Genomic DNA, 223,929 nt, shown 5'->3' with positions numbered 1-223,929 from the left:
GCTGCTTTCGCGCGGGGTTTCCTTGGGCAGGAAGTTCAGGGCGAGGAGCATGAAGACGACCGTCACCACCTCGACCGTGATCTGGGTGAGGGCGAGGTCGGGGGCCGAAAGCCAGGCGAAGCCGAGGGAGATGATGAGGCCGATGATCCCGATGAGGATGAGCGACATCAGGCGGTTGCGGTGCATCAGCGCGACAGCCAGCGTGGCGAACATCAGCAGGCCCCAGGCGATGGCGGTGACGGGGGTGATGGCCAGCATGTCGCGTGTGCCGGGGCTGTGGATGCCGCCATTGAAGGCCCAGAGCGCCGTTGCACCGATGGCGATGGTGGCGATGGCGATGGCGCGGGTGAGCGAGCCGTTGTGCAGGAACTGCGTCACGGCGCGGGCCGTGGCGGCGAGGGGTTCGATGAGCGCGTCGAAGATCGCCTTCGCCTCGGGGCGCGGGGTGGCGTCCCACAGGGCGCGGAGGCGCGGGAAGATGGCGAGCAATGCGTAGCCGCCGCCGACCGCCGCGAGCGACATCCAGAGGGCGGGGGCGTAGAGGCCGTGCCAATGTTTGATATGCACCTCTTGCGGGGTGCCGGTGACGGCGGAGGCGGCGGCATCGACCAGCCAGGCGGCGGTGGTCATGGGCATCAGGCCGATCAGGACGACGAGCAGGGCCAGGAAGGCGGGCGCGGCCCAGAGGCCGAAGCCGGGGTCATGCGGATGATGGGGGTAATCGTCGCGCTTCGGCCCGAGGAAGGCATGGGCGAGGAAGCGGAAGCTGTAGGCGACCGAGAAGAGCGCGGCGAGGGTCGCCAGCACCGGCAAGAGCCAGGCCGGGCCGAGGGCGGTATGCGCGGCCTCTTCCAGCATCAGTTCCTTCGACAGGAAGCCGTTGAAGGGCGGGATGCCCGCCATGGACAGCGCCGCGATGCCCGCGATGGTGAAGGTGACCGGCATCAGGTGGCGCAGGCCGCCGAGCCGTTTCAGATCGCGGGTATGGGTTTCGTGATCCACGATCCCGGCGGACATGAAGAGCGCGGCCTTGAAGGTGGCATGGTTGATGATGTGGAAGACGGCAACGGTCGCGGCCTTGGCCGTGCCCATGCCGAGAAGCATGGTGATGAGGCCGAGATGGCTGACTGTGGAGAAGGCGAGGAGGGCTTTCAGATCATCCTTGAAGAAGGCGATCTTGGCCCCGATCAGCATGGTGATGAGGCCCGCCGAGGTGACGATCCAGAACCATTCCGGCGTGCCCGCCAGCACCGGCCACATGCGCGCCATGAGGAAGATGCCGGCCTTCACCATGGTCGCGGAATGCAGATAGGCCGAGACGGGGGTGGGGGCGGCCATCGCGTGGGGAAGCCAGAAATGGAAGGGGAATTGCGCGGATTTGGTGAAGCAGCCCAGCAGGATCAGGATCAGGGCGGGCAGATACCAGTCGGAGGCCTGGATCGCCTCTTTCTGCGTGAGGATCACCGACAGGTCATAGCTGCCCGCGATATTGCCGAGGATCAGCATCCCCGCGATCATCGCAAGGCCGCCGCCACCGGTGACGGCCAGCGCCATGCGCGCGCCCTGGCGGCCTTCGGGCAGGTGCTTCCAGTAGCCGATCAGCAGGAAGGAGGAGAGCGAGGTCAGTTCCCAGAAGATCAGCAGGAGGAGGATGTTGTCCGACAGCACGATCCCCACCATCGCGCCCTGGAAAAGCATCAGGTAGGTGTAGAAGACCCCCATCGGATCCTCCTTGGCGAGGTAGAACCGCGCGTAGAGGATGATCAGGAGGCCGATGCCGAGGATCAGCCCCGCGAAAAGGAGGCCGAGACCGTCGAGCATGAAATTGGCGTTCAGGCCGAGCGAGGGAAGCCAGTCGATGCGGGTGGTGACCACCTCGCCCCGCAGGACGGCGGGGGCCTGCATCCCGAGAAGCACCAGCGCCAGCAGGGTGACGGACCCTGTCACGGTGGCGCAGGCGGTGCGGCCCGAACGGATGAGCAGGCCCGGAAGAAGGGCACCGAGGAAGGGCAGGGCGGCGATCAGCGCAAGGGTCATCGTGAAACGGTCTCTCCCTTTGCGCCGTTTCCCCGACGCAGTCTCCTTATTCGTCTGGGTTCGCCCGAAAGTTAGGGCATCCGTACGGACGGACCCACCCCATCTGGGCAAAATGTTCGATCAGATCAAGATGCGGTTGCAGCGAAAAGGACACAACCGCGACGAAAGCGTTGCGATTTCGACGCAGGGTCGCAGTGGCGGGACTGTCAGCCTTGCAGGGCGGCGGGGTCGATCAGGTAGCGCTGGGCAAGGGGAATGGCGGCTGCGCCGAGGGCGCGGGCCTCGGCCCCGACGGTGCCTTCGCGGACCTGCGGCAGTTCGACGCCGGACAGATCAATCTGGCCGAGGGCGTGGATGGTGCGGCGGGTGATTTCGGCGCGGATGCGGGTGGGCATCCAGCCGTCGATCATCACGGCCTCCAGTTCCACCAATGCGGCGGCGGAGAGGGTGGCATAGGCCAGCCCTTCGGCGGCGTGCTGGATCCAGTCGTCGAGGACGGCGGCAGAAACCCGCCATTCGAGGTGCTGTTCCCAGAGGTGATCGCTGCTTTCGCCGGCCTGTTCCATCATCTCGGCCAGGCGGGACATCGAGGCCACGTCGAAGAGGCGCTGGAGGCGGCCGTCGGGGCCGGGCACCGGCAGCGGCCCCACGCCGCCCGCATTGCCGGTGCGGCCGGTGAAGAGCTGGCCGTTCAGCACCAACCCGCCGCCGATGAAGGTGCCGAAGTAGAAATAGAGGAAGTCCTTGGGCTTTTCGCCGGTGCCGAAGACCAGTTCCGCGCCGCAGGCGGCGGTGGCGTCGTTCTGGATATGGACGGGCATTCCGGCCAGGGCGGAGATTTCGGCGGCGATGTCATGGCTGCGCCAGGCGTCCATCTCGGATTGCGGCGCCCCGATGTAGCGGACCCAGTTCCAGAGCTGGAAGGGCATGGCGATGCCCATGCCGCCGATGCGGTCGCGCTGTGACGGCGGCAGGGCGTCGGTCACGGCGGGCAGCGCCTCGCGCACGAAGGCCACGACGGCAGAGGGGGTGGGGTAGCGGTAGATCCGGCGGCGGGCGGAGCGCACACGACCGAGGAAATCCACCAGCATCAGATCGGCGGAGCGGCGGCCGATCTTGAGGCCGAGAAAGAAGGCCCCTTCGGCATCGAGCGACATGGGAACGGAGGGCTGGCCGATGCGGCCGCGGATCGGTTCGCCGCGCAGAAGAAGCCCGTCCTGTTCGAGCGCGCGCATGATGACGGAGACGGTCTGCACCGAGAGCCCGGTGATGCGGGCGAGATCGGATTTCGCCAGCGCCCCCTGCTGGCGCAGGATGGACAGGACGAGCCTTTCGTTATGGGCGCGCATGCCCGACTGGTTCGATCCCCGGAAGCCGGATGCTTCGGGGACCGGACGATCGGACATCGTCTCGGCCTGCTGTCTCACGTCTCCTCCCGCCCGGAGCTTTGCCGGGATTTGAGGCGAGGATGCGCGGGGAATCGGCAGCCTGTCAATAATAATTCAGAGTGATTTAATTATCTTGACGCGGCGTCGGGAATCGGTTTTCTTGTGGCCTGTCGCAACGGGCCATGACCCGCACGGCATGTCACAAAGGGGGTGCACCCCCGGATTTTCTTGGGAGGAAAATCAATGAAATTCAAAGCAAAGGCCCTTGCGGGCGCTGCCACGCTTGCGCTTCTGTCCGTGGCCCCGGCCATGGCGCAGGACGTTTCTGCCTGCCTGATCACCAAGACCGACACCAACCCCTTCTTCGTGAAGATGAAGGAAGGCGCGGAGGCCAAAGCGGCCGAACTGGGCGTGACCCTCAAGTCCTATGCCGGCAAGGTTGACGGCGACCATGACAGCCAGGTTGCTGCCATCGAAGCCTGCATCGCCGATGGCGCGAAGGGCATCCTGATCGCGGCCTCCGACACCAAGGCCATCGTCGATTCGGTGAAGAAGGCGCAGGAAGCGGGCATGGTGGTGATCGCGCTCGACACCCCGCTTGATCCGGCCGATGCCGCCGATGCGACCTTTGCGACCGACAACCTGGAAGCCGGCAAGCTGATCGGGGCCTGGGCCGCGGCGACGCTGGGCGCGGAAGCCGCTAATGCGAAGATCGGCTTCCTGAACCTGACCCCGTCGGAGCCGACGGTGGACGTGCTGCGCAACCAGGGCTTCATGATGGGCTTCGGGATCGACGTGGCTGATCCGAACGACATCGGCGACGAGACCGATCCGCGCATCGTTGGCCATGACATCACCAACGGGAACGAAGAAGGCGGCCGCAAGGCGATGGAGAACCTTCTTCAGATCAACCCCGACATCAACGTGATCCACACGATCAACGAACCCGCCGCCGTGGGCGCCTATCAGGCGCTGAAGGCTGTGGGCAAGGAGAACGACGTGCTGATCGTGTCGGTCGATGGCGGCTGCCCGGGCGTTGCCTCGGTCAAGGAAGGCGTGATCGGCGCGACCTCGCAGCAATACCCGCTGATGATGGCGGCGCTGGGCGTGGAAGCGATCAAGAAATGGGCCGACTCGGGCGAGAAGCCGCAGCCGACCCCCGGCAAGGCCTTCTTCGATACCGGCGTGGCGCTGATCACCGACAAGCCCGCCGAGGGCGTGCCGTCGATCGACACCACCAAGGGCACCGAGCTCTGCTGGGGCTGATCTGAAAGGACTTGCGCGGGGGGCATGTCCCCCCGCACGATCCCGCAAGGGAGAAAACGGGGGCGGCTCTCGACCAGGGCCGCCCTTCGTCTAGGCAGCGCCCGGATGACGGGATGAAGGGGGGACAAATGAGCCAGCCACAGGAATTCGAGAAGGTTCTCGAGCAGAGCGCGACGACGGTCGCGCATTTCGAGGAGCAGAGGAGCGGGCTTCGCAAGCTTCAGCATTACCTGCATTCCAACCCGGCCGCCGTGCCGATGATCGTCCTTGTCGCGCTGATCATCTTCTTCGCCGCTGCGCGTGATGGGGCGGTCCTGCTGGAATTCCGGTGGCTTACGGGGGATTTCGAAGGCCTTCGCTTCTTTTCGGCCTATACCCTGACGCTGATCATGCAGCAGGTGGCCGTGGTCGGTATACTGGCCGCTGCACAAACGCTTGTCATCCTGACGGCGGGCATCGACCTTGCCATCGGCGTGGTGATGGTTTTCGCCTTTGTCCTGATGGGTCATGCCGTGCTGACCTATGGCCTGCCCTGGTATCTTGCCATCCTTGCGGGGTTTGCGCTGGCCGGGTTGTGCGGCTGGATCAACGGCTTTCTGGTCGCGCGGCTGCGGCTGCCGCCCTTCATCGTCACCCTGGGCACGTGGAATATCTTCATGGCGGTCTGCCTGATCTATTCCGCCAACGAGACCATGCGCGAGGCTGATCTGACGGCCCTGACGACCGGCCTGCATTTCTTCGGGAACCGGTTCGAACTGGGCGGGGCGCAGGTCACCTATGGCGTGATCTGCATGGTGCTGGTCTATGTCGCGCTCTGGTACATGCTGAATTACACCGCCTTTGGCCGCCATATCTATTCGGTCGGCGACGATCCCGATGCTTCGGAACTGTCGGGGATCCGGGTCGGCCGCGTGCTGATCGGCGTCTATGCCCTTGCGGGGCTGATCGCGGCGCTGGCGGCCTGGGTGTCGATCGGGCGGAACGGGTCCATCTCGCCCTCGACGGTGACCACCGACTTCAACTTGCAGGCCATCACGGCGGCGGTGATCGGGGGGATATCGCTGTTCGGGGGGCGGGGGTCGATCCTGGGCGTGCTGTTCGGGACGCTGATCGTGGGCGTGATGAGCATGGGTCTGAACATGCTGGGCGCGGACCCGCAATGGAAGGTGCTGCTGACCGGTATCCTGATCATCGGCGCCGTCGCCATTGACCAGTGGATCCGCAAGGTTTCGGGCTGAGGGAGGACGAGAGATGGCTGAACCCATTCTGATGGCGCGCGGTCTGACCAAGCGCTATGGGCGCGTGACCGCGCTGGACAACTGCGACTTCGACCTCTACCCGGGCGAGATCCTTGCCGTGATCGGCGATAACGGGGCGGGGAAATCCACGCTGATCAAGGCCTTGTGCGGCGCGGTCGTGCCGGATGAGGGCGAGATCAAGCTGGACGGCAAGCCTGTGCAGTTCAGCAACCCGATGCAGGCGCGCGAGGCAGGGATCGAGACGGTGTATCAGAACCTTGCCCTGTCGCCGGCGCTGTCGATTGCGGACAACATGTTCATGGGGCGGGAAATCCGCAAACCGGGCGTGCTGGGATCGGTGTTCCGGATGCTGGACCGCAAGGCGATGGAGAAGGTGGCACGCGACAAGCTGAGCGAGCTGGGCCTGATGACCATCCAGAACATCGGGCAGGCGGTGGAGACGCTGTCGGGTGGCCAGCGTCAGGGCGTGGCCGTGGCGCGGGCGGCGGCCTTCGGGTCGAAGGTCGTCATCATGGACGAACCCACCGCCGCGCTGGGGGTGAAGGAAAGCCGCCGGGTGCTGGAACTCATCCTCGATGTGAAGAAACGCGGGCTGCCGATCATCCTGATCAGCCACAACATGCCGCATGTCTTCGAGGTGGCGGATCGCATCCATATCCATCGTCTGGGCAAGCGTCTCTGCGTCATTGATCCGAAGGAATACACGATGTCTGATGCGGTGGCCTTCATGACCGGGGCGAAAGTGCCGGAACATGTGATGGCCTGACTGTTTTCCCCCTGTCGGGGAGGAAAAGGGGGCCGCGAGGCCCCCTTTTTTGCGTCGGCCGGGCTGCCCTTGCCATTCCGCTTGCCCAATGGAAGCATGGGGCATGGCAGAGGCAGAGGCAGCGAAGACGGGCGGGCGGCGGGCCGAGCGGCGGGTGCAGATCGCCCGGGCGGCGCTGGCCGTGATGGCGCGCGAGGGCGTGGCCAGGCTGACGGCGCGGCGCGTGGTGGCCGAAGCGGGCCTGTCGCTGGGCCATCTGACCTATAACTTCGACGGGATGGACGAGGTGCTGTCGGAAGCCTATCGCCTGCTGTCGGCCGATCTGGCGGCGGCGGGGGAGGCGGCCTTGCAGGGGGCAGATGGCCCCAAGGCGCGGGTGTCGGCCTTTCTGCGAACCGGCTTTGCCGCGCCCTTCCTGACGCCCGATCATCTGCGGCTGCGGCTGGACCTGTGGTCGGCTGCGCGCTGGCATCCCGGCATCGCGGCGACGGAGCGGGACCTTTACGAACGCTATCGCGCCCGGTTGGAGGGGTTGCTGGCGCCCTTCGGGGCGGACCCGGCACGCGTGACGGCGGTGGTGGATGTGGTGATGGCGGCGCTGGACGGGTTGTGGCTGGATCATGCGCGGCGGGCCGATCAGGCCGCACTGGCGCGGGGTCTGGCGGAATGCGAGGCGCTGCTTTTCAGCCTTGGGCCAGAAGGAAGCGGCGGACAGGCGGCAGGACGCGATCCGTCGCCTCGATGAAGATGGCGTGTTTCAGGCCCTCGAGGATGACGAGGTCCGATCCCGGCAGGGCCTTGTGGATTTCGCCGTTCAGGCGCGGGTTGCAGCCGCCGTCGAGTTCGCCGGTGATGATCTGGGCTGGCACCGTGATCTGGTGCAGCCAGGGGGCCATCTCGGTTTCGGCATAGATGTCGAAGACGTTGAGGAAGACGTCAGGATCGGTATCCATCACCTGCCGCTTGCGCCAGTCGATGACATCGGGACGGGCGGCGCAGAAGGCATCGGTGAACCAGCGCGCGGTCAGCGTGTCGAGGACGGGGCCGATGCCGCGGTCGCGCATGGCGGAGACGACGGCGCGGACCTTGGCGCTGTCATCCTCGGTACGGAAAGCGGCGGTGGACCAGAGGCCGAGCGAGAGGACCCGGTCGGGAAAGCGCAGGGCATAGCGCGGGCCGATCATGCCGCCGAGCGAATGGCCGGCAAAATGCGCGCGGTCTATGCCGAGGCGATGACGGAGCGCCTCGAGATCATCGACGAGATCGTCGAGGGTGAAACGCCCTTCGGGAAGGGGGGAGAGGCCGTGTCCGCGCAGGTCATAGCTGATGCAGGTGAAACGGTCCTTCAGCCCCGCGACCATGCCGTCGAAGGTGGCGCGGCGGGCACCGATGCCGTGGATCAGGAAGAGGGCCGGGCCTTGGCCCGCGACGGAGAAGGCGCAGTCGATGGCCATGGCGTCAGGCCGGTTTCGGATCGCTGGCGAGCCGCCCGGCGGTGGCCCAGTCGTGCTTTGCGACATCGGTGAAGACGATGGTGACCATGTCGGGCGTGCCGCCGCAGGTATCGCACCATGCCTTTGTCACGGCTTCGGCGCAGGCACGTTTCTGGTCGCGGCTGCGGCCTTCGAACATCTCGATGCGGATGATGGGCATGGGATTTCTCCGTTGGGTCAGGCGGCCTTGCGGCGGAGGGGCAGAAGATGCGGCATCACCTCTTGCGAGAAGAGCGACATCATGGCGAGGGTTTCTTCCTGGGGCTGGCCGAAGACGGAGGTGGTGATGACCTCGTCGATGCCCATGTCGGCATAGGCGGCGAGGCGGTCGATCATTTCGTCCTTCTGGCAGATCAGGATGTTCTGTCCCAGTTCTTCGGCCGTCTGGGCGCGGGGAAGCGGGCGGATGATGCCCTGATCCACGATGCCGGGGCCGCCGAAGACATTGTCGAAGCTCTGGTAATAGCGGTGGGCGGTTTCCACCATGCGGCGGCGCTGGCTTTCGGAGGTGACGAGGAAGACCCCGCGTTGCAGCGACAGGCGGCTTTGCGAGGCGGGGTTCTGCTCGCGCCCGCGGAAGAAGGCGGCGACCTGGCTTTCCAGCACGCCATGGGCGGCGGAGAGCGGGGTCGTCTGGACGTGGTAGCCGCGCCGGGCGGCGGCCTCGATCGCCGCAGGGGCCATCACGCCGAGCATGAGGGGGATCGGGTCTTCGGGACGCGGCATGATGGTGAGCGGGTCGAAGCGGTAATGGGTGCCGGACCAGGAGACCTCTTCGCGGGTCAGCAGCGCCTCGAGCACGGCGAGGGCCTCTTCGAACCGGTCGCGGGTTTCCTCCATCGGCACGTCGATGCGCCCGGTCTCATATCCGAAGGCGCCCTTGCCGACGCCGAGCATGAGGCGGCCGTCGCAAAGCGCCTGGGCCTGCACCACCTCGCCCGCGAAGACCCGCATGTCGCGGATCGGCAACTGGCAGATGGAGGTGACAAGTTTGAGCCGCGAGGTATGGGCGGCGATCTTCACGGCCATCTGAAGGGGCGAGGGCACGAGGAGGATGTTGACGAGGTGATGTTCCGGGATGCCGACGCCACGATAGCCGCAATGTTCGGCATGGATCGCCTGCGCCACGGTATCGGCATAGAGGCGTTTGCCGCCGGTGGCGGGGTCGAGCATGTGGCTGGAGAGGAAATGGACGAAATCCATGGGCCTGCCTTTCCCGCTTGGGCCGCTGCCATCCGCGACGACGTTCAGGATGGTACAGATGTACCAATTGCGTCAAGTGGTTTCGCCGGGCCCGTTAACGGGATGGCAAGGCGGATATGCTGATCTGTGCCGGGATGGTGACCAGGGGGCGGCATGGACGGCGGGGTCTTCGGTGCAGCGCGGGGCCGGATCGCGGCGGACGCGGCGGAATGCGTGGCGGCCTTCGAGGCGGCGGCGGGCGACCTTGGAAGGTTGCAGGCCGAAGTGGGGGAGATCGGCGCGCGCCTTGCGGCGCTGTGCGACTTTCTGGGGCGACAGGAAGGCGAAGCCGATCCGGTGGCGGGGTTGAGGGCCGAGGCGCGGGCGCTCGGCTCGGCGATGCGCGGCTGGGTCGGGCGGAAGGCGGGCGCGGCGGTCGGGCCTCGGCTGGCAGAAGGGATGCGGGCGGTCGATCTGATCGCGCGCGAGGCGCAGATGCTGCTTGCGGTGGCGTCTTTGACGCGGGTCGTGGCCTCGGAGGCCGAGGATGGCGGGTTCGAGGATTACGTGCGCGGCCTGCGCGACCTTGCGGCGGCGGTATCGGACAAGAGCCTTGCCACCCGCGCCGGGCTTGGCCTGGCGGAGGCCGAAGTCCTGCGCTGCGTCGGCGTCATGGCCGATGCGGTGGCGGTGATCGACGGGCTGGCGGCCCGGCTGGGCCGGGCGGCGGAGGAGGTGGCGGCGCTGACGGCGCAGGTCGGGCAGGATCGGGCCGCCTTGATGCAGGCGGCCGCGGGCTTTCCGGCCGCCGCCGGGCGCGAGACGCGGGGGTTGATCGGCTGCATTCAGTTTTCCGACATCCTGTCGCAGCGCCTGGATCATGCGGGGCGCATTCTGGCCATGAAGGGCGCGGGCGCTGCGGCGCTTGCCGGGGCGCAGATGCAGGCGGCGGTGGCCGATGGCCGCGCGGTTCTTGCCACGGCGCTGGCCGGTCTGGAGGGGTTGATCCGGGTCGGGCGGGCCGTGCTGGCGGTGTTTGACGGGCATGGCGGTCCGGACGCGGCCCGGATTCTGCTGGATCGGCGGCAGGGGGAACTGGCGCAGGTGGAGGTGGCGTCGGGTGCGGCGCGTGGCGCGGCGCAACTGGCGGCCACGGTTTCGGAGGCGATGCAGGCGCGACTGACCGAGGGCCTTGCGGCGACGCTGGCGCTGGACCGGGCAACCCATGCGATCAATCTTTCGGCCCTTAACGCCGCCTTCCTTGCGGCGCGGGGCAGCCAGTCGCGTGGCGCGATGAAGGTGCTGTCGGATGCGGTGCGCGAGAGCGCGGCCCTGTGTTCGGAAAGCAGCGCGGGATGTCGCCGCGCGCTGGAGGCCTGCGTGACTGTCTTTGATACAGGCGGCAGCGAGGCGATCCGTGCCCGCGCCGATGCGCTCCAGCTCGCGCTGGATGGCACACGCGACGGTCTGGTGACGGCGCGGCAGGCGGCGCAGGAGCTTGCGGCGTTGCAGGCTGCCGCAGCCGAGGCATTGAACCGCTTTGTCACGGCGGCAGGATCGGGACGCGCGGCGCTGATCCGGATGGAAGCGGTTGTGGAGTCGCTGGCGACGACGGCGGCGGAACTGGCGTCGGGGTCGCATGGGGAAATCTCGGCCGAACTGGAGGCCGCGGCGCGCGCGATCTACACAATGGAGCAGGAACGCGAGGTGCATCGTGCCTGTCTGTCTGGCGCCGTTCCGGCCGGAGTTTCGGGGGCCATCCCCGCACGGGTGGAAGCGCGGGCCAGGCATGCCGATGAGGCGGCGCTGGCTGCGATCCTGTTCTGAAGGTGGGCCGCGTAGCGGCGCCGTCGGCGCCTCTGCACGGCGCGGCACCCTGACCCGTCATCCTGTCTTTTCACAGGGCGCGCGTGGCAAGGCGTTGGATTGCAGGGCCGATCTGGTGCAGCGGCAGCAACTCCTCGACTGCGCCATGGCGATGCGCCTCTTTCGGCATCCCGAAGACGACGCAGGTCGCCTCGTCCTGGCCGAGCGTGCGCGCCCCGGCATCGCGCATCTCCTTGAGCCCGCGGGCGCCGTCATCCCCCATCCCCGTCATGATCACGCCGATCGCATTGCTTCCGGCATGTTGCGCGACCGACCGGAAGAGAACGTCGCAGGATGGGCGGTGACGCGAGACGAGCGGGCCATCGCGGACATCGACCAGATATGAGGCACCGCTGCGGCGCAGCAGCATGTGGCGATTGCCGGGGGCGATCAGGGCATGTCCGCGCAGAAGCCGATCGCCCGATTGCGCCTCGCGGACCGTGATGCCGCATTCCGTGTCAAGGCGGCGGGCGAAGGCGGCGGTAAAGCTTTCCGGCATGTGCTGCACGATGACCAGAGGAGGGCAGTCGAGCGGCATGGATTGCAGAAGGATGCGCAACGCCTCTGTCCCGCCGGTCGAGGCGCCGACGGCGACGACGGTCTCGGTCGTGCGGGCCATGGCACGGCCGACCGGGGAGCGGATGACGGGCGCGGGCAGGACGGCATCGGCGGTGAGCTTCGGTTCCACCTCCAGCCGGCGCAGGGCCGACAACCGGGCCTGAGCCGCGGCCTTGATCGTGGTGCAGATGCGGATGCGGCTGTCTTCGAGAAAGGCCTTGGTGCCCAGTTGCGGCTTGCAGATGATGTCCACCGCCCCGGCCGCGAGGACCTGGCCGAGGGATTCGCTCCCGTCGCCCACGAGAGAGGAGCAGATGACGACCGGAATGGGGTTCTGCGCCATCAGTTTGCGCAGGAAAGTGATGCCGTCCATGCGCGGCATTTCGATATCAAGGGTGATGACATCGGGCCGCTCCTCGCGGATGCGCTGGGCCGCCTGGAAAGGATCACTGGCGGTTCCCATCACCTCCAGTTCCGGATCGCTGCCGATGATATCGGCCAGCGTCTGGCGCACCGCCGCGCTGTCATCCACGATCAGGACACGCGTGCGCCCGGTCCTGCGGAAGGTCGGCGAAGGGGGCATCATCAATCCTTTCGGTAGATGGAGGGCTGCACGGGCACGAGTCCCGGGGGCGGCTGGACAAGGCTTTCGGAGTGACCGGTCAGGAGATAGCCGCCCCTGCGCAGCCGGGTGCAAAGCTGGTGGATGACCCGGCCCTGATCGGGAAGATCGAAATAGATCAGGACGTTGCGCAGGAAGATGATGTCGGCGGTGATCCCCGGCATCCGGCCTGGATCGAGCAGATTGATCTGGTGAAACTGCGCGCGGCGACGCAGTTCGGGGATGATGCGAAAGACATGGCGCCCCCCGACCGGGCGGGAGGAGCGCAGCAGATAATCGCTGCGCCAGTCTTCGGGCAGGCCGGCAATCTCCTCTTCGCTATAGGTGGCACCTTGGGCGCGGCGCAGGGCGCTGCGCGACAGATCCGTGCCGACGACAGTCCAGCGGAGGCGGCCGAGGGGGCCGCGACAGGCGCGGTCGAGGAGGATGGCGGCGGTCCAGAGTTCCTGCCCGGTCGAGCAGGCCGCACTCCAGACCACAAGGTCGGAGATGCGGCCGGTCCCCTGCTGCGCGAGGGCGGGCAGTCCCTCGTCGTTTAGCCAGTCGAAATGCGCCCTTTCGCGGAAGAAGCTGGTCGTATGGGTGACGAGCGATTCGGCGAGAAACTGCCGCTCTGTCGCGCCTTCCGCCCCGAGGAGAAGGGCGATGTAGGGGCTGAAGGACGTCAGCCCGAGGTTGCGCAGACGGCGACCCAGCCGCAGTTCGAGAAAGGATCGGTTTTCGGCCGGGATCGACAGACCGCAATGATCGCGCAGGATCGCCACCAGAAGCCCGGCTTCGGAGGCCGTAAGGCGCGGTGCGGAGGGTAGCGTTGCACCGCCCGCGGCGGCAGATTCACCCGAAGAAAAGGCCATCGCCTGCATCCCTGCCAAGCAGCCTTGTCGGATCGAGAAGGATCGTCTGGCGCCCCCCGATGCGGATGATGCCGAGCATGCCGTTGCAGGACCAGTCGATCCTCGTGTCGGGCGGAGGCTCGATATCTTCGGGCGCGAGGTCGATCACGTTGAGGACGCGGTCGGCAATGACGCCGATCGCGGCGCCGTGCCCCCCTTCAAGGTCGAGGACGAGGATCCGCTCGGGATCGCTGGCCCTGTGAGGCAGGCCAAGGCGCGCGGTCACGTCGATGACGGCGATGCTTTCCCCGCGCAGGTCGATCATTCCAAGCAGATCGGACGGCGCGTTCGGCAATGGCGTGATCGGACGGATTTCAAGGATTTCCCGAACCATCGCCACGTCGAGGGCGAAAGCCTGCATCCCGAGTTCCATCGTCACGCAGGGGCGCGATGTCCCGTCCGGATCGAGCCCATCCAGCCGGTACGGGCGGTCGCGGCCCAAGTGGGGGGCAGCGTCGTGTGCAAGGGGGCGGTTCATAAGGGTCATCGCGATCTCGCCGGGTGCAGGGTCAGTAACGTTCGAAGGCGGTGTCGGGCAGATCCTCGGCGCCGAGGTCGAGGGTCACGCCATTGGCCTTTCCCTCGGGCCGCGACAGGGCGCGGAGGCCCGGGCTGTGGCGGGCGGCCTGGTAGGGCACGGCGATCGGCGCAGCCGGGCGCGACCGCGCCGGGGCGGCGCGGGGTTCGCCTGCCGCCGGGAGGGCGCTACCCTCTTCCAGCCGGAAATAGCTGATCACGGCGCGAAGCTGCCGGGCCTGGGCGGCAAGGCCGTCGGACAGGCTGGCCGCTTCGGTTGCGGCGGCGGCGTTCTGCTGGATGACCGCGTCGAGTTCGCGGATCGACATGTTGATCTGTTCGGCCCCGGCATTCTGTTCCCGGGTCGCGGCACTGATTTCCTGCACGAGGTCGGCCGTGCGACGGATGCTGGGGACCAGGGCCTTGAGCATGTCGCCGGCCTTCTGGCTGACGGTGAGGGTCTTGCCGGAGAGCTGCCCGATCTCGGCTGCGGCCTGCTGGCTGCGCTCTGCCAGTTTGCGGACTTCGGAGGCGACGACGGCGAAGCCCTTGCCATGCTGCCCAGCGCGCGCGGCCTCTACCGCCGCATTGAGGGCGAGAAGGTCGGTCTGGCGCGCGATTTCCTGGATGATGTTGATCTTTTCGGCAATGGTCTTCATCGCCTCGACCGCCTCTTCCACGGCTTGCCCGCTCTCGGCCGCTTCGCGCGAGGCCTGGACGGCGATCTTTTCCGTCTGCGCAGCATTGTCGGCGGATTGGCGGATATTCGCGGCCATCTCTTCCATCGCCGCGCTGGCCTTTTCGGCTGCGGCGGCCTGTTCTGTGGAGCCCTGGCTGAGCTGCTCGGAGGTGGCGCTCATGCTTTCGGCGCTTTCGGCGACGTTCGAGGAACTCAGCCCCGCATTGGTGACGACCTCGCGCAGCTTGGCGACCATCTCTTCCAACGCGATTCCGAGAGTGTCGGCATCCGAGCGGCGCGAGACATCGACCTTGAGGTTGCCTTTCGCGACAGAATCCGCCACGCTTGCAAGGTCGCGCATCGACCGGTTCATGTCATCCATCGCGCTCAACAGGTCGCCCAGTTCATCGCGACTGATCGGGCTGGCATTGACGGAGAGGTCCCCTTTCGCAACGCTGCGGGCGACGGCAACGGCCCGACCGAGGCCGCGGCTGACCGAGATCGAGATCCAGAGCGCGGCGCCGACCCCGATGACCAGGGCGATGGCAGCAAGGGTGATGACGAGGCTCCGCCCGGTCGCATAGGCCTGGGCGCTGTCGGCCCGGTCGGCCTCCATCGCGGCATCGGCGGTTGTGAGCAACACCTCCAATGCGTCGCGTACCCTGATCCGCGCCTCTTCGGCGGGACCGGTGAGGATGGCATAGGCCTCGTCATCCGTGTCGTAGCGGCCGATCTCGCGCACCTGGGACGAGATTCGGATGAAGTCATCGAGCAGACCGCGGATCGTTGCCGTTTCCGACCGGGCGGCGGGGCCGAGCAGGCGGTCGAGATCGGCGATGCCGGCCTCGGCGCGCAACCGGCCTTCTTCGGCGACCCCGTCGAACCTTTCCCGCAATTCCTCCGTATAGGCGAGGATGACGTTCTTTTCTGCCATCGCGATTTGCCGGATGCCGATCTCGATATCCTTCAGCGCCATGTCGATGCGGACCGGATCAACGCCCGGCAGGGTTTGTGACTGGGACCGGAGGCGGGGAATTTCTTCGTCGAGGATGGCATTCATGGCATCCCGCGCCACACCCATCGACATTTCGGAGGCGCGGAAGATCGAGTTCTGGAGCGTGGCCTCCGCCATCTCGTCCATCGCGGTCCGGAAGGCGCCGAGCCCCTCGCGCAGGTCCGTTATGGTCGACTGCTGATCGCCATCGACGAGAAGGTCCAGCCGGCCGATCAGAGTTTCGATCCCGTCGAGGCCATTGTTCAGCGAGCTGCGGTGTTCGGCCTTTCTTTCGGGGGATTTGGTGATGATCATGTCCCTTGCGGAGCGACCTGCGCGCAGCCATTCCGCTTCGATTTCGGTGAGCAGTATGTTTTGGGCCACGCTGCGATCGAGCAGGGTGCCGACCCTGACGTTGAATTCCGAAAGGCGGGTGATCCCGATCATCGCAAGGGCCGCCATCAACAGAAGCAGGGTGGCGAAGGCGGTGATGAGTTTTGCCTTGATGGTCATGCGCATGATGGCCCCCTTGTCAGGTTCGCGCGGTGGTGGACGGTTCCGGTTGGAACAGGGTTTCGGGATCGAGCAGGACGAGGATGCCGCCATTGCGTCGGGCCACGCCCCTGAGGAAACGGGCAGGCCAGCGCGCGCCCAGTTCCGGCAGGCTGGACAGCGCGGAGAGGTCGGTTTCCGCCACTTCCTCGACACTGTCGGCGAGGAGGGCGAGGCGGGTCACCTCGCCCCCGACGGGCAGTTCGATGACGATCATGCGACCCTGACCTGCCGGTGTGGAGGACATGCGCAGGCGCCGCCGCGCGTCGAAGAGCGGCACGATTGTGCCACGCACATTGACAAGGCCAGGCACGTGATCGGCCGCCCCGGGCAGATGCGTGACCGGCAGCGGATCGAGGATTTCGTGCACGCAGGACACAGGCAGGGCGAAATCCTCGCCGCAGAGGCGGAAGATCAGGACCACCTGCCCCTGCCCTTCGGCCGGGATCGGCGTTTGCATCTGCGGTGTCGGGCCCTGTTCATGCGGATACATCGGCAGGCTCCGGTTCAGGCGGCGGTGCGGCGTGGCGAGGAGGCGAGGCCGGTGTCGGCACCCGCGGCAGGGCGAAGGAGCGTGGCCACGTCGATGATGAGCGCCACCGTGCCGTCGCCAAGGATGGTTGCCCCGGCAAAGCCGCGCAGGTCACGGTGGAAGATGCTGAAGGTCTTGATGACGGTCTGGTGCCGTCCGAGCACATCATCGACGATAAGGCCGACACGGCTGCCCTCCACCCGCAGGCAGACGACGCGGCGGCGGAGCCCGGCCTCTGCCGCCGGATCGCAACCCATGTCGAGATCAAGGAAGGGAATGAGGTCGTCGCGCAGTTGCAGCATCGTTCTGCCGCTGTCGCGCCGACCTTCGTCTTCGTTGAATTCGACGCATTCCTCGACCGCGGCGAGGGGTATCACGCAGACGGTGCGGCCCAGTCTGACGAGAAGACCGTCGATGATGGCGAGGGTGACGGGCAGGCAGAGCGTGATCCGCGTGCCGAATCCGGGGCGGGAGGCGACCTCGATCCGCCCGCGCAGGGCATCGACGGCGCTGCGCACGGCATCCATGCCCACGCCGCGCCCGGAAACGGAGGAAAGCCGTTCCGCCGTCGAGAAACCCGGGGCGAAGATCAGATGATGCAGCTCTTCCGCAGGGGGATCGGCATCCGGTGGAAGCAGGCCACGTTCGATGCCCTTGCGGCGCAGGGCGGCCGTGTCGAGACCGCGCCCGTCATCCTCCAGCGTGATGAGGACTTCGCCCCCGTCCTGGCGGGCAGAGAGGCGGATCGTGCCAAGGGGTGGCTTGCCCGCGGCGAGGCGTGCATCGGAGGGTTCGATGCCGTGGTCCATGCTGTTGCGGATCATGTGGACCAGCGGTTCGGAAAGCCGGTCGATGACGGTCTTGTCAATCTCCGTCTCGCCCCCTTCGGTGAGGAGGCGGACCTGTTTGCCGAGGTCGGTGGAAAGGTCGCGCACGACGCGGCGGAACTTGCCGAAGACGGTTTCGATCGGCAGCATCCGGGTGGAGAGGGCGGCATCGCGCAGGCCGGTGACGAGGCGATCCATCTCTTCGACCACAGTGGCGAGATCGGGATCGCGGCGCGAGTCGGCGATCCGTTGCAGATGGGCTTGCGCGATCACCAGTTCGCCGAGGCGATCCATGATCTCGTCCAGGCGCGCGGCAGGGATGCGGATGGTTTCTCCGGCCCGGTCGGGGGGTGGTGTGGGCGCCGTGCCGCGCGGGGCGGTGGCGGGGTCTGACGGCTGTGCCGGCGCAGGTTGGGTGATCGCAAGCTCGGCCTCGTCTGCGAAGAGGAAGACCGCCTCGATCTGCGCGCGTGACTGTCGGGTGGACAGAAGGATCGTCCAGCCGAGCAGGCTTTCATCCGGGACCAGATCTTCGAGCGGTGGCACGCGGCTGGCATCGAGCGTGACGTCGATATCGCCCATCGCGGCGAGTTCCGCGATGAGCAGATCGGGCCGCATGCCGTTGCGCAGGGCTGTCGCTTCCGGGCGGAAGTGGATTTTCCACAGACGGGGCGCGGCCTCTGCCGCGTCCTGTGGCGGAGGGGCGTCATCGGGCCGCGCCTGGGTCGGGGACCCTGTCAGACCGGCAAGGGCGGAGATGAGGGCGCGGCTTTCCTCGGCCTCATCCGTTTCGCCGCCCTGTTCCAGCAGGGCAAGCATCCGGTCCCGTGCCCGCAGGGACAGGCCGATCAGCCCGGGATCGACGGTGATCCGGCCAGTCCTGAGACGGTCGAAGGCATCTTCGAAGTGATGGGTGAACCGGGCCAACGCCCCGAAGCCGAACATGGCGCCCGATCCCTTGATCGTGTGCAGCGCCCGGAAGACGGCATCAATTCCTTCGGCGCTGGGCGCGGCTTCGAGATCGAGAAGCTGCGATTCCAGCCCTTCGAGAATTTCACGGGCTTCCTGGAGGAAGGTGGCGACGGCGGGGTTTTCCATGTTCAGCCTGCGAGTTTGCGGGTCACGGCGACGAGCATGTCGGCATCGAAGGGTTTGCTGAGCCAGCCGGTTGCCCCGGCCGCCTTGCCTTGTGCCTTCATCTCGGGGCTGGTTTCGGTGGTGAGCATCAGGATCGGGATGCCGGCGCCGCGCGGATCGGCCCGCAGGTGGCGGATCATCTCGATCCCGTTCATGACGGGCATGTTCAGGTCTGTGATCACAAGGGCCACAGGTTCGCGCCTGAACCGATCCAGCCCGTCGCGGCCATCGCAGGCCGGAACGATGCGATAGCCGAGCGGTTGCAGGGTGAAGGTCACCATGTCGCGGATCGACTTGCTGTCATCGACCGCAAGGATCGTGCGGGTCATGCCTGCCCCCCGCGATCCGTAGCAAGGGCGTTTGCGGCATGCGGGCCGTAACCTGCGAAACGCCCGGAGCGCAGCAGGCTGGCGCGCAGCGCGGCGGCGATCTGCAAGGCGGGTGCCGTGGCCGATGCGGCGGTGAGTTCCACGGTGCAGGCAGGGGGATGCCCCTGCGCCAGAATCGCCAGCAGGCGGTCGCGCAGGGTGACGGCACCTTGCACATCCAGCGAGGCATCGACGGTGATGCAATCCGGAGGGAAGGAAGGGGTGTCCTTCGACATGGGCGGCCTTTCCTGTTTTCTGACTGTCATGTCTTCCCCATTTCCATGAACAAACCGTGGATTTCCCCGTTTCGCTGCCGCCCGGATGCAGAGAAATTGAACGATCGGCCGACAGGGCCGAGGGCATGATCGGGCCTCCCGTCGCGGGGATGGCCATTGGCGTTCGGCTGAGGGGAGGACGGTCAGGGCAGCGGATCGAAGACCGTCGGATCGGCGGCGCAGGCCGGGGAGGTTTCGCAGCGCAGGGCGCGCATGAAACGGGCGAGGCGGAGGGTTTGCAGGCAGGACGTCGCGGCTGGCATGGGCTGCGCCGGTGCCTCGGCCGCCGCCTTGGCGGCGAGGCGGGACAGGGCCGTCAGGCGCTGCAAGAGCGGATCGAGGCCCTGGAGCGAGGCCCCGAGGTCGCAACGCGCGGCGAGGGCGGGAACAAGGGCCGCCTCCAGCCGACGAACCTCTTCGGCGAGATCCTGCGCTTCGGTCGCTACCGCGCCGAGCAGGGCAGGAAGCAGGATCGGATCGGTCATGTGAGCGGCCCCGTCACGGATTCGATGCAGCGGCGGAGCTGTTCCTTGGTGAAGGGCTTGTTGATCAGGTTGTTGAGCCCGAGGGCGCGGCCATTCGCGACCATGTTCGCATCGGCCCGGCCGGTAACGATGATGAAGCCGAGGCGCTGTAGCCCGGGGGTGCGCCGCACCCGTTCCAGCAAGGCGAGCCCGTCCATATCGGGCATGTGGAAATCGGAGATCACCATATGCACGGGATTTGCCAGCAGGCCGGCGAGGGCGGAACTGCCGTTGTTGTAGGTGGTGTAGTTGAACACCTCCATCCAGTCGAGGACTTCGGTGATCAGGTGGCGGCTGACGGCGGTGTCGTCGACGACCGCGATCCGAAGGTCGGAGCGTTTCATGGTCTGCCTTTCTTCTGTGGCGCGGGTGGAGCGTTTCGTCACCCGATCTTGCGGTAGGCGGTGATGTCTTCGCATCGGAAGTCGGCCGCGGCGGGACCTGTCAGCCGTTCGGAATGGCCGAGGATCAGCCAACCCCCGGGGGCGAGAAGGTCGCCGAACCGCTGCCAGAGCCGTTCCTGCCGGTCACGCGGGAAGTAGATCGCGACATTCCGGCAGAAGATGACGTGAAAGGGCCCGCGCATCGGCCAGTCGCCGTTCAGATTGAGCGGACGGAAGCGCACGAGACGCCGCAGATCATCGCGGATGCGGGTCGCGCCCGTGCTGCCGAAAAGCGCCATCCTTTGCTCTGCCCCAAGCGGGGCGATCTGTTTTGCGCCGTATTCCGCCAGCGCCGCCCGTGCCAGCACCTGTTCGTCGATATCGGTTGCGAGGATGCGGGCATCGCAGGTGCCGATGTCGGGGCAGACCCTGTGCAGGCTGGCGGCGATCGAATAGGCCTCTTCGCCAGTCGAACAGGCCGCAGACCACAGGCGCAATCGCCCCGCCCGGCGCAGCGGATCGACCAGCGGGGGCAGTATCCGCTCTGCCAGCAGGGTGAAGTGATGCGCTTCCCGGAAGAACCCCGTGACATTGGTGGTGACAGCCGAGATCAGGGCCGCACGTTCGGCATGGGCATCGGGTTCATCGAGGCGGGCGAGGAAGGCCTGGAACCCGGTCATGCCCATGCTGCGCAGACGACTGCCCAGCCTGGCCTGAAGCATGTGGCGCTTGCCCTCTGCCAGCGCGATGCCGGTTTCCCTCTCGACGATCCGCCGGAGGGTGGTGAAGGTCGCGTGATCAATCTCCTGCTCGTTCCGGTCGGCGGTGATGGCCTGTGTCATCATCCACCCTCTGCTTGTGAAGGGAGAAGCGCCTCCAGATCGACGATGCGGATCAGCCGGTCTGAATCCACGATCATGCCGGACAGGGCGACATGCGTTTCCTCGCGCGTGAGGTCGGGGACGGGATGCATCGCATCGGATGCGGCCGAGAAGATGTCGGTCACCGTCTCTACCAGAAGGCCGACGACACGCTTGCCCACGACGGTGACGATGATGACGTTGCGGTCATGTTCGCGGATGCGGGGCAGGCCAAGCTTGGCGGCCAGATCGAAGATCGGCACGATCGCGCCACGCAGGTTGATCACGCCCTCGACGTAATGGGGTGCATGGGGCAGGGCTGCCGCCCTGGTCCAGCCACGGATTTCGCGCACGGCAAGGATGTCGATGCAGAAATCCTGCCCCTGGGCCCGGAAGGCGATGAATTCGCGCGGCTTTGCGCCGCGCCCGCCTTCTGCGAGGCCGGAGTCCGGGATCGGGCTTGAGGCCGTCTCCCCGGTTTCGGCCGAGGCGGGACTGGCAAGGGGAGCGGGGTCTAGGACGACTGTCTGCATCGGTCACTCTGCTGCTGCGGAGAAGGCGGTGAGGCTGGCGCGCGGCGACCTTGCCTGCACCAGTTCGGCGGGGTCGATGATCAGGGCCACGGATCCATCGCCGAGCACGGTGGCGGCGGCGATGCCGGGGATATGGCCATAGTTTTCGTCAAGGCTCTTGATGACGATCTGGCGTTGATCGTCGATGCCGTCGACGATGAGTGCGAGCCTGCTTTTGTCTTCGCGTTCGACGACGATGATGACCTGGTCTTCCGGCCGGACGGAGGCTTGTGTCAGCCCGAGAGCCGCAGCGACACCGAGGATCGGCAGGCACTGGCCGCGCAATTGCACCAGCCGGCCGCCATCGCCGAGGGCATGCAGATCGGCGCCGTCGAGGCTGAGGGTTTCGACGATGCTGGACAGGGGAAGGACGAGCGGCTGCCCCCCGGCGCGGACGACCATGCCATCCATGACGGCGAGGGTGAGGGGCAGGCTGATGCGGAGGGCGGTGCCTTCCCCGGGCGTCGAGGTGATGCCGATGCGGCCCCCGAGGGCGAGGATGGCCGAGCGGACCACATCCATGCCGACACCGCGGCCGGACAGCGCCGAGACGGACTTGGCCGTGGAAAAGCCCGGAAGGAAGAGCAGCGCATCGACATCCGCCGGGGCAAGGTCGGCGGTCGGCGGGATCAGGCCGCGCTCCGTGGCGATCTGCTGGACCCGCGCGCGGTCGATGCCGCCGCCATCGTCGGACACGATGATCAGGATGCGCCCGGAGCGATGCTGCGCCTCGATCCGGACGGTGCCGGCTTCGGGCTTGCCCGCCGCACGACGACGCTCCGGAAGCTCGATCCCGTGATCGACGGCGTTGCGGACCATGTGGGTCAGCGGATCGGCAAGACGTTCGATGATGGTTCGGTCAACTTCCGTCGCCTCACCCACGATGTCCAGCCGTGCCTTCTTGCCGGTGGCGGCGGCTGCTTCGCGCAGGATGCGATGCATCCGGTCGAAGAGCGGTTTCACCGGCTGGGCGCGGATGGCCATCGCACTGTCCTGGATCATGCGGGAAAGCTGGCGCAACTGATCGAGGCTTCGCGCGACTTCATGCGGGTCGGCGGCGGGGCGACGGTTGATGGCATCGGTCAGCATCGCGTTGTGAATGACCAGTTCCCCGGCGACATTGACCAGACGATCCACCCGTTCGACATCCACCCGCAGCGTCGCCTTCTGCGCGGCAGCGGCAGCGTCCCGCAGGCCATCGGCCGTGACCGGGCGGGGGGCAGACGGCGCGGCTGGCGCGGGGAGCGGCGGCGGAGAGGGCGGCGCAGGCATCCGATCCGCCGCAGCAGGGGCGGGGCGTTCCTCGGTTTCGGTTGAGATGTCGATATCGGCGTGAAGCGCGATGAAATCGAAGACGGCGCGGATTTCGGCCTCCGTCCGGTCAGTCTGGAGGGTGATGGTCCAGGAAAGGTAGCTGCTGGTCGGATCGAAGGCGGCAGCCTCTGTCAGCGCGGAGTGATCGAGAAGGACTTGCATTTCGCCGATTTCGGCGAGATCGCGCAGGATCAGGGCGGGCTCGTGGCCGGACCGGAGCGCATCCGGATGCGGGCGGAACCGGATCGAGACGCGCGCGGGCGGGGCGGTTTGTTCCACGAGCGGAAGAGCGTCGAAGGCAAGGGGGAGCGGGTCGAGCGCCGCCAGCGGAACCGGATCGAACGGCAGTTCGACTCGGATCTGACTGGGACCGGACTGGCCGAAGGCCTTGAGACGGTCGAGAGCGTGACGGATCTGATCGGGATCGGCGGCGGTTCCGCCGCGTTCGCAGGTCACGAGATCGGCAAGGTGATCGGCGGCCTCGATGAGCGTTGCGATGCAGTCGGGGTCCGGCAGGCGGGTGCCGGTGCGCAACTCATCCAGCAGGGATTCGAAGCTGTGGGCAAAGGCGACGAGATCATGCAGCGCAAAGGCGGCGGCGCCGCCCTTGATGGAATGGACGGCCCGGAAGACCGCGTTGATCACCTCGCTCGCGGCATGGCCTTCGCTCATGGCGCGCAGGCCTTCGTCGAGGGCGGTAAGGAGTTCATCCGCTTCTTCGAAGAAGATGGCACGGAGATCGGTACTTGTCGGCATGGGCGCCTCGCTCAGCCAGGGAGGACGCGGCGGATCGTGGCCACCAGCGCCGCGTCATCGAAGGGCTTGCCGATCCAGCCGGTTGCCCCCATCCGGCGGGCCCGGTCTTTCAGTTCCGCACCGGTTTCGGTGGTGAGGACGAGGATCGGGATCCGAGCGGCCTGCACCCCGGAGCGGACCGCCTCGATCAGGCCGAAGCCATCGAGATGCGGCATGTTGAGATCCGTCACGATCAGATCCGGGGTGGTTTCGGCCAGCCGGACCAGCGCCTCACGGCCATCGCTGGCAAGGGTGACGGCATAGCCTGCCTCGCTGAGGGCCGAGCGGAGGAGTTCGCGCATCGTGAGGCTGTCATCGACGGCCAGCACATGGGCGGCGGGAGTGGCGAGGGCCTGCGACATCATGCGGTTCGCCCGGTGATCGGCGCATCTCCGGCCGGGAAAGCGGCCCCGGCCCCCACCAGGGCAAGACGGGCAGCACCGTCGGCACCCAGATTGATCAGGGAGAGCCGGTGGCCCTTGCCCTGCTGGATGCGGTCGGCAAGCAGAAGGACCTGAAGGCCCGCCGCGCCGACATGGCGCAGAGCGGCGGCATCCAGAACCAGCGGACCTTCGGCCTGGGCGCATTCCGCCCAGAGGTCGCAGGCGGCATCGACATCGAGCCGTGCGGGAAGGGAAATGGGTTTCGACATGGCGGCGGACCTTGAAAGAGGGCGGAGACGCAGAGATCGGCGAGGGGGGACGGCGACCTAGAATTCCTCCCAGCCGGATTGGGCGGCGACGGCGCGGGCGGGCGGGCGGCTGTCGCGGATGGCGGATGCCTCGGCGACACGCAGGGGCGTGACCTTCGGATCGCGCAGGGGCGGAGGTTCGGCGGTCGCTGCCACGCCGTCGAGGCGGAAGCGCTGCATCAGGGCGGCCAGGCTTTCGGCGGCGCGGTGGAGGGAATGGCTAGCGGCCGTAGATTCCTCGACCATGGCGGCATTCTGCTGGGTCACCTGATCCAGCATGGTGACGCCGGAATTGATTTCCGTGATCCCGGTCGCCTGTTCACGGGAGGATTGCGCAAGCGCCGAGACCCGTTCGGCGATATTCGTCACCCCGGCGAGGATGGCGCGCAATGTCTCGCCCGCCTGACCGACGAGCGTCACGCCATTCTCCACCTGGCGGCTGGAGGCGGAGATGAGGTCCTTGATTTCGCGCGCAGCGGCGGAGGATCGCTGGGCGAGGGCGCGCACTTCCGAGGCGACGACCGCGAAGCCACGCCCGGCCTCGCCGGCCCGGGCGGCCTCTACCCCCGCATTGAGGGCGAGGAGGTTGGTCTGGAAGGCGATCTCGTCGATCACGCCGATGATCTGGCTGATCTGGCGGGAGGAGGCCTCGATCTGGCCCATCGCCTCGACCGCGTCGGTGACGACACGCCCCGATTCCTCGGCCTCGCGATGGGCGGCGCGGGCGGACTGGTCGGCGCTTGCGGCACTTTCGGCGGCAGAGCGGACGCTGGCGGTGAGTTCGTCCAGAGCTGCCGCCGTCTGCTCCAGCGTGGCGGCCTGTCCTTCGGTGCGGCGGGAGAGATCTTCGGCGGCCGCGTTCATTTCGGCTGCGTCGTTCCGGATGCCGCCGGTGACGGATACGACTTCGACCAAGGCCTCCGACAGACGGTCGAGCGCGGTGTTGAAGTTCTGGCGCAGCGGTTCGTATTGCGGGGGGAAGGGGGTCTGGATGCGATGGGTGAGGTCGCCAAGGGCGAGGGCCGTCAGCCCGTCGCCCAGATGGCGGGCCATGAGCGCCTGCCCGTCTTGCGCGCTGCGGCGCTGCGCGTCTTCCTGAAGGGTCGCGGCGACGCTGTCGGTGACATCGGTGCCGAGGCAGAGGATGTGCTGGATCTGCCCCGCCTCGTCCCGGATCGGGTGGAGCGTGCAGTCGAGCCAGGACTCCGCGCCGTGGCCGGCCAGGTGCAGGCGGGCCGTTTCATAGCCGGAGCCTGACGCCCGCGCGAGGATCGCGGTCAGGGCGGCCCCGTCCGCGGACAGGAGCGTGCCGAGGTTGCGCCCTGTCATCCCGGCCGGATCGCAACCGGCCGCGCGGGCGGCCGCCTCATTGGCGCGGAGAATGCGCCCGTCTGCCGCCAGTTCGAAGACGGGCTGATGCCTGTCGATCGCCGCGATCTGCGCCTTGAGCCGACTATGGGCGGACAGATCGGCCAGAGTGATGACGGCGCCGCCTGTGCCGGGAAGCGGGGTCATCCGCAGGCCGAGACTGTGTTCCCCCGCCGTGATCTGCGTCGTCGCGGGTGCGCCGCCGCTGAGCCGGGCATCGTAATCCGCCAGAAGGAAGCGGATATCCGCGCCGATGATCAGGCCGTCGGGGGGAAGCGGAAGGTGACGGCGCAGGTCAGCGCCATGCTGCGCGATCAGCGCCCGGAATGCGGCGTTCGCATGGGTGATGCGGCCATCCGGCCCCGTCAGGATGAGCGCGGAGGGCGCGCAGTCGAAACCGATGCTGCGGGCGTCTTCCCCGGCATCGACCGGCGCAGGGCGATTGGCGGCGGCCCGGCCTGCCTGCCAACTGGCGACAAGACCCGTGGTCGCGGCCGCGACGAGCGCAGCGGCGAGGGCGGCCCCGGCCCCCGGGAGACCTGCGGCAAGGGGGATGCCCCCGGCCAGCAGGCCGGCGAGCGTTCCGGTGGCGACCAGAACCGGCGGTTCGGCCCTGAATTGGCTGATCATCCTGGAGAACTCCATCTTGCGAGGGCCTGTCCTTCCGCCCCCTCCGTGTCTTTCCTCGGGCCAAGTCTGCGGCTGATTCGTTAAATCGAGGTAAGTGCGCGCTGCCCGTCGCAGCCGGGCGTGCCGGGTCAGAACAGGACCACTTCGCCGGATCGGGGCGCGGCGGGGGCAGGGCCTTCCTGCACCGCCGTGGGGGGAAGCAGGAACTGCTGGGCGCGGCCATCGACCGGCCAGAAGCGGATGCGCCGGCCGCGATCGCCGCCCACGGACCCGCCGATGCAGGGTATGCCTTCGCGGCGGAGGAATTCCTGCGCGAAGGTAAGGTTGCGGTGGCCGATGTCGGGAAGATGCGGTTGCAGATGCGCGCCACCGAAAAGCTTGGCCCGCAGGGCGGAGCGTTCGGCCCCCTGGCGCAGCAGGGCGTTGATCAGCAGTTCCATCGCATGCAGGCCATAGCGCAGCGAGGCCCCGTCATGGGCCGGGCCGTCGGGCAGGAGGAAATGGTTCATCCCGCCAATCCCCGCCCGCGCATCCCAGAGGCAGGCCGCGATGCAGGAGCCGAGGACGGTGCTGATTACCTCGTCAGCATCGGAGGTGACACGGTGTTCGCCCTGCATCAGGGCAATCAGGCGCATCGCGGCACCCGGGGGTGAAGCGCGGCTGTCGGCGGGGGACTGTGGTCGAGCTGGCACATGTCTCCGACTCTAGCGGGCGCGGGTTAATGCATCCTTGCCGCGGCAAGGGGCGGGTTGCAGGAGGCTGCGGCCCGTCGGGCCGATCGGGTGAGCGGGCAAACCTCGGCCCGGCCTGTGCGGCGCCATGGCGCGGAGGTTGGCGGCGGGGCGGGCTGCCGTCACGCGCCATGCCGAACCGGTGTCCGGAACAGCACGCTTCGGGGCGTCTGTTGGTAATCTGAAACAAATTTGTGGGATTTGCGGTCAAGGCTGTAACAGAAGTGACTCTCGTGCGAATGGACGATCCAGAATGACGAACCGCGAAGCCGAATGGTCGGCGCTGCTGATTGCGGCGATGGAAGGGGACGGGCGCGCCTATGCCCGCTTCCTCGGCCTTGTCACGCCCGTCTTGCGCGGGATCGTGCGGGCGCGTGGGCGGGTTCTTGGTCCGGAAGGGCAGGAAGATGTGGTGCAGGAGGTGTTGATCGCCATCCACACCAAGCGCCACACCTGGGACAGGTCGGCGCCGCTTCTGCCCTGGCTTCATGCGGTGACGCGGCACAAGGTCGTGGATGCCTTCCGCCGCAGGGGCGGTTCGGTGCATCTGCCCATCGAGGATTTCGCCGAGGCGCTGGAAGCGGAGGCGGAGCCCGATGCGATGGCGGCGCGGGACAGTGCGGTGCTCATCGGGCGGTTGGATGCGCGGTCGGCCGATATCGTGCGGTCGGTAAGCCTGCACGGGTTGAGCACGGCCGAAGTGGGTGCGCGGCTGGAGATGAGCGAAGGCGCGGTGCGCGTGGCGCTGCACCGGGCGATCCGCCGGATGGCGGATATTGCGAAGGGAACCGAGAAATGAAGACGGATGATCTGATCGGGCTGCTGGCGGCGGATGCCGCGCCGCAGGCGCCGCTGCGTCCGGTGCGGATCGCCGGTGTGGTCCTTGCGGCCATTCTGGCGGTGGCGGGTCTTTTCCTGATGCTGGCCGGGGTGCGGGAAGGGCTGGCGGCGGCGCTTCAGCAGCCTGCGGTTCTGGCCAAGACGGCGCTGCCGCTTGTCCTTGCGGGGCTGGCTTTCCCGATGGCTCTGGCGCAACTGCGACCGGATGCCGTGCGGCCGCGCTGGTGGGGGCTCTTGCCCCCGGCCATGGCGGCGGCGGGGCTTTGGCTCTGGGGCTTTTCGGTGCTGTCCCCGGCGGAGCGGTTTGCGGATGTTTCGGCCTTTTCCGTGACGGAATGCCTTGGTCTGATCGTCACCCTGTCGATCCTGCCGTTGGCGGTTCTGATCGCGAAGATGCGCCGGGGGGCGAGCGTGGCCCCGGCACGGGCGGGGGCATTGGCGGGGCTTGCCGTGGCTTGTGGCATCACGACGGGCTATTCGCTGTTCTGCACGCAGGACAATCCGGTCTTCTATGTGACCTGGTACGGGCTGGCCATCCTGCTGGTCACGGTGCTGGGCGCGGTGCTGGGTCTGCGCTTCCTGCGCTGGTGACGGGGCCTGCGGAGCGGGTGGTCAGAACCATTGCCCCGGTTCCATGAGGCCGAGGTCCATAAGCTGCTGCGAATGCCATTCGAACGGGGTGGAATTGTGCCAGCGGAAGCTGCGGATTTCCCATTTCGAGCCCGGATTGGACTTCAGCGCCTTTGCCGTGCGGAAGGAACAGACGGCCGCGGTCAGGTTGTTGTGCCAGGGGCAGGCATAGGTGTTGTATTCCTCGTCCGAGAAGGTGAAGTCGGGCCGCAGGACGAGGCCCCGCTTCGCCTTGAACAGCGAGACCCGGTCAATCTTGCGGCGGGTCCAGGGAACATGCTCTTCGAACCGCCAGCGCAGGCCGCCGAAGAAATCGAGCTGGCGTTCCTTGGGGTGCCAGTTGTTGTCCGGGTCCTGCCGGGCAAGGGCGTAATAGCCGGACCGGTCGAGATGGGCAGCTTCGAGATTGACCGCGCCGGGGTGGCGGTCGAGGTCGTCGGCATAGAGGTCGATGACATAGGTGAGCATCGCATCGCGCCTTTCCTCGGCATGGAAGGCGAGAAGGTCGCGCACGGTGCGCGTTTCGCAGAAGGGGTGGAAGAGATATTCGGCGTTGAAGCAGTAGAACATCCAGAGGCCGGGGAAGGCCTCGATCAACTGGTTGACCGCGGCGATCAGCGCGTTTTCGGCATGAACGTCATGGCGGATGCGGTGCACCGCCGGTTCCAGCGCCGCGGCCAGCGTGATTTCCGGCGGGGCGAGCAGCAGCACCTCGGGGAAGCCCGCCTGCAAGTGATGACGGAGGGTGGTGTCCACTTCCACCCCGTCTTCGGCCATGATGATGGCCATGGGGCCCTTGGGCGGGCTGGCCGTGGCGGACCTGATATACTCTGACAACGACTCGTGCTGCATGCACCCTGCCCGAACTGCGCCCCTGCGGCCGGTCTTGGCCAGCCTTGGTGCAGAGTCCGGCATGGCCCGCGCCGATGCAAGCCCCTTTGGCGGGGGCGCGATTGCGAAACCTGCCGATTTGCCTATATGGGACGCTTGCGGAACAGGGGGGCGCCATGCCGGAACCGAAGAAGCTGTTCATCAAGACCTATGGCTGCCAGATGAACGTCTATGACAGCGAGCGCATGGCGGAGACGCTGGGCGCGGAAGGCTATGTCGTGACCGAGGTGGCGGAAGAGGCGGACATGGTGCTGCTGAACACCTGCCATATCCGCGAGAAGGCTTCGGAGAAGTTGTATTCCGATCTTGGCAGGCTGCGCCCGCTGAAGCAGGCGAAGCCCGATCTGAAGATCGGTGTGGCAGGCTGCGTGGCGCAGGCCGAGGGGGAAGAGATCCTGCGGCGGATGCCTCTGGTGGATCTGGTGGTGGGGCCGCAAAGCTATCATCGCCTGCCGGGCATGATGGATGAGGTGGCCAAGGGCAGGAAGGCGGTCGATACCGATTTTCCCGCCGAGGACAAGTTCGACCACCTGCCCGAACGCAAGGCGCTGCGCGGGCCCTCGGCCTTTTTGACGGTGCAGGAGGGTTGCGACAAGTTCTGCGCCTTCTGCGTAGTGCCCTACACGCGGGGGGCGGAGGTGAGCCGCCCGGTGGCGCGGTTGCTGGGCGAGGCGCGGGCGCTTGTGGAGAAGGGGGTGAAGGAAATCACCCTGCTGGGCCAGAACGTGAATGCCTATCATGGCGAGGGCGACGGGGGGGCCTGGGGGCTGGCGCGGCTGGTGCGGGCGCTGGCGAAGATCGACGGGCTGGAGCGCATCCGCTACACGACGAGCCATCCCAATGACATGGAGGACGATCTGATCGCCGCCCATGGCGAAGAGGCCAAGCTGATGCCCTATCTGCATCTGCCGGTGCAATCGGGCAGCGACCGCATCCTGAAGGCGATGAACCGCAAGCATACGCGGGACCAGTATTTCCGCCTGATCGAACGCATCCGCGCGGCACGGCCCGACATCCTGCTGAGTTCGGATTTCATCGTGGGCTTTCCGGGCGAAAGCGAGGCGGATTTTGCCGATACGATGGACCTGATCCGTCATGTCGGGTTCGGCGCGGCCTTCAGCTTCAAGTATTCTGCCCGGCCTGGCACGCCTGCGGCAGAGAAGACTCCGGTGGAGGCCGCGGTGGCGGATGCGCGGCTGCAAGAGTTGCAGGCGCTGATCACCACGCAGCAGCGCGCGGCGCAGGAGGCGATGGTGGGGCGCGAGGTGGGCGTCCTTTACGAGAAGGCGGGGCGTCTGCCGGGGCAGATGGTGGGCAAGTCCGACCATCTGCATGCGGTGCATGTCGCGGACCCCGCGGCGCGGGTGGGCGATCTGGTGCGGGTCCGGATCACGGCATCGGCCCCCAATTCGCTGGCCGGGGCGCGGCTCGACGCGCCGATTGTTGCCTGACCGGCGACAATCGTGCCGAAGGCGGAGGATTGGCCCGCCTGTGATCTGAAACTGACGGCGCAGGCTCTGGAAGGGCGTGATTTTCCCTTGCCTTGCGGCCCTGAGGGCGGCAATCCTGATGGCGAGTATCTGTAGGTGGTGATCTGTTAACGAGGAGGGCTTCGGCTTGTTTCGATACTCGCGTCGCGCGCTGATTGGCGCGCTTTGTGTGGCGCTCAATGTGGTGGCGCCGAGCGGGCTCTTGGCCCAGACCCAACCCGAAGTGACAGGACGGATCGACTGGGGCGCCTGGATCGACGATGACGGCTGCATGCATTGGTGGGCCGATGGCGGCGTCGAGGGCTATATGGTGCCGCGCCGCGATCCGCATACGGGCAAGCCGGTCTGCCTGAAGCGGAACCTGTGCCTGGTGGAGAATACCGATACGCTTTTCGCGACGGACAGCGCAAGGTTGACGGCGCAAGGCCGGGCGCGGTTGCAGTCCTTCTTCCAGTCGGCGGGCGCCTTTGGCTATGCGATCTACGGGCATACGGACAGCCGCGCCTCGGATGAATACAACATCCGCCTGTCGGAGCGCCGCGCGGCGGCGGTGGCGGATGTGGCGCGGTCGGTCGGCGCGCCGGTGGAACGGCAGATCGGCTTTGGCGAGCGGCAACCGCGCGCCAGCAATGCGACGGCGGAGGGCATGCAGCAGAACCGCCGGGTGGAAGTCGTCTGCTACACGTGGGGTCGGTGATGATGTGTGTGAGCTTGCCCCGCGTGGGGGTTCTTGTCCTGATGGGTCTGGTGCTTTCGGCCTGCGGGATCGCGCCTTATGGCGGGCCGGACAGCGTGATCGCCACAGGGTCGGATCGCGGCCTGTTCGACCGGACGTCGCTGGTCAATGGCGAGGCTGCCATTGCCTATGACCCGGACGGCTGCCAGAACTGGATCATCGACGACGGGATCGAAGGCTATTCCAGCCCGCGCTATGACCCGGCGAGCGGTTTGCCGATCTGCAACAACCGCTTCCCGCCCGGGACCGTGATCGGCCCTTATGAGACGCGGTCGGCGGCCATTGGGGACTGGGTGCCGCGCTGAGGCGCGGGAAATGCGTGAGCGGGACGGGGGGCGCATCGGGGATGCGCCCCTTCTTTCTTCTGCGGTGGGACCAAAGGCGTCATGGCATTTGCACAATCCTTGGGCAGAATGACCCTGTGACCTTGATTGATGCTTGCCTTGTGGCGGAACGCGGCACATCATCAAGATATTGGCGAAGCCCCTTGCAGAAGGAGACCCCTTTGGGCATCAGCGCGCTGACCCCCCCGACCCGTTCCGAGGACGTTGTGGAAACGCTGCTCGAATTTCCGGACAACCGATTGCTGATTGATCTGTGCGGCGAATTCGACCGCAATCTTGCGCAGATTGAACACCAGATCGGGGTTCATATCCTGAGGCGGGGCAACAGGTTGGCCGTGATCGGCGAGAAGGGCGCGAGGGATCAGGCGGCGGGTGTGCTGCGATCACTTTATGCACGGCTGGAATCGGGGCGCGGCGTGGCGGCGGGCGATATCGACGGCGCGATGCGGATGGGGCGTCCGATGCCCGACCGGGCGATGGCCGAGGGCGAGCAGATCGAGATGTTCTCGGCCGGCGGGATCGAGCTGCGCACGCGCAAGAAGCCCATCGAGCCGCGCACCGAGGCGCAGAAGGCCTATGTGGCGAACCTGTTCCAGAACGAGCTGGGCTTCGGCATCGGACCGGCGGGGACGGGGAAGACCTATCTGGCCGTGGCGGTGGGCGTGACGATGTTCATCTCGGGTGCGGTGGAGAAGATCATCCTGAGCCGCCCGGCAGTGGAGGCAGGCGAACGGCTCGGCTTCCTGCCCGGCGACATGAAGGAGAAGGTCGATCCCTACATGCAGCCGCTCTATGACGCGCTGAACGACTTCCTGCCGCAGAAGCAGGTGCAGAAGCTGATGGAGGAGAAGCGGATCGAGATCGCGCCGCTGGCCTTCATGCGCGGGCGGACGCTTTCGAATGCCTTCATCGTGCTGGACGAGGCGCAGAATGCGACGACGATGCAGATGAAGATGTTCCTGACGCGACTGGGCGAGGGCAGCCGGATGGTGATCACCGGCGACCGGACGCAGATCGACCTGCCGCGCGGCGTGCCGTCGGGGCTGGCCGATGCAGAGCGCATCCTGAAGGGGGTGAAGGGCGTGGCATTCAACTATTTCACCGCCAAGGACGTGGTGCGCCACCCGCTGGTGGCGCGGATTATCGAGGCCTATGAGGCGGACGAATCGCCCTCGGCGTGAAGTAAATTGCGCGCGGCCCCCGCAGGCGGGGACCGCGCAAGCCTTTTGTCTCGCCTCCGCGCGTGCCGCGCTGCGGCTCGGTCGCCGGGGGCGCTGCCCCCGGACCCCCGGAGTATTTGGGCCAAGATGAAGGGACAGGGCTTTGCGCATTCCCTCCGCTTCGGCTAGAAGCGCGGCCATGAGCGGGATCGTGGATATCGTCATCGAGGATGAGCGCTGGGAGGCCTTTGGCCTTGAAGCTTTGGCGGAACGGGCCGTCGCGGCGGCCTTGCAGGCAGTCGGGCCGGGTGGGGCGGGATATTCCGTCGTGCTGATGGGCTGCGATGATGCACGTATCGCGGCCTTGAATGCGGATTTCCGGGGCAAGCCGCAGCCGACCAATGTTCTGTCCTGGCCGTCGGAAGAACGGGCGGCGGAAGAGGCCGGGGGCATGCCGGACCTGCCGGAACCGGGGGATGCGGAGGAGCCTTGCGAGTTGGGTGACATCGCTATTGCCTTCGAGACATGTGAACGCGAGGCGGCGGAGCAGGGCAAGCCGATGGCGGAGCATGTGACCCATCTGGTTGTTCATGGCCTGTTGCATTGTCTGGGCTATGATCATGTCGATGCGGCGGATGCCGCCGTCATGGAGGGCCTTGAGGTGCGGATACTTGCCAGCCTGGGCCTTTCTGACCCATATTGAAGCGGCCCTGCGGGACAGGGTGTTTTGGAAGAAGGATCCATGGGCAGTAGCAGCGACGGTTCTCTTGCGGCGCGGGGCGCGCAGGACGATATGGGCGCGGATGAGGCGGAGCCTCCGCAGCGCGGATTTTTCGGGCGGATACTGAACGCCCTTTCCCCTTCGAACAGCGATCAGTCGGCACGGTCCGAGGCTGCTCCGCAAGCCTCCGGGCCGGCCGGGGCTGCGGCGCAGACCAGTCTGCCGGGGCTGGGCGCCCTGCGGCGGCTGCGCGTCGATGACGTGGCGGTGCCGAAGGTGGATATCGTGGCGGTGCCGCTGGATATCGGACGGGATGAGCTGGTGGAGGTGTTCCGCGAGCATGGCTTCAGCCGGGTTCCGGTCTACAAGGGCACGCTGGACCATCCGCAGGGGCTGGTGCTGTTGAAGGATCTGGCGCTTCAGCACGGGTTCGGGGCGGGGGGGCGGTTTTCGCTGAAGCGGATGCTGCGGCCCGTGCTCTATGCGCCGCCATCGATGCCGATCGGTGTGCTCTTGCAGAAGATGCAGCGCGAGCGGGTGCATATGGCGCTGGTGATCGACGAATATGGCGGGGTGGATGGTCTGGTGACCATCGAGGACCTGATCGAGACCGTGATCGGCGAGATCGAGGATGAGCATGACGAAGAGGAAGGCGCCCTCTGGAAGGAGGAGAAGCCCGGAGTCTTTGTCGCCATGGCGACCGCGCCGCTGGAAGAGATCGAGACGGCCATCGGGTTGAAGCTGCGGCATGACGAGGATGACGAGGAGATCGACACGCTGGGCGGCATCGTCTTCCTGCGCACGGGTCGCGTGCCGGCGCGGGGCGAGATCGTGCCGCATGAGAGCGGGGCGGAGTTCGAGGTGATCGACGCCGATCCGCGCCGGATCAAGCGGTTGCGCATCCGCCTGCCCGAGGCTGTGGCGGCGCGACCGCCGGTGCCTGCCGAGGAATGACGGCCGACGTGGCGGCCCCGGCCCGGCGCTGGGCGCGGCCCGGTTGGGGCGCGCTGGCGCTGGCTTTTGCGACAGGTGCGGTGGTGGCATCGGGGCAGGCCCCTCTGGGCTGGTGGTGGCTGGCCTTGCCGGCGCTTGCGCTGCTGATCCGGCGGGTCGGGCAGGCTGGGCGCGGGGCGGTCTGGCTGGCATGGTTCGCGGGGGCGGGGCATTATGCGGCCGCGCTGAACTGGATCGTGGAGCCTTTCCTGATCGAGCCGGAGGTGCATGGCTGGATGGCGCCCTTTGCGGTGGTCTTTCTGTGTTTCGGCCTTGCGCTGTTCTGGGCGGCGGCGGCTTTTCTGGGCGCGCGGGGGCGCTGGCCGGGGATCGGCTTCGCGGTGGCGCTGGGCGGGGCGGAACTGGCGCGGGGCTATGTTCTGACCGGGTTTCCCTGGGCGGCGCTGGGCCATGTCTGGATCGGCCATGCGCCCATGCAGGTGGCGGCGCTGGTGGGGCCGTCGGGATTGACGCTGCTCACGCTGCTGGCGGCGGCGCTGGTCGCGCTGTGGCGGCCGGTGCCGGTGGTGGCAGGGGCGGCGCTGGTGGCGGCGGGGTTCGGCTTCGGCCTGTGGCGCGAAGCGGGGCCGGAGCCCGTGGCGCAGGGGGCAGTCTTGCGCCTGGTGCAGCCCAATGCCGAGCAGGGGCTGAAATGGGACCCGGAGCAGGCGCGCATCTTCTTTGAACGGCAACTGGATTTCACCATGGCGGGGGACCGGCCCGATCTGGCGATATGGCCCGAGACGTCGGTGCCCTATCTGCTGGAGGATTACCCGGAGGTGGCCGAGCGCATCGGCGCGGCGGGGCGCGGACAGCCGGTCGCGGTGGGCATCCAGCGGGTGGAGGGCTGGCGGTTCTGGAACAGCCTTGCGGTGATCGGGCCCGAGGGGCGGGTCGCGCAGTTCTATGACAAGCACCATCTCGTGCCCTTCGGGGAGTATATCCCCTTCGGCGATGTGCTTTACGACTGGTTCGGGCTGGTGGCCTTTGCTGCGCAGGAGGGCAACGGCTATTCGGCGGGGCCGGGGCCTGCGGTTCTGGACCTTGGGCCGGGGCTGGGCAAGGTCTTGCCGCTGATCTGCTATGAGGCGGTCTTTCCGCAGGATCTGCGCGGGGCGCCGGAGCGGGCGGACTGGATCCTTCAGATCACCAATGATGCCTGGTTCGGGGAATGGACCGGCCCGTATCAGCATCTGGCGCAGGCGCAACTCAGGGCGGTGGAGCAGGGGCTGCCCTTCGTGCGCGTGGCGAATACCGGTGTCTCGGCCCTGATAGATGCGCGCGGGCGGGTGGTGGAGAGCCTGCCTCTGGGCGAGGCGGGTTTTCTGGATGTGGTGTTGCCGGGCGCCTTGCCCCCCACGCCCTATGTGCGACTGGGCGAGGGGCCGGTCCTTCTGTTGCTGGCGGGACTCGGCGCCGGGCTGGTTCTGGCCGGGCGGCGGAAGGCGGCTTGACGCGCCGGGGGCGGGGGTCTAGTCACGCGCATCGAACCGTCACAACGGCTTCCTGGCGTGACGGGGGTAACCCCAATGGAGCACTTCCCATGTCCCGACTGAACTATGTCTTCACCTCCGAATCCGTGTCGGAGGGGCATCCCGACAAGGTGTGCGACCGCATTTCCGATGCGGTGCTGGACGCCTTCCTGTCGGAAGAGCCGAATGCCCGCGTGGCCTGCGAAACCTTTGCCACGACCAATACGGTTGTCGTCGGCGGGGAAGTCGGCCTTTCCACCGAAGCAAAGACCAAGGCGATGCTGGCGCGGGTCGAGGGCATCGTGCGCGATTGCGTCAAGGATATCGGCTACGAGCAGGACAAGTTCCACTGGAACACGCTGAAGGTGCACAACTTCCTGCATGAGCAATCCGCCCATATCGCGCAGGGTGTGGATCGCGACGGCGCGGGCGACCAGGGCATCATGTTCGGCTATGCCTGCCGCGAGACGCCGGAACTGATGCCGGCGCCGATCCAGTATTCTCATGCGATCCTGCGGCGACTGGCCGAGGTGCGGAAGTCGGGCAAGGAACCGACGCTGGGGCCGGATGCCAAGTCGCAGCTTTCGCTGCGCTATGAGGATGGGAAGCCCGTCGAGGTGACCTCCATCGTGCTGTCCACGCAGCATCTGGATGAGGCGCAGACCTCGGACGACATCCGCGCCATCGTGGAGCCCTATATCCGCGAGATCCTGCCCGATGGCTGGATCACCGCGAAGACGGAATGGTGGGTGAACCCCACGGGGAAATTCGTGATCGGGGGCCCCGATGGCGATGCGGGCCTGACCGGGCGCAAGATCATCGTGGATACCTATGGTGGCGCTGCGCCGCATGGCGGCGGGGCGTTCTCGGGCAAGGACCCGACGAAGGTGGACCGGTCGGCGGCCTATGCCGCGCGCTATCTGGCCAAGAACGTGGTGGCGGCAGGGCTGGCGGATCGCTGCACCTTGCAGGTGTCCTATGCCATCGGGGTGGCCAAGCCGCTGTCGATCTATGTCGATACGCATGGCACCGGGGCGGTGGATGCGGCGGCCATCGAACGGGCAGTTGCGGAATGCATGGACCTGACGCCGCGCGGCATCCGGACGGCGCTGGGCCTGAACAAGCCGATCTATGCGCGCACCTCGGCCTATGGCCATTTCGGGCGCGAGGCGACGGCGGATGGCGGTTTTAGCTGGGAGCGGACCGATCTGGTCGAGGCGCTGAAGAAGGCGGTGAAGTAAGGCATCCCCGTCTGGGGTAGGGCGGCGCGCCGGGGGAACCAACCCGGCGCGCCGTTTCCGTCTTGGGCCTGCGCCAGCCGTGCCAGGCAAGGGGGAACGCATTCGGGAGGGGAAGATGGGGATCGGCGCGCCGCCTGCAATCTGGGCCATGGGGATGGCCGAGATGATGGTCACGGATTATCCGGCCTCGCTGGCCTTCTGGACGGGGCCGATGGGCTTTGCCTTGGCCTTTGAGCGGCCCGCGCAGAAGCTTGCCTGTCTGGCCCATCCCGATGGGGCGCAGGTGATGATCTATCAGCGTGACGGGGATTGGGAGACCGGGCCGATGGAGCAGCCTTTCGGGCGCGGGCTGGTGGTGCAGGTCTATGTGACCGATGCCGCGGCGGCGGCGGAAGCCATGCGGGTGGCGGGGATCGCCTTCTATGTCGAGCCGCGCGAGAAATGGCGCGACTGGGGTGACCGGATGGGTGGTCAGCGCGAGTTCCTCGTGCAGGATCCCGACGGGTATCTGGTGATGGTGGCCGAGCGGATCGGCGAGCGGCCTCTGGAGGCCTGACGGCTTGACCCCGTGGCGGTGGGGGTCTAGGCGCTGCGCGACCTTGCGAGGAAGCCGATGATGACCACCGATCCCAAGGATACCGCCGCAGCCGCACTGACCGCGCGGCGCAACTTCTATGGGCGCGTGCATGGCAAGACGTTGCGGGCCAGCCAGAAGGCCTATCTGGCCGAGGATCTGGGCAAGGTCCGGCTGGCGGGGGTGACGGTGGAGGAGAACCCGTCGCGGGCGGCGCTGGATGTGGCGGGGCTGTTCGGCGGGCGGCCGCTCTGGCTGGAGGTGGGTTTCGGCGGGGGGGAGCATCTGGTCCACATGGCCGCGCGATACCCTGAAGTGGGGATCATCGGCTGCGAGCCCTTCGTGAACGGCGTGGCGATGCTGCTGGGCAAGATACGCGCGGCGGGGGTGGAGAATTTGCGCATCCATCCCGGCGATGTGCGCGATCTGTTCGATGTGCTGCCGGGTGCTTCGGTCGTGAAGTGTTTCCTGAACTATCCCGATCCCTGGCCGAAGGCGCGGCACCATCGGCGGCGGTTCGTGACGCCCGGCTATCTGGGCGCGCTGGCGCGGGTGATGGCCCCGGGGGCGGAGTTTCGAGTGGCGACGGATATTCCCGATTACGTGCGCCAGACACTGGAAGAGGTGCCTGCGGCGGGGTTCGACCTTGTGGCGCAGGCCGGGGCGGGGGGCGCGTGGGAGGACTGGATTTCCACGCGATACGAGCAGAAGGCGCTGCGTGAGGGGCGGGCGCCGCATTACCTGACCTTCCGGCGGCGGGGTGAAGGTTAACGAAACGTTAAGCCGGGATCGCCCACCATTCGCCGGGGCCCAGTGCGCGGAAGCGGTCAGGCCCTATCCCCTTGGCGGCAAGCGCGGCCGCGAGGGCGGCGGGGGGCGCATCGCGGCCTTCATTCGTGAGCTGGAAGGTGCCCCAATGGTGGCCCACCGCATGGGATGCGCCGGAGAGGAGGAAGCCTTCCACCGCCTCGGCCGGGTCCTGATGCTGATCGCGCATGAACCAGCGGGGTTCATAGGCCCCCACGGGCAGGATGGCCGCGCGGATCTTCCCATGCTTTTGCGGCAGGTCGCGATAGGGGCGGCCCTGATCAAAGCCGGTGTCGCCGACATGGAAGATGCGGCCTGCGGGCGTGTCGATCAGGAAGGCCGACCAGAGCGCCATGGAGCGGTCGCGCGTGCCGCGTGCCGACCAGTGGTGGCAGGGTTCGAAATGCACGGTGGCCGGGCCGACGGGAACGGTGTGGCCCCAATTGCCGGTCGCGACTCGCATGTCGGGAACGGTATCCTTGACGATCGTGTCATTGCCGAGGGGCGTGATGACCAGCGGGTCATGCGCCTGTTTGAGGCGGGCCAGGGTTTCAAGATCGAGATGGTCGTAATGGTTGTGGGTCAGAAGCACCGCGTCGATGCGCGGCAGGGCCTCGAACCTTATGCCGGGGGCGGTGGCGCGGCGGGGGCCTGCGAAGGAGAAGGGGCTGGCGCGATCCGACCAGACCGGATCGGTGAGGAGGTTCAGCCCCGCCACCTGTATGAGCAGGGTCGCGTGGCCGACCATCGTCACGATCAGGTCGTCCACGCGGGGCGCGGGGATGGATTGCCGGATGCCGATGCTTTCAGGCCATTTTGCCCGGCCCCCGCCCGCCTGCCATTTCAGCAGATCGGCAAAGCCCTTGGGTGGGCTGCCGCCGGGATTGAAGAAGCGGGTGCCGTCGAAATTCGGCCCCGGAGGACCCTGATAATAGCGGTTGCGGGTGGGGGACAGGGCAAAGGCTCCGGTTGCGGCGGCGGCCGCGCCTGTGGCGAGGAGGGCGGTCCGGGTGAGGAAGCGGCGACGGTTCATCTTTCGGATATGCGATCTGTTTCGCGGTCTTCAACCCTTGCGTGATCTTGCGGCTTTGCCTCTGGCGTCTTGCGCGGGGCATGGACCGGCCCTCTTGCTTGCGCTATCAGGCGGGCCGGAATGACAGGGAGATCACGATGTCCGGCCACGGCGAAGCGCAACCGATGACCGCCCGCAAATCCGGGCCTCTTTCCGGGACGGCGGAGGTGCCGGGGGACAAGTCGATCAGCCATCGCGCATTGATCTTTGGGGCCATGGCGGTGGGCGAGACCAAGGTGACAGGCCTTCTGGAAGGGCAGGATGTGCTGGACACGGCCAAGGCGATGCGTGCCTTCGGGGCCGAGGTGACGCGCCATGCCCCCGGCGAGTGGACGGTGAACGGCGTGGGCGTGGGCGGGTTCCGGGAGCCTGCGGATGTGATCGACTGCGGCAATTCCGGGACGGGTGTGCGGCTGATCATGGGGACGATGGCGACCTCGGCCATCACTGCGACCTTCACGGGGGATGCGAGTTTGCGCAAGCGGCCGATGGGGCGGGTGACCGATCCCCTGTCGCTCTTTGGCGCGCGGGCCTTTGGGCGGCAGGGCGGGCGGCTGCCGATGACGGTGGTGGGGGCGGCGGACCCGGTGCCGGTGCGCTATGCCCTGCCGGTGGCGAGCGCGCAGGTGAAATCGGCGGTGCTGCTGGCGGGGCTGAATGCGCCGGGGCAGACGGTGGTGATCGAGAAGGAACCCACGCGCGACCATTCCGAGCGGATGCTGCTGGGGTTCGGCGCGGAACTGGTGGTGGAGAAGACGGCCGAGGGCAATGTCATCACCCTGACCGGGCGGCCGGAATTGCGGCCCCAGACCGTGGCCGTGCCGCGTGACCCGTCTTCGGCGGCCTTCCCGACCTGCGCGGCGCTGATCGTGGAAGGGTCTGACATCCTGGTTCCGGGCGTGAGCCAGAACCTGACGCGGAACGGGCTTTATCTGACGCTGGTCGAGATGGGGGCCGAGATCGAATTCCAGAACCCGCGCGAGGAGGGGGGGGAGCCTGTGGCCGACCTGCGGGTGAAGTTTTCCCCGAACCTCAAGGGCATAGAGGTGCCGGAAGAGCGCGCACCGTCGATGATCGACGAATATCCGATCCTGTCGGTGGTGGCGGCCTTTGCCGAAGGGACGACGGTGATGCGCGGCGTGAAGGAGTTGCGGGTCAAGGAAAGCGACCGGATCGACGCCATGGCGCGGGGGCTGGAGGCCTGTGGGGTGCGGGTCGAAGAGGATGAGGATACGCTGATCGTCCATGGCCTTGGCGCGGGCGGAGTGCCCGGTGGGGCGGTGGCAAAGACGCATCTGGACCACCGGATCGCGATGAGTTTCCTTGTCTGCGGGATGGCGGCGAAGAAGGCAGTGTCGGTGGATGACGCCTCGCCCATCCTGACGTCTTTCCCGATCTTTGAAGGGTTGATGACCGGTCTGGGTGCCGATCTGGCGCGCGGGTGATCGGCCGGGGACGGGGGGCTGTCTGCCCCCCACGGCCCTGCGGGCCTCCCCCCGAGAGTATTTTGGCCAAGATGAAGGGGCTTGGGCGGTGATCTTCACGGTGGCGATCGACGGGCCTGCGGCGGCGGGGAAGGGGACGATCGGGCGGGCCCTGGCGGCGCGGTTCGGGTTTGCGCATCTGGATACCGGATTGCTCTATCGGGCGGTCGGGGCCAAGGGGGGGGACCCTGTGGCGGCGGCGGTCGGGCTGGTGCCGGGCGATCTGGAACGGGGGGACCTGCGGTCGCTGGAGGCGGGGCAGGCGGCATCAAGGGTGGCGGTCATTCCCGAGGTGCGGGCGGCGCTGGTGGAGTTCCAGCGGCGCTTTGCGCGAGCCGAGGGGGGCGCGGTGCTGGATGGACGGGACATCGGGACGGTGATCTGTCCGGAGGCGGAGGTGAAGCTCTATGTGACCGCCTCGCCGGAGGTGCGCGCCCATAGGCGGTGGCTGGAAGTGGGCGGGGATCAAGCGCTTGTGCTGGCCGAGGTGCGGGAGCGGGATGCGCGCGACATGGGGCGGGCGGATGCGCCGCTGAGGGCGGCGGCGGATGCGGTGGTTTTGGATACCAGCGAGATGACGGTGGAGGCGGCGGTGGCGCGGGCCATCGCGGTGGTGGAACGGGCCTTGGAGGGGCGGGGATGACAGGGATGCGGTTGCCGGAACTGAAGGGGAAGGCCGTGCTGATCACCGGGGCCTCCACGGGCATCGGGGCGGCGCTGGCGCGGGCATTCGCCGCGCAGGGCGCGCGGGTGGGGCTGCATTACAACGCATCGGAAGAGGCTGCGAAAGCCGTGGCTTACGAGATCGGCGCGGCGGGGGGCGAGGCGGTTCTGATCCGGGCCGACATATCCACCGGGGCGGGGGCCAGGTCGGCGGTGGAGCAGGCGGTGGCGGCTTTCGGGCGGCTGGATGGGTTGGTGAACAATGCGGGCGGGATGGTGCGGCGGGTGCCCTATGCCGATGTTTCCGAACGGGATTATGACGAGATCATGGACCTGAACGCGCGGTCGGTGGTGGTGGCGTCACAGGCCGCTGTCGCGCCATTGAAGGCGGCGGGGGGCGGGTTCATCATCAGCACCACCTCGGTCGCCGCGCGGAATGGCGCGTCGGGCGGGGCGGGGCTTTACGGATCGTCCAAGGCCTTTGTTCACAACGTGACGCGGGGGATGGCCAAGGAGTTGATTCCCTTCGGAATTCGCGTGAATGCCGTGGCGCCGGGGGTGATCACCACGCCGTTTCACGAGCGTTATTCGACCGAGGCGCAGTTGCAGGCGCAGCTTGCCACGATCCCGGCCGGGCGGCTGGGCACAGCGGAGGATTGCGTGGGGGCCTATCTGTTTCTGGCCTGCGCTTCGCTGTCTGGCTACGTCGTGGGGCAGGTGATCGAGGTGAATGGCGGGCAATTGATGCCCTGACGGGCGGGCGTTAAGCTTTGTCCGCGCTGGGGAATTTGGCGGGAACTGCCGTTCGCGACTGTGCCGCATGTTGTGCCGCATTCTGTGCAGACAAGTGTACATACAAATTCGGGCAGGGTGGTGGTGGGATTGCTGGTTAAGGGTGCGGGGGTGCACAGAGGGGCGACCCCGCCCCGGATGTGATGATGGATCCCCGGGCCAGGCCATCGGGATCAGGGAGCGCGGGACCTTGCGGCCGGAGCGGTTGGTTTCGGTCAGGGGCGCGTGGTTGTGGCGGGGAGACCCCCGGCCTATGGATGCCTTGGGTTTTGGCGGGGAGACCCCCGCCCTACGGGTGCGGTGGGGGGCGTGGGCCGGAGTCGGACCGTGTTTTCGGGGGGGCGGCGCGGGGACGGGTTTACCGGACTGGCGCAGCGGCCGAGATTTCGCGTCCCAACCAGGTGAGATATTCGCCGATCGCCGCTTCGTCGCGTTTGCAATAGGACCATTTCAGGTGCCTTCGCACCGAGATGAAGCCTGCCTGCCGGAGAATGTCGATATGTCGGCTGGCGGTCGGCTGGGCAATCTTCAGCGCCTCGGCGATGAGGGTCATGCAGACGCCGAAGGCGACAGGATCGGCGGACCATTGGTGGCCGAAATGGTCTTCCGGCGCGGCGAGGAGGCGAAGGATCAGCAGGCGCTGTTCGCTGGCCATCGCCCGGATTTGCGTTGATCTGTCCATGCCTTCCATCATATCGTCATTTAGCTAAATGACAATATGAGTCGCCGTGATGCTAGACCTGCCGAATTCCACGATCATCGAGGGCAATGCCGTGCGCTGGGGCAGGATCGGGCAGGGGCCGCCGCTGGTGGCGATCCATGGCACCCCGTTTTCATCGCAGGTCTGGCGGCGGATCGTGCCGGAATTCGCCGACCGCCGGACGGTCTATTACTTTGATCTGGTCGGCTATGGCCTGTCCGAGATGCGCGAGGGTCAGGACGTGTCGCTGGCCGTGCAGAACAGGGTTCTGGCCGCCCTCTTTGCGGAATGGGGTCTGGAACGGCCCGATGTTCTGGCGCATGACTTCGGTGGCGCGACGGCCCTGCGCGGCTGGTATCTGAACCGGCTCCGCTATGGCTCGTTGACGATCGTTGACGCGGTTGCGCTTGCCCCCTGGGGATCGCCCTTCGTGCAGCATGTGCGCCGCCATGAGGCGGCCTTCAGCGGGATGCCGGACTATATGCACCGGGCGCTGTTGCGGGCCTATTTGCAGACCGCAGCGTACAAGCCCCTGTCGGCGGAGGCCTTGGACATCTACAGCGCGCCATGGCTGGGGCAGGCGGGGCAGGCTGCCTTTTACCGGCAGATTGCGCAGATGGACCAGCGGTTCACCGATGAGGTCGAAGGGCTGTATGACAGGCTGGATTGCCCGGTGACCGTTCTTTGGGGGCGGGAGGATGGGTGGATTCCCATTGAGACGGGAGAAAGGCTGGCGGCCCTGATCTCTGACCGTCCTGTCGTGCCGGTGGCCGATGCCGGGCATCTGGTGCAGGAGGACCGGCCGGAGGTGCTGGTGGCGGCCGTTCTGAAGACCCTGTGGGGGCGGTGATCCGGCCTTTGCGGCGGGCCTGGGAAGGGGGCGTCAGATCAGCGCGATGCGTTCGCGTTGCGAAGGGTCGGGATAGGGGCGGTAGAGGCCGATTTCGACGGTTTCGATCATGGCATGCATTTTCTCGTAAAGCTCCACCGCATCGGCATCGGCATCGGCAAGGGCGGTGAAGGCGGTGTCGAGGGCGGCCATGCCTTCGATTTCGATTTCAAGGACGAAATCGGTATGGCGCCCGGAGGCGAGGCCGAATTTGCGGCGTAGCAGGCGCCAGTCGGAGACCAGTTCCAGCTTGGTCAGATGATTGAGCCAGAGGCCCACGGCATGGGCGAAGGAGAGGGCGCGGGCCTCGGGGCGCAGTTCGATCAGGCAGTGGTACAGGTTCACGGCATCTCTCCGTCTGGAAGGCGATCCGGCGGGGCCGGACCCTTTCGCGTCATGGCGGTTCAGGTCTTGTCAGACCCTAAAGACGGTTGGAAACGCCATCGCGTTAGGGTCGGGAGGGGGTGGTGGAGGATGGTGGAGGGGGGAGGAAGGGTTTTGACAGTGCCCCGGTCTTGGGCTAGCCAGTATCGATGATCATGTTGCAACACGCATCGTCGTACTACCGCCGTTCCTGACGGCGGCCTCGTGATGCTCATGGATCAGAGTAGCCGCCCCCGGTAGGGCGGCTTTTCCTTCGAAGGCGTCCGGGTCGGCCAAGAAAGGAAAAGCAAATGACTGCTCGAGACCTCTGCCACCGCTATCTTCATGCCCTCAATACGGGGGATCTGGAGGGTGTCTACGCACTCTTCACGCCAGATGCGTCCATCGTGTCGCCGCTTTACGGAACGCGCCCCGCGCGCGCGTTCTATGCCGAACTTTTTGCCGATACGAACCGGTCCGAAACAACTCTCATAAACATTTTCGATAGTTCTGCCTCTGGTGAGGCGGTTGCCTTGCATTTCCGGTATCGTTGGACGCTGTCCACAGGCAAGGTCGTGGCCTTTGAATGCGTGGACGTGTTTGATTTGGCACCGGATGGTCAAGCCTTCACCTCCATGACCATCATCTACGACACGGCGCCCTTACGCGCCGATTTCGAGGCCGCGCGTCGCGGCGGGTGAGCGGACGGGCGGCAGGAATGGTGCCGCCCCTGTGACGTGGACCGGGGGCGGGTATGGCCGTTCCCGGCCTGCGATGGCGCTTCGCGCTTGTTTTCCAAAGCCTGAGAGACTATAGGCCCCCAATCCTGACGGCAGAGTCGCGGTGCTTCCGGTTTTCCGGGCGTGCGCGGTTTTTCCAGAGGGGCCAGCGAAAGACCTGCGGAGACAACCGCATGGCCGGAAAACCATGACAAAGGACGAACTGCATATGTGCGCGAAAAACGCTATGGAAGAATTCGAAGCCCTTCTGAAGGAGAGCTTCGAGATTGACACCCCCGAAGAGGGAACGGTTGTCAAAGGCAAGGTCATCGCCATCGAGGCGGGCCAGGCCATCGTCGATGTGGGCTACAAGATGGAAGGCCGCATCGACCTGAAGGAATTTGCCAACCCCGGCGAACAGCCCAATATCAATGTGGGCGATGAGGTCGAGGTCTATCTGGACCGCGTGGAGAATGCCCGCGGTGAGGCTGTCATCAGCCGCGAGAAGGCCCGCCGCGAGGAAGCCTGGGATCGTCTGGAAAAGGCCTATGCCGCCGAGACCCGCGTCGAAGGCGCGATCTTCGGCCGCGTGAAGGGCGGCTTTACCGTCGATCTGGGCGGTGCCGTGGCCTTCCTGCCCGGTTCGCAGGTCGATGTGCGCCCCGTGCGCGATGCCGGCCCCCTGATGGGCATGAAGCAGCCCTTCCAGATCCTGAAGATGGACCGTCGCCGCGGCAATATCGTCGTGTCGCGCCGCGCCATCCTGGAAGAGAGCCGTGCGGAACAGCGCGCCGAGGTCATCTCGAACCTTACCGAAGGTCAGGTCGTGGATGGCGTGGTCAAGAACATCACCGAATACGGTGCCTTCGTTGACCTGGGCGGCGTCGATGGCCTGCTCCATGTCACCGACATGGCCTGGCGCCGTGTGAACCACCCGTCGGAGATCCTGTCGATCGGCGAGACGGTGAAGGTTCAGGTCATCAAGATCAACAAGGACACGCATCGCATCAGCCTTGGCATGAAGCAGCTTCAGGCCGATCCGTGGGATGCGGTCGAGCGCGCCTATCCGCTGGGTTCGGTCCACAAGGGCCGCGTGACCAACATCACCGATTACGGCGCCTTCGTGGAGCTGGAAGCCGGTGTCGAAGGTCTGGTCCATGTTTCGGAAATGAGCTGGACCAAGAAGAACGTGCATCCCGGCAAGATCGTCTCCACCTCGCAGGAAGTGGATGTGATGGTGCTGGAGATCGACAGCGCCAAGCGCCGCGTGTCGCTGGGCCTGAAGCAGACGATGCGCAATCCGTGGGAAGTCTTTGCGGAAAGCCACCCGGTGGGATCGACCATCGAAGGCGAAGTCAAGAACATCACCGAATTCGGTCTGTTCGTCGGCCTCGACAACGATATCGACGGCATGGTGCACCTGTCCGACCTGTCCTGGGATCAGCGCGGCGAGGATGCCATCCAGAACTACCGCAAGGGCGACACGGTCAAGGCCGCGGTCACCGAGGTGGATGTGGAGAAGGAGCGCATCTCGCTGTCGATCAAGGCGCTGGGCGATGATTCCTTCACCGATGCGGTGGATGGCGTGAAGCGCGGTTCCGTGATCACCGTCGCCGTGACGGCGATCGAGGAAGGCGGGATCGAGGTGGAATACAACGGCGCCAAGTCGTTCATCCGCCGGTCGGACCTGTCGCGCGACCGTGCCGACCAGCGGCCCGAGCGGTTCCAGGTGGGCGACCATGTGGATGTGCGCGTGACCAATATCGACCCGAAGACCCGCCGTCTGGGCCTGTCGATCAAGGCGCGCGAGATCGCGGAAGAGAAGGAAGCCGTGGAACAGTACGGTTCGTCCGATTCGGGCGCGTCGCTGGGGGATATCCTTGGCGCGGCTCTGAAGGGCGGCAACTGATCCGATCCTTCGGATGAGGCTTTGGGAAGGCCCCGCTTCGGCGGGGCCTTCCTGCTTTGTGCAACCCTGACGCGCATCGGCGGGTTGCGGCTGTGCCGCAGGGCGGGGCGGATTGCCGGGGAAGGCTTTCGTTTTCGTTGTGCGACGGGTTTTTTTGCCTATAGTCCAAGGCAAACAACGACGTGGCGACCAGGCGGCACCAGGCTGGCGGCGACCACAGGGGGGACATGGATGATCCGATCGGAACTGATCCAGAAGATCGCGGACGAGAATCCGCACCTGACGCAGCGGCATGTCGAGCGCATCGTGAACACCGTCTTTGACGAGATCATCGAGGCGCTGGCCAAGGGCGACCGGGTGGAGTTGCGTGGGTTCGGAGCGTTTTCCGTGAAGTCGCGCGAGGCACGGGTGGGCCGCAATCCGCGGACCGGCGAGTCGGTCAAGGTGGATGACAAGAAGGTTCCCTTCTTCAAGACCGGCAAGTTGCTGCGGGATCGGTTGAACGGCAAGTCCTGAGCGCGGCCATGGCTTGCGCCGGGGCGCGCGGGGCGCGATAGTCGGGGCCTGCCCGAAGGGAGAGGCCGATGCTGCGTTACCTGCGCTATGCCCTGATCGCCGTTCTGATGGTGCTGTTGCTGACGGTGGGGATTGCCAACCGGACCGTCGTGCCGGTGCGTTTCCTGCCCGAGGACATGGCGGCGCTGTTCGGGGTGACCTGGCAGATGGAGATGCCGCTGTTCCTGGTGATGCTGGGCGGCGTGGTGGTGGGCGTGGTGATCGGCTTCACCTGGGAATGGCTGCGCGAGCACAAGCACCGCAAGGTGGCCAGCGAGAAGAAGCGCGAGGTGGCGCGGCTGGAGCGGGAACTGGCGGTGATGAAGGATTCCGCCAGCGTGCCGGGCGATGACGTGCTGGCGCTGATCGAGAAGCGCAAGGCGGGCTGATTTCCATGGGACAGGTGCGGGTGAAGATCTGCGGTCTGCGGACCGCGGCGGATGTCGATGCCGTGGCGGCGGCAGGGGCGGCCTATGCCGGGTTCAACTTCTTTCCGAAATCACCGCGATTCGTGACGGTGGAGGAGGCGCGGGCGCTGGCTCTGGGCGCGCCCGAGGGGCTGTGCAAGGTGGCGCTGGTGGTGGATGCCGAGGATGCGGCGCTGGATGCCATCACGGCGGCGGTGCCTCTGGACATGCTGCAACTGCATGGCCACGAGACGCCTGCGCGGGTGGCCGAGGTGAAGGCGCGCTATGGCCTGCCGGTGATGAAGGTGATCGGCGTGGCGGGCGAGGCGGATCTCGCGGCGCTGACCGAGTTTTCGCTGGTGGCGGATCAGATCCTGATCGACGCGAAGCCGCCGAAGGACGCGGTGCTGCCGGGCGGCAATGGGCTGACCTTCGACTGGCGGCTGCTGGTGGGGCGGAAATGGCTGAAGCCCTGGATGCTGGCCGGGGGGCTGACGGCGGGGAATGTGGCCGAGGCGATCCGGCTGACGGGCGCGCGGCAGGTGGATGTGGCCTCTGGCGTGGAAAGCGCGCCGGGGGTGAAGGATGCCGCCCGCATCGCGGATTTCGTGCGGGCGGCGGGGTGAAGGCCCCAGGTCGGCTGGTGCCGCTGGGGCCTTTTGCCATCCGTTTTGAAGGCCCCAGGTCGGCTTGCGCCGCTGGGGCCTTTTCTTTCCCGTTTTGAAGGCCCCAGGTCGGCTGACGCCGCTGGGGCCTTCGGGCGCTTACATGGCGGGGAGGACCGTCATGTCGCGGATCGGTTGATCCGTGCCGGTCAGGGGCATCGTGCCCGAGACGGCGCCGGTGGCGAGGTCGAGCCGGTGCAACCCGCCCAGCGCCGCGACCCAGGCGGTGTTTGTGCCGTCGGCCGTGGTGGCGATGTCCAGCGCGACGGGGCCGTCCAGCGTGACGCCAAGGGAGCCGATGGTGGCGAGGAGGCCTTCATTCGGCTTGGTCTGCTGAAGCAGCGCATTCAGCCCGGCGTCGATGTCATACATCGCGGTCTTTTCCGGCTTGCCGAAGCTGTTGGAATAGGCGACGGCCACGACCATCGGGGTTGCGGCGGCATTGGCATCGGCGGCGTCGAAGTTCAGGGCGAGGTCGGTGGTGACGTCGCCCGTGGCCATGTCGATCCGGTAATTCGCGGTGCCGGAGATGACGCGCAGCTTGTCGGCGGCGGGGTTCACGTCAACGATGACCGGCACGCCTTCGGCCAGCGTCAGGGGCGCGGCGAGTTTCGCGATCTCGGCCGTCGCGCCGGTGGCGGGGTCGATCTCGACGATGGCGAAGCTGTCGGTCAGGCCGATGACCTTGCCCGTGCCAGGACGCCAGTCGATGCCATGAAGCGCGGTGACGCCCTGCGCCTCCAGGCTGCCGGTGACGGCGGCGGTGGCGGTGTCGATCATCACGAGAGTCCGGTCGCCGGTGAGGCCGAGCGCGGTGTCGGCCTGGGCCGCGCCGGCAGTGGCGGCGGCGAGGAGGAGGGTGGTCGTCAGGGTTTTCATGGCATCGCTCCTGTCCATGGGTTGCAACGGGCGCAGCTACGAAGGCGCAGGGGGCAGGGTTTCAGGGGGCGTGTTCACGAAAGCGTCAGGCGAGCCGCCCTGCCGTGCCCCCGGGGGCCTTGCCCCCGGACCCCCAGGATATTTGAAGACAGAAAGTGGACAGGGGTGCCGCCTGGCAGGCAGACGGGGCCGTTAAGGTTAACGCGCCCGGGTTCAGGGTCTGTTCACTTTCTGTCTTCAAATATCCTCGGGGGGTGAGGCGCGGCACGCGCCGAGGGGGGCAGACGGCCCCCCTTTCCCCGGCAGGCCAAGGGCGCTACATCGGGACGGAAGAACAAGGGGAGTGGCGGAGATGGCCGAGGACGGGATCAACAGTTTCATGACCGGGCCGGATGAGGCCGGGCGGTTCGGCATTTTCGGCGGGCGGTTCGTGTCGGAAACGCTGATGCCGCTGATCCTGGAACTGGAGGAGCGCTATGACTTCGCCAAGACCGACCCGAGCTTCTGGGCCGAGATGGACGACCTGTGGAAGCATTATGTGGGGCGTCCCTCGCCCTTGTATTTCGCGGAGCGGATGACCACGCATCTGGGCGGTGCCAAGGTCTATATGAAGCGCGACGAGCTGAACCATACGGGCGCGCACAAGATCAACAATGTGCTGGGGCAGATCATCCTGGCCCGGCGCATGGGCAAGACGCGGATCATCGCCGAGACGGGGGCGGGGCAGCATGGGGTGGCGACGGCCACGGTCTGTGCCAAGTTCGGGTTGAAATGCGTGGTCTATATGGGCGCGCATGATGTGGAGCGGCAGGCGCCCAACGTGTTCCGCATGAAGCTTCTGGGGGCGGAGGTGATCCCTGTGACTTCGGGCCGGGGCACGCTGAAGGATGCGATGAATGACGCGCTGCGCGACTGGGTGACCAATGTGCGCGACACCTTCTATTGCATCGGCACGGTGGCGGGGCCGCATCCCTATCCGGCGATGGTGCGCGACTTCCAGTCGATCATCGGGAAGGAAGTGCGCTGGCAACTGGCCGAACAGGAAGGCGAGGGGCGGCTGCCCGATACCGTGATCGCGGCCATCGGAGGCGGGTCCAATGCGATGGGGCTGTTCTATCCCTTCCTGGACGATCCGTCGGTGAAGATCATCGGCGTCGAGGCGGGCGGCAAGGGCGTGGATGACCGGATGCAGCATTGCGCATCGCTGACGGGGGGGCGGCCCGGCGTGCTGCACGGGAACCGGACCTATCTGTTGCAGGATCCGGACGGGCAGATCCTTGAGGGGTTCTCGATCAGCGCGGGGCTGGATTATCCGGGGATCGGGCCGGAACATGCCTGGCTGCATGACACGGGCCGCGCGAGCTATGTGAGCATCACGGATGCCGAGGCGCTGGAGGCGTTCCAGTTGTGCTGCAAGCTGGAGGGGATCATCCCGGCGCTGGAGCCGAGCCATGCGCTGGCCCATGTGATGAAGATCGCGCCGACCCTGCCCAAGGACCATATCATCGTGATGAACATGTGCGGGCGGGGCGACAAGGACATCTTCACGGTGGCCAAGCATCTGGGCGTGGACATGAAGGTCTGACGCCGCAGGGCGGAGTTTCGCGAGGTCTGGACACAAACCCCGGCGCGGCGCGTCGGGGTTTGTGGCTTTTCTGGGGCAAGATGCTGTGGCCACCGGCCATGATTCAGCAACATTTACCCCCGAGAGGGCGAATAATCCGTAAACTTGCGTTTAGTGGCGGCTGACGATGAGGAAAATGCAGCCGTAAACCTTGGTTAAATTCACTCCTTCCCGGGATGGGTGCATTCGGTGAGCGTCGGGGGTTGCGCCCCGTCGTGATTGATTGAGCCGTGCAGGACTGGGGGAGATGGTCCCGGGCGGCTCCTAACAAGGACCGAGAGATGGAAACGAAATCGAGACTTCTGACATTGACTGCTGCCGCACTTCTTGCCGGAACGACCAGCCTCGCGCAGGCACAGCAGGCCCCTGTCGTGGTGAGCCCTGCGCCCACGACGCCGACCGCCCCGACCTATGACTTCGGCTTTCTGACCGACCTTTTCGGCGGCACGACGAAGCCCAGCAGGGATGCCGTGGAGGCCGCTCTGGATGCCCAGAACCTGACCCTGACGCGCTATTCCTATGCCGGTGACGGCGAGGTGCGCATCCGGGCCGTGACGGAGGACGGGCAGCGCATCCGCGTGCGGATCGAGGATGGCGAGTTGCGCTATCGCATCCGCCCGGCCTCGGATTCCTCGGATACCTCTGATTCGAACGGAGACACCTCGGACAGCAATGGCAGCTCGACCGGCAGCTCGGATGCCAATGGCGCGACCTCGGGCGGTGGCAATGGCGGCGGGTCCGGCAAGGGTGGCGGAAACGGTGGCGGCAGCAAGGACTGATCGTTGCCAGAATGAGAACAACGAAAGGCGTCCCGGGCTTGCCGGGGCGCGTTTTGTGTAAGATAACTTTAAGACCGCCCAAGGCGGTTTTGCCCTAGAGGGGGTGAAGATGATGGGACGGAAGAAGTTTGTGGGGGCTCTTGTGGTCGGCGCGATGGGCGCCGTGCCCGCGATGGCCGATGTCTTTTCCGAGAATATCGTCCAGCAACTGGAACAGCAGGGATTCAAGAGCATCTCGACCGAGCGGACCTGGCTCGGCCGGACGCGGATCGTCGCGGAAGGCGATGACGGGCAGCGCGAGATCATCGTGAACCCGAATACCGGCGAAATCCTGCGCGATTTGCTGCTGACATCGAATGCAGGTGGCGACGGGAACGGCGGTCTGGTTAACTCTCGCGCAGCGGGCGATGACCGGGACGATGGGGATAACGGTGGCGACAGCGGCAAGAGCGGTGGCGACAACAAGGACGACGGCGGTGGCAAGAGCAGCGACCGGTCCGGCCCGAGTGACCCCGGCGATGGCAATGGCGGACCGTCTGAGTGAGCCCCTGAAAGGGCCGAGGCTTTCGTGACGAGCAGGTGGGTCATTCTGGCGGTTCTGCTCGTTCAGTTTCTCTGCACGATCTTTTTCGTTTCGGATATTCTTTCGTCGATGTTCGGCATCTACACGCAGCCCTTGCCGTGGGAGGTGCGCGAACTCATGGAGATCGGATCGGCGCTGGGTCTGGTGCTGGGTCTGGTCGTCGGGTCGCTGATGCTTCGGCGCACGATCAAAGAACGCAATGCGGCACAGGAGAAGCTGCGCCGGGCCTCGGGCGCCTTCATGGACCTGCTGGAAGAGCGGTTCAAGGAATGGGCGCTGACGCCGGCGGAGCGGGATGTGGCGCTGTTCGCCATCAAGGGCATGACGACGTCGGAGATCGCCACGCTGCGGGCGACGTCGGAGGGCACGGTGAAGGCCCAGACCAATGCCATCTATCGCAAGGCGGGGGTGAGCGGGCGGCCGCAGCTTCTGTCGCTGTTCATCGACGATCTGATGCGGGATGATGTGACGGACCAGCTTCGCCCGAAATCGGCGGCCTGACGGGCCGCGCTGACGGCCGGTCTGCCGCGTCAGTCGGCGGGGCCGTCGGCGGGCAGGTCCACGGCGTAGAGTTTCAGGATCGAGAGCGGCACGATGTCGAGCGTGCGGATATGGGTGGCGGCAAGGCGCAGCTTGGGGGCTGCGCCTTCTTCATGCGCCTGATGGAAGCGGGCGGCGCAGAGGCACCATTGATCACCCGGCTTGAGGCCGGGAAAGGCGTATTCCGGGCGCGGGGTGGAGAGGTCGTTGCCGAGATATTTCGACAGCGCGAGGAATTCATCGGTCATCAGGGCGCAGACGGTGTGGCGGCCGGTATCCATCGGGCCGGTGTCGCAGCAGCCGTTGCGGAAGAAGCCGGTGAGCGGTGCGCGGGAGCAGTCTTCCAGCGGCTGGCCGAGGACGTTGAGCGAGGCTTCCTTCATCGGGCTCCCTTTCCTGATGGCGGGAAGGTATCGCATGGGGGGCGGCTGTCCAGAGGGTGCGGCGGTCGGTTAACCTGACTTTCCGTCACGGAAGAGTGCGGTAAGGTGGTGGGCGGAAGAACCGCGAGGGAGTGGGTGCGTGGACCTGGTGATCTTGGCTGTGCTGGCGGTGCTGGCGATTCCGGTGGGGGTGATTGTCCTCTTCGTGCAGGTGAGCGGGTTGCGGCAGCGGCTGGAGCGGGCCGAGGCGCAATTGAAGGCGGCGCTGGCGCGGCTGGATAGCCTGGAACTGCGGCGGGGTGAGCCGGAGGCGGGGGCGGCGCTGGTGCCGACGGTTGCGCCGCCGCCCATGCCTTTGGCGCCGGTGAGTGAGCCGGTGGCCGTGCCGGAGGTGCTGGGGCCGGATGCCCCCGAGGCGGAAGTGACGGGGCCGTGGATGGCCCCGACCCCGCCCATGACGGAGGAGGGGGTGCGGGTTCCGCCTGCGCCGCTGCCGCCCCCGGTGCCGCGTGCGCCTGATCTGATGGAGCGGTTCGGGGCCTGGTTGCGCGAGAACTGGGTCTATGCGGTGTCGGGCGTGTCGCTGGCCCTGGCCGGGGTGTTTCTGGTGCAATACGGGGCGGAGCGGGGGCTGTTGCCGCCGGGGCTGCGGGTGCTGGCGGCGCTGGCCTTCGGCGCGGCGCTGGTGGCGGCGGGGGAATGGCTGCGGCGGCGTTATGGTGACGCGGAGGGGGTGGCGACGGCCTATCTGCCATCGCTTCTGTCCGGTGCGGGGATCGTGTCGGGCTTTGCCGCCATCGTGGCGGCGCGGCAGATGTATGGGTTGATCGGGCCGGAGGTGACCTTTGCAGGGCTTCTGATCGTGGCGGGCGCGGCGGTGGTGCTGGGCTGGCTGCACGGGCCTTTGCTGGTGGCGCTGGGCCTGGTGGGGGCGGTGGGTGCGCCCTTCCTTGTGGGCGGGGCGTCGGAGTCGGTCGATTGGCTGTATGGCTATTTCGCGCTGGTGGCGGCGGCGGGGCTGGCGGTGGATGCCTTCCGCCGCTGGGCCTGGGTTTCGGTGCTGGCGGTGGTCTTGCCGATGCTGGCCGGGATCGTGCTGAATCTTGGCGGGGGCAGCGAGGCGGGGCTGATGCTGATGGCCTTCGTCATGGTCGGGCTGGCGGTGGCGGTTCCGGCGCGGGCGCTGTTCCCGGATCACGCGGGGCCGGGGGTGATTGCGGCGATGGCCGTGGTGAAGGGGGGCGCGCGGCCTGCCTTTCCGGTGATGCTGGCCAGTGGGGTGGTGCTGGCGGCGGTGGTGCTGATGGTGCTGGCCTCGGGCTGGGAGATGCCGCTGTTGCCCTTCGTGCTGCTGGCGGGGCTGGCGGCGGGGCTGGCCTTGTGGACGGGGCGTGCGCCGGGGGTGCAGGATCTGGCGCTGATCCCGGTGGCGGGGTTCCTGCTGCGGATCGCGATGGAGGCGCAGAGTTTCGGCGCGCTGCATGAGGCGTTTTCGGTCTTTCCGGGGCCGGAAGAGGCGCCGCATCGCGGGGTGACCTGGCTGGTGCTGCTGGCGGCGGGGATGAGCGGGGCGCTGGCCTGGCGGGGGTTGCGGGGGGCCGCGCTGCCCCTGGTGACGAGCGCGGCGGCGGCGCTGGCGGCGCCTTTGGCGGTGCTGGCCCTGGAACTGACCTGGCCGGTCAGCGCGGTGATGGGGCCTTACCCCTGGGCGCTGCATGTGATCGTGCTGGCGGGCCTGATGGTGGCTTTTGCCATGGCCCATGCGCGGGCGGATGGCGGGGAATTGCGGCGCTTCGCGCATTTCGCGCTGTCGGCGCTGGCGCTGATCGGGTTGGCGCTGTTTCTGGTGCTGTCTGCGGCGGCGCTTTCGCTGGCGCTGGCGGTGCTGGTGGTGGTGGCGGCTGCGCTCGACCGGCGGTTGGGCCTGCCCGAGATGGGCTGGGCGGTGCAGGCGGGGGTTCTGGTCCTTGGCTGGCGGATGGCGGTCGATCCCGGGGTGATCTGGGGCTTTGAGGCGGGGCTGGTGCCGGTGCTGCTGGCCTATCTGGGGCCGGCGGCGGGGTTTGCGGCGGTGCTGTGGGTGATGCGTGGGGCCGAGAGGGCGGGGGCGGTGGCCTTTGCCGAAAGCGGGCTGGCGCTGGCTTTGGTGCTGCTGGCGGATGTGCTGCTGGTGCGGTGGCTGTCGGGCGGGAGCCTCTGGCAGTTGCAGGAGGCGCATTGGACGGCGGCGGCGCTGGCGCTGCCCTGGCTGGCGATGGCGCTGGTGCAGTTGTGGCGCGTGGGTCTGGGCGGGCGGATGGCGCGGCTGCGCTATGGGCTGGCGGCGCTGGCCGGGCTGATTGGGGGCTTGGGCCTCTTGGTGGCGGTGGGGCCGTTGAACCCGTTGCTGATGGGGCGCGTGGTCGGGCCGCTTCTGTTTGACTCGCTGATGCTGGCCTATCTGCTGCCGGGGGGGATGCTGGCGGTGGCGGGCTGGAAGATGGCGCATCTGCCCTTGCGGTTGCGGCAGGGGATGGCGCTGGCGGGGGTGGCCCTTGGGGCGCTGTGGCTGGTGCTGGAGATCCGGCGGTTCTGGCGGGGTGCGGATCTGAGCGTGCCGGGGACGAGCCAGGCGGAGCTGTATTCCTATACCGTCGCGCTGCTGGTGATCGGGGTGGCGCTGCTGTGGCAATCCATCGCGCGGCGGTCGGGGATGCTGCGCCGGATCGCGATGGGGGTGATTGGCGTCACCGTGGCGAAGGTGTTCCTTGTCGATGCGGCGGGGCTGTCGGGGCTGATGCGGGTGTTTTCCTTCCTGGCGCTGGGCCTGTCGCTGGCGGGGCTGGCCTGGCTGAACCGCTGGGCGGGGATGCGGGCGCGGGAGGAATGAGGGCAACTGCGCAGGCTGGACCATGGCGGGCGGGGCGACTATAACGCCCGCCATGAGATGCCTTTTTGCGATAGGCGGGCGAATTACCGGCCCGGCGCGCTGATCCAGCCGCCGGGACTGCCTGCTGTTGCCGTTGCGGTGCCTGTTGCGCCGCCTCTCCCAAGCCCATCCCAGAGGACCGCCGCTGATGTGCGCCGATACCACCGCCACGCCCGATTACCGTTCGACCGTCTTCCTGCCCGAGACCGAGTTTCCCATGCGCGCGGGCCTGCCGCAGCGGGAGCCCGAATGGCTGGCGCGGTGGGAGCGGATCGGGGTCTATGACCGCTTGCGGGAAAAGACGGGGCGGCAGCCCTTCACCCTGCATGACGGCCCGCCTTATGCGAACGGGCATCTGCATATCGGGCATGCGCTGAACAAGGTGCTGAAGGATTTCATCGTCCGGTCGCAGCAGATGCTGGGGAAGGATGCGCGTTACGTGCCGGGTTGGGACTGCCATGGTCTGCCCATCGAATGGAAGATCGAGGAGCAGTATCGGGCGAAGGGTCTGAACAAGGATGACGTGGATGTGGTGGCCTTCCGGCAGGAGTGCCGGAAATTCGCCGAGGGCTGGATCGACGTGCAGCGCGAGGAGTTCAAGCGGCTGGGCGTGACGGGGAACTGGGCCGATCCTTACCTCACGATGGATTACCACGCCGAGGCCGTGATCGCGGATGAGTTCATGACCTTCCTGATGAACGGAACGCTCTATCAGGGGTCGAAGCCCGTGATGTGGTCGCCGGTGGAGAAGACCGCGCTGGCCGAGGCGGAGGTGGAGTATCACGACCATACCAGCCATCAGGTCTGGGTGAAGTTCCGGGTGCACACGGCCGGGGATGCGATCTTTACCAGGACGCCGACCGATGTGGTGATCTGGACGACGACGCCTTGGACCATCCCGCAGAACCGGGCGATCTGTTTCGGGCCGGAGATTTCCTATGGCCTGTACGAGATCATCGGGCGGCCTGAGGAAAGCAATGCCACCATCGGGCATCGGGTCCTGCTGGCCGACAAGCTGGCCGAGGCGGCCTTTGCGCAGGCGAAGCTGGGCGGGGCGGACTATGTGCGGCGGCTGTGTGATGTGTCGGCGGCGGATCTGGGGACGCTGGTCTGCGCGCATCCCTTCCGGGGGATCGAGGGCGGCAATGGGGAGTGGGACTATGACGTGCCCCTGCTGCCGGGCGAGCATGTGACGGATGATGCGGGGACGGGGTTCGTCCATACCGCGCCGAGCCATGGGGATGACGACTATCAGATCGGGCTGAAATTCGGTCTGGCGATGACCTATAATGTGGAGCCGGACGGGTCGTATCGGGCCAATCTGCCGCTGTTCGGTGGGCAGCACATCATCCTTCCCGATGGGAAGGAAGGGCCTGCCAATGTGTCGATCATCAAGGCGCTGGCGGGGACGGGGACCCTGTTCGCCAAAGCGAAGCTGCGGCATTCCTATCCGCATAGCTGGCGGTCGAAGGCCCCTGTGATCTATCGCAACACGCCGCAGTGGTTCGTGTCCATCGACCGCAAGCTGGAGGATGGGATGGGGACCTATGGCGACACGATCCGGGAGCGGGCGCTGACCTCCATCGACAAGCTGGTGGACTGGACGCCTGCGACGGGGCGCAATCGCCTCCATTCCATGATCGAGGCGCGGCCGGATTGGGTGCTGAGCCGCCAGCGCGCATGGGGCGTACCGCTGACCTGTTTCGTGAAGAAGGGGGCGCAGCCCACGGATGCAGATTTCCTGCTGAAGAACGCGGAGGTGAATGCGCGGATCAAGGCGGCCTTCGAGGCCGAGGGCGCGGATGTCTGGTATGTGCCGGGCTTCAAGGAGCGGGTTCTTGCGGGGATCGTCGATCCGGCGGCCTATGATCAGGTCTTTGACGTGCTGGATGTGTGGTTCGATAGCGGGTCCACCCATGCCTTTGTGTTGCGCGACCGCAAGGATGGGACCGAGGACGGGATTGCGGACCTTTATCTGGAAGGGACGGACCAGCATCGCGGGTGGTTCCATTCGTCGATGTTGCAGGCCTGCGGGACGAAGGGGCGCGCGCCCTATCGGGGCGTGCTGACGCATGGCTTTACGCTCGACGAGAAGGGCATGAAGATGTCCAAGTCGCTGGGCAATACGGTCGCGCCGCAGGAGGTGATCGGGGAGTATGGGGCCGATATCCTGCGGCTTTGGGTGGCGCAGTCGGATTACACGGTCGATCTGCGGATCGGGAAGGAAATCCTGAAAGGGGTGGCCGACAGCTATCGGCGGCTGCGCAACACGATGCGCTTCCTGCTGGGCAACCTTGCCGGGTTCGACGAGGCCGAGCGGGTGGCGGTGGCCGAGATGCCGGAGCTGGAACGCTGGGTGCTGCATCGGCTGGCGGAGCTGGATGCCGAGGTGCGCGAGGGCTATGCGAAATACGACTTCCAGGGGGTGTTCCAGAAGCTGTTCGCCTTCTGCACCACGGACCTGTCGTCGATCTATTTCGATATCCGGAAGGATGCGCTGTATTGCGATGCGCCGTCGTCGCTGCGGCGGCGGGCGGCGCGGACGGTGCTGGACCTGATCTTCCACCGGTTGACCACGTGGCTGGCGCCCATTCTGGTGTTCACGATGGAGGATGTCTGGCTGTCGCGCTTCCCCGGCGAGGGGGAGTCGGTCCATCTGCGGGATATCCCGGAGACGCCGGGCGCTTGGCTTGATCCGGCGCTGGCGGCGAAATGGGACCGCATCCGGGCGGTGCGCCGGGTGGTGACCGGCGCGCTGGAGGTGCAGCGGGTGGCGAAGGTGATCGGCGCTTCGCTGGAGGCGGCGCCCATCGTGCATGTGGATGCGGCGACGGCGGCGCTGCTGGAAGGGATCGACTTTGCGGATGTCTGCATCACCTCGGGCATTTCCGTGGTGACGGAGGCGGCGCCGGAGGGGGCCTTCACGCTGGCGGATGTGGTGGGCGTAGCGGTGGTGTTCCGGCTGGCCGAAGGGGCGAAATGCGAGCGCTGCTGGCAGGTGCTGCCGGATGTGGGGACGCATAAGCATCCGGGAACCTGCGCGCGCTGTGACGGGGCGCTTTCGTAGGATGGGCACTATTGCCCATCCTACGGATGAGGCGATTGCGACCCTGATGCTGGACCTCGCCTTGCGGCGGGGTCGGGGCAAGACCTTTTGCCCGTCGGAAGTGGCGCGGGGGCTGGCCGCCGACTGGCGGCCCTTGATGCCGCGCGTGCGGGCGGTGGCGGCGGTTCATCCCGATATCGAGGCGGTGCAGAAAGGCGTGCCGGTCGATCCGCAGGCGGCGCGGGGGCCGATCCGGCTGCGGCTGCGCGAGAGGGGCCGGATGGCCGATCCTGCGGGTCGCGTCCTCTGATGCGTGGCGCAAGGTGAGGCGTTGCAGGTGAGTATTTGGGCCAAGGTGAAGGGGCAGGGGGCGGTCTGCCCTTTCACGCCGGGAGAGGGTGGGGTTTGAGCCCGCAGCCTTGCCTTTTCGGCCTTGCCCCGGCGCGCGGCGGGGTCTAGCCCTTCTGTAACGGTTCCATGACGGGTGCATCTTGACCCTTGGCGTCTTTCTGGCGGTGCTGGCCGCCGCCTTCCTGCATGCGCTGTGGAATGCGCTGATCAAGCTTGGCACGTCGAAGGCGGGGGGGATGCTGATCCTTTCCATCGCGGAAGTGCCGATCGGCCTGTCGGTCGCGCTGTTCCGGCCCTTTCCCGAGGCGGAGGTCTGGTGGTGGCTGATCGCCTCGGGCTGCACGCATTTCTGCTATAAGTCCTTCCTCGTCTTTGCCTATGAGCGGGGGGACCTGTCCCGCGTCTATCCCATCGCGCGGGGGGCGGCGCCGATGGTGGTGGCGGTGGTGGGGGCCTTCACCCTGCCCGATGCGATTTCCTTGCAGGAGTATCTGGGCGTGGTGGTGCTGGGGTTCGGCATCCTGCTGATGGCGCGGGGGGTGTTCACGCGGGGCGAGGACCGGCGGCTTCTGCCCTTTGCGCTGGGGTCGGCCTGTGCGACGGCGACCTACACGCTGATCGATGGGCTGGGGGCGCGGGTGTCGGGGGATGCGGTGGCCTATGTGGCCTGGGTCTTTGTGGTGGACGGGGTGATCTTCACCACGGGGATGCTGCTGTGGAAGGGGCTGGACGTGATCCCCCGGCAGCGCAAGGCCTGGGGCGTGGCGACGGTGGCCTCGGCCGCGTCCTATGGGGCCTATGCGGTGTCGGTCTGGGCGATGACGGTGGCGCCTCTGGCGGTGGTGGCGGCGCTGCGCGAGACGTCGATCCTGTTTGCCGTGCTGATCGGCTGGCTGGCTTTTGGCGAGAAGATGGGCGTGGAGAAGGCGGTGGCGGCGCTGGTGATCGTGGCGGGTGTGGTGCTGACGCGGTTGTAGGGGGGGCGGTGCGTGCGGAGCACGCACCCTACGGCGGGGTAGGGTGCGTGCTTGTCACGCACCGTGGGCAGAGGTCACGCCACGCGGTCGATGGAGCGATCCGGGATGATCTGCTGCGCGATGCCGGCGAAGGTGAGGTAGAGCGAGGTGATGACCAGCCCCCAATGCGCCCAGCTTTGCGGGTAGAAATCCACCCAGGCGGCCCAGCCCGCGAAGAAGACCCAACCCAGCGCCATGGGGAGCGTGACGTAGCGCCAGCGGGCCGTGCGGACGGGGTGGACGAATTTCAGGTTGGTGAACATGCCCACGGTCAGCGCAACCACGATGATGAGGCTGATCCACCAGGCGGGGTGGAGGGCGAAGAGGACGAGCACGACCATATTCCAGCAGGCGGGGAAACCTGCGAAGGACTTGTCCTTGGTCTTCATCCGGGTGTCGGCGAAATAGACGACGGAGCCATAGACGATGGCGATGATGGCCAGCCAGCCCGTCCAGCCCGGCAGGAGGCCGGATTTGAAGAGGGCATAGGCCGGGATGAAGACATAGGTCAGGTAGTCCACGATCAGGTCCATCAGGACGCCGTCATAGGTGGGCCAGTTCTTCGTCACGTCGTAGCGGCGGGCGAGGGGGCCGTCGATGCCATCCACCAGCAGGGCTACGACAAGCCAGAGGAACATCAGGCTCCATTGTTCCTGCACGGCGGCGAGCATGGCGAACATCGAAAGAACCGCGCCAGTCGCGGTGAGGAGGTGAACGCCGAGGGCCTTGTAACGCATATCCATCCTGTCGGTTTGCACTGAAACTGCCCCCGGTTGCAATTCCTGTCAGGCGCGGGGATGCGCCTTTTCGTAGACTTCCATCAATCGTGATGCATCGACGGCGGTATATGCCTGCGTTGTGGACAGCGAGGCATGGCCGAGCAGTTCTTGGATCGCGCGCAGGTCGCCCCCTGCGGAGAGAAGATGCGTGGCGAAGCTGTGGCGCAGGGCATGGGGGGTGGCGGTGGCGGGCAGGCCGAGCTGCATCCGTGCCTTTTCCATCACCAGGGCGATGAGGCGGGGATTGAGCGGGCCGCCGCGGGCGCCGCGAAAGAGCGGTTCGGTGCGGGACAGGTCGAAGGGGCAGAGGCGGGCATAGCGGGCGACGGCATCGCGGGCGGCGGGCAGGACGGGGACGAGGCGGGTCTTGCCGCCCTTGCCGGTGATGCGGAGGACATCGGGGAGGGGATGGGCCGCACCGGTGAGGCCGAGGGCTTCGGATATCCGCAGGCCGCAGCCATAGAGCAGGGTGACCACGGCGGTATCGCGGGCGGCGAGCCAGTCTTCGCGGTGCTGGTCGCCGACGGTTTCCAGCATGGCGCGTGCGCCCTCTTCGGTCAGGGGGCGGGGGAGTTTGCGGGTGAATTTCGGGCTGCGGGCAGAGAGGAGGGGGGTGGCGTCCTGGCCGTCGCGGTCCGCCAGCCATGCGGTGAAGCCCTTCACGGCGGAGAGGGCGCGGGCGAGCGAGCGGGCCGAGAGGCCGCGCCCGCGTTCATGCGCCATCCAGGCGCGCAGGTCGGCGAGGGGCAGGGTGGTGAGGCTGGCGGTGCCTTCCGCGCCGCCGCGATGGCGGGCGAGGAAGGCGAGGTAGCCGCGCACATCCCGGCCATAGGCGGTGACGGTGTTTTCCGCCGCGCCGTCCAGCGCGCGCAGATGGGTGAGCCAGCGCGCCAGCGCGTCGCGGGCCTGCGGGGAGATCATCCCCTCGGCGGCGGTGTCGGTCATTGCAGCCAGCGGCGCATGGTCCGTTCGAAGACCCCGGCGAAGAAGGCCAGAAGGTCTGTGCCATGCGTTGGCTTGAACTGATGCGGGTCTTCGGCCCCGAGGACGAGCATCCCCGGCAGGCGGCCCTTGCCGAAGTCGAGGCGCATCAGCGCCTCGGACCGGATCCAGCCGGCGCGTTCGCCATAGAGGGCGTCATTGTCGGGCTGGACCTGCCGCAGCACCACGGGGCGCATCGGCACGTTGCGCCCGCCGGCGAGGTAATCGGTGACAAAGCCCGGTTCGGCCACGTAAAGCACATCGCCCAGTTTGCGCAGCAGGGCGGGGCTGTCTTCGGGCTGCACGCTTTCCAGCACGAGGCGGATGCAATCGACGCGCAGGGTGGCGGCCACGTCGGAGGCGAGTGATTTCAGGAAATCCTCGAAGCTGAGCGGGTCGAGCATCTGGAGGATGGCGCGGTGGATCTGGTTGGTGCCCGCGAGGTTTTCGTAAGCGGCGGCGATGACGGAGCGGTGGGTGTCTTCCAGCCGTTCGAGCCGCGCCTCCAGCCGTTCCATCGCGATGCCGCGCAGATCGACGATGTTTGATCCCATCGCCCGTTCATTGGCCGCGATGAGGGCGTTCATCACGTCCTTGTCTTCCAGCAGAAGCTCCGGCTCCGAAAGGAGCCGGTCGCGCAGGTCAGGTTCGATCATGTGGTGCACTGCCCGGTGTTGTTCTTGGTGATTTGCCGGACAGTATAGCAGGGTTTCAGAGGATCTTCTGCCCTGTTTTTGCCCAGTCCTTCATGAACTGGTCGAGGCCCTTGTCGGTGAGGACATGCGAGGCCATGCCCTTGATGACGGCGGGCGGCGCGGTCATCACGTCGGCGCCGATCAGGGCGCATTGGGTGACGTGGTTCGCGGTGCGGACGGAGGCGGCGAGGATCTGGGTGTCGAAGCCGTAATTGTCATAGATCGTGCGGATGTCGCCGATCAGTTCCAGCCCGTCGAGGTTGATGTCATCCAGACGCCCGATGAAGGGGGAGATGAAGGTCGCGCCCGCCTTGGCGGCGAGAAGCGCCTGATTGGCCGAGAAGCAGAGGGTGACGTTGACCATCTTGCCTTCGGAGGAGAGGACCTTGCAGGTCTTGAGCCCGTCCCAGGTCAGCGGCACCTTGACGGCGATATTCGGCGCGATCTCGGCCAGCTTGCGGCCTTCGGCGATCATGTCTTCGGCCTTGAGGGCTACGACCTCGGCCGAGACGGGGCCGGAGACGATGGAGCAGATTTCCTTCGTCACCTCGATGATGTCGCGGCCGGATTTCAGGATCAACGAGGGGTTGGTGGTGACGCCGTCGACCATGCCCAGATCGTTGAGTTCGGCGATGGCGTCCACATCGGCGGTATCCACAAAGAATTTCATCGGCGCGGTCCTTATGGGTTGCGAGGCTTTGGGGGCGGGTTTACCCCAAGAGGCCGCCGGGCGGAAGGGCCGGGCGGGCGCGGCGGCGATAAAAATGTATGAGGGTGGTGACATTTGTATGACCGAACCTATCAGGCGGGCGAACTGGTCGGCGTGCTGACGACCGAACCGCTGGGGCGCGTGCTGGATTACCGCGCGCCCGAGGGGGGCTGCGGGGATGGGGATTTTGTCGAGGTGCCGCTGGGGCCGCGCCGCGTGCTGGGCGTGGTCTGGGGCCGGGGGCGGGGGGATTGGGATATCGCCAAGGTGCGGGCCGTGGGGCGCGTGCTGGAGGCGCCGCCGATGCGGGCGGAGTTGCGGGCCTTTCTGGGGAAGGCCGCGGATTACACGCTGACACCCTTGCCGCAGATGCTGCGCCTTGCCACCCGCGCGCCGGGGTTGATGGAGGGGGCGGCGTTGCGGCGGGTCTATCGGCTGGGGGGGGCGGTGCCCAACCAGTTGACCGATGCGCGGCACCGGGTGGTGGAGGCGCTGCGGGCCTTTGCGGGTGCGCCGATGACTTTGGGCGAGTTGGCGGAAGAGGCGGGGTGCGGGACATCGGTCATCAAGGGACTGGTGAAGCTGGGGGTGGTGGTCGAGGAGGAGGCGCCGCGCGACCTGCCCTTTCCACCGCTCGACCCCAAGGGCGGGCCGGAGTTGCAGGGCGATCAGGTCGCGGCGGCGGATGCCCTGGTCGCGGCAGTGGCGGCGGGGGAGTATGCGACCACACTGCTGAAGGGCGTGACGGGGTCGGGCAAGACCGAGGTCTATCTGGAGGCGGTGGCGGAATGTCTGCGGGCGGGGCGGCAGGCGCTGGTTCTGCTGCCCGAGATCGCGCTGACGGCGGAATTCCTGAAGCGGGTGGAGGCGCGGTTCGGCGCGCGGCCGGCGGAATGGCATTCGGGCGTCACGATGACCGAGCGGCGGCGGGTCTGGAAGATGGTGGCCACGGGGGGCGCGTCGGTCGTGGTGGGGGCGCGGTCGGCCTTGTTCCTGCCCTATCAGCGGCTGGGGCTGATCGTGGTCGATGAGGAACATGACACCTCCTACAAGCAGGAGGAGGGGGTTCTTTACAACGCCCGCGACATGGCGGTGTTGCGGGCGTCGATCGTGGGCTGCCCGGTGGTGCTGGCCAGTGCCACGCCATCGCTGGAGACATGGGCAAATGTGGAGGCGGGGAAATACGGGCGGCTGGACCTTTCGGCGCGCTTCGGGGCGGCGGAAATGCCGGAGGTGCGGGCCATCGACATGCGGGCCGAGAAGCTGCCTGCGGATCGCTGGGTGAGCGGGACACTGGCGGCGGAGGTGGCGGCGCGGGTGGCGAAGGGGGAACAGGCGATGCTGTTCCTGAACCGGCGGGGCTATGCGCCAGTGACGCTGTGCCGGGCCTGCGGGCATCAGGTGGGCTGCGATCAATGCGACGCGCGGATGGTGGAGCATCGGTTCCAGAAGCGGCTGGTCTGCCATCAATGCGGGGCGACGAAGCCGGTGCCGGTGGCCTGCCCCGCCTGCGGGGTGGAGGGGCGGATGGCTGCCGTCGGGCCGGGGGTGGAACGGCTGGCCGAAGAGGTGGCGGCGCGGTTCCCTGACGCCCGCGTGGCGGTGCTGTCATCGGACCTGTTCGGATCGGCGCGGGCCTTGAAGGCGCAGATCGAGGCGATTGCGGGAGGCGAGGCGGATATCATCATCGGCACGCAAATCGTGGCGAAGGGGCATAACTTCCCCTTGCTGACGCTGGTGGGGGTGATTGACGCGGATCTTGGCTTGCAGGGGTCGGACCTGCGGGCGGCGGAGCGGACGTTCCAGTTGATGCGGCAGGTGGCGGGGCGGGCCGGGCGGATGGAAGGGCGGAAGGGGGTGGCGCTGCTTCAGACGCATCAGCCGGAGCATCCGGTGATCCGGGCGATTCTTGGCGGGGATGAAGAGGCCTTCTGGAAGGCCGAGGCGGCGGAGCGGCGGGCGGCGGGGGTGCCGCCCTATGGGCGGATGGCGGGGATCATCCTGTCGTCGCCGGATGTGGCGCAGGTCTTCGACTTTGCCGGAGAGCTGGCGCGGCGGGACGCGCCCCTGCGGGCGGTGGGGGCGCAGGTCTATGGCCCGGCGCCCGCGCCCATCGCGCGGGTCCGGGGGCGGCATCGGGTGCGGCTGCTGGTGAAGGCGGAAAAGGGCGTGGCCTTGCAGGCGGCGCTGGCGGATTGGGTGGGGCAGATGAAGCTGCCTGCCAATCTACGGCTGGCGGTGGATATTGACCCGCAAAGCTTTCTCTAGCGCCAGACCCGCCATCTAGCGGGGCAATGGGCGGAATGCCGCCCTATCTGGTATCTTCTTGGTTTTGCCACAAAGATTGGGGGATATGCCTTAATTTCTCCGACCTTTGTCTGTTTTTTCCGGGGAAGGAATCAGGCACTGTGACGTTGTCCACAGGCCAAGCCTTTGACGGCAAAGCGGTTGACAGGCGGGCTGGACCGCCGGAACGGGCGATGCGTGAAGACCGGACGAAAGTTCGGGGCATCCGTGTCGCAGGAGGTAAGGAAAATGGGTCTGACAAGGGCCAAGGGTGCCGCTGCGATCATGGCAGGGGCTGTCTGTGCGGGGCTGGTGGCGATGCCGCAGGCCGCGCGGGCGGATGTCGTGGACAAGATCGCCCCGGAGAGCATCGCGCGGGTCCAGCTTCTTGGCCCGGTGACGGTGCTGACGGAAGAGGAAGCCGAGGCCATGCTGCGGGCCGAAGGCTTTGCGGTCGTGGAATCCGAGCGCACGCTTCTGGGCCGCATCCGCATCCTGGCCGAAGGGCCGCAGGGGTCGCGCGAGATCGTGATCCATCCGGGCAGCGGGCGCGTGCTGCGCGACATCTTCACCGAGGCGGAACGTCCGACGGCGGTGATCGTGCCGGCCGCACCGGCAGAGGTGGCGACGGTGGTGGCCAGCCTGCCCGCCGAGACGCAGCCCGTGGTCGAGGAGAGCCCGGTCGTGGTGGAAGAAGTGGCGGCGGCGGTGCAGGACAGCGCGCCCTCCGAGCCGGTGGCGGATGCCGCGCCAGCCGAACCGGTGGCGGATGCCGCGCAGGCGGAGCCGACCGCGCCGGAGGCGGAACCCGCCCCCTGATCCTGTTGCGGCCTGCGCGCGGGTGGCCCTGCGGGGCGACCGCGAATGTCACCGATACAAGTTCAGCCTGTCCTCGCTGCCGCGAAGGGCGTATGGCCTAGGCATGTTCCTGCGCACCCTGACCCTTGACGAGGCCGAGAGCCTGCCGCGCTGGCGGCGGCCGGAGTCCCTGCTGTTCCTGATGGCCTTCGCGATGCCGGTGGCCTTTGCGACCTGGTCGGCGCTGCTGAACAATTTCGTCATCGAGGTGGCGCATTTCTCGGGCGTGGAGATCGGCTGGCTGCATACGGTGCGCGAGATTCCGGGCCTGCTGGCGGTGGGGGTGATCGCCCTGATCCTGGTGATGCGCGAGCAGGTGCTGGGCGTGGCGATGCTGGGATTGCTGGGCCTGGCCTCGGCGGTGACGGCGTGGTTTCCGTCTTTCGGGGGGCTGCTGCTGGTCACGCTGATGTCGTCGATCGGGTTCCATTATTTCGAGACGGTGAACCAGTCGCTGCAATTGCAGTGGATCGAGAAGAAGCGGGCGCCGGAGGTTCTGGGGCGGATCGTGGCGGTGGGATCGGGCGCATCGCTTCTGTCCTATGGCGCGCTGGTCCTGCTGTGGGAGCCGCTGGGGTTGAGCTATGACCTCGTCTATCTGGTGTCGGGCGGGATCACGGCGGGGATCGCGCTGTTCTGCTTTCTCGCCTATCCGCAATTCGAGGGGCCGCATCCGCAGATCAAGCGGATGGTGCTGCGGCGGCGCTATTGGCTGTTCTATGCGCTTCAGTTCATGGCCGGAGCGCGACGGCAGATCTTCGTCGTCTTTGCAGGCTTCATGATGGTGGAACGCTTCGGGATGAAGGTCTCGGAGATGACCATGCTGCTTCTGGTCAATTACGTGCTTCAGATGGTGGCCGCGCCGGCGATGGGCCGCGCGCTGGGCCGGTTCGGCGAGCGGCGGGTGATGGTCTTTGAATATGTCGGGCTGACGCTGGTCTTCCTCGCCTATGGCGGGCTTTACTGGTTCGGCTGGGGGCTTCTGATCGCGGGGGGGCTGTATATCCTGGACCAGATGTTCTTTGCGCTGTCTTTCGCGCTGAAGACCTATTTCCAGAAGATCGCCGATCCGGGCGACATCGCGCCCACGGCGGCGGTGGCCTTCACCATCAACCATATCGCGGCGGTCTTCCTGCCGGCGGCGATGGGCTACATGTGGGCGAAAAGCCCGGACTGGGTGTTCCTGATGGGGGCGGGGATGGCGCTGGTAGCGCTGGCGCTGGCGCTGATGATCCCGCGGCATCCGGAGCCGGGATATGAGACGGTCTTCGGCACATGGCGCGCGCGTCCGGCCCCGGCGGAGTGACGGGTCAAAAATCTTGTGAAGATTTTTGCAAATTTCTTCCAAGAAATTTGGGCGGCGCATCCCTATATTCGACGGGAACCGATGGAGGGTCTGGGGATGTTTTTCGTTGATCGCCGCAAGATGGAGATGGTGACGCCGGACAAGGCGCTGCCCGGACGGGCGGAGCCGCTGCCCACGGCGGAGACGCATTTCCTGTCGGGCATCCCGCTGAAATCGCCGGTGCCGGAGGGGATGGCCGAGGCGATGTTCGGCATGGGCTGTTTCTGGGGGGTGGAGCGGAAGTTCTGGCAGAAGAAGGGCGTCTGGCTGACCATGGTCGGCTATGCGGGCGGCTTCACGCCGAACCCGACCTATCGCGAGACCTGCACGCAGTTGACCGGGCATAACGAGGTGGTGCGGGTGATCTTTGACCCGGCGGTGGTGAGCTATGCCGAACTTCTGAAGCTGTTCTGGGAGGGGCATGATCCGACGCAGGGAATGCGGCAGGGCAATGATGTGGGATCGACCTATCGCAGCGGCATCTACTTCTATGATGAGGCGCAGGCCGCGCTGGCGCGCGAGACGAAGGCCGCCTATCAGGCGCGGCTGACGGCGGCGGGCCATGGCGCGATCACGACGGAGATCATCCCGGCACCGGTCTTCTATTTCGCCGAGGACTATCACCAACAGTATCTGGCAAAGAATCCTGACGGTTATTGCGGCATCGGGGGCACCGGGGTAACCTGCCCCATCGGACTGACCGCCTGAAGAAGCGGCAGCGCTTTTCTGGGGGGAGGCGGTTACCGCAAATGGGGTCGGGGCGCATCGACACGCGCACCGTCGGTCTGGAGGCAGGCTGCGCGCTTGCCCGCTGGCTGACGGGCAAGGAACACATGCATTACGGGCTGTGGGCGGGGCTGGAGCCCGTGGCGGCCAATCTGGGCGCGGCGCAGGAGGCCTATAGCCGGCGGCTGATGGCGCTGTTTCCGGAGGGGCGGCTGCGGATACTCGACATCGGGGGCGGCGCGGGCGAGACGGCGAAACGTCTGATCGCGCTGGGGCATCGGGTGGAAATCGTGGTGCCGTCGGCCTTTCTGGCGGCGCGCTGCCGGGAGAATGCGCCGGGCGCCGTGGTGCATGAGGCGATGTTCGAAGAGGCAGCGGTGACGGGGCCGTTCGACCTGTGCCTGTTTTCGGAGAGTTTCCAGTATATCCATCTGCATGACAGCCTGCCGCGGGCGAAGGCGCTCTTGGCGCCGGGCGGGGCGATTGTGATCGGCGACTGTTTTCGCCGCGATGCCGGGCCGTGGCGGACTGCGCCGGGGCGGACGGTGGGCGGCGGCCATGTTCTGGGCGATTTCCGGGCGGCGGTGGCGCGGGAAGGGCTGGTGATCGAGGCTGAGGAGGAGGTGACCGCGGAGGTTGCCCCCTCGATCGACGTGGAACAGGCGTTTTTCAACGTGCTGGGCGTGGGCGTGGCGGGGCTGGACCGCGAGTTGCGGGCGAAGCGGCCTCTGCTGCGGGGGCTGGCCGTGGGGGTGCTGGGCCGGGTGATGGGCGAGCGGCGGCGGCAATCGCTGGCGCGGCGGCTGACGGCGCAGGAGCGGACGTCGGCGGCCTTTCTGGCAAGCAACCATTACCTGCTGATGCGGTTGCGCCCCGGGGCGGTTTAGGGTTTACGGGGACCATCCCTGAAGGAGATGCGCCCCATGCCCACCTATTCCGCCCTGACCACGCTGGAAGGCGAGGAGGCCGCCGTCGCGCTGGCCAATGCCATCGAGCGGATGACGCCGGAGCCGACGGGGGTGGGCGTCTTCGAGATCGAGGATGACAGCGGGCTGTGGGAGGTGGGGGCCTATTTCCTGGAAAAGCCCGATATGGTGATGCTGGAGGTGATCGCGCTGGCCTTTGGCGCGAAGCCCTTTGCCCTTTCGGAACTGCCCGAGATCGACTGGGTGGCCAAGGTGCGGCGGGAGTTGAGCCCGGTCGAGGCGGGGCGGTTCTTCGTCTATGGCAGCCATGATGCGGACAAGGTGCCGGAAGGGCGGGTGGCCTTGCAGATCGAGGCGACGGTGGCCTTTGGCACCGGGCATCACGGCACGACGCTGGGTTGCCTGCGCGCCTTCGACCGGCTGTTCGAGGCTGGGTTTCGTCCGGGGCGCGTGGCGGATGTGGGCTGCGGGACGGCGGTCCTCGCCATGGCGGCGGCGGCGGTGCTGCCCGAGGCGCTGGTGATCGCGTCGGATATCGACGCGGTGGCGGTGGAGGTTGCGCTTGCCAATGTGGCGATCAACGGGCTGGAGGGGCGGCTGGACTGTCTGGAGGCGGCGGGCTTCGACCATCCGCGACTGGCGGCGGCGGCACCTTTCGACCTGGTCTTCGCCAATATCCTGAAGGGGCCGCTGATCGAACTGGCCCCGGACATGGCCGCGCATATCGGCCCGGGCGGGCTTGCGATCCTGTCGGGATTGCTGGTGGTGCAGGCCGAGGCGGTGACGGCGGCCTATGAGTCGGCCGGGTTCACGCTGGAGGGGCGCGAGGATATCGGGGAATGGTCGACCCTGGTGCTGCGGCGGGGCTGAGCGGCGCGAACAGACGGGATTTGAATTAAATCTTGCGGCAGAAACGTGGCGAAGGGCCCCGTTTGCCGCAATTTTGCCACGATTCATCCGTAAAGGCTAACGCCGGTGGGGGTTGGAATCTGGGGTTCATCCATGTCCGACCCGAATATGAAAGAGTTCTACAATCGCGTGGTCCGGATCGAACAGGCCCATTCCATGGGCTATGGGTTCGAGGCGGAAGGGACATTGGGCCGTTCCTTCTATCGCCGGACTCCCGTGCGGCGCCGTCCGGTGTTCCGGATCGGCGTCTTCCTGATTTGCTTCTGCTTTGGCATGAAGGGCGCGATCCATTACAATATGGGCGCCGAAAGCTATGACCGCCGCGTGGCCGAGATCGAGGCGCGCGGGGGGCTGGATGCGGTGCAGGGCTTTCTGATGCGGTCCGAACCCGTGACGCGCCTCATTTCACATGGCATCGGTGTCGTCATCGAGCGCAGCCGGACCTGACGGTCCGGCGGGGCGTCCGCGCATCCCGGCCGCCGCTTTTGCCACAGTCTGAAATGCAAAGAGCCGTCGTCCCCCACGGACGACGGCTCTGGCATGTCGGAGCGGTGCTGAGAGTTCAGCGACCGATCATTTCGATGTCGCCGCGGCACAGGCCGATATCGTCAAGCTCACGATCGGAGAGCTTGGCGAGCGCCTTGCGGGTGACGCGGGCGTCGTTCCAGTTCGAGAAGGCGATGAAGCCGTTGCTGACGAATTGGACAGCGCGGAAGATCGAAATGGCGCCGAACGGCGCCGGACGGGTCGTTTCATAGGCGGCCATGGGAGGTAATCCTTTATAAACTGCTCATGGTGGAAGCATTCTTGCTTCACGACAGCCATATAATCGTGCTGCGGCTGCATAACCAGCGCTGCAAAGGCAAAGCACCCTTGCAATGGACGCATGACAGAAAGGGGCTTTATGCCCCTGTTTTTGCTGGATGATACGGTTTCGGACTGCTTTGTCGTCGGTTTGTCGACGGGCAGCGTCGCTTTCTGCGACTGCATAACAAATCGTTTACAAATTGTGCAAGAGGAAATGGCATTTGCCGGATGTTCCCGTTTCGTGCTAGTTCTGCGGCAAGCAAGGAGAAAAGGGGCAGGGATGCGGGTTCTGGGAATCGACCCCGGTCTGAGGAACCTCGGCTGGGGGGTGATCGACGTGGCGGGGGCGCGGCTGACCCATGTCGCCAATGGCATCTGCCATTCCGCGCCGGGCGAGGCGGAGGGCGATCTGGCGCAGCGCCTGCTGTCGCTGCATTCACAGCTCACCGAGGTGCTGCGGCAGTGGCAGCCGGATACGGCGGCGGTGGAGCATACTTTCGTGAACAAGGACGCGGTGGCGACGCTGAAGCTGGGTCAGGCGCGGGGGATCGCGCTGCTGGTGCCGGCGCAATTCGGGCTGACGGTGGGGGAATATGCGCCCAATGCGGTGAAGAAGACGGTGGTGGGCGTGGGCCATGCGGCCAAGGTGCAGGTGGATCACATGGTGAAACTGCATCTGCCGGGGGTGAAGGTGGCGGGGCCGGATGCGGCGGATGCGCTGGCCGTCGCGATCTGCCACGCGCATCATTGCCAGAGCGCGGGGCGGTTGCAGGCGGCGCTGAAGAGGGCGGCGGGATGATCGGCAAGATATCGGGGCGGCTGGACTGGCGCGGGCCGGATACGGTGCTGATCGATGTGCGCGGGGTGGGGTATATCGTCCATGTGAACGAACGCACCATGGCCGCGCTGCCTGGGGTGGGGGAGGCGGTTTCGCTTTATACCGATCTTCTGGTGCGGGAGGATCTGCTGCAACTCTTCGGCTTTCCGACGATGCTGGAGAAGGAGTGGCACAAGCTTCTGATGACGGTGCAGGGGGTGGGGGCGAAGGCGTCGATGGCCATTCTGGGCGCGCTGGGCGCGGAAGGGGTGGCGCGGGCGATTTCGCTGGGCGATGCGCGGGCGGTGCAGGCGGCGCCCGGCGTGGGGCCGAAGCTGGCGCAGCGGGTGATCCTGGAGTTGAAGTCGAAGGCGCCGGGATTGATGGCGATGGGGGGCAAGCTGTCGGTATCCGCCGTGGCGGATGAGGCGGATGCGGTGATCGAGCCTTTTGCCCCTGCGCCGAAGAAGGCGGCGAAGGTGGATGGGGCCGCGCAGGCGCGGGCGGCGGCGAGTGCGGATGCGCTGTCGGCCCTGGCGAACCTTGGCTATGGGCCGGGGGATGCGGCGCAGGCGGTGGCCACGGTGGCTGCCGAAAGCCCGGAGGCCGATGCGGCGGGGTTGATCCGGGCGGCGCTGAAGCTGTTGGCGCCGAAGTAAGGCTTGCACGGGCGGCGCATCTTCCCATCTTTCTTTGCGTGGATGACGGAGGGTCGGGCCATGGGCGGCTATGCCAAGACATTCATCCTGATGGCGGCGCTGACGGCGCTGTTCATGGGGATCGGCGCGATGATCGGGGGTGCGGGCGGGGCCGTGCTGGCGCTGGTCTTCGCGGCGGGGATGAACCTGTTCGGCTATTGGAACGCGGACAAGGCGGTGCTGCGGATGACCGGCGCGCGCGAGGTGGATCTGTCCAGCGCGCCGGAATTCGTGGGGATGGTGCATCGGCTGGCCGACGGGGCGGGGATGCCGCGGCCGAAGGTCTATGTGATCGAGACGGATCAGCCCAATGCCTTTGCCACCGGGCGGAACCCGGAGAATGCGGCGGTGGCGGCGACGACGGGACTTCTTCGGCGGTTGACTGCCGAAGAGGTGGCGGCGGTGATGGCGCATGAATTGGCGCATATCCAGAACCGCGACACGCTGATCATGACGGTGACGGCGACCTTTGCCGGGGCCATCGCGATGCTGGCGAATTTCGCGATGTTCTTCGGCAACCGGGAAAAGGCGGGGGGTGTGCTGGGCCTGATCGCGGTGATGATCTTTGCGCCGATGGCGGCGGGGCTGGTGCAGATGGCGATTTCGCGGTCGCGGGAATATGAGGCGGACAAGGCGGGGGCGGCGATCTGCGGCAATCCGATGTGGCTGGCCTCCGCGTTGAAGAAGATCGACGCCTTTGCCAAGGGCATCGACAATGTGCAGGCAGAGCGGAACCCCGCCGTGGCGCATATGTTCATCATCAATCCGCTGCACGCGCATAGGCGGGATGCGCTGTTTTCCACCCATCCGGCGACGGCGAACCGGATCGCGGCGCTGGAGGCCTTGGCCGCCGAGGGGAAGCGCTGGGGCAAGGTGGGGGTGCAGGCGCGGGGGCCTTGGACCTGAGTGGCTTGCCAAAGGGGCGGCGTTCTGTGAATGTTCCCGCCCATGATGACCCCTGATCCCACGCTTCGCCCCGACCGTCTGCCGGAAGACACCGACCGCGCGCTGCGACCGCAGGCGCTGGAGGAATTCGTGGGGCAGGCGGAGGCGCGGGCCAATCTGCGCGTCTTCATCGAAAGCGCCCGGATGCGGGGCGAGGCGATGGATCACACGCTGTTCCATGGGCCGCCCGGTCTGGGCAAGACGACGCTGGCGCAGATCATGGCGCGGGAGTTGGGGGTGGGGTTCCGGATGACTTCGGGGCCGGTGCTGGCAAAGCCCGGCGATCTGGCGGCGATCCTGACCAATCTGGAACCGCGGGATGTGCTGTTCATCGACGAGATTCACCGCCTGAGCCCGGTGGTGGAGGAGGTGCTGTATCCGGCGATGGAGGATTTCGCGCTGGATCTGGTGATCGGCGAGGGGCCGGCGGCGCGGACCGTGCGGATTGATTTGCAGCCCTTTACTCTGGTCGGGGCGACGACGCGGCTGGGGTTGCTGACCACGCCGCTGAGGGACCGGTTCGGGATTCCCACGCGGTTGCAGTTTTATACCGAGGAGGAGTTGGACCTGATCGTGCGGCGGGGGGCGCGGCTGCTGGGCGTGCAGGCCGATCCGGAGGGGACGCGCGAGATTGCGCGGCGGGCGCGGGGGACGCCGCGCGTGGCGGGGCGGTTGTTGCGGCGGGTGGTGGATTTCGTGCTGGTCGAGGGGGATGGGCGGCTGACAAAGGGGATCGCCGACCGGGCGCTGACGCGGCTTGGGGTGGATCATCTGGGGCTGGATGGCGCGGACCGGCGCTATCTGGGCCTGCTGGCGGAGAATTATGGCGGCGGCCCGGTGGGGGTGGAGACGATTGCGGCGGCGCTGTCGGAGGCGCGGGATGCGATCGAGGAGGTGATCGAGCCGTTCTTGTTGCAGCAGGGGCTGATCCAGCGCACGCCGCGCGGGCGGATGCTGGCGGCCAAGGCCTGGCGGCATCTGGGGCTGGAGCCGCCGAAGGGGCCGGGGCAGCCGGATCTGTTCGAGGCGTGAGGGAATGGGGCTTTGCGCCCCTACGGCCGCGCGGGACGCGCGGCCTGCCCCCGCAGAGTATCTTTCACAGGATGCAGGTCAGGTCTGGCGGTGGGTGGATTGCCATTCCGTGGGCGTCTGGCCCGTGATGCGGCGGAATTCGCGGTTGAAGTTGGATTTGGTCAGGATGCCTGCGTCGAGCATCGCCTCGGTCGCCGTGGCGCCTTTGGCGAGTGCCGCACAGGCGGCGCGGATGCGGTAGCCGTTCACGAGGCGCGAGATATTGTCGCCGGTGGCGCGGTTAACGGCGGTGGATAGGCGTTTGGCGGGCACCTGGAGGCGGCGGGCAAGCTGGGTGAGCGTGAGGTCCGGGTCGCGCCAGAGGCGGCGGGTTTCCATCAGGTCGTGCAGGCGGGCCATGAGGGCGTGGTCGTCTTCGGTCGCCATGGGCGGAACGGGGCTGTCGCGGGTGTCGCCTGGGGCGGTGAGGCGTTCGGCGGCCAGTGCCAGCGTGCCGATGCCGAGGAGGAGCGCGGTGGTGGCGATATCGACGATCAGCGGTACGCGGGCAGCGTGGCCTGCGGCCATGGCGGCGGCAATGCCGAAATCGGACAGGGAGGAGAGGCCGAGCGCGAGGGCAATGCCGCCCCAGAGGAGGCGTGGATGGCCGCCCTGGCCGAGGCGGGTGCGCGGCAGGTCCGGCCCTGTGCGGTGCAGGGCGAGGGCGATGGCCGCGGCATAGGCGGCATAGGTGAGAGGGACGAGGAGTTCGAGGAGAAGCCCGCCCTGCCAGCGCAGGGCGAGCGCGGCCAGCGGGCCTGCGGCATGGAGTACATCGCGGGGGGCAAGGGGGTGGGCGAGGCCGTCGGCCTTCCACGCGAGCCAGGCGAGGGCGGGGATCGCCATGGCGGTGACGGGCTGGGCGAGGCGGGCGCCCGCATGGCCGTAATGGAGGGCGAGCGCATTGATGAGGGCCTGGACCGCGAGCAGGGCGAGAAGGCCCGCGATCACCGGCACAGGGCGGCCACGCAGCGCCATCCGCAGCGCGAGGAAGCCGAGGATCAGGGACAGGACAAGCGGCAGGGGCAGGGCGATCATGGGGACAGGGGTAGTCCTCGAACCGGTTTTGCACAACCTTGAACCGGTTTCAGGGCGCGGGGCGGGGAATGGCTTGGCAGGGAGGGGGTGTTCGAAACCTTGCCAACCGATGGAGTGATCCGATGAAGACCCTGATTGTCACGCTGTGCCTTTCGCTACTGCCTGCTGCCCTCTCCGCCGAAGAGGCGGGCCCCGTGGCGGGGGTGCAGGAAGGCAGGATCCCCGCGCCGCATCACGGGCGGGATATGGAATTTGCCGTCTGGTATCCGGCGGTGGATGGCAGCGCGGTTGCGCCCTTTGCCGGGAACCCCGTCTTCCGACCCGTGACGGTGGCCCCGGAGGCGGAGGTGGCGGCGGGGCGCTATCCTCTGGTCCTGCTGTCGCATGGGCTTGGGGGGCATTACCGGTCGCTTGCATGGCTGGCGGTGGCGCTGGCCGCGCGGGGGGCGGTGGTGGTGGGGGTGAACCATCCGGAAAGCACGGTCTTCGATTTCGACATGCAGGCGGGCTTGCGGCATTGGACGCGGGCGGAGGATCTGCGGCTGGCGCTGGATCACGTGCTGGCCGATCCGGTTCTGGGGCCGATGATTGACGAGGCGCGGATCGCGGCGGCGGGGTTTTCCTACGGGGGCTGGACGGCGCTGAGCCTGGGTGGGGTACGGGGGAACCTTGCCGGATACCGGGCGCATTGCGCGACAGCGCCGACGGGGCATTGCCGGGACATCGCGGCGCGGGGGGGCGATCTGGGGCTGCTGGATGCGGCGCTTTGGGATGGTGAGTGGTCTGACGCGCGGGTGGATGCGGTGGTGGCGATTGATCCGGGACTGACCTGGGGGCTGGATGCTGCGGATGTGGCGGGGCTGACGGTGCCGACCCTGCTGATCCAGTTGGGGGCGGGTGCGGATCGGTTGGACAGCACTGACATCTCGGCCGGGGGAAGCGGGTTTGCCGCCCTGGTGCCGCAGGCGCGGCTGGTGGAGGTGGTGCCGGCCTATCACTTTTCGGTCCTGCCGCTCTGCACCGAAAAGGGGGCGGTGATCCTGGAGGAGGAGGGGGACGATCCGGTCTGCACCGATCCCGACGGGGCCGATCGCGGGGCGATCCATGAGGCGGTGATCGCGGCGGTGGCGGGGCATCTGGGGCTGTGAGCCGGGGAAGGGCTTGCGTCCTGCCTGCGGCAGGGGCAGGCCCTTTGCGCGGTTGAGGTGCGTGCGGGAAGGCGGTAAGGCGCGCGGGTCGGGGTCGCTGGGGGCGGGGATGGAACCGGATCAGGTGCGGGCGTTGTTCACGCGGGCGGATGGGCAGTATCTTTGCGCCCGCTGGGGGCGGCCCATCGTGCCGGTGGTCTTTGGCGTGGAGGAGGCGACGCTTTCGGTGGTGAAGGGCGCGCTGGAGGCGGTGGTGGCGTTGGCCGGGCACCGGATGGCCGAGACGGACCCGGAGCTTGGCGCTAACCTGATGATCTTCTTCTTCCGCGACTGGGCGGAATTGCCTGAGGTGCCGAACCTTGACCGGCTGGTGCCGGGGCTGGCCGAGCTTTGCGCCAGGCTGGAGGCGGCGGAGGCGAACCAGTATCGCATCTTCCGCTTTGACCCGGAGGGGGCGATCCGGGCGGCCTTTGTTTTTGTGCGGATGGATGCCCATCTGGCGGCGGTGCCGGTGGAGACGCTGGCCCTGAGCCAGGCGGTGCAGGTGATCGTGCTGTGGTCGGATCGGGCCTTTGCGGACCGGTCGCCGCTCGTGGTGGCGGAGGGCGGCGCGGTGATGCTGCGGCCCGAGATCGCGGGGGTGATCCGGGCGGTCTATGACCCGGTGCTGCCGGGTGTGGCGCAGGATGCGGCCCATGCGCTGCGACTGGCGGCGCGGATGGGGCGGCTGGTCTAGCCGCCCGCCATCTGTGGCAGGAGCCAGGGGCCACTGGCGGGGCTGCGGCAGGTGCGGATGGGGCAGCGATAGGCTTCGGACAGGAGCGCGTCGGTGAGGACTTCGGCGGGGGGGCCTGCGGCGAGGCAGCGGCCTTGCGCGAGGAGGACCACCCTGTCGGCCACCATCGCGGTGAGATTGAGGTCGTGCAGGACGGCGAGGACGCCGCCGCCTTCGGTGGCGAAGCGGCGGGCGCGGCGCATGACGAGGAGCTGATGGGCGATGTCGAGGCTGCTGACGGGTTCGTCGAGGAAGAGCCAGACGGGGCCTTGCGGTGTGGTCGCGCGGCGGGCCTGGGCGAGGATGCGGGCGAAATGGACGCGCTGCGCTTCGCCCCCGGAGAGGGCGTGATAGGGACGCTCGGCCATGCCGGGGAGATCGACCTCGGTCAGGAGACGGTCGATCAGGGCAGGGTCGGCGGGGCCGGGGCTGGCCTCGACCCCGAGACAGATGAGTTCGGCCACGGTGAAGGGGAAGGCGACCTCGGTCGTCTGGGTGAGGACGGCGCGGCGGGCGGCCAGCGCGCGCGGCGGGAGGGTGGCGAGATCGTCGCCGTTCAGGTGGATGCTGCCGCTGTCGGGGCGCAGGTCGCCGGTCAGGGCGGCGAGAAGCGTGGATTTGCCTGCGCCGTTGGGGCCGATGAGAGCGGTCACTTCGCCGGGCCGGGCGGTGAGGGTGATGTCGGTGAGGACCGGGCGGCGGTTGCGGGTGAGGGTCAGGTTGCGGGCGTCGAGCATGGGTCAGATCCCGGCAAGGCCGCGGCGGCGCAGGAGGATCCAGAGGAAGATCGGCGCGCCGAGCGTGGCGGTGACGATGCCGATGGGAAGTTCGGCAGGGGCGGTGAGGGTGCGGGCGATCATGTCGGCCGCGACGAGGAGGGTGCCGCCGAGAAGGGCGGCATGGGGCAGGAGCGTGCGGTGATCCGGCCCGCAGGCCAGCCGCAGGAGATGCGGCACGACGATGCCGATGAAGCCGATGCCGCCTGCGATGGCGGTGGCCGCGCCCGCCGCGGCGGCGGTGGCGAGGATGGTCAGGCGCTTGGTGCGTTCGACGGCGATGCCCATATGGGCGGCCTGCGCCTCGCCCAAGGCGAGGCCGTTGAGCGCGCGGGCGAGGAGGGGGGCGAGGAGGACGACAGGCAGGATCAGCGGCAGGGCGGTGGCGATCCTGGCCCAGCTTGCCCCGGCGAGGGAGCCCATGGACCAGAAGGTAAGGTCGCGCAACTGCTGGTCATCGGCGAGGAAGGTGAGGATGCCGGTGGCCGCCCCGGCCAGAGCGCCGAGCGCGATCCCGGCAAGGAGGAGGGTGGCGACGGAGGTCCGGCCGCCGGACATGGCGGCGCGGGCGAGGATGAGGGTGGCGATCCAGCCGCCAAGAAAGGCGGCGAAGGGAACGAGCTGCCCCCCGATCAGCGCGGCGAGGGCGGGCGGCAGGAGACCGCCCAGCACGATGGCGAGGACGGCCCCCAGCCCGGCGCCCGCCCCCACGCCGACGATGCCGGGATCGGCCAGCGGGTTGCGGAAAAGGCCCTGCATCAGCGCGCCCGCCACGGCGAGCGCGGCGCCGACCATCAGTCCCATGGCCAGGCGGGGCAGGCGAATGTCGTGCAGGATGAGGGATTCGGCCGGGGTCAGCGCGTCGATGCCGGACAGGGCCGCGAGCAGGCGGGCGGGCGGCAGGCCCGCCGCCCCGGTGCCGAGCGACAGGAGCGACACGCCCGCCGCGAGGGCTAGCAGGACCAGCGTGATGTGGCGCGGCTTTGGACGGCTGCCTTCGTCGGGGAGGGGGAGGGCGACCATGGTTCAGCCCGTGGTGGGGTAGAGGAGGGCGTGAAGCTCTGCCGCTGCCTGCGGGGTGCGGGGGCCGAAGCCGAGGAGCAGGAGGCCGTCCATCCGCAGGATCGCGCCTGACTTTGCGGCCGGGGTCTGCGAGAGGGCGGGATGAGAGAGCACGTCGTCATTGGCGATGGCCAGGTCGCCTTCGCGATCCATCATCAGGATGACGTCGGGCGCGGCGGCGATGACCGCCTCATCCGTGATCTGCTTGTAGCCGTCGAAGCCCGTGGCGGCATTGATGCCCCCCGCCAGGGCGATGATGCTTTCGGCCGAGGAGCCTTCGCCCCCCGCCATGATGCGCCCGCCCTGAAGCGAGAGGACGAAGAGCACGCGTTTCGGGGACTGCACCGTTGCGGCGCGGGCCTTTGCTTCGGCCAGGCCTGCGGCGGTGCGGGCGGCGAGGGCCTTGCCTTCCTCGGGCAGGTCGAGGGCGCGGGCCACGACGTTGATTTTGGCGATGAGGCCTTCGGGCGTGGTGTCCTGACCGGTGGAGATGAAGGGGATGCCTGCGGCCTGAAGGATGTCGAGCGCCTCGGGCGGGCCTGCGCCATCTTCGGACAGGATCAGGTCGGGATTGAGGGCCAGCACGCCTTCGGGCGAGAGGGCGCGGAAATAGCCGACATCGGGAAGGGAGGTGACCTCGGGCGGGAAGGTGGAGGTGGTGTCGCGGGCGATGAGCCGGTCCTGTGCGCCCAGGGCCACGGCGATTTCGGTGACAGAGCCACCGAGGGTGAGCACCCGTTGCGCCGGGTCCGCGAGGGCCGGAGTGGCGAGAAGGGCGAGGAGGGGAAGAAGGCGGATCATGCCGTCACCTCTTCCAGCGCGGGGAGGGAGGCGGTGAAGGCGTTCCAGGCGGTCGGCGCGGCGTCCTTGCGGTAGCCGAAGATCTGAAGGATCAGGCTGCCCCTCGCATCGAAGGCCTCAAGGCTGATCGCGGCGCCGGTGCGGGTGGGTTTCCAGATGCGCCAGACTTCGGCGATGTGGTCGGTGCGGAGATGGAGGTTGAAGCGCGGGTCCATCACGTTGATCCACGGGCCCATCGGGACGACTTTGGCGATGGGGCCGCCGTGGATCTGGATGCAGCCCTGATTGCCGACGAAGACCATCAGGGGGATGCCGCCTTCGGCGGCGGCGTGCAGGGCCCGGGTGATGCCGTCCTGCGCCACGCGGACGGCGCGGCTTTCCCCGGCAAGGCGATAGGCGCCGAGGCGGTTCATCTTGAGCCGGCGGGTGAGGGTGTTGAACTGGTGCGTGTCGGTCATCGCGTCCCATTCGCGGCGCAGGTCATCGGCGCGGGCGGGGTTGCCCTTGGGGCCTTCGGGCGGGGTGCGGGGGATGAGGTGGAGCGTCTGGTCCTGCTGGTTCTGCCCGAGGGCCGCGACAAGGCGGTCGAAGGCGGCGGCATCGGATTCGGGTTTCAGATGCACCTTGTGGACCGCATCGCCTGCGGCGTCGAAGATTTGCAGGCTGCGTTTCGGGCCGTCTTCGCCCTGTTCGATCACGGCGAAGGCATGGACCCAATAGGCGGGGAAGATGCGCAGGTCGATTTCCGGGTCGAGGACCATCGCGGCATGGGGGCCGGAGCGGTAATCGGAATAGACCCCGCGGCGTTCGTGGACGCAGGAGTCGTTGCGGGTGAGCGCCATCACATCGCCGAGGTCGCGGATCAGGGGAAAGAGCCGGTCTGGCGTCGCGTCGATGACGGTGACGCCATGGCCGACATGGGCGGCGACGAGATCTGCCTCGGTCAGGCCCTGCGCATGGGCGAAGTCGCGGGCGCGGGCCTTGGGGTTTGCGGCGCGCAGGGCGCGGATGTCGGACGGGGTGAGGGAAGGGGTTTGGCCGAGGGCCATGACGGATGCTCCGGGTCTTGAGGCGGGGGCGCGTCTGGCGGGCCGGGGCCGAGGCCGGGGCAAGGGGCTGGTGCGCGTCGGTCAGGTATCGGGGATACTTGACAGTTATGGTCAGCTTTTCTAGAAGCCATTTCCTGACAGATCAAGTCGGAATTTTCCGGCCTGCCGCCAGCCACGCGACCCTTTCCGGATTTCGCCCGGCCAGCCCTGCAAAAACAACATCTAATGGGGTGATCCATGGCGATCCGTTCGCGCGCCTTCCGGGCGCAACTTCTGTGTTCCGTTCCGTTGATTCTGATCTGTGCCGGTCCCGTGGCCGCGCAGGAGAGCGACGGGTTCTTCCAGATGCTGGGCCGCATCATCCTTGGCGCCGGGACGGCGAAGGTGGCGATCGAGACGCCGCAGGCGGTGACGACGATCGAGGAAGCGGAACTGGAGCGGGACCAGCCTGCCACGCTTTCGGACCTGTTCAAGTCGGTGCCGGGGGTGCAGGGGGCGGGGGCCTCGGCCCGAGTGCTGGGACAGGCCTTCAACATCCGGGGGATCGGCAACAGCGAGCAGACGGCCTCGGAGGCGCGGATCATCGTCACGGTGGATGGTGCGCCGAAATTCTATGAGAGCTACCGGATGGGATCGTTCTTCGGCGATCTGGACCTTTACAAGCGGGTGGAGGTGCTGCGGGGACCGGCCTCTTCGACGCTTTACGGATCGGGGGCCATCGGCGGGGCGGTGAATTTCACCACCAAGGATGCGAGCGACTATCTGGAAGAGGGCGAGACCCAGGCCTTCCGCTTTTCCAGCGGATACGAGTCGAATGGCGAGGGGGTGAAGCTGGGCGTGCTGTCGGCGACGCGGGTGGGGAATGCAGAGTTCCTTGCGGCGCTGAACACCACCTCGTCGAATGACAAGGCGGATGGATCGGGGACACGGCTGGCGGGGACGGCCTATGAGGGCTGGTCGGGCCTTCTGAAGGGGAAGTGGTCCTTCGGGGCGGAGGGGGAGCAGAGCCTGACCTTCTCGGTCTCGCGGACGGACAGCGATCTGGACGATACGCCGGTGGCGCAGACGGGGGGCGCGACGGTGACCTCCTTCGGGCTGCATGACCTGCATTCGGTGGATGACACGATCACCCTGACCTGGCGGAACGAATTCCGGGACAACCCGCTTCTCGATCTGACGGTGCAGGCATCCTATACGGATACCTCGGTGGAGAAGAGCGACTATTCGCTGGGTGCGCTGTGTTCGGTGGGCACGTTCCAGGTGCTGTGCGACAGTTCCTACGGCTATGCCACCACGACCCTGAAGGTGGAGAACATCGCCGATCTGAGCGCGGGCGGCTGGGAGAATTACCTGACCTTCGGGGTGCAGGTGATGGAGCAAGAGCGGACGGCGACCTCGTCCCTTGGGGCGCTGGGCTTTCATCCGGGTGGCACGGACAGCCGCATCGGGGCCTATGTGCAGGGCGAGTTCACCTTTGCGGAACGGTTGACGATCATTCCCGGCGTGCGGGTCGATTTCGGCGAGCAGGTGCCGAATGCGGCCTCGGCTGCGGCGGGGGGGACGGCGCAGGAGGATACGGCCGTGTCGCCGAAGATCGCCGCGATGTACGAGATCAACGACAGTTTCGCGCTGTTCGGGTCAGTGGCGCGGACGGAGCGGATGCCGACGCTGGACGAGCTGTATTCCACGCAGGCGGCGGGGGCCTTGCCCGCGCGGACGGTGAGCCTTGGTCTGGAAAAGGAGACGGCCGACACGGTGGAACTGGGCTTCACCTTCCAGCGTGGCAACATCCTGTCGGAGGGTGACAGCTTCCAGATGAAGGTGACAGCCTTCCACAACGACGTGACCAACATGATCGCGGTGACGCCGCGCGTGGCGGGGGGGCCGTCGGTTCCCTACTTCTCGAACATTGCTGCGGCAGAGCTTTGGGGCGGCGAGATCGAGGCGGCCTATGACGCCGAGCGCTGGTTCGCGCAACTGGCCTATGCCCATGTGCGGACGAAGGACGAGACGACGGGGCTGACGCTGGCCGATACGCCTGCGGAGAATGTGGTGCTGACGCTGGGCGCGAAGCTGCCGGAGCAGGCGCTGACGCTGGGGTGGCGGGCGAGCTATTTCGACGACATCACCACATCGTCGGCGACGACGAGCGGGACGTCCTATGACACGCATGACCTGTTCCTGACCTGGGCCCCGGAAGAGGGTGCGCTGGCCGGGCTGGAAGTGAACCTGTCGGTGGAGAACATCTTCGACGAGACCTATCGCAACAACCTGGCGCTGGACAATGCGGTGGGGCGGAATGCGAAGCTGTCGATCGCGAAGCGGATCGCCTTCTGATGCGGCGGGTGCTGGCTTTCCTGCCGGTCCTGCCGGGGACCGCGCTGGCGCAGGAGGGGGGGGCGACCAGCCCCGCCCTGACCCCCCTTCATGCGCCCGTTCCCGTTGTGGAGATGCTTCAGGCCGCACATTGGGTGGTGCAGGTTGTGAGCCTGCTGCTGGGGCTGGGGCTGTTCGCCGTGGTGACGGTACTGGTCTTCAAGCTGGGGGAATTGTGGCTGGCGGGGCATCGGCTGCGGCTGAGCCTGGCCGCCGTGGCGCGGGCCGGGACGCTGGCCGAGGCGGGGATGATCCTGCGCGGGCGGCGCTGTCCGGGGGCGGCGATGGCCGAGGCGGCGGTGGAGGAGGTGGCGCTGATGCCGCCGGGACCATCGGCCGCCGTGTCGGCGGGGGTGAAGGAGCGCGTCCGGGCGCGGCTGGAGCGGGTGGCCGGGCGGGCCACGGCGCGGCTGCGCCGGGGGACCGGCGTTCTGGCCACAGTGGCGGCGACGGCGCCCTTCATCGGGCTGTTCGGGACGGTCTGGGGGATCATGTCGTCCTTCCTTGCGATCAGCGCGGAGGGGACGACGAACCTTGCCGTGGTCGCGCCGGGGATTGCCGAGGCGCTGCTGGTGACGGGCTTTGGTCTGGTCGCGGCGATTCCGGCGGTGATTGTCTATAACGCCGTGCAGCGGCGGGTGGCCGCCCTGCGGCAGGGGATGGCCGATATGGCGGTGGTCATCGAGGTGCTGCTGTCGCGCGATCTGGACCGGAGGGCGGGGGCGTGAGCGGGGGGCTGCCGCGCGAGGGGGAGGAGGATGAGGTGGCGGCGGAGATCAACGTCACCCCCTTTATCGACGTGATGTTGGTCTTGCTGATCGTCTTCATGGTGGCGGCGCCGCTTTCGACTGTGGATGTGCCGGTAACCCTGCCCACGAGTTCGGCCGCGCCGCAGGACCGGCCGGAAGAGCCGATCTGGATGACGGTGACGGCGGAGGGCGTCTGGTCGGTGGGCGAGACGGAGGTCGCGCCCGAGGGGCTGGCGCCCGCGCTGGAGGCGGCGAGCGGCGGGGACCGAAGCCGGGCGGTGCTGATCCGGGGAGATGCGGCGCTGCCTTACGGGCAGATGATGGAAGTGCTGGATGCGCTGCGGGCTGCGGGCTTTCTGAAGGTGGCGCTGGTCGGGACGGAGGAGGCGGGGGGATGAGCGGGGCGCGCGATCTGGCAGGATGGCTGGGCGCGGCGGCGGTGACGGCGGGGCTGTTCGCCGGGGCGGCGGCGGCGGCGCTGCGGGGGCCTCTGGCGCCTGCCGGAGACGGGGCGGTGGAGGCGGTGGCGCTGGATCTGTCGGTGGGGGTGGTGGCGATGGCGGCGGTGCTGCCCTCGACGCCGCCTACCGTGGTGGCGGAGGCGCCGCGCATGGCCGAGGCGGAGGTCGCGCCGGAGGTGCCGCTGGCCGATCCGGTGCCGCAGGTGGCACCTGTGGCGATGCCGCGCCCCGATCTTGCGCCGCCGGAGATGACGCTGCCGGAGATGACGCTGCCGGAGGCCGAGGCCCCGCCGATCCTGCCTGCGGCCCCGCCGCCCCCGCCCGAAGTGGCAGAGCCGACAAGGGAGCTGGCGGTCAGTCCGAGGCCGCAGCCGCGGCCGGAGCGAGCGCGGCGCAGCCCGGAGACGCCTGCCGAGACGGCAGAGGCGCCGCGCCGGGAGCCCGCCCCGGAGAAGCAGACAGCCGAGGCGGAGGCGGCCCCGGCGGCGGCGCAGGCGGCGGGGGCGACGCAGGCGGTGCGGCCCGCCGAGGTGCGGCGCGCGGCGGGCGGGCAGTCGGCGGCGCACTATGGCGATGTGGTGATGCGCCAGATTGCGAAACTGCGGCGGCAGAAGGCCCCGGAGCGGGGCAAGGTGACGGTGGGGTTCGAGATCGGGGCGGATGGCGGGCTGCGGCGGGTTGCGGTCGTGGCCTCTTCGGGATCGGTGGCCCTGGATCAGGTGGCGGTGGACCATATCCGCCGCGCCGCGCCGTTTCCGCCGCCTCCGGAGGGGGCTGCGACACGTTTTGCCTTTGAATTCGTTGGAAGATAAGGCGCGCAGGCGGCAGTGACGGCGCCCCGGTTGACGGCGTCTTCCTGTGTTCCTATTGTGCCTGTCGTTGGGTCGTGACCCGTCATCCTGTGTGTAAGTGGTGGAATTCGTGTCGGTGGAGATGACCGAGCCCGCAAGGGCGCGCGACCGGAATGCGGGGCAGGCTGTCCCATCTTCCCTGATCCTTGTGGCCGATGCCGATCTGGAGGCGGCGCGAAAGCTTGCGCTTCCCGTGGCGCTTTGCGTTGGCGGGGCGGAGGGCTTTGTTCTGGAGGGGCGGGGCGTTCCGGCCGATCTGGTGCATGGCGCGGCGCTGGGCGTGCTTGTCCTGTCGCGGGCCGGGGCGGCGGCGGTGGAGGCGATGGCGGCGGGGTGGCTGGCGCGGTTCGGCGTTTCCCTGCCCGACCGGCTGGACCTGAGCGAGGAACGTGCCGGGGCGCGGCGCGAGGCGGCGCTGTCCTGGATCGCGGACGTGCTTTTGGCACAGCGGCAGGGCGCGGCGCGGCGGGCGGTGGCCCTGATGCGCGACATGGCCGCCTTGCGGCGGGAGCATGAGGCGATGCAGGCGGCCTTTGCCCGGCTGGAGGCCCATGCGTTTCACCATCGCCTGTCGGAGCGCAAGTTGCTGATGGCCTTGGCCCCGGTCGAGGGAAGTCCGGTGGCCGAACTGCCGAGCGGGGCAGAGATGGTGCAGCGGCTGCCGGGGGGGAGCGTGGGCCTGTCCGATCTGGCGGTGCGGATCGCGGAAGTGCCGCAGCCGCGGCAGGGGGTGCTGACCTGCCGGCTGGAAAGCCCCGATCTGGGCCGGGAACTGGCGGAATGGACCTTGCCCGCGGCGCAACTTTCTTCGGGCTGGCTGAGGCTGTCGCTGGTGCGGGGGCTGGAGGAAGATCCGGTCGGGTTGCAGCTTCGGCTTGGCTGGAGCGGGGCGGTTCCGCTGCGGCTGGCCACGGCGATGGCGCATCCCGACCCGCGGTTCCGGCCGCAGACCGGTGGCGGGACGCCGGTGGGGCGGCATGTGCTGGCGATGGAGATCTGGCACTATCTGCCGGGCGTGCGCGCACCGGCTTCGGCCACGGGGCGATTGCCAGATGGCGAGATGGAGGCGGGTCCCGGAATGCGGCGGCTGGAGGCGCGCGATCTGCTGCGGGCGATCAATCTGGACACGCTGGCGCGGGACATGACGCCGGTGCAGGGCGGCGGTGCGCTGTTGGTGCATGTGATGCCCGAGCAGGTGGCCTGTGCAATTCTGCCGCTGCCTCTGGCGGGGCCGCGTCAGGTTTCGGTTGACGTCATGACGCGGAACGCCAAGGGGCCGGTGGTGGAGTATGCGATTGCGGTGCTGCCTGCCGCGATGCGGCCGAAGCGGCCCGGCGCGCTGCCGGATTTTCCCGAGGAGGCCCATTCGGGCTGGGTGCGGATGAAGCCGATGCGGGCCGGGCAGGTGACGCTGATCCTGCCCGATCTGCCTGCGGCGGAGCATGACCTCTATCTGATGACGCGGCTGCCGCCCGGTGCGACGAGCAATGCTTATGGCTGGAGCGGGTTCTCGTCGGTGGTGCTGCATGTCTGAGGCGCGATATGCGGGATGATCTGGCGGAAGGGGAGCGCGCCCTGACGGGCGCGATGCATCTGCCGGTGCGGGCGGTCGCCGTGATCATTCCGGTGTTCCGGCATTCCGTCCTGCTGCCGGAGGCGATCGAGAGCGCGCTGGCGCAGGAGGGTGACTTTGCGCTGCATGTCGTGATCGTCAATGACGGGTGTCCGCATCAGGAGACGGAGGCGGTCTGCCGGGCCTATGCCGAGGCCTGGCCGGAGCGTATCCGCTATCTGCGCAAGCCGAATGGCGGGTTGAGCGATGCGCGCAACCACGGCATCCGGCATGTGCTGGCGGAGGCGCCGGAGGTGGATGCGATCTACATGATGGATGCGGACAACCGGCTGCGGCCCGGCGCGCTGGCGCGGGCGGTGGCGGAACTGGACGACCATCCCGAGGCGGACTGGATCTATCCCAATATCGACATGTTCGGCCTGACCTTCGCCGGGGATTATGGCGGCGACTATTCGCTTTTGCTGCACAGCCAGATGAACCTGTGCGAAGCGGGCAGCCTGATCCGGCGGCGGGTCTTTGCGGCGGGCATCCTGTTCGATGTCAGCTTCAGGCACGGTTTCGAGGATTGGGAGTTCTTCCTTCAGGCGGGCGGGGCCGGGTTCCGGGGCCGGAATCTGGAGAATTTCGGCTTTCTCTACCGCAAGCGCGGGGAAAGCATGCTGGCCGAGTCCGAACGGGATGCGGCGGTCATCCGGGGCGAGATCGAGCGGAAGCACCGGGCCCTGTATCGGCCGAGGCGGCTGGTCGATCTGGAGCAGGTGGAGGCGCCCCGCTATGCCGTGGTGCTGAGCGACCGGGACGAGGTTCTGGTCATGCTGGACCCGGCGCAGGGGCCGGTGGAGCGGCTGACCCTGGCGGAGTTCGAGGCGCTGTGGTGGCGCGGGCAGACCGGGAGCAGCCGCTATCACGTGCCGCCCTTCCTGGTGGTGACCCGCAGTGCGGTGCTGGCGGCGCTGACGGCGGCGGGGATGGTGCATTTCGCGCTGTGGCTCCTGGAGCGGCGGACGGCGGATCATCTTTTTGCCGGGCTTGCGCTGGAGCGCGGCAAGGCCGACCGGTTGGGCTGGTCGGAGGAGGCGGTGCAGGGGCGGATGCGGTTTCAGGCCGAGATGGTGATGCTGCGGCCCGCCTTGCTGGGCGAATTGTTCCGCGACCGGTCGGACGATTGGGTGTCCGGGCTGGCGGCGGCGGTCTGTTCGGTGCCGGCGGGCGTGGTGCGGCTGCGCCTGCCGCCGTCGCTGGTGCCGCCGGTGACGGGCGGGTTTCTGACGCGGTTGCGTCAGTTCCTGCCCGAGGCGGCGCGCGTGGCGCCCTGGTCGGTGGCGCAGGACATGGTGGCGCTGGCCCGCCGGATGCAAGGGTCGGTCTATCGCGCGGCGGCGGACAAGGTCTGGGAATGGCGCAATCCGGATGTCGTCTGGCGGACCCGCAGCCATGAGGTGGCGCGGGTGCCGACCGGGGGCAAGGCGGCCTTTCCGCGGGCGGGAGACGGGCGGTTCCATGTCGGCTTCCTGCTGCCGCTGGTGGAGTTCGGCGGCGTGGAGCGGGTTGCGCTGAATGTCGCGGCGGCGCTGAAGGCGGCGGGGCTGGTGCCGCATCTCTTCGTTCTGGAGGCGCGGGAGATCCAGCTTGGCCCGGAATGGCGGGATGCCTTCGAAAGCGTGACCTTCTTCTGCGACCCGGCCTTTGCGACCTGGGGCGGGGGCCAGACGCTTTATGACGGGACGGTGCTGTCGGACTGGGCGCGCTGGGGCGATCACGGCGATGCGCTGGCGATGCTGGCCTGGCTGGATGCCGTGCTGAACTTCCATGGCGGGGCGATTTCCGGGGTGATGGGCAAGCTGCGCCGCTTTGGTGTGAAGACCGGGCTGTCGCTGCATCTGAACGATCTGAGTCCGTTTTCCCGGCCCGTGGGGAATGTCTATCTCGGGCTTGCCTATGAACATGCCTATGACCTGTTCCTGCCCTGTTCCGAGCAGCTTGCCGGGTGGTGCCACGCGATGGGGGTGCCGGAGGAAAAGATCGTGCCGGTGTTGAATGCACCGAGCTTTGCCCTGCCGGAGGGCGTTCTGCGCAAGCCACGGCCCGAGGGTGCGCCGCTGCGGGTGATCTATCTGGGCAGGCTGGACGGGCAGAAGGGTGTGGACCGGCTGGTGGCCACGCTGCGCCACGCGCGGATGGCGGGCCTGCCCTTGCGCTGGCGGTTGATCGGGAAGGCGGTGCTGGATGGCGGCGGCGCGCTGCCCGAGGACATTGCCGCGATGGTGGAGCCGCCGATCCAGAACCCCGGGGCGCTGGCCGAGGCGCTGGCCGAGGCGGATGTGTTCTTTCTGCCGTCCTATTTCGAGGGGCTGCCGCTGACGGTGCTGGAGGCGATGCGGTCGGGCGTGGTGCCGGTGGCGACGGATGTGGGCGCAGTGGCGGAAGTGCTGCGCGACGGCGAGAACGGCGTGCTGCTGGGCGGCGAGGATATCCCCGGCCAGGCGGTGGAGGCGCTGCGGCGGCTGGCGGAGGACCCGGCGCTGCTGGCGCGGCTTTCGGCACAGGCGCAGGCCGACATGGCCGGGCGGGACTGGAATTGGGCGGTGGCGGCGCTGCTGGCGCGGCTGCGGCCCGGGACGTGACAGGAACAGGTGGATGACGGTGGACAGCAAGCCAAGGCCCGACAAGGCGAAAGCGGTGGAGACAGGCGTGACGGCGCTTGTGCATTTCAACCATTCCACGGAGCGCGACCTGACAACCTGGCCGGATATGCGCAGTTCCGCCTGGAAACCGAATTACGGGGACATGCTCGTCTGTGTCGCGATCCTGCGGCAACTGGCGCTGAAGCGCACGTTGCGGGTGGGGTTCGGCTATGCGCCGAAGGGCGTGGCGCAGCGGGCAATCGTCCGGGGATCGACCTATCTGCACAAGAGGTTTGACTTCGCGGCGGCGAACCTGACGCTGGATGCGCTGGACATGCCGATGGCGATTGTGGGGCTGGGGGCGCAGAACCCCGAGGCGGATGTGACCTTTCTGGATGACCACCCCCCGGCGCGCGATTTCATCGCGCGGCTGAACGAGAAATCGGTCAGCATTTCCGTGCGTGGGGAGTTTACCGCGGCGGTGGTGGAACGGCTGGGGGGGCGCAACATCCGGGTGACGGGCTGCCCGTCGCTGTTTTACCGGCAGACCTGCCCCGAGGTCGTGGTGCCGGAGACGCTGTTGCGGCCGGAGCGGGCCATCGGCGTGTCGCTGCATTCCGGGCTGACGCGCAACATCTTTTGCCGCGATCCCGTTGCCGCGTTGCGAAGCCATGGCGCGGCGGTGCGCTGGGGGCTGGAGAATGCGCTGATCCTGTCGCTGTTCGAGCAGGGGGTGATGCTGGAATATGATGCGGCCGACCGGTCCCTGCCCTTGGCGGAGCGGCGGGTCGCGGCGGAAAAGGTGCTGGAGCGGATCGGGCTGACGGGGCAGGTCGCGCCGGAGCGGTTCATGGCGCATCTGGTGAGCGTGAAGAGCATCGAGGAATGGCTGGCCAAGGCGCGCGATCTGGATGCGGTGATCGGCTTCCGGTTCCACGGCAATATGGTGGCGCTGTTGCAGGGGCGGCCCTGCCAGTACCTGACCTATGACTCGCGGCTGGAGGAGTTTTGCAGGCTTTACGGCCTGCCCTGGCGGGATGTGCGGCAGGACTGGGCCGATCCGGTGCGGGTGATCGCAGATCACGACTGGGGCGCCACGAACCGGCGGTTTGCGGAGCTTCTGGCGGAACTGCGGGCCTTCTATGCCGAGAACGGTTTCGAGCTGACGTTCTGACCGGCGCGACAGGCGGGAGGGCGAGATGCGGATGAGGCTTTGGCCGCGGAAAGCGGGCCTGCTGCGCGCCTATCCCGATCTGCGCGGCACGCTGTTCATCGTGACCTATGGGCGCAGCGGATCGACCTTGCTTCAGAACCTGTTGATGACGATACCGGGCTGCACCATACGGGGCGAGAACTTGAACCTTCTGGAAGGCCTGTGGCGGGCCGAACGGCGGGCGGTGGAGGTGCGGCAGGGTTTTGCCCATCTGGGGCGGCATCCGACGCAGCCCTGGTTCGGGGTGGAGCATATCCGGCCCGAGGCCTTTGGTGCCGCGCTGGTAGAGGCTTTCGTTGCGCAAGTGCTGGCCCCGCCGCCGGATGCGCGCTGGTTCGGGTTCAAGGAAATCCGCTATTCCCAGGTGGGGGACGATCTGGAGGCCTATCTGGATTTCATCCGCGCGCGGTTTCCGAATGCTCATTTCATATTCAACACGCGCCGGGGTGAGGCGGTGGCGGCATCGCGCTGGTGGCGCAAGCGGAAGACGGCGGATGTCTTGGCCATGGTGGCGGCCATGGATGCGCGCTTTGCCCGCTATGCCGCGGCGCATCCCGACTGCTGTTTCGAGACGCGCTACGAGGCCTTTACCGCCGAGCCGGAGGTGTTGCGTCCGCTGTTCGAGCGGTTGGGGGAGCGCTTCGACCCGGCGGCGATCCGGGCGGTTCTGGAGCGGCGGCTGACGCATTGAGGGGGCGGGGCCTGGGGTTGAAGACCAGTGCGGCGAGAAGGCTGCGCCAGATCGGCCAGCGCAGGCGGAACGGCACCTTGCCTGCGTGAAGCTGGCGGCGGACGTGATCGGCGAAGAGGAGGTAGCTGACCCAGCCTTCCCGATGCAGGTGGAACGAGGCTTCGTTGCGGGCGCCGAAGCGGAATTTCCACAGGTCATCCGGCGTGACGCGGCCGAAATTGACCCCGCGATTCACGGTGATGTCGTGGCGGATCACGCTGGCCGGGACATAGAGGCCGGGATGGCTTGTCGAGAGGCGGCGGGTGTATTCGGCATCGTCGAACCAGATGAAATACTCGGCCAGCGGCAGGCCGTGCCGTTCCACTGCCCAGCGGGGGATGAGGACCGAGACGAAGGAGCAGGAATCGACCAGCGCCACGCCGTCGGTCGCGGTGAGGAAGCGGGGCCAGTCCCAGACGGGGCGGGGGGTGTTCATCTCGCAATGGCTGCCATCCGTCCAGATCACGCGGGAACAGGCAAAGGCGGGGCGGCGGTCGAGGCGTGACTCGAAGTCCTGAAGGGCGGTGAGGAGGCGGTCTATCGCATCGGGCTGCGGGAAGGCATCGTCATCGGACAGCCAGAGATGGCTTGCGCCGAGAGCGCAGGCCTGGCGGATGCCTTCGGCAAAGCCGCCCGCACCGCCGAGATTGCGGTCGAGCCGCAGCAGGCGGAGCGTCGGATCGGTGGCGCTGCGGGCCTTGAGGCGGGCGGGCGTGTCATCGGTCGAGGCGTTGTCGATGACGAGGGTCAGGTCGGGGCGACGGGTCTGACGGGCAAGCGCGTCGAGAACCCCGATCACCTGCGCGGCGCGGTTGCGGGTGACGATGACGGCAACGAGGCAGGTCATGCGCCTTGCCCCGCAGCCTGACGGTAGAGGGGGGAAAGCACCTCCTCCGCCGTCGGGTCGGTGATGAGGTCCTGCCAGCGGGCCTGAACCGCGCGGCGGGTGTCTTCGAGGAAGGCGGGGTCGTGGAAGAGCCGGTCGATCCGGCGCAGGCCCTGGCGCAGGCAGGCCAGCGGTGCGGCGGGCAGCAGAAGGGCGGGTGGCAGGAGTTCGGATTGCCCGCCTACATCGGTGGCGAGGGGCAGGCAGCCGTGGCGCAGCGCTTCGATCCCCACGAGGGCGAGGCCTTCATTGGCGGAGGGAAGGAGGAGGATGTCGCTGCGTTCCAGAAGTTCGGGAACATCGGCATCGGGGGGCAGGAGGCGGATGCGGTCGGCGAGCGCGTGGCGGCGGATGAGGTCTTCGACCAGGGGGCGATAGGCCCCATGGCCGAGGATCGTCGCCTCGACGTCGATGCCCTTGCGGAGGAAGCGGCGGATCAGGGCGCGGATCAGGGAAAACAGGAGCAGCGGCCGTTTCTGGTGGCTGAGGCGCCCGACGAAGGCAAGGCGCAGGCGGCGGGTTTCGGGGCGCAGGTTGGGCGGGACGAGCCGATGGGGTGCCGTGCGGCGGTCGAACATGCGGCCGAGGAGAAGGCGGTCTTCCACGGGGAAACGGCGGTGGAAATAGGCGGCGAGGTCGGTGCTGATGACGTGGTGATGGTCGATGAAACGGGTCCAGACGCCCGAGATGCGGGGATAGCCGCCATCGGCATGTTCCACGATATGCGTGCTGTCGATCACCGTCAGGCCCGGATGATCGGTCCGCAGGCGGGGGAGGCAGTCGTAGAGCGGGTGGCAATGGTGGATGTGGAGGAGGCGGATGTTCTCGGCCTCGATCAGACTGGTGACGAAATCGGGCCAGAGATTGCGCGGAAGGTAGCGGTCGGTCCGCAGGAAGAGGATGCCGGGATCGCCTGCGATCTGCGGGGCCAGGGATTGCGGCGCGGGGACGGAGGCGAGGAGGATGACGCGCAGGCCGGCGGCGCGTGCCCAGCGGATGCAGTCGAAGGCGAGGCGTTCGGCCCCGCCCACCTCGAGCCAGTGCATCCCGATCAGGATGGCGGGGGGGCGGTGGGGGATGGTGGCTTGCGGGGCAGGCTGGGCGAGGGGCGGCGGGACCGGGCGGGTGCCGTGGCGGCGATGGGCGCGGAGGGCTGACCAGCGGTCCAGCAGATGGCGGGGCAGTTCCGGCAGGACCGGATGCAGCGCGATCAGGCCGCGCAGGAGCGGGCCGGGCAGGAGCGGGCGTTCCGGCGTCGGCTGGGTGGCGAGGCGCTGGGGCGGCGGCAGGCCGATGTCGATCCGCAGGCCGGGTGTGGTGCCGGGCAGGCGGATGCGGGCGATGCCGGGGGGCGGATCGGGGTCCTCTGTCGGGGCGGGGGTGATGCGGGGATCACCCCACCATCCCGCCGCCTCGGACAGGCAGAGGTCTATTGCCGCCTCGGGCCAGAGGCGGCGATAGATCGCGCCGATGGCCCGGACTTCGGCCCGGAGGTCGTCTTCGGTCCAGCCTGGCGGGAGGCGGTGGATCGTCATTCCGAAACGGATTGGGCCGTGTTGACGACATCGGCCCCGAGATCGAAGAGGGACAGAAGCTTGCCCAGCGAGATGGTCGCGGCATTGGTCACGAGCAGCGCGTCGCCATCGGTGAGAAGGAAACGCTGGGCGCGGAACTGGGTTTCGGGGCGGGACATGTCGAAGCGATAGACCGTCGGGATGCCTTTCTCGGTGACGGGATAGGTGTCGAGATGCGGAATGCCCGCGCCGGAGAGGCGGCGCGGCATTTCATGCCGGAAGAGGAAGAGACCGGCGGGATTGGCGCGGTCATCGCTGGCACCGCCCGCGGCGGCGATGGCTTCGAGCAGGGAGTAGCGGGGGGTTTCGATCCGGTAGGTGCCGGGCTGGCCCACCGCGCCTGTGAGCGTGTAGCGGGGCGGTTCATGGGCGAGGACAACCAGATCGTCGCGCTGGAGCGGGATGTCGTTTTCCGGCTGGAGCAGGATTTCGCTGAGCCGGGCGCGGGCCTGGCGGTTGTTGCGCAGGATGGTGACGGTGGTTTCATGGGCCGGATGGTCGCTGCCGCCGACGGTGGCGATGGCGGCGGAGAGGCGGTCGCCGCTGAGCGAAAGCTCGAACGGGCCGGGGGAGCCGACGGTGCCGGTGATGACGGCCCGGTTGCCGCGCGACATGGCGATCCGCACGAGGGCCTGCGGTTCGATGGCCTTGCCCTGGAGGTTTTCCACGATCAGGGCTTCGATCTGGGAGGGTGTGCGACCGGCGACCTCGATCTCTCCGACATAAGGAAGGGCGATGCGGCCGTTGCGCCCGACGGTGACGTCCTGGAAATCGGTCCCGCCTGCGCCGCCATTGCTTGTGGCGAAAAGGCCGCCGGCGCCGGCTTCGAGGATGCGGATGTTGAGGACATCGCCGATCCCCACGGAATCGGAGGGCGCGGCGCTGGGGTCCAGTGCGAGGCCCGAGACGGAGGCGACCGGCGGCTCGCCAAGCTTGCGGGTTACGGCGTCATCGACGTCGATCAGGAGGAAGGCCCGATCCTCGGCACTTTGCAGGACGGCGGCGGTGGTGGGGCCCTGTTGCGGCAGGCCGCAGGCCGAGAGCGCGGCAAGGCTGCCCAGAAGGAGGCTGCGGCGGGTGAGGCGGGCAGCGACCGGCGCGGCGCGGCGGGATGGATTGCGCGGCACGGTGCAGGCGGGCATGGTGGGAGCCTTGGCTGTTTGGAAGGGTGCGAGTGACATGGGGAACGCGGTGCGGACAGTCTTCGTGACAGGGGGATCAAGCGGCATCGGTCTGGCCGTGGCGCGCGACTGGGCGCGGCGGATGCAGGGTGGGCCGGGCGGGATCGCCCTGTTCGCCCGCGATGCGGCGCGGCTGAAGCAGGCGGTGGACGGGCTGACCGCCCTTGCCCCCGGCCTTGCCGTGCGGGGCTGGGCGGTGGATGTGGCGGAGGAGCGCGGTGCCGCCCTGGCGATGCATGCGGCCATGGCGGCGCTGGGCGTGCCGGACCGGGTGATCCTGTCGGCCGGCATCACCTTGCCGGGGCGGTTCGAGCTTCTGGACATCGCGGCGCAGCGCCGGGTGATGGAGGTGAACTATTTCGGCGCGGTGCATGTGTTGCAGCCGCTCTTGCGGCATCTGGAGCCGGGGGCGCGGATCGGGTTGATCGGATCGGCGGCGGGATTGGCGGGCATCCATGGTTATGGCGGCTATGCGCCGTCCAAGTTCGCGCTGCGCGGGCTGGCCGAGGTGCTGCGGGTAGAATTGGCCGGGCGCGGCATCGGGGTGACGCTGTGCCAGCCGCCCGATACCGAGACGCCGATGCTGCGGGCCGAGCGGGGGCATCGCCCGCTGGTCACGGAGCGGATCGCCGGGCCGCGCGCCCTGCGGCCCGAAGCGGTGGCCGCCTGCCTGATCCGGGCGATGGAGGCGGACCGTTTCCATGCGCTGCCGGGGCTGCCGGTTCGGCTGCTGCATCTGTTCGGCCCGCTGGCCGGGGCGGTATTGCGCTGGCGGCAGGGACGGCTGATCCGCGCTCTGGGGCCGGAGTGAGGGGCGGCGCGTCATGTGAGATGCTCGCGCAGGATGTGGATGAACATGGCGAGGACGCCCCAGATCAGGAAGGCCACCGTCCCGATCAGAAGCATGGAGAGCGTGACCTGCGGGTATCGCGCCGATTGCGGCTGGGACGGCGTGACGAAGGTGGCGACGTAGCGCTGCTGGCGGTCGGCCTCGATCCGGGCCGCTTCGAGCGAGCTGAGGGCGGAAAGATAGGCGCGCTGGCGGAAATCGAGATCGACCTTGAGCGCCTCGTATTCCGTGACGGAGCGGTTGAGGGAGTCGGTGATGGTCTCGCCCGTGCTGCCAGCCGCCGCCCCGGCATCGCCGATGCCGAGTCGGGCGCGTTCGGTGCCGATCTGGCGTTCGAGCGAGTCGATCTGGCTTTGCAGGACGCGGACGCTGGGTGCATCGGGGGCGAGGAATTCGCGCAGGCTGCTGAGTTCGGTGCGGGTGCTGGCCAGGCGGTTCTGCAACTGGGCGAGGACGCCTTCCTGCGTGGCCACGGTGGCGGTCGGGTCAATCTTCTGTTCGGTTTCGCGGAAGGCGGCGATGGCGGCGCGCTGATCGCGCAGGGCCTGTTCGGCGCGGGCCAGTTCCAGTTCGGCAAGGCGGACGGTATCCTGCCGCGCCTTTTCGGAGACGGCATTGATCAGGGTCGAGGTGGCAGAGAGCACCACCTCGGCCATGCGCGTTGCCTCTTCGGGCGAGAAGGCTTGGGTTTCGACGGTGATGATCTGGGTGGAGGACTCGAAACTGGCTGAAACGACGCGGGGCAGGAAATCCACCATGTCTTCGGTCGTGGCCTCGGCGGCGAGACGGGTGAGGATGTCGCCGCGCGGGGCGGCATAGAGGGCCTTGAGATCCACCTCCTGCGCGAGGGTGTCGAGGAATTCGCGGCTTTCCAGATATTCGACGACCATCCAGCTATCGGCCACGGTGCTGTTTGATGCGGCGCTGCCGGTGACGATGCCGAGCAGGTCGGTCGAGGCTGTCACGCCTGGCGAGCGGATGGCGAATTTCGTTTCGACGGCGAAGCGATCCACGGCGAGGAAGGCGTAGTAGCCTGCGCTGGCCAGGACGGGCAGCAGCACGCAGAGCAGGAAGGACAGCACGGTGATCCGGCTGAAGAGGCGGCGCTGGGTGGCCGTTGGAACGGCAACGGGCCCGGCGACGAAGGTCATGTCGCGCTCTGGTCGCGGCTTGGCTGGGGCGGGGGGGGACGGGGCGGGGGCGGGCGGGGCGTCCGGGGCGGTTTTCCGGATCGGGGTTGGCGCGGTGGCCTTTGCAGGGGGGGCAGGTTTGGCCGGTTCCTTGGGGGCCGGTTCTTCGGGTGCCGGCAGCGGGGAGGCCGCGTCGGTCGGGGTGGATGCGGGCGGGGGTGCCGCCGCCGGGGGATCGGCTGCGGGCGGTGTCTTGGGGGCGGGGGAGGCGGCTTTGGTGTCAGGCATTGATGGCGGCATAGGCGTCGATGGCCTCTTCTATGTCGTCGTAGAACCGCGCCGTGCCATTGGCGACGAGCAGGCCGCAGTCGCAGTAGTCGCGCAGCGATCCCATGGAATGGGAGACGAGGATGATACGGGAGCGGGTGAGCAGATCGTCGAAGGCGCGGCGCGACTTGGCGCGGAAGCTGGCATCGCCGACGCTGAGGAGTTCATCCACGAGATAGACGTCGAAGCGCAGCGCCATGCTGAGCCCGAAGCCGATGCGCGCGCCCATCCCGGCGGAATAGGTGCGGACCGGTTCGTAAAGGAAGGGGCCGAGTTCGGCGAATTCGGTGACATAGTCGATCACCGCCTGTTCATCCGCGCCATAGACACGGGCGACGAAGCGGATGTTTTCGATCCCGGTCAGCATGCCGTGGAAGGAGGCGCGCAGGCCGATGGGCCAGGACATGGAGGCGGAGCGCGTGATCTGGCCGTGATCCGGGTCGATCAGCCCCGAGATGAGGCGCAGGAGGGTGGATTTTCCCGCACCGTTGCGCCCAAGGACCGCGATGTTGCGATAGGGCAGGGACATGGTGAAATCCTGGAGCACGATGCGCCGCGCCCCGCCGCGCAGGCGGTAGGATTTGGTGACTCCGTCGAAGTCGATCACTCCATCCCCCGTTTGCTGAGGATGATCTGGATCATCCCGGTGAAGGTGAGGAGCAGGCCCATGAAGTAAAGGTAGGGCAGGTCGATGTGATGGTCGGGATAGCCGGAGAGGTAGCCGGCGCGGAAGCCTTCCACCCCGTGCAGGATCGGGTTCCAGGCGATGATGTGGCGCAGCTCGTAGGGCAGGGATTGCAGGGTGAAGAAGACACCGGACAACACGAAGGCCGGTGCCATGAGCATGTTGTAGACATGCGCGGCCATGTTGAAGCGGCGTTGCAGGGCGGCGATGTTCAGCCCGACGCCGAGCGCGAGCAGGGAGAGGCCGAAATAGGCCAGCAGCATCTGTCCGAGGGCGCGGGGGGGATCGGCCCCGAAGGCGAAGAACATGAAGGTGAAGACGAGCGTGCAGATCAGCAGCGAGGTGATCGTGTCGAGCGTCAGCCTGGCGAGGGCGGCATCGAGTTCGCGCACGCGGGGATAGCTGAAGAGCGGCCCGTTCGCCTCGAGCGAGAGGCCGATGAAAGAGGAGGCGTGGCGGAAATAGGCGAAGGCGAGGATGCCAGAGGCATAGAAGGGCGCGTAGTCGAGACTGCCACCCCGACGGCCGAGCGCGACGAAGAAATAGATCATCGCCGCCGTCACAGCGAAGGGTTCCAGCACCGCCCAGGCATAGCCGAGGCGGGAGCGGCCATGGCGGACCCGCGCCTCGCGCAGGACGAGGGCGAAGAGGGAGCGCAGGAAGGTCTGCCACCCGATACGGCATTCGAAGAGTTCGCGCCTGAGCGAGGCTGTCATGGCCGGCGCGCCCGGCAATCTGTGCCGATGTGCGGCAAGAGCGGGCAATTGCCAGGGATTTGGGCGGCCATGCGACCGGTTACTGCCCAATCATGAGGCAGTTGCGGCGAATTTACTCTCACACCCGAACCCTTTACCTGCGCCGATGGTTGACCGATGCTGCGGTGCGGATTAGGCATGATTGCGTAGCGACTGACAAGACGCTGTTTTGTTTACCTTTGTTAACGAGTGTGGTGCGTGTCCAGGAAGATCTATGTCACAGGGCGGGCCTGTCGGCTGCCCGGCGCCGCTACTATTGACGCCCTTTCGTCGGTGTTGTTTTCCGGTCGCGATACGGTGACGGAAGTGCCGGCGGATCGTTGGGCGCAGCGGTTCTTTCTGCATCCCACCCCGGGAACCAAGGGCAAGACCTACACTTTTGCGGCGGGCATTGTGGACGACCTCTGGTCGTTCGATGTCGCGCCTTTCGGCATCTCGCCGCGCGAGGCCGGGCAGATGGATCCGCAGCAGCGGTTGCTGCTTCAGGTGGTCTGGGAGGCGCTTGAGGATGCGGGTCTGCCGCCCGACCGGCTGGCGGGGCAGCATGTGGGCGTCTATGCGGGCTGTTCGGCCATGGCCCATGCGGCGCGGCTGGCACAGGATGCGGCGATCACCGACGCGCATCTGATGACCGGAAACACGATGGCGCTGGTCTCCAACCGGGTGTCGCATGTGCTGGACCTGCGCGGACCGTCGATGACGGTGGACACGGCCTGTTCCTCTTCGATCGTGGCGATGCGTCTGGCGGAAGAGGCGCTGCTGCGGGGCGAGATCGACGTGGCGGTGGTGGCCGGGGTGAATGCCCTGCTGGACCCGATCCATTTCATCGGCTTCTCGGCCGCGCGGATGCTGTCTCCGACCGGGCGTTGCCAGCCCTTTTCGGCTGCTGCCGATGGTTATGTGAGGGCCGAGGGGGCGGTGGCCTTCGTGCTGGAACGGCGGACGGCGCGCGAACTTGCCCCCCGCTGCGCCCATGCGGTGCTGCGGGCGGTGGAGGTCAATACGGATGGCCGGACCTTGAACGTGGCGCTGCCGTCGCTGGAGGGGCAGGCGGCGCTGCTGCGGAAGGTCTATGCGCGGGCAGAGGTGGACCCGGCGGCGCTGGCCTTCGTCGAGGCGCATGGGACCGGGACGCTGGCCGGTGATCCGGTGGAGGCGGGGGCCCTGGGCCGGGTGCTGGGCCAGGCGCGGACGGTGCCGCTGCCGATAGGATCGGTGAAGTCGAATATCGGGCATCTGGAACCGGCCTCGGGCGTGGCCGGGATGCTGAAGGCGCTGATCGCGCTGGAACATCGGATGCTGCCGCCCAGCCTGCATGCCGAGTCCCTCAATCCCGGAATCGACTTCGAGGGGCTGAACCTTCAGGTGGCGCGGGCGGCGCTGCCTTTGGGAGAGGGGCCGTTGCTGGCCGGGGTGAGTTCCTTCGGCTTTGGCGGGGCGAATGCGCATGTGATCCTGGAGCGGCCCGTCGAGGCGCCGGCGTCGGTGTCGCGGAAGCCAGCGGAGGCGGCGCCGATGCTGCTGCTGACGGCGGCGGGCGATGCGGCGCTGGGACGGATGATGGCGGCCTGGCAGCCGCTGGTGGCGGCAGAGGACAAGGACGGCTTGCAGGATCTGTGCGGACAGGCCGCCGCGCATCGCGGGCGGCTGCCGCATCGGGCGGTGGTGCTGTGCGACGATGCGGGGGCTGCTGCGGCGGCGCTGGCGCGCGGGGCCGCAGGGCAGGCCGATCCGCGGCTGGTGACCGGGCGGTCGGAACTGGTGGAGGCGGATGTTGCCTTCGTCTTTTCCGGCAACGGGTCGCAATATGCGGGTATGGGGCTGGCGGCGCTGGCACGGGATGCGGCCTATGCGAAGGAGATGCGCCGGATTGACCGGGCGTTCCGCGCGATTGCGGGCTGGTCGATCCTTGAAAAGCTGCAAGCGCCCGATCTGGATGCGCAGTTGCGCGATGCGGCGGTGGCGCAGCCGCTGCTTTTTGCCGATCAGATGGCGCAGGTCCGGGCCTATGGGGCGCGCGGACTTCGGCCTGCGGCGGTGATGGGTCATTCCGGGGGCGAGGTGGCGGCGGCCTGTGCTGCCGGGGCCCTGACCCTTCAACAGGCGCTGGAGGTGACCTTTCTGCGTAGCATCGCTTCGCAGCATTTGCGCGGCACGGGGGGGATGCTGGCGATTCAGGCCCCGGCGGCGGAGGTGCGCGCGGCGATGGCGGCCTTTGGCGACGGGCTGGAACTGGCTGCCGAGAACAGCCCGCGCAGCGTTTCGGTCGTGGGCGAGGGGGAGGCGCTGGAGGCTTTCCTGCGCCATGTGCGGCGGGTGCTGCGCTGGCCTGCGGTGAAGCTGGCGATCGACTATCCCTATCACTCGCGGGCCTTCGACGGGGTTGCCGCCGATCTGCGGCTGCAGCTGCGCAAATTGCGGCCCGGTGCGGCGCGGGTTGCCTTCGTTTCTTCGGTGACGGGGCAGGAGATGGCCGGGACGGACCTGATCGCCGATCATTGGGCCGCGAATGTGCGTCAGCCGGTGGCCTTTGCCCCGGCGATGGCGGCGCTGCGGGCGCGCGGGATCAAGGCCTATCTGGAGGTGGGGGCCTCGCCCGTGTTGCAAGGCTATATGGCGGGGTGTCTGGAGGGCGAGGGATCCGCCCTTCTGCCCGGTCTGGAGCGGGGCGATGGCGAGGCCTTGGCGGGCGGGATCAACCCTGTCGAAAAGGTCGTGGCACGGGCCGTGGTCGCGGGGGTGAAGCTTGCGGGCGGGAAGGTTCTGCCGCCGGCGACGGGGCATCGGCGCGACCTGCCGACCTATCCCTGGGACGCGACGGAAGTGCGGATCGACCGCACGCCGGGCATCCTGAACCGGCTTGGCGACGGGTTGCGCCAGCATCCGTTCCTGGGACGCGAGGAAGGGGTGGAGGCGCGGGTCTGGTATTCCAACATCGACGCGGTGATGGTTCCGGCGCTGGGTGACCATCGGCCCGGGGGGCGGGTGATCCTGCCCGGAACATGGATTGCCGAAGTGATGCTGGCGGCGGCGGCCGAGGTTTTCGGACAGCCGACGGTGACGCTGCATGACCTGGACCTGATGGCGCCCGTGGTCCTGACGCGCCAGAACCTGACGGAGGTGCAGGTGCGGGCCCTGCCGGAACAAGGCCGGGTGACGCTTGCCTGTCGGGGACGTGGCGATGCGGGGGGATACCGGTTGCACGCGCAGGGGCGCATGGAACGCGGCCAGACCGTGCCGGATGCCAGGGAGGCAGCGCCGGACCGGATGCCGCAGGCGGGTGACCGCGGGGGGGCGCGCATCTATGCGACGGCGGCGCGGTTGGGCCTGCATTACGGACCTGCCTTCGCCCTTGTGGAACGGGAACGGCGCGTGGCGCCCGGGGTGGTGGAGGTGTTTCTGCGCGAAAGCCCGCCGCTGGACGCAGCCGAAACGCGGCTGCTGCTGGATGTGGCAGGCGCGGATGCGGCGTTTCATGCCCTGATCCCGGCGCTGGACGGGACGGAGTTCGAGCGGCTTGGCCTGGGTTTCGTGCCGGTGCGCATCGGGCGGCTGGTGCTGCTGAAGGCGGGCGCGCGGGTGGCGAGCGCCAGGCTGCGCCTGCGGCGGAAGGGGGTTCGGTCGGCCGTGGCGGATGTCGTGCTGTTCGACCGGGAGGGCGCGGTCGTCGCGCGGATCGAGGCTGTGCGGTTTCAGGCGGTGCGCATGCTGCGCGAGGCCAGTCTTTCCCAGCACGGGTTCCGCCAGATCGCGCTGCCCTTGTCGGGACGGCCGGATGTGGACGGCCTTGTCGCCGAGGTGAAGGGCGCGTTGAGGGCGGAGGGCTGTCCCGAGGAGGCGGGATACTTTCTGGTCGAGGCGGCGGCGCAGGCGCTGGCTTGCGAAGGGCTGCGGCTGCTGGCGCGGCAGGGGATGCTGCATGCGCCACTGCCGTCAGCCTGGGTCGAGGCGATGGCGGGTGTGGCGCTGCGCGCCGGGATGATCGTCCCGGTGGCGGGGGGCTGGGAGATGACCGAAGCGGGCAAGGCGGCACAGGCTGCGCCGCTGGTCGCGCTGATCGGCGCGGAGCATCCGGAACTTGTCGCGGAACATGCCATACTGACGCAGCTTATCCGGCGCTTGCCGGATCTTGTGCGGCTTGGACCGGAGGACATGCCGCGTCCCGAGGCGGTGTTCGGGCGTGCAGCCCTGGACAGTCTGGCGAAGGGGTCGGTGTTCCGGCATCGGCGCAGCGCGGCTTTTGCCGCGGCGGTGCAGGCGGCAGTGGGCGGCTTGCCCCGGGGCGGGGTGTTGCGGATTGCCGAAGTGGTGGAAGAGGGGCCACGGCTTCTGCCGCGCCTGCTGGCCGGGATTGCGCCAGAGAGGGCGGTCTTTGCCGAGATCGTGCCGCCCGGTGCAGAAGAGGGGCCCGTGCTGCACCCCGATCGCGTGAGCCGGGTCGAGGCGACGGTGCCGGGTTTGCGGGCGGCGGGGGGTTTTGACCTGATCCTGTCGGATGGGGCGCTTTCGGCGCTGGGATTGCCTTTTCAACGCCTGTCGGAGGGCTTGGCCGCAGGTGGGCGCATCCTTGCGCTGGAACCGGAGCCGTCGGATTTCGCCGATCTGGTCTGGGGTCTGGATGCAGGCTGGTTCGCGGGCGGCATGACGCCGGAGGGGCCTTTGTCGCCCCTTCAGACGGGGGCGGACTGGATCGCGGCGGCACAGGGCGCGGGGATGCGGGCCGAGGCGCAGGCGTTGCCCGAGGCATGCGGGGCGGCGAACCTTGTTGCCGCGGGGCGGTTGGAGGAGACGGCGGCAGCCGAGGCGCAGGGCGACCCGGCGCTGGCGATGGCGATTGCCGAGGCTTTGCAGCGGTCGGAAGACAGCGTGCAGGATGTGGATGGCTGGCGGCTGGCAGTGTTTCCGCCGGGTGGTGCCGGGGGCGAGCCGGTGACTGCGCTGGCGGCCCGCGTTCTGGCGTTGCGCGATCTGGTCACGGCGGCGCAGGGGGTTCGGCTTCTGCTGGTGGTTCCGGGGGGCAGCGCGCTGGGCGATGCGGCGACGGAGCCGGGTCAGGTGGCTGTCTGGACGCTGATCCGGTCGGCTGCGAATGAACATCCGACGGTGCCGATGCTGCGCTGTGACCCCGAGCCGGGCCTTGCGGCGGAGGAGGCCGGGCTGCGGATCGCGGGCCTGATCGCGGCGGGTTCGCCCGAGACGGAAGTGGTGATCGGGGCCGGGGGAGCGGCGGCCTTGCGTGTGATGCAGGGGGTCGTTGCGCCCCGGCCGCAGCCCGGACATGCCGAGGATCGCGCCGTGCTGCGGGCCGCAGCGGCGGGTGGCATCGACGATCTGCGCTGGGTGAGGGAGCCGCGTCGCGCACCCGGACCCGGCGAGGTGGAAATCGCGGTGGCGGCGACGGGCCTCAACTATCGCGATGTGATGTGGTCGATGGGGATGCTGCCGGAAGAGGCCCTGGAGCGCGGCTTTGCCGGGCCGACCATCGGGCTGGAATGCGCGGGACATGTGCTGCGCTGCGGCCCGGGGGTGACGGGGCTGGCGCCGGGCGATGCGGTGATGACCTTCGGGCCATCTTCCTTCGCCTCGCATGTGACGGTGCGGGCCGAGCTTGCGGCGCGGCTTCCCGACGGACTTACACCCGAGGCTGCGGCGACGGTGCCGGTGGCCTTTTTCACCGCCTGGTATGCGCTGGTGACGCTGGGCGGGGCGCAGGCGGGGGATTGGGTGCTGATCCATGGCGCGGCGGGGGGCGTTGGTCTGGCGGCGATCCAGATTGCACGGCTGCGCGGGTTGCGGGTCATTGCCACGGCCGGATCGGAGGTGAAGCGGTCGCTTCTGATGGCGGAGGGGGTGGAGCATGTGCTGGACAGCCGCACGCTCGACTTTGCCGAGGAGGTGCGGGCGATCACGGGGGGGCGCGGCGTCGATGCCGTGCTGAACGGTCTGGCCGGGATGGCGATGGAGCGGAGCCTTGCCTGCCTTGCGCCCTTCGGGCGGTTCCTCGAACTGGGCAAGCAGGATTTCTATGCCAATACGGCGGTCGGCTTGCGGCCGCTGAAGGAAAACATCGTCTATCACGGGATCGACGTCGATCAGGTCATGGCGGCGCGGCCCGACGTGGCGGCGCGGGTCTTTGCCGAGGTGATGGCGGCCTTTTCCGCCGGGGCCCTGCGGCCCTTGCCCTATCGGGCCTTTGCGGCGGATGAGGCGGTTGCGGCCTTCCGTCTGATGCAGAAATCGGGACATGTCGGAAAGATCGTGGTGACGCCGCCCGATCCTGCCATCGTGCAGGACAGCGAGGGTGCGCTGGGCCGGTTCGCGCCGTCGCAGACAGGCTGGCATCTGGTGGTTGGCGGTCTTGGCGGGCTGGGGCTGGAAGTGGCCGAATGGCTGGTCGCGGCGGGGGTGCGGCGGCTGGCGCTGATGAGCCGTCGCGGCAGTGCGGAGGGCGCGGCTGCGGAGGCCGTCGTACGCTGGCAGGAGCAGGGGGTGGAGGTGCGGCCCATCGCCTGTGACGTGGCGGATGAGGCGGCGCTGACGCGGGCGCTGGGCGATCTGGTGCCGCTGGCCGGGGTGATCCATTCGGCGATGGTTCTAGAAGACATGCCGTTGGCGCAGGTCACGGGCGAGGTGCTGGAGCGGGTTCTGCCGGCCAAGGTGGCAGGCGCTGCGCATCTGGACCGGCTGACGCGGGGCATGGGGTTGCAGTATTTCGTGCTGTTCTCGTCGATGGCGACGTTGATCGGCAATCACGGGCAATCGGCCTATGTCGCGGCGAATGGCTATCTGGAGGGGATTGCGCGGGCGCGGCGGGCGGCGGGTCTTCCGGGGCTGGCCGTCGGCTGGGGTGCGATTTCCGATGTGGGCTATCTGGTGCGGGACCGCGAGACCGCCGCGCTGGTGCGTCGCATGTCGGGCGGGACGGAGTTTACCGGGGTGCAGGTGACGCGGGCGCTGGAACGGTTGCTGGCGATGGGCGATGCGGTGGACCCTGTGGTGCATGTCTCGCCCATGGGGTGGAACGCGGTGTCGGTGACCTTGCGGACGCTGGGTGAGCCGGCCTTTGGCCTGTTGCGCGCATTGGGGCGGCGGGCGGAGGCCGATGCGGGCGAGGATGACTTGCGCGTCACCCTGGCCGGGATGACGGAGGCGCGGGCGGCCGAGCGGCTGGAAGCCTGGCTGGTGGGGCGGGTCGCCCATATCTTGCAGGTGCCGGAAAAGGCGGTGGCGGCGACGAAGCCGGTGGCGGATCTGGGGGTGGATTCGCTGATGGGCGTGGAACTGGGCCTGACGGTGCAGCAGGCGCTGGGCGACGATATTCCGGTGTCGCTGATTTCCGATGCGCTGAGCCTGCGCGAGATCGCGTTGCGCATCGTGCATCATCTGCATGGCACGGGGGGCGCAGAGCCTGTGGTCGCGGAGGTGGGGCTGGCGGAGCAGCATCTCGCCTCGGTCGCGGGGGCGCCGGAGCGGCGCCCGGAGGCCGCCGAATGAGGGAAGGCGCGCCGAACAAAGCCGATCTGGTGGCGGCGGCGCGGGCTGCTGCGCAGCGGCGGCCCCAGCGCGGCGTGGCGGTGGGTGAGGGGCCACGCGGCTTTGACAGCCATCCCGACTATCGCGACAGCCTGAGGATGAAGCAGGTGGGGGCACTGGTCGGGCTGTCCACGCCTTTCTTCCGGCTGCATGAGGGCCATGCGCAGGCCGTGACGCGCATTGCCGGGCGCGAGGTGACCAACTTCGCGTCCTATGACTATTGCGGTCTGAATGCCGATCCGCGCGTGGCGGCAGCGGCGAAGGCGGCGATTGATCTTTACGGCGTGTCGCCCTCCGGCAGCCGTCTGGTGGCAGGCTGCCGCCCCGTGCATGATGCGCTGGAGGCGGCACTGGCGCGGCATTACGAGGCGGAGGCGGCGCTGTGTTTCGTCAGCGGGCATTCCACCAATGTCTCGACCATCGCGCAGGTGATGGGCGAGGGTGACCTGATCCTGCATGATGCGCTGTGCCACAATTCCATCCTTGTCGGGGTGAAGCTGTCTGGTGCCGCACGGCGGGCCTTTCCGCATAACGACATGGCGACGCTGGAAGCTCTGCTGGCAGAGAATCGCGGCCTGTACCGGAATGCGCTGATCGTGACCGAGGGGCTGTTCTCGATGGATGGGGACATGCCGCCTCTGGCCGAGCTGGTGGCGCTGAAGCGGCGGTTTGGCTGTTGGCTGATGGTGGATGAGGCCCATGCCCTTGGTTGTGTGGGCGCGCGGGGCGCGGGGAGTTTCGAGGCCGCGGGCGTGCCGCCGGGGGATGTGGACATCTGGATGGGCACCCTTTCAAAGACGCTGGCGGCGACGGGGGGCTATATCGCGGGCAGTGCCGCGCTGATCGAGTTGCTGCGGGATCACGCCGCGGGTTTCGTCTATTCCGTGGCGCTGGCCCCGGCACTGGCGGCGGCGGCGACGCAGGCGCTGGCCCTGCTGGGGGCGGAACCGGAGCGGGTGGCGCGGTTGCAGGCCAATGCGGCGCTGTTCCTTGATGCGGCGCGGGCGGCGGGGTTGCAGACGGGTGCGGCGGGGCCTTTCGGGATCGTGCCTGTCCTTGTCGGGGATAGCCTTCTGGCGGCGAAACTGTCGGAGCGGCTGCTGGCGCGGGGCGTGAATGTGATGCCAGTGATGTTTCCGGCCGTGCCGATGCAGGGGGCGCGGTTGCGGTTCTTTCTGAGCGCCCTGCATGACGAGACACAGGTGAGGGCGGCCGTGGCCGCGACGGCGGAGGAGTTGGAAGGGTTGCGGCGGGACGGGTTCGGATCGGCGATCCCACCCGCCCTGCTGGGTATGTAGCGAGTGCCGATGCCATCGCCCAAGGGGCGGGTGGTGGTGTCCTTGTTGAAGAGAGTAGGCTGCCGATGAGTCCGTTCGACCGACGTCAGGAAGTGCTTGACGCCATGCGTCTGCAATCCGTGCTGACCCCTTTGGAGGGGGTTCCTGTCAGCCTCTATCTGCAAGAGGGGAGCCGGGTCGAACCGGTGGCGGATGGGGCGTTCCGGTTGCCGCCGCGCGGGCGGATGGAGACGGATACCTATTTCAACGCCTTCTATCTGAATGTCTGGCGGGCGCATGTGCGGCTGGATCGGCTGGGTGTGCTGTGCCGGGCGCGGGGGGTGGTGTCCCTTCGGGTCACCGCCCATCTTGCCGGCGGGGGGAGCCGCATTCTTGCCGACTGGATGGATGAGGGGGAAGGCGCCGAGGCGCTGCACTGGGTCTGGACGGAAGGCCCCGAGGAGGAGGAAGAAATCCTGCGGTTGAGCCTGTCCGTGGCGACGGCGGAAGGGGCGGTCATCGAGGAGCTGGGCTATGTGACCGATCCGGTGGCCGATCTGCCCCTGCGCCTTGTCGTGGGCATCTGCACGATGAACCGCGAGGCGCTGCTGGAAGGGACGCTGCTGGCCTTGTCGCACTTCGCGGCGCAGTCGCCGACCTTGCAGCGGGTGGTGCTGGTAAATCACGGGCGGCCTTTCCAGCGGTCGGAGCTGCGCCATCTGCTGGAGCGGCCGCTGTTCCGGGTGGTGCAACAGGCAAATCTGGGCGGCAGCGGCGGCTTTGCCCGCGCGATGATCGAGGCGCAGGAGGGAGAGACGGCCCCGACCCATCTGCTGCTGATGGATGACGACATCCGGCTGGACCCGCGGATGATCTGGCGCGCCCTGGCCTTTGCACGGATTGCGGGAGAGGTGGCCGTTGGTGGGCAGGCGCTGGAACTGGAGCGGCCGCATCGGTTGCAGGAGGCCTGGGGGCGGCTTGGCCGGAACTGGTTGCCGATGGTGGAAGGGGGCGGGACCGATCTTTCGGACCCGGCTGCGATGACGCTGTGGGAACGGGTGCCGCAGGCGGATTACAACGGCTGGTGGTTCTGCCTGCTGCCGATGACGGCGGTCCGCCGCTGCGGATTGCCGATGCCCTGTTTCATCCGGGGGGATGACATCGAATACGGGCTGCGCCTGAAGGAGGCCGGGGTCAAAACGGTGCCCTTGCCGGGGCTGGGGGTCTGGCATGCCTCGGTGCGCTACAAACATGCGGGGATCGTGCATTACTATGACCTGCGCAACAGCCTGATCATGGCGGTGGCGCATCCCGGACTGGGCGATCTGCCCGGGCCCTTGCATGTGATCGGCTATGTGCTGCATCACCTTCTGGTGCATCGCTATCGCTCTGCCGCGGCCTGCCTGATGGCGCTGAGGGATTTCCTGAACGGCCCGGATGTGGCGCTTTCGGCCGATGCGGCCCGGCTGCACAGAGAGTTGACCCGGGCGGTGGAGGGGATACCGCCACCGGCCCGCGTCAGCGCAAGGCCGGAGGAGATGACGCGGCCGGACCCGTTTTCGGCGCAGGCGCCCGATCCGCGCCCGTGGCAGGTGGTGCGACTGGTGCTGATGGTATTGCTGCGTCCGCAGGGCCGGGCGATCCGGCTTTTGCAGATGGGCGCGCCGGACCCGGCACGGATCGGGGGGCAGCCCTATCTTCTGGCGCTGGATCCGATGGCGCGGTCCTGTCTGGTCATGCGGCCGCAGCGCGGGCGGTTCCTGCTGTATCTGGCGCAGACGCTGTGGCTGGGGTTGCAATATGCGGTCTGGCGGCGCGTGGCGCGGCGCAGCTGGCGGCTGGCGCTGCCCCGGTTGCTGAGCCGTGACCGCTGGCTGCGGGAATTCGCGACGCGACCGCTCTAGGGGGTGGTGGTGCGGTTACGGCTTGTGCAGCACGCAGGCGAAATCGGCCCGTCGGCCGGAGGTGTATTCGGCATATTCCTCGCTGCCGGGCATGTCGGCCCATTTCCAGCCATAGGCCCGGAAAGGCCAGGGCACGCGGGCCAGCTCCTCGGCGCGGCGGGGGATATCTGCCTTGAGCGCGGCGAAGGTCTGGGGCGTGATGTCGCGATAGAGGTGGAAGGCAAGGCCGTTTTCGGCAGCGGCCTGCCGCAGTTCGGCCTGGATGGCGGCATGGTCGCCCTGACGGTAGCCAGCCGAGAAGGCGATGACCGCACCGGGACGGGCGCAGCGGGCGGCTTCGGCAACATAGGTGGACAGGCCGAAATAGGTTGGCGCACCGACGGAGAGGACGAAATCGGCGCAGGCATCGGGCAGGTTGATGCGCTTGCCGGTTCCCTTGACGAGCCGAGTTTGCGGGATCGTGGCCAGAAAGCGCGCGGCCTTGCGGGTGACGGTGCCGTTTCGGTCCGTCCCGATCAGGCGGGCCTTCGGATAGAGGGCATGGGCATAGTGGAGCCCGCCGCCCTGACCACAGCCCACATCGAGGATCACCTCCGGGTCCGGCGCAAGATCGGCGACGAGGTCGGCCAGCAGGAGGTGATACATCATCGCACTGGCCTCTTCCCCGGCAAGGGCGGGAAGCTGCCGGAAATCAGGCGAGAGGGGCAGGTAGCCGCTGTTGAAGAAGCGTTTCCGCGCCACCGGAGAGAAGCGGTAGAGCACCTCATAGGCGGCAAGGTCGAAGAGATGGAGGGCGAGGCGGCTGATCGCCGGGGCGGTGGCGTGCCGAATGCGGACAAGATCGGGCATGGTCGGATACCTGGAAAGGCGAGCACTCATTACGCCTTATGGCAGACCACAGGGACGGGGCGGATGCAAGGCGTGGCGCCATGCGGGTGATGCTGTTGCAGGGCCCGCCTTCGCCCTTTGCCCGCGAACTGGGCGCGGCGCTGGCGGCGCGGGGGCATCACGTGACGCGCGTGCTGTTGAGTTTCGGTGACTGGCTGTTCGGGCGGGGCGCGGGGGCGGTCCTGTGGCGGGGACGGTTCGAGGAGTGGGAGACCTGGGTCGAGGCGCGGATGCGGGCAGAGGGGATCACCCATCTGGTCTATTATGCCGACCGGCAGCCGCATCATGTGGCTGCACAGCGGGCGGCGCGGCGGCTGGGGGTGCGTTGCGTGTCCTATGAAAACGGCTATCTGCGGCCCGACTGGATTCTGGTCGAGGAGGGCGGACAGGGCGCCTTTTCCCATTTCCCGGCTGATCTGGCGCTGGTGAAGCGGCTGGCGGCGGGCTTGCCGGAGCCGGAGATGCAGCGGCGCTATGGCCATGGCTTTGCATCCGAGGCGGTGGCGGAGGTCGCCTGTCATCTGGGCAACTGGCTGTTCGCGCCTGTCTTTCCGGGGTTCCGGGCGGATCGGGCGGTGAACCCGGTCTTGGAATACCTGTCCTATCTGCCGCGCCATGTGCAGGCCTGGCGCGGGGCAGGTGCTGCGGATCGGGCGGTGGCGCGGCTGATCGCGGAGGGGCGGCGGTTCCATCTGATCGCGCTACAGATGGCGGGTGATTATCAGATCCGCGCCAATTCCGGCTATGCCGATCTGCGGGATTTCCTTGCCGAGGTGATCGCTTCGCATGCGCGACATGGGCCGGCGGAGGGGCTTTTGGTCGTGAAGCGGCACCCGATGGACAATGGCCGGATCAACTGGCCGCGCGTGGTGGCGCGGATGGCGCGGCGGGCGGGCGTGGCCGATCGCGTGCTGTTTCTGGATGGCGGCGACCTCGGCCTTCTGCTGCGCCATGCGGCGGGCTGTGTCGTGGTCAACAGCACGGTGGGGCTGCATGCGCTTCAGGCGGGCTGTCCGGTGCTGTGCCGGGGCATCGCGGTTTATGGCATGGCCGGGTTGACGCATCAGGGCGGACTGGACGGGTTCTGGACTGCGCCGGAACGGCCCGATCCGGACGGGGTGGCCGCGCTGGTGCGGTTGATGGCGGCGGCGATCCATGTCCGGGGAGATTTCCTTGCGCCAGAGGGACGGCGGGCAGCCGTCACGGCCATGGTGGCGCGGCTGGAGGCAGGGCTGGCGCGGCCCTTCGGGGCCTTCGTGCCGGTTCCGCCGCGCCTGATGCAGGCGCGGGCGGCGGGCATACCGATCGCGCCATGGGAGGCGAATCATCCGATGGGGGGAGGTTCCGGCGGGCTGGTCAAGGGTGTGGCGGCGCAGGTGGGGCGGGGTATGTGACAGCGGGCGTGACGGGGCGCGCGGCTGCGGAATTGTGGCCGAAAGATGGCGCGAACAATTCTCATTCGCCGATCAGAATCATGGGGTTGCAGAGTGGTCCCCGGCTGTGGCGCGACGTCTGGTCCGACCTGGCGAAAGGTGCGAATGCGAATGCGAGTGCCTTGCAAAGCTATTGCAAGTCAGTCGCATTTGTGGCAGTTTGCCAAGAATAACAGGGGCGTGATGGCGCCCCATCCTCACTGCGCCTGTTCTGCGGATGGGCCTTTGGGGCAATAGGTCTCGGCTTTATCAGACTTTTGTCTGATGGGGCCTTATACCTATTTCAGAAGGCTGTCGGACCGTCGGCCTTTGTTCGATTATGGCCAAATCGTGATCATGGGACCATCCGAAAGGACAGGTCCGCCCTGTCCCTCCGTCATGGTTCAACACAGGGACATACTGCCATGGTCACGCTTAACCTGAACGACCTCGCCCATATTCTGGAGCAGATCAAGATCGCCGAAGCGCATAGCTCCGCGATGCAGAGCGGGGCCGACGCTCGGGCATCGCTGGAGGCTTTGATCACCAATCCGCTGATTCCGACGGGGCTGCGGACCGTGTCGGGCGTGTTGAACAACTACACCATCGGCTACATGAACAATGGCGCGTCGGACCAGGTGATGCTGCGGCTGCTGACGCCGGAATTCAACGTGGCGGAGACCAACCCGCGCAACGGCCAGCAGACGAGCTATGCGCAGACCTCCGGGTCGGTCTATGACAGCCAGCCGCGGACGATTTCCAACCTCGTGGCCGACCAGACGCTGGGCAATATCGCCGCGATCTCGGCCGCCTTGCAGATTGCCGGCATCGTCGGGGTGGAAAACCTGACCGTGTCGCAGCAGATCCATGCGGCCTTTGAGGCGGCGCAGGCGGAAGCGGCGCAGACGCAGGGCCTGAGCCTGGCCACGCTTGAGGCGAACCTGGCCACGCAGCAGGGGCAATTGGCGGCGGCCATCGCCGACCGTGACGCCAAGATGGCGACGCTGACCACGGCGGAAAGCGCGGTGACGGCGGCAACGGCGGCGGAAGCCACCGCGCAGGCCGCCTTTGACGCCCTGATGAGCGGCGTGACGGCGGCGGAAGCGAGTGTAGATGCGGCGCAGCTTGCCTTGAATGCGGCCCTGGCCGCGCAACTGGCCGCTGCGGCGGAACTCGCTGCGGCGCAGACGGCAGTGACGGATGCCGGAGCGGCAGTGACGGCCAAGCAGGACGCGCTTGCCACCGCGCAGACCGATCTGTCGGCGGCTCAGGCCATTGCCGCGACGACCGAAAGCAGCAAGGCTGCTGCTGCGGCGCAACTGGCGACGGCGCAGGCCAATCTGAATACTGCGCTCGCGGCACTGGATGCGGCGGCGACGACACCCCTGAACCCGATCGACGATCTGCTGGCGGCGCTTCAGGTCACCCTGGCGACGCAGGCGCGTGAAGATGCGCAAGCCGCCTATGATGCCGCAGTGGCGGCGGACAATGCAGCGGATGCCGACGTGGCCGCGAGGCAGGCAGTGGTGAACACCGCGCAAAGCGAGCTGGACACTGCCATTGCCAATGAAGAGGCTGCGCAGACCACGCTGGCCACGGAAATCAACGAGAAGGCGGCGGCGGATCAGGCCGTCGTGACCGCGGAATCCGTGCTGGTACAGGAGCAAGCGGATCTTCAGGCGGCACAGGATGCCGTTGCGGCGGATGCCGGGGCTGCGGCGGCGGTGTTGCTGGCGGCGGAAACGGCCCTAGCGGATGCGATTGCTGCCGAGGCATCGGCCCAGACGGCCTATGATGCGGCCGTGACCACCGTGACCGCGGAACAGGCCGATGTGACGGCGGCGCAGAACGCGCTGCTTCCCTTCGGCGAGGCGGCGGTTGCGAACGCAGCGGTGCAGGCTCTGCTGACCGAATACGGGATCGAGATGGACGGCGTGAACGTCCTTCTGGGCAACGTGGCGGCCGATCTTGGCGATACCGCGCCCTATAACAGCTTCTTCACCATCTTCGGCCAGTTCTTCGACCATGGCCTCGATCTGACGCAGAAGGGCGGGGCTGGATCGGTCTTCATCATGCTTCAGCCGGATGACCCGCTTTACGTGCCGAACAGCCCGACCAACTTCATGGTGCTGACGCGGGCGACGAACCAGCTTGGCCCGAATGGCGAGATCATCCGCGAGAATGCCAACGAAACCACGCCCTGGATCGACCTGAACCAGCTTTACACCTCGAACCCGTCGCATCAGGTCTTCCTGCGCGAATATGTGATGGTGGACGGCGAGCCGATGGCGACGGGCCGGATGCTGGAGGGCGCGAATGGCGGTGCGCCCACCTGGGCCGACATCAAGGATCAGGCGCGCAACCTGCTGGGGATCGAGCTTTCGGACCTGAACGTCCATTCGGTGCCGGCGATCCTGACCGATCTGTACGGCGAATTCGTGCGCGGCGCCAATGGCCTGCCGCAACTGGTGACGGCGACCGGTTTCGTCGAGGGGCAACTGCCGGTGGTTGCCGGTGGTCCGGCCATGACGCTGGCGGCCTCTGCGCTCAGCGCGGGACGCGCCTTCCTGAACGACATCGCGCATGACGCGGCTCCGGGCTTCGTGGATGATGACCGCGACCCGACGACCGGTGCCGTTCAGAAGGATCCGGATGCCGATACGGCGACGGGCAATGCCCAGCCGCTGAACGCGTTCGGCCAGGCGACGACCTATGACAACGAATTGCTGGACCGCCACTTCATCGTGGGTGACGGACGCGGCAACGAAAACATCGCGCTGACCGCGATCCATACCGTCTTCCATGGCGAGCATAACCGCCAGATCGACGCGGTGAAGGCGACGCTGCTGGGGTCCACCGATCTTGCGCTGCTGAATGAATACCTGCTGAACGATCTGCCTCCCGGCACGAACCCCGCGACGCTGACTGATGCGCAGAAGGCCGCGCTGGTCTGGGATGGCGAGCGGTTGTTCCAGACGGCACGCTTCTCGACCGAGATGGTGTATCAGCACCTCGTCTTCGAGGAGTTTGTCCGCGCCGTCGCGCCGCAGATCGACCCCTTCGTCTTCTCGAACTCGGTCGAGATCCCGGTCGGCATCAGCCAGGAATTCGCGCAGGTCGTCTATCGCTTCGGCCATTCGATGCTGAACGAAACGGTGGACATGCTGGGTCTGCTGGATGCCAATGGCACCCTGGGCGAAAGCGGCACGCCGGGGATGACGACGGTCGAGCTGTTCGATGCCTTCCTCAACCCGGTGATGTTCGATGCGCAGGGGATCGACGCCCATGCGGCGGCCGGGGCGATCCTGCGCGGCATGACCCGCCAGCATGGCAACGAGATCGACGAATTCCTGACCGATGCCCTGCGCAACAACCTGGTGGGGCTGCCGCTCGACCTGGCCGCGCTGAACATCGCCCGGGCACGGGATGTGGGCATTCCCTCGCTGAACGAGGCGCGTGCGCAGTTCTTCGAGCAGACGGGGAATACCTATCTGAAACCCTATGAAAGCTGGACGGACTTTGCCGCCAACATCAAGACGCCGCTGTCGGTGGTGAATTTCATCGCGGCCTATGGCACGCATGGAACGATCACCGGGGCGACCACGATGGAGGCCAAGCGGGACGCGGCGATGAAGCTGGTGCTGGGCGGGGCCGGTGCGCCGGAGGACCGGCTGGCCTTCCTGAACGGAACCGGGGCCTGGGCGGGTGTCGAGACCGGTCTCAACAAGGTGGACTTCTGGATCGGCGGTCTGGCCGAGGCCAAGATGCCCTTCGGCGGGATGCTGGGATCGACCTTCACCTTCGTCTTCGAAGCGCAGATGGAGGCGCTTCAGAACGGTGACCGGTTCTACTACCTGAGCCGGACGCAGGGCATGAACCTGCTGACCCAGTTGGAAAGCGACAGCTTCGCCGATCTGATCAACCGCAACACGGATGGCGAGCATCTGGGACTTTCCATCAACGGGGCGGCCTTCCAGACGGCGGCCTGGGTTCTGGAAGTGGATCAGGCCAAGCAGTTCAACACCGGCATCGGCAGCGCCGACCCGACCCGCGAGATGGACGTGCTGTCGTCCATGAACGGTTCGGCCAGCCTCGTGGTGCGGGATGCAAACTATCTGAAATATCTGGGTGGCGAGCATGTCGTGATCGGCGGCACGGCCGGGGATGACACGATCATCGGCGGTGCGGGCGATGACGGCCTGTGGGGCTATGACGGTGATGACGATATCGAAGGCGGCTTCGGCGTGGATCACATCCATGGCGGCGAAGGGTCTGACCTGATCACCGACAGCGGCACCGATATCGGCGCGGCGGATGTGATCAAGGGGCAGGGCGGCGACGACCTGATCAACGGCGGGATGGGTCTTGACCTGATCTTCGGCGGCGACGGGCGCGACGTTCTGGCCGGTGGCGACGAAGCGAAGGACATCTTCGGCGGGCAGGGGGATGACTTCATCCGGTCGCCCACCGGGGGTGGCGGCATCGTCTATGGCAACGAAGGCAATGACTGGATGGAAGGCCAGGGGAACATGAACACCCTGACCGGCGACAATTCGGAACTGTTCTTCAACAGCCGCATCATCGGCCATGACGTGATGAAGGCGGGCGAGAACGACACCGACTTCGACGCGGAATCCGGCGACGACATCATGATCCAGGGGATCGGCATCAATCGCAACAACGGCATGGCCGGGTTCGACTGGGTGTCCTACAAGGACAACAACTACGATGTCGATGCCGACATGAACATCAGCATCTTCGTCAACCAGCAGAACAACATCCTGCGGGACCGCTTCGACCTGGTCGAAGGCCTGTCGGGCTGGAACAACAACGACAAGCTGACGGGCCGTGAAGTCGTGGTGGGGGCCTATGACGATGCCTTCAACGCGGCTCAGGTTTCGGCGACCTCTCCCATCGCGTCCTATTCCAACGCGCTGCTGGAAGAGAACATCGACATGGTCCGCGGCCTGCGCGAACTGGTCGATCATCTGGCGACCTTCACCCTGACCCAGCCGAACACCCTTGAGACCAAGGTGGCGCGGATGAGCACGGTGAATGGCGACGACATCATCCTGGGCGGTGGCGGCAACGACACCATCAAGGGGATGGCGGGCGACGACATCATCGACGGTGACAAGTGGCTGAACGTCCGGATCGAGGTGAAGAATGCGGCGGGCACGGTGATCGGCACGACCGATGGCCTGACCAAGCAGATCTTCGACATTGCTACCGGGGCGGTCATGTTCGGAGGCCAGACGCTGGAACAGGCGCTGTTTGCGCGGGATGTGAAGGCGGCCGACCTGAACGTGGTGCGCGAGATCCTGGACGGCGATGCCGCCAATACCGGCATCGACACCGCGGTCTATTGGGATGCGCGCGGCAATTACGATGTCGCGGTCAACGCGGATGACAGCCTGACGGTGACGCATACGGTGGCCAATGCGGTGGGTCCGGTGGACCCGACCTCGGGCCGGGCGCTGTCGAACGAAGGTGCGGACCGGTTGTCGAACATCGAGCGCATCCAGTTCGGTCTCGACGCAGGTGCGCCGACGCTGAACGTGATCAACGGCACGGATGCCGGGACCACGGTGGACGGAACGGGCGGTATCGAGATCATCTTCGCCGGCGGTGGGAATGATCTGGTGACGGCGCGTGCCGGGAACGACACCATCTCGGGCGGTCTGGGGAATGACACGATCCAGGCCGGGGCTGGGGATGACACGATCCACTGGTTCGTCGGGCATGGGCGTGACACCGTGACCGGTGGTTTGGGCGAGGATACGCTTGTGATCAATGGCGATGCCTCGGCGGAAGCCTTCATCGTCTATTCCCGCAACGCGGCGCTGAACGCCGGGATCACGGGCCTTGCCCTTGCGACGCAGATCGTGATCACCCGGAATGGGGCCGTGGTTTCGGAACTCTCCGGGATCGACGAGATCGTCATCAACACGGGCGCCGGGAACGACACGGTCCAGACGCGCGGCAACTTCAACGGGACCGACCTCAATTTCAACACCATCACGGTGAATGGCAGCGAGGGCAGCGATACGGTCGATATCTCGGATCTGCAATCGGCGCACCGCATCCTGTTCCGGTCCAACGGTGGCAACGACTTCATCGTCGGCTCGCTGCGGGCGCAGGATGTGATCGAGATCGCGGAAGGCACCGATCCGGCCTCTTACACGGCCACCGAGAACGAGGACGGCACCATCACCATGTCGAACGGCACCCATTCGGTGACTTTCGCGGGGTCGATGGACAGCCTGCCGACGCTGTCGCCGAAGGGCACCCATCAGCCCGGCGAGGGCGAAGGGGAAGGGTCGGGCAGCGGTTCGGAGGGCGGTTCGGAAGGCGAAGGGTCGGAAGGCACGGGTTCGGAAGGAACCGGGTCCGAAGACACCTCGTCGGGCGGCAATGACGATCCGGCGGATGACGAGGCCGAGGATGCCGATGACGACAATCCGGGCGCTGGCACGGGTTCGGGCAGCGGCACCGGTTCGGGCACTGGCACAGGTTCGGGCTCCGGCTCCGGCACGGGCGGCGGGACGACGGCGCCGGTTGTCGAGGGTGTGGTGCTGATGCCGGGGTCTTCGGCGGGTGTCATGGTCGGCGATGCGGGCGATGACGTGATCGTCGGCGGCGAGCAGGGCGATGCGCTGCTTGGCAAAGGCGGGGCGGATATCATCCTCGGCAATGGCGGCAATGATGTCGGCGTCGGCGGATCGGGCGGTGACACGATCGAAGGCGGCGCGGGCCGTGACGTTCTTCTGGGCGGCGAAGGGGATGATGTCTTCCTCGCAGCGTCCGGCGACGGGGCGGACATGCTCTTCGGGGGCGCGGGGATTGACACGCTCGACCTGTCGGCCCTGACCGAGGATGCGGTGATCGATCTGGGGGCCTACACGGCCATCGGGACGGCGCGCATCGGCGGTGTGACAGATCACCTGGTGGGGATCGAGAACGCCACCGGCGGGATGGGCAATGACGTGATCAAGGCCTCCCTGTCGATCAACGTGCTGACGGGCGGGGATGGCGAGGATGTCTTTGTCTTCGTCTCGGCCGGTGCTGCGGATGGCGACGTGATCACGGACTTCCGTCCGGGCGACAAGATCGACCTGTCGGGGATCGATGCGATGGTGGGTGTGAACGGCAACCAGGCCTTCACGCTGGCCGAGCAGGGCACGACGGCGGCAGGCAGCCTGGTGATCCGCGAAGTCGCGACGGAGAACGGTGTGGACACGATCATCGACGGCTTCACCGACGGCGATGCCGATGCCGACTTCTCGATCACGCTGCGCGGGGCGCATAACCTCGACAGCTCGTCCTTCTCCTTCTGATGAAACACGCCCCCGGCCGGGATACCGGCCGGGGCCCCTTGCGGGACGATGTTCTGCATATGGCGATGGAAGACATGTATGACCGTGAACTGACTGAACTACAGATCCTGATCGGACAATGGGCCAACACGGGCCGGGTGGATGTGAAGGACTGGGGCGCGAACGAGGTGATGACGATCCTCTCGGGCCGCCCGGAATTCCGCGAGAAATTCGTGGCGCTGCTGGAGATGCGACTGGGCAAGCCCGTGCAGTGAGACGCCTGAGGAAGATGCCGGGGGCCGGATAGCGCGAGAGTGGTGTCCGGCCCCTCGCTTTGTCTGGCCCCTGCGGTGCGCGGCTTTGGTCAGGCCCGGTCCTTGCGGCCGCCGTCGATGACCGAGAAGGGGGGCGCTGCGCCCTTGTCGGCCTCGATATGGATCGTGACCTGTGTGTTCGGTGTCGCGCTTTGCAAAGCCTGGGTGATGCGCTGGGTCAGGCCATGTGCCGTGGCCACGGTCATGCCGCCGGGCAGGATCAGCCGGAATTCGATGAAAGTGGCCGCCCCGGCATGGCGGGTGCGGAGGTCCTGCATCCTGAGCCCGTCGCCGCCTTCGGCATGGATCACCGCGCGGATGTTTTCCAGTTCGCGTTCGGGCAGGCTTTCGTCCAGCAGGCCGCGCACGGCACCGAGGACGACAGACAGGCCCGTGCGCAGGACGTTGAGCGCGACAAGGCCCGCGATCAGCGGATCGAGGATCAGCCAACCCGTGAGGCTGCTGGCCACGAGGCCGAGGATGACAGCAGCGGAGAAGAGAACATCCGAAAACAAGTGCCGCCCGTCGGCCTGAAGCGCGGGTGAGCGCAGCTTGCGGCCTTCGGTGATGAGGACATAGCACCACAGGCCGTTGATGATGCTGCCCAGCCCGGAAAGCATCAGACCCTGAAACATCGCCGTGACGGGTTGCGGATCGAAGAGACCCGCCGCCGCCTCGCGCAGGATCATCACGGCGGCGAGGGTGATGAGCGTCCCGCCGAACAGGGCGCTGAGCAGTTCCGCCTTGTGGAAGCCGAAGGGATGACGGTTGTCCGCCGGGCGAAAGGCCAGCCAGACGGCGAAGAAGGCCGCGAGGGAAGAGGCCAGATTGACCAGGCTTTCGGTGCTTTCGGAAAAGAGGGCGATGGAGCCCGTCACCCACCACGCGCCCATCTTCAGCGCCAGCACGAGGAGGGCGATGCAGATGCTGATGGCGGCGATCTTTTGCAGGCGGGACATGGGAAAGGTCGTCCGGCAGGGCCGGCCAAAGTGAGAGTCACAATCATTAACTGCGATTCGGTGTCGAATTGAAGGAAAGATTGCGGTCGCGGCGCCGGGTCAGGCCTCGGGCAAGGCGGCAAGCACGAGGGTAACGGCAAGGCCTTGCCCCGTATCCTTGATGATCAGGTCGCCCCCGGCGCTGACGGCGATTTCATCGGCGATGGACAGCCCGAGGCCGGAGCCTTCGCCGCTTGTATCCAGCCTCTGGCCGCGCTGGCGGAGGCGGGCGATCTGATCGGAGGGCATGCCGGGGCCGTCGTCGCGGATGGTGACGTGGATATGCGGGCCGGATCGTGCCACGGTGAGGGTGACACAGGCGCGGGCATGGGTGACGGCGTTCTCGACGAGGGCCCCCAGAGCCTCGGTCAGATCCGCGCTGTCGATCCGGGCGAAGTGCTGCGCGGGCGCGTCGATCCGCCAGTCGAGCGCGGCCCCGGCGGGCGTGCGGCGCAAGACGGCGACCACGCCTTCAACGGCGCGGGCGACATCGGCCCGGACGGAGGCTGCGCTGCCTGCGATGGTGGCGCGGGCAAGTTCGCGGTCCACCTGCTTGCGGATCGAGTGGACGACGGTTTCCACGCCGTCTGCCTCGTCGTTGCGGCCCTGGCTGCGCAGGCGCTGGGCTTCGCCGAGAAGCGCCTGGAGCGGGGTTTTCAACCCATGGGCCAGGTCGGCCGCGCGACGGCGGGAGCGGTCGATTTCCTGCGCGCGGGCCTCCAGAAGGGCGTCGATCTGGCGGGCGAGCGGGGCGATTTCCACGGGAACGCTGTCGCCGATCCGGTCTTCCCTGCCGCTGGTCAGATCGCCCAGGCGGCGGCCGAGGGTGGCAAGGGGGGCAAGGCCCACCACGATCTGCACTGCGCCCGCGGCGAGGAGCAGGAGGCCGAGCGCCGCGAGCCAGGGCAGCATCTCCGCCTCGAAAGCGGCGCGGGCCGCGTCGATGCGGGCGCGGTCGAGCGCCACGGTGATGCGGAGGGTCCGGTCGCCTTGCGCCGTGCTGCGGATCACGCTGCGGTCCAGTGCGAGAAGGGAGGTGTCCTGCGGGCCGGGCAGGGTGAGGATGGCATCTTCCCCCGGAGGCGGGGCCGCGGGCAGGGTGAGGGTGAAATCCCAGAGCGACCGCGAGGTCCAGCTTTCCGCGTCGGACGCGACAGCCCAGTAGCGCCCGGAATAGGGGCGTTCATAGGCCGGGTCAGTTGGGGGGGAGGGAAGGGTCAGGCTGCCATCGGCCCCGGCCTCGACGGCGGCGATCAGGAAATCGGAGCGGTCGGAAAGTTCGGCCGCTATTGCGCGTTCGGCATGGCGGTTGAAGAGGATGGAAAGACCGATCTGCGCGGCGATGAGAGTGAGGATCAGAACCAGCGCCCCGGCGAGGGCAAGGCGCAGGCGGAGGGAGGCGCGCCTCATGGATCGGTTCCGAGACGGTAGCCAAAGCCGCGCCGGGTTTCGATCGCGCCGGAGCCGAGCTTGCGGCGCAGCCGCGTGATGACGGCCTCGATCGCATTCGCCTCGCGTCCGTCTTCGCTGCCATAGATGTGATCGAGCAATTCGCTGGGCGCGACGGTGCGGTCGCGGTTCAGCAGCAGATAGGACAGAAGGCGGAATTCGAGCGGGGTCAGGGCGACGGGCAGGCCGTCGCGGGTGACGGTCATGCGGTTGGTGTCGATGGCCAGCGCGCCGAGGCGGTGGACGGTCTGCACGTGCCCCGCTGCCCGGCGGACAAGGGCGCGGGCACGGGCGGTGAGTTCCTCGACCATGAAGGGTTTGGGCAGGTAGTCATCTGCCCCGGCCTCGATTCCTTCCACCCGTTCGGACCAGGTGCCGCGGGCGGACAGGATCAGGATCGGAAAGCCCCGCCCTTCGCTTCGCCAGCGTTTCAGCAGGGTAAGGCCATCAAGGCGCGGCAGGCCGAGATCGAGGATGACGATGTCATAATCCTCCGTCCCGCCCTGGAACCATGCCGTGTCGCCATCCGCCACCGTTTCGGTCCGGAAGCCTGCGGCGGAGAGGGCGGTCGCGACCAGATCCGCGATGCGGGCGTCATCCTCGACAATGAGGGCGCGCATCAGTCATCGACCTCGATATCCAGGACGCGGGCGGTCGCGGCATCCACCTGAAGGTCAAGAACGCGGCCGTTGCGGGTGATCATCTCGATTTCATAGATCACGCGTCCGCGTCGTTTCTTGATGTCGGCGTCGATCATGCGCGCGCCATATTCCGGTTCGACCTGGGCAAGGATGGCCGCGAGCGGCAGGATCATGCCTGAGGAGACCCCGGCGCGGGCATCGCTGCCGTCGTCGTCATCGCTGTCGCCGCCGTTGTCATCGCTGTCGCCGCCATTGTCGTCGCCGCCGCGATCGTCGCTGCCATGGCCGCCCTTGTCATCGCCACCACCGCCGCCATCCCCGTCCTTGGCAAGGGCGGGGGCTGCCGCATTGAGCAGCAGGAGAAGACAGAGGAGGGCCGGTCGGATCATGGGCGCACCCTAGCAGAACGAAGCTGACAGTTCGCTGACAATCCGGGTCAGGCCGCTGTCAGGCAGCGTGTGGCAAAGCTGTGTCATCCCGCAGTGAGGGGCAACCGAAAACATGATGAAGGATGATGCCATGACCTCCAATGAACTCCGCCGTGCAGGCCATATCTCGATGGGCTTCGCTCTGGTCGCCGCCGTCGTCGGCGCGCTTTCGCTGATGTCGGTGACGAGCACCGCCTATGGCGGCAGCGATGACAGCGGCAGCGATGATCGGGGCAGCGACGACCGCGGTGGCGACCGGGGTGGTCGCAGCAGTGATGACGGCGCGGGCGATGATCACGGGCGTCGCCATGGTGGCCATGGCGCCGATGATGGCCCGGGCGATGATCACGGGCGCCGCCATGGCGGCCATGGGGCGGATGACGGCCTGTCGGGGTCCGGTGTGGTGCTGCCGCTGGCCGAAGTGGCCGGAAACTGGGAAGCGCGCGGCTACCGCATTCTCGACATCAGCCGCGAGGACGGGTCTGTCGTGGAGATGGATGTGATCGACCCGGCCGGGATGCGTTGGGAAATGTATGTGGACACCGCGAACAACGCGATCCTGAGCAAGCACGTCGAGGACTGAGCAGGTCGGCACAAGACCGAAGGGCAGGAGAGAAGGCCGGGCGAAAGCCCGGCCTTTGGCCTTTGTGCCGCAGTCGCCGCCCGCGCGGGGAGGAAATTGCGCCCGAGGGCAAGAGCGGCGTTGCCTTCAGGGCCTTTGCTGATGTCATCTGCCGTCGAAGGCGGGCCGGATGCGCCGGGCAGGGATCCGCCCTGCGCCAGGGCGCAGGGCAAGGCCGGAGATGAGGGGGGAACGGGATGGAAGGTTTTGGCGTTCACACCAGCATGTGGACCATGCATTGGGATCGCGCCGGGGCGGAGCGGACGATTCCCGCTGCGGCGGCCTACAGGATGGATTTCATCGAGATCGCGCTGCTGAATACCGCCATCGTGGATGCGGCGCATACGCGGGCGCTGCTGGAACGGCACGGGATGCGCGCGGTCTGTTCGCTGGGCCTGCCCGAGCGGAACTGGGCGAGCGTCAACCCCGAGGGGGCCATCGCGCATCTGTGCGACTGTATCGACACCGCCGCCGCGATGGGGGCGGAGGCGCTGTCGGGCGTGACCTATGGCGGGATCGGGCAGCGCACGGGCCTGCCGCCGACCATGGCGGAGTACGACAACATCGCCCGCGCCCTGGCGGCAGTTGCGAAACATGCCAAGGCCCGGGGAATCGCCTTCGGGATCGAACCGGTGAACCGCTACGAGAACCATCTGATCAACACCGCCGCGCAGGCCAAATGGATGATCGAGAAGGTGGGGGCGGACAACATCTTCATTCACCTTGATACCTATCACATGAATATCGAGGAGAAGGGCGCGGGAAACGGCATCCTCGATGCCCGCGACCATCTGCGCTACATCCACCTGTCGGAAAGCGACCGAGGCACGCCCGGCGAAGGCACCTGCGACTGGGACGAGGTCTATGCCACGCTGGCGGCCATTGGATTCAAAGGCGGGCTGGCGATGGAAAGCTTCATCAACATGCCGCCCGAGGTGGCCTATGGTCTGGCTGTCTGGCGTCCTGTCGCGGAAAACTTCGAAGAGGTGATGGACAAGGGTCTGCCCTTCCTGCGGAATAAGGCGCGGCAATATCGGTTGATCTGAGGCGCAAGATGACGGCACTGACCATCGACATCGCAAGTCTGGCAGAACTGCTGGCGGCCCGTGCAGAGGGTGGCGGGCGCGTGGTCGCGGCCCTGGCCGGGGCGCCCGGATCGGGCAAATCGACCGTGGCAGAGCGTTTGGCCGAGGTGTTGAATGCGCGGGCGCCGGACATGGCTGCGGTGCTGCCGATGGACGGGTATCATTACGATGACCTGCATCTGGTGCCGGCGGGATTGCGCCCCCGGAAGGGCGCGCCGGAGACATTCGATGTGGGCGGGCTGCACCACACCTTGCTGCGGTTGCGGGCGCGGGATGAGGCATTTGTCGCCGTCCCGGTCTTTGATCGCGATATCGAAATCGCGCGGGCCGGGGCGCGGATGATCGCGGCAGAGGTGCCGATCATCATCGCCGAGGGGAATTACCTGCTGCTGGGGCAAGAGCCATGGTCGCGGCTGCGCCCGCTTTTCGATGTGGCGGTGCTGGTCGATGTGCCCGAAGCCGTGCTGCGGGACCGGCTGACGGCGCGCTGGACCCATTACAACCTGACGCCGGAGGAGATCGCCTGGAAACTGGAGGGCAATGACCTGCCCAACGGGCGCTTTGTCATGGCGGAAAGCCGCGACGCGGATTTCCGGCTTCCGAACGGCTAGCACATGGCAGGATCGGGCATCATCGCCGTTCTGGATGTCGGCAAGTCCAATGTGAAGCTTTCGGCCTGCGACATCGACGGGCAGGTGATCGAGACGCTGTCCGTGCCGAATGCCGTGCTGCCCGGCCCGCCCTGGCGGCACCATGACCTGAAGGCGCTGAACGGCTGGGTGCTGGCGGGGCTGGCCGATCTGGCACGGCGGCATCCGCTGGCGCATTTCGTGGCCTCTGGCCACGGCTCCGGGGGCGTGCTGGTGGGCGATGACCCGGATGCGGGGGGCGATGGTGCGGTCTTGCCCATGGTGGATTACGAGCAGCCCTTGCCGGATGGGCTGGCCGCCGAATATGCGCCGCTGGCGGGGGATTTCCTGGACCGGGGATCGGCGGTGATGATGGCTGCGACACATACTGCGCGGCAGATGTTCTGGGCCGAGCGGGATTGTCCAAAGGCCTTTGCGCGGGCGCGATGGTGCCTTGGCATTCCGCAATACTGGGCATGGCGCCTGACGGGTGTTGCGGCGAGCGAGGTCACGACCCTGGGCGCGCAATCGCATCTGTGGAATGTCGCGCGGGCGGAGTGGTCGCCGATTGTCGCCGCGCGGGGATGGGCGCGGCTGATGCCGCCTTTCGCGAAGGCATCTGATGCGCTGGGGCCGGTCCGGGCCACGCTTGTGGCACAGGGGGTGCCGAAGCTGCGTGTGCGGGCCGGAGTGCATGATTCCTCGGCCAATTTCCATCGCTATCGCGCGGCGGGGATGGAAAGGATCTGCGTGATCTCTACCGGCACATGGATCGTGGCGATGGCTGACGGGATTGATCCGGCGCGGCTGGACGAGACGCGGGGCATGACCTGCAATGCCGATGTGGCAGGGGCGCCGGTCTGCGGGGCCCTGACGATGGGCGGGCGGGAATTCGCCATCCTCGCTGGTGCGCAACCCGAAGGGGCGCTTGCTGATCCGGCGGCTCTGGGGCGGGTGGTGACGCAGGGGACGATGGCCTTGCCGGCCTTCGGGACGAATGACGGGCAGTTTCCGGGATCGGCAGAGCAGGGGCGGATCATCGGCCCGGCGCCGGACGGGGCGGCGGAGCGCCTTGCGCTTGCGGTCCTGTATGTCGCGCTGCTGACGGTGGAATGCGGCAACCGGCTTGACCCGGAGCGGGACTGGGTGCTGGACGGCAGTTTCCTGCGCGATCCGGCCTTTGCGGCGCTGGTAGCGGCGTTGCGACCGGGCCGGGTTACGCGGGTGAATGCCGAAGGGCATGGCGTTGCGGCGGGGGCGGCGGCGCTCTGCCATCCCGGGCGGGCGATGCCTGCGCCAGAACTGACCACGCCCGCAGCCCTGCCCGGACTGCCGGACCTGACCGATTACGCCACGCGCTGGCGCGCCTTAGCCGAGAAAGCGACGACATGACGGATGACGAAGCAAGCCTGCGCGCGGCGATGGTCGCGACCTGCCGGAAGATGAACGAGACCGGCATCAATCAGGGGACGGCGGGCAATCTTTCGCTGCGGCATGGGGACGGGTTCCTGATCACGCCTTCATCGCTCCCCTATGATGTGATGCAGCCGGAGGACCTTGTCCGGATGTACTGGGATGGCAGCTATGAGGGACGGCGGCCTTCCTCGGAATGGCGTTTCCACCGCGATATCCTGAGGGCGCGTGGCGATGTGAACGTGGTGCTGCACTGCCATTCCGCCTATGCGACATCCGTGGCCTGCCATCATCGCAGCATTCCCGCCTTTCACTACATGGTGGGCGTGATGGGGGGGAACAGCCTGCGCTGCGCGCGCTATGCCACTTTCGGCACACAGGCCCTTTCGGATGCGGCAATCGAGGCGCTGGAGGACCGGATGGCCTGCCTGCTGGGCCAGCACGGGCAGATCAGCCTTGGCACCACGCTGGACGGCGCGCTGTGGATGGCGGTGGAGGTGGAGACGCTGGCGCGGATGTATGTGCAGGCGCTGGCCCTGGGCGAACCGCCCATCCTGCCGGATGACGAGATGGAGCGGGTCATCGCGCAGATGCAGCGGATGAGCTATGGCCTTGGTCCCGAAGAGGAGGGGGCGAATGACATCGCCCGCCCGAGATCAGTCTGACTGTCTGATGGCCCTTCTAATGGCCAGTGTCTTCGACATGGCTGCCGCAACTGGCCGGGCTCTGGCGAGCACCCTCCGCCTGCGGGATGGTTGACGTTGCGGGCAGGTCGCTGGTGCCGCGAGACGGATCGCTTCGGCCCAGAAGGCCATACCAAGCCGTGACATTGTCGAGATAGGCCATGAAGACAAGCCGTTCGTCCACGCGCGCAAGGGGGCGGGGGCGGCCGAAGGTATCGCCAAAGACCCATGTCCGGTCGGACGGGTCGATGTAGAAGGCGAGCATGTGAAGTTCGCGCCCCCGGCCGAGGGGACTTGTGGTGATCAAGAGGCCGAGCCGATCGGCAGGGATGCCGGCGCAAACGGCCAGTTGGGCGCTGCTGATGCTCATGTCGTCGCAGTCGCCCGCAGGGCGCTTGCCCGCGATCAGCGCCCGGGTGAGCGGGGTCCACGTGTCGGTGCCGCTGTCGTTGCGGAAGACCATGCCTGCGCGAACCAGTCTGTCGATCTGCTGGATCGTGTCGATTCCGCCGCCGCGTGGCCAGCCTGCGGCAGTGTAGGCATTCTGATAGGCGGTGCAGGAGGCAACATCTGGATGGCTGCGGGCCATGATCGTGGCCTGTGGCACGGGGATGGCCTTTCCACCTGCCTCGGGCAGGCTGTCTGCCGCCTGGGCAGGAAGGGCGAGAAGGGTGGCGAAGAGGGCGAAGATGACGCGGACCATGGTCCATCCCGTGGCGCAGCAGGCGCCTTAGTGTCAGAATAAGAGATTTATCGAATTGAGTGAATATCTCCATACAGAGGGTTTGGCATCCTTTCGGATGCAGGATTGCGGCAAGATCGCGGCGAAACGCACCCTGTGATCTGGCCTCTCGGTGTGCGCCATATCGGGGCTGAAACGGAAAGCTATCCGGATCGCGGGAGAACCCAGCCGGGGCAAGGTGGTCCGGGTCACCTGGCGGGGCGGTCATCCGGCGTGGTGACGCCGGACTGCCCTGGGGTGGCCACGGTGCCCCCGATGCCGGAGATCGGCGTTGCCGATGGTCGGGGGCGGCCACGGTTTTCAATCCCTTTGCGAATCTTCCGCTGACGGGCTGACAGTCTCCGCCGGATCCGAAGTTCTGACGGCTCACGGCTTGCCCTTCACCGCCTCCCTGCGCAAGAGTGGCGGAACGGGGGAGAAGAACGGGGTGAGGGAATGCTGAACCTGCCGGGATCCGGGGTGTTTGTCGGTCGCGTCTGGCGGCGGGGTATCGGTCCTTCGGTGGTGACCTTGCGCGGGGATCGGGTGGTGGACATCACCACGCGGGCCACGCCCACGATGCGTGATCTGCTAGAGGCCGAAGATGTGCCGGAAATCGTGGCCGGGATTGCGGGTGAGGACATCGGCAGCCTGGACGAGATCGTTGCCGGTTCACTTCAGGGGCGGGGCGGGACGCGGCTGCTGGCGCCGGTCGATTTGCAGGCGGTCAAGGCCTGTGGCGTGACCTTCGCGCGGTCCATGCTGGAACGGGTGATCGAAGAGCGTGCAGGCGGCGACCCGACGCGGGCCGAGGCCGTGCGGGCCCGCGTGGCCGGGGTGATTGGCGACAGCCTGCGCAATCTGGTGCCGGGATCGCCAAAGGCCGCCGAGGTGAAGGCGGTTTTGCAGGCAGAGGGGCTGTGGTCGCAATATCTCGAGGTCGGAATCGGCCCGGATGCGGAGGTGTTTACCAAGGCCCCGCCGATGGCGGCGGTCGGCTGGGGCGCGGGCGTGGGCCTGCATCCGGTGAGCCGTTGGAACAACCCAGAGCCGGAGGTGGTTCTGGCGGTGGATTCCACGGGGCGGATTGTCGGGGCGACGCTGGGCAATGACGTCAATCTGCGCGATGTGGAGGGGCGGTCGGCGCTGCTTCTGGGGAAGGCGAAGGACAACAACGCCTCGGCGGCGATTGGCCCCTTCATCCGGCTGTTCGATGACGACTTCTCGCTCAATGACGTGCGGAAGATGGAATTGACGCTGGAGGTGACGGGCGAGGACGGTTTCGTGCTGGAAGGGCGATCTTCGATGGCCGAGATCAGCCGCGACCCGGCCGATCTGGTGGCCCAGACGCGCGGGGCGCATCATCAGTATCCGGATGGCTTCGTGCTCTATTGCGGGACGATGTTCGCGCCGGTGCAGGATCGGGATGCGCCGGGGCAGGGCTTTACCCATCACATGGGGGATGTGGTGACGATCTTCACCCCGGCGCTGGGCAGTCTGCGCAATACGGTGCATCTGGCGACGGACCTGCCGGAATGGACCTTTGGTGCCGGGGCCCTGATGCGGAATCTGGCAGGGCGCGGCCTGCTCTGAGGGGGCAGTGACTTGACCCAGCGCGGCGCGGATGCGATGCGGCTGTGTCATGTCTGTCGGAGGAGACGCCCATGCCCGCCTATCGTTCCCGCACAACCACCCATGGCCGCAACATGGCCGGCGCCCGGGGCCTTTGGCGCGCGACCGGCATGAAGGATGGCGATTTCGGCAAGCCGATCATCGCCATCGTGAACAGCTTTACCCAGTTCGTGCCGGGGCATGTGCATCTGAAGGACCTTGGGCAATTGGTGGCGCGCGAGGTCGAGGCGGCGGGGGGCGTGGCCAAGGAGTTCAACACCATCGCCGTCGATGACGGGATCGCGATGGGGCATGACGGGATGCTCTATTCCCTCCCGTCGCGCGAGATCATCGCCGATAGCGTGGAATACATGGTCAATGCCCATTGCGCCGATGCGATGGTCTGCATCTCGAACTGCGACAAGATCACCCCCGGCATGCTGATGGCGGCGATGCGGCTGAACATTCCCGCCGTCTTCGTGTCGGGCGGGCCGATGGAGGCCGGGAAGGCCATTGTGAAGGGGAAGGAACTGGCGCTCGATCTCGTCGATGCGATGGTCGTGGCGGCGGATGAAAGCTACAGCGATGCCGAGGTCGAGGCGATCGAGAAGGAGGCCTGCCCGACCTGCGGGTCCTGTTCCGGCATGTTCACCGCCAATTCGATGAATTGCCTGACCGAGGCGCTGGGCCTGTCGCTGCCCGGGAATGGTTCGACGCTGGCCACCCATGCCGATCGGCGGCGGCTGTTCGTGGAGGCGGGGCACCTGATCGTGGATATCACGAAGCGCCATTACGAGCAGAATGACGACAGCGTGCTGCCGCGCAATGTGGCGAACAAGAAGGCCTTCGAGAATGCGATGGCGCTGGATATCGCGATGGGCGGGTCCACCAACACGATCCTGCACATCCTTGCCGCCGCGCATGAGGGGGGCATCGACTTCGATCAGGATGATATCGACAGGCTGTCGCGCAAGGTTCCCTGCCTGTGCAAGGTCGCGCCCGCCAAGTCGGATGTGCATATGGAGGACGTCCATCGTGCGGGCGGGATCATGGCGATCCTCGGCCAGCTGGACAATGCGGGCCTTCTGCACCGCGATTGCGTGACGGTCCATTCCCCCACGATGGGCGCGGCGCTGGATCACTGGGACATCAGCCGCACGAACCATGACAGCGTGCGGCATTTCTTCAAGGCGGCCCCCGGCAATGTGCGGTCGGCCACGGCCTTTTCGCAGGAGAAGCGCTATGCGGAACTGGACCTTGACCGGGAAAAGGGTGTGATCCGGTCGGCGGAACATGCCTTCACCAAGGAGGGCGGTCTGGCGGTGCTGAAAGGCAATATCGCGCTGGACGGCTGCATCGTGAAGACGGCGGGTGTGGATGAGGCAATCTTCGTCTTTTCGGGCCCTGCGAAGGTTTACGAGTCGCAGAATGACGCTGTGGCGGGCATCCTGAACAATGAGGTGAAGGCGGGGGATGTGGTCGTCATCCGCTATGAGGGGCCGAAGGGCGGGCCGGGGATGCAGGAGATGCTCTATCCCACCAGCTATCTGAAATCCAAGGGGCTGGGCAAGGTCTGCGCGCTTTTGACGGATGGACGCTTTTCGGGCGGAACCTCGGGCCTGTCGATCGGCCATGCCTCGCCTGAGGCGGCCTCGGGCGGGGCGATCGGGCTGGTGCGGGATGGCGACATGATCGACATCGACATTCCCAGCCGGACGATCAACCTGCGGATTTCCGAGGCGGAACTGGCCGAGCGCCGGGCCGCGCAGGACAAGCTGGGATGGAAGCCCGCCAAGCCGCGCCCGCGCAAGGTGACGACGGCGCTGAAGGCCTATGCGCTCTTTGCGGCCTCGGCTGACAAGGGGGCCGTGCGGGTGCTGCCCGACAACGCCTGATAGGGGCTTGAAAACCTGAAGCAAAGGGGCGTCCGATGTGACGCCCCTTTCACTTTCTGTCTTCAAATATCCTCGGGGGGTGAGGCCGCAGGCCGAGGGGGGCAGACGGCCCCCCTGCGACGGTCGTCACCAGCGCTGATGCACATGGGGGGCGATGAGGCGGTCATAGACCGCGCGGCAGGCCTGCATCGTGGCGGCGGGCAGGGGGGCAAGCGCATCGGCCCCGGCATTGGCGATGCTTTGCGCTTGGGTCCGCGCGCCGGGGATGACGACGGTCGCGGCCTCTTCCATCAGGATCCAGCGCAGGGCGAATTGCGCCATGGTCGCGCCTTGCGGGACGAGCGGGCGCAACTCCTCCACCGCCTGAAGGGCCACGTCATAGGGGACGCCGGAGAAGGTTTCGCCCACGTCGAAGGCCTGCCCATGCCGGTTGAAGTTGCGATGGTCGTCGGCGGCGAAGGTGCTGGCGGCGGTCATCTTGCCGGTGAGCATGCCGGAGGCGAGGGGGACGCGGATGATGGTGGCCACATTGCGCGCCTGTGCCTCGCGGAAGAAGAGGGTGGCGGGACGCTGGCGGAAGAGGTTGTAGATGATCTGGACCGAGGCGCAGCCCGGATATTCGATGGCCTTGAGCGCCTCTTCCACCTTTTCGACCGAGACGCCCCATTGGGCGATCTTGCCTTTGGATTTCAGGGCTTCCAGCCCGTCGAAGAGGGCGGGGGTGTAATAGACCTCGGTCGGCGGGCAGTGAAGCTGCACGAGGTCGAGGCAATCAAGCCCAAGGTTCTTCAGGCTGCGGTCGATGAAGGATTCAATGTTTTCAATCGTGTAGCCGGAAGCGATGTGGGGCGAGAGGCGGCGGCCCGCCTTGGTGGCGACAAAGGGGCGGGGACCGGAGCGGGATGCCAGCACGTCGCGGATGATGCGTTCGGAGCGGCCATCGCCATAGACATCGGCGGTGTCGATGAAGGTCATGCCGGCGTCGAGCGCGGCTTCGAGCGTGGCCTTTGCCTCGCCTTCGGACACGTCGCCCCAACTGCCCCCGATGGCCCAGGCGCCAAAGCCGATGCGGGTAACGGTCTTGCCGGTTCTGCCGAAGGGGGTGGTCGAGAGGGTCATGTCACGCTCCTGCTGTCAGAATTGCGCGGGCCGTTCCGGCCCGCATTCCTTTTCTGTCGCCTCCGCTGCCGCGTCGGCTCCGCCGGGGGGCGTTCCGCCCCCGTCGCCCTGACGGGCTCCTCCCCCTGAGAGTATTTGGGCCAAGATGAAGCCGGGGGTCAGGTCCGGACGCCGGAGAATTTCTGTTGCCATTCCGCGCGTTCCTCATCCGTGATCTTGCGGAAGAGGTTTTCGGGGACGGTGAAGTGATGCCCGGAAGGCAGGGCGCGGAGGGTTGCGTGGATATCGTCCGGCCATGTCCAGTCATCGGACCCCATCGCCTGCATCATGGTGGCGGCGGCGTCGGGGATGAAGGGTTGGGACAGGATCGCATAGACGCGGATCAGGTTGAGCGAGAGGCGGACGATCGCCTCGGCCCGCGCGGGATCTGTCTTGACGGCGGACCAGGGGGCGGCGGATTGGAGGTATTCGTTGCCGATCACCCAGATGGCGCGGAGTTCGGCGGCGGCCTTGCGGACCTCCATCTGCGCCATCAGGGTTTCGTAGTCGCGGATGCGGGCGCCAAGGTCGGCGATGAGCGCGGTTTCAGCGGCGGTTAAGTCGCCGCCCGAGGGGATGGTTTCGCCGAGTTTGGACTTGGCGAATTTGGTCACGCGGCTGACGAAATTGCCAAGGACATCGGCGAGGTCCTTGTTCACGGAGGCCTGGAAGTTTTCCCAGGTGAATTCGCTGTCGGAGTTTTCCGGCGCGTGGGAGAGGAGCCACCAGCGCCAGTAATCGGCGGGCAGGATTGACAGGGCCTGATCCATGAAGACGCCGCGGCCCTGGCTGGTGGAGAATTGGCCGCCGTCATAATTGAGGTAATTGAAGGACTTGAGGTAATCCACAAGCTTCCACGGCTCGCCCGACCCCAGGATGGTGGCGGGGAAGGACAGGGTGTGGAAGGGCACGTTGTCCTTGCCCATGAACTGGTAATAGGTGACGTCCGCGGCGCCCTTGTCGGTGCGCCACCAGCGTTCCCATGCGGCGTCGTCCAGGCCGTTGGCATCGGCCCATTCGGCGGTGCCGGCGATGTATTCGATGGGGGCGTCGAACCAGACATAGAAGACCTTGCCCTCCATGCCGGGCCAATCCTCGCTGCCCTTCTTCACCGGGATGCCCCAGTAGAGATCGCGGGTGATGCCGCGGTCTTGCAATCCGTCACCGTCGTTCAGCCATTTCTTGGCGATGGAGGTGGTCAGGATCGGCCAGTCGGTCTTGCTGTCAATCCATGCCTCCAGCTTGTCCTTCAGGGCGCGCTGGCGGAGGTAGAGGTGTTTGGTTTCCCGCACTTCGAGGTTGGTGGAGCCGGAGATGGAGGAGCGGGGGTTGATCAGGTCGGTCGGATCGAGCTGCTTGGTGCAGTTTTCGCACTGGTCGCCGCGCGCGGCCTCGTACCCGCAATTGGGGCAGGTGCCGGTGATGTAGCGGTCGGGCAGGAAGCGGTTGTCGTCGATGGAAAAGACCTGCTTTTCAGAGACTTCGGCGATCAGGCCGTTTTCGGCCAGACGGCCTGCGAAATGCTGGGTCAGGCGGTGGTTGCGCTGGCTGGAGGAGCGGCCAAAGTGATCGAAGCTGAGGCGGAAGCCTTTGGCGAGATCGGCCTGCACCTTGTGCATTTCGGCGCAGTATTCCTCGACCGGTTTGCCAGCCTTGGCGGCGGCCAGTTCGGCAGGGGTGCCGTGTTCGTCGGTGGCGCAGATGAACATGACTTCATGGCCACGGGCGCGCATGTAGCGGGCGAAGAGGTCGGCGGGAAGCTGGGAGCCGACGAGGTTGCCCAAGTGCTTGATCCCGTTGATGTAAGGAATGGCGGAGGTGATCAGAATCCGTGCCATGGATGCGCCTTTCGTCCCGATGCGCGCGCTGTTTAGCGCGGGGTTGCCGCAAGGGCCAGAGGTTAGGCGCGGCGGGTGGCGATTCTGCGACGCTGCGGCCTGCGGGTCAGTCGCGGGCGCGGCCGGTGATCATGCGGCGCAGCGTGCCGTCGCCGTCCATCTCGCGCTTCAGCGCGGCGCCCATGTGGAGGAAGAGGAGGAGGATCAGGACCTTGGTCAGCGCGTCGTGGAGGGCGAAGGCGCGGGCTTCCCAATCCGGGGAGACCGGGGCGATGGCGGGCAGGGTCCAGCGGTCGAAGATCACCACGTCGAGGCCGGTGGCGGCGCTGCCGATCCAGCCGGAAAGGGGGATGGCGAGGAGGAGGAGGTAGATCGCCCCATGGGTGGCGCGGGCGGCGCGGGCCTGCCAGCCGCCGCCGATGGGGCGGGGCGGGGGGCTGTAGAGGTGCCACAGGATGCGGGCGAGCATCAGGGAAAGGGTGAGGAGTCCCAAGGACTTGTGCAGTCCGTAGAGCCAGAGGTTGGCAAGGCCCGGTTGCATGTCCTCAAGCCTGAGGCCGAGGGAGAGCATGACCACCACCAGCCCCGCGATGCCCCAGTGGAGGAGGCGGGAAACGAGGCCGAAGCTTTCGGCGCCGTTTCGCAGCATCAGTCCACCCGGGCGATACGGGCGAGGATGGTGAGGCGCACCTCATCCCCCACCATGTCGGCCCAGCCGGTGGCGCCGTAGTCGGAGCGCAGGACGGCGCCGGTGAGCCGGACGGTGAGCTGGCTGAGATCGCCTTCGGCATGGCCCTTCTGTCGCCAGATCATCGCGTCGAGACTGACCGGGCGGGTGACGCCGCGGATCGTGAGCAGGCCTTCCACCGCGGCGCCCTCGCCCTGCGGGGTGACCCGGGTGGATTGGAAGGACATTTCCGGAAAGCTTGCAGAATCAAGGACTTTCGGCCCCTTGAGCGCCTGTGCGGCGAAGGGGAAGGAGGCCTGTGCGCCGGTCACGTCAAGGGCGACGGCGATTTGCGAATTCTCTACCCGGTCGAAATCGAGGATGAGGTCGGCAGTCTTGACCGGCATGTCGCCGGTGATGAGGTCGGGGCCGAAATCGGTTTCGAACCCCACGACGGATTCGGCGGGTTCGAGGATATAGGGCACCGGGCGAGCCGTGGCGGGGAGGGCCGTCAGGGCGAGGGCGGCGAGCGTGGCGAGGATGGTTGGGCGCATGGTGGCCTCCTGCTGTGTGGCGAGCATAGCAGGAAATGGCCTTTGCGTATCGGGGCTTTGGCGGTGGGGCCTGAGGGATATGGCCTAGCTGCCGTCAGTGTCTGGCATCAGGGCCCGGCATGAGGGGATGCGGGACCGGGTCCTTGGCGCGGAGGAAGTGGGCGCGGAAGATTTCGGCATAGCTGCGGTAGCGGTAGCCGTCGTTGCGGCGCAGGTAGTGATCGCGGTTGGCGGCATAGAGCGCGGGGAGGCGATACCACGGCACATTGGGGTGCATGTGATGCACGACGTGGAAATTGTTGTTCAGAAACAAGAGGGAAAGCGGGCCGCGATCTTCGATGATCACGGTGCGGGCGCGGGCGGCCTCATGCGCGCGGTGTTCGAGGAAGGTGCGGATCTTCAGCAGGCCGTGGCCGATCCAGGCGGCGAGGAGATAGGCCCACCAGGGCATGGCGGCGACCCAGAGCCAGAGGATGACCGGGATGAGGCCGGCGGCATGCAGCGCCCAGTCGCGGCGCAGGCCGGGATCGTTGCGCAAGAGGCCCTTCGCTTCGCTGCCAAGCCACAGCATGGCGCCGAGGAGAGGGCCGATCGTGACCCGGCCAAGGAGCGTATTGTTGAGGCGGAACAGGGACTTGACCCATGCGGGCAGACGCGCCCAGACCACCGGATCGAAGTAGTTCGACTCGGGGTCGTCATAGGGATCGGTCAGGATCGGGTCGTGGTGATGGGCGAGATGGGTGTCGCGGAAACGGCCATAGGGGACGGTCAGGGTGAAGGCCGGGAAGGCCAGGGCTTCGTTGACGCGGCGGGAGCGGAAGGGGTGGCCGTGCAGGATCTCGTGCTGGAGCGAGGAGAATTGCGCGATGGCGATGCCGGTCAGGACGATGCCGAGAAACGAACTGAATTCAAAGGCTTGCGTCGTTCCGATTGCCCAGAGCCCATAGGTGGCGAGGAGGAGGAGCAGGGTTGGCCATTCGATGGCCGGGCTGTCGTCGCGCAATCTGGGGCCCCGTGACAGGAGGATGACAGGATAGCAATAGCACTTGCCTTGGCGGTGGAGAATCCGGAGGATACGCAACGAAAGATCACATTTGGTGAGGAAAGTCACCGATGATGGGAAAAATGGACAAGCGGGATCGGGCCGGGCTGTTTCGCGCGCGGCTGGCCGAGGCGATGGCCGACAAGGGCATGAGCCGCGCGGCGCTGGCGCGGGTGGTGGGGGTGGATCGGTCCACGCTGTCGCAGTTGCTGGCGGCCGGGACGCGGCTGCCGAATGCGCAACTGGCGGCGGATTGTGCGCAGGCATTGGGAATCTCGGCCGATTGGCTGTTGGGGTTGACGGGGCGGCCGGAGCCGATTGCCGATCTATTGGCGACAAGCCTTACCGTGACGGAAGCGCCGCGCGCGCTGATCGACGAGACGATCTTTGGCTGGCATCAGGAGGCGGCGGGCTACAAGATACGGCATGTTCCGGCGACTTTGCCCGACATGTTGAAGACGCGGGCGATGGTGGAGTGGGAATATCGCCCGCAACTGGGCCGGACGGCGGAGCAGGCGCTGGGGGCCTTTGAGGACCGGTTGCAATGGATGCGGAATGCCCGGTCGGATTACGAAATCGCGCTGCCTTTGCATGAGATCGCGGCCTTTGCGGGTGGGACGGGCTATTATGCGGGGCTGGAGGCGCGGGTGCGGGCCGAGCAGATGGACCGGCTTATCCTGTTGACGGAACAGCTTTATCCGTCGCTGCGGCTGTATCTGTTCGATGCGAAACGGGTGTTTTCTGCGCCGGTGACGGTGTTCGGGCCATTGCTGGCGGTGGTCTATCTGGGGCGGCATTATCTGGCGTTTCGGGACAGTGGCCGGGTGCAGCAGATCAGCCAGCATTTTGACTGGCTGGTGAAGGAAGCGGCCTTCAGCGCCAGGGATGTGGCCGAGCATTTGCGGGGGTTGCGGCTGCGGATCGGGTGAAAACGGCTGTGCCGTATCCTGTGCCGCAAACTGTGCCGCAAACTGTGGCCACAGTGCGGGCGGCGAAGGCGGAAATCCTTAAGGAAGGGTGAGGCGGGGCGAGGGGTGCTTGGCCGTGGCGGCTGTGCCGTGTTCCGTGCCGTTTTCTGTGCCGCAAACTGTGGCCACGCGCCGGGCGCTGCGTTTACGGCGGGTGAAGACCGGCGGACGAGGATCAGCGCGTGAAGGTTGCGAGGCGGGTGATGTCGTATCCGTTCCAGTCGAGGATGTCGCGGGCGGCGGTCAGCCGGTCGGGCGGCAGGGGGCCGCCGCGATTGAGGATGAAGCCGAAGCTGCCATCCGGCGTGCCGAGGACGAGGGTGCGCAGATCGGCATCGGCCCAGAGGAGCCACCAGTCGCGGTCAAGCGGTCTGGGGGCCTTGCCCGTGGGGCGCAGGCGGCCGGGGCCGGTGATGGCGAGGGGGCCGGCATAGGCGAGGTCGGCCCCGTTCAGGCAGAGCCGGGCGCGGATGGACAGGCCGGTGGGGGTGGCGGTGATCTCGGCCCCGCCGGGGCGGCAGGTGGCGCGGGCGGCAGTGAAGGCGGCGGCCTGGGTCCAGGTGCCGGTGATCTGGCGCAGGTCGAGGACGGCGTTGGAATAGATCGGCCCTTGTGAGCGGAAGCCGTCGATCCGTGTCGTCTGGGTGCAGGCGGCGAGGAGGGCGAGGAGGAGGGCGGGGATCAGTCGAGGCATAGCGTCACCTCGGCCCCGGTGTCGAGGAGGACGGCATTGCAGCCGAAGAGCGGTTTGATGGGCGAGCAGGAGCGGGAGCGGGCGAGGCATTCGCCTTCGCAATCGTCCTTGCCGTCGCAGCGTCTGCCGCCGTCGCGGGTCTGGTAGATGCAGGCCATGCCGCCGCCTTCGCCGGCGCGGGCCCATGTGCCACCGTCATCTTCGCAGGCGATTTCGCTAGGCGATTTGAGGATGGCGGGGATTGCGGGTTCGGCGGCGGGGTCGGGCGGGGCGGGTTCTGCCGTTTCTGCCGTTTCTGCCGTTTCTGCGGTTGCGGCAGTCGCGGTATCGGGCCTGGGTTGGGGTCTTGGCGCGCCCGCGGGGGCGGCTGTTGCGGAGATCTCGGCTGCCGTGGGGGTGGCGGCTGGAGGCGGGGCGTCGAGCGTGGTGGTGGTGATGGCGCCGCCGGTGACGGGGTTGGCCCCGGATGCGGCTGCGCCGTCACGGCCCGGCTGGCCGAGCTGGCAGGCGGCGAGCAGCGCGAGAGCGAGGAGGGGCGCGAGGAGGCGGGGCATTCACATGTCTTTCCGGGGGCTGCGCCAGAAGGGCAGAAGCCGGGCCGGGTTGCAAGGGGGGAGGCGGTCAGGCAGCGGCGGCGAGGGCGGCGGCGAGGTCCGTGGCGGAGAGCGGCACGGGATTGCCCTTCATCGAGGAGGAGAGCAGGGCGGCCTCTGCGACCTGCGGGTGAAGGCCGGGGGCAAGGCCCTGGGCGGTGAGGCCGGGCAGGCCTGCGGCGCGCGCCCAGGTGGCGAGGGTTTCGGGCGCGTCCTCGGGCGTGCCGCCAAGGGTGGCGGCGATGTGGTGAAAGACGCTGTCGAGGCGGCGGGCGGTTTCGCCTGCGGCATGGGCGCGGTTGAGGCGCAGGATGGGCGCGAGGAGTGCACCGCAGATCGCGCCATGGGGCGCGGGGGTGAGGCCGCCGATGACCCCGGCGAGGCCGTGGACAGCGCCGAGGCCGGCATTGGCGAGCGCGAGGCCGCCGGTCAGGGAGGTATAGGCGAGGGCGTCGCGGGCCTGCGGGTCTTCGGTTTCCATCAGGCGGTGGAGGGCCTTGATCCCCTGCGGGATGGCGGGGGCGGTGAGTGCGTCGGTGAAGGGGGTGGCCTTGCAGGAGATGAAGGGTTCGATCACCTGGGTAATCGCGTCGAGGCCGGAGGCGAGGGTGGTGGCGCGGGGAGTGTTGTCGGTCAGGGCCGGATCGACGAGGGCGAGGCGGGCCAGCATGCGGTCATCGCGGAGACTGACCTTTCGCCCGTGTTCGGGCAGGCCGATGACGGCGTTCTTCGTCGCCTCGGCCCCTGTGCCTGCGGTGGTGGGCAGGGCGATGAAGGGCAGGGGCGGGGCGGCGAGAGGGAGGGCTTTGCCGACCACCTCCAGATGGTCCATCGGGCCGCCGGGGGCGGGGATGAGGGCGGCCAGCGCCTTGCCAAGGTCGAGCGCCGCGCCGCCGCCGAGGGCGGCCACCCAGAGCGGGGCGAAGGGGCGGGCCTGGGCGAGGGCGGCGTCCAGCATCGGGAGGCTGGGTTCAGAGGGGCAGGCGAGGGCGAGGGTTTCCACGCTTTCGCTTTGGAGCGCGTCGATCAGCCAGCGGGCGCGGGCGGCGCTGGCCCCGTGGACGATCAGGCCGCGCTGGCCGAAGGCGCGGATGAGCGCGGGGGCCTTGGCGGCCTCGCCCCGGCCGAAGAGGATGCGCTGCGGGGTGGCGATGGCGAAGGGCGTCATACCGACATCGTCGCGGCGACAGCGCGGCCCCAGCGGGCGTATTTGGCGGCGCGGGTGCGGTCGTCCATCGCGGGGGTAAATCGGCGTTCGAGTGCCCAGCCCTTCTGGAATTCGGCGGGCGCGGGGCAGATGCCGGCCTTGAGCCCTGCGAGATAGGCCGCGCCGAGGGCGGTGGTTTCGGTGACGACGGGGCGGTCCACGGGGGCGCCGAGAATGTCGGAGAGGAATTGCATGGCCCAGTCGGAGGCCGTCATCCCGCCATCCACGCGCAGGATGCCATCGGCGGCGGCGCCCCAGTCGGAGCGCATCGCCTCCAGCAGGTCGCGGGTCTGGTAGCCGACGCTTTCCAGCGCGGCCTTGGCCAGTTCGGCGGGGCCGGAATTGCGGGTGAGGCCATAGACCGCGCCGCGGCAATCGGGCCGCCAATAGGGCGCGCCGAGGCCGGTGAAGGCGGGGACGAGGATCACGTCCTGCGACGGATCGGCGGCATTGGCGAGGGGCTGGGTTTCCTTCGCCTCGCGGATGATCTTGAGCCCGTCGCGGAGCCATTGGACCACGGCTCCGGCGATGAAGATGGAGCCTTCGAGGGCATAGGTCGTCTGGCCGTCGAGCCGGTAGGCGATGGTGGTGAGGAGGCGGTTCTTCGAGGGCACCATGTCGGTGCCGGTGTTCAGAAGCGCGAAGCAGCCCGTGCCATAGGTGGATTTCATCATGCCGGGGGCGAAGCAGGCCTGGCCGACGGTGGCGGCCTGCTGGTCGCCCGCCACGCCGAGGATGGGGATGGGGCGGCCGAAGAGATCGGGGCGGGTGGTGCCGTAATCGGCGGCGCAATCCTTCACCTCGGGCAGAAGCGACATGGGAATGTCGAGCAGGGCGCAGATGTCGGCATCCCATTCGCCCTTGGCGATGTTGTAGATGAGCGTGCGGGCGGCGTTGGTGGCGTCGGTGGCGTGGACCTTGCCGCCGGTGAGTTTCCAGATGAGGAAGGTATCGACGGTGCCGAAGGCCAGTTCGCCCCGTGCCGCGCGGGCGCGGGCGCCGGGGACATGGTCGAGCAGCCATTTGATCTTGGTGCCGGAGAAATAGGGATCGAGCAGCAGGCCCGTGCGGGCGGTGATCATCGGTTCGTGACCTTCGCCCTTGAGCCCGGCGCAGATATCGGCGGTGCGGCGGTCCTGCCAGACGATGGCGCGGTGGATGGGTTCGCCGGTGGCGCGGTCCCAGATCAGGGTGGTTTCGCGCTGGTTGGTGATGCCGATGGCGGCGATGCTGTCGGCGCCGATCCCGGCCTTTTCGATGGCGGCGCGGGCGGTGCCTGCGACGGTGGACCAGAGATCGGAGGGATCATGTTCCACCCAGCCGGAGGCGGGGTAGTGCTGGGGGAATTCCTCTTGTGCTGTGGCGCGGACGCGCAGCGCGGTGTCGAAGAGGATCGCGCGGGAGGAGGTGGTGCCCTGGTCGATGGCGAGGATATGGGTCATGGGCACTCCCTTGGTTTTGTCGTCCCCGCGCGGGGGGCGGTGTGGTCTGGCATGCCTTGCGGCGGGTGGAGGCCCCGGCGCGGCCCATCGGGGACCGTGCCGGGGCGATTTGTCATGTCTTTTGGATCTTTTGCATCACCGCCACAAGGACGATGCCGTAGAGGACATGGCCGACAAGCGCGACCCAGGTGATGCCGGTGAAGTTGAGGAAGAAGGGAAGGCCCGCGATGGCAGTGATGCCGCCGATGGCGAAGACCCAGAGCCCGAAACCGTAGATCGCCGAGGGCAGGAGCCAATGCGTCGGCCCGATCACCGCGCGCCAGAGGGGGGCGAAGATGAAGAGCCAGCCCACCGGGTAGCCGATCAGCCCGACAAGGTAGAAATGCATGAAATAGCCGGCGAAATCGCCATTGGGCAGGCCGAGCGCGCCGAGAAGGCTTTTTGCAAGGCCGTGGGGCGAGAGGTTGGCGAAGCCGAGGGCCGGGCTGACGAGCTGGCCCCAGAGATCGAAGGCATTGCTGGCGAAGAAGCCAGCGACGAAGAGAATGCCCAGCGTCCGGGCGTTCAGGGCGGGAAGCGATCCCGTTTCAGGAGAGGCGGCAGTGGCAAGTGACATGATGAGTTCCGTCCTATGGAGTGCGTGTCCTGCCGCTACGCCCCGGAGGGCCTGTCCGTTACCGGCATGGTCGCATCCTGCGGAAAAACCTGCACCTGCTGCATAGGGTCGTGCCTGTTCCGGTGATCTGTCGGGCATATGCCGCACATCCGGCGGTATCCTTGGGCCAAGGTCCGGAAGGGCGTGGAAGCCGGTCCAGAGGGGCCGCAGCACCTGCCGTGGGGGGAAACGGGCGGGGCTTGCGCCCCGCCCGCAAGGATCAGCCCTGCTGCCAGGACTTGATCAGCTCGTCATAGGAGATCGTTTCGCCCTGGGGCTTTTCGTTCTCCAGCTTGCCGACGGGCGAACCGGGTTCGTCGATCCAGACCTGCGGATCCTGCGGTTCGTTCAGCTTCGGGCCGATATCGCCCTGCACGCCCGCGCGTTCGATCCGCTCCAGCACCTTTTCCTGCTCTTCGCAGAGGGCATCGAGCGCCTCTTGCGGGGTCTTTGCCCCCGACATGGCGTCGCCGATGTTCTGCCACCAGAGCTGTGCCAGCTTCGGATAGTCCGGAACGTTGGTGCCGGTGGGCGACCACTGAACGCGGGCGGGCGAGCGGTAGAATTCGATCAGACCGCCGAGTTTCGGTGCGCGTTCGGTGAAGCTTTCGTGCTGGATCGTCGATTCACGGATGAAGGTGAGGCCGACATGGGACTTCTTCACGTCCACGGTCTTGGAGGTGACGAACTGGGCATAGAGCCAGGCGGCCTGGGCCCGATCCACCGGGGTGGACTTCATCAGCGTCCAGGAACCGGCGTCCTGATAGCCGACCTTCATGCCTTCCTGCCAGTAGGCGCCGTGCGGCGAGGGGGCCATGCGCCACTTGGGCGTGCCGTCCTCGTTCATCACCGGGATGCCTTCCTTGACCATGTCGGCGGTGAAGGCGGTGTACCAGAACATCTGCTGGGCGATGTTGCCCTGGGCAGGAACCGGGCCCGCTTCGCCGAAGGTCATGCCCTGCGCTTCGGGCGGCGAGAACTTCTGGAGCCACTCGATCGCCTTGGTCACGGCATAGACGGCGGCGGCGTCGTTCGTGGCACCGCCACGGGCAACGCAGGAGCCGACGGGCTGCGAGTTCTCGTTCACGCGGATGCCCCATTCATCGACCGGAAGGCCGTTGGGTTCGCCCACGTCGCCCATGCCGGCCATGGACATCCAGGCATCGGTGTAGCGCCAGCCGAGGGACGGGTCCTTCTTGCCGTAGTCCATGTTGCCATAGACGCCGGTCGCCGGGCCGCCCGCATAGGACATGTCGCGGCCGGTGAAGAATTCGGCGATATCTTCGTAGGCGGACCAGTTCAGCGGGACGCCGAGGTCATAGCCATAGGCGGCCTTGAAATCGGCCTTGGTCTTTTCGTCGTTGAACCAGTCGTAGCGGAACCAGTAGAGGTTCGCGAACTGCTGGTCGGGGAGCTGATAGACCTTGCCATCCGGACCGGTGGTGAACTTCAGACCGATGAAGTCCAGCATGTCGAGGTTCGGGTTGGTGACGGAGGCGCCTTCGCCTGCCATCCAGTCGGTCAGGTTGCGGGCCTGCTGATAGCGCCAGTGGGTGCCGATCAGGTCGGAGTCGTTGATGTAGGCGTCATAGATGTTCTCGCCCGACTGCATCTGAGTCTGGAGTTTTTCCACCACGTCGCCTTCGCCGATCAGGTCATGGGTGACCTTGATGCCGGTGATGGCGGTGAAGGCCGGGGCGAGGACCTTGGCTTCGTATTCATGGGTGGTGATGGTTTCGGACACCACCTTGATTTCCATGCCGGCGAAGGGGGCGGCGGCGTCGATGAACCACTGCATCTCGGCCTCCTGCTCCTCGCGGGTCAGGGTCGAGAGATCGCCGATTTCAGCGTCGAGGAAGGCGCGTGCGGCCTCCATATCGGCCCAGGCCGGGGCCGAGCCGAGGGCGATCAGCGCGAGGGCCATCGCCGTTGCCGTTTGTCTGAGTCTCATTAAGTTTCCTCCCAGAATGTGAGACATGCGGTCTTTCGTTCTGCCGGGGGGGAAGGGTCGCATCCGGCCCCCCCGGCGCTGTCATGCCTTGGATCACACCCAGCGGAAGACCGCTGCGGCGTAGATCAGGCAAAGGATCAGCGCGCCCCAGAGGGGAGCGCCGAAGAAGAAGAGCCAGCCGAGGCAGAGGAAGGCCGAGCCCAAGAGCGAGATGAAGAGCCGGTCGCCGCGCGTGGTTTCGATGCGCAGGACGCCGCGGCGCGGGGTTTCGGGGAAACGGATCGCCAGCAGGGTGAAGAGGATCAGCAGGCAGGCGATGACGTAGAAGAAGAGGGCGACCGGGAAGGTCCAGGCCATCCAGCCGCCCGGGATCATCGGGGCGAACCAGTCGATCCCGTCTTCGGTGCGCGGCGTGGCGGCGATGAGGGCCACGAGGATGGCGGCGAGGATGCCGCCGGTGATGAGGTAGATGGCGGTCCAGCGGGAGGCGGTCATTACACCCTCCCCAGGGCGAAGCCCTTGGCGATGTAGTTGCGGACGAAATAGATCACCAGCGCGCCGGGGATGATGGTGAGGACCCCTGCGGCGGCGAGCACGCCCCAATCCATGCCGGAGGCCGAGACGGTGCGGGTCATGGTGGCGGCGATGGGCTTGGCGTTCACCGAGGTCAGCGTGCGGGAGAGCAGGAGTTCCACCCAGGAGAACATGAAGCAGAAGAAGGCCGCGACGCCGATGCCCGAGGCGATGAGGGGCATGAAGATCTTCACGAAGAAATGCCCGAAGCTGTAGCCGTCGATATAGGCGGTCTCGTCAATCTCCTTCGGGACGCCGCGCATGAAGCCTTCGAGGATCCAGACCGCGAGCGGCACGTTGAAGAGGCAATGCGCCAGGGCCACGGCGATATGCGTGTCGAAGAGCCCGACCGAGGAGTAGAGCTGGAAGAAGGGTAGGGCGAAGACGGCGGGCGGCGCCATGCGGTTGGTCAGCAGCCAGAAGAAGAGATGCTTGTCGCCCATGAAGTTGTAGCGCGAGAAGGCATAGGCCGCGGGCAGGGCGACGGTCAGCGAGATGACCACGTTCATGATGACGTAGATCATCGAATTCACATAGCCCATGTACCAGGACGGATCGGTGAGGATCGTCACGTAGTTCTGGATCGTGAAGTCATGCGGGAAGAGGGTGAAGGCCGAGGTGATCTCGGTATTGGTCTTGAAGCTCATGTTCACGAGCCAATAGATCGGGATCAGCAGGAACAGCAGATAAAGCGTCATCACAAGGGCGGAGCCGCGCAGGCGCATGTTATCGGCCCTCCTCTTTGTCGAGATTGGTCATCACGGTGTAGAAGACCCAGGACACCAGCAGGATCACGAGGAAATACATGATCGAGAAGGCCGCGGCGGGGCCGAGGTCGAATTGTCCGACCGCCATCTTCACGAGGTCGATGGAGAGGAAGGTGGTGGAGCTGCCGGGGCCACCGCCGGTGACGACGAAGGGTTCGGTGTAGATCATGAAGCTGTCCATGAAGCGCAGAAGGACCGCGATCAGCAGGACGCCCGCCATCTTGGGCAGTTCGATGTAGCGGAAGACGGCCCAGCGGGAGGCCTGATCGACGCGGGCGGCCTGATAATAGGCCTGCGGGATGGATTGCAGGCCGGCATAGCAGAGCAGCGCCACGAGCGATGTCCAGTGCCAGACATCCATGACGATGACGGTGATCCAGGCGTCGAGCGGATCGTTGGTGTAGTTGTAGTCGATGCCGAGCTCCGCGAGGTAATGGCCGAGAAGGCCGATATCGACGCGGCCGAAGATCTGCCAGATGGTCCCCACGACGTTGAAGGGGATCAGGAGCGGCAGCGCCATCAGCACGAGGCAGACCGAGGCCCAGAAGCCCTTTTTCGGCATGTTGAGCGCGATGTAGATGCCGAGCGGCACCTCGATCGCCAGGATGATGGCGGAGAAGAGGATCTGACGACCGAGCGCCTCGTGCAGGCGGTCGGAGGTGACCATCTCTTCGAACCATTCCAGGCCGACCCAGAAGAATTCGTTGTTTCCGAAGGTGTCGTTCAGGGCGTAGTTCACCACCGTCATCAGCGGGATGACCGCCGAGAAGGCCACGATCACGAGGACGGGCAGGACGAGGAACCAGGCCTTGTTGTTCTGGGTCTTTTCCATCAGGCGGCCCCCCCGGCAGGTGCGACGCGCCAGTCGTCGGCATAGACATTGATGCGGTCGGGCGTGAAGCGGACATGGGTCAGGGCGGCGCCGACGGGCATGCCTTCGGGGGCGATGACATTGACGGGGCTGCCCGCCACTTCGCCGCGCACGATGCGGTGGCGGCCCACGTCTTCCACCCGGCGGATGGTGATGGGGAGGCCGTCGCCTTCGGTCAGCACGCAGTATTCGGGGCGGATGCCGATCTGGGTGCGGCCCGTGATTGGCCCGTAGGCCGCACCCAGCGGGACGGCGGCGCCTTGCAGATGCGCGGTGCCGCCCCGGATTTCCGCCGGAAGGATGTTCATCCCCGGCGAGCCGATGAAATAGCCCACGAAGGTATGGGCAGGGGTTTCGAAGAGGTCTTCGGGCGTGCCCATCTGCACCACGCGGCCGTCATACATGACGACGACCTTGTCGGCGAAGGTGAGCGCCTCGGTCTGGTCATGGGTGACGTAGATCATCGTATGGCCGAATTCGCGGTGAAGCTGCTTGAGCTGGGTCCGCAGTTCCCACTTCATGTGCGGGTCGATCACGGTGAGGGGTTCGTCGAAGAGGATGGCGTTCACATCCTCGCGCACCATGCCGCGACCGAGGGAAATCTTCTGCTTGGCATCGGCGGTCAGGCCGCGCGCCTTGCGGTCGAGGATGTGGTCCATCCCGATCATGGCGGCGATCTGGGCGACGCGGGCCTTGATATAGGCCGCATCCATGCCCCGGTTGCGCAGCGGGAAGGCGAGGTTGTCGCGCACGGTCATCGTGTCGTAGACGACGGGGAACTGGAAGACCTGCGCGATGTTGCGTTCGGCCGTTTCGGCATCGGTCACGTCGGTATTGCCGAAGAGGACGCGGCCTTGGCTTGGGCGCAGGAGGCCCGAGATGATGTTCAGAAGGGTGGTCTTGCCGCAGCCGGAGGAGCCGAGGAGCGCATAGGCGCCGCCGTCCTGCCAGACGTGATCCATTTGCTTCAGGGCGAAGTCCTGTTCGCCGCGCGGAGTGGCGTGGTAGCTGTGGGCGAGGTTCTTGAGGGTGATCTGTGCCATCGGTCAGGCCGCCGCCGCATAGGCCGCAGGGGCGGCGAGGCGCCCGTCGGCATCGAAGAGATAGACATGGGTCGGGTCGAGCCAGAGGCTGACCTCGCTGCCCGCTTGCAGGTCATGGACGCCATGCACGAGGCCGACCCAGCGGTCGCTGCCATGGGTGAGATGGAGGAAGGTCTCCGATCCGGTGATTTCCGACACGCCAAGCGTGCAGCGGAATTCCAGCGCATGGCCGGAATGGGTGTTGAGATGCAGGTGGTTGGCGCGGAACCCGGCGGTGTAGCGGCCATCGGGGAGAGCCGCGAAGGTGCCGTCGGCGGGGGCATGGGCATGGCCGCCGAAGGTAACGCGGTTGCCCTGTTTCTTGCAGGGCACGAAATTCATCGGCGGGTCGGAGAAGACGCGGGCGGTGGTGGCGTCTGCCGGTTGGCGATAGACCTGCGGGGTGGGGCCGAACTGGGTGACGCGGCCTTCCCAGAGGGTGGCGGTGTTGCCGCCCAGAAGCAGCGCCTCTTCCGGTTCGGTCGTGGCATAGACGAAGATCGCGCCCGATTCCTCGAAGATGCGGGGGATTTCGGCACGGAGTTCCTCGCGCAGCTTGTAGTCGAGATTGGCGAGCGGTTCGTCGAGCAGGACGAGCCCTGCCCCTTTCACCAGCGCGCGGGCCAGGGCGCAGCGCTGCTGCTGGCCGCCCGACAGTTCCAGCGGTTTGCGGTCGAGCATCGGGGTGAGTTTGAGCATTTCCGCCGTTTCGCGGACGGCGCGGTCGATGGCGGCCTTGTCCTTGCCCATCAGGCGCAGGGGCGAGGCGATGTTTTCATAGACCGTCAGGCCGGGGTAGTTGATGAATTGCTGATAGACCATGGCGACCTTGCGGTCCTGCACGCGGACGCCCGTCACATCCTGCCCGTGCCACATCAGGCGGCCAGAGGTGGGCGCGTCGAGCCCCGCCATGAGCCGCATGAGCGAGGTCTTGCCCGAGAGCGTGGGGCCAAGGAGGACGTTCATCGTCCCCTTTTCCAGCGTCAGCGTCGTGGGGTGGATATGCATCTGCCCCTTCACGACACGGCTGACGGCTTGCAGTTCCAGCGCCATCGGTCCCCCTTCATTCTGCCGCGGGGCTGATCGCCCCGTGGGTGGCTGCGCCTGCCATGAAGGCATCGAGCGCGGCGATCTGTTCCCTGGTCATGCGCAGACCAAGCTTGGTGCGCCGCCAGACGACATCGGCGGCGGCGCGGGCGAATTCGTGCTGCATCAGCCAGCGCACCTCGGCCTCGGTGAGCGTCGCGCCGAAGTCGCGGCCAAGGTCGGCAGGCGTGGTGGCGGTGCCGAGCAGGGTTTCCGCCTCGGACCCGTAGGCGCGGATCAGGCGGGCGGCCCAATAGTCGGTGAGGAAGGGAAAGCGCGATTTCAGCGCGGTGGTGAGGGCGGGCACGGCGTCATGGGCGAAGGCCCCGCCGGGCAGGGGGACGCGGGCCGTCCACGGGCCCTTGGCCTGCGGGAAGAAGGGCTGGAGCTTTTCCAGCGCGGATTCGGCGAGGCGGCGGTAGGTGGTGATCTTGCCGCCGAAGACGTTGAGAAGCGGCGCGCCGTTGCCGTCGAGCGAGAGGACATAGTCGCGGGTGGCGGCGGTCGCGGATTTCGCCCCGTCATTGTAGAGCGGGCGGACGCCCGAATATGTCCAGACCACGTCCTTCACGGTGACGGGGTTGGCGAAATACTGGCTGGCGAATTTCAGCAGGTAGTCGCGTTCTTCATCCGTGCAGGCGGCGTCCTTGGGGGCGCCGGTGTGATCCTTGTCGGTGGTGCCGATCAGGGTGAAATCCTGCTCATACGGGATGGCGAAGATGATGCGGCCGTCGGTGCCCTGGAAGAAATAGCAGCGGTCGTGATCGTAGAGTTTCTTCGTCACGATATGCGAGCCGCGCACGAGGCGGACGCCTTCGGAGGAATTGATGCGGGCGACGTTGCGGATCACGTCTTCGACCCAGGGGCCGCCCGCATTGACCAGCGCGCGGGCCTGGAAGGTTTCGGTGCCGTCCGGGCCTTCGGTGACGATCTCCCACAGATCGCCCGAGCGGGTGGCGGAGGTGACGCGGGTGCGGGTGAGCACCGTCGCGCCGCGCTGGGCGGCGTCGCGGGCGTTGAGGGAGACGAGTTTCGAATCCTCCACCCAGCAGTCGGAATATTCATAGGCGTGGCGGAAGCGCGATTGCAGCGGCTTGCCGGCGGGATCGCGGGTCAGGTCGAGCGTGCGGGTCGCGGGCAGGATCTTGCGGCCGCCGAGCGTGTCGTACAGGAAGAGGCCGAGGCGGATCAGCCAGGCAGGGCGGCGGCCCTTCATCCAGGGCATGAGGCGGGCGAGGAGGCGGCCGGTGGGCGTGTCGCCTTCAAACCGCATGTCGGGATGGTAGGGCAGGACGAAGCGCATCGGCCAGGAGATATGCGGCATGGCGACGAGGAGGGTTTCGCGTTCCTCCAGCGCCTCGCGCACGAGGCGGAATTCGAAATATTCGAGATAGCGCAGGCCGCCGTGGAAAAGCTTGGTCGAGGCGGAAGAGGTGGCGGAGGCGAGGTCGTTCTGTTCGGCCAGCACGACCGACAGGCCGCGGCCCGTGGCATCACGGGCGATGCCGCAGCCGTTGATGCCGCCGCCGATGATGAAGAGGTCGGCCACTTCGGGCCGTGTCTTCCTGTTCACGCCAGTCTCCTCCCTAGCGGTTGAGAGGTTGAAACGAATCCTACGCATAGGTCAATCCACATTTTTCGCTTTTGCGCGCTTTTACTGAAAGCGAACATTGGCGCGCAAGTGACCTTGGGTAATTCCAGGATTCTCAAGGGTTTGTGAGCAAAGCGCGCAATTTCGCGCTGCGCTGCGGCGTGAGTTCCGCTTGCGCGTGCAGAAACTTTTCCGGCTTGATCGGGGGAAAGACAATATCGAAAGTGCGCGATACTCCGGCGAAGGAAAAGGAACGCGCGATGGCGCTGAGCTTCCGGCAGAGCGAGATTCTTGAGATTGCCCGTGCCGAGGGGCGGGTGGTCGTGGAGGATCTTGCGCAGCGGTTCGACGTCACATTGCAGACGATCCGGCGCGATCTGGCGGAACTGGCCGATATGGGGCATCTGGACCGGGTGCATGGCGGGGCGGTGCCGAAGACCGGGGTGGCGAACCTGGGCTATGAGCAGCGGCGGCGGATGAACGAGGGGGCGAAGGCCGCGATTGCGCGGGCCTGCGCGGCGGCGATTCCGGAGAATTGTTCGCTGATCATGAACCTGGGCACGACGACGGAGGCGGTGGCGCAGGAATTGCTGGGCCATCGCAATATCACCGTGGTGACGAACAACATGAACGTGGCCAATACGCTGGCCGCCAATCCGGGCTGCGAGATCATGGTGGCGGGGGGCGCGCTGCGGCGGTCGGATGGCGGGCTGGTGGGGGAGCTGACGACGCAGTTCTTCGAGCAGTTCAAGGTGGATTACGCGGTGATCGGGGCGTCTGCGCTGGACCGGGACGGGGATCTGCTGGACTTCGATCTTGCGGAGGTGCGGGTGTCGAAGGCGATCATCCGGCAGGCGCGGAAGGTGTTTCTGGTCTGCGACCATTCCAAGCTGGACCGCAGCGCCCCGGCGCGGCTGGCCTCGCTTTCGGAGATCACGGTGCTGTTCACCGATCGCCCGCTGCCGCAGGATCTGGCGCGGAAATGCGGGGAATGGGGGACGGAGGTGGTGGTCGCGTCAGGCTGAGGCCCCGCCCCGCCCGCTCCGGAGATGATCCGGGGGCGGCGGGTCCTGGGGGAGGGTGTCACGCGGTCAGCCAGTCGAGGCGCGGGCCGAGCGGGACGATGCCGTTCGGATTGAGCGTCTTGATCGAATAGTAGCCGCGCTTGATGTGGTCGATTTTCACCGTATCGGCGATGCCGGGCAGGCGATGGACGCGGGCGGTATAGGCGGAAAGCTGCGGGTAATCGGCCAGACGGCGCAGGTTGCATTTGAAGAGGCCGTGATAGGCGGCGTCGAAGCGGACGAGGGTCACGAAGGCGCGGATGTCGGTTTCGGTGAAGCTGTCGCCATGCAGGAAGGCGCGGCCATCGGAGAGGCGGGTTTCCAACGCGTCGAGCGTGGCGAAGACGTCGTGGAAGGCCTCTTCATAGGCGAGCTGGGTGGTGGCGAAGCCCGCGCGATAGACGCCGTTGTTGAGCGTGGGATAGATCGCGTCGTTGAGCCTGTCGATTTCGGCGGCGAGGGCCTGCGGATAGAGGTCGGGACCCTTGGCCAGAGCGCCGAAGCCCGAATTGAAGATGCGCAGGATATCGGCGCTTTCGTTGTTGACGATGGTGGCGGTGGCCTTGTCCCAGAGGACCGGGACGGTGGCGCGGCCGTTCACCTGCGGGTCGGCCTTGCGATAGAGGTCGTGCATGTAGGTCGCGGCGTTGACCGGATCGGCCCCCGGTGCGAAGCGCCAGCCTTCATCGGTCAGTTCGGGTTCGACGATGGAGAGGGTGATGACCTCTTCCAGACCCTTGAGCTTGCGCGCCATCAGGGTGCGGCTGGCCCAGGGGCAGATGAGGGCGACATATAGGTGATAGCGCCCGGCCTCGGCCTTGAAGCCGCCGGTGCCGGTGGGGCCGGGGCGGCCGTCGGGGGTGACCCAGTTGCGGAAGGTGGAGGTCTGGCGGACGAAGCCGCCCTTGGCATCCTTGGCCTGGACCGGATCCCATTTGGCGACCCATCTGCCGTTGACGAGCATCAGACCTTCTCCGTCAGGGTGATGCGGGTTCCCCAGGGGTCTTGCAGGTCGGTCTTGCCGCCGGTGCGGGCGGTGATCGCGGCGAGAGAGGAGGCATCGGCGAGGATTTCAACGGCGGTGAGGCCGGTGGAGGGGCTGCGGGGGCCTGCGCCGCGGCTGTTCCAGGTATTCGTGGCTAGGTGGTGGTGATAGCCGCCTGCGCCGTAGAAGGCGGCGCCGGGGTAATGGGCGGTGACGGGAAAGCCGAGGGTGCCGTGGTAGAAGGACTCTGCCTGTGGCACGTCGCCGACCTGAAGGTGGACATGGCCGATCACGGTGCCGTCCGGCGCGCCTTGCCACGCTGCGCGGGCAGCGGCGGCGAGGTCTTCGACATCGAGCGGATCGGTGGTCATGTGGATCGTGCCGTCCGGCTTTGTCCACTGGCTGCGGGGGCGGTCGGCATAGATCTCGATCCCGTTGCCTTCGGGATCGGCGAAGTAGATCGCTTCGCTGACCTTGTGGTCCGAGGCGCCCTGCACGGGCAGGCGGCTGGCCGAGGCGTGATGGACCCAGGCGCCGAGGGCGGCGCGGTCGGGCAGCAGGATGGCGGTGTGGAAGAGGCCCGCCTCGCGCGCCGAGCGGGCGCGGGCGGCGGGGTCGGCGATGAGCCGCACCAGCGCCCGGTCGCCTGCGCCCATCGCGGCCTCGGTCCCGTCGGAGCGGAGTTTCTCCAGTCCGAGGGCGCGGGCGTAGAAATCGGCGCTGCGGGAGAGATCGGTCACGGTCAGGGTGACGGTGCCGATCTCCATCGGGGCGGTGGCGGTGCTCATCGCTGGTCTCCCTTCGCGTCGGTCAGCGCTTGCCCAGAGCGTAGGCCCCATCGCCCAGAAGCGCCAGCGCCCAGAGCGTGAGCGCCCAGAAGGCGGGGAATTCCCAGCCGCCGCCTTCGTTGGAGAAGAAGAAGCCCGCGGCGAAATGGGGGGTGTAGATGGAGCCGAGCAGGATGACCGAGAGGCCGAGCGCGACGAGGCGGGTCTTGAAGCCTGCGATCAGGGCGAGGCCGCCGAGGAGTTCGGCCGCGATCACGACATAGGCGAGGATGGCGGGCAGGCCGATGGATTCGAAGAAGCCTGCGGTGCCGGCGGGAGTGAAGACGAAGAGCTTGAGCCCGGCATGGAGCAGGAACCAGACGCCCGAGGTCACGCGCAGGAGCGTGGCGGCGAGATCGGCATTGCTGGCGGAGGTGGAGGAGGCGGTGAGGCTGGTCATGGTGCGGGTTCCCTTTTGTCATGGCCGCATGGGGCGGCGATGCGGGGAAGATGCATCAATTCCCTTGCAAAGATAATCCGTCGCGCTGGAAGGATATTGCTTCCGATTTGGAAGGGATCAGCGCGTCCAATCCGGCTTGTGGAACCGGGCGGCGAGGAAATCCACGAGGGCGCGCAGCTTGGCGGTGAGGTGCCGTCCGGGCGGGTAGAGCGCATAGATGCCGCCCGGCGCTTCGGCGAAGCCGGGCAGGAGCGCGGCGGTGCGGCCGGCAGCGAGGCTGGGGCCGGCGACGAAATCGGGGACATGGGCGATGCCGAGGCCGGTTTCGGCGGCGCGCAGGCAGGCTTCGGCATTGGAATAGCGCAGGCGGGCCGTCAGGGGGATGGAGAGCGTCGCCCCCGCGTCGCGGAAGCGCCAGAGCAGCGGGTCGCGGAAATTGGTGTCGATGATGCAGGCGTGGCGCGTCAGGTCTGCCGGATGGGCGGGGGTGCCGTGCCGTTCCAGATAGGCGGGGGCGGCGACGAGGATCGTCTGCATGTCGCAGAGCTTTTTCGCGATCAGCGTGCTGTCGGCCACCCGGCCCGCGCGGATGGCGGCATCGAACCCTTCATCGAGGAGGTTCACCATGCGGTCGGTGAAGGAGACGTCGAGGTCGATCTCGGGGAAGGCTTCGGCGAAGGCGTTGAGAGCGGGGACGAGGCGGAGGGTGCCGAAGGTGAGCGGCGCGGTGAGGCGGAGGCGGCCGCGCGGGGTGGTGGCGCGGTCCTGCACCTCGGCATCGAGGGTGTCGAGTTCGTCGAGGATGCTGCGGATGCGGTCGTAATAGGCCTGCCCGACCTCGGTCGGGGCGAGGGCGCGGGTGGAGCGGTTGAGGAGGCGGACGCCGAGATCGGTTTCCAGCCTTGCCAGCAGTTTGGAGGCCTGCCCGGAGGAGAGGCCGAGCCTGCGCGCCGCCCCGGCGAGGCTGCCGGTTTCCATGATGGCGACGAAGAGGCGGTCGGGTTCGAGGCGGGGCATGAGGGGTGGGGCCTTCGGCTGCGGCGGTCGGCCGAGACTACCAGAAACCCGCGCCGACGCCGCGTGCCATGCGAAGCTGGGCGAGGAGATAGACCAGCAGATCGAAGGCCGCGCCCGCGAGGAAGATCAGGAGCCGCCTGGGGTGGAGCAGCGCCCTGGGATGGGCCAGGGCGCGCTGGGACCGTTTGATGAGGAAATGGACGGAGACATAGCCGTAGGGAAAGCGCGGCAGCGCCCGGCGCAGGAAGGCGGGGAGCCAGTCGTCGCTCTGCGCGGCCTGAGCGAGCAGGGCGCGGCGACCGGCGCGGTCGCTGCTTTCGAGGGTGCGGAAGATCGCCTCGTTGATGGCGGAGCCGATGACGATGCGGATCTGGTGCCGGACGAGGGCGGGGATCGTGCGTTCCGATTCGTAGATATGGGAGGCCTCGCTGCCATCGACGCGGAAGCCGACGGGAGGGGAGTCGAAATTGTCGGTTGCGATGAGGGCATGCAGGAAGCCGTCTTCCACGGGCAGGCCGATGGGCAGGGAATAGCCGCGCGCGCGGGCGGCGGGCATGGCGTAGAGCTGGCCGCAGATGGCCTGACGCCAGTCATTCGCGGTTTCGGCAGAGGCGACGATGAGCTTTTCCACCGGGGTCAGCCGCCGGTCGAGCAGGGCGAGGTCCTTGATCGGGCGCGAGTTCACGGCATGCAGGCGGTCATCGGCCTCGAGGGCCGCGATCAGCCGGGACAGCGTGGCGGGATCGGGCAGGCGGATATCGGCATCGGCGAAGATCAGGATGTCGCAGGTGCTGCGGCTTTCGTCATGGACGAAGCTGTTCCAGGCGCGCGACTTGCCGGATTTCGGCAGGAAGACCGGGACGATGGCGGGGTGGCGGGCGGCAAGGTCGGCCACGATCTGCGGGGTGGCGTCGGTGCAGCCGTTCACGAGCACGACAATCCGCAGGTCATGCGCCGCCAGCGCCTGCTGTGCGAGAAGGTCTTGCAGCGTGTCGGCGATGACGGCGGCCTTGTTATGCGCGAAGACGCCGACATCCACCGTCAGGCGCGCGGGCGCAGGGGCCTTGTCCGCGCCGCTGTCATGGTCGGCCATGGGGATCAGTCCGGCAGATAGTCGGAGAGCACCGGTTCCATCCTGAGGAGCAGGTCCTGCAAGCGGCGGTCGGCGGCGGCGGGGTCTTCGCCGCGGGCGAGGGGGGTGATGATGCGCACGAGGCCGCCATCCTTGCGCCCGTCCAGCACGCCATCCCAGAGCAGCCAGAGCTTCGATCCGAAATCCCAGGCGAGCTGACGGCCGTTCTGGCGGAAGAAGTAATAGGCCAGGAGCCGCTCTTCGCCGAATTGCAGGATGGCGCGGTTGACGGGGTATGGCCGGGCGAGGCCGAGTGCGGGGCCGAGATCGACGCGGTCCAGGGTGGAGAATTCCCAGCCGGCGCCGGGCAGGCACACTTCGGGCGAATGCGCGCCGCTGACCGTCTGGTCGGAGAACCACGACAGGAAGATATCCACCCGTTCCCCGGCGGGATTGGTGGCGCTGGTGAGCAGATAGTCCTGCGGGTTGAGGATCGCGGTGATGTCGGGCGGCAGGGCATCGCGGCGGCCCACCGTCCAGTCGCCGAGCCGGTCGGGGAAGGCGGCGAAATCGGCGCGGTCCGGCGTCACCGTGCGGGCGCCGGGCGAGACCTGCCAGGCCAGGGCGGCAAGCGCGGTGATGACTGCCGCCGCGGCCAGGCTGCGGGACGGTTCCACCAGCAGCAGGCGGCGGGACTGTTCGACGAGGCCGGAATATTCCAGATCCATCGCATCGACGAGGCTGGGCCGTCCGGGACGGAACAGGAGCAGGAAGCGGGCCAGCGCGAAGAGCAGCAGGACGCAGAGGATGAAGATCACCCAGCCTTCGAAGAAATGCGAGAAGCCTTCGACATGGTCGATGCCGAAATACTGGACGATGACCCCGGCCATGGCGATGCGGACGGAGTTCATCAGCACCGAGATCGGCGCGGCCGAGAGCAGCAGGATCGCCTTGTGCGTCATCGGTCCCTGGAAGAGGACGGCGAAGATGTAGGAGAAGCTGAGGATCGGAAAGAGATAGCGCAGGCCGGAGCAGGCCTCGGCCACATGCAGTTTCATCACGCCGAGGTCGATCACATTGCCGTCGAGGAAGACGGGGACATTCAGCAGCTTGAGGAACCAGACGCCGAGTTCGGACGAGATGAATTGCAGGTCGGTGGAGACCTTGTAGTAGAGCACGCCGGGCAGGGGCAGCATGAAGGCGAGATGCACGACTGGCGGCCAGAAGCGGCGGCCCTGGTCCCAGCCGAAGGAGATGAGCAGGATCGCGCCGACCCAGAGGATGAGCGCATAGGCGGTGACATCGCCGATCTCGGCCATCTTGCCGAAGAGGGCGAGGATCAGCGACAGGCCCAGCAGGACAAGACCGGGGATGCGGTTGACCGGTCCGGTATGGATCGGTTCCTCCTTGAGCTGGCGCAGGAAGAGGATGGCGGACAGGACCGGGATCAGCGGACCATGGCTGTATTCCGGCTGTTTCCACGAAACGAGGAGCGTCTCGATGCCCTGCCAGAAGAAGATGAAGGCGCCGAGCGTGGCGAAGGCCAGCCAGAAGAGGCCCGCTAGACGGGTGCGGGCGACAAGCCGGTCGGGAAGATGGGCCGGAGCGTCATTCATGCAGGCAAATCGCTGAATCGGAGGTGGACGTCGGAAAAAGTGTTAACGGTTGCGGCACGTTCTGGCAAATGGGGTGTAGGACGGACGGTGGGAATCGGGACGGGACACGGGCGAATGGGCAACATTCTGGACATCTATACCGATTTCTACGGGCTGAACGCGCGGCCCTTCGCCATCGCGCCCGATCCGGAGCTGATTTACTGGTCTTCTGCGCATAAGCGGGCCTATTCGCTGCTGGAATACGGGATCATCACGCGGGCGCCGATCACGCTGATCACCGGGGAGGTGGGATCGGGCAAGACGGTGCTGATCCAGCATCTGCTGCGTGCCGGTGCCGAAGATGTGACCTATGGGCTGGTGTCGAATGCGCAGGGCGGGCGGGATGAACTGCTGCGCTGGGTGCTGCTGGCGCTGGGGCAGGGGGCAGAGCCGGGGGATACCTATGTGGACCTCTATGCCCGGTTCGAGGAACATCTGGTGGCGGAATATGCGGCCGGGCGGCGCGTGGTGCTGGTTTTCGACGAGGCGCAGAACCTGACGGCGGAGTCGCTGGAAGAGATCCGGATGTTCACCAACATAAACACCGGGACGGATGAGTTGTTGCAGGTGGTGCTGGTGGGCCTGCCGGAACTGCGCGAGCGCATCCTGCGGCCTGGGCTGCGGGCCATCGCGCAGCGGGTGACGGCGGCGTTCCACATCCCGCCGATGGATGCCGCGACGACGGCGGCCTATATCGCGCACCGGCTGGCCTGTGTTGGCGGGCAGGCGCCGATGTTCACGCCGGAGGCCGTGGCGATGATCCATGACCACGCGCGCGGCGTGCCGCGGCTGACCAACCAGCTTTGCGATTTCGCGATGGTCTACGCCTTTTCCAAGGGCAGCCCGGAGGTGGACCGGGTGACGGTGAGCCAGGTGCTGCGCGACGGCGTGTTCTTCGCGGGGATCGAGCCCGCCGCGATCTCGGCCGAGGAAGAGACGGTCCGGGTGCCGATGTTCCGGGCGGGCCGGGACGGGTGAGGCTGGGGTGGCTTACAATACGGGCTTAGGTCGCCATCCATCCCGGCCGTGGCCGTGATGGTATCGGGCCGGATGCCTGCCGCGTGATTGCCCGCGGGTGATGCGTCGGCAGGTTGCCTGAATTCAGGCGTCGCGCTGGTCATCCGGATGATCGCGCGCGGCCTCTGCCGGGGCGTCAGATCAGACCGGTCAGGAGGACGATGGCTGGGATGGCAAGCCATGCCGCCCAGTCTTCGGTGACGTTCAGACCCGGCAGATGGCGCTTGAGCTTCCACAGGACGAAGGGGACCTGGGAGAGCGGGTGAAGGACGCTGGCGAGGATCAGCCCGTCGATGCCGCCGAGATACCAGCCGAGCGGCAGGGCCAGGCCGAGGGCGATGGTGCGGAGGGTGGAGGCGGCGGCGAGGGCGCGGCTGTCGCCGAGGCTGATGAGCAGTTCATGCCCCGGCCGGAAGCGGGCGACCAGCAGGGTGAAGGCGCCGAGGGCGAGGTAATGGGCTGAGTCCGCATAGGCGTCGGTATAGAGCAGGTCGATGATAAGCCCGGCACCGAAATGCAGCACGAGGAAGGCGGCCAGCAGGTAGGCATCGGCCATGCGTTGCAGCCGCCGATAGAGGCGCGGCAGATCGGCGCGGCGGGTCAGGCCCACCTCGCTGAAGGCCGGATAGGCGATGCGGCCCATCAGGGTGGAAAAGAGCATCTGGCCTGCCTCGACCCAGATCAGGGCGATGACGTAATGGCCGAAGGCGGTGGGGCCGAGCAGCGCGGCGAGGACCAGCTTGTCGGCATTGGTCTGGAGGAAGGTCAGGCTGGAGGACAGGATGATCCAGCGACCGAAGGTCCAGATGCGGGCCGCGATCTGGGGGTCGGGGTTCCAGGCCATGCGCGGGCCGGGATAGGCGGTATGGCTCAGGATCAGGCCGAAGACCGCCCCCACCACCATGCCGATGGCGATGGCCCAGACCGAGGGGAAGAGCCAGGCGACGATCAGGGTGGAGAGGATCGTGACCGCCTGCGCGGCGAGCGTGACGATGACGATGCGCCCCGTCTGCATCCGGCGCGATGCCAGTTCGGCGCAGGTGCTGGCCAGGCCCTGCGTGAGGGCCATGAGGGCGGTGGCGGCGATCAGGCCGGGAAGGACGGGATCGGCATAGGCGCTGCCTTCCGGAGCAAGGGTCGGGCCGAGGAGCCAGAGCAGGGCGGCGGCGAGCAGCACGCCCGCGGCGATGGTGGCGCCGCGCAGGACCTTGGCCCGCCAGGCCCCATGCAGGAAGGGCGTGGTGTCGCCATCCGGTTCGCGCACGATGCTGCGCCCGATGCCGATGTCGGAGAGCAGCGACATGGCGGTGATCACGGTCATCGCAAGGCCCACGAGGCCGAAGGCTTCTGGGGCGAGGAGGCGGGTGAGGATCAGGTTGCTGCCCAGCCGCATCGCGTTTCCGATCACGAGTTGCAGCACGGTCCAGGAGGCCGCGTTGCGTGATCGGGCGCGGAGGGAGGGCGGGGGAGAGGTCATTTGTATTCGATCAGCCCGACGCGGCGGCGGCGCAGGCGCGAGAGGTGAAAGCCGAACGCGCCTTGCGCCTCGGCGAATTTGGAAAGGGTGAGGAGGAGGGCGGTTTCGCGGCCGCTGCGGGAGAAGCTTTCGCGCGCAGCGAGGCGCAGGATCTGGGCGGGATAGGCGAGGGCGAGCAGCGCGGCAAGGCCGGGCGAGAGGGGCAGCAGGACGAGGATGAGGGCCGGCAGGGCCGCGCCCCAGAGCAGGGCGCGCCGGGTTTCACGGCGGAAATGGCCTTCGGGGCCGTGGCGATGGCGCCAATGGCCCTCGGCGAAGGCATGGCCGGCGCGGCGGGCGCGGCGCCAGAATTGGCCGAAGCGGGTGATGGCGGCGTCATGGCTCGTCATCTCGGCCTTCAGCCGTTCGATCTGCCAGCCGTCGCGGCGCAGGCGGAGGCAGAGATCGGGCTCTTCGCCGGCGATGAGGTCGGGGGAGAAGCCGCCGACGGAAGTCAGCGCCTGATATCGGGCGAGCGCATCGCCGCCGCAGGCGGTGGCGGGGCCGATGGGCGTGTCCCATTCCCGATCGCAGAGGCGGTTGTAGGCGGAGGCCTCGGGGTGGCGTTCCCGGCGCCTGCCGCAGACGATGGCCAGCCGGGGATGGGCCAGCAGATGCTGCGTAGCGGTGGTGATCCAGCCGGGGGCGAGGGTGCAGTCGCCGTCGATCAGTTGCACGAGGTCGGGCGGCGCATCGGCCAGCGCGGCGAGGCCCGCATTGCGGGCGCGGGCGGCGGTGAAGGGCGTGGTCAGGTCAAGCGCCAGGACCTGCGCCCCGCAGGCGGCGGCCTGGGCAGGCGAGCCGTCGGTGGAGCCGCTGTCCACATAGACGATGCGCGGGATGCCTGCGGCCCGGAGGCTGTCGAGGCAGGCGGTCAGGCGGGCGCCTTCGTTGCGGCCGATGGCGATGGCGGCGAGAGTCGGGGCGTCGAGGGGCGGGGCGGCGGTCATCGCTGCCCGATCTGCCGGGCGGGCACGCCTGCCATCACCGCCCCGGCGGGAACGTCGCGGGTGACCACGGCATTGGCGCCGATCACCGCCCCGTCGCCGATGCTGATGGCGCCGATGATCACCGCCCCGGCGCCGATATCGACCCGGTTGCCGATGCGTGGCCGGTCATGCGGGGCATCGGGACGGGCGATGCCGAAGGTGGTGTTCTGGCGGATGACCACGTCATCGCCGATGCTTTCGGCGACGAGGATCATGCCGCCGAAATGGTCGATGCGGACGCGGCGGCCGAGGCGGACGGTATAGGGCAGGAAGATGCCCCCCATCCATTGCGTGAGCTTTTCGCCGCTGCGGTAGAGGGCGGTCAGGGGCAGGCGCAGGGCGCGGTTGCGGATGCCCATGCGCCAGTTGCCGAAGCGATGCCAGAACACGGCCCAGAACCCCTGCGAGAAGGGGTCGCGGCCATGGGTGGCGTAATCCTCGGCGATCAGGGCGGAAAGGCCTATCCCTGCCGGGTTGGCATTGGTGAGGCCCAGGGGTCTGGGCTGCGGATCAGTCATGCGAGGGCCTTTCCGCGGACAGGAGCGGGCGGAGGGCAAGCGCGGTGAAGTCGCGCAGATGGCGGGGCGGCAATAGCGGGCGGGCGCCGCGCAGGCGGGTTTGGGCGATGTTGACGAGGGCGCCCGCCAGATGCGCGAGGGCGGTTGCCAGGGCGCGCGGGCGGCCCCCGGCGCGGCGATGGTAGAGGTGCCAGGAGTCGAACCAGTAGGCCGGGCGGGGGCGATGGATGCCGGATTGCACCCCGGTGGAGGCGCCTTCGATATGGCGGACGCGGGCCGTGGGCAGATACCAGATCGGCCCGGCCTGGGCCTGAAGGCGGCGCATCAGATCGACTTCTTCGAAATAGAGGAAGAAGGCCGGATCGAAGAAGCCCACCGCGCGCAGGGCGGAGAAGCGGAACAGCACCGCCGCCCCGGCGACCCAATCTACCGGGCCTTCGGGATGGTCAGGCGGGAGCGGGATGCGATGGCGGTGCAGGAAGCGGCTGACCGGGCCGAAGCAGGCCGTCGCCTCGAATTCCCCCAGGGCCGAGGGAAAGCGGAAGGCTGCCGTGACGGGGCGGCCGTCCGGCTGCGAGATGCCGGCGCCGACGCCCGTCACCTCGGGGCGGCGGTCAAGCAGGGCAGCGAGGCGGGACAGGGCATCGGCTTCCAGCACGGCATCGGGATTGAGGAGCAGCACGTAATCCGGTGCCTTCGCTGCCTGCGCGAGGGCGGAGAGGACCACGTTATTGCCGCGACCGAAGCCGTGATTGATCTGTTCCGGCCAGAAGGTGACGCGATCCTGCCAGCCGCGGGCGGCGATTTCGGCGCCGAGATGGGCGGCATCCGTGCCGGGGGAGGCGTTGTCCACCAGATGGACATGCAGCCTGCGGCCCGGCAGATCCTGCGCCAGCGCACTGGCGGCCGCATCAAGGGCGAGCTGCGCGGTGCCGTAGTTGACGATGATCACTGCGATGGACGGCAGGGGCGAGAGCGCGTCATCTGCGGTCTGGCGGCCGTTCATGCTTGCAATTCTGTCCCTTGGCTGAGGTAATGGGAATTAACCGCCTTGCGCGGGGGACCACAACAGGAAAGACGACACAGACGCGCGATGCCGAACCTGATTGCTCATCTTGTGCTCTTTCTTTGGCCGCTGGTGGCGGTGGTGCTGTTTCGCACCCAGCCGCCGGAGCGCGCCTTGGTCTGGACGATCCTCGGCAGCTATCTGTTCCTGCCGGTGCGGCCGGTCTTCGACTTTCCCATGGTGCCGAGCATCGACAAGGCGGTGATTGCAAGCCTTGCCGCCCTGGCCGGGGTGTTGATCGTGCGCAAGGGATGGGCCTTGCAGGAGGCCGTGGCGGGGCCTGTGGCGGTTGTCCCGGCGGCCCGTGGGGCGACGGTCTATAGCCGCTATTCCCGGCAGAGGCCGGTGGAGGAGCCGGCGCAGGGCGTGGCGGTCGCCACCGCCCCTGCTGCGGAGACTGCTGAACGGATTGCTCCCCGTGGGTCTGCCGGTCTGTCCGCAGCGCGCGGGGCGGGGCGGCCGGAGCGCCGCCTGTTGCCGGGAACCTGGGTGGCGGCGCTGGTCCTTCTGGGGGCCATCGGAATGATGGGCACCACGCTGACCAATGGCGAGCCGGTGCCTGCGGGGCCCTATTTTCTGCCCGCGATGCAGGTCTATGACATGCTGTCGGTGGTGGCGGGGCTGGGACTGTCGCTGATCCCGTTCTTCCTTGGCTGGCGCTATCTCGGCACGCCGACGGGGCAGCGGGCGATCCTTCTGGCCTTTGCTCTGGGCGGTCTGCTTTATGCGCCGCTGATGCTGATCGAGGTGCGGTTGAGCCCGCAGTTGAACGTCTGGCTTTACGGCTTCTTTCCGCATTCCTTCCTGCAGCATATGCGGGGCGGCGGGTTCCGGCCCATCGTCTTTCTGTCGCACGGGCTGTGGGTCGCCATCTTCATGGCGATGGCGATCCTGTCCAGCCTTGCGCTGTGGCGGCTGACGCCGACGGGGCTGCGCCCGTTTGACCGGTTGCGCTGGCTGGTGTTGGCGGGGGTGCTGCTGGTGGTGCTGCTGCTGGCCAAGACGCTGGGGGCATTCATGATCACCGTCGCGCTGGGTGTGGTGGTGCTGTTCGGGGGCAGGCGGCTGGTGATGCTGGTGGCGGCGGGGGTGGCGGCGCTGGTGATTCTTTATCCTATGGCGCGGGGAGCGGGCCTTGTGCCGCTGGATACCGTGATGAGCCTGGCCGAGAGCGTGAGCGCGGATCGGGCGGGATCCTTCCGGTTCCGGCTGGACAACGAGGATCTGCTGCTGGCCAGGGCGAATGAGAAGGCGCTGTTCGGCTGGGGGACCTGGGGGCGGGGGTTCATCTATAATGAATGGGGCAACCGGACGTCGATCACGGATGGCTCTTGGATCATCGTGATGAACGGTTTTGGCTGGGTGGGCTATCTGGCGCAGTTCGGGCTGTTGTGCGTCCCCTTGATGCGGCTGGCCTTCCAGCGCGAGGTGACGCCCGAGGCGGCCTTTCTGGCGGCCGTGGTGGCGGCGAATCTGATGGACCTGATTCCCAATGCGACGCTGGAATCCATCACTTGGCTGGCGGCCGGTGCCGTGGCGGGGTCGATCTTGCCACGCGGGGTGGCGGCGGCACGGGTGGCGGCGCGGCGGGCGCCCCCGGCGCGCGACGGGATGCCGGGGGGGATGCCTGCGCGGCGGGTCAGCCGGTCGTGACCTGAGCGGCGAAGAGGGCGGCGAGGCGGCGGGCTTCGCTGTCGATGGCGAAATCGGCCAGAACGGTGGCGCGGCCCGCCTGTCCCATCCGCTGCCGCAGGGCGGGATCGGCGAGGAGCCGGTCGATGGCGTCGATCAGAGATCCGGTATCTCCGGCGGGGATGAGGAAGCCGTTCTCGCCGTCGCGGACGAGTTCGGGGATCCCCGCGATGCGCGAGGCGATGACGGGCAGGCCGGTCGCCATCGCCTCCATCAGCACCACGGGGACGCCTTCGGCGAAGCTTGGCAGGACGAGGAGATCGGACTTTTGCAGCAGGTCGGCCACGGCCTCTTCGGGCTGGGCGCCGAGGAAGGTGGCGATGCCGTCGAGGCCGAGCGCGTGGGCATGGGCGCGGATATGCGCGCCATGGGGGCCGTCGCCGATGAAGCTGGCGGTGAGGTCGGGATGCGCGGCGCGCAGGGCGGCAAGGGCATCGAGCAGCAGGTCGGCGCCCTTGACCGGGTCGAGGCGGCCGACGAAGGCGAGATGCGGTCGGCCCTCGGGCGGCGTGACGCGGGGCTGGAAACGCGCCGGGTCGATGCCGCAATGGACGATGCGGATGCGGTCCCAGTGGCGCCGGTCGGAGAGATACATGAGCTGGCTGCGGCAGAAATGGCTGATGGCCACGGTGAAGGCGGCGCGGGCGACCTTTTCATCCAGCCGCCAATGCGGGGTTTCGAAGAATTCCGACGGGCCGTGCATGGTGAAGGAATAGGGCAGGCCCGTCATCGTGGCCGTGAGGAGCGCCACGCTACAGGAGGAGCTGCCGAAATGGTTGTGCAGATGGACGATGCCGCGTTTCTGGAGGTGGCGGGCGAGGATGCCCGCCTCCAGAAAATAGAAGACCTGCCAGAGAAAGGCCTTGAGCCCCGGCGGGCGCAGGCGGAAGGCCAGGGTGAGGGTGTGGAACCAGCGCCGGGGGGCGCTGGCGATCAGGTGCAGATGGGCGGCGATCAGGGTGAAGGGGTTGCGCGCGGCATCGAGGATGCAGAAGGTGCGCGCGGCTTCGGCTTGCTGGTCGGGGCCGACGATGGCGGCGGTCGGAGCGCGGCGGACGGTGCAGGTTTCGATGGTCAGGCCGAGGCGGCGGAGGGCGGCCACCTCGCGCTGGATGAAGGTATGCGAGACCTTGGGATATTCGCCGGTCAGATAGGCCATGGGGCCGGGATCGGGGATCGGGCCGTCGGGCAGGGCGGGGCGGGGATCAGCGGCCACGGGTGAAGTCTCCGGAGGCAGGTCGCAGCCGTGCGGCGAGGCGGACAGCCATGTAGGTGGCCAGATCGAGCGGCTGGCGCGCGAGCAGGCGCAGCAGCAGGCCGGGCGCGGCGGCGGTTTCCTCGCCCTTGCGGAACAGGGCGGGGTGGTCGCGGTGGAGTTCGGCGAGGCCCGCATCCTGCCTGCGGCGGACGCGGGCGAGGTTGGCGAAGCCTTCGGGCAGGGGCCAGAGATAGGGGAAAGGCACTTCGATCCGTTCGGCGGGGGTGAAGTGGAGGCGGACGAAACTGTCATCCGAGATCAGGTCGGGGAAGGCCTTCCAGCGGGCGCGGCCGGCCGGGTTCACCGCGAAGAGGCCTGCGCCGGGTGCGCCCTGTTTGTGGAAGGGCAGCGCCATCCAGAGACGGCCATAGCGACGGGTGACCGCGCTTTGCGCCGGGGCGAGGGTGAGGCGGCCTGTGGCATAGCGGGGTTCGGGCTGCGCGAGGACCGCGCGCAAGGCGGCGATCAGGCCGGGGGCACAGGTCACATCGGCATCGAGATAGGCGCGCGGGCCATGCGGGGCGAGGGCATCGGCGCGGTTGAGGGCGGCGGGTTTGCCGGGCGTTTCGCTGTCGATCACGATGAGGCGGCTGCCCCGGGCGGCAAAGGCGGCACTGCGGAGCCGGGCCTGCGCCACGGTATCGTCGCGGCAGGCATTGGCCGACAGGATCACCACCATCTGCCCGGCCTGGGGCGACTGGTCGAGCAGCGCATCGAGGCAGGGGCCGATCCAGGCGGATTCGTTGCTGGCGGGAATGATGATGGTGAAGGGGGTATCCGCATCGGTCGGGGAATCGGTCATGCGGGCTACTCGGACATCCGATACGGGTTTCGCTGCGGGGCATGTTAAACTAGGTTAAGAGCCTTGAGGCAACAGGGCTTTCCCGGAATGCGATCCGGGGGCGGAAGATCGGCGGCGGTGCGCGTGACGGCAGGCGAAGGAAGGGCGGCGATCCTGCGGTTCGGGGTCCCGGGGGCGGGCGAAGTGGGCGTGACGACCGCGGGGCGGGAGGCGCTGCTGGCCGAGATGGCGGCACGGTTGCAGGCGGGGCAGGGCTTTGCGGTGGCCACGCTGAACCTTGACCATGTGGTGAAGCTGCGGCGCGATGCGGGGTTCCGGGCGGCCTATGCAGCGCAGACCCATGTGGTGGCGGATGGCAATCCCATCGTCTGGCTGTGCCGGTTGGCGGGGCGGCGGGTGGAGCTGGTGCCGGGATCGGACCTGATCGGGCCGGCCATGGCCATGGCGGCGCGGCTGGGCGTGCCGGTGGGGGTGATCGGATCGACCGAGGCCGTGCTGGAGCGCGCGGCGGCGCGGCTGGAGGCGGCGCATCCGGGGCTGCGGATCGTGGCGCGGCTGGCCCCGCCGATGGGCTTTGATCCCGAGGGGCCGGGGGCCGAGGCGGTGCTGGAGGCGGTGGCGGCGCGGGGGGCGCGGCTGGTGTTGCTGGCGCTGGGTGCGCCGAAGCAGGAAAAGCTGGCGGCGCTGGGCCGGCTGCGGCAGCCGGGACTCGGCTTCCTGTCGATCGGGGCGGGGCTGGATTTCATTGCCGGGGCGCAGAAGCGGGCGCCGCTCTGGGTGCGGCGGCTGGCGCTGGAATGGCTGTGGCGGATGCTGGGCAATCCGCTGCGGCTGGCCGGGCGCTATGCGGCTTGCCTCGCGGCATTGCCGGGGCTTGCGCTGCTGGCGCTGGGAGAGCGGCGGGGCGGTTAGGGCGTCGGGGCGGCGGGGGGCGGGGTGTCGATCTCGGTCCCGTCTGCAAAGCGCAGCCGTTCCACCGAGAAGAGGTGCCAGCGCCCCGAAGGGCCATGGGCAACGGTGCGCGGGCCATCGGTGGTGAAGGTGATCTGGTCGGGGGCGTCGGGCAGAACGGCGGTGTCGGTGCCGTCGCCGCCATGGATATGGTCGAGGCCCGGACCGGGATTGAGCAGATCGTCGCCCGCCCCGGCGAGCAGGATGTCACCCTTCACGGTGCCGGACAGGGCATTGTCGCGGTCATTACCTTCGATGGTGCGGCCATGCTGATAGCGGGTGCCGCCCGAATCGCCCCACCAGTTGGGGGTCGTGCGGTTGCGTTCGAACAGGAGTTCGGCGGTGGGGTTGGGGATGCCGGGCGCATCGACGAGCGAGAAGCTGCCCCATTTGGAGCCGACACCGCTGTCGCCGAAATGCATGTAGGGACCGTCGCCCACATCCTTCCAGACATCCCAGTTGGTGGCGGTGAGGGCGGCCATCTCGGGGCCGCGGACATAGGCGGTCATGAACTCTGTGACGGCCTGGACATCGGCCTCGGTCAGGCCGGGGATGGCCCAGGCGTGATGGAGGTGCTGGCCGCCTTCATAGGCCAGAAGATCGAGGCCCGCGGCGGCGGCGAGGGCCTTCTGTTCCTCCAGCACCTTGCGGTTGGTGGCGGGGGTGTCCGGACGGGCCGGATCGGTGAGGACCTCTGTCAGCCATCTGCGGGCGGCGGCGGGGTCTTCCTGGACGCGTGCGACGAGTTCGGCCCGCGTCTCTTCGTTCGACATGATGTTGCCGGCGAAATAGGTCGTCAGCGCGAGCGAGTCGAAGACGGCTGCCGGAGGGAGATAGCTGTCGGGTTCCGCCTTTGCCCAGGGTTGCGGGTTGAGGAGGATGCCGGTCCCCCAGGTGTTGACGGTCTGGGTGGGCAGGACGTTGTTGAGCCGGGTGGTGGCATCGGCACCGAAGACGTCTTCCCAGATCAGCGCGTCACGGGTCGCCTCGCGCGTGGTGAAGGCGAAGCCGCCTTCGTGGGAATAGGGAATGCCCCAGGTGGCGGCGGCCTGTTCGCGGACCCAGCGGCCCTGGGGGAAGGCCTCGTTCCAGACTTCGTTGGAATATTCGACATGGGCGACGAGCGCGGGGTCGAGATTGGCATAGACGTATTCGGCAAAGGCGCGGACATAGGCGTCGTCGGCGGCATGCGGCATGCAGAACCACGGGTCGGCGCCGGTGAGGTTGGCGAGTTCCACCATGAGCGAGAGCGGCGCGCCCTGCCGGCGCATCTTCCAGAAGCCGGGCGCGTCGATCAGGGGAAGATCGCCCGGCGCGATGCGCGACCCGTTGATCGGCTGCCAGTTCATGAAGCGCAGCAGGCGGGCATCCTTGACGAGGTCGAGCCATTCGGGACGGAAGATCACGCCCGCCTCATGCAGGGGGAGGTATTTGTCCTGAACGACCGAGATGTTGCGGATCGGGTTGCCGATCCCGCGCGGATCAAGGTCGGTGATGGTGATCCAGAGCGATTTGCCTTGCGTCGAAAAGACGATGCGGCCGGGGCGGGCGTCCAGCCTGCGGACATCGCCGTCGATGGAGATACGGCCTTCGCCTTCATAGGTGAGGATATAGGTTCCGGCGCGTTCGCTGGCGGTGGCGTCGGGATAGGCCCAGATGGTGCGGATGGCCGTGATGCCGGGAGGGAAGCGGGTCACCCAGCCTTCGTCATCGACATAGCCGCCCGCGATGAGGCTGGCGGCATTCATGGTTTCCCAATCGCCCGGCGCGGCGCCGAGCCAGGGCCGGGCCGACATCATCTGGTCGATGAAGGGGCGGCCGGTGTCCCAGTCGCTGAATCCGCCGGTGCCGATGGCCAGCGTCGGGTCGGTCAGGCCATCGGGCGGCAGGAGGGGCGGCAGGGTCTGGGCGGGGGCCGCCGTGGCGGCGCAGAGCAGGGCAAGGAGGGGGAGGACACGCGGGCCGCGTGTCACGGGGTGCCATCCTCTGCATCGGCGGGTGCGGGGGCCGGTTCCGCAGCCGGAGCCGTGGCGGCAGGGGCCGGGCTGTCGGCCGCCGGAGCGGGCTGATCCAGCGCGGCCAGCGCGGCCTCGGCGTCGATGCGCCAGGGGGGCGTGGCGGTGCCAGCCAGCGCGATGGCGACGGTCAGGCGATCACGCGCCTCTTCGATCCGGCCGAGGGCGGCGTAGGCTTCGCCCAGGTGGAACTGCACCGACCCGTCTTCCGGCAGGCCCTCGGAGGCGGCTTCCAGATAGGGCAGGGCTTCGGTGACCTCGCCCTGAAGGAAGGCGATCCGGCCATAGGTATCCTGGAAGGCGGGGACGGGCGTGCCGCGCAGGCGGCGGGCGATGGTATAGGCGCGGGCGATGGTTTCCGGGTCCTGCCGGAGGGTGGTCAGCAGGCTGGCCAGATTGTTGGCAACGATCACGTTGGCGCTGTTTTCGGCATAAAGCTCTTCATAGACGGCCAGCGCACCTTCGTAATCACCGGCATCCTGTAGGGCAGAGGCACGGACCCAGCGGAGATCGGGCGAGGAGGGATTTGCTTCGAGCCCTGCGGCGAGGATCGCTTCGGCTTCGGTCGTTTCCCCGGCGAGCAGCAGCAGGGAATAGAGGCCGCGGATGGCGAGATCGTCACCCGGATTCGCGGCGATCAGGCGGCGGTATTCGGCGATGGCCGCGTCATTGCGTTCAAGCAGCGTGTCGAGCGCGGCGGATTGGTGGCGCAGTTCGCGATCCTCGGGCAGGCGGGTGAGCGCCTCGTCAAGGAAGCGGCGGGCGTCTTCGGTCTTGCCGCTGCGGATCTGGGTCTGGACGATGAGGGAAATCCAGCGCGCATCGGCGGGGCCGGCGGCGGCGCGGGCTTCTAGGAGGGCGAGGCCCTCTTCGATACGGTCCTGACCGATCAGGATGGCGCTGTCGAGCTGATCGGCGGCGGCGGTATAGACCTCGTCGCCGAGGCTGCGCATGGTGTTGGAGATTTCCGTCGCAAGCGGCCAGTCCGAGGTGCGGACGGCCAGACCGGCGAGCGAGTCGAGCAGGGCAGGATCGGCGCGGTTGCTGCGCCAGGAATCAAGCAGCACCGTCTTGGCAAGGGAGTCCCGCCCGTCTTCGAGCAGGAAGGCCGCGTAGCGCAGGGCAAATTCCGGCGCGCTGGCAGAGGCCTGGGCGGCCTGGGCGAGGCTGTCGGCGGCCAGCTCGCGGCTGCCGTCGCGGAGATAGGCATCGGCCAGCAGCGACAGGATGCGCGGATCGTCCGGCGTCTGGCCGAGGGCGGCGCGCAGGTCGATCACGGCATCGGCGGAGCGGTCTTCGGCGATGCGCCAATTGGCGCGGATCATCAGGGCTTCGACCTGGCTCGGATCTTCGGCGAGGACCTGGTCGATCAGGGCGCGGGACCGGTCGCGGTCGCCCGTGCCATCGAGCATCCGGGCAAGCAGCGTCTTGATGCGGCGGGTCTGGTCCGAGGCGGAGGCGGTGGCGAGAATGCTGTCGATTTCCGCCACGGCGGTATCGGTATCGCCCAGTTCAAAGCGCAGCGAGGCGCGGAGGGCGGTATAGAGATCGGCGTTCGGCTTGCCCTGATTGGCCGTGATGAGGGCGTCCAGCGTTTCGATGGCGCTTTCGGGGCTGCGGAAGGTCTTGCGGAATTCCACCAGCGCGACGTGGTTATCGACCGGACCGTCGAGCGGACCGGCGCGTTCCACGAGGAAGGCTTCGGCACCGTCGGGATCATCCTGCCGGATGAACCATTGCAGCAGGGTGGGGGGCAGTTCCTCCACATTGGGGAAGAGGTCGATCATGGTCCGCAACTGGGCGGTGACCGCGTCCGTGTCTTCCGCAGCGATCAGGAGGCGGAGCTTGAGTTCCTGAAGGCCGTAGTCGATCGGCTGTGCGGCGAGGGCCTCTTCCACCAGCGGCAGGGCATCGGCGGGCGTGTCGCCGAGGCTGGTCTGGTCGATCAGGATGCGGCGCAGGGCGGGATTGTCGGGCTGGTCTGCGCGCCGGGCGGCGGCCTCTTCGGCGATGCGGGCGCGGGCGGTGTCGTTGCCGCTTTCCGTCGCGGCGCGGTAGTCGAGCGCGAGGATGAGGGAGCGGACAACGGGGCTGTCGGGTTGCAGCCGTTCGGCGGCGCGGGTCTGGGCTTCGTAGGTGTCCCAGTCATTCTGGCTGAGCGCGATTTCCGCGATGCGGATGATGCCGTCGATGGCATCGGGATGCTGTTCGACCAGAATCTGATACTGGCCGTAGGCGCCCGCGATATCGCCCCGTTCGTAGAGGAGGTTGGCGAAGTAGATGCGCGCCTCCCGGTGATCGGGGTCGTATTCGAAGACGTTGCGCAATTCGACGATGGCGCGTTCGAAATCACCCGAGTCCACGAGGGCGCGGGCGGATTCGAGATGGCCGTTGGCCTTTTCTTCGGAGCTTTGGCAGGCGGCAAGCGCCAGGACGGCGGCCAGAAGGAGCGGTCGGATGAGGTTTGATCTCTTGTGCATGGGTTTGGCGGTGGGGCCGGTTAGTGACCGGTGCCCTGAAGGACGACAACGAGGGTTGCAAGGATCAGCCGCATGTCGGTGACGAAGGACAGGCGGCGTTCATATTCCTGGTCGAAGGCGGCGCGTTCGACGAATTCCGAGTTGTTGCGCGAGGAGACCTGCCACATGCCGGTGATGCCGGGGCGGAGGCGGTAATAGGCGCTGCCGGGATAGAGCGGCTGCTGGCAGGGGAGCATCGGGCGGGGGCCGACGAGGCTCATGTCGCCCTTCAGCACGTTCCAGAGCTGCGGCAGTTCGTCGAGCGAGGTCTTGCGCAGGGCGCGGCCGAAACGGGTGATGCGCGGGTCGTTGCGCAGCTTCTGGGTGCGGTGCCATTCGTCATGGGCGACCGGGTCGATGGCGAGATGCGCCTCAAGGCGGGCATCCGCATCGGTGACCATGGTGCGCAGTTTCCACATCCGGTAGGCGCGGCCATCCTTGCCGATGCGCATCTGGCTGAAGAAGGGAGAGCCGCCATCGCGGGCGATGATGAGCGCGAGGACCAGCACGCAGAGCAGGACGGCGGGCGCTGCGGCAAGAACGAAGAAGATGTCGAGCGCGCGTTTGCCGAACCTGCGATAGACCGTCGCCGCAGCGCGGCGAGGAAGGGGCAGGGGCTGGTCAGCGGATGCCGGAGAAAGCGGGTTGACCGCCGGGGCACGCGAGGGATCGAACGGCGCAGTCATTTCAAATTCGTTCCGCGATTACCGGTGCTATCAACGTTGACCCTGCCTGTCCTGACCGGGCCCCATCGGCGACTCGGCCCGGCGTTTTAGGGCAACGGCGTTTACCTTGCCTAATTTTCCCGGGAAATGTATCCCCTTTTTACGAATGTTAACACCCGCAAGAGGTTTTTGTCCGCAAGCGCCGCAGAATTAGGCGCGAGTGTTGCAACAATCATAGGATGATCGTTTCCCGTTTTCGCTTGGGGGTCCTTCTGCGACGCTGCGGCGCGGCATCCCTGCGGGAAAACAGTGAGATTTTCGGCCGGGTGATTCGTTCCGGCGGGGGCGCGGTCGGAATCTGCCCGTGTGTCCTGTTCGAAATTCATAAGTGTTGCCAGCGCCGGTTGTAAGAGGCATCAGTGGGGCGCAGAGGTGATCGGCACCTGTCTTTGGGAGGGGGCAGGCGGCGAGGTTTGCGGGGCGAGCGGTCGGGGCGATGGATCTGAGGTTTTATCTTTCACGGTTTTTGCGGCAGGTTCACTGGTTCCTGCTGGTCGTCGTGGTGTTTGCGGCGGCGGGCTTCGTTGCCGCGCGGGTCTTGCCGACCGTCTATGTGGCCAGCGCGCTGCTTGTCGTGGAATCGGAGCAGATACCCGATGCTCTGGCGCAATCGACGGTGCAGACCCAGGCCAGCGAGCAGTTGCAGATCATCGAGCAACGCATCCTGGCGCGGGACAAATTGCTGGATGTGGCGGATCGGCTGCGGATCTATGAGGTGGTCCGCCCCGGGGCGGAGCGGCCGCTGACCGCAGGCGAGATCGTGGCGGACATGCGCAGCCGGGTGGACATCAACACCACCTTCGATCGCGGTGGCAGCGGCCGAGCCCAGGCGACGCTGGTGCGGGTGAGTTTCGATTCGCCCGAGGCGCAGCTTGCGGCGGCGGTCACGAATGAACTGGTGACGCTGATCCTTGAGGAAGACGTCGCCATGCGGACGGTTGTCGCGCGGCAGACGCTGGAATTCTTCCAGCAGGAAGTGGAGCGGCTGGAGCAGGCCATGGCCGAACGGTCGGGGGCGATCCTGGCCTTCAAGGAAAAGAACCTGTCGGCCCTGCCCGACAGTCTGGAATTCCGGCGCGAGGAATTGACGCGGGTCCAGGCCCGCGTGGCGGAACTGGAGCGCGAGGAGGCGGCGATTTCCGAACAGATCGACCGGCTGGCGCGGCTGCGGAGTAGCACGACGGCAGCAGCCACCGGCGAGGCGACGGCAGGAACGACGGGCGGGGTGACCACGCGTGACATCCGCCGCGACGATCTGGTGACGCAGCTTGGCTTTGTGACCGACGAGAAGGCGCGGCTTGAGGCGCGGGTGCTGGAATTGACGACGTCGATCTCGCAGACCCCCGGAAATGCGGTGCTGCTGGAGGCGCTGGAGCGGGAGTATTCGAATATCCGCTCTCAATATGATCAGGCGGTGTCGAACCGGGCGAAGGCCGAGACGGGCGAGACGATCGAGGCGCTGTCGAAGGGGCAGCGGATCACGGTGATCGAACAGGCCGTGGCCCCCGATGCCCCGACCAAGCCGAATCGCCCGAAGATCATGGCGGCCGGAATCGGCGCAGGGATGATGGCGGGGCTGGGTCTGGTGGCCGTGCTGGAGTTTCTGCGCGGGGCCGTCCGGCGGCCGGCCGACCTGACCTCGGCGTTGGGGATCACGCCGCTGGCGACGCTGCCCTATGTGCCCACCCTCGCCGAGAAGCGGCGCAACCGGATGCTTGCGGTCGGGGGGGTGGTCATCCTCATCCTGACAATCGTGCTGGGGATATGGCTGGTGCATACGCAGGTAATGCCGCTGGATCTGATCATGGAGAATCTCCGGGCCCGCCTGCCTTTGTGGATGTCGCTGTGACGGGGGAACGGATGGAGCGGTTGCAGGCGGCGATTGCGCGGGCGCGCGAGGCACGGATCAATGGCGGGGCAGGTGCGGGAGAGGCGGCGGTGCGTGCGCTTCCCGTGGCGGATGCCATGGCGGGGGCGGATGTCTGGTCGGCCCTGCCGCAGTATCAGCCGGAGCGCGGCGTGTTCGAGGCGGCGCGGCTGGTGTCGATGACCGGCGGGCGGGATGGCCCGGCCTTCGATGTGGTGCGGACCAAGGTGCTGCACCAGATGAAGACGAATGGCTGGAAGCGGATCGCCATCACCTCGCCCACGGCGGGATGCGGGAAGAGCACGGTGTCGCTGAACCTCGGCTTTTCGCTGTCGCGGCAGAAGGACCGGCGCACGATCCTGTGCGAGGCCGATCTGCGGCGGCCGTCCTGGACGAAGATGCTGCGGCTGAAGGAGCGGCACAGTTTCGCGCGGGTTCTGACGGGAGAGCAGCCGTTTTCCGCCAATGCCTTGCGCTATGGCCAGAATTTCGCCCTGTCGAGCACCTTCGAGGCGGCGCGCAACCCGGCCGAGACGCTGCATGGCGGGGTGGTGCCGGAGATATTGGCCGAGATCGAGGCGGAGTATCAGCCGGACATCATGATCTTTGATCTGCCGCCGCTTCTGGTGACGGATGATGCGCTGGCCTTCCTGGTGAATGTGGATTGCGCCTTGCTGGTTGCGGCGGCGGAAACCTCGACCGTGGGGCAGATCGACAATTGCGAACGCGAGATCGCGTCCCGCACCAACATGATGGGCGTGGTGCTGAACAAGTGCCGCTATGCCGGAGCGGAATACGGCTACGGCTACGGCTATTGATCAGGACAGGGCGCGGCGGCGCATCCGCGCCGCGCCGAGCAGGGCAAGACCGGAGAGCAGCAGCACGGGCCCGGCGGGCAGGGGCACGGCGCTGATGGTGGCGTTGACATAAAGCTCATCGAGCTTGGCGCTGCGCCTGTTGCCAGGGGCGCGCAGTTCGAGGTCTTCGAAAGCGACCGCCAGCGTGCCGACACCCTGGACGACGACATCGGTGATGGGGTTCCACGCGATGAAGAAACTGGTGAAGCCCTCTCCCCTCGTGGTGAAGGCACCCATCCCCGTGGTCATCACGGAATACCAGACCGTGTTGATGCGGAAGGCGAGTTTGGCTTCTGCGAAGAAGGTGCCGCCTGCCTGTGCGCGCTTGTCCTCGTCTTCATCGTCGTCGTTCTCGTCCTTGCTGTCATCGACTTCGAACTTGAGGAAGCGGAAGGTCGCGGAGGGATCGAGACGGCGGTCGTCGCCTCTGTTGAAGTCAACTTCGGCTTCAATACCGCAGTCATCGCCCTTGCTGCGCGACGGACCCGGACAGGACAATTCGATGGAGGACCGGCTTTCGCTGACGGTGAAGGTCACCGGTGCGGCCAGGGCCGGAGCGGCGAAGAAGAGAAGAGCAGCGGAGATGGCGGCGAGGCGGGACATCGGGATACTCTTGGCAACAGGGGCGCAGTGCCCGGGTTAAGACGTGTTGCTGCCAGAATTAGGCCACATTCCGAAAAACACCAAGGAAATCAGGGGATCGAGGGGGGCATCAGACCTTGGTCGCGCCTTTGGACCGGGAATTGATGCCGGAACCGCAGCAATCCCACGGCCCGCGCGCCCTTTGATCCCGCTTCGGCATCGGCTGCCCGTGACCGGCGAGGCGAATCGGTTGCTGTGTCGGGTGGGCGTGTCGGGAAAAAGAAAGGGGACGCCGGAGCGTCCCCAGATTGCGATGGGTTCCGCCTCTCGGACCGCCGCGATGATGCGACAGACCCGCGAGTTCCAAACTCTAATCCCCAGAAGGAGCGGCAGTCCGATCCGCCCCCGTGCGCGAGGCACCCCAGTTCCCGTTAGGAAAGGTTAACCCAAAAGCACCCTGATTGGGAAACACCTTTCTCAACCCTGCCGGGAACCGGGCGTGATTTGGCCATGGGCTGGCCAAACTGCAACATCGGAGCGGCTAGGCGCCGGCGCGGATGGCGGCGAGATGGGTGGCGAAGGACGCCTCGGCCATCAGCGCGCGGCAGCGGGTGAAGCGGCCGGTGGCATAGGCCATGAAGTCATCTGCCGGGTTGCCATTGGCGTGCTGGATGAGGCCCCACAGCGTCCAGAGCAGATCGCACATCGCCTTGTAGATGACCATGCGCCCCCGGTCGGCGGGATGGGGCGGGCCGTCGAAATAGACGTGGAGGAGTTCGTCATCCTGCGCGGCATCGAAGCCCGCCTCGACGGAGAGGTCGCCCAGATCCCACATCGGATCATTCATGCCGGAATATTCCCAATCGACGATCCACATGCGGGTGCCGGTATCGAGGAAGTTTTCGCAGAGCGGGTCGCAATGGCAGGGGACGAGGGGGAGGGGATGGGCGGCGAGGGCGGCGCGGACCTGCTGCGCTTCGGCCAGGGCGGCGTCATAGCCGTCTGGCAGGGCGGTGGATTTGGTGGCGAGCAGGGCGCGGTAATCGTCGATCATCGCGAAAAGGTCGAAGCGGGCGGGGAAGTGTTCGCCGCTGTCGTGAAGCTGGCGGAAGGCGCGGGCGGCGCGGGCGGGGCTGCCTGCGCGCGTGCGGAAAAGGTCGGGCGTCATGGTGACGGTGTCGGCGATGTAGCGGGTGACCATCAGGCCGGTGGCGGGATCGGCATGGATCACCTCGGGCGAGACGCCGGCGCGGGCGGCGGCGCGGGCGGCGATGGCTTCGTTGGCGCGGTCGATATATTCGGCGGTGCCTTCGCCGGGGATGCGGAGGATGTGGTCGCCCATGTGCCAGACGCGGTTCGTGAGCCCGCCAAGCCGGCGGGGTGTGCCGGTGAAGCCCGCAAGTGCCGGGATGGTGGTGGCGATGGCGGCGATGTCGTCGGTCATGTGTCCCCCGGTGGCGTTGCCTTGGGCCGCAGTCTGGCCCAATCTGGGCCGGGCGCAAAGCGGGGAGTGGCGGGATGGCGGGGCAGCATGACGGGCATCTGGGTGCGGTCTATGAGGCCAAGGCACCGGAGGAGGTGGCGGCGCTCTATGATGGCTGGGCCGCGACCTATGACGCCGAGATGGCGAAGGCCGGGTATCGGCATCCTGCCGTGGGGCTGGCGCTTTTGTCCCGGCATCTGCCACGGGGGGCGGGGCCGGTGCTGGATGCGGGCTGCGGGACGGGCTTGCTGGGCGATTGGCTGGGGATCATGGGATTCGCGCCGGTCGAGGGGTTGGACCTGTCGGAAGGGATGCTGGCGGTGGCGCGGGCCAAGGGGGCCTATGCGCGGCTGCATCGGCTTGCGCTGGGGCGGGCGTTGCCCTTTGCCGATGGGGAATTTGCGGGGGTGATTTCGACCGGCGTCTTCACCACGGGTCATGTGGGGATCGAGGGGGTGCCGGAGCTGGTGCGGATCACGGCTTTGGGCGGGCCTGTCGTTCTGACGGTCAAGACGACGCTGTGGGAGGGCGGCTTTGGCGCGGCGCTGGAGGCGCTGGGCGGGGTGCGGGTGGTGGAGCGGACGGAGCCCTACGTGTCGATGCCCGGCGAGGCGGGGACGGTGCCGTCGTTGGCGGTGGTGTTGCGGCGGGTCTGAGGCGCGGTGCCCGTTGGCGGGGTGCGATGGGGGGCTGTCCGCCCCCCTTGGGCCGCTTGCGCGGCCCTTCCCCCCCGAGCATGTTTCTGGACAGAGAGTGCAGGGGGGCGGTTGGACTGTGTCAGCCGTTCTCGGCGGTGTAGAGCGCGTCCATGACGCTGCTGCCGGGGTTCTGCTGGCAGAGTGCGATGGCGCCGTCGATATTTGCGCTGAGGCGGTCGAGGTCGAAGGTCGGGTCCTGCGCCTGCCCGCCCATGTAGCCGTCGATCCAGAAGAGGAGGGTGGTGATGCCGTCCTGATCCATCGTCGCCAGATCGGCGCAGGTGATGGTGGAGATGTCGGCGGATTGGGCGAGGGCGGGGCTGGCAAGCATTGCGGCGAGCAGGGTCGCGCTGGCCATGCGGGAGAGGTGGGTCATCGGATCGGTCCGTTCACTGGTTACAACAGAGGATGCCGGGTCGCGCCCGGCAATCCTATCCTATCCTTGAGCCTCTGGTCTTGCCAGCGGGATCAGGCGCGGATGCGCCGGCCCTCCGGGTCGATCAGGGGGGAGAGGGTCAGGCGCGCGGGCAGGGTTTCGCCTGCGACGACGAGGTCGTAGCGGCCCGCCGTCATCCAATCCTCGGTCACGCCTTCGGGGTTGCGCAGATAGCCGTAGCCGATGCTTTTGCCGACCGTGTAGCCATAGCCGCCGGAGGTGAGGTAGCCCACGGGGGCACCGTCGCGCAGGATGGTTTCGCGGCCCACCAGCACGGCGTCGGGATCGTCGAGCGTGAAGCCCACGAAGCGTTTGGCGAGTGGTTTGGTCTGTGCGGCCTCCAGCGCCGCGCGACCCATGAATGGGGTGTTGGTCTTGAGTTTGACCGCCCAGCCGAGGCCCGCCTCGAAGGGCGTGTCATTGGGGGTGATGTCGGAGGACCAGGCGCGGTAGCCTTTTTCGAGCCGCAGGGATTCCAGCGCGCGATAGCCCACGGGGCGGATGGCGGTGCCGCCTGCGGCCATCAGCGCGTCGAAGACTGCGCCGGTATGGGCGAGGGGGGTGTGCAGTTCCCAGCCGAGTTCGCCGACATAGGTGACGCGCAGGGCGCGGATGGTGGCGCCTGCGATGGTGATTTCCCGCGCATGGCCGAAGGGGAAGGCGGTGTTGGAGACGTCTGCATCGGTGACTTTGGCCAGCACGTCGCGGGCCTGGGGGCCCATGAGGGAGAGGGTGCCCCAGTCTTCGGTCACGTCTGTCAGGGTGCAGCCGGTGGCGGGCAGGTGGTCGGCGATCCAGGCGAGGTCATGGGTGCGGAAGCCGGTGCCGGTGACGATGTAGAAGCGGTCACCCGACAGGCGGGCGACGGTGAGGTCGGCCTCGATCCCGCCGCGGGTGTTGAGAAGCTGGGTATAGGTCAGGCGGCCGGGTTCGCGGGCGACGCGATTGGCGCAGATGAATTCCAGCGCCTCGGCTGCCGCAGGGCCGGAGAGTTCGTATTTCGCGAAGGAGGATTGGTCGAAGATGCCGACCTTTTCGCGGACATGGGCGTGTTCCGTTCCCACAGGGGCGAACCAGTTCTGGCGGCCCATGCTGTAGATGTCGCGCGGCTCCATCCCCTCGGGCGCGAACCAGTTGGGGCGTTCCCAGCCGAGTTTGGAGCCGAAGACGGCGCGGTGGGTTTTGAGGCGTTGGTAGAGGGGCGAGGTGATGCGGGGGCGGCCGCTGGTGTATTCCTCATGCGGGAAGCCGATGGTGTAGTGTTTGCCATAAGCCTCCATCGTGCGGTCGAAGACCCATTGCCGGTCGCGGTGGAGGCCGGAGAAGCGGCGGATATCCACGACCCAGAGGTCGAGGGGGGCTTCGTCGCGCATGACCCATTCGGCCAGCACCCAGCCCGCGCCTCCTCCGCTCGCGATGCCGAAGGCGTTGAAGCCTGCGCCCACGAACATGTTGGCGCATTCCGGGGCGGGGCCGAGGATGAAGTTGCCGTCGGGGGTGAAGCTTTCCGCGCCGTTGATCATCTGTTTCACGCCTGTCTGTTCCAAGGCGGGGATGCGGGCGATGGCCTGTTCCAGATGCTGGGCGAAATGGTCGTAATCATCGTCGAAAAGGCGGAATTCCCAGTTCTTGGGGATATCGCCCGTGACCCAGCCCTGCGGGTTGGGTTCGTATCCGCCCATGACCAGACCGCCGACTTCTTCCTTGAAATAGGTCCGGCGGTCGGGGTCGCGCAGGGTGGGGGCGTCGGGGGAGAGGCCGTCGATCTTCTCGGTGATGATATATTGGTGTTTCACGGGTTGCAGCGGGACGGTGATGCCTGCCATGGCCCCGATCTCGCGCGCCCACATGCCGCCGCAGTTGACGACTTTCTCACACTGGATCGTGCCTTGGGTCGTGTGAACGGCGGTGATGCGGCGGCCGTCCATGGCAAAGCCCGTGACGGTGACGCCTTCATGCAGTTTCGCGCCATGCATCCGCGCGCCCTTGGCGAGGGATTGGGTGATGTCCGATGGGCTGGCCTGTCCATCGGTGGGCAGCCAGCTTGCCCCCACCAGATCGGAGGTGTCCATCAGGGGCCACATGCGTTTCACCTCGTCGGGCGAGATGAGGTGCATCTCCATCCCGAAGCTGCGGGCGGTGGTGGCGAGGCGGCGGTATTCGGTCCAGCGGTCGGGGTTCGTGGCAAGGCGCAGGCAGCCCGACATCTTCCACCCGGTATCAAGGCCCGTCTCGGCGGCGAGGCCCTTGTAGAGTTCCACGGAGTATTTGAGGACGCGGGTGATGGAGGCCGAGGCGCGGAGCTGCCCCACCAGCCCCGCCGCGTGCCAGGTGGAGCCGGAGGTGATCTGACCCTGTTCCAGCAGGACCACATCGGCCTTGTGGTCGCGGGCGAGGTGGTAGGCGGTGGAACAGCCGATGATGCCGCCGCCGATGACGACGATCTGGGCATGGGTGGGGAGGGTCATTTCGGGCTTCCGTGGCGGGAGTGATAGAGGGAGAGGGCGGCGTCGAGTTTCGCGAGGTTCTCGCGGGCATAGGCCTTGTAATCGGCCCCCGGCGCGGCGAGGTGGAGGTCGGAGACCATGGCCCACATCGCCTCTCGCAAGAGGCTGGTGCATTGCATGGCGTCGAAGGCGCGCAGGAGGGCGGGAGCGGGGCTTTCGCCGAAGTAGGTGGAGAGGAGGCGGTGGGTTTCTGCGGCTTCCATGCCTGCGTTGGAGGCGGCCCCGGCGAGGTCGAAAAGCGCGGTGCCGAAGCCTGCATATTCGTAGTCGATCAGCCAGAGGCGGGTGCCATCGTCGAGAAAGTTGGCGGGCAGAAGGTCGTGGTGACCAAAGATGAGGGGCAGGGGGATCTGTGCGCCTTCCAGTTCGGCGCAGAGGGAAAGGAGCGCGGGCAGGTCGGGGGTGAAGGGGCTGCCGCCCGCGCGGAGGGTGCGGGCATAGTCGCGGATCACGTGGAAGGGCCAGAAGAGGAAGGCCGCGCCTGCGATATGGGCGGGCATTTCGGCATGGAAGCGGCGGAGGAGGGTGGCGATGCGCTCGGGGTTGGCGCGCAGGTCATCGGGGCCCCAGGTGCGGGCGTTCAGATATTCGACGACGGTCACGCCGGGTTCGGCATGTTCGACGCGGGGGCCGAAGCCTGCGGCATGGGCGGCGCGGGCCACCATCACCTCGCGCGCGCGGTCCACGTGATGGAAGGGGTAGTCGCGGCCATAGCGGACGACATGGGTGCCTGTCTGATCGGTGACCTTCCAGCTTTCGTTGGAGAGGCCGCCGAGCAGGGGTTCGGCGGTGATGTCGCCCTTGAAGGGAAGGGTGCGGAGTTTTTCGGGGATCATGCGGTCCCTCCGAGGCCGAGTTTCGCGCGCTGTCTTTCGGCGGCGGCATGGATCAGGCGGTCGGCGATGATGGCGATGAAGGCGATGGCGAGGCCTGCGACAAGGCCGTTGCCGGGATTGGCCTTGGTCAGCGCGATATAGACGTCCTGCCCAAGGTCGCGGGTGCCGACGAGGGCGGTGATGACGAGCATCGAGAGGGCGAACATGATGGTCTGGTTCACGCCGAGCAGGATTTCCGGCAAAGCAAGGCGCAGGCGGATGCGGGTGAGGATCTGCCAGTCGGTGCAGCCCATGGCGCGGCCTGCTTCGATCAGCCTCGGGTCCACGCCTTGCAGGCCGAGGACGGTATAGCGGATGGCGGCGACCACGGCATAGGCCACGACGGCGATCATGGCGGTGAAGTCGCCCACGCGGAAGAGCATCACGACGGGCATCAGATAAACGAAGGAGGGCAGGGTTTGCAGCGTGTCGATCACCGCGCGGGTGATCGTCCAGGCCTTGTCGCGGTTGGCCACGGCGATGGCGATGGGAATGCCGATCATCAGGGCGAAAAGGGTGGAGAGGCCGCAGAGATAGACGGTGATCATGGCCTTTTCCCATTGCCCCGTCGCGGCGATGAGCAAGGAGAGGGAGGTGGTGAGGGCGGCGAGTTTCCAGCCGCCCAGACGCCAGCCGAGAAGGCCCAGAAGGGCGACCACGGCCAGCCAGGGGAGGGACAGGAGGAAGCGCTTTACCGGGACGAGGAGGAAGACGAGGATGGCGGTCTTGATCGCCTCCAGCATGTCGAAGAAGGTGAGGTTGATCCATTCCACCAGGGCCGCCCAGAAGGGGCTGGTCGTCAGGCGGGCGGCTTCGGGGTAGGTCTGGAGGGCTGGGGCGATCAGGCCCAGTGTCCATGTGATGGCGATGAGGGCGAGGGCGGCGGTCAGGTAGGGGTGACGCTGGACGAGCGTGCCATGGGGGGCTTCGGTCCGGCTGCGGCGGGCGAGCGCCTGCGAGAGGCGGTCGAGTGCGACGGCAAGGGCGACGATGGCAAGGCCCGCTTCCAGCCCTGCGCCGAAATCGAGGCGGCGGAGTGCGTTCAGCACGTCGAAGCCTAGGCCGCCCGCCCCGATCATCGAGGCGATGATGACCATGTTGAGCGAGAGCATGATGACCTGATTGACGCCCACCATCAGCGGTTCGCGGGCGGAAGGCACCAGCACGCGCCATGTCATCTGGCGCGGCGTGCAGCCGACCATGCGGCCGAGGTCGTGAATCTCGGACGGGACGCGTTGCAGGGCGAGGGTGGTGATGCGGGTCATCGGCGGCATGGCGTAGATGAGGGTTGCCACGATGGCCGCCGTGGGGCCGAAGCCGAAGAGGATGAGGATGGGGACGAGATAGGCAAAGACCGGCATGGTCTGCATCAGGTCGAGGAGCGGTTTCAGCGCCCGGTCGAGCCAGGGCATCCGCCAGGCGGCGATGCCGAGGAGGAGGCCGCCCAAGACCCCGATGGGCACGGCCACGATGATGGAGGCGAGCGTGACCATCGCGCTTTGCCATTGGCCGAAGATGGCGACGAAGCCCATGCAGAGCGTGACGGTCAGGGCGAGGGGCAAGCCGCCGGCATAGAGGCCGATAAGGGCGAAGAGGCCGATGACCGCGACCCAGGGCAGCGGCGGCCAGAGCTGGACCGCGCTGGAGCCTTCGCCGGAGAGTAGGCCGGTGGAAAGGAGCGACAGGACAAGGCTATAGGGCGCGTCGATCAGGTCGGCGAGGAAGCGGGTGACATCGGAAAAGGCGAGGGGGCCGATGGCGGCCTCTTTCACCAGCCAGGTGATGACGCCGCCGATCCAGCGGGCGGCAGGGATCTGCCATGACTTGGGGTAGTCGAAGGCGAAAGGGGCCAGTGTCTGGCCCCAGAGCCAGAGGATGGCGGCGAGGGCGAGGGCTACGCCCCAGATCAGGCGCGGTTGCGATGCTGAGGGAAAGGGAAGGGCCGTCATGCCGCGCCCCCGAGGATGAGGCGGATCGCGTCGTCGCGGTGCAGCGTGCCGATGGGGCGGCCTGCGGGATCGGTGACGGCTAGGGCGGTCGCGCCTTCGAGGAAGGCGCTGCCCGCCTCTGCCACTGTGGCGCGGGCGGGGATGGCGGCGGCGTCGGGCGGGGGCGGGGCGTCGATCATCAGGGATGCCACGCGCACCGCCTTGGCCTTGGGCACGGCGCGGGTGAATTCGCGGACGTAATCGGTGGCGGGATGGAGGACGAGGTCTTCGGGCGTGCCGGTCTGTTCGATGCGGCCGTCCTTCATTATGGCGATGCGGTCGGCCAGACGGATCGCCTCGTCGAAGTCATGGGTGATGAAGACGATGGTCTTTTTCAGCCGCGATTGCAGGCGGATGAATTCGTCCTGCAACTCGCGCCGGATCAGCGGGTCGAGCGCGGAGAAGGGTTCGTCGAGGAACCACAGTTCCGGTTCCACGGCGAGGGAGCGGGCGATGCCCACGCGCTGTTGCTGGCCGCCCGAAAGCTGGCGCGGGTAGCTGTCTTCGCGGCCCGAAAGGCCCACCAGCGCGATCATCTCGCGGGCGCGGGCCTCGCGGGCGGGGCGGGGCAGGCCCTGCACCTCCAAAGGGAAGGCCACGTTTTCGAGGACGGTCAGATGGGGCAGGAGGGCGAAGTGCTGGAACACCATGCCCATCTTGTGGCGGCGGATCTGGGTCATCTCGGCCTCGGAGGCGGCGAGGAGGTTCTGGCCGTTGAAGAGGATCTCGCCCGCCGTGGGTTCGGCGAGGCGCGAGAGGCAGCGGACGAGCGTGGACTTGCCTGAACCGGACAGGCCCATGATGACGAAAATCTCGCCTTCCTTCACCGTCAGGTCCACGGCGCGGACGGCCGGGACCAGCCCGGCGGCGAGCAGCCGGTCGGGGGCGGGGTCGTGGCCCAGCCGGGCGAAGGCATCCTCGGCACGGGCGCCGAAGACCTTCCAGACATTGCGGCAGACGAGTTTTGCAGGGGCGTCGGACATGCGGGGGCTTTGCGGAGGGGGCGGCGCGGAGGCCGCCCCGGTGCCGATGGGAGAGGGCGGATTACTGGGCGATCCAGCCGCTCCACCGTGCCTCATTCGCGGCCATCCAGTCGGCGACCACGGCCTCGATCGTCTTGCCGTTCAGGTCCACCTCGGTGATCATCGCGCCCATTTCGGCATTGTCGATGGTGAAGGCGGTGATGGCCTTGTGCGCGCCTGGCCATTTGTCCTTGAGCCCCGACCAGCCGACCTTCCAGATATCGCCGAAGGGTTTGCCGCAGTCATAGGCGAGGTCGGGATTCACGCCCACGGCGGGGTCGTTGTAGCACTCCACCGAATAGGTGGGGAATTCGACCCATTCGCCTTCGTATTTCGCGGGCGCCCAATGGGGGGCGTAGATCCACAGGAGGATCGGCGCCTGCCGTTGATAGGCGCTTTCCAGTTCGGCGAAGAGGGCGGCGTCGGTGCCGGCATGGATCACCTCGAAGGGCAGGCCCAAGGCCTCTACCCGTTCCTCGTCGAACCCGCCCCATGTGACGGGGCCGCCCAGATAGCGCCCATTGGGCGCGGTTTCGGGGGTGGAGAAGGCTTCGGCGCAGGCGGGGTCTTTCAGCGCCTCCCAATTGGGCAGGCCGGGGCAGAGCTCCTTCATGTAGGTGGGATACCACCATTCCTCTTTCGCCTGCATGCCCGTGGGGCCGAGGATTTCGACATTGCCGGTGGCCACGGAGGCATCCATCGCCTCGCGCCCCGTGGTTTCCCAGATTTCCATCGCGACATGCAGGTCGCCGGCTTCAAGGCCGGGGAACTGGGCGAGGTAGTCGGCCTGCACATATTCGACGCTGTAGCCTGCCTTTTTCAGGACCTCGCCCATGAGTTGGGTGGTGATGAGCTGACCGGTCCAGTCGTGGAGGGTGAGCTTGATCGGATCGGTCGACTCCTGCGCCATGGCGGTGAGGGCGGTGGTCGAGGCGATGAGGGCGGCAAGGCCCAAGGGGCGGAGGGTGGAACGGAGGGTGCGGGGCATGGTGAACTCCCTGTCAGAGGTTCGGATGGGCGGTGTCGGGTTCTTGTTGCGCGCCGGTCTGCGCGGGGTCTGCCGGGGCAAGGTTAGCGGGGGGGGGCGGCAGGCTGTCAATCCGATTCCGTGGAGGGTTGGAATTTCCTTGACCGGATGGGCGAGAGATGTTGTTGAACCAGTCAGAGTTTCCACAGAAATCGGTCATGGTTCGGGCGATGGTGTCGCGGCGGCAGTCGGAATTGATGGAATGGCTGGACGGGCGCGGGCGGGTGGCGATCACCGAGGTTGCCGCGGCGATGGGCGTTTCGGCAGAGACGGCGCGGCGGGATATCCGGGCGCTGGTGGATGCCGGGGCCGTGGTGCGCAGTCATGGCGCCGTGGGTTTGGCGGGGCAGACGGGCGAGGCCCCCTTTGACCGGCGGATGCGCGAGAATGCGGCGGCGAAACGGGCGATCGCGCGGGCGGTGGCGGCGGGGATCGCGGATGGCGCGTCGGTCATGCTGGACACCGGGACGACGACGAGTTTCATCGCGCGGGCGCTCTTGGGCCATCGGCGTCTGACGGTGGTGACGAATTCATCGGATATCGCGCGGACGCTGGCCACGGTGAACGGGAACCGGGTCTTCATGGCGGGGGGCGAGTTGCGCGGCGACAGTGGGGCGGCGCTGGGCGCGCCCGCGCTGGATTTCATCGCGCGGTTTTCGGTCGAACATGCGGTGATTTCGGCGGGGGCGGTGGATGCGGGGGGCGTGATGGATTACGACTTGCAGGAGGCAGAGTTCGCCCGCGCCGTGCTGGGCTGCGGCGGGCGGCGGATCGTGGCGACGGATGCGACGAAGTTCGGGCGGCGCGGGGTGATCCGGGTGGCGGGGTTCGGACAGATCGACCTGCTGGTGACGGACAGGATGCCGCCCGCCGATCTGGCGGCGGCCTTGGCCGGGGCCGGGACGGGGGTCGAGGTCGCCGTCTGAGGGCGGTTTTCCGTTTCGAACAGCCATGGGTTGTTTCGGTTGGGATGCGCAATCGGAGATTGCAAGTTTCGATCACCTTGGGGTTGCGCGCGGGTGCCACGCGTTCCGCGCCAAGGCAAGGATTGCCCTACTGGTGGGCGAGCCTGCCGGAGGCCGCGTCAGCGGACGATGGTCTTTGGTTTCAGGTAGGAAAAGCGGATCGGGCTGTCCTTGAGGGCATGGCAAAACCCTGCCTTCGACCCTGTGGAAGAGGACGCGATTGCAGCCCTGGGTTGTGCTTTTCGATCCAGCGATGAATCAGCAGCAGGGCAGCTTGATCGTGGCGAGGATGGCCATCTGTTCCGGCGTCGGCTTGGGCAGAAGGCGGGCGAGCAGGCCGGGTTTGGCGGGGGGCGCGGGTGCGTCAGCCATGGGCATCCTCCTTCCGGTCGGCGCTGCGGCGGATGAGGGTGAGTTCGGCGAGGATCGAGAGGGCGATTTCCTCGGGCGTGATGGCGTGGATGTTCAGGCCTGCGGGGGCGCGGATGGTGGCGAGCGCCTCGGCCGGGACGCCGCTTTCGGTCAGGCGGGCGGCGAGGGTGGCAAATTTGCGCCGCGATCCGACGAAGGCGATGTAATCTGCCCCCGCGGCGAGGGCGGCGCGCAGGGCGGCCTCGTCCCCCTTGCCTTGCGTGGCGATGACGATGAAACGCTGGCCTTCGGCATCGGTGTCGAGGGCGAAGCCGTCTTGCAGGCTGTCGGCGGCATCCTCCGGCAGGTCGGCGGCGGCGCCGGGGGCGGCGAGGGTGCGGTGCAGGTCGAAGCGGGCGGCGAGTTCCGTCAGGGCGAGGGCCACGGGACCGGCACCGAAGACCACAAGGCGCGGGCGGGGCAGGACGGGTTCGACGAAGATATCCATCGACCCGCGCGAGGGGCAGCCGTTGCGGGCGAAGCGGATGCCGTCGCGTTCTTCGCCGGGGGTGACGCCTTCGGCGGCGAGCAGGTCTTCGGGGCGGAGCGAGAGGAATTGCGGCTGGCCCGTGGTGATGGCTGCGACGCCTGCGCGGCCCACGGCGCCGCGCGCGCAGCCGCCGCCGATCCAGCCTTCGGCGATGGTGCCATCGGGCAGGATCAGGGCCTTGGCCCCCGGCTTGGCGCTGGTGGCGTCGAGCGTGCGGACGACGGTTGCGATGGCGAAGGGGCGGCCCGATGCGCGCAGGCGGGCGAGGGTGTTGTCGAAACGGTCGGCGAGGCGGGGGGCGGTCATAGGCGGGCAAGCTCCGTTTCCAGGGCGGCGAGGTCATCGAGCGTGGCGGCGGGGGCGAAGAGGTCGAGATGGGGCAGGGCGGCGGCCATGCCTGCGGCGACGGGGGCATAGTCGCGCCATCCCTTGAGCGGGTTGAGCCAGAGGATGCGGCAGCCGCGTTTCGACAGGCGGTCGAGGGCGATGCCGATCTCGGTTCCCGGCGCGCTGTCATAGCCGTCGGAGAGGATCATCACCACGGTCCGGCCATCGACATGCGACCGGGCATGGGTGGTGGCGAAGTGCTGGAGCGCCGCGCCGATGCGGCTGCCACCGCCGAAGCCATCGGCCAGAAGGGTGATGCGGTTGAGGGCGCGGAAGGGATCTTCATCCCGCAGCGCCTCGGTCACGCGGACGAGGCGGGTGTGGAAGAGATAGGCGTCGGCGGCGGGATCGGCGCGCATGAGCCCGGCGAGGAAGGCGAGGAAGGGGCGGGCATAGGGCTGCATGGAGCCCGAGACATCGACAAGGGCCGCGATGCGGAGGGGGCGGTCGGGTTGGCGGCGGCGTTTCAGGCGGAAGGGTTCGCCGCCGGTGGAGAGGCTGGCGCGCAGGGTGCGGCGCAGGTCGATCCTCGCGCCTTTGGCGGCGGCCTTGGCGCGGCGGGAGCGGCGGTCGCGCAGGGCCGCGCCGAGGCGGCGGGCGACGGTTTCGGCGAGGCGGATGTCATCGGCGGAAACCACCTCGCGCAGGTCGCGGCGGCGGAGGTTGGCGATACGGGTGGCGATAAGGCGGCCTTCACCGCCGGTATCGGCCTCGCCGTCCTTGGTGCTGTCGGGGCTGTCGGTCTTGCCCGAGCCGCCGCTGGCCGTGCCTTCGGCCTCTCGCGTGGCCTTGGCGGGGGGTGTGTTGGAGGGCACGGCCTTGCTGCGGACGCGGCCGCCGTTCCGCCAGTAGCTGTCGAAGACGGGGTCGAAGCGGGCCCAGTCTTCGGCGCTGCCGCAGCAGACGGATTTCAGCGCGCGGCGGGTTTCGGGTTCGGAACAGTCGGTGGCGGCGAGGGCTGCCAGCGCCGTTTCGGTTTCGGCGATGCCGAGGCGGAAGCCGTTGGCGCGGAGATGCGCCATGAAGCCCGCGAGGCGGGCCAGAGGGCCTGCGTCGCGGGCGGCGAAGCGGGTGACCTGCCCCCTCATGCGGCCTTCCCCGCAAGGCGCTGGGCGACCTCGGTCGTGATGATGGCGCGGTCGGATTGGGTTTTCAGCAGGGTGGCGAGGGCGGCCTGAAGGATGGCGGGGTCGGCGGAGAGGTCGGCCACGCCAAGGCCTGCAAGGGCGGCGGCGAAATCCAGCATCTCGGCAACGCCGGGTTTCTTTTCCAGTTCTTCCTTGCGCAGGGATTGGACGAAACCCACGATCTGACCCGCAAGCTGGTGGTTCAGCGCCGGGTGGCGGGTGGTGAGGATGCGGAGTTCGGTCTCCGTGTCGGGATAATCGACATGGGCATAGAGGCAGCGGCGGCGCAGTGCATCGGACAGGTCGCGGGTGCCGTTGGCGGTGAGGATGACCATGGGGCGCGTGGTGGCGCGCAGCGTGCCAAGCTCGGGGATGGTGATGGCGAAATCGGACAGGATTTCAAGAAGGTAGGCTTCGAATTCCTCATCCGCGCGGTCGATCTCGTCGATCAGCAGGACAGGGGCGACGGGTTGGCGGATCGCGCGCAGGAGGGGGCGTTCGAGGAGGTAGGTTTCCGAGAAGAGCCTGGCTTCATCCGCATGGTCGCCCTGGGCGCGGATGGCAAGAAGCTGGCGCGGATAGTTCCATTCATAGATCGCCTGCGCGGCGTCTAATCCTTCATAGCATTGCAGGCGGATGAGGTCGCAGCCCTTCCATGCCGCCAGCGCGCGGGCAACCTCGGTCTTGCCGACGCCTGCGGCGCCTTCCAGCAAGAGGGGGCGGCCAAGGGTCAGGGCAAGATGCAGCGCCATGGCGAGGTCGGGCGAGGCGACATAGCCCTGGGCGGAAAGGCCGGATTGGACGGTTTCGGCGGTCATGAGGTCCTTCCGTTGCGCAAGGCGGGGTGAACCCCGCCCTGCGTCATGCGTCCCGTAGGGCGGGGTTCACCCCGCCGCCCGAGGCGGTGCATGGGGCGGAGTTTGCCCGCCCCGCCTGTTCACCCGTGCAGGCCCAGAGCGCGGGCGATCTTCCAGATGCGCCAATGGTCATGCGGCATGTGGGATTGCCGCAGGCCGAAGGCGCGGAAGGCATCGTGGACCGCGTTCGAGAAGGCCGGAACCGACCCCACATTCGGGCTTTCGCCCACCCCTTTCGCCCCGATGGGGTGGTGGGGCGAGGGGGTCTCGGTGTGGTCGGTGGTGTAATGCGGCGTCTCCCATGCGGTGGGCAGGAAGAAATCCATCAGCGTGCCGGTCTTGACGTTGCCGATCTCGTCATAGGCGATCTCTTGCCCCATCGCGATGGCATAGCCTTCGGTCGCGCCGCCATGGACCTGGCCCTCGATCACCATCGGGTTGATGCGGGTGCCGCAGTCATCGAGCGCATAGAACTGGCGCACCTCGTGTTCGCCGGTGTCCACGTCGATCTCCATCACGGCGATATAGGCGCCGAAGGGATAGGTCATGTTGGGCGGGTCGTAGTAGGAGACCGCCTCCAGCCCCGGTTCGATGCCGGGGATCGCCTGATTATAGGCCGCATAGGCGATGTCCTTCATGGTCTTGAACCGTTCCGGCGCGCCCTTGACCTGGAAGCGGTCCACGTCCCATTCGAGGTCGCCTTCGTGGACTTCCAGCAGCCAGGCCGCGATCATCTGCGCCTTGGCGCGGATTTTCCGCCCGCAAAGCGCCGTCGCCGCCCCGGCAACGGGCGTCGAACGGGAGCCGTAGGTGCCAAGGCCGTAGGGGGCGGTGTCGGTATCGCCTTCCTCCACGGTGATGGAATCCGCCGAAAGCCCGATTTCCGAGGCGATGATCTGGGCGAAGGTTGTGGCGTGGCCCTGGCCCTGGCTGATGGTGCCGAGGCGGGCGATGGCCGATCCGGTGGGATGGATGCGGATTTCGCAGGAGTCGAACATGCCCATCCCGAGGATATCGCAGTTCTTGACCGGACCTGCACCGACGATTTCGGTGAAGTGGGTCAGGCCGATGCCCAGAAGCTTGCGCGTCTTGCCGGCCTTGAAATCGGCGATCCTTTGCGCCTGTTCGGCGCGGAGGCCGGTGTAGTTGACCGCCTCCAGCGCCTTGTCCCAGGCGGTGTGGTAATCGCCGGAGTCATATTCCCAGCCGAGTGCCGACTGATAGGGGAACTGGTCCTTGCGGATGAAGTTGATGCGGCGGAGTTCGGCTGCGTCCATGTTCAGTTCTATCGCCAGAACCTCGATCATCCGTTCGATGAAATAGGCGGCCTCGGTCACCCGGAAGGAGCAGCGATAGGCGACGCCGCCGGGGGCCTTGTTGGTATAGACGCCGTCCACGCCGACATATGCCACCGGGATGTCATAGCTGCCGGTACAGATGTGGAAGAAGCCTGCGGGAAATTTCGTCGGGTCGGCGCAGGCATCAAAGGCGCCGTGGTCCGCGGTGACGTGGCAATGCAGGGCCGTGATCTTTCCGTCCTTGGTGGCGCTGATGCGGCCCTTCATCCAGTAGTCGCGGGCGAAGGCGGTGGCCATGAGATTGTCCATCCGGTCTTCGACCCATTTCACCGGCTTGCCGGTGACGATGGAGGCGACGATGGCGCAGACATAGCCGGGATAGACGCCGACCTTGTTGCCGAAACCGCCGCCGATATCGGGCGAGACGACGCGGATGTTGTGTTCCTCGATCCCCGATAGGAGAGAGGCCACGGTGCGCACCACATGCGGGGCCTGGAAGGTGCCCCAGACGGTGAGCTTGCCGTTGACCTTGTCCATGCTGGCCACGCAGCCGCAGGTTTCCAGCGGGCAGGGATGGGTGCGGTGGTAATAGACCATTTCCTCGGCCACCACTTCGGCGGCGTCGAGCGCCTGTTCGGTCGCCTCCTTGTCGCCGGTTTCCCACAGGAAGATGTGGTTGTGGTGGCGGCGGGGGCCATGCGCGCCGGACATGATGCCGTTGAGGTCTTCGCGCAGGACGGCGGCATCGGGTTCCAGCGCCTTGAACGGGTCGGTGATGACGGGGAGTTCCTCGTAATCCACCTCCACCTTCTCGATGGCGTCGGCGGCGATGTAGCGGTCGGTGGCGACGACGAAGGCCACCTCCTGCCCCTGGAAGAGCACCTTGCCGTCGGCCAGCACCATCTGCTTGTCACCCGCCAGCGTGGGCATCCAGTGCAGGTTGAGCGGTGCGAGGTCGGCAGCGGTGAGGACCGCGATCACGCCGGGAATGGCCTTGGCGGCATCCGCGTTGATCGACTTGACGCGGGCATGGGCATAGGGCGAGCGGACGAAATCGCCAAACAGCATGCCGGGCATCTTGATGTCATCGACATAGTTGCCCTTGCCCTGGGTGAAGCGCGCGTCTTCCACGCGCTTGCGGCTGGAGCCGAGGCCCTTGAGATTGGCGATGCGTTCTTCGCGTGTCGGCGTCAGGTCGTTCATTCCGCGGCCTCCTTCGCATTCAGTTCGGCCGCAGCGGCCAGGATCGCCTTGACGATGTTCTGATAGCCCGTGCAGCGGCAGAGGTTGCCGGCCATGCCGAAGCGCACCTCTTCCTCGGTCGGCGCGGGGTTTTCCTGGAGCAGGCGATGCGCGCGGGTGATCATGCCCGGCGTGCAATAGCCGCATTGCAGCCCGTGATGTTCGCGGAACATCCGTTGCAGGACATGCAGGCCATCGGGGCCGCCAAGGCCTTCGATGGTGGTGATGTCGGCGCCATCGGCCTGCGCCACGAAGACGGTGCAGGCCTTCACCGAGCGACCGTTCATGTCGATGGTGCAGGCGCCGCAATGGCTGGTTTCGCAGCCGATATGCGGGCCGGTCAGCCCCAGCCTTTCGCGCAGCGTATGGATCAGGAGTTCGCGCGGTTCGGCGAGGAATTCCTGCGCCTCGCCGTTGACGGTGAGCGTGACGTGAATCTTCTTGGCCATGATCCCCTCCTTCAGGTGCGCGACCAGGCGCGGGCTATGGCGCGGGCGAGGATGACGCCCGCGACGTGACGCTTGAAGGCGATGGGGCCGCGATTGTCGGCCTGCGGGTCGATATCGGCCAGCATGGCGGCGATGGCGGCGGTGACGGCCTCGGTGCCGCAATCGGTGCCCAGCAATGCCTCGCCCGCCGCCTGCGACCAGACCGGCATGTCGGACAGGTTGGTCATCGCGATGGAGGCGAAGGAGACAGTGCCGCCCCGGCGGTTGAGCAGCACGGCGGCGGCGGCGGTGGCATAGTCGCCGATCTTGCGCTTTTGCTTTTCATAGGCGTAGCCGCCTGCGGGGACGGGGATCGTGATGCGGGTCAGGATTTCGTCATCCGCGCGGTCGGTGCTGTAGAGCCCGTGGTAGAAGTCGCGGGCGGCCACATCGCGGCTGCCGGAGGGCCCGGTGAGGGTGAAGCTCGCGTCGAGGCATTGCATCAGCCCCGGCATGTCATTGCCCGGATCGCCATTGGCGACATTGCCGCCGATGGTGCCGACATAGCGGACCTGCGGATCGGCGATCTGCAACGCTGCCTCGCGGATGAGCGGGATGGCGCGGGCGAGGCCGTCATGGGCGATCAGGTCGGATTGCGTGACCATCGCGCCGATCTGGACATGGTCGCTGGCGACGGTGATGCCCTTCAACTCGCCCACCGACTGAAGGTCCACAAGATGGGCGGGTTCCGCCATGCGCAGTTTCATCATGGGGATCAGGCTGTGCCCGCCCGCGATGACCCGCGCCTCGTCGCCGAGTTGTGCCAAGAGTCCGACCGCCGACGCAAGGTCGGTCGGCCGATGATATTCAAAGGCCGGTGGTATCATGTTCTCCTCCCCTCGGCGGCCGATGCGATGCCGGTCGCCGTTGGGAGGAAGCTATGGCGGGTCTCGTGCAAGTTGAGCGCCGCCGAACGAAGCGGGAAGGCAATTGCACGAACTGCGAAATGGCTGCACGAGTTGCGCGGGCGGGATCAGAGCCCCAGCGCGTCGCGCAGCGTGGCGAGGCGGGTGCGGCTGACGGGGATGCGGAGCGTGTCGGCGCCCTCGACGCTGCATTCGCCGGAGTCCTTGAGCCGTTCGAAGCGGGTGACGCGGGCGGGGTTCAGCAGATAGCTGCGATGCACGCGGAGGAAGCCGGCTGGTGCGAGCCGCTCTTCCGCCTCGGAGATGGACCAGGGGCAGAAGAGGGTTTCGGTTCCGCGCTGGAGCAGGGTGTAATGGCCTTCGGCGCGGACGACGGAAATGGTGGCCGGATCGAGGAAGAAGGTGCGCCCTTCCCGTTCATGCGGGATGCGGAGGGTGCCTTCGGGGCGGGGCGGTTCGGACCGGGCCGGGGCGGGAAAGGGCTGCGGGGCCGGTTCGCCGGTCGGTGCCGGGGCCGGGGTGGTGGCGGCGGTTTCCGGGGCGGGGAAGAAGGTGATGCCGCTGAGCAGGAAGGCCGCCGAGATGAGGAAGGCCGCAAGCGTGACGAGGATGGCAAGGGTCCCGTTTTCCAGCGCGGGACCGAGCGCGCCGGATTGCGGATCGGGCACGAAGCCCGTGCCGCCCATGGCGAAGAAATGCACCATGAACACCGCGCTGCCAAAGCCCGCCGCGCCGAGCAGGATGTTGCGATGGCCCCGTTCGGAATAGGCGAGGCGGATGGCGAGGATGGAGAGCGCGATGGAGGCCGCGAGCGCGCCGATGATGCCGGGGGCGGTATAGACGGGGCGGCAGAGTTCCATCCCCGACATGCCGATGTAATGCATCAGGGAAATGCCGCCGCCGACGATGGCCCCGGCCAGAACGAGGCTGCGCGGCGTGCGCGGGCGGAAATGCAGGATCAGGAGCGCGAGGCCCGTGAGCAGGATGGCGACAAGCGCCGAAAGCAGCGTCACCAGCGCGTCATAGGTATAGAGGATGGGCAGTTGCAGGCCCAGCATGGCGACGAAATGCATCGACCAGATGCCGCCGCCGAGGGCCACCGCCGCCATGGAGATGACGGCCTTGCGCTGGCCGACGGGCAGGGCATTGGCACCGCGGGTGAGCGACAGGCCGGTGAAGCCCGCCATCAGCGCGATGGCGAAGGCGGCCAGGACGAGCCAGGGGTCATGGCTGTAATCAAGCACGCGACAGCCTCCCCGCTGCCGATGACATCGCGCACAGCTTACAGGCAGGGGGGCCGGATCGGAAGGAGTTAGCGCGGTCATTCGGGGGCCTATACAGGCGGGTGGCGATCCGACATGCTTTCGCCGATCGGTTCGTGACGCGCGGGGGGACATGGCACGGCGAAGGCAGGGACGCATCGTGATGCTGCTGGCCGCGCTGTGCCTGCTGGTGACGCTGGCGGTGGACCGGCTGGCCACCCGCGCCGCACTGCGCGAGGGGCAGGCGCGGGCCGAAGTTACGCTGCGGCAGACGGTCAATGCGCTGGAAGGCCATATCCGGCGGTTCGAGGCGCTGCCCGCGCTGCTGGCCCGCGATGACGAGGTGCGGGATTTCTTCGCCGTTCCGCAAACCGCCGCGGGCATCGACTCGATGAATCTGTGGCTGAAGGCGACGAATGATCTGGCGGGATCATCCGATCTTTATCTGATCGCGCCGGACGGGGTGACCCTTGCCGCATCCAATTTCGACCGGCCGGACAGTTTCGTCGGCGAAAGCTTCACCTATCGGCCCTATTTCACCGATGCGCTGGCCGGAGGGACGGGGCGGTTCTTCGCGCTGGGCACCACATCGGGGGTGCGGGGCTATTACTTCGGGTCGCCGGTGCGGGATGGGTCCGGCCGGGTGATCGGGGTGGTTGCGCTGAAGATCGGGGTCGATGATCTGGAAGCGGCCTGGCGCAGTGCGGAATATGAAATCCTTGTCTCCGATCCGGAAGGGATCGTCTTCATGGCGACCGATCCGACCTGGCGCTATCGCGGCCTGTTGCCCCTGACGGCAGAGCGCGTGGCGCGGACCGAAGCCTCGCGCCGCTATGCGGAGATCGCCCTTGCGGAACTGGCGGTGCAGCGGGCAAGCGAGGGGCGGTTTGCGCTGCTGTCGCTGTCCTCGGGCGGGGTAGCGCGGGACTATCTGGAAGTGGAACGGGCGATGCCCGAAGCGGGCTGGACCGTGCATGTCTGGCTGGACACTGCGCCCTTGCGGGGACAGGCGCGGCTGACGGTGGCGGCGACGGTGCTGCTGCTTGGGGTGGCCCTGTCGCTGGGTTGGGCGCTGTGGCAGCGGCGGGCGCGGCTGGCGGAGCGGATCGCGTTGCAGGCCGCGGCGCAGGCCGATCTGGAACGGCAGGTGGCGGAGCGGACGGCAGACCTGACGCGGGCGAATGAGGAATTGCACCGGATGCAGGCCGATCTGGTGCAGGCGGGCAAGCTGGCGGCGCTGGGGCGGATGTCGGCGGCGCTGAGCCATGAGATCAACCAGCCACTGGCGGCGGCGCGGAACTGGGCCGACAGCGCGGCCTTGCTGATCGAACGGGGGGAGGTGGCGCGGGCGCGCGAGAACATCGGTCAGATCCTGTCGCTGATCGACCGGATGGCGGCGATTGCGCGCCATCTGCGCAACGTGGCGCGCAAGCCGGAGGAGCCGTTGAAGGTCTTTCCGCTGGCCCCGGTGGTGGCGGATGCCTTGCAGGTGGCCGAGACGCGGCTGAAGGCCTCGGGTCATGCGGTGCAGGTCGATCTGGCGCCCGACCTGCCGCTGGTGCGCGGGGGACCGGTGCGGTTGCAGCAGGTGATCGTCAACCTTCTGTCGAATGCGGCGGATGCGATGGAAGGGCGGGCGGGCGAGATCGAACTGGGTGCCCGCGCGGAGGGGGGCGAGGTGGTGATGACGGTGCGCGATCACGGGCCGGGGGTGGCGGCGGCGATTGCGGACCGGATCTTTGATCCGTTCTTCACGACGAAGACGGTGGGATCGGGCCTCGGGCTGGGCCTGTCGATCAGCTACAACATCATGAAGGATTTCGGTGGTGATCTGCGGGTGGCCAATCACCCCGAAGGCGGCGCGGTCTTTTCGGTGGTGCTGATGGCGGCGGGGCGGGCCGAAGGGGGGATGGCCGCGGAATGAGGCAGACCGTTCTTCTGATCGACGATGACGAGGCGATGCGGCGGTCCACGGAACAGGCGCTGGACCTTGCCGGGTTCGAGGTGAGCGCGCATGGATCGGCCGAGGCGGCGCTGGGGCAGGCGGGGCCGGGGCTGAACGGCGTGGTGGTCACGGATATCCGCATGCCGGGGATGGACGGGATGACCCTTCTTCAGCATCTGGGCGAGCGGGACCCGGAGCTGCCCGTGATCCTGATCACCGGCCATGCCGAGGTGAGCCTTGCGGTCGAGGCGATGCGGCGCGGGGCTTATGACTTCATCGAGAAGCCCTTTGCGGTGCAGACGCTGGCCACGGTGATCCGCCGCGCGCTGGAACATCGGGCGCTGGTGATGGAGAACCGACGGCTGCGGGCCGTGGCGGGGCAACGCGACGATGTGGAGGCGCGGCTGCCGGGCCGGTCTGCGGCGATGGTGGAGTTGCGGCGGCGGTTGCGCAGCCTCGGGCCATCGGAGGCGGATGCGCTCATCCTCGGGCCGACGGGGGCGGGCAAGGATGTGGTGGCGCGGGTGATGCATGACCTGTCGCCCCGCGCGGCGAAGCCCTTCATCGCCATCAATTGCGCGGCCCTCCCGGCGACGATGATCGAAAGCGAGTTGTTCGGACATGAGGCGGGAGCCTTTCCCGGCGCGATGCGGCCCCGTTTCGGGCGGTTCGAACATGCGCGGGGCGGCACGATCCTGCTGGACGAGATCGCCGCGATGCCGGTGGATTTGCAGGCAAAGCTGTTGCGGGTGTTGCAGGACCGGGTGATCACGCGGTTGGGGTCGAACGACCCGGTGGCGCTGGATGTGCGGTTTCTTGCGACATCCTCCGCCGATCTGGAGGCGGCGGTGGCGGCCGGGACGTTCCGGGCGGACCTTTACTGGCGGCTGGCCGTGGCGCGGGTGCAGGTGCCGGCGCTGGCCGGGAGGCGCGAAGATATCCCCGTTCTTTTCCTGCAATTGTTGCGCGAGGCGGCGGCGCGGCACGGGGTGGAGGATCGTCTGCCGCCGCCGGAACTGCTGGCGGCCTTGTCGGCCTGCGACTGGCCGGGGAATGTGCGCGAGTTGCGCAATGCGGCGGATCGCTTCATCCTTGGCCTCGACTGGCTGGAGGGGGCGGGGGCGACGGCGCCCCGGTTGGCCGAGCGGGTTGCGGAATTCGAGCGCAGCGTGATCGCCGCGGCGATTGCCGCGCATCGGGGGCGGCTGCGGCTGGTCTATGAATCGCTGGGGATCAGCCGCAAGACGCTGTATGAGAAGATGCAGAAGCATGGGCTGGACCGCCGCCTGATCGTCGATCCGGACGACGCGGAGGGGTAGGGCCACCCCCGATGGGTGGAAACCCACCCATGCCATCCGGCCCGATGTCACCTTTTCCACCCAAGGCCCGGCGCAGCGCGGGGTTTTCGCGCGGGCGTCACGCCATTGACCCTTTCCGTAACGCGCTCGTGACGGATTTGCTGTGGGCAACCACAGGGCGAGGAGGCTCTGCGGGGCAATCACAAGCCACGTCTGGGAGGACATCATGGCACAGAAGACCTTGCTTGCCGGTCTGGCGACCGGCCTTTCGCTTGCGGCATCCGTGACCTTCGCGCAGGCCTATCCCGAACGGCAGATCACCATGGTTGTGCCCTTCGCGGCAGGCGGGCCGACCGATACGGTGGGCCGTCTGATCGCGGAGCGCATGTCGGCCGATCTTGGCCAGCAGATCATCGTCGAGAATGTGGGCGGCGCGGGCGGCACGCTGGGCGCGGGGCAGGTGGCCACGGCCGAGGCGGATGGCTACACGATCCTGTTGCATCACATCGGGATGGCGACCAGCGCCACGCTCTATCGCAACCTTGCCTATAACCCGCTGGAAGCCTTTGAATATGTGGGTCTGGTGACCGAAGTGCCGATGACCATCGTGGCGCGCAAGGATCTGGAACCTGCGGATTTCACGAGCCTCGTGACCTATGTGAAGGAAAATGCCGACACGATCACCATGGCCAATGCCGGGATCGGGGCGGCGTCGCATCTGTGCGGGATGCTGTTCATGCAGGCGCTGGAAGCGCCCATCGTGACGGTGCCCTACAAGGGAACCGGTCCCGCGATGACCGAGCTTCTGGGCGGGCAGATCGACATCATGTGCGACCAGACCACCAACACGGCCGAGCAGATCAAGGGCGGCACGATCAAGGCCTATGCGGTGACGACACCCGCGCGGCTGGACATCTTCCCGGACCTGCCGACGGTGGCCGAGGGCGGTTTCCCGGGGCTTGAGGTTTCGGTCTGGCACGGGGTCTATGCGCCCAAGGGCACGCCCGCCGATGTGGTGGCGCGGCTGTCTGCCTCGTTGCAGGTGGCGCTGGCCGATCCGGGGATCGCGGCCAAGCTGGCGGAACTGGGCACCGCGCCCTCGCCCGCGGCGGATGCGACGCCGGAGGCGCTGAAGGCCAAGCTGGAGGGCGAGATTGCCCGCTGGAAGCCGATCATCGAAACCGCCGGCGTCTATGCCGACTGAGGATGGCGGGCCGCACCGGAAGGTGCGGCCCTTTTCCACAAGCGAGAGGCCGACATGAAAGTCGCATCCTTCGACCGGACCGATGCCGCCGCAGGCATCCTCTTCATCGGCTTCGGCCTGTTCTTCGGCATCCAGTCGCTGGGCCTGGAACTGGGCACGGCTTTCCGCATGGGGCCGGGCTATTTCCCGCTGGTGCTGTCGGGCGTGCTGATCGGGTTCGGGCTGCTGATCCTGTTCAACGCGCTGAAGACGGAGGGCGGGGAGGGCATAGGATCCCTGGCCTGGCGGGGGATGGCCTTCATCCTGCTGGCGCCGATCTTCTTTGGCCTGACGGTGCGGGGGCTGGGGTTCATTCCGGCGATCCTGCTGACCACGCTGATCGCGGGGCTGGCCTCGTTCAAGATGCGGCTGCCCTGGGCGCTGGCTCTGGCGGTGGGCGTGACGATCTTTTCGACGCTGGTCTTTTCCTATGGGCTTGGTCTGCCGTTCCGGCGCATCGGCCCGTGGCTGACTTTCTGAGGGGCGCGAGATGGACCTGCTTTCAAACCTCGCGCTTGGCTTTGCGACCGCCGCCTCGCCCGAGAACCTGTTCTTCTGCCTTGTCGGCGTGATCCTTGGGACGCTGATCGGGGTGCTGCCGGGGATCGGGGCGACGGCGACGATTGCCATGCTGCTGCCGATCACCTTCCAGTTGGAACCGGTATCTTCGCTGATCATGCTGGCGGGCATCTACTATGGCGCGCAATATGGCGGATCGACGACGGCGATCCTGATCAACATGCCCGGCGAAAGTTCGTCTGCCGTCACGGCCATCGACGGCTATCAGATGGCGCGGAAGGGCAAGGCGGGCACGGCGCTGGCGGTGGCGGCGCTGGGGTCCTTCTTTGCCGGGACGGTGGCGACGCTGCTGGTCGCGCTGTTCGCGCCGCCCTTGACGGCGATTGCGCTGAACTTCGGGGCGGCGGAGTATTTCAGCCTGATGGTGCTGGGCCTTGTTTCGGCCATCGCGCTGGCCCATGGGTCGATCCTGAAGGCGCTGGCGATGGTGGTGCTGGGGCTGCTTCTGGGTCTGGTGGGAACGGATATCTACACGGGCGAGCCGCGCTTCAATCTGGGGATAGCGGAATATGCCGATGGGCTGAACTTCGTGGCGCTGGCTGTGGGGGTGTTCGGGATCGCCGAGATCCTGCGCAATCTGGAGGGCGAGCAGGACCGGACGGTGCTGGGCACGAAGCTGGCCGGGCTCTTTCCGTCGAAAGAGGACCTCAAGGCCATGCTGGCGCCGATGGTGCGGGGGACGGCGGTCGGGTCGGTGCTGGGCATCCTGCCGGGCGGAGGGGCGGTGCTGGCCTCTTTCGCGTCCTACACGATGGAAAAGCGCCTGTCGGACCATCCGGAGGAGTTTGGCAAGGGCGCGGTGGCGGGCGTCGCGGGGCCGGAATCGGCCAATAACGCGGGCGCGCAGACGAGTTTCATCCCCCTGCTGACGCTGGGCATTCCGGCCAATCCGGTGATGGCGCTGATGGTGGGGGCGATGATCATTCAGGGCATCGTCCCGGGCCCCAATGTGGCCACCGAACAGCCTGCGCTGTTCTGGGGGATCATCGCCAGCATGTGGATCGGCAACCTGATGCTGGTGGTGCTGAACCTGCCCCTGATCGGGCTGTGGGTGCGGCTGCTGAAGGTGCCTTACCATGTGCTGTTCCCGATCATCATGGCCTTCTGTTCCATCGGGGTCTATTCGGTGAACTCCAATGTCTATGACCTCTTCGCGGTCGCCTTCTTCGGGTTGATGGGCTATGTGCTCATCAAGCTGCGCTGCGAGCCTGCGCCTTTGCTGCTGGGCTTTGTGCTGGGTCCGATGCTGGAAGAGAACCTGCGGCGGGCGATGATCCTTGGCCGGGGCGATCCGACGGTGTTCCTGACGCGGCCGATCAGCCTGACCCTGCTTTTGCTGACGGTGGCGGTGCTGGTGATCGTGCTGCTGCCGTCCATCCGCAAGAAGCGCGACGAGGTCTTTGTCGAGGCGGATTGACGCGTGGCGCGCGTTGACCTGCGCCGGTCGGCATGGTCATCTTGAGAGGGCCGGGGGTGACAAGCCCCCGGCCTTTTCGTTGGTGGTGAGCGGGTCTGAGAGGGCGCGACAGAAGCGGAGGCGCGGCATCATGGCGAAGGACCGGGTCAAAGCGGGCGGTGCGGGGCGCAGGCGGTTGCTGGCCCGGCCATCGGCCCCCGGTCTGCTTTTGGCGGCGCTGTTCTTCGGGCTGTCGGTGACGCCGTCGATGGTGCCGCGCGCGCCGGAATTGCAGGGCGTGCTGGGCGGTGTCGTGGCGGGGATCGGCTACGGGCTGTGGTGGGCCTGGGCCGCGACTGCGCGCTGGATGGGCCTTGGGCCGCTGTGGCGGATGCCGCAGCCCCTGCGGGTGGCGCTGATGGCGGGGGCCGGTCTGGGCCTTGGCCTCTGTCTATGGCGCGCGGCCTATTGGCAGAATTCCATCCTGCTGGCCTGGGGACTGCCGGAGGGAAAAGCCTCGGCCCCCATTCGCATCGCGCTGATCGGGGGGGCGGTGTTCCTGATCCTGCTGCTGCTGGGGCGGGTCTTCGCCGGATCGGTGGATGCATGGCAGCGGCGGAGCCGGCGCCTGCTGCCGCCGCGCGTGGCGCAGGGGGTAGGCCTGGTCGTGGCGCTGGCGATCTTTGGCACGCTGATCGACGGGGTTGCCTTTCGCGGGCTTCTGCGGGCGCTGGACAATGGGGCGCGGGTGGCGGACGGGCTGATCCCGCCCGAGGAGGCGCCGCCGACATCGGCCTTCGTCAGCGGCGGGCCGGGATCACCGCTCGACTGGCAGGAGATGGGGCGCTGGGGGCGGAGTTTCGTGTCCTCCGGCCCGGATGCGGCGGCGATCGGGGCCTTCTGGGGCGGGGCGGCGCTGGAGCCGATCCGCGTCTATGTGGGGCTGAACGCGGCGGACACGCCCGAAGCGCGGGCGCGGCTGGCCTTTGACGAAGTGCTGCGCCTTGGCGGGTTCGACAGGGCGGTCCTTGTGGTGGCGATGCCGACCGGATCGGGCTGGCTGGACCCCGGTGGGGTGGATACGCTGGATTACATCGCGCGTGGTGATGTGGCGACGGTGGCGGTGCAGTATTCCTATCTGCCGAGCCCGGTTTCGGTGGTGGTCGATCCGACGCAGGGCGTGGCCGAGGCGGCGGCGCTGTTCGACATCATCTATCGCCATTGGGTGACGCTGCCGAAGGAGGCGCGGCCCCGGCTTTATCTGCATGGGCTGAGCCTTGGGGCCTTCCTGTCGCAGGAGACGGTGCCGCTGCTGGACCTTTACGCCGATCCGATCGACGGGGCGCTGTGGGTGGGGTCGCCATACCTTAGCGAATTCTGGCAGATGGTGCAGGCACGGCGGGTGGCGGGCAGCCCGGCCTGGCGGCCGCGCTTCGGCAACGGGTCACTGATCCGGACGATGAGCCAGCAGGGCGCGGCAGAGCAGGTTGACGCAAGCTGGGGGCCGATGCGGTTCGTGCTGCTGCAATATGGCAGCGATCCCATCGTGTTCTTTGACTGGTCGCTGGCCTGGGCGCGGCCTGACTGGCTGGGGGCGGAACGCGCCCCGGATGTGTCGCCGCTGATGCGCTGGATTCCGGTGGTGACGCTGTTTCAGGTGGGGATGGACATGGCGGTGGCGGTGGGGACGCTGGGCTTTGGCCATGATTATCTGGCGCGGGATTACATCCCGGCCTGGGTCGAGACGCTGGCCCCCGAAGGCTGGACCCCGGCCGAGACGGCGCGGTTGCAGGCGCATCTGGCGGGGCTGGTGCCGCGCTGAGGCGTCAGGGCATGGCGGACAGCGTCAGGAAGGCCCCGAAGATCACCAGATGGATGCCGCCCGTAAGCGCGGTGGTCCGCCCCATGGTGAGCGAGAGCGTCGCCATGAACAGGCTGAGGACGAGAAGCACGATATGTTCCGCCTCCAGCCCGAGAACCAGCGCCTGACCTTGCAGGAGCGAGATCAGCGCCACCGTCGGGATGGTGAGGCAGAGGCTGGCCAGGGCCGATCCCAAGGCGAGGTTGACGCTGGTTTGCAGGCGGTTCGCCTGCGCGGCGCGGAGAGAGGCCACGCCTTCCGGCATGAGCACGACAAGGGCGATGGCCACGCCGACAAGGGCCTCGGGAAGACCGGCGCGGGTTACCCCTGCGGCAACGGGCGCGGCGAGGAGTTCGGCCAGCAGCACGACGGCGATGAGGGAGAGCGGCAGCAGGCCGAGGGCAAGGCGGAAGCTGCGGGCATCGACCGGGCCGTGAGGCGCGTCGCTGTCCTGCGGTTCGGCGAAATCCTCCTTGTGGCGCACGGTCTGGGCATGCAGGAAAAAGCCGTAAAGGGCGAGCGAGACAACCGCGACGAAGGCCAGTTGCGCCGGGGCATAGAGCGGGCCGGGTGTCGCCACGGTGAAATTCGGCAGGACGAGCGCGAGGACGGCAAGCGTGCCCAGCACGCCGAGCGCGGAGGCGGCGCTGTGGGGTTGCAGGGTCTGGCGGTGATGCCGGAGGCCGCCAATCAGCAGGCAGAGGCCGAGGATGCCGTTCAGAACGATCATGATCGCGGCAAAGACGGTGTCGCGGGCGACCGCGCTTTCGCCTTCGGGAGCTGAGAGGAGGAGGGAGACGATCAGCGACACCTCGATCACCGTGACGGCAAGGGCGAGGAGGATGGAACCGAAGGGCTGACCCACGCGATGGGCGATGGTTTCGGCATGATGGACTGCCGCGAAGACGGCCCCGAAGAGAAGCGGCAGCGCGGGCAGGATCGCCCAGAGCGGCAGGGCATGGTGCCAGAGCGTCATGCCAAGACCGGCGAGGCCGAGGGCGGCCAGAGGCGCGAGGATCGTCCAGATCGGGGTGACCGTGGCGGGTTCGGCTTCGGTCAAGATCGGGTCTCCAGCGGCCGGATGGCGGGGCTGCGCCAGCTTGTCACGGCAGAGCGCGGATCGGCAAGGGATGGAGCAATGCCGTCAGAATTGCAGCGTGAGACCGAGGAGCGGCCCGCTCATCGCGCCGTCGAAGACGGTGCCCCCTTCGCTGTAATCCACCGCAAGGTGCCGCCAGCCGAGGGAGAGCCAGAGACCATCGCGCGCCTGCCAGTTGGCGGTGACAGCGGCCTGCCAGGTGAGATCGGACCCGATGCCGAAGCCGCCGATATCGGCATAGCTCAGGATCGACCAGCGGTCGGTCAGCGACGTGTTCACCCGGACGGCGAGGATCGGATCGACGAAACTTGCCGACGGGGCGATGCTGGGGCCCGGGGTGGTGATGGCGCCGTCAATGTCCCAGCCGCGCAGGCCGCCGAGGACATCGACGCTTGTGCCGCCGCCTGCGTCGAAGCGGCGCCCTGCGGCGAGGGTCAGGGATTTCAGCGTCACTTCGCCAGTGGCAGGCAGGCCGGGCGGGATGATCCCGGCGCGGGAGGAACTGGAATAGGTCAGGTCTCCGAAAAAGACGAGGTTGCCGCGGCGCGCAAGGCCCGTGGCGAAGAAGGCGGCATCAAGGTCGTCCAGCACCTCTGAAAGAGACTTGTCGAAGGACAGGGTCGGCGCGCCGGCAAGCGGCGTGAAATCCCCGCCGACACCTGCGCCCCAGCCGTAGACCGTGACCTGGCCCGACCAATCCTGCGCGGTTGCGGGAAGGCCCGTCTGTGCCAGCAGCGCCGCGAGGGTTGCGGCGAGGACGGTGACGGGGCGGGACGGCGATCTGGTCATGCCAACGCCTCCTTGAAGATGCGGCCGCCCTTCATGATCAGGCGAAGGTTGGTGTCAGGGTCGGCAATGGCGGAAAGATCGGTTTCCAGATCGCCATCCCAGACCAGCAGATCGGCGAGCGCCCCTTCGGCCACCACGCCGAGCCGCCCCTGATAGGGTGCGCGTTCCCCTGAAAGCGCCAGAAGATCCCCTGCCGCACCGGTTGCCATGCGCAAAGCCTCGAGCGGGGGCATGAAGCGGGTGAGTTTCGCAAGCTGGCGGCCCTGTGTCGCCGCGCCGGAGGGATTGAAGAGGACATCCGTGCCAAAGGCCATGTTCACGCCCTCGGCCCGGCCCATCTGGAAGGCCCGGACGGTGCCTTCGGCGACCTGCTGCTGCTTGGCGATGCTGCGCGGGTCGGAATACTGGTTGGAATCCTCGTCGGCGAGGAAGGGCTGGATGCTCCACCATGCGCCGCCCTCGGCCATGGCGCGGATGGTGGCGTCGTCGGCCAGTTGGCCATGTTCGATGGATTTCACCCCGGCCTCGAGGCAGCGCAGGATGCCGGTCGGGGTATAGACATGGGCGCAGACATAGGTGCCCCAGTCGGCGGCGGCCTCGACCGCGGCGCGCATTTCGTCGAGCGTGTATTGCGCGGTGTCGAGCGGATCATAGGGCGAGGCGACGCCGCCACCCGCCATGATCTTGATCTGGCTGGCGCCCTTCATCAGTTGTTCGCGGGTGCGACGGAGCACCTCGTCCCGGCCATCGGCGATGGCGGCGACGCCCTGGCGTTCAGTGTGGTCAGCGGCATCGCCCGGCATCCGGGGCAGGCTGTTCAGAAGGCGGAAGTCGCCATGGCCCGAGGTCTGGGATAGCATGGCGCCCGAGGGGAAGATGCGCGGGCCGGTGACGGCGCCCTGGTCGATGGCCATCTTCAGGCCGAAGACCGGGCCGCCCGTATCGCGCAGGGTGGTGAAGCCGCGCATCAGCGTGGCCCCGGCCTCGCGTCCCGCCATCAGATGAACCCAGCCGATATCCTGTGTCAGCGCGGCGATCTGGCTGACGCCGACCAGCGTGGCATGCCAGTGGCAGTCGATCAGACCCGGCGTGACGGTGCGCCCGCCGCAATTGATGATGTCGGCCTCGGCGGGGCCGGTGCCGGTGGCGGGCAGGCCGGTGATCCGGCCGCCTTCGATGACGATGTCGCGGCCGGATTGCAGCGCCAGCGTTGTGCCGTCGAAGAAGCGCAGGTTGGTCAGGACCGTGGGGCGGCCCGGAGACTGGGCGCGTGCGTCGCGCGGGGCAAGGCCGAAGCCTGCAAAGAGGCCGACGACGGAGGCGGCGCCACCCAGGAGCTGTCGGCGGGTTATGTCGGCCTCCAGCCGCGCCATGGCGGCCCGGGTTTCGGGCGCGCCGCAGAGGCAGGGGTTGATCGGCGCATGGCCCGCTTCGATTGCTTCGCCACAGGAAAGACACATGGCCGGGCTACCTCCATGATCGGGAAATGTTTTGGAAAAGATCAATCGCAATACATGTTTACGATGCGCGCGCGGCGTCGCGAAAGCAAGCGCGGCCTTGGCACGGTTCGATTCCTTGATGAGCAGTGGCGGTGCCCCATCCCCTGGCTTTTGCGCCCTGTTCCTGCGCCCGGCGTGGCAGGGAAGAGCGTCCCCGCATGGCCCGCGTCAAGCGATGCTGTTCGACGTGCTGCCGCATCATGTGCCGCAAATGGGCAGCGCCAGCGGGGGGAACTGTTCGAAGGCGCCGAGGATCACGGCGCCGGGCGCGATGCGGACGGTGACATCGGTCGCTGCCTTTCCTGAGAGGGGCAGGGGTCGCCGAATGAAATTTCAGGGAATTCAAAGGGATACGGAGGGTGACGAAGGGGTTCGTTGCCCTGCCCATCCAGCGATGAGACCTTGATCAGCCCGCACCGGATGATCCCGCCCCGCGAGGCATGCTGCCCGCCCGGCAGGATCGTTGCGCCGCAGCGAGGATGGCTGCATGAATATGCCGGATCCTCGGCGGATGGAGTACTTGTTCCGAATGGCGTGCAGTCTTCGTTGCCTTCCTGCCGATGACAGGTCTGTCGGCTTGGGGCAGGGATTGATGAAGGGTCCGGAACATCCAGAATTCACCCTATCGCGTAACGGAACGACTGTTCTAAGCTTTCCTCAAGATCGGGGCCAATGCGCCCCTGACGGGAGGGATCACATGGCGAGACGAGACTACAGCCTGCTCGGCCCCGATGGCGCGCGCGCCGTGGAAACCGGGCTTGCCGCGGCAGAGTGGTACCATACAGATGTCCCTCGCAAGGTTATGAAAGAGTTGATGCAGCGGTCGGATCAGCCGGCGATCCGCGACACGATCCTTCTTTATGGCTGCATGATCGGCTTTGCTTCGGCGGGCATCGCCCTGTGGGGAAGCTGGTGGTGCGTTCCCTTCTGGCTGGCTTACGGGGTGCTCTACGGCTCTGCTTCGGATTCCCGTTGGCATGAATGCGGGCATGGCACGGCCTTCAAGACGGCATGGATGAACAATGCGGTCTATGAAATCGCCTCCTTCATGATCATGCGGAATTCGGCCACCTGGCGGTGGAGCCATGCGCGGCATCATACCGACACCTATATCGTGGGTCGCGACCCCGAGATCGCGATCATGCGGCCCCCGGCCTTCGTGAAGCTGATCGGCAGTTTCTTCGGAATTCCCGAAGTGATCGACTTCTTCCCCCGGATGATCCGCAACGCCCTGTCCGGCCCGACGGCGGAAGAGCGCAGTTTCGTGCCGCAATCCGAATGGGGCAAGGTGCAGCGCGTGGCCCTTGTCTATCTGGCGATCTATGCGGCGACAGTCGGGCTGGCGCTCTGGATGCAGTCCATCCTGCCCCTCATGGTGATCGGTCTGCCGCGCCTCTATGGTGCCTGGCACCATGTGATGACCGGGCTGTTGCAGCATGGCGGGCTGGCCGACAACGTGATCGACCATCGGCTGAATTCACGCACTGTCCTGATGAACCCGATCAGCCGGTTCATCTACTGGAACATGAACTATCACGTCGAACATCACATGTTCCCCATGGTTCCGTATCACGCGCTGCCGCGGCTGCATGAGACGATCAAGCACGACCTCCCCTCCCCCAACCGCTCCATCCCCGAGGCCTTTGCCGAGATGTGGCCCGCCCTGCGCCGCCAGCTTGCGCATGAGGATTTCTTCCTGCGGCGCGACCTGCCGCCCGGCGCGAAACCCTATCGCGAGGATTTTCACCGCGCCGCCCTGGGCGAGATGCCCGATGCCCTGCCTGCCGAATGAGGACTGCCTGAAATGCCCCAATGGATCCGCGCCTGCGCCACCGATGACGTCGATGAAGAAGACCTGATCCGCTTTGATCACGGCGGGGCCACCTATGCCATCTACCATTCCCCAGAGGGCGATTTCTTTGCCACTGCGGGCCTTTGCACGCATGAGAACGTGCATCTCTGCGACGGGCTGGTGATGGGCCATCTGATCGAATGCCCCAAGCATAACGGGCAGTTCGACTATCGCACGGGCGAGGCGAGGCGTGCGCCCGTCTGCGTGAACCTGCGGACCTTCCCGGTGAAGGTCGAGGGGGCCGATGTCTTTATCGAGGTGCCGTGATGGCGGCCCGCCTGACGGTGCGCGACCTGCTGGACCTGCGGGGAAAGCGCAGGTTCGCCATGCTCCGCGTCGCAACGCTGGAAGAGGCCGAGGCGGCGGAGCGGGCGGGGGTGGAGCGGCATTCCGTGGGGGTTCTGGCCTTCCGCGACTGGCTGGACAGGGTGGCGGCGGGGCGCTGATCCGCCCGTCGCCTTTGTCCCCTTGCCCCGTGTCCGACCTGCCGTATCGGGCAGGACAACGGTCGCGCCCATGCTGCGGCGGGGATGGGCGAAGGAAGTATTTCCGCCAGTTCAAGGGGATGGATGGTGCTGCAAGAGAGGATTGAACTCTCGACCTCTCCCTTACCAAGGGAGTGCTCTACCACTGAGCTACTGCAGCGCCAGGGCCGGGTGCGGGTTGGGCCCGCGCGGCGTGGCGGGTGAATAGCCGCGATCAGGGGCGGGTGCAAGAGCAAACATGGGCGGGATCGGCCGGTCTGGCGGGGGCTGGCTGGACCCCTGTCGCGGCTTCGTATAGGAAGCGGGCATGAGCCCGAAAGCATCGGAACCACAGGCGGGGAAGGCGGGGCGTCCGGCGGCGGAGATGACGCGGGACGAGCGGCGCAAGGCTGCGCTGAAGGCCAATATGGCGCGGCGCAAGGCGCAGGCCAGGGCGCGCGCCGAAGGGGCGGGAACACAAGATGCGGGGGGCGACGGTGGCCCTGACCGCGAGGATGGGTGAGGCGGGCGGATGGATTCGATTCTGGTCAAGGGCAACGGGGCGCTGAACGGGGCGATCCCGATCGCGGGGGCGAAGAATGCCTGTCTGACGCTGATGCCGGCGACCTTGCTGACCGAGGAGCCGCTGACGCTGACCAATGCGCCGCGGCTTTCGGATATCCGCACCATGACGCAGCTTCTGCAATCGCTGGGCGCGGAAGTGGCGTCCTTGCAGGATGGGCTGGTGCTGGCGATGTCGTCGCATGACATCGACAATCACCGCGCGGATTACGACATCGTGCGGAAGATGCGGGCGAGCATACTTGTTCTGGGGCCGATGCTGGCGCGGGACGGGCATGCGGTGGTGTCGCTGCCGGGCGGATGCGCCATCGGGGCGCGGCCGGTGGACCTGCATCTGAAGGCGCTGGAGGCGATGGGGGCGGAGCTGGACCTGCGCGAGGGCTATGTCCATGCCAAGGCGCCCGGCGGGCGGCTGAAGGGGGCGGTGATCGAGTTTCCCTTCGTCTCGGTCGGGGCCACGGAGAATGCGCTGATGGCGGCGACGCTGGCCAAGGGGACCACGGTTCTGAGGAACGCGGCGCGGGAGCCGGAAATTGTCGATCTTGCCCAATGCCTTAGGAAGATGGGGGCCGAGATCGAGGGTGAGGGGACATCCACCATCACCGTGCAGGGCGTGGACCGGCTGCATGGCGCGACCCATCCGGTGGTGACCGACCGGATCGAATTGGGGACCTATATGCTGGTGCCGGCGATCTGTGGCGGCGAGGTGGAATGTCTGGGCGGACGTATCAATCTGGTAGGCGCCTTTGCCGAGAAACTGGATGAGGCGGGCATCTCGGTGACCGAGACGGAGCGGGGGGTGAAGGTCACGCGGAAGAACGGGCGGGTGCGCGCCGTGAACGTGACGACGGAGCCTTTCCCCGGCTTTCCGACCGACCTTCAGGCGCAGATGATGGCGCTGCTTTGCACCGCCGAGGGCGTGTCGGTTCTGGAGGAAAAAATCTTTGAAAACAGGTTCATGCATGCGCCCGAATTGATGCGGATGGGGGCGCGGATCGACGTGCATGGCGGCACTGCGACGGTGACGGGGGTGGAGCGGCTGCGCGGGGCGCCGGTGATGGCCACCGACCTGCGGGCCAGCGTGAGCCTGATCCTTGCCGGGCTGGCGGCAGAGGGCGAGACCATCGTGAACCGCGTCTATCACCTTGACCGCGGCTATGAGCGGGTGGAGGAAAAGCTGCGGGCCTGCGGGGCGCAGATCGAACGGATCAAGGGCAACTGATGGTGGATGCGCGCTTCGAGGATGGGGAGATCGGCCCGCTGAACCTTGTGGCGCGGGATGCGGAGGATCTTCAGGTTGTTTCGACCCTTGTGCAGGATGCGGTGCTGACCGGCGCGGACCTGAAATGGGAGCGGTCGAAGCGGAGATTTGCCTGTCTCATCAACCGCTTCCGCTGGGAGGACCGGGAAGCCGCCGAGGCCGCCAAGCGGCCTTATGAGCGGGTGCGGGCGCTGCTGGTGATCGAGGATGCGGGGGCGGTCCGGTCGCAGGGGATTGACCGGGGGGACCCGGAAACGGTGCTGTCGATCCTGTCGCTGGCCTGGGAGCCGGGGGAGGACGGGACAGGGGCGGTGACGCTGGTCCTGGCAGGGGATGGGGCGGTGCGGGTGGAGGTGGAGGCGATGGAAGTGACGCTGCATGATGTCACGAAGCCCTATGTCGCACCGAGCCGGAAGAAACCGGTGCATCGGGATTAATCAAGCCGTTGAAATCGCTGCAATTCGGCGGAAACGGCTGTGGCGCGCGCTGTGCCGCAATCTGTGCAGCAAAGTGTACATACAAATCTGGAGAGGCGAGGGGGCCGCGGGTTGGTTAACCGTGCGGGGGCGCACAGGATTTGCCGGATCTTGTGGGTGGGGCACTTGGCGCCGCAGGATTGGCTTGGGGGTGGGGCGATAGGGTTTGATTATGGGTAGGGTGCGTGCTTGCACGCACGGTTCCGGGGGCGTGGTGCGTGCGAGCACGCACCCTACGGCTTGAGTGGCCCCCTCTCGCGCGCTAGATGGGGCGGACCCTGCGGAGGCTGTTTCCATGACCTTTTTCCTCTCTACCCGCGACGCCGGTTTCGAGGCGGAGTTCGCGCAGCTTCTGTCGATGAAGCGGGAAGAGGCGGAAGATGTGGATCAGGCCGTGGCCGCCATCATCGCCGATGTGCGGGCGCGGGGGGATGCGGCGCTGATCGAGCTGACCGCGCGCTTCGACCGGCTGGAGCTGACCGCCGACCGGCTGGCCTTTTCCGAAGGTGAGATCGAGGCCGAGATTGCCAAGGTTTCTGCCGAGGATCGGGCGGCGCTGGAACTGGCGGCCGCGCGCATCCGGGCCTATCACGAAAGGCAGCGCCCAGAGGATGCAAGCTGGACCGATGCGGCGGGGGCGACGCTTGGCTGGCGCTGGACGCCGGTTTCGGCGGCGGGGCTTTATGTGCCGGGGGGGCTGGCCTCTTATCCGTCTTCGGTTCTGATGAATGCCATACCGGCCAAGGTGGCGGGGGTGGGGCGGCTGGTCGTGACCTGCCCGACGCCGGGGGGCGTGGTCAATCCGCTTGTGCTGCTGGCGGCGCGGATCGCGGGGGTGGATGCGATTTACCGCGTGGGGGGCGCGCAGGCGGTGGCGGCGCTGGCCTATGGGACGGCGACCATCGCGGCGGTGGACAAGATCACCGGGCCGGGCAATGCCTATGTGGCGGCGGCGAAGCGGCGGGTCTTTGGCCGGGTGGGGATCGACATGATCGCGGGGCCGTCGGAGGTTCTGGTCATCGCGGATGGGGACAATGACCCGGACTGGATCGCGCTGGACCTGCTGTCACAGGCCGAGCATGACGAGAGCGCGCAGGCCATCCTGATCACCACCGATCCGGCCTTTGGCATGGCCGTGGCGGGCGCGGTGGAGGCGCGGCTGGAGATGCTGGAGCGGCGGGCCATCGCGGGGGCATCCTGGCGCGACAATGGCGCGGTGATCGTGGTGCGCGATCTGGAGGAGGCGGCGGATCTGGCGAACCGGATCGCGGCGGAGCATCTGGAGATCATGGTGGCGGACCCCGAGGCGCTGGCCGCGAAGATCCCGCATGCGGGGGCGATCTTCCTTGGGGCGTGGACACCGGAGGCGATTGGCGATTACGTGGGGGGGCCGAACCATGTGCTGCCGACGGCGCGGTCGGCAAGGTTTTCCTCGGGGCTGAATGTGCTGGACTTCATGAAGCGGACGACGATGGCGCGGATGACGCCCGAGGCGCTGCGCGCCATCGGGCCGAGCGCGGAGCGGCTGGCGATTTCCGAGAGCCTTGAGGCGCATGGGTTGAGCGTGCGGGCGCGGCTGGACCGGTTGAATGGGGGGAGCGCATGAACCGCATCTGCCATATCGAGATTGACGAGAAGGGCTTGGCACGGCCGACACCGGAGATCGAGCAGGAGCGCCGGGTGGCGATCTTTGACCTTCTGGAGGAGAACTCCTTCGCGCTGCCGGTGCGCGAGGGGCGGGCGGTGGTGCCGGGGCCTTACCGGCTTGGCCTGGCGATCCGCGAGGGGCGGCTGGTCTTCGACATCGGGTCGGAGGCGGGCGAGAAGGTGGGGGAGTTCCACCTGTCGCTTGGCCCCTTCCGGCAGGTGGTGAAGGATTACTTCCAGATCTGCGAGAGCTATTTCGAGGCGGTGAAGCGCCTGCCGCCGAGCCAGATCGAGGCGATCGACATGGCGCGGCGCGGCATCCACAACGAGGGGGCGCGGGTCTTGCAGGAGCGGCTGGAGGGCAAGGCCGAGGTGGACACGGACACGGCGCGGCGTCTGTTCACGCTGATCTGCGTCCTGCACTGGGGTTGATCTTGGGGCAGGAGTTTCCGACCTCGATCCTGTTCTGCTGCGATCACAACGCAGTCCGGTCGCCGATGGCGGAAGGGCTGATGAAGAAGATGTATGGCCAGAAGGCCTATGTCCAATCGGCGGGCGTGAAGAACGACATGGAGGTGGACGGGTTTTCCATCGCCGTCTGCAAGGAGTTGGGGATCGAGCTGTCGCGGCACCGGTCGCGCAGTTTCGAGGAGATGCAGGAATGGGGGGATGATCTGTCGCAATTCGACCTGATCGTCGCCCTGTCGCCCGCAAGCCAGAGAACGGCGCTGGAGTTGACCCGCTATTACCATCTGGACGTAGAATACTGGCCGATCCTTGATCCCACGGGCCTTGGCGAAAGCCGGGAGGCGAAGCTGTCGGCCTATCGGCAGGCGCGGGACCAGATCAGGGACAGGATGCTGGCGCGGTTCGGGCCGCCTTTGGAAGAGGATGCGACATGACGAGAGCGGAAGCCATGGCCCTGATCGGGCGCTATTACGCGGCCTTCAATGCGGGGGATGCGGCGGGCATGCTGGATTGCGTGGCCGAGGATGTGGAGCATCGGGTGAACGAGGGCGGCGTGCGGCGGGGCCGGGCGAAGTTCGCCGAGTTCTGTTCGCATATGGGCGTGAGCTATCGGGAAGAGTTGAAGGACATGGTGATCTTCGCGAGCGATGACGGCGCGCGGGGGGCGGCGGAATTCGTGGTGCATGGCGAATATCTGAAGACCGATCCGGGCCTGCCGGAGGCGAAGGGGCAGCGTTATATCCTGCCGGCGGGCGGGTTCTTTGACATCAGGGATGGCAAGATCGCGCGGGTGACGACCTTCTACAACCTGAATGACTGGATCGCGCAGGTTTCCGCATGACGCGCGCGCTGCCCGAGGGGATTTCCGTTCGGGCGCTGCGCGGGGCGGCGCTGGAGGCGGCGCTGGAGGATGTGGCGCGGCTGCGCATCGCGGTGTTCCGGGACTGGCCCTATCTTTATGACGGGTCGCTGGACTATGAGCGGGAATATCTGAGCACCTATCGCGACTCGCCGGGGGCGCTGCTGGTGGGGGCGTTCTTTGGCGATGTGCTGGTGGGGGCCTCCACCTCGACCCCGATGGAGGATCATGCGGGGGAGTTTGCCGCGCCGATGCAGGGGCGGGGCGTGGCGCTGGAGAAGATCCTCTATGGCGCGGAATCGGTGCTGCTGCCGGAATATCGCGGCAAGGGGATCGGGCATCGCTTCTTTGACCTGCGCGAGGATCATGCGCGGGCGCTGGGGCGGACGCATGTGGCCTTTTGTTCGGTGATGCGGCCTGCGGATCACCCGCTGCGGCCAGCGAGCTATCGCACGAACGATGCCTTCTGGCAGGGGCGCGGCTATGCGCCGGTGCCGGGCGCGGTGGCGGAGTTTTCCTGGAAGGACCTGGGGCAAGAGGGCGAGACGGTGAAGCCGTTGCAGTTCTGGATGCGGGAAATCTGAGCGCGGGGATCGGCTGGAAACGGCCCGAGTCCGGGGCGGGGCGGCCCGGTGTTATTGCATAGCAAGGTGTGACTTGGGACAGTCGGGGCCTTGTGCAGAACAACCCCGGAGGACCTGCAATGAAAAAGACCATCCTTCTGACGATCATCGGCCTTGGCACCGCCGCCTGTGTTCCCGCCGCAGATCAGGCGACGCTGGGCGGGGCCGCGACGGGCGCCCTGCTGGGCGCGGCGGTGTCGGATTCCGATGACCGGGTCGAAGGCGCGATCATCGGCGCGGCCGTCGGCGGTGTGGCGGGCAACCTGATCGGGCGGGCGAATACGCCGAATGACTGCGTCTATGAAGATGCCTATGGCCGCCGCTATGTGGCGCGCTGCTGATCTTGCGTGACGGGGGAGGGGGCGCCGGTGGCGCCCCCTTTTCGCATCAGGGTCGGCGCGGGCCGATCAGGACATTGCGGTTGAAGCGGAAGGCGCGGCCTTCCACGAGCGGCGTGTAGTCGTTCTGGTCCAGCCAGCGGGCGAAGCGGTCTTCGTTGGTCCTGGCCAGTTCGAGGAAGATTTTCGGGCGCGATCGGGCGATGTTCGCGGCGAAGCCTTCGAGCACGTCGAGTTCCATGCCTTCGACATCAATCTTCAGGAAATCGAGCGCGCGATCGGTGAAGAGGTCGTCGCCTGCGCGGAGTTCGATCTCGCCGCTGCCTTCGACCAGTTGCGTTGCGCCGAGATTGTTCTCGCGGGCCGAGAGGCCAAAGCCGCTTTGGCTGCGGTTCGAGATGCCGAAGCCGAGGGCCGAGAGATCGGCCTTTTCGAGCAGGTCGTTGAGGATGAAGTTCGAGACGAGAAGCCGGTACGCCGCGGGGTTGGGTTCCAGCGGGATCACCAGGCGGGCCCCGCAGAACCGGGCCGCGAAGATGGAATGGTTCCCGGTGTTCGCGCCGATGTCGCAGAACACGCCGCCCGGGGGGAAATGCTGGCGGATGAGGTCCAGTTCCTCGGGTTCGTAGAAGCGGCCGCGCATCTGCTTGCGCTGGATGCGGTCGCCGGGATTGGCGATGGAGAAGAAGATCGGCTGGCCTTCGATGACGGTCCGGACCACCTGCATCTCGGGCGGCACGCAGAAGCGGTCTCGGAACCTGATCCAGCGTCTGATTTCCTCCAAGGACACCTTGACCTCCATGCAAGGGGCCGCTGTCCTGCGGCACCGGCATCAGAATCCTCATCTTTGGCTGCCGACGCAAGGCGGTCCACCGAGGGAGGGAGACAGCGCCGGGAGGCGCGTGTCGCCCCTTGCCGTCGCGCAGAGGCGCTGCTTATCTGCCTGGGCCCTGCCTTGGAGACCCGCGATGAAGATCGCTGCCGCTGCCTATCCGCTGGATTTTCTGGCCGAGTTTGCCGCCTATGCGGCGAAGGTCACGGCCTGGGTGGAGGAGGCCGTGGCGCAGGGGGCGGAACTGCTGGTCTTTCCCGAATATGGGGCGATGGAGCTGGCCTCGCTGGGGGGGGCGGCTGTGGCGGCCGATCTGGAACGCGCGCTGCATGAGGTGGCGTCGCATCGGGCAGAGGTGGACCGCCTGCATCTGGACCTGACCGCGCGGCATGGGGTGCATATCCTGGGTGCTTCGGGGCCGGTTTTCCCGGCGGCCGGGGCGCGGCCGGTGAACCGGGCGACGTTGTATGGGCCGGGCGGCATCGTCGGGCATCAGGACAAGCAGATCATGACGCGGTTCGAGCGGGAGATCTGGTTCGTGGAGCCGGGCGAAGGCCTGCCGGTCTTTGACACGCCGCTGGGGAAGATCGGGGTGCTGATCTGCTATGACAGCGAATTCCCGCTGCTGGCGCGGAAGATGGTGGAGGCGGGGGCGGAGGTTCTGCTGGTGCCGTCCTGCACCGACAGTCTTGCAGGGTTCACGCGGGTCAGGGTCGGTGCCATGGCGCGGGCGCTGGAGAACCAATGCGTGACGGTGCAGGCGCCCACGGTGGGGATGGCGGAGTGGTGCCCGGCGGTGGATGAGAATGTGGGGCGCGGGGCGATCTATGGCCCGCCCGACCGGGGCTTTCCGCCGACGGGGATCCTGGCCGAGACGGGGTTGAACGAGGCCGGATGGGCGGTGGCGGAGGTGGAGCTTGCCGCCATCCACGAGGTGCGGCGCGCGGGGGGCGTGCTGAACCATCTGCATTGGGGCGAACAGGCCGACCGCATCGCCCGCGCCTGAAGCGGCCTGCAAGGGGGAGCGCTGCCTTTGCCCCTTCATCTTGGCCCAAATACTCATCTTCCCCGGCCCCTGCGCCGTGCTGCCGAAGAAGGGGTGCGTCTTTACTTTTCCCTTGAAAATCCGCCCTGACAGGCGCATTAGGCGGCGCTAAGCGCAAGGCGAAGGCTTTTGCGCCCCAACCCCATTTGGAGTGACCATGGCCAAGGAAGACATCCTCGAATTCCCCGGTGTCGTGAAGGAACTCCTGCCGAACGCGACATTCAGGGTCGAGCTGGACAACGGCCATGAACTGATCGCGACGATGGCAGGCAAGATGCGCAAGAACCGCATCCGCGTTCTGGCGGGCGACAAGGTGCAGGTGGAGATGACGCCCTACGACCTGTCGAAGGGCCGCATCAACTATCGGTTCAAGTGAAGCTGATCCTCGGATCGGGCAGCCCGCGCCGGAAGGAGCTTCTGGCGCAGTTGGGCGTGGTGCCGGATGCGATCCTGCCGCCCGATATCGACGAAGACCCCCGGAAGGGGGAACTCCCCCGCCCCTATGCGGCACGGCTGGCGCGCGAGAAGGCGGCGGCTGTCGCGGCAGGCCCCGATGACATCGTGCTCTGTGCGGATACGACGGTGGCCCTGGGCCGTCGCATCCTGGGCAAGCCGCGCGATGCCGGAGAGGCGGCGGAATTCCTGACGGCGCTGGGCGGGCGGCGGCATCAGGTGATCACGGCGGTGGCCGTGCGGCGCGGCGACCGGGTCTGGGCGCGGGAAAGCGTGAGCGCCGTGAAGATGAAGCGGCTGTCGGATGCGGAGCTGAACGCCTATCTGGCGGGGGGCGAATGGGAGGGCAAGGCCGGGGCCTATGCCATCCAGGGCGCGGCGGGGGCCTTCATCCCGTGGATTTCGGGCAGTTTCACCGGCATCGTGGGCCTGCCCTTGGCCGAGACCGCAGCCCTGCTGGCGGCGGCGGGATGGCCGGTCTGGAGGCAGGGATGAAGGGGCGCGTGGTCTGTCTGGACGAGATCGACGGGCGGCGCGCGGCGGCCCTGATCGTGGATGGGCGGCTGGAGGACCTGCTGGTCGATCCGGCGGGGGATGACCCTTTGCCGGGCGCGATCTATCGCGCGGTGGCGGACCGGCCCGTGAAGGGGCAGGGCGGCATGTTCGTGAAGCTGCCGGGGGGCCTGTCGGGTTTTTTGCGGCAGGTGTCGGGCATTGCGCCGGGGCAGCGGATCATCGTGCAGGTGACGGGGCAGGCGGAGGCGGGCAAGGCGGTGCCGGTGACGGCGCGGCTTCTGTTCCGGTCGCGCTGGGCCATCGTGACGCCGGGGGCGCCGGGGCTCAATATCTCGCGCCGGATCCGGGATGAGGCGGTGCGGGCGGAGTTGCAGGCGCTGGCCGTGGCCGGGATGGAAGGCGCGGCAGCGGATCACGGGCTGATCCTGCGGTCGGCCTGCGAGGGGGCCGATCCGGAAGAGGTGGCCGAGGACATCGCCGCGATGCGCGATCTGGCGGCGGCGGTGGTGGCGGACCTGTCGGGGGGGCCGGAACTGCTGGTCGATGGGCCGGATGCGCATGAGGCGGCCTGGCGCGACTGGGCGGAACCCGCGCCGGATGAGGTGATGGAGGGCGGGTTCGAGGCGATGGGGGTGTGGGAGATGATCGACGCGCTGCGGTCCCCCCGCGTGGCACTGCCCGGGGGCGGGCATATGATGGTGGAACCCACGCGCGCGCTGGTGGCGGTGGATGTGAATACGGGGCCCGATACCTCGCCCGCGGCTGCGATGAAGGCCAATGTGGCGGCGGCGCGCGATCTGCCGCGGCAGTTGCGGCTGCGGGGTCTGGGCGGGCAGGTGGTGGTGGATTTCGCGCCGATGACGAAGAAGGACCGCGGCACGCTGGACCAGGTGCTGAAGGCGGCCTTCCGGGGCGAGGGCGAGGCCAATCTGGCGGGCTGGACAGGGCTGGGGCTTTACGAGCTGACGCGCAAGCGGGACCGGCTGCCGCTGGCGGCCTTGCTTGGGGGGAAGGCATGAGTTGCCCGATCTGCGGGAAGGAGGTGGTGGCGGCCTACCGCCCCTTCTGTTCGCGCCGCTGCGCCGATGTCGATCTGGGCCGCTGGCTGACCGGAAGCTATGCGATCCCGGTGGCGGAGGAAGAGGAGGAGGACCCGCCGCCGCCGTCGGGAGAGGAGCGGCCGGAGCGGCCGCAATAGGGCGGCAGTCGGGGGCATAGCTTGCGCCGCCGGCGCGTCCTGCCGGTTCGGCGCGGGTGCGGGCCGATGCTGCCGCCGCCGGGGTCTTGGGGGATGGCGGGGACGGCTGGCGGAGTGGCGAAAATCTTGGCGAAACCCTCTGGACAGCCCCGCCCGCCTGACGTATCACCCGCCCACCCGAAGGGCAGCGCCCTACGGTGACGGTGCCCAGATAGCTCAGTTGGTAGAGCAGCGGATTGAAAATCCGCGTGTCGCTGGTTCGATTCCGGCTCTGGGCACCATTTTTCTTTTCAAAGAATCTCTAACCTCTTGAAAATAAAGAAAATATTGAAACTCCTCGGCTCAGCGAGCCTGTTTTTGTATCACATTTTGTATCACATTCGATTCCGAGAAGCGGCGATTCTGGCGCTGTTTTGGGGCTGAGTGCTCATAGGCCGAAAATTGGTCGGTTCTGGTGCAGGCTCGTGGCGGTTCGCTGTGTGGAGACCATCAGCACGCTTTGGCTCCGCCTCTATGGCTCTGCTGCTAGGTTCCGGTTGCGCCCTCTTGCGCTGGAATCGCTTGAGAGCTTCGACCTGATGTCGCGGATGATCCCTCCCTGGCGCAGGTGATCTTGCCACAATACCTTCTGCCCAATTCCCAGCGGTGACCGTGCATCCAGTTACTGCGCTCTACGCCTAGGTAGCTTGGAGGGGCATATCGGATGTGTGTCGGTGTATGCGAGGTTTGGGCGGACGCGGTCTCGTTCTCTGTTGGAGGTTTGCGCTTGCCCTGTCTTGCCCCAGTCACGAAATGGAACCGATCAGCGGCGACGTTTTTATTCCTAATCAACGGGTTAGAAGAATCGTTGTGCTGCGAGTCGTCGGAATTTTTTGAAAAAACGCGTTGTCAACATTATAGAGATGACATCACGTCGATGTGATTCGCCTTATCGGATTTTAATTTGTAAACGAGCGACACCAAACGGAGGTGCAACATGCGCAGCAGAGAAGGAATATAGCCGAAACTTACAGCGGATGGCAAAACCATCGGTCTGTTGCGCAAGCCGAAGTCAAGGCATTTGAGCCGAGGCAACTCCGTCTGACTTAATCAGACATTTGGTCTCACGGTGAGAGGACGCGTCGGCGTCGTCGGTGAATTCTCACCCCATGGACCCACGAAATCTACGTCCGCAATTTCGCGGGCTTGGATGGCATGCGCACTGTGCTGGCACAGATGCATGCAAACAACCTCTGCAATTGTAAAGAAAGGAAATTTCAATGCGGGAAAGAACTAAGACTACTAGGTCCAGAAAGACCACCCAGAAGACAAAGACTAAGGCAAGCAGGGCTCCGTCTCGCAAGCGCAGGAATACAGGCACCAATGGCGAGCTTCGCCACCAGGCAGTGGGGGTAAACAAGCTCGAAGCCTGCATGGTATCGACGGCTGACATGCTGAAAAGCCGAGCGCAACCGCTCGACTTTGTTTTCCCGACCGTGCTTCGCGGCACGGTATGCGCTCTCATTGGAGCGGGCGGTGTTGGGAAGAGCGGCTTTGCTTTGCAGACCGGCATTTCCGTGGCCGTCGGTCGCGATGTCTTTCACCTTTGGGGAGACCCAGATGCGCCCGTCACGATCAAGAAGGGCAAGGTGCTCTACATTTCTGCCGAAGACGGCAAAGTGGACTTGCCCGGAAAATGTGGAGAGCACCAACTGAGGAACCAGGAGGTGTTCTATGGGAAACGGGAACAGACCGACGCCGGAGTTTCGGCGTGAAGCTGTGCGGCTGGCGCTGACCAGCGGTCGGACGCGGCGGGAGATTGCGGAAGATTTGGGAATCGGCTTGTCGACCTTGACGCGATGGCTTGGTCAGGAGCGCGATGCAGCTGAGCCGAGTGAGGCACCTGTCGATCTGCATGCCGAGCTGAAGCGGCTGCGGCGGGAGAATGCGGTCCTGAAGCAGGAGCGCGACATTCTAAAAAAAGCCGCGGCCTTCTTCGCGAGCGAGGGAAATCGGTGAAGTTCGCCTTCATCGATGCAGAGAAGGCCCGTTTCCCGATCAGCCGGATGTGCAGCGTCCTCGGAGTCAGCCAGAGCGGCTTCTTCGCGTGGCACGAACGACCTGCCTGTTTGCGCCAGCAGCAGGACATGGTCTATCTGGCGCATATCCGGACGGCCTTCGCGCTGTCGAACGGCACCTATGGCAGCCCCCGAATGCACCGCGATCTCGTCGACGAGGGCCATGAGATCGGGCGGCATCGCACGGCACGCCTGATGCGCGAGAACCAGTTGATCGCGCGGCAAAAGCGACGGTTCAAGCGCACGACGGACAGCGAACATGCCTGGCCCGTCGCCCCGAACCTCGTGGCGCAGGACTTCACCGCAGATGGCCCGGACCGGAAGTGGGGGGCGGACATCTCCTACATCTGGACGGCAGAGGGCTGGCTCTACCTCGCTGTCATCCTGGATCTCTTCTCGCGGCGCGTCGTCGGCTGGGCCACGAGTGACCGCCTGAAGCGCGATCTTGCCGTGGAAGCCCTGCGCCGTGCTCTGGTGGCTCGCAACCCCGCGCCCGGGCTGGTCCATCATTCCGACCGCGGATCGCAATACTGCTCTGTCGACTATCAGGCGCTGCTCCGAAAACGCGGCATCCTGATCTCGATGAGCGGGCGCGGGAACTGCTACGACTGTGAGTATGGTATCGCAGCCTGATGGCCTGACCCATGCTACGATTGACTCCGTGTCATTGTGTTGACGTGTCGACCATCAGGTTGCCC

Annotated in this window: 203 protein-coding genes, 2 tRNA genes, 1 pseudogene and 1 riboswitch (1 of these 207 only partly in view); of the genes and pseudogenes, 104 read left to right on the top strand and 102 right to left on the bottom strand. The window is 67.3% G+C overall.

Translation table 11 applies throughout. The features are described 5' to 3' along the window. Positions 1-2,037, bottom strand: the 5' portion of a protein-coding gene (locus C0V75_RS19630; protein WP_101922666.1) for a monovalent cation/H+ antiporter subunit A. 807 nt of this gene lie to the left of the window's left edge; only the first 2,037 of its 2,844 coding nucleotides appear in the window; it begins with the start codon at positions 2,035-2,037; its stop codon lies off the left edge, out of view. Positions 2,038-2,243: 206 nt separating this feature from the next. Further along, the gene (locus C0V75_RS19625) at positions 2,244-3,443 is read right to left on the bottom strand and encodes an ROK family transcriptional regulator (protein WP_101922665.1); all 1,200 of its coding nucleotides are present in this window, start codon (positions 3,441-3,443) and stop codon (positions 2,244-2,246) included. 225 nt (positions 3,444-3,668) lie between these two features. On the opposite strand from C0V75_RS19625, the gene C0V75_RS19620 reads away from it, so the two are divergent. The 4 genes from C0V75_RS19620 to C0V75_RS24165 all read left to right on the top strand — a co-directional run bounded on the left by C0V75_RS19620 (position 3,669) and on the right by C0V75_RS24165 (position 7,461). Next, positions 3,669-4,691 carry a substrate-binding domain-containing protein gene (locus C0V75_RS19620; protein ID WP_101922664.1) on the top strand — a complete coding sequence of 341 codons (1,023 nt, stop codon included), beginning with the start codon at positions 3,669-3,671 and terminating at the stop codon, positions 4,689-4,691. Positions 4,692-4,819: 128 nt separating this feature from the next. Then, positions 4,820-5,929, top strand: a complete 1,110-nt coding sequence (locus C0V75_RS19615; RefSeq protein ID WP_101922663.1) for an ABC transporter permease — start codon at positions 4,820-4,822, stop codon at positions 5,927-5,929. 13 nt (positions 5,930-5,942) lie between these two features. After that, complete coding sequence (locus C0V75_RS19610; protein ID WP_101922662.1) at positions 5,943-6,716, top strand: ATP-binding cassette domain-containing protein; 774 nt, start codon at positions 5,943-5,945, stop codon at positions 6,714-6,716. Between the two features lie 103 nt (positions 6,717-6,819). After that, positions 6,820-7,461: a TetR/AcrR family transcriptional regulator gene (locus tag C0V75_RS24165; protein ID WP_158241895.1), complete on the top strand. Its 642-nt coding sequence runs from the start codon at positions 6,820-6,822 to the stop codon at positions 7,459-7,461. On the opposite strand, the gene C0V75_RS19600 is transcribed toward C0V75_RS24165, so the two are convergent. The 3 genes from C0V75_RS19600 to C0V75_RS19590 are packed head-to-tail and all read right to left on the bottom strand — an operon-like array spanning position 7,400 to position 9,412. After that, positions 7,400-8,170, bottom strand: a complete 771-nt coding sequence (locus C0V75_RS19600; protein WP_101922660.1) for an alpha/beta fold hydrolase — start codon at positions 8,168-8,170, stop codon at positions 7,400-7,402. The genes C0V75_RS24165 and C0V75_RS19600 overlap by 62 nt on opposite strands. Before the next feature lie 4 nt (positions 8,171-8,174). Further along, positions 8,175-8,369, bottom strand: coding sequence for a 4-oxalocrotonate tautomerase (locus tag C0V75_RS19595; protein ID WP_101922659.1), 195 nt, complete (start codon positions 8,367-8,369; stop codon positions 8,175-8,177). Between the two features lie 17 nt (positions 8,370-8,386). Continuing rightward, positions 8,387-9,412 carry an LLM class flavin-dependent oxidoreductase gene (locus tag C0V75_RS19590; protein WP_101922658.1) on the bottom strand — a complete coding sequence of 342 codons (1,026 nt, stop codon included), beginning with the start codon at positions 9,410-9,412 and terminating at the stop codon, positions 8,387-8,389. A 153-nt stretch (positions 9,413-9,565) separates the two neighbouring features. On the opposite strand from C0V75_RS19590, the gene C0V75_RS19585 reads away from it, so the two are divergent. Beyond that, positions 9,566-11,218, top strand: a complete 1,653-nt coding sequence (locus C0V75_RS19585; RefSeq protein WP_101922657.1) for a hypothetical protein — start codon at positions 9,566-9,568, stop codon at positions 11,216-11,218. Positions 11,219-11,288: 70 nt separating this feature from the next. Here the strand turns inward: C0V75_RS19585 and C0V75_RS19580 are convergent, their stop codons facing one another. The 17 genes from C0V75_RS19580 to C0V75_RS19500 form a co-directional block, all read right to left on the bottom strand. After that, on the bottom strand, positions 11,289-12,398 hold the full coding sequence (locus C0V75_RS19580) for a chemotaxis response regulator protein-glutamate methylesterase (RefSeq protein WP_101922656.1): 1,110 nt from the start codon (positions 12,396-12,398) through the stop codon (positions 11,289-11,291). Between the two features lie 2 nt (positions 12,399-12,400). Beyond that, positions 12,401-13,291, bottom strand: coding sequence for a protein-glutamate O-methyltransferase CheR (locus C0V75_RS19575; RefSeq protein ID WP_158241894.1), 891 nt, complete (start codon positions 13,289-13,291; stop codon positions 12,401-12,403). Beyond that, positions 13,272-13,772, bottom strand: coding sequence for a chemotaxis protein CheW (locus tag C0V75_RS19570; protein WP_158241893.1), 501 nt, complete (start codon positions 13,770-13,772; stop codon positions 13,272-13,274). Before C0V75_RS19570 ends, C0V75_RS19575 begins: the two co-directional genes overlap by 20 nt. A gap of 67 nt (positions 13,773-13,839) precedes the next feature. After that, entirely contained in the window at positions 13,840-16,038 is a 2,199-nt protein-coding gene (locus tag C0V75_RS19565; protein WP_158241892.1) for a methyl-accepting chemotaxis protein, read from the bottom strand. Between the two features lie 13 nt (positions 16,039-16,051). After that, positions 16,052-16,531 carry a chemotaxis protein CheW gene (locus C0V75_RS19560; RefSeq protein ID WP_158241891.1) on the bottom strand — a complete coding sequence of 160 codons (480 nt, stop codon included), beginning with the start codon at positions 16,529-16,531 and terminating at the stop codon, positions 16,052-16,054. A gap of 47 nt (positions 16,532-16,578) precedes the next feature. Beyond that, a complete protein-coding gene (locus tag C0V75_RS19555; RefSeq protein WP_101922651.1) occupies positions 16,579-18,528 on the bottom strand; it encodes a chemotaxis protein CheA in 1,950 nt (649 codons plus the stop codon). Positions 18,529-18,530: 2 nt separating this feature from the next. Further along, entirely contained in the window at positions 18,531-18,896 is a 366-nt protein-coding gene (locus C0V75_RS19550; protein WP_101922650.1) for a response regulator, read from the bottom strand. After that, positions 18,893-19,171 carry a hypothetical protein gene (locus C0V75_RS19545; protein ID WP_101922649.1) on the bottom strand — a complete coding sequence of 93 codons (279 nt, stop codon included), beginning with the start codon at positions 19,169-19,171 and terminating at the stop codon, positions 18,893-18,895. Before C0V75_RS19545 ends, C0V75_RS19550 begins: the two co-directional genes overlap by 4 nt. A 182-nt stretch (positions 19,172-19,353) precedes the next feature. Next, positions 19,354-19,695 carry a hypothetical protein gene (locus C0V75_RS19540; protein ID WP_101922648.1) on the bottom strand — a complete coding sequence of 114 codons (342 nt, stop codon included), beginning with the start codon at positions 19,693-19,695 and terminating at the stop codon, positions 19,354-19,356. Continuing rightward, positions 19,692-20,078 (bottom strand): response regulator, encoded by a 387-nt coding sequence (locus C0V75_RS19535; RefSeq protein ID WP_101922697.1) that lies wholly within the window; start codon positions 20,076-20,078, stop codon positions 19,692-19,694. The genes C0V75_RS19540 and C0V75_RS19535 overlap by 4 nt, the downstream gene beginning before the upstream one ends. Positions 20,079-20,116: 38 nt before the next feature. After that, positions 20,117-20,959: a protein-glutamate O-methyltransferase CheR gene (locus C0V75_RS19530; protein ID WP_101922696.1), complete on the bottom strand. Its 843-nt coding sequence runs from the start codon at positions 20,957-20,959 to the stop codon at positions 20,117-20,119. Next, the gene (locus C0V75_RS19525) at positions 20,959-21,510 is read right to left on the bottom strand and encodes a chemotaxis protein CheW (protein WP_101922647.1); all 552 of its coding nucleotides are present in this window, start codon (positions 21,508-21,510) and stop codon (positions 20,959-20,961) included. The genes C0V75_RS19530 and C0V75_RS19525 overlap by 1 nt, the downstream gene beginning before the upstream one ends. Positions 21,511-21,513: 3 nt before the next feature. Next, positions 21,514-23,619 carry a chemotaxis protein CheA gene (locus C0V75_RS19520; protein WP_101922646.1) on the bottom strand — a complete coding sequence of 702 codons (2,106 nt, stop codon included), beginning with the start codon at positions 23,617-23,619 and terminating at the stop codon, positions 21,514-21,516. Between the two features lie 11 nt (positions 23,620-23,630). Beyond that, the gene (locus tag C0V75_RS19515) at positions 23,631-24,023 is read right to left on the bottom strand and encodes a response regulator (RefSeq protein ID WP_305791152.1); all 393 of its coding nucleotides are present in this window, start codon (positions 24,021-24,023) and stop codon (positions 23,631-23,633) included. Then, positions 24,020-24,310 carry an STAS domain-containing protein gene (locus C0V75_RS19510; RefSeq protein WP_101922645.1) on the bottom strand — a complete coding sequence of 97 codons (291 nt, stop codon included), beginning with the start codon at positions 24,308-24,310 and terminating at the stop codon, positions 24,020-24,022. The genes C0V75_RS19515 and C0V75_RS19510 overlap by 4 nt, the downstream gene beginning before the upstream one ends. A gap of 57 nt (positions 24,311-24,367) precedes the next feature. Beyond that, positions 24,368-26,347 (bottom strand): methyl-accepting chemotaxis protein, encoded by a 1,980-nt coding sequence (locus tag C0V75_RS24160; protein WP_143710461.1) that lies wholly within the window; start codon positions 26,345-26,347, stop codon positions 24,368-24,370. Positions 26,348-26,475: 128 nt separating this feature from the next. After that, positions 26,476-26,982: a chemotaxis protein CheD gene (locus C0V75_RS19500; protein ID WP_101922643.1), complete on the bottom strand. Its 507-nt coding sequence runs from the start codon at positions 26,980-26,982 to the stop codon at positions 26,476-26,478. 349 nt (positions 26,983-27,331) lie between these two features. On the opposite strand from C0V75_RS19500, the gene C0V75_RS19495 reads away from it, so the two are divergent. Both C0V75_RS19495 and C0V75_RS19490 read left to right on the top strand, forming a co-directional pair. Continuing rightward, positions 27,332-27,877, top strand: a complete 546-nt coding sequence (locus C0V75_RS19495; RefSeq protein ID WP_101922642.1) for a sigma-70 family RNA polymerase sigma factor — start codon at positions 27,332-27,334, stop codon at positions 27,875-27,877. Beyond that, positions 27,874-28,509: an NrsF family protein gene (locus C0V75_RS19490; RefSeq protein WP_101922641.1), complete on the top strand. Its 636-nt coding sequence runs from the start codon at positions 27,874-27,876 to the stop codon at positions 28,507-28,509. Before C0V75_RS19495 ends, C0V75_RS19490 begins: the two co-directional genes overlap by 4 nt. A gap of 21 nt (positions 28,510-28,530) precedes the next feature. Here C0V75_RS19490 and C0V75_RS19485 read toward each other — a convergent pair whose 3' ends face one another. Beyond that, positions 28,531-29,400 carry a hypothetical protein gene (locus C0V75_RS19485; protein ID WP_101922640.1) on the bottom strand — a complete coding sequence of 290 codons (870 nt, stop codon included), beginning with the start codon at positions 29,398-29,400 and terminating at the stop codon, positions 28,531-28,533. A gap of 155 nt (positions 29,401-29,555) precedes the next feature. Between C0V75_RS19485 and miaB the strand changes: the two genes are divergently transcribed. The 10 genes from miaB to C0V75_RS19435 all read left to right on the top strand — a co-directional run bounded on the left by miaB (position 29,556) and on the right by C0V75_RS19435 (position 38,941). Continuing rightward, entirely contained in the window at positions 29,556-30,890 is a 1,335-nt protein-coding gene (gene miaB, locus C0V75_RS19480) for a tRNA (N6-isopentenyl adenosine(37)-C2)-methylthiotransferase MiaB (protein ID WP_101922639.1), read from the top strand. A 166-nt stretch (positions 30,891-31,056) separates the two neighbouring features. Beyond that, a complete protein-coding gene (locus tag C0V75_RS19475) occupies positions 31,057-31,626 on the top strand; it encodes an OmpA family protein (RefSeq protein WP_254216538.1) in 570 nt (189 codons plus the stop codon). A 23-nt stretch (positions 31,627-31,649) separates the two neighbouring features. Continuing rightward, positions 31,650-31,970, top strand: coding sequence for a hypothetical protein (locus C0V75_RS19470; protein WP_143710460.1), 321 nt, complete (start codon positions 31,650-31,652; stop codon positions 31,968-31,970). Positions 31,971-32,170: 200 nt separating this feature from the next. Beyond that, positions 32,171-33,190 (top strand): PhoH family protein, encoded by a 1,020-nt coding sequence (locus C0V75_RS19465; RefSeq protein WP_173861106.1) that lies wholly within the window; start codon positions 32,171-32,173, stop codon positions 33,188-33,190. Between the two features lie 178 nt (positions 33,191-33,368). Further along, positions 33,369-33,872 carry an rRNA maturation RNase YbeY gene (ybeY, locus tag C0V75_RS19460; protein WP_101922636.1) on the top strand — a complete coding sequence of 168 codons (504 nt, stop codon included), beginning with the start codon at positions 33,369-33,371 and terminating at the stop codon, positions 33,870-33,872. 39 nt (positions 33,873-33,911) lie between these two features. Then, positions 33,912-34,844: a transporter associated domain-containing protein gene (locus tag C0V75_RS19455; protein WP_101922635.1), complete on the top strand. Its 933-nt coding sequence runs from the start codon at positions 33,912-33,914 to the stop codon at positions 34,842-34,844. Positions 34,845-34,852: 8 nt separating this feature from the next. After that, on the top strand, positions 34,853-36,337 hold the full coding sequence (gene lnt / locus C0V75_RS19450) for an apolipoprotein N-acyltransferase (RefSeq protein WP_371410709.1): 1,485 nt from the start codon (positions 34,853-34,855) through the stop codon (positions 36,335-36,337). 33 nt (positions 36,338-36,370) lie between these two features. Further along, positions 36,371-36,420: riboswitch (SAM-SAH riboswitch) on the top strand. A gap of 6 nt (positions 36,421-36,426) precedes the next feature. Continuing rightward, positions 36,427-37,596: a methionine adenosyltransferase gene (gene metK / locus C0V75_RS19445; RefSeq protein ID WP_101922633.1), complete on the top strand. Its 1,170-nt coding sequence runs from the start codon at positions 36,427-36,429 to the stop codon at positions 37,594-37,596. A 115-nt stretch (positions 37,597-37,711) separates the two neighbouring features. Continuing rightward, a complete protein-coding gene (locus C0V75_RS19440) occupies positions 37,712-38,152 on the top strand; it encodes a VOC family protein (RefSeq protein WP_101922632.1) in 441 nt (146 codons plus the stop codon). A 60-nt stretch (positions 38,153-38,212) separates the two neighbouring features. Then, positions 38,213-38,941: a tRNA (guanosine(46)-N(7))-methyltransferase TrmB gene (locus C0V75_RS19435; RefSeq protein ID WP_254216537.1), complete on the top strand. Its 729-nt coding sequence runs from the start codon at positions 38,213-38,215 to the stop codon at positions 38,939-38,941. Positions 38,942-38,948: 7 nt separating this feature from the next. Here C0V75_RS19435 and C0V75_RS19430 read toward each other — a convergent pair whose 3' ends face one another. Further along, a complete protein-coding gene (locus tag C0V75_RS19430; RefSeq protein WP_101922630.1) occupies positions 38,949-40,010 on the bottom strand; it encodes an MBL fold metallo-hydrolase in 1,062 nt (353 codons plus the stop codon). A 137-nt stretch (positions 40,011-40,147) separates the two neighbouring features. Between C0V75_RS19430 and aroA the strand changes: the two genes are divergently transcribed. The 3 genes from aroA to C0V75_RS19415 all read left to right on the top strand — a co-directional run bounded on the left by aroA (position 40,148) and on the right by C0V75_RS19415 (position 42,949). Then, entirely contained in the window at positions 40,148-41,494 is a 1,347-nt protein-coding gene (gene aroA / locus C0V75_RS19425) for a 3-phosphoshikimate 1-carboxyvinyltransferase (protein ID WP_101922629.1), read from the top strand. 88 nt (positions 41,495-41,582) lie between these two features. Then, complete coding sequence (locus C0V75_RS19420) at positions 41,583-42,176, top strand: d(CMP) kinase (protein ID WP_101922628.1); 594 nt, start codon at positions 41,583-41,585, stop codon at positions 42,174-42,176. Continuing rightward, positions 42,173-42,949, top strand: a complete 777-nt coding sequence (locus C0V75_RS19415; RefSeq protein WP_101922627.1) for an SDR family NAD(P)-dependent oxidoreductase — start codon at positions 42,173-42,175, stop codon at positions 42,947-42,949. The genes C0V75_RS19420 and C0V75_RS19415 overlap by 4 nt, the downstream gene beginning before the upstream one ends. A gap of 397 nt (positions 42,950-43,346) precedes the next feature. Here the strand turns inward: C0V75_RS19415 and C0V75_RS19410 are convergent, their stop codons facing one another. Continuing rightward, entirely contained in the window at positions 43,347-43,679 is a 333-nt protein-coding gene (locus C0V75_RS19410; RefSeq protein WP_254216536.1) for a helix-turn-helix transcriptional regulator, read from the bottom strand. 40 nt (positions 43,680-43,719) lie between these two features. On the opposite strand from C0V75_RS19410, the gene C0V75_RS19405 reads away from it, so the two are divergent. Further along, complete coding sequence (locus C0V75_RS19405; protein ID WP_101922626.1) at positions 43,720-44,538, top strand: alpha/beta fold hydrolase; 819 nt, start codon at positions 43,720-43,722, stop codon at positions 44,536-44,538. Positions 44,539-44,571: 33 nt separating this feature from the next. On the opposite strand, the gene C0V75_RS19400 is transcribed toward C0V75_RS19405, so the two are convergent. After that, positions 44,572-44,922 (bottom strand): DUF6614 family protein, encoded by a 351-nt coding sequence (locus C0V75_RS19400; RefSeq protein ID WP_101922625.1) that lies wholly within the window; start codon positions 44,920-44,922, stop codon positions 44,572-44,574. Positions 44,923-45,251: 329 nt separating this feature from the next. Between C0V75_RS19400 and C0V75_RS19395 the strand changes: the two genes are divergently transcribed. The 5 genes from C0V75_RS19395 to C0V75_RS19375 all read left to right on the top strand — a co-directional run bounded on the left by C0V75_RS19395 (position 45,252) and on the right by C0V75_RS19375 (position 49,156). Further along, positions 45,252-45,641, top strand: a complete 390-nt coding sequence (locus tag C0V75_RS19395) for a nuclear transport factor 2 family protein (protein WP_101922624.1) — start codon at positions 45,252-45,254, stop codon at positions 45,639-45,641. A gap of 247 nt (positions 45,642-45,888) precedes the next feature. After that, complete coding sequence (rpsA, locus tag C0V75_RS19390; protein WP_101922692.1) at positions 45,889-47,568, top strand: 30S ribosomal protein S1; 1,680 nt, start codon at positions 45,889-45,891, stop codon at positions 47,566-47,568. A 231-nt stretch (positions 47,569-47,799) separates the two neighbouring features. After that, positions 47,800-48,084, top strand: a complete 285-nt coding sequence (gene ihfB, locus C0V75_RS19385; protein ID WP_101922623.1) for an integration host factor subunit beta — start codon at positions 47,800-47,802, stop codon at positions 48,082-48,084. Positions 48,085-48,152: 68 nt separating this feature from the next. Continuing rightward, positions 48,153-48,512 (top strand): LapA family protein, encoded by a 360-nt coding sequence (locus tag C0V75_RS19380; RefSeq protein WP_101922622.1) that lies wholly within the window; start codon positions 48,153-48,155, stop codon positions 48,510-48,512. A gap of 5 nt (positions 48,513-48,517) precedes the next feature. After that, on the top strand, positions 48,518-49,156 hold the full coding sequence (locus tag C0V75_RS19375) for a phosphoribosylanthranilate isomerase (protein WP_101922621.1): 639 nt from the start codon (positions 48,518-48,520) through the stop codon (positions 49,154-49,156). 138 nt (positions 49,157-49,294) lie between these two features. Here the strand turns inward: C0V75_RS19375 and C0V75_RS19370 are convergent, their stop codons facing one another. After that, complete coding sequence (locus tag C0V75_RS19370) at positions 49,295-50,074, bottom strand: DUF4394 domain-containing protein (protein WP_101922620.1); 780 nt, start codon at positions 50,072-50,074, stop codon at positions 49,295-49,297. Positions 50,075-50,426: 352 nt separating this feature from the next. Here C0V75_RS19370 and trpB point away from each other — a divergent pair, with 352 nt between their 5' ends. The 4 genes from trpB to C0V75_RS19350 all read left to right on the top strand — a co-directional run bounded on the left by trpB (position 50,427) and on the right by C0V75_RS19350 (position 53,561). Beyond that, positions 50,427-51,659, top strand: coding sequence for a tryptophan synthase subunit beta (trpB, locus tag C0V75_RS19365; RefSeq protein WP_101922691.1), 1,233 nt, complete (start codon positions 50,427-50,429; stop codon positions 51,657-51,659). A gap of 320 nt (positions 51,660-51,979) precedes the next feature. Further along, on the top strand, positions 51,980-52,477 hold the full coding sequence (locus tag C0V75_RS19360) for a hypothetical protein (protein WP_101922619.1): 498 nt from the start codon (positions 51,980-51,982) through the stop codon (positions 52,475-52,477). 109 nt (positions 52,478-52,586) lie between these two features. Then, positions 52,587-53,021: a PepSY domain-containing protein gene (locus C0V75_RS19355; RefSeq protein WP_101922618.1), complete on the top strand. Its 435-nt coding sequence runs from the start codon at positions 52,587-52,589 to the stop codon at positions 53,019-53,021. A gap of 24 nt (positions 53,022-53,045) precedes the next feature. Then, on the top strand, positions 53,046-53,561 hold the full coding sequence (locus tag C0V75_RS19350; protein ID WP_254216535.1) for a helix-turn-helix transcriptional regulator: 516 nt from the start codon (positions 53,046-53,048) through the stop codon (positions 53,559-53,561). Positions 53,562-53,590: 29 nt separating this feature from the next. On the opposite strand, the gene C0V75_RS19345 is transcribed toward C0V75_RS19350, so the two are convergent. Continuing rightward, positions 53,591-53,983, bottom strand: a complete 393-nt coding sequence (locus C0V75_RS19345; protein WP_101922617.1) for a DUF2237 family protein — start codon at positions 53,981-53,983, stop codon at positions 53,591-53,593. 139 nt (positions 53,984-54,122) lie between these two features. Between C0V75_RS19345 and C0V75_RS19340 the strand changes: the two genes are divergently transcribed. The 4 genes from C0V75_RS19340 (at position 54,123) to C0V75_RS19325 (ending at position 61,265) form a co-directional block, all read left to right on the top strand. Continuing rightward, entirely contained in the window at positions 54,123-56,852 is a 2,730-nt protein-coding gene (locus C0V75_RS19340; RefSeq protein ID WP_143710459.1) for a DUF2339 domain-containing protein, read from the top strand. Between the two features lie 187 nt (positions 56,853-57,039). Beyond that, a complete protein-coding gene (gene ileS / locus C0V75_RS19335) occupies positions 57,040-59,958 on the top strand; it encodes an isoleucine--tRNA ligase (RefSeq protein ID WP_101922615.1) in 2,919 nt (972 codons plus the stop codon). 1 nt (position 59,959) lies between these two features. Next, positions 59,960-60,247 carry a DUF3253 domain-containing protein gene (locus tag C0V75_RS19330; protein ID WP_101922614.1) on the top strand — a complete coding sequence of 96 codons (288 nt, stop codon included), beginning with the start codon at positions 59,960-59,962 and terminating at the stop codon, positions 60,245-60,247. Between the two features lie 181 nt (positions 60,248-60,428). Then, positions 60,429-61,265 (top strand): DMT family transporter, encoded by an 837-nt coding sequence (locus tag C0V75_RS19325; protein ID WP_101922613.1) that lies wholly within the window; start codon positions 60,429-60,431, stop codon positions 61,263-61,265. Positions 61,266-61,339: 74 nt separating this feature from the next. On the opposite strand, the gene C0V75_RS19320 is transcribed toward C0V75_RS19325, so the two are convergent. From C0V75_RS19320 to fsa, 4 genes are read right to left on the bottom strand one after another with little or no spacing between them, the layout of a single operon-like run. Then, complete coding sequence (locus C0V75_RS19320) at positions 61,340-62,047, bottom strand: phosphatidylcholine/phosphatidylserine synthase (protein WP_173861105.1); 708 nt, start codon at positions 62,045-62,047, stop codon at positions 61,340-61,342. Positions 62,048-62,089: 42 nt separating this feature from the next. Then, positions 62,090-63,028, bottom strand: coding sequence for a tyrosine recombinase XerC (locus C0V75_RS19315; RefSeq protein WP_254216534.1), 939 nt, complete (start codon positions 63,026-63,028; stop codon positions 62,090-62,092). Then, positions 63,025-63,720: a DUF484 family protein gene (locus C0V75_RS19310; RefSeq protein ID WP_101922611.1), complete on the bottom strand. Its 696-nt coding sequence runs from the start codon at positions 63,718-63,720 to the stop codon at positions 63,025-63,027. The genes C0V75_RS19315 and C0V75_RS19310 overlap by 4 nt, the downstream gene beginning before the upstream one ends. A 55-nt stretch (positions 63,721-63,775) precedes the next feature. Next, positions 63,776-64,429, bottom strand: a complete 654-nt coding sequence (fsa, locus tag C0V75_RS19305) for a fructose-6-phosphate aldolase (RefSeq protein ID WP_101922610.1) — start codon at positions 64,427-64,429, stop codon at positions 63,776-63,778. A gap of 114 nt (positions 64,430-64,543) precedes the next feature. Here fsa and C0V75_RS19300 point away from each other — a divergent pair, with 114 nt between their 5' ends. From C0V75_RS19300 to C0V75_RS19270, 7 genes are all read left to right on the top strand, one after another. Next, a complete protein-coding gene (locus tag C0V75_RS19300; protein WP_101922609.1) occupies positions 64,544-66,736 on the top strand; it encodes a primosomal protein N' in 2,193 nt (730 codons plus the stop codon). A gap of 267 nt (positions 66,737-67,003) precedes the next feature. Beyond that, on the top strand, positions 67,004-67,573 hold the full coding sequence (locus C0V75_RS19295; protein ID WP_101922608.1) for a hypothetical protein: 570 nt from the start codon (positions 67,004-67,006) through the stop codon (positions 67,571-67,573). A gap of 103 nt (positions 67,574-67,676) precedes the next feature. Then, positions 67,677-68,918, top strand: a complete 1,242-nt coding sequence (locus tag C0V75_RS19290) for an MFS transporter (protein ID WP_101922607.1) — start codon at positions 67,677-67,679, stop codon at positions 68,916-68,918. A 96-nt stretch (positions 68,919-69,014) separates the two neighbouring features. Continuing rightward, positions 69,015-69,665, top strand: coding sequence for a peptide-methionine (S)-S-oxide reductase MsrA (gene msrA / locus C0V75_RS19285; protein ID WP_101922688.1), 651 nt, complete (start codon positions 69,015-69,017; stop codon positions 69,663-69,665). A 41-nt stretch (positions 69,666-69,706) separates the two neighbouring features. Next, a complete protein-coding gene (locus C0V75_RS19280) occupies positions 69,707-70,570 on the top strand; it encodes a trans-aconitate 2-methyltransferase (RefSeq protein ID WP_101922606.1) in 864 nt (287 codons plus the stop codon). 36 nt (positions 70,571-70,606) lie between these two features. Further along, positions 70,607-71,479, top strand: coding sequence for a 50S ribosomal protein L11 methyltransferase (locus C0V75_RS19275; RefSeq protein ID WP_101922605.1), 873 nt, complete (start codon positions 70,607-70,609; stop codon positions 71,477-71,479). A 132-nt stretch (positions 71,480-71,611) separates the two neighbouring features. Beyond that, complete coding sequence (locus C0V75_RS19270) at positions 71,612-71,965, top strand: hypothetical protein (RefSeq protein WP_101922604.1); 354 nt, start codon at positions 71,612-71,614, stop codon at positions 71,963-71,965. Between the two features lie 115 nt (positions 71,966-72,080). On the opposite strand, the gene C0V75_RS19265 is transcribed toward C0V75_RS19270, so the two are convergent. After that, positions 72,081-72,284 (bottom strand): DUF1127 domain-containing protein, encoded by a 204-nt coding sequence (locus C0V75_RS19265; protein WP_101922603.1) that lies wholly within the window; start codon positions 72,282-72,284, stop codon positions 72,081-72,083. A 321-nt stretch (positions 72,285-72,605) separates the two neighbouring features. Between C0V75_RS19265 and ruvC the strand changes: the two genes are divergently transcribed. The 4 genes from ruvC to ruvB are packed head-to-tail and all read left to right on the top strand — an operon-like array spanning position 72,606 to position 75,817. After that, a complete protein-coding gene (gene ruvC / locus C0V75_RS19260; protein WP_101922602.1) occupies positions 72,606-73,124 on the top strand; it encodes a crossover junction endodeoxyribonuclease RuvC in 519 nt (172 codons plus the stop codon). Further along, positions 73,121-73,801 (top strand): Holliday junction branch migration protein RuvA, encoded by a 681-nt coding sequence (gene ruvA / locus C0V75_RS19255; RefSeq protein ID WP_101922601.1) that lies wholly within the window; start codon positions 73,121-73,123, stop codon positions 73,799-73,801. Before ruvC ends, ruvA begins: the two co-directional genes overlap by 4 nt. Positions 73,802-73,843: 42 nt before the next feature. Beyond that, a complete protein-coding gene (gene htpX / locus C0V75_RS19250; RefSeq protein WP_101922600.1) occupies positions 73,844-74,746 on the top strand; it encodes a zinc metalloprotease HtpX in 903 nt (300 codons plus the stop codon). A gap of 42 nt (positions 74,747-74,788) precedes the next feature. Beyond that, entirely contained in the window at positions 74,789-75,817 is a 1,029-nt protein-coding gene (gene ruvB, locus C0V75_RS19245) for a Holliday junction branch migration DNA helicase RuvB (protein ID WP_101922687.1), read from the top strand. Positions 75,818-75,895: 78 nt separating this feature from the next. Here the strand turns inward: ruvB and C0V75_RS19240 are convergent, their stop codons facing one another. Next, entirely contained in the window at positions 75,896-76,894 is a 999-nt protein-coding gene (locus tag C0V75_RS19240; protein WP_101922599.1) for an AraC family transcriptional regulator, read from the bottom strand. 122 nt (positions 76,895-77,016) lie between these two features. On the opposite strand from C0V75_RS19240, the gene C0V75_RS19235 reads away from it, so the two are divergent. Next, positions 77,017-78,042 carry a hypothetical protein gene (locus C0V75_RS19235; protein ID WP_101922598.1) on the top strand — a complete coding sequence of 342 codons (1,026 nt, stop codon included), beginning with the start codon at positions 77,017-77,019 and terminating at the stop codon, positions 78,040-78,042. 109 nt (positions 78,043-78,151) lie between these two features. Continuing rightward, positions 78,152-78,778: a hypothetical protein gene (locus C0V75_RS19230; RefSeq protein WP_101922686.1), complete on the top strand. Its 627-nt coding sequence runs from the start codon at positions 78,152-78,154 to the stop codon at positions 78,776-78,778. On the opposite strand, the gene C0V75_RS19225 is transcribed toward C0V75_RS19230, so the two are convergent. The 4 genes from C0V75_RS19225 to C0V75_RS19210 are packed head-to-tail and all read right to left on the bottom strand — an operon-like array spanning position 78,775 to position 82,505. Then, entirely contained in the window at positions 78,775-79,554 is a 780-nt protein-coding gene (locus C0V75_RS19225; protein WP_101922597.1) for a heme ABC transporter ATP-binding protein, read from the bottom strand. The genes C0V75_RS19230 and C0V75_RS19225 overlap by 4 nt on opposite strands. Positions 79,555-79,557: 3 nt before the next feature. After that, the gene (locus C0V75_RS19220) at positions 79,558-80,616 is read right to left on the bottom strand and encodes an iron ABC transporter permease (RefSeq protein ID WP_101922596.1); all 1,059 of its coding nucleotides are present in this window, start codon (positions 80,614-80,616) and stop codon (positions 79,558-79,560) included. A 3-nt stretch (positions 80,617-80,619) separates the two neighbouring features. After that, entirely contained in the window at positions 80,620-81,456 is an 837-nt protein-coding gene (locus C0V75_RS19215; RefSeq protein WP_101922595.1) for a hemin ABC transporter substrate-binding protein, read from the bottom strand. Further along, entirely contained in the window at positions 81,453-82,505 is a 1,053-nt protein-coding gene (locus C0V75_RS19210; protein WP_101922594.1) for a hemin-degrading factor, read from the bottom strand. Before C0V75_RS19210 ends, C0V75_RS19215 begins: the two co-directional genes overlap by 4 nt. Before the next feature lie 237 nt (positions 82,506-82,742). Here C0V75_RS19210 and C0V75_RS19205 point away from each other — a divergent pair, with 237 nt between their 5' ends. The 8 genes from C0V75_RS19205 to C0V75_RS19170 all read left to right on the top strand — a co-directional run bounded on the left by C0V75_RS19205 (position 82,743) and on the right by C0V75_RS19170 (position 93,043). Further along, positions 82,743-84,842 (top strand): TonB-dependent receptor domain-containing protein, encoded by a 2,100-nt coding sequence (locus C0V75_RS19205; protein ID WP_101922593.1) that lies wholly within the window; start codon positions 82,743-82,745, stop codon positions 84,840-84,842. Next, entirely contained in the window at positions 84,842-85,609 is a 768-nt protein-coding gene (gene exbB, locus C0V75_RS19200) for a tonB-system energizer ExbB (protein WP_101922592.1), read from the top strand. The genes C0V75_RS19205 and exbB overlap by 1 nt, the downstream gene beginning before the upstream one ends. Further along, on the top strand, positions 85,606-86,028 hold the full coding sequence (gene exbD / locus C0V75_RS19195) for a TonB system transport protein ExbD (RefSeq protein WP_216821482.1): 423 nt from the start codon (positions 85,606-85,608) through the stop codon (positions 86,026-86,028). The genes exbB and exbD overlap by 4 nt, the downstream gene beginning before the upstream one ends. Further along, positions 86,025-86,903: an energy transducer TonB gene (locus C0V75_RS23080; RefSeq protein ID WP_101922591.1), complete on the top strand. Its 879-nt coding sequence runs from the start codon at positions 86,025-86,027 to the stop codon at positions 86,901-86,903. The genes exbD and C0V75_RS23080 overlap by 4 nt, the downstream gene beginning before the upstream one ends. A gap of 97 nt (positions 86,904-87,000) precedes the next feature. After that, entirely contained in the window at positions 87,001-88,476 is a 1,476-nt protein-coding gene (locus C0V75_RS19185; RefSeq protein WP_101922590.1) for a DUF6212 domain-containing protein, read from the top strand. An 8-nt stretch (positions 88,477-88,484) separates the two neighbouring features. After that, entirely contained in the window at positions 88,485-91,139 is a 2,655-nt protein-coding gene (locus C0V75_RS19180) for a glycosyltransferase (RefSeq protein WP_101922589.1), read from the top strand. Between the two features lie 13 nt (positions 91,140-91,152). Beyond that, a complete protein-coding gene (locus C0V75_RS19175; RefSeq protein ID WP_101922588.1) occupies positions 91,153-92,313 on the top strand; it encodes a polysaccharide pyruvyl transferase family protein in 1,161 nt (386 codons plus the stop codon). Between the two features lie 25 nt (positions 92,314-92,338). Next, entirely contained in the window at positions 92,339-93,043 is a 705-nt protein-coding gene (locus tag C0V75_RS19170; protein ID WP_101922587.1) for a sulfotransferase, read from the top strand. Here the strand turns inward: C0V75_RS19170 and C0V75_RS19165 are convergent. The 3 genes from C0V75_RS19165 to C0V75_RS19155 are packed head-to-tail and all read right to left on the bottom strand — an operon-like array spanning position 92,940 to position 96,684. Further along, complete coding sequence (locus C0V75_RS19165; protein ID WP_101922586.1) at positions 92,940-93,929, bottom strand: glycosyltransferase family 2 protein; 990 nt, start codon at positions 93,927-93,929, stop codon at positions 92,940-92,942. The genes C0V75_RS19170 and C0V75_RS19165 overlap by 104 nt on opposite strands. Next, positions 93,926-95,503 carry a glycosyltransferase gene (locus tag C0V75_RS19160; protein ID WP_101922585.1) on the bottom strand — a complete coding sequence of 526 codons (1,578 nt, stop codon included), beginning with the start codon at positions 95,501-95,503 and terminating at the stop codon, positions 93,926-93,928. The genes C0V75_RS19165 and C0V75_RS19160 overlap by 4 nt, the downstream gene beginning before the upstream one ends. After that, positions 95,500-96,684, bottom strand: a complete 1,185-nt coding sequence (locus C0V75_RS19155; RefSeq protein ID WP_158241889.1) for a polysaccharide biosynthesis/export family protein — start codon at positions 96,682-96,684, stop codon at positions 95,500-95,502. The genes C0V75_RS19160 and C0V75_RS19155 overlap by 4 nt, the downstream gene beginning before the upstream one ends. A 37-nt stretch (positions 96,685-96,721) precedes the next feature. Between C0V75_RS19155 and C0V75_RS19150 the strand changes: the two genes are divergently transcribed. Further along, positions 96,722-97,534, top strand: a complete 813-nt coding sequence (locus C0V75_RS19150; protein ID WP_158241888.1) for an SDR family NAD(P)-dependent oxidoreductase — start codon at positions 96,722-96,724, stop codon at positions 97,532-97,534. Between the two features lie 11 nt (positions 97,535-97,545). On the opposite strand, the gene C0V75_RS19145 is transcribed toward C0V75_RS19150, so the two are convergent. The 3 genes from C0V75_RS19145 to C0V75_RS19135 all read right to left on the bottom strand — a co-directional run bounded on the left by C0V75_RS19145 (position 97,546) and on the right by C0V75_RS19135 (position 100,431). Further along, positions 97,546-98,724, bottom strand: coding sequence for a hypothetical protein (locus C0V75_RS19145; RefSeq protein ID WP_101922583.1), 1,179 nt, complete (start codon positions 98,722-98,724; stop codon positions 97,546-97,548). A 259-nt stretch (positions 98,725-98,983) separates the two neighbouring features. Beyond that, positions 98,984-99,637, bottom strand: coding sequence for an ABC transporter ATP-binding protein (locus tag C0V75_RS19140; protein WP_101922582.1), 654 nt, complete (start codon positions 99,635-99,637; stop codon positions 98,984-98,986). Further along, on the bottom strand, positions 99,634-100,431 hold the full coding sequence (locus C0V75_RS19135; protein WP_101922581.1) for an ABC transporter permease: 798 nt from the start codon (positions 100,429-100,431) through the stop codon (positions 99,634-99,636). Before C0V75_RS19135 ends, C0V75_RS19140 begins: the two co-directional genes overlap by 4 nt. Positions 100,432-100,668: 237 nt before the next feature. On the opposite strand from C0V75_RS19135, the gene C0V75_RS19130 reads away from it, so the two are divergent. The 3 genes from C0V75_RS19130 to C0V75_RS19120 all read left to right on the top strand — a co-directional run bounded on the left by C0V75_RS19130 (position 100,669) and on the right by C0V75_RS19120 (position 111,184). Then, positions 100,669-107,964, top strand: a complete 7,296-nt coding sequence (locus C0V75_RS19130; RefSeq protein ID WP_158241887.1) for a type I polyketide synthase — start codon at positions 100,669-100,671, stop codon at positions 107,962-107,964. Beyond that, positions 107,961-109,301: an aminotransferase class I/II-fold pyridoxal phosphate-dependent enzyme gene (locus C0V75_RS19125; RefSeq protein ID WP_101922579.1), complete on the top strand. Its 1,341-nt coding sequence runs from the start codon at positions 107,961-107,963 to the stop codon at positions 109,299-109,301. The genes C0V75_RS19130 and C0V75_RS19125 overlap by 4 nt, the downstream gene beginning before the upstream one ends. 65 nt (positions 109,302-109,366) lie before the next feature. After that, on the top strand, positions 109,367-111,184 hold the full coding sequence (locus C0V75_RS19120) for a glycosyltransferase (protein ID WP_101922578.1): 1,818 nt from the start codon (positions 109,367-109,369) through the stop codon (positions 111,182-111,184). Between the two features lie 15 nt (positions 111,185-111,199). Here C0V75_RS19120 and C0V75_RS19115 read toward each other — a convergent pair whose 3' ends face one another. Continuing rightward, on the bottom strand, positions 111,200-112,033 hold the full coding sequence (locus tag C0V75_RS19115; RefSeq protein ID WP_158241886.1) for a class I SAM-dependent methyltransferase: 834 nt from the start codon (positions 112,031-112,033) through the stop codon (positions 111,200-111,202). Positions 112,034-112,071: 38 nt separating this feature from the next. On the opposite strand from C0V75_RS19115, the gene C0V75_RS19110 reads away from it, so the two are divergent. From C0V75_RS19110 to C0V75_RS19100, 3 genes are all read left to right on the top strand, one after another. Further along, a complete protein-coding gene (locus C0V75_RS19110; RefSeq protein WP_101922576.1) occupies positions 112,072-113,466 on the top strand; it encodes a capsule biosynthesis protein in 1,395 nt (464 codons plus the stop codon). Between the two features lie 443 nt (positions 113,467-113,909). Beyond that, the gene (locus C0V75_RS19105) at positions 113,910-120,821 is read left to right on the top strand and encodes a peroxidase family protein (RefSeq protein WP_101922575.1); all 6,912 of its coding nucleotides are present in this window, start codon (positions 113,910-113,912) and stop codon (positions 120,819-120,821) included. Further along, complete coding sequence (locus tag C0V75_RS19100) at positions 120,821-121,075, top strand: hypothetical protein (protein ID WP_101922574.1); 255 nt, start codon at positions 120,821-120,823, stop codon at positions 121,073-121,075. Before C0V75_RS19105 ends, C0V75_RS19100 begins: the two co-directional genes overlap by 1 nt. 89 nt (positions 121,076-121,164) lie before the next feature. Here C0V75_RS19100 and C0V75_RS19095 read toward each other — a convergent pair whose 3' ends face one another. The 4 genes from C0V75_RS19095 to C0V75_RS19080 all read right to left on the bottom strand — a co-directional run bounded on the left by C0V75_RS19095 (position 121,165) and on the right by C0V75_RS19080 (position 124,591). Then, positions 121,165-122,073, bottom strand: coding sequence for a cation diffusion facilitator family transporter (locus C0V75_RS19095; protein ID WP_101922573.1), 909 nt, complete (start codon positions 122,071-122,073; stop codon positions 121,165-121,167). A gap of 99 nt (positions 122,074-122,172) precedes the next feature. Continuing rightward, on the bottom strand, positions 122,173-123,522 hold the full coding sequence (locus C0V75_RS19090; RefSeq protein WP_101922572.1) for a HAMP domain-containing sensor histidine kinase: 1,350 nt from the start codon (positions 123,520-123,522) through the stop codon (positions 122,173-122,175). Next, positions 123,519-124,181: a response regulator transcription factor gene (locus tag C0V75_RS19085; RefSeq protein WP_101922571.1), complete on the bottom strand. Its 663-nt coding sequence runs from the start codon at positions 124,179-124,181 to the stop codon at positions 123,519-123,521. The genes C0V75_RS19090 and C0V75_RS19085 overlap by 4 nt, the downstream gene beginning before the upstream one ends. After that, a complete protein-coding gene (locus tag C0V75_RS19080) occupies positions 124,181-124,591 on the bottom strand; it encodes a PepSY domain-containing protein (protein ID WP_101922570.1) in 411 nt (136 codons plus the stop codon). Before C0V75_RS19080 ends, C0V75_RS19085 begins: the two co-directional genes overlap by 1 nt. 130 nt (positions 124,592-124,721) lie before the next feature. Between C0V75_RS19080 and C0V75_RS19075 the strand changes: the two genes are divergently transcribed. The 5 genes from C0V75_RS19075 (at position 124,722) to C0V75_RS19055 (ending at position 129,044) form a co-directional block, all read left to right on the top strand. Then, the gene (locus C0V75_RS19075; protein ID WP_143710457.1) at positions 124,722-125,213 is read left to right on the top strand and encodes a PepSY domain-containing protein; all 492 of its coding nucleotides are present in this window, start codon (positions 124,722-124,724) and stop codon (positions 125,211-125,213) included. Positions 125,214-125,485: 272 nt separating this feature from the next. Then, positions 125,486-126,298: a sugar phosphate isomerase/epimerase gene (locus tag C0V75_RS19070; RefSeq protein ID WP_254216533.1), complete on the top strand. Its 813-nt coding sequence runs from the start codon at positions 125,486-125,488 to the stop codon at positions 126,296-126,298. An 8-nt stretch (positions 126,299-126,306) separates the two neighbouring features. Continuing rightward, positions 126,307-126,948: a nucleoside/nucleotide kinase family protein gene (locus tag C0V75_RS19065; protein WP_101922567.1), complete on the top strand. Its 642-nt coding sequence runs from the start codon at positions 126,307-126,309 to the stop codon at positions 126,946-126,948. Between the two features lie 3 nt (positions 126,949-126,951). Next, a complete protein-coding gene (locus tag C0V75_RS19060; RefSeq protein ID WP_101922566.1) occupies positions 126,952-128,358 on the top strand; it encodes an FGGY family carbohydrate kinase in 1,407 nt (468 codons plus the stop codon). Further along, positions 128,355-129,044 carry a class II aldolase/adducin family protein gene (locus tag C0V75_RS19055; RefSeq protein WP_101922565.1) on the top strand — a complete coding sequence of 230 codons (690 nt, stop codon included), beginning with the start codon at positions 128,355-128,357 and terminating at the stop codon, positions 129,042-129,044. The genes C0V75_RS19060 and C0V75_RS19055 overlap by 4 nt, the downstream gene beginning before the upstream one ends. 16 nt (positions 129,045-129,060) lie before the next feature. Here the strand turns inward: C0V75_RS19055 and C0V75_RS19050 are convergent, their stop codons facing one another. After that, a complete protein-coding gene (locus tag C0V75_RS19050) occupies positions 129,061-129,765 on the bottom strand; it encodes a hypothetical protein (RefSeq protein WP_101922564.1) in 705 nt (234 codons plus the stop codon). A 474-nt stretch (positions 129,766-130,239) separates the two neighbouring features. Here C0V75_RS19050 and C0V75_RS19045 point away from each other — a divergent pair, with 474 nt between their 5' ends. Continuing rightward, a complete protein-coding gene (locus tag C0V75_RS19045) occupies positions 130,240-131,376 on the top strand; it encodes a fumarylacetoacetate hydrolase family protein (protein ID WP_101922563.1) in 1,137 nt (378 codons plus the stop codon). A gap of 71 nt (positions 131,377-131,447) precedes the next feature. Continuing rightward, a complete protein-coding gene (gene ilvD / locus C0V75_RS19040; protein WP_101922562.1) occupies positions 131,448-133,289 on the top strand; it encodes a dihydroxy-acid dehydratase in 1,842 nt (613 codons plus the stop codon). Between the two features lie 126 nt (positions 133,290-133,415). On the opposite strand, the gene C0V75_RS19035 is transcribed toward ilvD, so the two are convergent. The 5 genes from C0V75_RS19035 to C0V75_RS19015 all read right to left on the bottom strand — a co-directional run bounded on the left by C0V75_RS19035 (position 133,416) and on the right by C0V75_RS19015 (position 138,509). Next, positions 133,416-134,408, bottom strand: a complete 993-nt coding sequence (locus tag C0V75_RS19035; RefSeq protein ID WP_101922561.1) for an aldo/keto reductase — start codon at positions 134,406-134,408, stop codon at positions 133,416-133,418. A 158-nt stretch (positions 134,409-134,566) separates the two neighbouring features. Beyond that, positions 134,567-136,285 carry a methionine--tRNA ligase gene (gene metG / locus C0V75_RS19030; protein ID WP_101922560.1) on the bottom strand — a complete coding sequence of 573 codons (1,719 nt, stop codon included), beginning with the start codon at positions 136,283-136,285 and terminating at the stop codon, positions 134,567-134,569. Positions 136,286-136,391: 106 nt separating this feature from the next. Further along, entirely contained in the window at positions 136,392-136,934 is a 543-nt protein-coding gene (locus tag C0V75_RS19025) for a cytochrome b (RefSeq protein ID WP_101922559.1), read from the bottom strand. Then, positions 136,934-137,506: a YceI family protein gene (locus C0V75_RS19020; protein ID WP_158241885.1), complete on the bottom strand. Its 573-nt coding sequence runs from the start codon at positions 137,504-137,506 to the stop codon at positions 136,934-136,936. Before C0V75_RS19020 ends, C0V75_RS19025 begins: the two co-directional genes overlap by 1 nt. Before the next feature lie 94 nt (positions 137,507-137,600). Continuing rightward, the gene (locus tag C0V75_RS19015; RefSeq protein WP_101922557.1) at positions 137,601-138,509 is read right to left on the bottom strand and encodes a fatty acid desaturase; all 909 of its coding nucleotides are present in this window, start codon (positions 138,507-138,509) and stop codon (positions 137,601-137,603) included. A gap of 110 nt (positions 138,510-138,619) precedes the next feature. On the opposite strand from C0V75_RS19015, the gene C0V75_RS19010 reads away from it, so the two are divergent. Continuing rightward, positions 138,620-139,477, top strand: coding sequence for a helix-turn-helix domain-containing protein (locus C0V75_RS19010; RefSeq protein ID WP_101922556.1), 858 nt, complete (start codon positions 138,620-138,622; stop codon positions 139,475-139,477). Between the two features lie 214 nt (positions 139,478-139,691). Here the strand turns inward: C0V75_RS19010 and C0V75_RS19005 are convergent, their stop codons facing one another. From C0V75_RS19005 to glpD, 12 genes are all read right to left on the bottom strand, one after another. Further along, entirely contained in the window at positions 139,692-140,210 is a 519-nt protein-coding gene (locus C0V75_RS19005; protein ID WP_101922555.1) for a lipocalin family protein, read from the bottom strand. Beyond that, positions 140,198-140,764, bottom strand: a complete 567-nt coding sequence (locus C0V75_RS19000) for a hypothetical protein (RefSeq protein ID WP_101922554.1) — start codon at positions 140,762-140,764, stop codon at positions 140,198-140,200. Before C0V75_RS19000 ends, C0V75_RS19005 begins: the two co-directional genes overlap by 13 nt. A 67-nt stretch (positions 140,765-140,831) precedes the next feature. Further along, on the bottom strand, positions 140,832-141,971 hold the full coding sequence (locus C0V75_RS18995; protein ID WP_101922553.1) for an iron-containing alcohol dehydrogenase: 1,140 nt from the start codon (positions 141,969-141,971) through the stop codon (positions 140,832-140,834). After that, on the bottom strand, positions 141,968-143,452 hold the full coding sequence (glpK, locus tag C0V75_RS18990; protein WP_101922552.1) for a glycerol kinase GlpK: 1,485 nt from the start codon (positions 143,450-143,452) through the stop codon (positions 141,968-141,970). The genes C0V75_RS18995 and glpK overlap by 4 nt, the downstream gene beginning before the upstream one ends. Positions 143,453-143,564: 112 nt before the next feature. Continuing rightward, on the bottom strand, positions 143,565-144,068 hold the full coding sequence (locus C0V75_RS18985; RefSeq protein WP_101922551.1) for a hypothetical protein: 504 nt from the start codon (positions 144,066-144,068) through the stop codon (positions 143,565-143,567). Positions 144,069-144,327: 259 nt separating this feature from the next. Beyond that, complete coding sequence (locus C0V75_RS18980) at positions 144,328-146,058, bottom strand: ABC transporter substrate-binding protein (protein WP_101922550.1); 1,731 nt, start codon at positions 146,056-146,058, stop codon at positions 144,328-144,330. A gap of 93 nt (positions 146,059-146,151) precedes the next feature. Next, entirely contained in the window at positions 146,152-146,553 is a 402-nt protein-coding gene (locus tag C0V75_RS18975) for a DUF2160 domain-containing protein (protein ID WP_173861103.1), read from the bottom strand. Further along, the gene (locus C0V75_RS18970) at positions 146,553-147,356 is read right to left on the bottom strand and encodes a carbohydrate ABC transporter permease (protein ID WP_101922549.1); all 804 of its coding nucleotides are present in this window, start codon (positions 147,354-147,356) and stop codon (positions 146,553-146,555) included. The genes C0V75_RS18975 and C0V75_RS18970 overlap by 1 nt, the downstream gene beginning before the upstream one ends. 1 nt (position 147,357) lies before the next feature. Further along, on the bottom strand, positions 147,358-148,230 hold the full coding sequence (locus C0V75_RS18965) for a carbohydrate ABC transporter permease (protein ID WP_101922548.1): 873 nt from the start codon (positions 148,228-148,230) through the stop codon (positions 147,358-147,360). Beyond that, the gene (locus C0V75_RS18960) at positions 148,230-149,312 is read right to left on the bottom strand and encodes an ABC transporter ATP-binding protein (RefSeq protein ID WP_101922547.1); all 1,083 of its coding nucleotides are present in this window, start codon (positions 149,310-149,312) and stop codon (positions 148,230-148,232) included. The genes C0V75_RS18965 and C0V75_RS18960 overlap by 1 nt, the downstream gene beginning before the upstream one ends. Positions 149,313-149,315: 3 nt before the next feature. Continuing rightward, complete coding sequence (locus tag C0V75_RS18955; protein ID WP_101922546.1) at positions 149,316-150,404, bottom strand: ABC transporter ATP-binding protein; 1,089 nt, start codon at positions 150,402-150,404, stop codon at positions 149,316-149,318. Between the two features lie 10 nt (positions 150,405-150,414). After that, positions 150,415-152,010: a glycerol-3-phosphate dehydrogenase gene (glpD, locus tag C0V75_RS18950; protein ID WP_254216532.1), complete on the bottom strand. Its 1,596-nt coding sequence runs from the start codon at positions 152,008-152,010 to the stop codon at positions 150,415-150,417. Between the two features lie 278 nt (positions 152,011-152,288). Here glpD and C0V75_RS18945 point away from each other — a divergent pair, with 278 nt between their 5' ends. Then, entirely contained in the window at positions 152,289-153,053 is a 765-nt protein-coding gene (locus tag C0V75_RS18945) for a DeoR/GlpR family DNA-binding transcription regulator (protein ID WP_101922682.1), read from the top strand. Between the two features lie 58 nt (positions 153,054-153,111). On the opposite strand, the gene C0V75_RS18940 is transcribed toward C0V75_RS18945, so the two are convergent. From C0V75_RS18940 to xrtD, 6 genes are all read right to left on the bottom strand, one after another. Next, positions 153,112-154,056 carry a glutathione S-transferase family protein gene (locus C0V75_RS18940; RefSeq protein ID WP_101922544.1) on the bottom strand — a complete coding sequence of 315 codons (945 nt, stop codon included), beginning with the start codon at positions 154,054-154,056 and terminating at the stop codon, positions 153,112-153,114. Then, positions 154,056-154,865, bottom strand: coding sequence for a VOC family protein (locus C0V75_RS18935; RefSeq protein WP_101922543.1), 810 nt, complete (start codon positions 154,863-154,865; stop codon positions 154,056-154,058). Before C0V75_RS18935 ends, C0V75_RS18940 begins: the two co-directional genes overlap by 1 nt. Before the next feature lie 22 nt (positions 154,866-154,887). After that, complete coding sequence (locus tag C0V75_RS18930; RefSeq protein ID WP_101922542.1) at positions 154,888-155,304, bottom strand: DoxX family protein; 417 nt, start codon at positions 155,302-155,304, stop codon at positions 154,888-154,890. Between the two features lie 117 nt (positions 155,305-155,421). Next, complete coding sequence (locus C0V75_RS18925) at positions 155,422-156,321, bottom strand: LysR family transcriptional regulator (RefSeq protein WP_101922541.1); 900 nt, start codon at positions 156,319-156,321, stop codon at positions 155,422-155,424. 37 nt (positions 156,322-156,358) lie between these two features. Continuing rightward, positions 156,359-157,414 carry a glycosyltransferase family 2 protein gene (locus C0V75_RS18920; RefSeq protein WP_101922540.1) on the bottom strand — a complete coding sequence of 352 codons (1,056 nt, stop codon included), beginning with the start codon at positions 157,412-157,414 and terminating at the stop codon, positions 156,359-156,361. A 5-nt stretch (positions 157,415-157,419) separates the two neighbouring features. Then, on the bottom strand, positions 157,420-159,009 hold the full coding sequence (gene xrtD, locus C0V75_RS18915) for a VPLPA-CTERM-specific exosortase XrtD (protein WP_101922539.1): 1,590 nt from the start codon (positions 159,007-159,009) through the stop codon (positions 157,420-157,422). A 114-nt stretch (positions 159,010-159,123) separates the two neighbouring features. Between xrtD and C0V75_RS18910 the strand changes: the two genes are divergently transcribed. Next, the gene (locus C0V75_RS18910) at positions 159,124-160,026 is read left to right on the top strand and encodes an ExeA family protein (protein WP_101922538.1); all 903 of its coding nucleotides are present in this window, start codon (positions 159,124-159,126) and stop codon (positions 160,024-160,026) included. Between the two features lie 175 nt (positions 160,027-160,201). On the opposite strand, the gene C0V75_RS18905 is transcribed toward C0V75_RS18910, so the two are convergent. The 4 genes from C0V75_RS18905 to C0V75_RS18890 are packed head-to-tail and all read right to left on the bottom strand — an operon-like array spanning position 160,202 to position 164,094. After that, the gene (locus C0V75_RS18905; RefSeq protein ID WP_101922537.1) at positions 160,202-161,542 is read right to left on the bottom strand and encodes an oligosaccharide flippase family protein; all 1,341 of its coding nucleotides are present in this window, start codon (positions 161,540-161,542) and stop codon (positions 160,202-160,204) included. Next, positions 161,539-162,531 (bottom strand): glycosyltransferase family 2 protein, encoded by a 993-nt coding sequence (locus tag C0V75_RS18900; RefSeq protein WP_101922536.1) that lies wholly within the window; start codon positions 162,529-162,531, stop codon positions 161,539-161,541. Before C0V75_RS18900 ends, C0V75_RS18905 begins: the two co-directional genes overlap by 4 nt. Beyond that, the gene (locus C0V75_RS18895; RefSeq protein ID WP_101922535.1) at positions 162,528-163,088 is read right to left on the bottom strand and encodes a serine O-acetyltransferase; all 561 of its coding nucleotides are present in this window, start codon (positions 163,086-163,088) and stop codon (positions 162,528-162,530) included. The genes C0V75_RS18900 and C0V75_RS18895 overlap by 4 nt, the downstream gene beginning before the upstream one ends. Further along, on the bottom strand, positions 163,081-164,094 hold the full coding sequence (locus C0V75_RS18890) for a glycosyltransferase (protein WP_101922534.1): 1,014 nt from the start codon (positions 164,092-164,094) through the stop codon (positions 163,081-163,083). Before C0V75_RS18890 ends, C0V75_RS18895 begins: the two co-directional genes overlap by 8 nt. A gap of 87 nt (positions 164,095-164,181) precedes the next feature. Between C0V75_RS18890 and C0V75_RS18885 the strand changes: the two genes are divergently transcribed. Beyond that, on the top strand, positions 164,182-165,807 hold the full coding sequence (locus tag C0V75_RS18885; protein ID WP_101922533.1) for a hypothetical protein: 1,626 nt from the start codon (positions 164,182-164,184) through the stop codon (positions 165,805-165,807). On the opposite strand, the gene C0V75_RS18880 is transcribed toward C0V75_RS18885, so the two are convergent. Further along, the gene (locus tag C0V75_RS18880) at positions 165,794-167,062 is read right to left on the bottom strand and encodes a glycosyltransferase family 4 protein (RefSeq protein ID WP_254216531.1); all 1,269 of its coding nucleotides are present in this window, start codon (positions 167,060-167,062) and stop codon (positions 165,794-165,796) included. The genes C0V75_RS18885 and C0V75_RS18880 overlap by 14 nt on opposite strands. After that, positions 167,052-167,906, bottom strand: a complete 855-nt coding sequence (locus tag C0V75_RS18875; protein ID WP_101922532.1) for a glycosyltransferase family 2 protein — start codon at positions 167,904-167,906, stop codon at positions 167,052-167,054. The genes C0V75_RS18880 and C0V75_RS18875 overlap by 11 nt, the downstream gene beginning before the upstream one ends. Positions 167,907-167,993: 87 nt before the next feature. Here C0V75_RS18875 and C0V75_RS18870 point away from each other — a divergent pair, with 87 nt between their 5' ends. Next, positions 167,994-168,818: a WecB/TagA/CpsF family glycosyltransferase gene (locus C0V75_RS18870; protein ID WP_101922531.1), complete on the top strand. Its 825-nt coding sequence runs from the start codon at positions 167,994-167,996 to the stop codon at positions 168,816-168,818. Here C0V75_RS18870 and C0V75_RS18865 read toward each other — a convergent pair. From C0V75_RS18865 to C0V75_RS18855, 3 genes are read right to left on the bottom strand one after another with little or no spacing between them, the layout of a single operon-like run. Further along, the gene (locus tag C0V75_RS18865) at positions 168,815-170,830 is read right to left on the bottom strand and encodes a calcium-binding protein (RefSeq protein ID WP_101922530.1); all 2,016 of its coding nucleotides are present in this window, start codon (positions 170,828-170,830) and stop codon (positions 168,815-168,817) included. The two genes, C0V75_RS18870 and C0V75_RS18865, sit on opposite strands and share 4 nt — an antisense overlap. Continuing rightward, entirely contained in the window at positions 170,827-173,352 is a 2,526-nt protein-coding gene (locus tag C0V75_RS18860; RefSeq protein WP_101922529.1) for a tetratricopeptide repeat protein, read from the bottom strand. The genes C0V75_RS18865 and C0V75_RS18860 overlap by 4 nt, the downstream gene beginning before the upstream one ends. Before the next feature lie 20 nt (positions 173,353-173,372). Beyond that, on the bottom strand, positions 173,373-174,077 hold the full coding sequence (locus C0V75_RS18855; protein ID WP_101922528.1) for a sugar transferase: 705 nt from the start codon (positions 174,075-174,077) through the stop codon (positions 173,373-173,375). A 475-nt stretch (positions 174,078-174,552) separates the two neighbouring features. Here C0V75_RS18855 and C0V75_RS18850 point away from each other — a divergent pair, with 475 nt between their 5' ends. After that, entirely contained in the window at positions 174,553-175,965 is a 1,413-nt protein-coding gene (locus tag C0V75_RS18850; protein ID WP_101922527.1) for a Wzz/FepE/Etk N-terminal domain-containing protein, read from the top strand. Beyond that, complete coding sequence (locus C0V75_RS18845; RefSeq protein WP_143710456.1) at positions 175,962-176,801, top strand: CpsD/CapB family tyrosine-protein kinase; 840 nt, start codon at positions 175,962-175,964, stop codon at positions 176,799-176,801. Before C0V75_RS18850 ends, C0V75_RS18845 begins: the two co-directional genes overlap by 4 nt. Here the strand turns inward: C0V75_RS18845 and C0V75_RS18840 are convergent, their stop codons facing one another. Together C0V75_RS18840 and C0V75_RS18835 are read right to left on the bottom strand one after the other, a co-directional pair. Continuing rightward, complete coding sequence (locus tag C0V75_RS18840) at positions 176,802-177,443, bottom strand: hypothetical protein (RefSeq protein WP_101922525.1); 642 nt, start codon at positions 177,441-177,443, stop codon at positions 176,802-176,804. Positions 177,444-177,963: 520 nt separating this feature from the next. Next, positions 177,964-178,866, bottom strand: coding sequence for a phosphotransferase (locus tag C0V75_RS18835; RefSeq protein ID WP_101922524.1), 903 nt, complete (start codon positions 178,864-178,866; stop codon positions 177,964-177,966). Positions 178,867-178,940: 74 nt separating this feature from the next. Between C0V75_RS18835 and C0V75_RS18830 the strand changes: the two genes are divergently transcribed. After that, on the top strand, positions 178,941-179,561 hold the full coding sequence (locus tag C0V75_RS18830; protein WP_101922523.1) for a class I SAM-dependent methyltransferase: 621 nt from the start codon (positions 178,941-178,943) through the stop codon (positions 179,559-179,561). Between the two features lie 121 nt (positions 179,562-179,682). Here C0V75_RS18830 and C0V75_RS18825 read toward each other — a convergent pair whose 3' ends face one another. The 6 genes from C0V75_RS18825 to C0V75_RS18800 form a co-directional block, all read right to left on the bottom strand. Next, positions 179,683-179,979, bottom strand: a complete 297-nt coding sequence (locus C0V75_RS18825; protein ID WP_101922522.1) for an HdeA/HdeB family chaperone — start codon at positions 179,977-179,979, stop codon at positions 179,683-179,685. Between the two features lie 92 nt (positions 179,980-180,071). Next, positions 180,072-182,507 carry an FAD-dependent oxidoreductase gene (locus C0V75_RS18820; RefSeq protein WP_101922521.1) on the bottom strand — a complete coding sequence of 812 codons (2,436 nt, stop codon included), beginning with the start codon at positions 182,505-182,507 and terminating at the stop codon, positions 180,072-180,074. After that, positions 182,504-183,382 carry a phosphotransferase gene (locus tag C0V75_RS18815; RefSeq protein ID WP_101922520.1) on the bottom strand — a complete coding sequence of 293 codons (879 nt, stop codon included), beginning with the start codon at positions 183,380-183,382 and terminating at the stop codon, positions 182,504-182,506. Before C0V75_RS18815 ends, C0V75_RS18820 begins: the two co-directional genes overlap by 4 nt. Beyond that, positions 183,379-185,370 (bottom strand): proline/glycine betaine ABC transporter permease, encoded by a 1,992-nt coding sequence (locus C0V75_RS18810; protein WP_101922519.1) that lies wholly within the window; start codon positions 185,368-185,370, stop codon positions 183,379-183,381. Before C0V75_RS18810 ends, C0V75_RS18815 begins: the two co-directional genes overlap by 4 nt. Further along, entirely contained in the window at positions 185,367-186,392 is a 1,026-nt protein-coding gene (locus C0V75_RS18805; RefSeq protein WP_101922518.1) for a glycine betaine/L-proline ABC transporter ATP-binding protein, read from the bottom strand. Before C0V75_RS18805 ends, C0V75_RS18810 begins: the two co-directional genes overlap by 4 nt. A gap of 61 nt (positions 186,393-186,453) precedes the next feature. Continuing rightward, complete coding sequence (locus tag C0V75_RS18800; protein WP_101922517.1) at positions 186,454-187,419, bottom strand: ABC transporter substrate-binding protein; 966 nt, start codon at positions 187,417-187,419, stop codon at positions 186,454-186,456. Between the two features lie 197 nt (positions 187,420-187,616). On the opposite strand from C0V75_RS18800, the gene C0V75_RS18795 reads away from it, so the two are divergent. Continuing rightward, positions 187,617-188,384 (top strand): DeoR/GlpR family DNA-binding transcription regulator, encoded by a 768-nt coding sequence (locus tag C0V75_RS18795; RefSeq protein WP_216821481.1) that lies wholly within the window; start codon positions 187,617-187,619, stop codon positions 188,382-188,384. A gap of 403 nt (positions 188,385-188,787) precedes the next feature. Here C0V75_RS18795 and C0V75_RS18790 read toward each other — a convergent pair whose 3' ends face one another. The 7 genes from C0V75_RS18790 to C0V75_RS18760 all read right to left on the bottom strand — a co-directional run bounded on the left by C0V75_RS18790 (position 188,788) and on the right by C0V75_RS18760 (position 196,833). After that, on the bottom strand, positions 188,788-189,630 hold the full coding sequence (locus tag C0V75_RS18790; protein ID WP_101922516.1) for an XdhC family protein: 843 nt from the start codon (positions 189,628-189,630) through the stop codon (positions 188,788-188,790). Beyond that, complete coding sequence (locus C0V75_RS18785; RefSeq protein WP_101922515.1) at positions 189,627-190,799, bottom strand: VWA domain-containing protein; 1,173 nt, start codon at positions 190,797-190,799, stop codon at positions 189,627-189,629. Before C0V75_RS18785 ends, C0V75_RS18790 begins: the two co-directional genes overlap by 4 nt. Next, entirely contained in the window at positions 190,796-191,656 is an 861-nt protein-coding gene (locus C0V75_RS18780) for a MoxR family ATPase (RefSeq protein ID WP_101922514.1), read from the bottom strand. Before C0V75_RS18780 ends, C0V75_RS18785 begins: the two co-directional genes overlap by 4 nt. 119 nt (positions 191,657-191,775) lie before the next feature. After that, positions 191,776-194,196: an aerobic carbon-monoxide dehydrogenase large subunit gene (locus C0V75_RS18775; protein ID WP_101922513.1), complete on the bottom strand. Its 2,421-nt coding sequence runs from the start codon at positions 194,194-194,196 to the stop codon at positions 191,776-191,778. Next, on the bottom strand, positions 194,193-194,684 hold the full coding sequence (locus C0V75_RS18770) for a (2Fe-2S)-binding protein (protein ID WP_101922512.1): 492 nt from the start codon (positions 194,682-194,684) through the stop codon (positions 194,193-194,195). Before C0V75_RS18770 ends, C0V75_RS18775 begins: the two co-directional genes overlap by 4 nt. An 11-nt stretch (positions 194,685-194,695) precedes the next feature. After that, the gene (locus tag C0V75_RS18765; RefSeq protein WP_101922511.1) at positions 194,696-195,550 is read right to left on the bottom strand and encodes a xanthine dehydrogenase family protein subunit M; all 855 of its coding nucleotides are present in this window, start codon (positions 195,548-195,550) and stop codon (positions 194,696-194,698) included. Between the two features lie 146 nt (positions 195,551-195,696). Beyond that, positions 195,697-196,833: an MHYT domain-containing protein gene (locus C0V75_RS18760; protein WP_101922510.1), complete on the bottom strand. Its 1,137-nt coding sequence runs from the start codon at positions 196,831-196,833 to the stop codon at positions 195,697-195,699. Between the two features lie 151 nt (positions 196,834-196,984). Between C0V75_RS18760 and C0V75_RS18755 the strand changes: the two genes are divergently transcribed. The 6 genes from C0V75_RS18755 (at position 196,985) to C0V75_RS18730 (ending at position 205,134) form a co-directional block, all read left to right on the top strand. Continuing rightward, positions 196,985-198,775 carry an ATP-binding protein gene (locus C0V75_RS18755; RefSeq protein ID WP_101922509.1) on the top strand — a complete coding sequence of 597 codons (1,791 nt, stop codon included), beginning with the start codon at positions 196,985-196,987 and terminating at the stop codon, positions 198,773-198,775. Beyond that, entirely contained in the window at positions 198,772-200,115 is a 1,344-nt protein-coding gene (locus C0V75_RS18750) for a sigma-54 dependent transcriptional regulator (RefSeq protein WP_101922508.1), read from the top strand. Before C0V75_RS18755 ends, C0V75_RS18750 begins: the two co-directional genes overlap by 4 nt. A 205-nt stretch (positions 200,116-200,320) precedes the next feature. Beyond that, positions 200,321-201,298 carry a tripartite tricarboxylate transporter substrate-binding protein gene (locus C0V75_RS18745; protein WP_101922507.1) on the top strand — a complete coding sequence of 326 codons (978 nt, stop codon included), beginning with the start codon at positions 200,321-200,323 and terminating at the stop codon, positions 201,296-201,298. 54 nt (positions 201,299-201,352) lie between these two features. Further along, positions 201,353-201,817 (top strand): tripartite tricarboxylate transporter TctB family protein, encoded by a 465-nt coding sequence (locus tag C0V75_RS18740; RefSeq protein ID WP_101922506.1) that lies wholly within the window; start codon positions 201,353-201,355, stop codon positions 201,815-201,817. A 10-nt stretch (positions 201,818-201,827) separates the two neighbouring features. After that, positions 201,828-203,333 (top strand): tripartite tricarboxylate transporter permease, encoded by a 1,506-nt coding sequence (locus tag C0V75_RS18735; RefSeq protein ID WP_101922505.1) that lies wholly within the window; start codon positions 201,828-201,830, stop codon positions 203,331-203,333. Positions 203,334-203,463: 130 nt separating this feature from the next. Continuing rightward, positions 203,464-205,134, top strand: coding sequence for an alpha/beta-hydrolase family protein (locus C0V75_RS18730; RefSeq protein ID WP_101922504.1), 1,671 nt, complete (start codon positions 203,464-203,466; stop codon positions 205,132-205,134). 4 nt (positions 205,135-205,138) lie between these two features. Here the strand turns inward: C0V75_RS18730 and C0V75_RS18725 are convergent, their stop codons facing one another. The 3 genes from C0V75_RS18725 to C0V75_RS18715 form a co-directional block, all read right to left on the bottom strand. Further along, positions 205,139-206,233 carry a calcium:proton antiporter gene (locus tag C0V75_RS18725; RefSeq protein ID WP_216821480.1) on the bottom strand — a complete coding sequence of 365 codons (1,095 nt, stop codon included), beginning with the start codon at positions 206,231-206,233 and terminating at the stop codon, positions 205,139-205,141. 84 nt (positions 206,234-206,317) lie between these two features. Then, positions 206,318-207,061, bottom strand: a complete 744-nt coding sequence (locus C0V75_RS18720; RefSeq protein WP_254216530.1) for a hypothetical protein — start codon at positions 207,059-207,061, stop codon at positions 206,318-206,320. Continuing rightward, positions 207,058-208,521 (bottom strand): amidohydrolase family protein, encoded by a 1,464-nt coding sequence (locus C0V75_RS18715; RefSeq protein ID WP_101922503.1) that lies wholly within the window; start codon positions 208,519-208,521, stop codon positions 207,058-207,060. The genes C0V75_RS18720 and C0V75_RS18715 overlap by 4 nt, the downstream gene beginning before the upstream one ends. Before the next feature lie 736 nt (positions 208,522-209,257). Between C0V75_RS18715 and C0V75_RS18710 the strand changes: the two genes are divergently transcribed. From C0V75_RS18710 to C0V75_RS23075, 3 genes are read left to right on the top strand one after another with little or no spacing between them, the layout of a single operon-like run. Beyond that, positions 209,258-210,352: a fatty acid desaturase family protein gene (locus C0V75_RS18710; protein WP_101922502.1), complete on the top strand. Its 1,095-nt coding sequence runs from the start codon at positions 209,258-209,260 to the stop codon at positions 210,350-210,352. Positions 210,353-210,364: 12 nt separating this feature from the next. Continuing rightward, the gene (locus C0V75_RS18705) at positions 210,365-210,679 is read left to right on the top strand and encodes a MocE family 2Fe-2S type ferredoxin (RefSeq protein ID WP_101922501.1); all 315 of its coding nucleotides are present in this window, start codon (positions 210,365-210,367) and stop codon (positions 210,677-210,679) included. Continuing rightward, positions 210,679-210,858: a hypothetical protein gene (locus C0V75_RS23075; RefSeq protein ID WP_158241884.1), complete on the top strand. Its 180-nt coding sequence runs from the start codon at positions 210,679-210,681 to the stop codon at positions 210,856-210,858. Before C0V75_RS18705 ends, C0V75_RS23075 begins: the two co-directional genes overlap by 1 nt. A 124-nt stretch (positions 210,859-210,982) precedes the next feature. On the opposite strand, the gene C0V75_RS18695 is transcribed toward C0V75_RS23075, so the two are convergent. After that, positions 210,983-211,057, bottom strand: a tRNA-Thr gene (locus tag C0V75_RS18695). A gap of 147 nt (positions 211,058-211,204) precedes the next feature. Here C0V75_RS18695 and C0V75_RS18690 point away from each other — a divergent pair. The 9 genes from C0V75_RS18690 to C0V75_RS18650 all read left to right on the top strand — a co-directional run bounded on the left by C0V75_RS18690 (position 211,205) and on the right by C0V75_RS18650 (position 217,133). Continuing rightward, positions 211,205-211,399 (top strand): hypothetical protein, encoded by a 195-nt coding sequence (locus C0V75_RS18690; RefSeq protein ID WP_101922500.1) that lies wholly within the window; start codon positions 211,205-211,207, stop codon positions 211,397-211,399. Positions 211,400-211,408: 9 nt separating this feature from the next. After that, complete coding sequence (gene murA, locus C0V75_RS18685) at positions 211,409-212,680, top strand: UDP-N-acetylglucosamine 1-carboxyvinyltransferase (RefSeq protein WP_101922499.1); 1,272 nt, start codon at positions 211,409-211,411, stop codon at positions 212,678-212,680. Then, positions 212,680-213,156, top strand: coding sequence for a DUF2948 family protein (locus C0V75_RS18680; RefSeq protein WP_101922498.1), 477 nt, complete (start codon positions 212,680-212,682; stop codon positions 213,154-213,156). The genes murA and C0V75_RS18680 overlap by 1 nt, the downstream gene beginning before the upstream one ends. A gap of 334 nt (positions 213,157-213,490) precedes the next feature. After that, a complete protein-coding gene (hisD, locus tag C0V75_RS18675; protein ID WP_101922497.1) occupies positions 213,491-214,801 on the top strand; it encodes a histidinol dehydrogenase in 1,311 nt (436 codons plus the stop codon). After that, the gene (locus C0V75_RS18670; RefSeq protein WP_101922496.1) at positions 214,798-215,274 is read left to right on the top strand and encodes a UPF0262 family protein; all 477 of its coding nucleotides are present in this window, start codon (positions 214,798-214,800) and stop codon (positions 215,272-215,274) included. The genes hisD and C0V75_RS18670 overlap by 4 nt, the downstream gene beginning before the upstream one ends. Before the next feature lie 65 nt (positions 215,275-215,339). Then, positions 215,340-215,744 carry a low molecular weight phosphatase family protein gene (locus C0V75_RS18665; protein WP_371410708.1) on the top strand — a complete coding sequence of 135 codons (405 nt, stop codon included), beginning with the start codon at positions 215,340-215,342 and terminating at the stop codon, positions 215,742-215,744. After that, positions 215,741-216,151, top strand: a complete 411-nt coding sequence (locus C0V75_RS18660; protein ID WP_101922494.1) for a ketosteroid isomerase-related protein — start codon at positions 215,741-215,743, stop codon at positions 216,149-216,151. Before C0V75_RS18665 ends, C0V75_RS18660 begins: the two co-directional genes overlap by 4 nt. Further along, complete coding sequence (locus C0V75_RS18655; RefSeq protein ID WP_101922493.1) at positions 216,148-216,753, top strand: GNAT family N-acetyltransferase; 606 nt, start codon at positions 216,148-216,150, stop codon at positions 216,751-216,753. The genes C0V75_RS18660 and C0V75_RS18655 overlap by 4 nt, the downstream gene beginning before the upstream one ends. A 119-nt stretch (positions 216,754-216,872) precedes the next feature. Then, entirely contained in the window at positions 216,873-217,133 is a 261-nt protein-coding gene (locus C0V75_RS18650; RefSeq protein WP_101922492.1) for a glycine zipper domain-containing protein, read from the top strand. 46 nt (positions 217,134-217,179) lie between these two features. Here the strand turns inward: C0V75_RS18650 and C0V75_RS18645 are convergent, their stop codons facing one another. After that, positions 217,180-217,920: an FkbM family methyltransferase gene (locus C0V75_RS18645; protein WP_158241883.1), complete on the bottom strand. Its 741-nt coding sequence runs from the start codon at positions 217,918-217,920 to the stop codon at positions 217,180-217,182. Between the two features lie 178 nt (positions 217,921-218,098). On the opposite strand from C0V75_RS18645, the gene C0V75_RS18640 reads away from it, so the two are divergent. From C0V75_RS18640 to C0V75_RS18600, 8 genes and pseudogenes are all read left to right on the top strand, one after another. Beyond that, the gene (locus C0V75_RS18640) at positions 218,099-218,968 is read left to right on the top strand and encodes a carbon-nitrogen hydrolase family protein (protein WP_101922490.1); all 870 of its coding nucleotides are present in this window, start codon (positions 218,099-218,101) and stop codon (positions 218,966-218,968) included. Positions 218,969-219,164: 196 nt separating this feature from the next. Beyond that, entirely contained in the window at positions 219,165-219,383 is a 219-nt protein-coding gene (gene infA / locus C0V75_RS18635; RefSeq protein WP_023664579.1) for a translation initiation factor IF-1, read from the top strand. Continuing rightward, entirely contained in the window at positions 219,380-219,955 is a 576-nt protein-coding gene (locus C0V75_RS18630; RefSeq protein WP_101922489.1) for a nucleoside triphosphate pyrophosphatase, read from the top strand. Before infA ends, C0V75_RS18630 begins: the two co-directional genes overlap by 4 nt. Beyond that, positions 219,952-220,995: a ribonuclease E/G gene (locus C0V75_RS18625; protein ID WP_101922677.1), complete on the top strand. Its 1,044-nt coding sequence runs from the start codon at positions 219,952-219,954 to the stop codon at positions 220,993-220,995. Before C0V75_RS18630 ends, C0V75_RS18625 begins: the two co-directional genes overlap by 4 nt. Next, positions 220,992-221,174, top strand: coding sequence for a DNA gyrase inhibitor YacG (locus tag C0V75_RS18620; protein ID WP_101922488.1), 183 nt, complete (start codon positions 220,992-220,994; stop codon positions 221,172-221,174). Before C0V75_RS18625 ends, C0V75_RS18620 begins: the two co-directional genes overlap by 4 nt. A 205-nt stretch (positions 221,175-221,379) precedes the next feature. Further along, positions 221,380-221,455 (top strand) — tRNA-Phe (locus tag C0V75_RS18615). A gap of 1,131 nt (positions 221,456-222,586) precedes the next feature. Further along, complete coding sequence (locus tag C0V75_RS18610) at positions 222,587-222,928, top strand: AAA family ATPase (protein ID WP_158241882.1); 342 nt, start codon at positions 222,587-222,589, stop codon at positions 222,926-222,928. Continuing rightward, positions 222,888-223,840 (top strand): annotated as a pseudogene (locus C0V75_RS18600) (IS3 family transposase); the annotation flags it as partial. The gene C0V75_RS18610 and the pseudogene C0V75_RS18600, both read left to right, overlap by 41 nt. Between the last annotated feature and the right edge of the window lie 89 nt (positions 223,841-223,929).

Source organism: Tabrizicola sp. TH137 (assembly GCF_002855575.1).
Classification (GTDB): Bacteria; Pseudomonadota; Alphaproteobacteria; order Rhodobacterales; family Rhodobacteraceae; genus Paragemmobacter.
Note: the sequence above shows the minus strand (reverse complement) of the source record. Positions and strands in the feature narration are given on the sequence as shown.

What these genes read in the sequence shown, in the direction of transcription:
- C0V75_RS19625 (WP_101922665.1), bottom strand. Translation starts at nt 3,443, where the DNA reads ATGTCCGATCGTCCGGTCCCCGAAGCATCCGGCTTCCGGGGATCGAAC.
- C0V75_RS19620 (WP_101922664.1), top strand. Translation starts at nt 3,669, where the DNA reads ATGAAATTCAAAGCAAAGGCCCTTGCGGGCGCTGCCACGCTTGCGCTT.
- C0V75_RS19615 (WP_101922663.1), top strand. Translation starts at nt 4,820, where the DNA reads ATGAGCCAGCCACAGGAATTCGAGAAGGTTCTCGAGCAGAGCGCGACG.
- C0V75_RS19610 (WP_101922662.1), top strand. Translation starts at nt 5,943, where the DNA reads ATGGCTGAACCCATTCTGATGGCGCGCGGTCTGACCAAGCGCTATGGG.
- C0V75_RS24165 (WP_158241895.1), top strand. Translation starts at nt 6,820, where the DNA reads ATGGCAGAGGCAGAGGCAGCGAAGACGGGCGGGCGGCGGGCCGAGCGG.
- C0V75_RS19600 (WP_101922660.1), bottom strand. Translation starts at nt 8,170, where the DNA reads ATGGCCATCGACTGCGCCTTCTCCGTCGCGGGCCAAGGCCCGGCCCTC.
- C0V75_RS19595 (WP_101922659.1), bottom strand. Translation starts at nt 8,369, where the DNA reads ATGCCCATCATCCGCATCGAGATGTTCGAAGGCCGCAGCCGCGACCAG.
- C0V75_RS19590 (WP_101922658.1), bottom strand. Translation starts at nt 9,412, where the DNA reads ATGGATTTCGTCCATTTCCTCTCCAGCCACATGCTCGACCCCGCCACC.
- C0V75_RS19585 (WP_101922657.1), top strand. Translation starts at nt 9,566, where the DNA reads ATGGACGGCGGGGTCTTCGGTGCAGCGCGGGGCCGGATCGCGGCGGAC.
- C0V75_RS19580 (WP_101922656.1), bottom strand. Translation starts at nt 12,398, where the DNA reads ATGCCCCCTTCGCCGACCTTCCGCAGGACCGGGCGCACGCGTGTCCTG.
- C0V75_RS19575 (WP_158241894.1), bottom strand. Translation starts at nt 13,291, where the DNA reads ATGGCCTTTTCTTCGGGTGAATCTGCCGCCGCGGGCGGTGCAACGCTA.
- C0V75_RS19565 (WP_158241892.1), bottom strand. Translation starts at nt 16,038, where the DNA reads ATGCGCATGACCATCAAGGCAAAACTCATCACCGCCTTCGCCACCCTG.
- C0V75_RS19560 (WP_158241891.1), bottom strand. Translation starts at nt 16,531, where the DNA reads ATGCAAACGCCGATCCCGGCCGAAGGGCAGGGGCAGGTGGTCCTGATC.
- C0V75_RS19555 (WP_101922651.1), bottom strand. Translation starts at nt 18,528, where the DNA reads ATGGAAAACCCCGCCGTCGCCACCTTCCTCCAGGAAGCCCGTGAAATT.
- C0V75_RS19550 (WP_101922650.1), bottom strand. Translation starts at nt 18,896, where the DNA reads ATGACCCGCACGATCCTTGCGGTCGATGACAGCAAGTCGATCCGCGAC.
- C0V75_RS19545 (WP_101922649.1), bottom strand. Translation starts at nt 19,171, where the DNA reads ATGTCGAAGGACACCCCTTCCTTCCCTCCGGATTGCATCACCGTCGAT.
- C0V75_RS19540 (WP_101922648.1), bottom strand. Translation starts at nt 19,695, where the DNA reads ATGACCGATCCGATCCTGCTTCCTGCCCTGCTCGGCGCGGTAGCGACC.
- C0V75_RS19535 (WP_101922697.1), bottom strand. Translation starts at nt 20,078, where the DNA reads ATGAAACGCTCCGACCTTCGGATCGCGGTCGTCGACGACACCGCCGTC.
- C0V75_RS19530 (WP_101922696.1), bottom strand. Translation starts at nt 20,959, where the DNA reads ATGACACAGGCCATCACCGCCGACCGGAACGAGCAGGAGATTGATCAC.
- C0V75_RS19525 (WP_101922647.1), bottom strand. Translation starts at nt 21,510, where the DNA reads ATGCAGACAGTCGTCCTAGACCCCGCTCCCCTTGCCAGTCCCGCCTCG.
- C0V75_RS19520 (WP_101922646.1), bottom strand. Translation starts at nt 23,619, where the DNA reads ATGCCGACAAGTACCGATCTCCGTGCCATCTTCTTCGAAGAAGCGGAT.
- C0V75_RS19515 (WP_305791152.1), bottom strand. Translation starts at nt 24,023, where the DNA reads ATGATGTCGCAGGCCCTCGCCACTCCCGCCGCCCATGTGCTGGCCGTC.
- C0V75_RS19510 (WP_101922645.1), bottom strand. Translation starts at nt 24,310, where the DNA reads ATGTCGAAACCCATTTCCCTTCCCGCACGGCTCGATGTCGATGCCGCC.
- C0V75_RS24160 (WP_143710461.1), bottom strand. Translation starts at nt 26,347, where the DNA reads ATGATCAGCCAATTCAGGGCCGAACCGCCGGTTCTGGTCGCCACCGGA.
- C0V75_RS19500 (WP_101922643.1), bottom strand. Translation starts at nt 26,982, where the DNA reads ATGCGCCTGATTGCCCTGATGCAGGGCGAACACCGTGTCACCTCCGAT.
- C0V75_RS19495 (WP_101922642.1), top strand. Translation starts at nt 27,332, where the DNA reads ATGACGAACCGCGAAGCCGAATGGTCGGCGCTGCTGATTGCGGCGATG.
- C0V75_RS19490 (WP_101922641.1), top strand. Translation starts at nt 27,874, where the DNA reads ATGAAGACGGATGATCTGATCGGGCTGCTGGCGGCGGATGCCGCGCCG.
- C0V75_RS19485 (WP_101922640.1), bottom strand. Translation starts at nt 29,400, where the DNA reads ATGCAGCACGAGTCGTTGTCAGAGTATATCAGGTCCGCCACGGCCAGC.
- miaB (WP_101922639.1), top strand. Translation starts at nt 29,556, where the DNA reads ATGCCGGAACCGAAGAAGCTGTTCATCAAGACCTATGGCTGCCAGATG.
- ybeY (WP_101922636.1), top strand. Translation starts at nt 33,369, where the DNA reads ATGAGCGGGATCGTGGATATCGTCATCGAGGATGAGCGCTGGGAGGCC.
- C0V75_RS19455 (WP_101922635.1), top strand. Translation starts at nt 33,912, where the DNA reads ATGGGCAGTAGCAGCGACGGTTCTCTTGCGGCGCGGGGCGCGCAGGAC.
- metK (WP_101922633.1), top strand. Translation starts at nt 36,427, where the DNA reads ATGTCCCGACTGAACTATGTCTTCACCTCCGAATCCGTGTCGGAGGGG.
- C0V75_RS19440 (WP_101922632.1), top strand. Translation starts at nt 37,712, where the DNA reads ATGGGGATCGGCGCGCCGCCTGCAATCTGGGCCATGGGGATGGCCGAG.
- C0V75_RS19435 (WP_254216537.1), top strand. Translation starts at nt 38,213, where the DNA reads ATGACCACCGATCCCAAGGATACCGCCGCAGCCGCACTGACCGCGCGG.
- C0V75_RS19430 (WP_101922630.1), bottom strand. Translation starts at nt 40,010, where the DNA reads ATGAACCGTCGCCGCTTCCTCACCCGGACCGCCCTCCTCGCCACAGGC.
- aroA (WP_101922629.1), top strand. Translation starts at nt 40,148, where the DNA reads ATGTCCGGCCACGGCGAAGCGCAACCGATGACCGCCCGCAAATCCGGG.
- C0V75_RS19415 (WP_101922627.1), top strand. Translation starts at nt 42,173, where the DNA reads ATGACAGGGATGCGGTTGCCGGAACTGAAGGGGAAGGCCGTGCTGATC.
- C0V75_RS19410 (WP_254216536.1), bottom strand. Translation starts at nt 43,679, where the DNA reads ATGGAAGGCATGGACAGATCAACGCAAATCCGGGCGATGGCCAGCGAA.
- C0V75_RS19405 (WP_101922626.1), top strand. Translation starts at nt 43,720, where the DNA reads ATGCTAGACCTGCCGAATTCCACGATCATCGAGGGCAATGCCGTGCGC.
- C0V75_RS19395 (WP_101922624.1), top strand. Translation starts at nt 45,252, where the DNA reads ATGACTGCTCGAGACCTCTGCCACCGCTATCTTCATGCCCTCAATACG.
- rpsA (WP_101922692.1), top strand. Translation starts at nt 45,889, where the DNA reads ATGTGCGCGAAAAACGCTATGGAAGAATTCGAAGCCCTTCTGAAGGAG.
- ihfB (WP_101922623.1), top strand. Translation starts at nt 47,800, where the DNA reads ATGATCCGATCGGAACTGATCCAGAAGATCGCGGACGAGAATCCGCAC.
- C0V75_RS19380 (WP_101922622.1), top strand. Translation starts at nt 48,153, where the DNA reads ATGCTGCGTTACCTGCGCTATGCCCTGATCGCCGTTCTGATGGTGCTG.
- C0V75_RS19375 (WP_101922621.1), top strand. Translation starts at nt 48,518, where the DNA reads ATGGGACAGGTGCGGGTGAAGATCTGCGGTCTGCGGACCGCGGCGGAT.
- C0V75_RS19370 (WP_101922620.1), bottom strand. Translation starts at nt 50,074, where the DNA reads ATGAAAACCCTGACGACCACCCTCCTCCTCGCCGCCGCCACTGCCGGC.
- trpB (WP_101922691.1), top strand. Translation starts at nt 50,427, where the DNA reads ATGGCCGAGGACGGGATCAACAGTTTCATGACCGGGCCGGATGAGGCC.
- C0V75_RS19360 (WP_101922619.1), top strand. Translation starts at nt 51,980, where the DNA reads ATGGAAACGAAATCGAGACTTCTGACATTGACTGCTGCCGCACTTCTT.
- C0V75_RS19355 (WP_101922618.1), top strand. Translation starts at nt 52,587, where the DNA reads ATGATGGGACGGAAGAAGTTTGTGGGGGCTCTTGTGGTCGGCGCGATG.
- C0V75_RS19345 (WP_101922617.1), bottom strand. Translation starts at nt 53,983, where the DNA reads ATGAAGGAAGCCTCGCTCAACGTCCTCGGCCAGCCGCTGGAAGACTGC.
- ileS (WP_101922615.1), top strand. Translation starts at nt 57,040, where the DNA reads ATGTGCGCCGATACCACCGCCACGCCCGATTACCGTTCGACCGTCTTC.
- C0V75_RS19330 (WP_101922614.1), top strand. Translation starts at nt 59,960, where the DNA reads ATGGGCACTATTGCCCATCCTACGGATGAGGCGATTGCGACCCTGATG.
- C0V75_RS19320 (WP_173861105.1), bottom strand. Translation starts at nt 62,047, where the DNA reads ATGGATATGCGTTACAAGGCCCTCGGCGTTCACCTCCTCACCGCGACT.
- C0V75_RS19315 (WP_254216534.1), bottom strand. Translation starts at nt 63,028, where the DNA reads ATGACCGACACCGCCGCCGAGGGGATGATCTCCCCGCAGGCCCGCGAC.
- C0V75_RS19310 (WP_101922611.1), bottom strand. Translation starts at nt 63,720, where the DNA reads ATGATCGAACCTGACCTGCGCGACCGGCTCCTTTCGGAGCCGGAGCTT.
- fsa (WP_101922610.1), bottom strand. Translation starts at nt 64,429, where the DNA reads ATGAAATTCTTTGTGGATACCGCCGATGTGGACGCCATCGCCGAACTC.
- C0V75_RS19295 (WP_101922608.1), top strand. Translation starts at nt 67,004, where the DNA reads ATGGGTCTGACAAGGGCCAAGGGTGCCGCTGCGATCATGGCAGGGGCT.
- C0V75_RS19290 (WP_101922607.1), top strand. Translation starts at nt 67,677, where the DNA reads ATGTTCCTGCGCACCCTGACCCTTGACGAGGCCGAGAGCCTGCCGCGC.
- msrA (WP_101922688.1), top strand. Translation starts at nt 69,015, where the DNA reads ATGTTTTTCGTTGATCGCCGCAAGATGGAGATGGTGACGCCGGACAAG.
- C0V75_RS19280 (WP_101922606.1), top strand. Translation starts at nt 69,707, where the DNA reads ATGGGGTCGGGGCGCATCGACACGCGCACCGTCGGTCTGGAGGCAGGC.
- C0V75_RS19275 (WP_101922605.1), top strand. Translation starts at nt 70,607, where the DNA reads ATGCCCACCTATTCCGCCCTGACCACGCTGGAAGGCGAGGAGGCCGCC.
- C0V75_RS19270 (WP_101922604.1), top strand. Translation starts at nt 71,612, where the DNA reads ATGTCCGACCCGAATATGAAAGAGTTCTACAATCGCGTGGTCCGGATC.
- C0V75_RS19265 (WP_101922603.1), bottom strand. Translation starts at nt 72,284, where the DNA reads ATGGCCGCCTATGAAACGACCCGTCCGGCGCCGTTCGGCGCCATTTCG.
- ruvC (WP_101922602.1), top strand. Translation starts at nt 72,606, where the DNA reads ATGCGGGTTCTGGGAATCGACCCCGGTCTGAGGAACCTCGGCTGGGGG.
- ruvA (WP_101922601.1), top strand. Translation starts at nt 73,121, where the DNA reads ATGATCGGCAAGATATCGGGGCGGCTGGACTGGCGCGGGCCGGATACG.
- htpX (WP_101922600.1), top strand. Translation starts at nt 73,844, where the DNA reads ATGACGGAGGGTCGGGCCATGGGCGGCTATGCCAAGACATTCATCCTG.
- ruvB (WP_101922687.1), top strand. Translation starts at nt 74,789, where the DNA reads ATGATGACCCCTGATCCCACGCTTCGCCCCGACCGTCTGCCGGAAGAC.
- C0V75_RS19240 (WP_101922599.1), bottom strand. Translation starts at nt 76,894, where the DNA reads ATGATCGCCCTGCCCCTGCCGCTTGTCCTGTCCCTGATCCTCGGCTTC.
- C0V75_RS19235 (WP_101922598.1), top strand. Translation starts at nt 77,017, where the DNA reads ATGAAGACCCTGATTGTCACGCTGTGCCTTTCGCTACTGCCTGCTGCC.
- C0V75_RS19230 (WP_101922686.1), top strand. Translation starts at nt 78,152, where the DNA reads ATGGAACCGGATCAGGTGCGGGCGTTGTTCACGCGGGCGGATGGGCAG.
- C0V75_RS19225 (WP_101922597.1), bottom strand. Translation starts at nt 79,554, where the DNA reads ATGCTCGACGCCCGCAACCTGACCCTCACCCGCAACCGCCGCCCGGTC.
- C0V75_RS19220 (WP_101922596.1), bottom strand. Translation starts at nt 80,616, where the DNA reads ATGGTCGCCCTCCCCCTCCCCGACGAAGGCAGCCGTCCAAAGCCGCGC.
- C0V75_RS19215 (WP_101922595.1), bottom strand. Translation starts at nt 81,456, where the DNA reads ATGATCCGCCTTCTTCCCCTCCTCGCCCTTCTCGCCACTCCGGCCCTC.
- C0V75_RS19210 (WP_101922594.1), bottom strand. Translation starts at nt 82,505, where the DNA reads ATGGCCCTCGGCCAAACCCCTTCCCTCACCCCGTCCGACATCCGCGCC.
- C0V75_RS19205 (WP_101922593.1), top strand. Translation starts at nt 82,743, where the DNA reads ATGGCGATCCGTTCGCGCGCCTTCCGGGCGCAACTTCTGTGTTCCGTT.
- exbB (WP_101922592.1), top strand. Translation starts at nt 84,842, where the DNA reads ATGCGGCGGGTGCTGGCTTTCCTGCCGGTCCTGCCGGGGACCGCGCTG.
- C0V75_RS23080 (WP_101922591.1), top strand. Translation starts at nt 86,025, where the DNA reads ATGAGCGGGGCGCGCGATCTGGCAGGATGGCTGGGCGCGGCGGCGGTG.
- C0V75_RS19180 (WP_101922589.1), top strand. Translation starts at nt 88,485, where the DNA reads ATGCGGGATGATCTGGCGGAAGGGGAGCGCGCCCTGACGGGCGCGATG.
- C0V75_RS19175 (WP_101922588.1), top strand. Translation starts at nt 91,153, where the DNA reads ATGACGGTGGACAGCAAGCCAAGGCCCGACAAGGCGAAAGCGGTGGAG.
- C0V75_RS19170 (WP_101922587.1), top strand. Translation starts at nt 92,339, where the DNA reads ATGCGGATGAGGCTTTGGCCGCGGAAAGCGGGCCTGCTGCGCGCCTAT.
- C0V75_RS19165 (WP_101922586.1), bottom strand. Translation starts at nt 93,929, where the DNA reads ATGACCTGCCTCGTTGCCGTCATCGTCACCCGCAACCGCGCCGCGCAG.
- C0V75_RS19160 (WP_101922585.1), bottom strand. Translation starts at nt 95,503, where the DNA reads ATGACGATCCACCGCCTCCCGCCAGGCTGGACCGAAGACGACCTCCGG.
- C0V75_RS19155 (WP_158241889.1), bottom strand. Translation starts at nt 96,684, where the DNA reads ATGCCCGCCTGCACCGTGCCGCGCAATCCATCCCGCCGCGCCGCGCCG.
- C0V75_RS19150 (WP_158241888.1), top strand. Translation starts at nt 96,722, where the DNA reads ATGGGGAACGCGGTGCGGACAGTCTTCGTGACAGGGGGATCAAGCGGC.
- C0V75_RS19145 (WP_101922583.1), bottom strand. Translation starts at nt 98,724, where the DNA reads ATGACCTTCGTCGCCGGGCCCGTTGCCGTTCCAACGGCCACCCAGCGC.
- C0V75_RS19135 (WP_101922581.1), bottom strand. Translation starts at nt 100,431, where the DNA reads ATGACAGCCTCGCTCAGGCGCGAACTCTTCGAATGCCGTATCGGGTGG.
- C0V75_RS19125 (WP_101922579.1), top strand. Translation starts at nt 107,961, where the DNA reads ATGAGGGAAGGCGCGCCGAACAAAGCCGATCTGGTGGCGGCGGCGCGG.
- C0V75_RS19120 (WP_101922578.1), top strand. Translation starts at nt 109,367, where the DNA reads ATGAGTCCGTTCGACCGACGTCAGGAAGTGCTTGACGCCATGCGTCTG.
- C0V75_RS19115 (WP_158241886.1), bottom strand. Translation starts at nt 112,033, where the DNA reads ATGCCCGATCTTGTCCGCATTCGGCACGCCACCGCCCCGGCGATCAGC.
- C0V75_RS19110 (WP_101922576.1), top strand. Translation starts at nt 112,072, where the DNA reads ATGGCAGACCACAGGGACGGGGCGGATGCAAGGCGTGGCGCCATGCGG.
- C0V75_RS19105 (WP_101922575.1), top strand. Translation starts at nt 113,910, where the DNA reads ATGGTCACGCTTAACCTGAACGACCTCGCCCATATTCTGGAGCAGATC.
- C0V75_RS19100 (WP_101922574.1), top strand. Translation starts at nt 120,821, where the DNA reads ATGAAACACGCCCCCGGCCGGGATACCGGCCGGGGCCCCTTGCGGGAC.
- C0V75_RS19095 (WP_101922573.1), bottom strand. Translation starts at nt 122,073, where the DNA reads ATGTCCCGCCTGCAAAAGATCGCCGCCATCAGCATCTGCATCGCCCTC.
- C0V75_RS19090 (WP_101922572.1), bottom strand. Translation starts at nt 123,522, where the DNA reads ATGAGGCGCGCCTCCCTCCGCCTGCGCCTTGCCCTCGCCGGGGCGCTG.
- C0V75_RS19085 (WP_101922571.1), bottom strand. Translation starts at nt 124,181, where the DNA reads ATGCGCGCCCTCATTGTCGAGGATGACGCCCGCATCGCGGATCTGGTC.
- C0V75_RS19080 (WP_101922570.1), bottom strand. Translation starts at nt 124,591, where the DNA reads ATGATCCGACCGGCCCTCCTCTGTCTTCTCCTGCTGCTCAATGCGGCA.
- C0V75_RS19075 (WP_143710457.1), top strand. Translation starts at nt 124,722, where the DNA reads ATGACCTCCAATGAACTCCGCCGTGCAGGCCATATCTCGATGGGCTTC.
- C0V75_RS19070 (WP_254216533.1), top strand. Translation starts at nt 125,486, where the DNA reads ATGCATTGGGATCGCGCCGGGGCGGAGCGGACGATTCCCGCTGCGGCG.
- C0V75_RS19065 (WP_101922567.1), top strand. Translation starts at nt 126,307, where the DNA reads ATGACGGCACTGACCATCGACATCGCAAGTCTGGCAGAACTGCTGGCG.
- C0V75_RS19060 (WP_101922566.1), top strand. Translation starts at nt 126,952, where the DNA reads ATGGCAGGATCGGGCATCATCGCCGTTCTGGATGTCGGCAAGTCCAAT.
- C0V75_RS19055 (WP_101922565.1), top strand. Translation starts at nt 128,355, where the DNA reads ATGACGGATGACGAAGCAAGCCTGCGCGCGGCGATGGTCGCGACCTGC.
- C0V75_RS19050 (WP_101922564.1), bottom strand. Translation starts at nt 129,765, where the DNA reads ATGGTCCGCGTCATCTTCGCCCTCTTCGCCACCCTTCTCGCCCTTCCT.
- C0V75_RS19045 (WP_101922563.1), top strand. Translation starts at nt 130,240, where the DNA reads ATGCTGAACCTGCCGGGATCCGGGGTGTTTGTCGGTCGCGTCTGGCGG.
- ilvD (WP_101922562.1), top strand. Translation starts at nt 131,448, where the DNA reads ATGCCCGCCTATCGTTCCCGCACAACCACCCATGGCCGCAACATGGCC.
- C0V75_RS19035 (WP_101922561.1), bottom strand. Translation starts at nt 134,408, where the DNA reads ATGACCCTCTCGACCACCCCCTTCGGCAGAACCGGCAAGACCGTTACC.
- metG (WP_101922560.1), bottom strand. Translation starts at nt 136,285, where the DNA reads ATGGCACGGATTCTGATCACCTCCGCCATTCCTTACATCAACGGGATC.
- C0V75_RS19025 (WP_101922559.1), bottom strand. Translation starts at nt 136,934, where the DNA reads ATGCTGCGAAACGGCGCCGAAAGCTTCGGCCTCGTTTCCCGCCTCCTC.
- C0V75_RS19020 (WP_158241885.1), bottom strand. Translation starts at nt 137,506, where the DNA reads ATGCGCCCAACCATCCTCGCCACGCTCGCCGCCCTCGCCCTGACGGCC.
- C0V75_RS19010 (WP_101922556.1), top strand. Translation starts at nt 138,620, where the DNA reads ATGATGGGAAAAATGGACAAGCGGGATCGGGCCGGGCTGTTTCGCGCG.
- C0V75_RS19005 (WP_101922555.1), bottom strand. Translation starts at nt 140,210, where the DNA reads ATGCCTCGACTGATCCCCGCCCTCCTCCTCGCCCTCCTCGCCGCCTGC.
- C0V75_RS19000 (WP_101922554.1), bottom strand. Translation starts at nt 140,764, where the DNA reads ATGCCCCGCCTCCTCGCGCCCCTCCTCGCTCTCGCGCTGCTCGCCGCC.
- C0V75_RS18995 (WP_101922553.1), bottom strand. Translation starts at nt 141,971, where the DNA reads ATGACGCCCTTCGCCATCGCCACCCCGCAGCGCATCCTCTTCGGCCGG.
- glpK (WP_101922552.1), bottom strand. Translation starts at nt 143,452, where the DNA reads ATGACCCATATCCTCGCCATCGACCAGGGCACCACCTCCTCCCGCGCG.
- C0V75_RS18985 (WP_101922551.1), bottom strand. Translation starts at nt 144,068, where the DNA reads ATGTCACTTGCCACTGCCGCCTCTCCTGAAACGGGATCGCTTCCCGCC.
- C0V75_RS18980 (WP_101922550.1), bottom strand. Translation starts at nt 146,058, where the DNA reads ATGAGACTCAGACAAACGGCAACGGCGATGGCCCTCGCGCTGATCGCC.
- C0V75_RS18975 (WP_173861103.1), bottom strand. Translation starts at nt 146,553, where the DNA reads ATGACCGCCTCCCGCTGGACCGCCATCTACCTCATCACCGGCGGCATC.
- C0V75_RS18970 (WP_101922549.1), bottom strand. Translation starts at nt 147,356, where the DNA reads ATGCGCCTGCGCGGCTCCGCCCTTGTGATGACGCTTTATCTGCTGTTC.
- C0V75_RS18965 (WP_101922548.1), bottom strand. Translation starts at nt 148,230, where the DNA reads ATGGAAAAGACCCAGAACAACAAGGCCTGGTTCCTCGTCCTGCCCGTC.
- C0V75_RS18960 (WP_101922547.1), bottom strand. Translation starts at nt 149,312, where the DNA reads ATGGCACAGATCACCCTCAAGAACCTCGCCCACAGCTACCACGCCACT.
- C0V75_RS18955 (WP_101922546.1), bottom strand. Translation starts at nt 150,404, where the DNA reads ATGGCGCTGGAACTGCAAGCCGTCAGCCGTGTCGTGAAGGGGCAGATG.
- C0V75_RS18945 (WP_101922682.1), top strand. Translation starts at nt 152,289, where the DNA reads ATGGCGCTGAGCTTCCGGCAGAGCGAGATTCTTGAGATTGCCCGTGCC.
- C0V75_RS18940 (WP_101922544.1), bottom strand. Translation starts at nt 154,056, where the DNA reads ATGCTCGTCAACGGCAGATGGGTCGCCAAATGGGATCCGGTCCAGGCC.
- C0V75_RS18935 (WP_101922543.1), bottom strand. Translation starts at nt 154,865, where the DNA reads ATGAGCACCGCCACCGCCCCGATGGAGATCGGCACCGTCACCCTGACC.
- C0V75_RS18930 (WP_101922542.1), bottom strand. Translation starts at nt 155,304, where the DNA reads ATGACCAGCCTCACCGCCTCCTCCACCTCCGCCAGCAATGCCGATCTC.
- C0V75_RS18925 (WP_101922541.1), bottom strand. Translation starts at nt 156,321, where the DNA reads ATGCCCCGCCTCGAACCCGACCGCCTCTTCGTCGCCATCATGGAAACC.
- C0V75_RS18920 (WP_101922540.1), bottom strand. Translation starts at nt 157,414, where the DNA reads ATGGCCGACCATGACAGCGGCGCGGACAAGGCCCCTGCGCCCGCGCGC.
- xrtD (WP_101922539.1), bottom strand. Translation starts at nt 159,009, where the DNA reads ATGAATGACGCTCCGGCCCATCTTCCCGACCGGCTTGTCGCCCGCACC.
- C0V75_RS18910 (WP_101922538.1), top strand. Translation starts at nt 159,124, where the DNA reads ATGGGCAACATTCTGGACATCTATACCGATTTCTACGGGCTGAACGCG.
- C0V75_RS18905 (WP_101922537.1), bottom strand. Translation starts at nt 161,542, where the DNA reads ATGACCTCTCCCCCGCCCTCCCTCCGCGCCCGATCACGCAACGCGGCC.
- C0V75_RS18900 (WP_101922536.1), bottom strand. Translation starts at nt 162,531, where the DNA reads ATGACCGCCGCCCCGCCCCTCGACGCCCCGACTCTCGCCGCCATCGCC.
- C0V75_RS18895 (WP_101922535.1), bottom strand. Translation starts at nt 163,088, where the DNA reads ATGACTGATCCGCAGCCCAGACCCCTGGGCCTCACCAATGCCAACCCG.
- C0V75_RS18890 (WP_101922534.1), bottom strand. Translation starts at nt 164,094, where the DNA reads ATGAACGGCCGCCAGACCGCAGATGACGCGCTCTCGCCCCTGCCGTCC.
- C0V75_RS18885 (WP_101922533.1), top strand. Translation starts at nt 164,182, where the DNA reads ATGCCGAACCTGATTGCTCATCTTGTGCTCTTTCTTTGGCCGCTGGTG.
- C0V75_RS18875 (WP_101922532.1), bottom strand. Translation starts at nt 167,906, where the DNA reads ATGACCGATTCCCCGACCGATGCGGATACCCCCTTCACCATCATCATT.
- C0V75_RS18870 (WP_101922531.1), top strand. Translation starts at nt 167,994, where the DNA reads ATGCGATCCGGGGGCGGAAGATCGGCGGCGGTGCGCGTGACGGCAGGC.
- C0V75_RS18860 (WP_101922529.1), bottom strand. Translation starts at nt 173,352, where the DNA reads ATGCACAAGAGATCAAACCTCATCCGACCGCTCCTTCTGGCCGCCGTC.
- C0V75_RS18855 (WP_101922528.1), bottom strand. Translation starts at nt 174,077, where the DNA reads ATGACTGCGCCGTTCGATCCCTCGCGTGCCCCGGCGGTCAACCCGCTT.
- C0V75_RS18850 (WP_101922527.1), top strand. Translation starts at nt 174,553, where the DNA reads ATGGATCTGAGGTTTTATCTTTCACGGTTTTTGCGGCAGGTTCACTGG.
- C0V75_RS18840 (WP_101922525.1), bottom strand. Translation starts at nt 177,443, where the DNA reads ATGTCCCGCCTCGCCGCCATCTCCGCTGCTCTTCTCTTCTTCGCCGCT.
- C0V75_RS18835 (WP_101922524.1), bottom strand. Translation starts at nt 178,866, where the DNA reads ATGACCGACGACATCGCCGCCATCGCCACCACCATCCCGGCACTTGCG.
- C0V75_RS18830 (WP_101922523.1), top strand. Translation starts at nt 178,941, where the DNA reads ATGGCGGGGCAGCATGACGGGCATCTGGGTGCGGTCTATGAGGCCAAG.
- C0V75_RS18825 (WP_101922522.1), bottom strand. Translation starts at nt 179,979, where the DNA reads ATGACCCACCTCTCCCGCATGGCCAGCGCGACCCTGCTCGCCGCAATG.
- C0V75_RS18820 (WP_101922521.1), bottom strand. Translation starts at nt 182,507, where the DNA reads ATGACCCTCCCCACCCATGCCCAGATCGTCGTCATCGGCGGCGGCATC.
- C0V75_RS18815 (WP_101922520.1), bottom strand. Translation starts at nt 183,382, where the DNA reads ATGATCCCCGAAAAACTCCGCACCCTTCCCTTCAAGGGCGACATCACC.
- C0V75_RS18810 (WP_101922519.1), bottom strand. Translation starts at nt 185,370, where the DNA reads ATGACGGCCCTTCCCTTTCCCTCAGCATCGCAACCGCGCCTGATCTGG.
- C0V75_RS18805 (WP_101922518.1), bottom strand. Translation starts at nt 186,392, where the DNA reads ATGTCCGACGCCCCTGCAAAACTCGTCTGCCGCAATGTCTGGAAGGTC.
- C0V75_RS18800 (WP_101922517.1), bottom strand. Translation starts at nt 187,419, where the DNA reads ATGCCCCGCACCCTCCGTTCCACCCTCCGCCCCTTGGGCCTTGCCGCC.
- C0V75_RS18795 (WP_216821481.1), top strand. Translation starts at nt 187,617, where the DNA reads ATGGTTCGGGCGATGGTGTCGCGGCGGCAGTCGGAATTGATGGAATGG.
- C0V75_RS18790 (WP_101922516.1), bottom strand. Translation starts at nt 189,630, where the DNA reads ATGACCGCCCCCCGCCTCGCCGACCGTTTCGACAACACCCTCGCCCGC.
- C0V75_RS18785 (WP_101922515.1), bottom strand. Translation starts at nt 190,799, where the DNA reads ATGAGGGGGCAGGTCACCCGCTTCGCCGCCCGCGACGCAGGCCCTCTG.
- C0V75_RS18780 (WP_101922514.1), bottom strand. Translation starts at nt 191,656, where the DNA reads ATGACCGCCGAAACCGTCCAATCCGGCCTTTCCGCCCAGGGCTATGTC.
- C0V75_RS18775 (WP_101922513.1), bottom strand. Translation starts at nt 194,196, where the DNA reads ATGAACGACCTGACGCCGACACGCGAAGAACGCATCGCCAATCTCAAG.
- C0V75_RS18770 (WP_101922512.1), bottom strand. Translation starts at nt 194,684, where the DNA reads ATGGCCAAGAAGATTCACGTCACGCTCACCGTCAACGGCGAGGCGCAG.
- C0V75_RS18765 (WP_101922511.1), bottom strand. Translation starts at nt 195,550, where the DNA reads ATGATACCACCGGCCTTTGAATATCATCGGCCGACCGACCTTGCGTCG.
- C0V75_RS18755 (WP_101922509.1), top strand. Translation starts at nt 196,985, where the DNA reads ATGGCACGGCGAAGGCAGGGACGCATCGTGATGCTGCTGGCCGCGCTG.
- C0V75_RS18750 (WP_101922508.1), top strand. Translation starts at nt 198,772, where the DNA reads ATGAGGCAGACCGTTCTTCTGATCGACGATGACGAGGCGATGCGGCGG.
- C0V75_RS18745 (WP_101922507.1), top strand. Translation starts at nt 200,321, where the DNA reads ATGGCACAGAAGACCTTGCTTGCCGGTCTGGCGACCGGCCTTTCGCTT.
- C0V75_RS18740 (WP_101922506.1), top strand. Translation starts at nt 201,353, where the DNA reads ATGAAAGTCGCATCCTTCGACCGGACCGATGCCGCCGCAGGCATCCTC.
- C0V75_RS18735 (WP_101922505.1), top strand. Translation starts at nt 201,828, where the DNA reads ATGGACCTGCTTTCAAACCTCGCGCTTGGCTTTGCGACCGCCGCCTCG.
- C0V75_RS18730 (WP_101922504.1), top strand. Translation starts at nt 203,464, where the DNA reads ATGGCGAAGGACCGGGTCAAAGCGGGCGGTGCGGGGCGCAGGCGGTTG.
- C0V75_RS18720 (WP_254216530.1), bottom strand. Translation starts at nt 207,061, where the DNA reads ATGACCAGATCGCCGTCCCGCCCCGTCACCGTCCTCGCCGCAACCCTC.
- C0V75_RS18715 (WP_101922503.1), bottom strand. Translation starts at nt 208,521, where the DNA reads ATGTGTCTTTCCTGTGGCGAAGCAATCGAAGCGGGCCATGCGCCGATC.
- C0V75_RS18710 (WP_101922502.1), top strand. Translation starts at nt 209,258, where the DNA reads ATGGCGAGACGAGACTACAGCCTGCTCGGCCCCGATGGCGCGCGCGCC.
- C0V75_RS18705 (WP_101922501.1), top strand. Translation starts at nt 210,365, where the DNA reads ATGCCCCAATGGATCCGCGCCTGCGCCACCGATGACGTCGATGAAGAA.
- C0V75_RS23075 (WP_158241884.1), top strand. Translation starts at nt 210,679, where the DNA reads ATGGCGGCCCGCCTGACGGTGCGCGACCTGCTGGACCTGCGGGGAAAG.
- C0V75_RS18690 (WP_101922500.1), top strand. Translation starts at nt 211,205, where the DNA reads ATGAGCCCGAAAGCATCGGAACCACAGGCGGGGAAGGCGGGGCGTCCG.
- murA (WP_101922499.1), top strand. Translation starts at nt 211,409, where the DNA reads ATGGATTCGATTCTGGTCAAGGGCAACGGGGCGCTGAACGGGGCGATC.
- C0V75_RS18680 (WP_101922498.1), top strand. Translation starts at nt 212,680, where the DNA reads ATGGTGGATGCGCGCTTCGAGGATGGGGAGATCGGCCCGCTGAACCTT.
- hisD (WP_101922497.1), top strand. Translation starts at nt 213,491, where the DNA reads ATGACCTTTTTCCTCTCTACCCGCGACGCCGGTTTCGAGGCGGAGTTC.
- C0V75_RS18670 (WP_101922496.1), top strand. Translation starts at nt 214,798, where the DNA reads ATGAACCGCATCTGCCATATCGAGATTGACGAGAAGGGCTTGGCACGG.
- C0V75_RS18665 (WP_371410708.1), top strand. Translation starts at nt 215,340, where the DNA reads ATGGCGGAAGGGCTGATGAAGAAGATGTATGGCCAGAAGGCCTATGTC.
- C0V75_RS18660 (WP_101922494.1), top strand. Translation starts at nt 215,741, where the DNA reads ATGACGAGAGCGGAAGCCATGGCCCTGATCGGGCGCTATTACGCGGCC.
- C0V75_RS18655 (WP_101922493.1), top strand. Translation starts at nt 216,148, where the DNA reads ATGACGCGCGCGCTGCCCGAGGGGATTTCCGTTCGGGCGCTGCGCGGG.
- C0V75_RS18650 (WP_101922492.1), top strand. Translation starts at nt 216,873, where the DNA reads ATGAAAAAGACCATCCTTCTGACGATCATCGGCCTTGGCACCGCCGCC.
- C0V75_RS18640 (WP_101922490.1), top strand. Translation starts at nt 218,099, where the DNA reads ATGAAGATCGCTGCCGCTGCCTATCCGCTGGATTTTCTGGCCGAGTTT.
- infA (WP_023664579.1), top strand. Translation starts at nt 219,165, where the DNA reads ATGGCCAAGGAAGACATCCTCGAATTCCCCGGTGTCGTGAAGGAACTC.
- C0V75_RS18625 (WP_101922677.1), top strand. Translation starts at nt 219,952, where the DNA reads ATGAAGGGGCGCGTGGTCTGTCTGGACGAGATCGACGGGCGGCGCGCG.
- C0V75_RS18620 (WP_101922488.1), top strand. Translation starts at nt 220,992, where the DNA reads ATGAGTTGCCCGATCTGCGGGAAGGAGGTGGTGGCGGCCTACCGCCCC.
- C0V75_RS18610 (WP_158241882.1), top strand. Translation starts at nt 222,587, where the DNA reads ATGGTATCGACGGCTGACATGCTGAAAAGCCGAGCGCAACCGCTCGAC.